The organism is Streptomyces sp. 4F14, from assembly GCF_048159485.1.
Classification (GTDB): Bacteria; Actinomycetota; Actinomycetes; order Streptomycetales; family Streptomycetaceae; genus Streptomyces.
On record NZ_JBLRVY010000001.1, the window covers coordinates 1 to 230,686 of the forward strand.

A 230,686-nucleotide genomic window follows, 5' to 3' on the forward strand; every position below is an offset into this window, starting at 1 on the left:
TCTCCGCGGCGTCGCGACGCCCGGCACGCACTCTCGCCGCACCGCGCGAAAGCCCCCGTAGCTCCGCTACGAGGACTTCCACGCGGCACACCGAGAGCACGCACCGAACGCCGCTCCTTCACCCACGGATATCCATCAGAAGCGCCCTAGACCCCTCCGTTCCCCAGACCCGGCCCCCTCCGTTCCCCAGCCCTGGACCCCCTCAGTTCCGAGCCCCCACCCCCCTCCGTTCCCTAGCCCTGGACCCCCTCCGTTCCGAGCCCCCGCCCCCCTCCGTGATCCCCTCCGCCGCCGCCCCGGGAATGGGGTTGGCATCACTCACGTTTTACGTATAACCTCATCCGCTAACCAGCCCCCGGACCTCCCCCGAAAGGCCCCGATGTCCCGCATCGCCCTGGTCACCCTCGTCGTCGACGACTACGACGAGGCGATCCGCTTCTACACCGAAGCCCTCGGCTTCCGTCTCGCCGAGGACGAGCCCCGCCCCGACGGCTCGCGGTGGGTCGTGGTGGAACCCGGCGACGGCGGCACCTCCCTCCTGCTGGCCCGCGCCAAGAACGACGCCCAGTCGCCCCGGGTGGGCGACCAGACCGGCGGCCGGGTCGCCTTCTTCCTGCACACGGACGACTTCGCCCGCGACCACGCCCGGATGACCGAGGCGGGCGTGACCTTCCTGGAGGAGCCCCGCCACGAGCCGTACGGCTCGGTGGCCGTCTTCCGGGACCTGTACGGAAACAAGTGGGACCTGCTGCAGCCGGCGGACTGACACCCCCACCCCACCGGACCATCGACCACCTCTGAAGCAAGGGAGCCCCCCATCGTGACCACTACGCGCGTAGACGCCGACCTCCTCCGCCGCCTCCCCAAGGCCGTCCTCCACGACCACCTCGACGGCGGCCTGCGCCCCGCGACCCTCGTCGAGCTGTCCGCCGAGGCCGGTCACACCCTCCCCACCACCGACCCCGACGCCCTCGCCGCCTGGTTCTTCGAGGCCGCGAACTCCGGCGACCTGGTCCGTTACATCGCCACCTTCGACCACACCCTCGCCGTCCTCCAGACCCGCGAGGGCCTGCTCAGGGTCGCCGAGGAGTACGTCCTCGACCTGGCCGCCGACGGTGTCGTGTACGCCGAGGTCCGCTACGCGCCGGAGCTGAACACGCGCGGCGGCCTCACGATGCGCGAGGTCGTCGAGACGGTCCAGGAGGGCCTGGCCGCCGGCATGGCGAAGGCGGCCGCCGCCGGGACCCCGGTCCGCGTCGGCACGCTCCTGTGCGGCATGCGGATGTTCGACCGCGTCCGCGAGGCCGCCGACCTGGCCGTCGCCTACCGCGACGCGGGTGTCGTCGGCTTCGACATCGCCGGCGCCGAGGCGGGCTTCCCGGCCGCCGACCACGCGGAGGCGTTCGCGCACCTGCGGAGCGAGAACGTGCCGTTCACGATCCACGCGGGCGAGGCGGACGGCCTGACCAGCATCCACCAGGCCCTCCAGCTCTGCGGAGCCCAGCGCATCGGCCACGGCGTCCGCATCACGGACGACATCGCCGACCTCGCCACCGGCAAGCTCGGCCGCCTCGCCGGCTGGGTCCGCGACCGCCGGATCGCCCTGGAGATGTGCCCCACCTCCAACCTCCAGACCGGCGCCGCGACCTCGATCGCCGAGCACCCGATCACCGCGCTGAAGGCGCTCGGCTTCCGCGTCACCCTCAACACCGACAACCGCCTGGTGTCGGGGACGACGATGACGCGCGAGATGTCCCTCCTGGTCGAGCAGGCCGGCTGGACCACCGCCGACCTGCGCGACGTGACCGTGAACGCCCTGAAGAGCGCGTTCATCCCGTTCGACGAGCGGAACAAGCTGATCGAGGACGTCGTCCTGCCGGGCTACTCCTCCGCGCTCTGAATCATCCCCCGCAGATAGGCCGCCTGGCCGGCGTGTTCGAGGTCGTCCGCGAGCACGCTCACCAGGCGCACCCCGAGGCTGACCGGCGGGTCCCAGCGGATGTCGACGATCCGCTCCAGGTCCTCCGCGCCGACCGTGGCCAACGCCTCCAGCGTCTGTTCGTGGACGGCGTCGTAGTACCCGGTCAGCAGGTTCGCCCCGGCGACCCGCACCGCAGCGACCTGCTCGGGCCCGTGCCCGTACCCGGTGTCGTGCGGCGGCAGGTCGAGGCCGAACAGCTTCTCCCAGCCCTGCGCGTGCCACACCTGCTCCAGGCCGAACGCGTCCGCGACATGGTCGTCCTGGACCCGGGTGAGGTGCCAGATCAGCCAGGCCACCGAGTTGGCCTGGGGCGTGGGCCGGTGGTTGAGCCCGTCCGCGTCGAGGCCCGCGACCGCCGCGTGGACCTCTTCCCGGATGCGGCCGTACCCGTCGATGAGAATGTCCTTCGCATGCATACGACCACCATGCCCCGCCCGGCGCTCAGGCGCCCCCGGTTTCGAGCAACCCCATGAGCGCCCGCGCCGCCGGACTGGCCGCCCCGTCGGGCGGCAGCAGCGCCACCGTCTCGTAGCCCTGCTCCCCGGCCCCCTTCAGCGGCAGCGCGGCGAGCGCGGGCCGCTTGTGCCGGAAGTGCCGGGGGACGACGGCGACCCCGAGGTTCTCGTCGATGAGGTCGAGCAGGCTGTGGACGTCGTTGACCTCCAGCGCGACCGTCCGCCGCACCCCCGCCTCGGCGAACGCGGCGTCGGTCGCCCGGCGCGGCCCCCAGTCGGGGTGGAAGTCGACGAACACCTCGTCGCCGACGTCCTCGCAGCTCAGCGCGGCCCCCGCGGCGGCGAGCCGGTGCTCGGGATGGCACAGCACGTACATCGGCTCCACGGCCAGCGACACCGACCTGAGCTGGTCCGTGTCGTCCTGCGTCCGGTACGCGAACGCCAGGTCCAGCCGCCCCGCCGCGACCTCCTCGGCGAGCGTCCCCGACCCGAACTGCCTCAGGCGCACCTCGACATCCGGATGCGTACGCCGGAACGCCGCGAGCAGCCCCGGCGGGTGCACCCCGGCGATGCACTGCTCGGCGCCGACCGCGAGCGTGCCGCGCAGGACGCCCTGGACGGCGGCGACCGCCTCGTGCGCCGACCTGACCTGCGCGAGGATCCGCTCGGCCTCGGTCAGCAGCGCGCGGCCCGCCTCGGTGAGGGTCACCCTGCGGGTCGTCCGCACGAAGAGCGGGGCCCGCAGTTCCCGTTCCAGTGCCCGGATCGACGCGGACAGGCCGGACTGGGACACCATGAGGCGTTCGGCGGCCCGGGTGAAGTGCTGGTCCTCGGCGACCGCGACGAAGTGCTGGAGGTGGCGCAGTTCCATGACCGGGAAGCTTAGCCACTGAGAAGCCCGGTCGCTGAATTCCATCGGATTCTTCTGTTGGACCTCTGCCCGCAGGTCGGGAAAGGTGGATATCGCTCGAAAGCTGTGCCACACCACCCCCTCTGATGGAGTCGCGTTGTCCTACACCGCACACCCCGACCGCTACGCGGACATGCCCTACCGCCGCTCCGGACGCAGCGGCCTGAAGCTCCCGGCGCTGTCGCTCGGCCTGTGGCACAACTTCGGCCCCGACCGCTCGGTCGACACCCAGCGCGCGATCCTGCGCCGCGCCTTCGACCTCGGCGTCACCCACTTCGACCTCGCCAACAACTACGGCCCGCCGCCCGGCGCCGCCGAGTCCGCGTTCGGCGAGTTCCTCAAGGCCGACTTCGCGCCCTACCGCGACGAGATGATCATCTCGACGAAGGCCGGCTACCTGATGTGGCCCGGGCCGTACGGCGAGTGGGGCTCCCGCAAGTACGTCCTGTCGTCGCTGGACCAGTCCCTCAAGCGGATGGGCCTCGACTACGTCGACATCTTCTACTCGCACCGCCCCGACCCCGAGACCCCGCTCGAAGAGACCATGGGCGCGCTGCACTCCGCCGTCCAGCAGGGCAAGGCGCTGTACGTCGGCATCTCCAACTACTCCGCCGAACAGACCCGCGAGGCCGCCCGCATCCTCGGTGAACTCGGCACCCCCCTGCTGATCCACCAGCCGCGCTACTCGATGCTCGACCGGCGCCCGGAGACCGGCGGCCTGCTCGACGCGCTGGACGAGCTGGAGGTCGGCTCGATCGTCTTCTCCCCACTGGAGCAGGGCGTCCTGTCCTCCCGCTACCTCAACGGCATCCCGGAGGGCTCCCGCGCGGCCAGCGAGAGTCCGTTCCTGAACTCCGACGCGCTCACCGAGGACCTCGTCGCCAAGCTGCGCGCGCTCAACGACATCGCCGCCGGACGCGGTCAGACCCTCGCCCAGCTCGCCCTGGCGTGGGTGCTGCGCGGCGGCCGGGTCACCTCCGCCCTCGTCGGCGCGAGCAGCGCGCAGCAGATCGAGGACAGCGTCGGCGCCCTCGCCAACCTGGACTTCGAGGACGCCGAGCTGGCCCAGATCGACAAGATCGTCAACGGTTGAAGGGCCCGGCGCCCTCGCTTTCTGCGGCGGTGGCGCCGTTGATGTGACACCCTCCGCCCGCCCGCAACGGCGGGCGGAGCCGCCGTTCGCGCCTCGACGTGACGAGCGACGGCGTTCTCGTGACGCTCGGTGTGCATGTACATGAGGAATCAGCCGTCCGGGAACGTGCTGTGCCCCGGCCCTCTTCACGCAGGTCGCCGGGGCCGGCCGCCTCCCAGGCGGGGTGCCCGCCCTCGGTTCCGGGTGCATTCCGGCCAAGCCCGGCGGCGAATATGCCAGGAGACTGGCCGGAAAGACATGGTGACAGTGTTTTAGAAGTGAACATACTCGTCGTCATGGGTAGCTCACTCTCAGGTACCGCTTAGGAAGCGAGGCGCCCGCTCGGCAGCCAGCGACGGGGAGAGGGACGTGTACGACGAATTCCTGTGCCATGTCACCGCGTACGGAGTCTGCGACGGTCGGCGTATCGGGGTACCGCTCGGCACCTACCGCGCACCCACCCTCGCGCTCGCCCTGTGGTGGTTACGCGACCGGGCCTCCTGGATCGCCGAGCGCCTCGACCCCCAGCCGGAGAGCGGCCTGTGCCCGCCGGGTGCGCTCGTCCCGGTCGCCCCCACCGTCCCCGACGTCCCCGGCGCGCTGCGCGCGTGGTGTGCGGACCTGGGTCAACAGGAGCTGGTCGCCGACGAGTTGGCGGTCGGACGGCTGGTGCGGATCGCGCTCAGCGACGAGACGACGGAGTACGAACTGCTCGCGGAGTCGGTGGACGCGCTGCGGATGCAGCGGACGATCCCGGCCCTGGTGATGCCGGTCGGCTGAACCCGGAGAGGTTCTGTCGGGCACACGGATGGGCTGATCGGTAGAATTCGGTCATGGCGGAGCCGTCGGTCCTCCCGACCGCACCCGACCTGGTCCTGGAGACCGAGACGGGCTCCACCGTGCTGACCCCGGCGCACGCGTACCGCGTCGGCCGCGACCCCCTCAGCGACATCGTCCTCGACGACTCCCGCGTCTCCTGGCACCACGCGGTCCTGCGCCCCGACGGCGACCACTGGCGCGTCGAGGACGAGCACAGCACCAACGGCACGTACACCGACGGCCACCGCGTCGACGCCGAGGACGTCGGCCCCGGCAGCGTCCTGTGCTTCGGCAGCCCCGACGACGGCCCCCACGCCCGCCTCACCGCCGTACACCGCACCACCGCCTTCCGCAGGCCCACCGCCGTGCACCGCCTCCCCACGACGGCCGTCCGGATCGGCCGTGCCGCCGACAACGACCTCGTCCTCGACGACCTCGTCGTCTCCCGGCACCACGCCGAACTGCGCGCCCTGCCCGACGGGACGCACGAGATCGTCGACCTGGGCAGCCACAACGGCACGTATCTGAACGGCGCTCCCGTCACCCGTGCCGCCGTGGGGCCGGACGACGTCGTCGGGATCGGGCACTCCGCGTTCCGGCTGGCGGACGGCAGGCTCCAGGAGTACGTCGACACCGGCGAGGTCTCCCTCGACGTCCAGGACCTCACCGTCACCCTCGACCACGGCCGCCGGGTCCTCCTCGACCACGTCTCCTTCCCCGTCGGCGAGAAGTGCCTCCTCGCGGTCGTCGGCCCCAGCGGCGCGGGCAAGTCGACGCTGCTGGGCGCGCTCACCGGCCAGCGCCCCGCCGACCACGGCACCGTCGGCTACGACGGACGCGACCTGTACCGCGACTACGCCGAACTGCGCCAGCGCATCGGCCTCGTCCCCCAGGACGACATCCTGCACGCCCAGCTGACCGTCCGCGCCGCCCTCACCTACGCCGCCGAACTCCGCTTCCCGCAGGACACGGCGAAGGCGGAACGCCGCGCCCGTGTCACCGAGGTCATCCACGAACTCGGCCTCGACCAGCGCGCCGAACAGCCCGTCCACAGCCTCTCCGGCGGCCAGCGCAAACGCGTCAGTGTCGCCCTGGAACTCCTCACGAAACCCTCGCTGCTCTTCCTCGACGAGCCGACCTCGGGCCTCGACCCCGGCATGGACCGCTCGGTGATGCACATGCTGCGCGGCCTCGCCGACGACGGCCGCACGGTCATCGTCGTCACCCACTCCGTGCTCAGCCTCGACGTCTGCGACCGCCTCCTCGTCCTCGCCCCCGGCGGCCGGACCGGCTACTACGGCCCGCCCGAGGACGCCCTCGCCTACTTCGGCGCCGAGCAGTGGCCGGAGGTCTTCGAAGCCCTCGAACAGGACCGGGACTGGGCGGGGGAGTACCAGCTCTCACCGCTGTACCGCCGGTACGTCCGGGACGCCACCGCCCAGCCCCGGCTGCCCAGCCGGGACCGCGTCGCCGTCCCGCCCCCGCCCCGGCCACGCGGACGCGGGGCCCAGCTCGGCACCCTGGTCCGGCGCTACACCGCCGCCCTCTCCTCCGACCGCACCTTCCTCGCCGTGATGATCGCCCTCCCGTTCGTCATGGGCGGCATGGCCCGAGCCCTCGCGGGCGGCCGGCTCACCGAGAAGACGGCGATGAACGCGCTGCTCATCCTGTGCGTCGGCGGCGTCCTGACCGGTGCCGCCAACGCCGTACGCGAACTCGTCAAGGAACGCGGCATCTACCGGCGGGAGCGTGCCGTCGGGCTGTCCCGGACCGCGTACCTGATGTCCAAGGTGGTCGTGCTGGGCGCGGTGACCGTGCTCCAGGCCGTCGTCCTGACGCTGGTCGGCCTCCTCGGCGTCGACCTCGGGGCGCCGGGCGGGACAGGGGTCCTCACGCATCCCCTCGTCGAGATCACCCTCGCCGTCGCCCTGCTCTCCTTCACCGCGATGACGCTGGGGCTGCTGGTCTCCGCGCTGGTCCGCAAGGAGGAGGTGACGATGCCGCTGCTGGTGCTCCTCGCGATCGTGCAGGTCGTGTTCTGCGGCGCCCTGCTGGAGCTGGACGGCGTACCCGCCCTCGAACAGCTCGCCTGGCTCGTCCCCTCCCGCTGGGCGCTCGCCGCGATGGCCTCGACCCTCGACCTCGGCCGCATCGTCCCCGCCGACCCCCTGTACGAACACACCACCGGCGTCTGGCTCCTGGACATCGCGATGCTGGCCGTCCTCGCCGTGGTGTTCCTGTACGGGGTCTCCCGCCTCCTGCGCCGGCACGAACCGGCGATCATGCGGAAGTAGGCGGTGACGGTGGACGTCCCCACGGTGAACGCCTCCGGCGCCTTCCGGCCCACCCACGTCGTCCCGCCCTACGGCATGCCCGCCTGGCAGACCCCCGACCCCGCGCGCCCCACGGTCCCCCTCGACCCCCTCCTCCCCGTCCAGCTTCTCGAACTGCGCGGCGACTGGGGCCACGTCCTGTGCGCGAACGGCTGGAGCGCCTGGGTGGACGGCCGCCACCTGGTCGCCGTCCCCCAGGACCCGCCCGTCCCCACCGGCACCCCGGCCCCCGCCGACGACCCCCGCCCCCTGCTGGCCCGCGCGGAGCGTGCCCTCGCCGAATACCGGGCGGTGATCGAGGAGTTGACGTCCGGTCTCGACGGGGAGGCGTTCCGGCGGCGGACGAAGGGGCTGCGGATCGGGGTGGTCGTGGACGGCGCGTCGGTGTGGTTGTACGACCAGGAGCGGGGGCGGTGGATGTACGCGGAGGGGACGCGGCTGAGCACGTACGCGGCTGACGGGCCGCCCGCGCACGCCCCCACCCGAGTGGTGACCCCCGATGACCGATGACACCGGACGCCTGGTCGGCGGGTTCCGGATCGAGCGGGAGGTCGGGCGCGGCGGCATGGCCGTCGTCTACCGGGCCCGTGACCTGGCCCTGGACCGGACGGTCGCCCTCAAGCTGCTCGCCCCCGAACTCGCCCGCAACGACACCTTCCGGCAGCGCTTCGCCCACGAGTCGAAGGTCGCCGCCGGACTCGACCACCCGCACATCGTCCCGGTGTTCGCGGCCGGCGAGGCGGACGGCGTCCTGTACATCGCGATGCGGTACGTCGAGGGCAGCGACCTGCGCCGGCTCCTCGACCGGGAAGGCCCGCTGCCGCTCACGACGACGGCCCGGATCGCCGTACAGATCGCCTCCGCGCTGGACACGGCCCACGCGCACGGGCTGGTGCACCGGGACGTGAAACCCGGCAACGTCCTGATCGCCCCGGGGCCCGACGGGGACCACCCCGAGCACGCCTACCTCACCGACTTCGGGCTGACGAAGAAGTCGCTGTCGCTGACGGGGTTCACGACGGTCGGCCAGTTCGTCGGGACCCTCGACTACGTGGCGCCCGAGCAGATCGCCGGGAAACCGGTCGACGGGCGGTGCGACGTGTACGGGCTCGCCTGCGTCGTCCACGAGTGCCTCACCGGCCGCCCGCCCTTCCGGCGCGACGACGACATGGCCCTGCTCTGGGCTCACCAGTACGACGAACCGCCCCCACCGACCTCACTGCGCCCCGACCTGCCCGCACGCCTCGACGCCGTGTTCGCGAAGGCGCTCGCCAAGGACCCCGGGGACCGGTACGCCACCTGTCTCGCCTTCGCGGGGGAGCTGAAGGGCGGCGAGGTCAGGGGCGTACGGCCGCCGCCGGACTGGGCCGCCGTGCTCTTCGCGGCAGACACCCCGCGATGAACCCGGCGGCGAACCCCCACAGCGCCGCGAGCGCCAGCCCCGGCCACCACCGGGGCCGCAGCACCAGCGAGCCGCCCAGACCGCCGCCGAGGTCCCCGATGCCGAGCACGGACAGGCCGTAGCGGGCCTCGGTGCGGCACAGCAGGAAGACGGCGAGGACGGCGAGCGTCAGCGCGACCGCCAGATGCAGCCCGTGCCGCCAGGCGGGCATCCCCGCCGGGGAGCGCCGGACCATCACCCGGGCCGCCGCCAGCAGCAGCACGGCCTCCACCGCGAGCAGCCACCACACCCGCCCGTCCTGCGCGGCGAGCGAGCTCAGGTCCACCGTGGAGATGTCCGGCGTGCGCATCACCCCGTCCAGCACCTCCGGCATCGGCAGCCCGAACGGCCCCTGCACCCGCCCCTCCCAGGACGCCCCGAGCCCCAGCGTCAGCGTCAGCCACATCAGGTTCGGCATCCCCAGCAGCACGACGGCGACCGTCTCCGCGCGATGCCCCCGCCCGACGACCACCCCGAGCGCGGCCAGCACGCCCAGGGCGACCCACACGAGCAGCAGCACGAGGACCGCGTACGACACCGGCCGCACCGTCTCCTGCACGCGCAGCAGCCGCCCCGGCAGCGGGGCGCCGCGCGAGACCAGCAGCGCCAGCAGGAGCACGCCCGCCAGCCAGACGAGGCCGACCAGCAGGGTGAGCGGCACGTCGGTGGTGAAACCGACCTTCGGGTCGGCGCCGAACAGGTCGGCGAGGTCGCCCAGCGTGCCCTGGCCCAGGGGGATCGTGAACGTGTGCCGGGCGGCGAGGGCGATCCCCAGCAGGGCCAGCAGCCAGAGGGCCGCGAGCCGCGCCGCCCAGCCCGCCAGCTCCGCCGCCCCGGCCACCGCGCGGTGACGCAGGGGGCGCAGGAACCCGGCGCCGAGCACCAGCGCCCCGGCCAGCGTCACCGACAGCGGGATCACGGTCATCCCGGCCCCGCCGTCCGCGAGCGCCCCGGCCGCGCCGGACAGCTTCACCGTGCCGCCGACCGCCGTCACCACGGACGCCGCGACGACACTCGGGAACGCGCCGTCGGGCAGGTCCGTCGCCCCGGCCGTCAGCAGCCCGAGCGCGGCCACCAGGCCCATCGCGCACACCCCGGCCAGCACGGCGCCCAGCGCCTGGACCCAGCCGTGCCGGGAAGGGACGGAATCGATCACGCTGCCACGCTAAGCAGGTCCGCCGAGGCCCGCCTGCCGGGTGCGCCGTCGGTGTCCGCTTGCGGGGGACACCCGTTCGGAGCACACAATGGGGACGTTCTCTGACAAAACGACCCCGACTTCGGGAGGGTGCGTGAGCGTCGAACCGCCGTCATCCGGCAACCCCACCGGACCGCCCTCGGGCCCCCTCTCCGGCCCTTCCCAGCCGTCCTCGGGGCCACCGGACGAACCGCACCGCCCCTGGTGGCGATCCGCACCCCGCATCGCCCTCGCGACCACCGCCGTCGTGGCCGTGACCGCCGTCGCCCTGCTGCTCACCCGCTCCGGCGGCGACTCCGGCAAGAGCGGCGGCGCGAGCGGCGGGGAGGTCTTCCTCCAGGCCGCCGCGCGCCCGGGCCCCGACCCGTTCACCGAGTCCACGGCCACCGACAGCTCCGCCCCGCCCGTGACCCCCGCCCCCTCGCAGGCCCCCTCGGGCACCCTGCGCAGCGTCGACGGCGGCTCCGCCGGGCTCTACGGCGGCAGCCGCGACGTCGCCGCCTGTGACGTGGAGAAGCAGATCCGCGCCCTGACCGCCGCGCCCGCGAAGAACCAGGCGTTCGCCACCGTCGCCGGCGTCCAGCCCACCCAGGTCCCCTCCTACCTCCGCTCCCTCACCCCCGTACAGCTCAGGGCCGACACCCGCGTCACCAACCACGGCTACCGCGACGGCGCCGCGACCAGCTACCAGTCCGTCCTGCAGACCGGCACGGCCGTCCTCGTCGACGGCTACGGCGTCCCGCGCGTGCGCTGCGCCTGTGGCAACCCCCTCACCCGGCCCCAGGCCCAGTCCGGCGCCCCGCGCGCCACCGGCGACTCCTGGTCCGGATACCGGCCCACGAACGTCGTCGTGGTGGCGCCCTCGGTGACGGTCGTCAACATCTTCGTCCTGTACGACCACGACGACCACGGCTGGATCGCCCGCCCCCGGGGCGACTCGGGCCACGGGGACCGGCCGACGACACCGCCGACGACCCCGCCGGTGACACCGACGCCTTCGCCTTCCACGACGCCCTCGGGAACACCGACGCCCAGCCCCAGCACCAGCCCGAGTCCCAGCCCGAGCACCCCGTCTCCCTCCCCTTCGCCCTCAGCGTCTCCCTCCGCGTCCCCCTCGGAATCCCCCTCGCCGTCCGCCTCCCCGTCCCCCTCGGCGGCGAGCCCCTCGGTCTCCCCGTCGCCCAGCCCGTCCCCGTCGTCCCCGAGCCCCGCCGCGCTCACCGCCACCCCCAGCCCCTCGGGCCTCCCGTCCGCCGTCCCGTCCCCCGCTGCCGAGGAGCCTCCGTCCGCCCCCGGCGTATGAGGGGACTGCCCGGCCCGACACGGGGTACGAGCACAGATGCAGCGGCGTCAGCCCGGTCGGGCCTTACGGGAGGCGCGCGAGAATGAGCACGATCGAGGATCTGGACGGGGCAGTGATACCGATTGGTTTCGATGTACCGGTGGAACCGCTTCGGCGGGCCGCGCACTACACGGGCGCCCCGGGCTGCATCGGCGAGGCCCGCGCGTTCGCGGCGCGCTTCGTCGACCAGCTGAGAACCGAGTGGTGCGCAGCCATCGACGACGGCGCCGTGAACGAGGTGATGCTCGTGGTCAGCGAGCTGGTCACCAACGCGGACCGGCACAGCAACGGCCCGTACATCCTGGAGCTGGAGGGCACCGAGGAGTCCGTCGCGGTCTGCGTGTACGACAGCAGCGACGCCCTCCCGCTGCGCTTCCCCCGTGACCCCGAACGCGTCGGCCGCCACGGCCTGGAGATCGTCCACGCCCTGGCGACCGAGGTCAGCGCCGAACGCGTCCCCGTGGGCAAACGCGTCCGGGCCGTCGTCCCGTTCGGCTAGCGGCCGTTCAGGCCAGCATCCCTTCCCGCAGCCGCGCGATGATCCGCTTGATGAGCCGGGAGACGTGCATCTGCGAGCACCCCAGCTCGGCGCCTATCTCCGCCTGCGTCGCCTCCTGCACGAACCGCAGATGCAGGATCCGCCGGTCGCGTGCGCTGAGTTCGGCCATCAGCGGGGCCAGCGTGTGGAAGTCCTCGACGAGCCGCAGTCCGTGCTCCTCGACGCCGATGAAGTCGGCGAGGACCGCTTCCCCGTGCTCGGAGCCGTCGCCGGTCAGGGCCGCGTCCAGCGAGGACGACGTGTAGCCGTTGGCGGCGATCTGCGCCTCGATCACCTCGTCCTCGGTGATGTTCATCAGCGTTGCCAGCTCCGCGACCGTCGGCTCCCGGTCGAGGCGCCCCGCGAGCTCGTCCCGCGCCTTCGCCAGCTCGACGCGCAACTCCTGGAGCCTGCGCGGCACATGGACCGCCCAGGTGGTGTCCCGGAAGAACCGCTTGATCTCGCCGACGATGTACGGCAGCGCGAACGAGGTGAACTCCACCTCGCGCTCCGGCTCGAACCGGTCGATGGCCTTGATCAGCCCGATCATCCCGGTCTGGACGATGTCCTCCATGTCGTCGCCCCGCCCGCGGAAGCGGCCGGCCGCGAACCGGACCAGCGACATGTTCATCTCGATCAGCGTGTTGCGGGCGTACTGGTAGTCGTGGGTGCCCTCCTCCAGCTCACCCAGCCGCCGCAGGAACTGCCGGGACAGTTCGCGCGCGTCACGCGGGGCCACGCTGCGGGGGTCCTCGACCCCCGGCAGCCCGGCGGTCGCGGTCGTGCCGGACGTCCTTTCGACGACCGGTTCTGCCTGCGAGCCGATCACGGCGGTACGCATGCCCTCTCCCTCGCACGTCACGGTTCCCGGTCCTCGGGCCGGCGATAGGCCACGAGGCACTCTCGGGGCGCCTACCCGCAGCCGCGCGGCGCATGCGCCCGGGTTCACCCCAACGTGCGCCGAGCGGTGACGAGTTCGTGGAGATACCGTTTGGTCACCGTGCCCCCGTACCGGGTGTCGATCAGCTCGCGCAGCGCGTCGAGCAGCCCGGTCCTGGACGGCTCGTCGAGCGCGAGGTGGTTGGAGTAGGTGAGCAGCACCTCCAGATAGCCGTCGGTGGTGTACGTGACGTCCTGGGTGAACCGGCGTACGGTCACCTCCTCGTAGCCGGGGTCGCGTTCGAACTCCCCGGTGTCCACGTGTACTTCGGCGGCGTCCTTGAGGAGGAGGCCCGGCGGGGTCGTGGGGTCCCAGTGCTCGTAGTGGGCCTGGGAGTCGTGGAAGAAGTCGGTGGTGCCGCCCGCGACATGGTCGGTCACCACCACCGCGAGCAGCCCGCCGGGCCGGAGCGCGGCGGCCGTGCGGGCGACCCGTGTCGCCGGGTCGAGCCAGTGGAACGCGGTCGCGCACGTCACCAGATCGAAGGACGCGGCGGGCGGCTCCCAGGTGTCGAAGTCGGCGACCACGACCTCGGCTTGAGGCCGGTCCGCGAGGTTGCGGCGGGCCACCGCGGCGAGCGAGGCGCCGAGTTCCACGGCGGTGAGACGGCAGCCGGTCGCGGCGAGCGGGACCGTCAACTGGCCCGTGCCCGGCCCGATTTCGAGCACCCGGCGATCCGGGCCGAGACCGGCCGCCGTGACGATCCCGGCGACCAGCGCCGAGGGGTAGCGGGGGCGCACCCGGTCGTAGCGCTCCGCCACGGTGTCGAAGGTCTCGCGCAGCATGGAAGGCCCGCCTTTCAGGACTTTCGGGAGTGGACCCCGCAGTGTGCCGCCGCTCCCGGCGCTCCCGCCTCCGGTTTTCCGCCGTCGGCGGAACGCCGGGCGGCACGGTCCCCGCGCTCCTAGGCTGGGAAGGTGAGCAACCACGACGAGGCCCGAGTCATCCCCCTGGCCCCGCCCCGCGAGCCCCTGTGGCGGGACCTGGTCGGAGACGTCCTGCGGCGCGAGCGCCAGACGCAGGAGCGCACCCTCAAGGACGTCGCCGACGCGGCCCGCATCTCCATGCCCTACCTCTCCGAGGTCGAGCGGGGCCGCAAGGAAGCCTCCTCGGAGGTCCTCGCCGCCGCCGCGCACGCCCTCGGCCTGACCCTCGGCGACCTGCTCTCCCGCACCCAGGACGAGCTGGTCAGGGTCACCGCGCGCCACACCCCCGTGCACCGTCGCGCGGCGACCTCGTCGTACTCCTACGACGGCCTCTGCCTCGCCGCGTGAGGGTCAGCGGCGGCTGAGCACGTCGTCCGCCAGCCCGTACGCCACCGCCTCCTGGGCCGTGAACACCTTGTCGCGGTCCATGTCGGCGCGCAGGGTCGCGGCGTCGTGGCCGGTGTGCCGGGCGAGGACGTCCTCGACCTGGGAGCGGATGCGGACCATTTCCTTCGCCTGGAGGGCGAGGTCAGACACCATCCCGCGCTGACCGCCGCTCGCCGGCTGGCCCAGCAGGACCCGCGCGTGCTCCAGCACGAACCGGCGGCCCGGGTCGCCGCCGGCCAGCAGCACGGCCGCCGTGGACGCCGCCTGCCCGACGCAGAACGTGGAGATGGGGGCGCGGACGTACGACATCGTGTCGTAGATCGCCATCAGTGAGGTGAACGAGCCTCCGGGGGAGTTGATGTACAGGGCGATCTCGTTCTCCGGGGACGCCGACTCCAGGTGCAGGAGCTGCGCGATCACCACGTTCGCGACGCCGTCGTCGATCTCGGTGCTGAGGAAGATGATCCGCTCCGACAGCAGCCGGCTGTAGATGTCGTAGGACCGCTCGCCCTGCGGGGTGCGCTCGACGACGTACGGAATCGTGTAGTTGCCCATGGTCACAGTCCCATCCGTCGTTCCCGGGCCGCCGGGCGCAGGTCCGCGAGCGAGCGGACGATCCGGTCGACCATGCCGTACTCCCTGGCCTCCTCGGCCGTGAACCAGCGGTCGCGGTCGCCGTCGCGGGAGACCGTCTCCGGGGACTGGCCGGTGCGTTCGGCGGTGAGGTGTTCGATGGTGCGCTTGGTGTGCTCCAGGTTCTGCGCCTGGATCTCGATGTCCGAGGTCGTGCCGCCGATCCCGGCGGACGGCTGGTGCATCATCACGCGGGCGTGCGGCAGCGCGTACCGCTTCCCGGGCGCCCCCACGGTCAGCAGGAACTGGCCCATGCTGGCCGCGAACCCCATGGCGAGCGTCGCCACGTCGTTCGGGACGAGCTGCATCGTGTCGTGGATCGCGAGGCCCGAGTGGACCTCGCCGCCGGGGCTGTTGATGCACAGCACGATGTCCGCGCGGGGGTCCTCGGCGGCGAGCACGAGGAGCTGCGTGCACACGCGCTGCGCCGACACCTCGTCGACCTGCGTCCCCAGGAACACCATGCGCTGTGCGAGGAGCTGACTGGCGAGGTGGTCGTCGAAGCGGGTGGGCTGGGTGTCGCCGTCGGCGAGCGTGATGGGTGGAGTCATGGCCTCTCCCTCGATGGGTTCCGGTGCCTCCACCCTTGCCCCGCGGCGCCGCCGGCCGGCGGTTTCTCTGCCCTGGGCAGAGCGGCTCTGCCGAGAGCAGAGGTTTTTCCCGTGAGGGCCGATGAGTTTGCGGCGGCGGGCCGGTCGATACCCATGACCGTGTCGTCCACGACCCCGGGGAGCCCCCATGACCACCGACGGATTCACCACCTGCCTCTGGTTCGACGACCAGGCGGAGGAAGCGGCGCACTACTACGTCTCGATCTTCAAGAACTCCAGCGTCGGCAAGGTGTCCCGCTACCCCGAGGGCGCCCCGCAGCCCGCCGGGACCGTCCTGACCGTGGAGTTCACCGCGAACGGCCAGAACTTCGTGGCCCTCAACGGCGGCCCCCAGTTCACGTTCAACGAGTCGATCTCCTTCCAGATCATGTGCACGGACCAGGACGAGGTCGACTACTACTGGAACAAGCTGACCGAGGGCGGCGGCGAAGGCGGCCCCTGCGGCTGGCTCAAGGACAGGTACGGCGTGTCCTGGCAGGTCGTCCCCACCCGGTTCATGGAGCTCTTCCAGGGCTCCGACGAGGGCCGCGCCGCCCGCGCCATGGCGGCCATGATGACGATGGGCAAGCTCGACATCGCCGCTCTGGAGAAGGCGGCCGACGGGGAGTGACCCGGGGCGCGGCACGGAAAGGCTCCGGCCGGGTCGAAGAACCCGGCCGGAGCCCACAGCCGCAGGTCAGACGCGGTCCGCGACGATCATCAGGTACTGGAAGCTGCCGTTGCGGTACGCCGTCAGGAACGTTTCCTCGATCCCGGTGACCAGGTGGTCCGCCTGCGCGCGCAGCTCCCAGTAGGGCAGCGCCGTCTGCGTCAGGTCCTCGACATGGACCGGCACCAGCCGGTTCTTCGCCATCGCCCGGAAGTACTCCGAACGCGGGTGGATGTCGCAGATGTAGTGCGCGTTGATCAGCGACACCTCACGCGACGCCTGCCCGTACGTGTCGTTGTAGCAGCCGGTGATCGTCACGTACCGCCCGCCCCGGCGCAGCAGCCGCGCGTGCTCGGCGAACAGCAGCTCCAGCTCGACGTACATCGTCGACTCGTTGTTCCAGGACGCGGCGTACGCGCCCGTCTCGAAGCCGGTGTCCAGCATGTTGCGGGTGTGGTAAGCGACCTTGTCGTCGATGCCCCGCTTGCGGGCCTGCGCGTTCGCGAACTCGGCCTGCTTCGTGGACAGGGTGACGCCGTCCGCGCCGCAGCCGTAGCGCAGGTGCGCGGTGACGCTGCCGCCGCCGCGCCCGCAGCCCGCGTCGAAGACCCGGTCCTCGGCCGTCAGCGGGCCCAGCTTGGAGGCCAGCAGCTCGGCCTGCGCGTGTTCGAGGCGGTGCAGCTCGGCGGTGAGGCGTTCACGGCGCTGGACGGGATCGGGTTCGTCCAGGACGCTCCAGTCGGCGTCGCCGATGCCGTAGTGGTGGTGGTACAGGTCGTCGATCCGGCCCAGGTCGAGGTTGACCGGGTTCTCCTCGGCGTTCCAGTAGTCCGCGATCCGGCTCTGGTAGACGGACTGGACGGACTGGCCGGGCACCGGGGCGAGACGGGGTCCGGCGTCGTGGGCAGTGGTCAACGGTCGCTCCTATGTCGTGCGATGAACGGGTCGTGCCGCGGCCGGCCCTGAGCCGGCCGGGTCTCACCAGTAGTCGGGCAGGTGGTAGCGGTGGGTGTTGGTGGCGTGCCACTCGTGGTTGCCCGCCACCCAGTCGTCCAGGCCCTGCGCGTAGCGCTCCGCGAGCGGGGACAGGGCCCCCAGCAGGGCCGCCTCCGCCTCGAAGTCGGCCATGATCTGGTTGTGGATCTCGACCGCCTTCAGATAGGCGGCCTTCAGGCCCCGCTTCTCGTTCGCGGCGATGACCTGGGGGAGGTTCAGGTGCTCGGGGTCGGTGGCCAGCTCCTTGGTGAAGGAGTACAGGTCGTTGACGAGGGTCGTGGCGTTCGAGGCGAGCGCGGTGATCCGCTGGATCTCGGGGCGGGCGTAGATCTGCTCCGGCAGCTCGTAGCCGTCGACCGCGTCGACGATCGACAGACAGGGCCGGAAGTTGTTGAACTGGCGCATCACCAGGTACTCCCAGACCTTCGGCATGTACCCGGTCTGCGCCCAGGCCGCCTCGCCGAGATAGCCGAGGTGCAGCCGCGCCATGTCGTGCACGAACCGGTCGGCCTGGCTCGGCGTGGACAGCGCCGCGTAGTCCTTCATGGCCCAGAAGTACGAGCGCAGCGGACTGTCGGCCCGCATCCCCGCCTGCCACTCGGCGGTGAGGTCTGCCGGCCCGTGGAAGGGGTCCAGGGCCGACTGCGCGACGACGAGCCGCCCCCCGAGCCCGGCCGCCGAGCCGCCCCGGCCCTCGGCCTCCTCGCAGTAGCAGTCGTCCACGATGTTCTCGGCGAGCAGCAGCTTCCCGGCCGCCACCAGCCGCTCCATGTCGAGGGCCCTGGGGTGCTGGAGGACGACGGCCCGTCCGAACTGGAAGCCCGAGAAGTCGCCGTGCCACTCCGGCGGGAACAGCTCCAGCTCGTTCGCCCACTCCTCCAGCCGGCGGTCGACCTCCGCCGCCTTCACCGGGTCGGCGGGCTCGACCTGCCGGTACGTGAGGCCCGGTACGACCCCGGTCCGTTTCGCGTTCAGCGGCCGGAAGGGAGCGGGGGGTCCTGGGATCGCGTAGGTCACTGCGGCGTCCGTCCGATCTGTACGTTCTCCAGGATCCCGACGGCGTCCGGCGTCAGCACCGCCATCGAGTAGTACGCGGTGACGAGGTAGCGGATGACCGCGTTCTGGTCGATGCCCATGAACCGCACGTTCAGGCCCGGCTGGTACTCCTCCGGGATGCCCGTCTGGTAGAGGCCGACGACGCCCTGGTCCTCCTCGCCGGTGCGCAGCGCGATGATGCTGGTCGTGAGGTCCTTGCCGACCGGGATCTTGCCGCAGGGGAAGATCGGCACCCCTCGCCACGCGGGCACGTGATGGCCGTTCACCTCGGCCGGGGCCGGCATCAGACCGCGCCGATTGCACTGCCGGAAGAACGCGGCGATCGCCTTGGGATGCGCCAGGAACAGCTTGGTCTTGCGCCGCATCGACAGCAGTTCGTCCATGTCGTCCGGCGTCGGCGCACCGCTGAAGGTGGGGATGCGCTGGTCGTAGTCCGTGTTGTGCAGGAGCCCGAACTCCCGGTTGTTGACGAGCTCCCACTCCTGGCGCTCACGGATCTCCTCCACCGTCAGCCGCAGCTGCTGGTGGGTCTGGTCCATGGGCTCGTTGTAGAGGTCGGCGACCCGGGTGTGGACCTTCAGGATCGTCTGGGTCAGCGACAACTCGTACTCGCGCGGCGAGAGTTCGTAGTCGACGAACCCGGCGCCGATGGTGGGCTCCCCGACATGGCCCGCCTGGAGGGGGATCTCCGCCTCGCCCCGGCGGTTCATCGGCAGCCGCTGCCGCGCCGCGTACGCCTCGAAGTGCGCCGCCAGCGACGGCACCCGCGCGGTCAGCTCCCGTACGGCGTCCCACGGCAGCGTCAGGACCACGCCCGCCGTGTCCGCGCGCACCGAGGCGCTCCACAGCGGGTCGGGCCGGCCCATCGCCTCGTCGCCCAGCTGGTCGCCCCCGGAGACGACGCCGAGGATCTCCTCCTCGCCGTACGCCCCCGCCGTGAACCGGGTGAACCGGCCGTGCGCCACCACGTACGCCTCGGTGACCGGCTGCCCGGCCTCGAAGAGGATCTCGCCCGCGCGTACCTCGCGCGCGGTGAACCGGCCCGCCAGCTCCCGCAGCACCTCGGTGTCGGCGTAGCCGCGCAGCGCGGGGAGTTCGGTGAGGGTCTCGGGGACGATCCGGACGTCGTCCGCGCCGTTCTGCTCGAACCGGACCCTGCCCCGGCCCACCGAAAGCTGGAGCCGCCGGTTGACGCGGTAGGTGCCGCCCCGCACGTCGATCCAGGGCAGCGAGCGGATCAGCCAGCGCGAGCTGATGCCCCGCATCTGCGGTTCGGACTTGGTGGTCGTGGCGAGCTGACGGGCGGCCCGGGTGCCGAGACTGGTGAGCGGGGCGGTGGTGACACCGTCCGGTGTGGACACATTCACTCCCGTGGAGCTGGACAGGGCGGGCCTGCGGCCGTCGCCGGCCGGAGGCGTACAAGCAGCCAACCCGGTCGTGCTACGAACGCGCACCGGCGTGCGGGGGGATCAGCGGAAGCAGAGACGGTGATCCACCGCGCACCCGCGTCACTCTCAAGGGGAATATGTGGAACCTCCGCTTCTGTGTTAGAGGTCTTGTCGACAGCGTTCGCCGCGCGGCCCGGCGCGTGCGTGACTAGCGTGGGAAGCAGACCTGTCGGCCGATCGGAAGGGGCGCGGTCATGGCCGTGCAGCCCGAGGGAACGCCCTGCTGGGCGGACGCGATGTTCACGGACGTCGAAGGCGCGAAGAGCTTCTACGGCGACGTCCTCGGCTGGACCTTCGGCGAGGCGGCGTCGGAGTTCGGCAGCTACACGCAGGCGTACGCCGGCGGGAAGGCGGTCGCCGCCGTCGTCCCGCCGATGCCCGGCCAGGAGGGCGCCTCGCAGTGGTGCCTGTACCTCGCCTCGGCCGACGTCGCCGCGACCGCCGCGAAGATCCGCGAGCACGGGGGAGAGGTGCTGATGGAGCCCATGCGGGTCGGCGACTTCGGCAGCATGTGCCTCGCGCGCGACCCGAGCGGCGCCGTCTTCGGCGTCTGGCAGGCCGGGACCCACGAGGGCTTCGAGGCGGTGGCCGTCCCCGGCGCCTACTGCTGGGCCGAGATCTTCACGCGCGAGCCCGGGAAGGCCGACGCGTTCTTCCCGGCCGTCTTCGGCTACCGGGTCAAGGAGATGGCCGACGACGCCATGGACTTCCGCATCTACCAGCTCGGCGAGGACATGGTGCTGGGCCGGATGAAGATGGGCGAGGAGTTCCCGCCGCAGGTCCCGTCGTACGTCAACGTCTACTTCGCCGTCGACGACTGCGACGCCGCCGTGAAACGGGCCGTCGACGGGGGCGGCATCCTCCGGTTCGGGCCGATGACCATGGCTTTCGGGCGGTTCGCGGCGCTCAGTGACCCGCAGGGCGCGAGCTTCTCGGTCATCGACGTGACGACCACGGAGGGGGACCGGCCCACGCTCACCGACGTGGCATGATCGAGTCCATGGGTGAACGACTGGTGGCCGCGTGCGACGGTGCTTCGAAGGGCAATCCCGGACCTGCCGGCTGGGCGTGGGTGGTCTCCGACGACGCCTCGACCCCGGCCCGCTGGGAGGCGGGACCGCTCGGGAAGGCCACCAACAACGTGGCCGAACTGACCGCGCTGGAGCGGCTGCTGACGGCCACCGACCCGGCCGTGCCGCTTGAGGTGCGGATGGACTCGCAGTACGCGATGAAGGCCGTCACCACCTGGCTGCCCGGCTGGAAGCGCAACGGCTGGAAGACGTCCGGCGGCAAGCCCGTCGCCAACCAGGACCTCGTCGTACGCATCGACGAACTCCTCGGCGGGCGCACCGTCGAGTTCCGCTACGTCGCCGCCCACCAGGTCGACGGCGACCCCCTGAACGACTTCGCGGACCGCGCCGCGAGCCAGGCGGCGGTCGTCCAGGAGGCGGCGGGCAGCGAACTCGGCTCGCCGGAGCCGCCGCCCTCGTCGATGACGCCGTCGTCCGGGGGGAGTAAGCGCACTGCCAGGCCGGCTCGCAAGTCGGCCTCCTCCTCCCGCACCATCAAGGCCAAGTTTCCCGGCCGCTGCCTGTGCGGACGCTCCTACGCGGCCGGCGAGGACATCGCGAAGAACGCCCAGGGCTGGGGCCACCCGGAGTGCCGCGCGGAGGCTACCGCCTGAGACCCCCTCGTGTCGCACGTGCGCTGAACGACGCCCACCGGCTGCTACCCTGCGTCGTCACTTGCCCACGTTCGGTCAATTTCAGAGGTGTGCGTGAAGGTCGCCTGCGTCGGTGGCGGGCCCGCCGGCCTGTATCTCTCGATCCTGCTCAAGCGACGGAACCCGTCGTACGACATCACCGTCCACGAACGAAACGCGGAGGGCTCGACCTACGGCTGGGGCGTCACGTACTGGCGTGAACTCCTGGAGAAACTCCACCGCTACGACCCCGAGTCCGCCCGCGAGATCGACGCCGCCTCCGTCCGCTGGACCGAGGGCGTCGCCCACATCCGCGGCACCGCCACCCGTCGGCCCGGCGACGAGGGCCACGGCATCGGCCGCCACCGCATGCTGGAGATCCTCGCCGCCCGCGCCCGCGGCCTCGGGGTGCGCCTGGAGTTCGAGTCCGAGGTGGACGGTCCTCCCGAGGCCGACCTCGTCGTCGCGGCCGACGGCGTCCACAGCGCGCTGCGCACCGGGCGGGCCGCCGACTTCGGCGCCGAACTCACCGACGGCCGCAACGCCTACGTCTGGCTCGGCACCACCAAGGTCTTCCCCACCTTCACCTTCGCGTTCGTCGAGACCGAGCACGGCTGGGTCTGGTGCTACGGCTATCCCTACGACGACGGCCACAGCACCTGCGTCATCGAGTGCGCCCCCGAGACGGTCGCCGGCCTCGGACTCGACGGCGAGGACAGCCTCCCGGTGCTGGAGAAACTGTTCGCGCACATCCTCGACGGACACGAACTGATCGGCCGCGAACCCGGACCCTGGCCCGTCTTCCGCACGCTCACCAACCGCACCTGGCACCACGGCAACCTCGTCCTGCTCGGCGACGCCGCCCACACCACCCACTACTCCATCGGCGCGGGGACGACCCTCGCCCTGGAGGACGCGATGGCCCTCGCCGACGCGCTCGACACCGGCGACCTGCCGTCGGCCCTCGCCGCGTACGAGGCGCAGCGCAAGGCCGCGCTGCTCTCGACGCAGAGCGCGGCGCGCTACAGCGCCCAGTGGTACGAGAACCTCTCGCGGTACATCGACCTGCCGCCGGAGCAGATGTTCGCGCTGCTGGGGCAGCGTCACTCGCCGCTGCTGCCGTACGTGCCGCCGCAGTTGTACTACCGGCTGGACCGTGCGGCGGGCTCTCTGGAACCGCTGCTCCGGTTCAAGCGCTGGCTCGGACCGAAGCTCGCCCGCAACGTCCACGCACGCGTGCTGACCTCCCGGAAGTAATCGCACGCCCTTTTGGTGAATGGCGATTCACTGCTACGGTGAATCGCCATTCACCATCTTTGTGCCGCCGCTGGAGCCCCCATGGCCTCGCCCGTCCCGATACCCGTCACCAGGCCGGACGGTCCGCGCAGCCGGTTCACGATCCCGGTCCTGGCCTTCGGCGGCATCCTCATGGCCGTCATGCAGACGGTCGTCATCCCCCTCCTGCCCGACCTGCCCCGCCTGACGCACTCCTCCCCGGCCGCCGTCTCCTGGATGGTCACCGCCTCCCTCCTCTCCGGCGCCGTCCTCACCCCCGTCCTCGGCCGCGCCGGCGACATGTACGGCAAGCGGCGCGTCCTGCTCCTGTCGTTCGCGCTCCTCGCGATCGGCTCGGCGATCTGCGCGCTCACCTCCGACATCGGCATCCTCATCGCCGCCCGCGCCCTCCAGGGCGCCGCCTCCTCGGTCGTCCCGCTCTCTATCAGCATCCTGCGCGACGAACTCCCCGCGCGGAAACGGGGATCCGCCGTCGCCCTGATGAGCTCCACCGTCGGCATCGGCGCCGCCCTCGGTCTGCCGGCCGCCGCCGTCGTCATCCAGTACGCCGACTGGCACGCCATGTTCTGGGTCACCGCGGCCCTCGGCGCGCTCGGCGTCGGCCTGATCCGGTGGGCGGTGCCCGAGTCGCCGGTGCGGGAGCCGGGGCGGTTCGACGTGACCGGGGCGCTCGGGCTCGCGGCCGGGCTGGTGTGCCTGCTGCTCGCGGTGTCGCAGGGCGGCCAGTGGGGGTGGGGGAGCGGACGCGTCATCGGCCTGTTCGCCGCCGCCGCGGTGATCCTCGCCCTGTGGTGGTGGCAGCAACTGCGCGGCGAACGGCCCCTGGTGGACCTGCGGCTCGTCACCCGGCCCAGCGTCGGCCTCTCCCACGTCGCCGCGCTGCTCACCGGGTTCGCGTTCTACGCCAACTCCCTGGTGACCGCCCAACTCGTCCAGGCGCCGAAGGACACCGGGTACGGGCTCGGGCTGACCATCGTCGAGACCGGCCTCGTCCTGTTCCCCGGCGGCATCATCATGCTGCTCATGTCGCCGCTCTCCGCCCGCTTCTCGGCGGCCCGCGGACCCCGGATCACCCTCGCGCTCGGCGCCGCGGTCATCGCCTGCGGATACGCCGTCCGCATCGCCGACAGCCACTCCCTGGCCATGATCATGATCGGTGCGGCGGTGGTGTCCGTCGGTACGACCCTCGCGTACTCGGCGCTGCCCTCGCTGATCCTGCGCGCGGTGCCCGCGAACCAGACGGCGTCCGCGAACGGGGTCAACGTCCTGATGCGGACCATCGGACAGGCGGTGTCCAGCGCGGCGGTCGCCGCTGTGCTGGTGCACCACACGGGGAGCGTCGGAGGGGTGCCGGTGCCGACGCTGCACGGGTACCTGCTCGCGTTCGGGGTCGCGGGGGTGGTGGCGCTGGGGGCGTGCGCGGTGGCGCTGACGATCCCGGGGGACGAGGCGGAGGCGGCTCCCGAGGGCGGGCCGGGGGAGGGGCGGCAGGTCCGGGGCGGGCCGGAGGAGGGCCGGCAGGCGCCGGACGGGGTCCGGGAGGGAGCATGAGGGGCGTGACGACCACACCCGCACCTGAGACGACGGACGGCCCCGGCAGCCATGCCGAACCGCCCGCCGCCCCCCGCCGCGACGCCGAAGCCACCAAAGCCGCCATCCTCCGCGCCGCCCGCTACCTCATGGCCCGCGGCTCGCACACCGACATCACCCTCAAAGCCGTCGCCGAACGCGCGGGCGTCAGCGCGCCCCTGGTCCTCAAGTACTTCGGCAACAAGGACGCCCTCTTCGCCCGCGTGATGTCCTTCGAGTCCGACGTGGAGGAGCTGCTCGACGCCCCTCTGGCCGACCTCGGCGCCCACATGGTCCGCCATGTCGTCGCAGGCCAGCGCGAGCGCGGCGCCGACCCCGTCCTGCGCATCGTCTTCGCCTCGCACCAGGGCGCGGACGGCGACGTCCTGCGCGCCAACTTCCGCGCCCAGGTCACCGACCGCCTCACCGCCCGCCTCCCCGGCCCGGACGCCGCCCTGCGCGCCGAACTCACCCTCGCGACACTGCTGGGCCTCGGCGTCATGAACGGCATCGCACGCGGCACGGCGGTACGCGCCACCCCGGTCGAGGACCTCGTCGCCCGCTACGGCCCGACGGTCCAGGCGCACCTCACGGGAACAGCCTCTGGTGCAGAGGCGCCCTGAACACCCCGTGCGGATCGAGCCGTTGGAGGATCCCGGCGGCCTCGCCCCACCCGGCCCCGTACGACGCGGGCACGGCCGTCCCCAGCACCTCGGGGTCGGCCCACGCCTCCTGGTCCGTGTACCCCCACCCCTTCGACCACTCCACCCGCGCCAGCGCGTCCGTCCCGTCGTACGAGGCCAGCAGGAACCGCTCCAGCTCCCGGTAGAACTCCTCGGCGTGCGGGGTCCCCGGCAGGGTCAGGATGTCCAGCCAGACCGCCGTGTCCCACTCGGGACGCCCGGGGACGGGACTCAGCGCGGAGATCGACGGGGCCCGCGCGCCCGCGTGTTCGGCGTCGGCGGGGTCGTCCAGTCCGGTCACCCGGATCTCGACGGCCCCGTTGACGGGGAACTTCCCCTGCGCGGCGTACGCGTCGAGCCGACCCCGGTAGAAGTCCGCGAACTCCCGCACCACGCGCTGCACTTGATCCCGTGAGGTGAGGATCGCGTACCCGTTCGCGTGCACCCGCAGGGTCGTCGGCCGGACGTACAGCAGCGTGTTCTTCGACGGCCCCCACAGGTCGGCGGAGAACGTCGCCGTGAGGCCCAGTACGGCCGCGTCGAGCTGCGCGTTGCCCAGGACCGGCGCCAGATACCAGGCCGCGTCCGCGACGAGCCGCCCGGCGAGGTCGGCGACGAGGGTCGGCAGGGTGTCGGAGAAGGGGTAGTTGTACGGGGAGTCCACGCGCCGCGACAGGAGCGGCTTGACCGGCTCCACGCTCCACGTCTTGAGCCACGGGAACTCGGTGAACGGGAACCAGATCGCCTCCACCCGCCCGGCGGAGTCCACGAAGCCCGCGAACGTCCGCCCGCCCTCCCCGAACAGCTCCTTCGCCGGGATGTCCGTCCGGCTCACACACCGCAGGTTGCTGTCCGCCCCGACCCTGAGCACGACCTCGACGACGAGCGCCCGCCCCAGATGCGTCAACAGCGCGGCGCAGTCCGCCTCGTCACGGCGGAAGGTGCGCAGCGCGTACGCCGCCCCGTCCCACACCACCGCAGTCAGCGACAGCACCCGGTTGCTGAGCGACCCGTACGTCTGCCCCGGCGGCCGGCTCTCCCCGCGCGCGGGTACGGCCGTTCCGTGCCCGTCGATCGCGAGGACCCCGCCGAGCGTCAGGTCGCCGGGTGCCGGAACCGCCGTCATCCCGAGGCCGTGGTCCTCCAGGAACCCGAGCAGCGTCTCCATGTGCACGCCCGTGCCGGCCCGGACGGAGGTGGGGGAGTCGAGGGCGAGGCCGGTGAAGCGGGAGGTGTCCAGGAGCAGGATCCGCGCGTCCGCCGGGGTGTCCTCGGCGAGCGTCAGCGGGGCCCAGCCGTGCGCGGCGCCCCGGGGGCGGACCGTCCAGCCCTGCGCGTGCGCCCAGTTGACGGCGGCGACCGCCTGCGCGGGCGTCTCGGGGACGCAGGCCCACAGGCCGACGGCGACGATCGTGCCGTCCCAGTTGCGGTAGGCGGTGCGGCGCAGCTCCACACCGGGCGGGAAACCGGGCAGCTCCGAGTCGGCGGCGGCCGGATCGGCGGCCAGGAGCACCAGGACGGCGGCGGCACCGCCGAGGAAGCCGCGGCGGCTGGGCGAGTTCACGGAACGATCAGTCACAAGATCACGGTAAGCGCATACGTCCGTATTTCGGCCGTCTGGCCGAACGGATCACCCGGACGAGTGACGTCGGCGTGCGTGTCGCTCCCATTTCCGCCCCGACCGGCCCTGATGACAGACTGCGCCCATGGAGCAGCGCGCATTCACCCGCACCGGCCGGTCCGCATCCGTCATCGGCCTCGGCACCTGGCAGCTCGGCGCCGACTGGGGCGACGTCGACGAGAAGGAGGCCCTCGCGGTCCTCGACGCGGCCGTCGAGTCCGGCGTCACCTTCTTCGACACCGCCGACGTCTACGGCGACGGCCTCAGCGAGCAGACGATCGCGGCGTACCTGCGCTCCCGCCCGGAGCCGGACATCTTCGTCGCCACCAAGATGGGCCGCCGCGTCGAGCAGCTCCCCGAGAACTACGTCCTCGACAACTTCCGCGCCTGGAACGACCGTTCACGGCGCAACTTGGGCGTCGAGCGCCTCGACCTGGTCCAGCTGCACTGCCCGCCCACCCCCGTCTACTCCAGCGACGAGGTCTTCGACGCCCTCGACACCCTGGTCGCGGAGGAGCGCATCGCGCACTACGGCGTCAGCGTCGAGACGTGCGCGGAGGCGCTCACCGCGATCGGCCGGCCCGGAGTCGCGAGCGTCCAGATCATCCTGAACCCGTTCCGCCTCAAGCCCCTCGCCGAGGTCCTCCCGGCCGCCGAGAAGGCGGGCGTCGCGATCATCGCGCGCGTGCCGCTCGCCTCCGGCCTGCTGTCCGGGAAGTACACCGAGGACACCGTCTTCCCGGCCAACGACCACCGCACCTACAACCGCCATGGCGAGGCGTTCGACCAGGGCGAGACCTTCTCCGGCGTCGACTACGCGACCGGCGTCGAGGCGGCCGTGGAGTTCGCGGGGCTCGCCCCCGAGGGCGTCACCCCCGCCCAGTTCGCCCTGCGCTGGATCCTCCAGCAGCCCGGCGTCACCACCGTCATCCCCGGCGCCCGCACCCCCGGACAGGCCCGCGCCAACGCGAGCGCCGCGGACCTGCCCGACCTGGACGCCGCCACCCTGGCCTCGGTCCGGGACCTGTACGACCGCCGGATCAAGGACCAGGTCGAGAACCGCTGGTAGCCGCTACTCGGCTGAGCGGGCGTTGCGCAGAGAGGCGATGCAGCTGCCGATCGCCTCCTGGAGATCCTCCAGCTGCTTGACCATGTCGTCCTCGTAGAAGTCCTGCGCGTCGTCGAAGGTCAGCTCCTCGAAGACCTTCGTGGCCCGCTGGAGGCTGCTGTAGAACTTCGTGCGCCGCTCCTGGACCCGTAGTTCGGGATCGGCCTCGACGGTCTCCACGACGAGGTTCTTCATCGTGTCGTACGCCTCGGTCGCCCACTCGCCGGCGTCCTCGTCGTCGTTCAGCTCCTCGATGAGGGACAGGTGCCGCTCGGCCTCCTCGCGCAGCGACCTCGGCGCGTCGATCGTCTGCCCGGCCGGGGTCTTCACCTGGCCGGACTCGGCGATCTGCCGGACGTACCCGATCCGGTCGGCGGAGCGGCTCTCGGTGGCGACGGCCTTCTTGAGGTCGTCGGTGCGCACGACGTCCCGGGCCAGCTCGGCCTGGAGCGTCGGGTCCTCCTTGATGCGGTCCAGGAGGGCGGCGCGGGCCGCGCGGGCGGTGGAGGGGTCGGCGAGGATCGCGGCGCGCAGGGCGGTCGGGTTCTCGGCGACCTCCAGGGCCTTCGTCGGCCGGATGCCCTCCGCCTCGGCGGCCTCCGAGATCGCGGTACCGCGCTCGGACGTCGCGCTGGAACGGGAGACGTAGTAGCTCAGCCAGACGTCCGCGTCCGGCAGTTCGACGTCCTGCCCGGGCTCCAGCGCCTCGAAGTGCGGGACGAGGCCGTCGTCGGCGGCCTTGTCCCACGCCTTGTAGTAGCGCATCACGCGCTCGGCGGAGCACTCGGCGAGTTCGGCGAACTCCTTCGCCGACACCTTGGCGCTCTCGCCCGCGGCCTGGCCGCCGGGCCGCACACTGCGCGCCACCTTCAGGCCGAAGGCCCACCCGCCGGTGCGCGCGTACGCGCCGAACTCCCGCGCGTCCCGCACCACGTCGTCCGCGAACGGAACGAACTCCACCTCGGCGGGCATCTCGGACGGGTCGATCGCCAGGGTCACGGAAGACTCCTCAAGAGAACGGAACGTGCAGACCGGCAGCCTATATCGACCCGTTGATACGGCTTTGGCAAGACCCGCTCCGGCTGAACCCGCCTGGCCGAAACGTCTCCTCAACTCGGCCGGAACGTCCGTTCAGCTCGGCCGGAACGTCCGGAAGAACGCCTTGAGCGCCTCCACGTTGGCCGGCTTCTCCCAGTCTCCCTCCGGTGTCGTCCAGCGCAGCGAGAACCCCGAGTGCTCCCCGGTGATGAACCCCCGCCCGAAGGTCCGCAGCGACACACCGTGCCCGTCCTTCACGACCCACTCCATGTCGGCCGCCTCGAACCCCTGGTACGTCGTCGCCCGGATCTCCCCGATCCGCCGGAACCCCTCCTCCTGCCGCAGCTCCGGCTCCACCGTGTCCCGCCACACCGCGACCGGGTCGGGCCCGAGCTGCGTGCTGTAGGTGACCGCGAGCGCGCGGCCGTCGCCCTTCGCGCCGAAGGTGATCCGGTAGGCCAGATCGCCCTGCTTCGAGGTCTCCAGCCGCTTCCATCCCTCCGGCAGGTCGATCGAGAAGCCCTCGGGGGCGCGGTACTTCTGGAACTCTGGCGCGGGGGAAGGCGGTGCGGAAGGGGACGGGGAGGCAGGCGCTGCGGGTGCCGTCGGGGTCGGGGAGGGCGCCGGAGGGGCGCTCTGGCCGACTTCGTTGTCAGCGGGGGCCGCCGCGGTCGCCGAGGGCCGGGGCTGCGCGTCCGTCCCCGCGTCCTGCGTGCCCGGCAGTTGGTGCGTCGCCGCCAGCGCCGCGACGGCCACCGTCACGACCGCCAGCGCCGTCCCCGCCGCCATCGCCCGGCCGCGCCACGCGGGCGTCGTGTGCAGCACCGCGTACGCGCGCCGCAGCCGGGGCGCCGGGGCGAGGTGCGGGTTCTCGTCCAGCGTCCGGGTCAGGGACTGCCGCAGCACCGCGCGCGTCAGCCGCTCCCGGGAGTCCTTGCGCAGCAGGCCCTGCACGGTCCCGGCGAGCGGACCGGCACGCACGGGCGTACGCAGCGGCAGCCGGTCCACGCCCCGCAGGGTCGCGTCGGCCCGGTCGCGGTCCCGGAACGGGGGCCGCCCCTCCAGCAGCGTGTACAGGATCGCGCCCAGCGCCCACAGGTCCGCCGCCGGACCGATCCGCTCGTCGCGGGCCTGCTCCGGCGAGGCGTACGACGGGGCCGCGACCCGGGGTGCGAGTGTCGCGCCGACCAGGCCGAAGCCGGTGAGGACGACGGGGCCCCGGTCCCGGACGAAGATCTGGCCCGGGCTCAGCTCGCCGTGCGTGATGCCCTCGCCGTGCGCCGCCTCCAGGACGTCCAGGACCTCCAGGACGATCGCCGCCGCCCGCGCCGGGTGGAACGAGCCCTGCTGGTCGATCAACTGCCCCAGCGGCAGCCCGTCGATCCACTCCGTGACCGTCCACAGCGAGCCGTCCTCCGCGACCGCGTCGAGCACCGCCGCGATCCGGCCCGGGCACAGCCGGGTCATCGTCGCCGCCATCCGCCGCACCCCTCGCGCGGCGCCACGCCCGTCCTCCTCGCCGGTGCCCTCCGGCAGCCCGATCCGCGTCACCAGACAGGGCCTGCCGTCCTGCGCGTCCTGGCCGTACCAGCTGACGCGGTTCGTCTCCCGGTGGACGACGTCGAGGAGGAGGTATCTGCCGGCGATCAACTCGTGCGTGGAGACGTGCGCCTTGACCATGGTCATCCCTCGCTGAACCCCCGGAGTTTCTCTCCCTTTCCCAGTGGTACGGCGCGCGGGGCGCGATGCGTTCAAAGGATCCGAGATTTCCGGAGGGAATCTGTCTTTCATTCAAAAGCGGCGGGCCGCACGGGGAAACGTATGTGCGAGGAAAGGGGATTCAGGCGCCGAATAGCTGCGTCCAGTACGTCCCCGAGGGGCCGCCGCCCGCGAAGCCGACACCGAGATGGGTGAAATCCGCCTTCAGGATGTTGGCCCGATGTCCCGGACTGTTCATCCAGCCCTCCACCACCTCGGCCGCCGAACGCTGGCCGCAGGCGATGTTCTCCCCGATCGACCGTTTCGCCGACCCCGCCGCCGCGGCCCGGTCCCAGGGCTGGGTGCCCTCCGGTGAGGTGTGCGAGTAGAACGCGCGGGCCGCCATGTCGACGCAGTACGCGCGTGCCGCCCGCGCGAGGGGACCGTCCGGGGCGAGCGGCCTGAGCCCGGCGCGTATCCGCTCACGGTTGGTCAGGTCCAGCACCTCGGCCTCCACCCGGTCGAGCCCGGCCGGGGTGAGGGGGCTCGCCCATACGGCGGTCCAGTACGCGCCGGCGTTCGCCACGCCCGCGTGCGTGAACGCCGGGTCCTGGAGTGTGCGGCGGGCCTGGTCGGTGCTGAGGCAGTACTCGACGAACTCGGCGTGCGTCCGGGGTCCGGACACCAGGTGCTCGCCGACGGCGAGGTACGCGAACCCGGTCGCGGTGACCCGCTGGAACACCGAGACCCCGTCCCGGCCCTCGACCCCGAGCTTCCCGGCGGCGGCCATGGCGGCGGCGTGCGCGCGGGCCGCGGAGGCGAGGCGGGGGTCCAGGGCCACGGGGGGTGAACCGGCTTGTGCGCGGGCGGGGTTGACGAGGGCGAGGAAGCCGTCGGGGTCGGGGGAGGGGGTGTGGGACGGGCGGGGTGGGGCTGCGGGGGCGGGTGCCGGGTGTGCTGGGTGTGCGCCGCCGGTCGGGGGTGCGGTGGGGCCGGGGCGTGCGCTGTCGGCCGCGGGCGCTGGGCGGATGCCGCCGTGCGAGGGTGCCGTGGTTGTGGGGCGGGCGCCACTGGTCCCCTGGCCGGTGCGGAACAGTCCGTTGCCCGGGAGGCGCAGACCGCCGCCGCGCCGCTGGGAACCGATCGCCTCCGAGGCGCGCGCCAGGAGGCCGCCGGGTCCGGTGAGCCCCTGCCTGGTGAGCCCCTGCCGTCCCGCGTGCCCGTCCGCTGTTCCGGCCCCGGCGGCCGCCTGCGCGTGGTCCGCCGCCCCGTCGTCCGAGACGTCCACCCCGAAGTCCCGTGCCAGCCCCGCCAGCCCGTCCGCGTACCCCTGCCCGAGCGCGCGGACCTTCCAGGCGCCCGCCCTGCGGTACACCTCCGCGAGGAGCAGGACCGTCTCCGTGCGCACGGGCGCCGGGGTGAAGCGGGCCAGGACGCGGCCCTGGGGATCGGTGACCTGGAGGGCCGGGGCGGGGAGGCGGGCCAGTGCCGTGCCCGGGTCCGCCGGGCTGACGACGAGCGTCACGCGCGAGGCCCCGGCCCGCAGCCGCGCCGGGTCCAGGGTCAGGGCGTCGCCCTGGAGGCGGGCTCCGGGGGCCGTCGGCTGGTTGAAGAAGACGAAGTCCGCGTCGCCGCCCACCTTGCCGCCGTCGTCGGTGATCAGGGCGCTGATGTCGAAGGGCCCCGGTACCCGGAAGGTCCACGCGCCGCTCGGGAGGGCCGTGTTGCCCCCGGGTACCAGTTCGCTCATCGTGCCGCCCCGCTGTCGTTCCGTATCGGTCCAACGGGCGGTGCGGCGCGACGGTTCCCGCCGCTCGGCCGGTCAGTCCAGGACGAGGTCGGGCGCCAGGTCGTCGTGACGCTCGGGGAGCGGCGCGGGGGAGACCCGGGACTGGGCGCGCTTGCCGCAGAACGCCGCCTCCAGGGTGCGCAGCATCGTGGTGTGGACACGGGAGCTGTTGGAGACGTTCGCGAGGGCGGCGAGGCTGCGGCGGCCGTCCTTCGTGGTGAACGCGTAGCTGTAGTAGCCCTGGACCGCGCCGGTGTGGCCGTACACCGACACCCCGCAGGACAGGGTGCGGCGGCGCAGGCCGAGGCCGTACGCCTGGCCGGTGCCCGCCGGGACCCACTTCTGCATCTGCGCGAGCTGCGCGCGGGACGTCAGCTTGCCGCGCATGAGGGCCGACAGGAACGTGTCGAGGTCCTTCGTGCTGGAGATCATCGCGCCGGCGCTCTGCGCCCAGGACACGGTCTGCTGGGTCGCGTCGACGAGGGCCGCGCCCGCCCTGTCGGGGGTGAGGTACCCGCGGGTGTGGCGGCCCGGGATCGTGGCACCGGGGTGGACGTACACGGTGTCGGTGAGCTTCAGCGGCTTGATGATGCGCTTGTGGTACTCCGCCGCGACGGAATGCCCGGTGAGCTTCTCGACGAGCATTCCGGCGACCACGAAGTTCGTGTTGGAGTACCGGTAGGGGCCGCCCGGTTTCGTGGTGCGCGGGTGGCGCAGGGAACGGGCGACGAGCTGACGGTAGGTGAAGACCTTCGTGCGGACCGCCTCGAATCCGGAGACGGACCGCGCGAACATGTCGTTGCTGTAGTCGTACAGGCCGCTGCGGTGGCTCAGGACGTGCCGGACGGTGATCCGGTTGTCCGGCAGCAGCTTCGGCAGGTACTGGTTGACCGGCGCGTCCAGGCGCAGCTTGCGTTCGTCGACGAGCTGGAGCAGGACCACCGCCGAGAACACCTTGGTGACGCTGCCGATCCGGAAGCGGTCGGCCGTACTGAGGGCCCGTTTCGTCTTGCGGTCGGCGACGCCGACCGTGGTCTGACGGACCGTCCCCCCGTCGTCGATGCGGGCCATCGCACCCGGTGCACCCTGGCTGCGGGCCGTGTTGAGGACATTGCGCAGACCCGTCATGTCGGGTCCCGGTGCCGCCGCCGCGTGCGCGGGGCCGTTCAGCAGGGACAGGAACACGGCTCCCGTGAGCGCTCCACCGGTCAGCCGTCTCCACTTCGAGCGCGTCAAGCTTCCTCCGCTTCCTCACCACTCCGAGGCCGACGCACAGGTGACGTCCTGTCACACAGCGTGCGTCGCTGACGCGCCTCAGTATTGCCCCGGAGGGCGAGGAAACCGATGACCCGCGCGCGGGTGAATCCGTCGGGTTATCTCACCGGTGCAGAGAGCGGGCCCAGTCCTCGGGCACCCGCCCCGCGGGACCCGGCACCGCCTGGTCCTCGGGACGGTTCACGGGCGGCGCCAGCTCCGGACCCGTCTCGTGCAGTTCGTCGCGCGCGTAGTCCCAGAACCAGCCCTCCCCGGGCTCGTAACTGCGCACCAAGGGATGCCCGGTCGCCTTGTAGTGACCCGTCGCGTGCTGCGCGGGCGAGGAGTCGCAGCAGCCGACGTGCCCGCACTGCGCGCAGCGCCGCAGATGGAACCACCACCCGCCCACCGCGTCGCAGTCCACGCACCCGGGCCCGCTGGGCGGCGCGCTGGGGTCGACACCGGCGAGTTCGGTCATGACGGGTCCTCCTCGGGGAGCGGTGCGGTCAGCGGCAGCAGCACCTGGAACCGGGTGTCCCCGGGGACGGACTCCACGTGCAGGCCGCCGTGGTGCTTGTTGACGACGATCCGCCACGAGATGTCGAGCCCGAGGCCGGTGCCCTCGCCGACCGGCTTGGTCGTGAAGAACGGGTCGAAGATCCGGTCGCGGATGTCGTCGGGCACCCCGCCGCCGGTGTCGCGGAACTCCACGAGCAACTGCTCGCCCTCGCGCGCCGTACGGATCGTCAGGGTGCCCTCGCCGGCCATCGCGTGGACGGCGTTGTCGATGAGGTTCGTCCACACCTGGTTGAGTTCCGCCGGATATGCGGGAACTTCCGGGAGTGTCCGGTCGTAGTCCTTCACAACGGCGATGTGCTTGCCGAGTTTGCCGGAGAGCATGAGGAGGGTGCTGTCGAGAAGCTCATGGACGTCGACGTCCCGGAAGGGCGCGCGGTCGAGCTGCGAGTACTGCTTCGCGGCGTCGACCAGATGCGAGATGCGGGTGGTGGAGTCCTCGATCTCGGACATCAGCAGCTCGGTCTCGACCGTGTAGTTGAGCCAGCCCACCGCCCCGGGGAGGATCTCCTCGCCGACCGCCGCCTCGACCTGCTCCAGCCAGTCCACATCGAGCCCGGCCTGCACGAAGGTCGGCGCGAGCCGCCACCCCTCGGCGAGACCCCGCTCGTCGAGCCAGTCGGCGATCACGTCCTCGCGGTCGGACGCCTCGATCGGGCTCAGCGCGGGCGCCTTCCCGACCCGCTCCGCCGTCCGCTCCTGGATCTCCATCAGCCGCGTCAGCGACTCGTGGTCGTAGGGCCCCGAGGCGATCACAGCGAGCTTGTGCCGCATCTTCGCCACCCGCTCCCGCAGCGACGCCGTCGCCCGTACGGCAGCCGCCGCCGGGTTGTTCAGCTCGTGCGTCAGCCCCGCCGACAGCGAGCCCAGCGCGAGCAGCCGCTCCCGCTGGGCCACCGTCCGCTGCGTGTTGCGGGAGCCGAAGAACATGCCCTCCAGCATGTGCACGGCCATCGGGAACCAGTCCCGCATCATCGCCGCGAACTCCTCGGACGGCAGCACGAAGAACCGCGACGGCTCCGTCACCCGCATCGACCCGGCGTACACCTGCGGCACCCGGTCCCCGAGAAACGCCTGCATCGACCCCGAGTACACGCCGCGCTGCGAGGTCCGGTTGACCTCCACGTCGTCCCCGCCGACCCGCCGCGACAGCACGACGGTGCCCTCGATCAACACGTAGAAGCAGGTCGCCGGCTCCCCCTCGGCGTACACCGGACCGGGCTCGAACCGCTCCACCCGGCCCACCGCGCACAGCCGCCCGAGCTGCTCCGGCGACAGGTCCTCGAACAGGAACAGCGACCCGATCTCGCCCGGGTCGCAGGGCAGCACGACCCCGCTCACGACTGCTCCAGATACCGGTGGACGAGCATCACGGCCATGGCTCCCTCTCCTACGGCGGACGCGACCCGCTTCGCGGACTCCGCGCGCGCGTCCCCGGCGACGAACACGCCGGGCACGCTGGTCTCCAGGTGGTACGGCGGCCGGTCCAGCTCCCAGCCCGCCGGGGGCCGCCCGTCCGGCGTCAGGTCGGGCCCGGCGAGGATGAAGCCGCGCTCGTCGCGCAGCACCGTCTCGTCGAGCCAGTCCGTCAGGGGCGCCGCCCCGATGAACACGAACAGCCACTGCGCGTCGACCAGTTCACTCGCCCCGCTCACCGTGTCCCGCAGAGTGAGCTGCTCCAGGTGGTCGCTGCCGTGAGCCGACTCGACGACCGTGTGCGGGCGCACCGAGATGTTCGGCGCCTGCTCGATCTGCTGGATCAGGTAGTGCGACATCGACGCCGACAGGTCAGGCCCGCGCACCAGCAGCGTCACCGACTTCGCGCCCCTGGCCAGGTACATCGCCGCCTGCCCGGCCGAGTTCGCGCCGCCCACGATGTACACGTCGTGCCCCTGGCAGGACGGCGCCTCGGTCAGCGCCGACCCGTAGAACACCCCGCGCCCGGTCAGCTCCTGCACGCCGGGGCACTCCAGCTGCCGGTACGACACGCCCGTCGCGAGGATCACGCTGTGCGCGGCGACCGACGAGCCGTCCGCGAACCGCACCACCCGCGCGGAGCCGCTCGCGTCCAGCCCCGTCACCTCGCGCGCGGTGAGGATCTCGGCGCCGAACTTCGCCGCCTGACGACGCGCCCGCTCGGTGAGCTGACCGCCGGACACCCCGTCGGGGAAACCGAGATAGTTCTCGATCCGCGAACTCTGCCCCGCCTGCCCACCGGTCGCCGACCGCTCCACGAGCACCGTACGCAGCCCCTCCGACGCCCCGTACACCGCCGACCCGAGCCCCGCCGGACCGCCGCCGATCACCACCAGGTCGTAGAAGTCGGCCGTCGGCGTCGTCGCCAGCCCCACGTGCGCGGCCAGCTCGGCGTCACCCGGCTCGACCAGCGGGGCGCCCTCCGCGGTGATCACCAGCGGGAGCCGCGCGTCGTCCGCGCCGGCCGCCGCGAGCAGCCTGCGCCCCTCCGGCTCGTCCGAGGAGTACCACCGGTAGGGCACCTGGTTGCGGGCCAGGAACTCGCGTACGTCCGAGGAGCGCGCCGACCAGCGGTGCCCCACCACCTTCGTCGTCGGCACCGGCCGGTGGTCGCTGCGCCGCCACGCCTCCAGGAGGTCGTCCAGGACCGGGTAGAGCTTCTCCTCGGGCGGGTCCCAGGGCTTCAGCAGGTAGTGGTCGAGGTCGACGACGTTGATCGCGTCGATCGCCGCGTTCGTGTCCGCGTACGCCGTCAGCAGCACGCGCCGGGCGCCCGGGTACACGTCCAGGGCCTGTTCCAGGAACTCGATGCCGTTCATCTGCGGCATCCGGTAGTCGGCCAGGATCACCGCCACCAGGTCACCGCGCAGCTTCAGCTCCCGCAGCGCCTCCAGCGCCGACTCACCGGACTCCGCGCGCACGATCCGGTGCCCGGCGCCGTAGCGGCGCCGCAGATCACGGGCGACGGCGCGGGAGACCCCCGGGTCGTCGTCCACGGTCAGGATGACGGTCCGCGCTGTTTCGGCGGCCTGTGTCATACGTTTTCCACCCCGAGTGCTCAGGTCCAGGGCGTGCGGCCCTGGGCGACACCGGCCATCGTAGGGTCGGAAGGGAACAAGCGCTCGGCCTCGCGGGCACCCCGCTGGGCCACGACGGGAAAGGCGGCACCATGACGGCCCTGATCACGGCAGGCTTCGACGGCACCGACGAGAGCCTCGCCGCCCTGTCCTGGGCGGCCCGCGAGGCCGTACGGCAGGACGCGGCGCTGCGGGTCGTGCACGCCTGGGAGGTCCACCCGGACGCCACCGTCGACCGCGCGACGCAGGAGGGGTGGGCGCGGGACGCCGTCACACGGGCCGTGGAGCGGATCGCCGCGCGCCACACCGGCCTCGACATCACCGCCGACACCGTGGAGGGCCCCGTCGTCGAGACGCTGGCCGGCGCCGGAGGGCTGCTGGTGCTCGGCTCGCGCGGGCACGGCGCGGTCGTCGGCTTCCTCCTCGGCTCGGTCGGCCAGCAGGTCATCGCCGACGCCGTCCACCCCGTCGTCCTGGTGCGCGCCGGGGACGACGCCGCGCACGAGGCCGCCGGCCGCGACATCGTCGTGGGGCAGGAGGGCGCCCCCGAGGACAGCGCCGACGCGCTGGGGTTCGCCTTCGCGACAGCCGCCGCGCGCGGAGCGCGGGTGCGTGCCGTACGCGCCTGGACGCTGCCCCCGCTGTTCGCCTACAGCCCCGGCTCCCTCATGCTCCTCGACGAGGTCGGCGGGCCCGAGCCGTTCGAGCGCAAGGCCCTCGCCGACGCCGTACGGCCCTGGCGGGAGCGGTATCCCAAGGTGTCCGTCGTCGAGCACATCGAGATGGGCAGCGCCGGACAGGTCCTCCTCGCGGCGGCCGGGGAGGCGCAGTTGGTGGTCGTCGGGCGGCGGGCGCGGCGGACGGCCGTGGGCGCGCGCATCGGGTCCGTCGCGCACGGCGTGCTGCACCACGCGCCCTGCCCGGTCGCGGTGGTGCCGCACGCCTGACGCTCACTCGGGGATCGTCGGCTCCAGGGTCGCGCGGGCCTTGGGGAGGATGTTCGTGATGTAGTCCTTGACGGCCTCTTCGATCCCGATGTCGTGCTGCGCGCGCTCGGACAGGTACCAGCGGTGCTCCAGCAGCTCGTGGTAGATCTCCGCCGGGTCCATCTGGCCGCGCACCTCCAACGGCACCTCGCGCACGGTCGGCCGGAACACGTCCCGCACCCACCGGTGCGCCAGCACCTCAGGACGGGCCGCCAGGGGGTCGCCGGGCGCGTAGTCGTCCTGGGTCGCCATCCACGACTCCAGGTCGCTCAGCAGCCGCCTGGCCTGGTTCTCCTCCGTGTCCAGCCCGGTCAGCCGCAGCAACTGCCGCTGGTGGTGGCCGGCGTCCACGACCTTCGGCACGAACGTGACGGTGTCGCCGTTGGAGGAGTGCTCGATCTGCATCTCGGCGACGTCGAAACCCAGCTCGTTCAGGCGCCGGATGCGGCGCTCGATGTAGTGGTACTTGCCCGCCGGGTACACCGAGGTGCGGGTCAGCTCCTCCCACAGCGCGCAGTAGCGCCGGTAGATCTCCTGCCCGAACTCGATCGCGTCGATCGACGGGTGCAGCGCGCCCGACGCCTCCAGGTCGAGCAGCTCCCCGCTGATGTTCACGCGCGCGAGGTCCACGTCGTACTCCCGCTGCCCCGGGGACAGCTGCGGGTGCAGGTCGCCGGTCTCCGCGTCCACCAGGTACGCCGCGTACGCGCCCGCGTCGCGCCGGAACAGGGTGTTGGACAGGGAGCAGTCGCCCCAGGCGAACCCGGCGAGGTGCAGGCGCACCAGGAGCACCGCGAGGGCGTCCATCAGCCGGTGCATCGTCGCGGGGCGCATCGTCGTCTCGAACATCGACCGGTACGGCTGTGAGCCGCCCAGGTGCCGGGTCACGAGCACCGACTCCAGGGGGTCGCCGGCCTCGGTGGTGCGGCCCGTCACGACGGCGAGGGGGTCGACGGCCGGGATGCCGAGGCGGTCCAGGTCGCGCAGCAGCTCGTACTCGCGCAGGGCGGGCCGCTCGGCCAGCTCCTTCACGGCGATCACCTCGTCGCCCGCGCGCGCGTAGCGCACGACGTGCCGCGAGATGCCGCGCGGCAGGGGGACGAGGACCTCCTCGGGCCACTCCTCCAGCGGGACGTCCCACGGCAGCTCCAGCAGGAGGGCCGGATGCTCCGGAGTAGTCGCACTTATCTGCAAAGCCATGGCCTGACCTTAAACGTCCACCCCGCGCGCGTGACGTGCGGCGTCGCCGATGTCACCTCGGTGCACGGGACCGTGTCCCGGGACGACGACGTCGCCGTCCAGGGTCTCGAACAGGGCCAGCGACTGGAGAGCGCGCTCCCGCTCGTGGTGGAACATGGCCGGCAGGAGCTGCGGGCCCTGCTTCCGGGACGTCGGATGGCCGCTGACCAGGGCGTCCCCGGAGATCACCACCCCGGCCGCGGGCAGGTGGTAGGCGCAGTGGCCGAGCGTGTGACCCGGCGTGTGCACGGGCACCGGACCGCCCGGCAGGTCCAGCGCGCCGGGCGCAGGGAACGCCTCCGGGGAGGTCACCCGCGTGTCGGTGGTCCCGCCGGAGCGGATCGCGTGCACCGCCCACGGCAGGACGCCCGGACGCCAGCCGTTCCTCAGCACCGTCCCCACGCCGACCTGGTGCAGGAACTCCCGGCGCGCGTGCGGCACTTCCGCCTCGTGCAGGTACACGGGCGTGCCGTACGTCGAGCGCAGGAACTCCGCGTTGCCCAGGTGGTCGGAGTGCGCGTGGGTGACGATCACCGCCGCGATGGCCTCGGGGGCGCCGCCGACCGCCGTGAGGGAGGCGAGGAGCGCCTCACGGTCGCCCGGGTAGCCGGTGTCGACGAGCGTGACCGCGTCGCCGTCCGTGAGGATCACCCAGTTGGTGTTCGAGCCGCGCACGAGATGGATCCCGTCGGCGACTTCCTGTACGTCTGCCTGCATCGCTGGTCCTGTGGGGGGAGAGGTCCGAGCCGGTCACGGCACAGCCAAGCAGATCAACAGGCGCACGCCGCCGGTGGGGTGGCCGGTTCCGGACGGCCAGGTCCCCTCCCAGCAGAATCGAAGACACGTTCGAGTGAAAAAGCCGCCCGGCCCTTTCGATGCATCGGTGTATCCGATACGTTTGCGTATCGAACGGAGGTACGGACATGGTCGACGGCACGAACACCCCGCGCGTCACCCGACGCCGCGTCCGCACCCGCGCCAACCTCCTGGCCGCCGCGTTCACCGTCTTCGCCGCCAAAGGGTTCGGGCGCGTCTCCATCGAGGAGATCTGCGAGGCCGCCGGCTACAGCCGGGGCGCGTTCTACTCCAACTTCGCCAGCCTCGACGAACTCTTCTTCGCCCTCTACCGCGAGCGCGCCGATCTCATCGCCGAGCAGGTCGCCGGGGCCCTCGCACAGGACGGCCCCGGACTCGACGTACCGGAGGCCGTCGACCGCGTCACCGACGTCCTGCTCCTCGACCACGACTGGCTGCTCGTCAAGACGGACTTCCTCGTGCACGCCGCCCGCGACCCCCGGGTCGCCGAGAGCCTCCTCGGGCACCGGGCGCGGCTGCGGGGCGCGATCACCGACCGGCTCGCCGAGGCCCCCGTACCGCCCGTCCTCGGCGACGCCCCCGCCGCCGCGCACGCGGTGATCGCCGCCTACGACGGGGTCACCACCCAGCTCCTGCTGGACAAGGACGTCGAGCGCGCCCGCGCCTGGCTGAAACAACTGCTCACCGCGCTGCTGACGGACGGCAGCGACATCAACGGATGAAGGGACGGGCGTCATGGACGCGGACGTCATCGTCGTCGGAGCCGGACTCGCCGGGCTGGTCGCCGCACACGAACTGACCAGCAGGGGCCGCCGGGTCGCCCTGGTCGACCAGGAGAACGCCGCCAACCTCGGCGGCCAGGCGTACTGGTCCTTCGGCGGGCTCTTCCTCGTCGACTCCCCGGAACAGCGCCGCCTCGGCATCAAGGACTCCCTCGACCTCGCCTGGAGCGACTGGCAGGGCAGCGCCGGCTTCGACCGCACCGAGGACGAGGACTCCTGGGCGGTGCGCTGGGCGCGCGCCTACGTCGAATGGGCGGCCGGCGAGAAGCGGACCTGGCTCGCCGGGCACGGCATCTCCTTCGTCCCCACCGTCGGCTGGGCCGAGCGCGGCGACCTGCGCGCCGACGGCCACGGCAACTCCGTCCCCCGCTTCCACGTCGCCTGGGGCACCGGCACCGGCGTCGTCGAACCCTTCGTCAAGTACGCCAGGCAGGCCGCCAAGGACGGGCTCCTCACCTTCCACCACCGCCACCGCGTCGACGAGCTGGTCATCGAGGACGGCACCGCCAAGGGCGTGCGCGGCACGGTCCTCGCCCCCGACGACTCCGCGCGCGGGGTCGCCTCCGGCCGGGACGCCGTCGGCGAGTTCGAACTGACCGCGCAGGCCGTCGTCGTCACCTCCGGCGGCATCGGCGGCAACCACGACATCGTGCGCCGGTACTGGCCCGAGCGGCTCGGCACCCCGCCCGCCGAGATGGTCACCGGCGTCCCCGCCTACGTCGACGGCCGGATGCTCGACATCAGCGCGCAGGCGGGCGTACGCCTCGTCAACCGCGACCGCATGTGGCACTACACCGAGGGCATCCAGAACTGGAACCCCGTCTGGCCCGGCCACGGCATCCGCATCCTGCCCGGACCGTCCTCGATGTGGTTCGACGCGCTCGGCCGCCGCCTGCCCGACCCCTGCCTGCCCGGCTACGACACCCTCGGCACCCTCAAGCACCTGCGCACCACCGAGGACATCGCCGGGTACGACCACTCCTGGTTCGTGCTCTCGCAGAAGATCGTCGAGAAGGAGTTCGCGCTCTCCGGGTCCGAGCAGAACCCCGACATCACCGCCAAGGACCGCAAGGCCGTCCTGCGTGACCGGCTCCTCGGCAAGGGTGCCCCCGCCCCCGTGCAGGCGTTCCTCGACCACGGCGCCGACTTCGTCATCGCCGACAACCTCGACCGCCTCGTCGAGAAGATGAACGGCCTCACCGGCAAGCCCCTCCTGGACGCCGACACCCTGCGCCGCCAGATCAAGGCCCGCGACCTCCAGATCGCCAACCCCTACAGCAAGGACGCCCAGGTCCAGGGCATCCGCAACGCCCGCCGCTACATCGGCGACCGCCTCGGCCGCGTCGCCACCCCGCACCAGATCCTCGACCCCGCCGCCGGCCCGCTCATCGGCATCAAGCTGCACATCCTGACCCGCAAGACCCTCGGCGGCATCCAGACCGACCTGGACTCCCGCGCGCTCGGTGCCGACGGCACACCGATCGCGGGCCTGTACGCGGCCGGCGAGGTCGCCGGCTTCGGTGGCGGCGGGGTGCACGGCTACAACGCGCTGGAGGGCACGTTCCTCGGCGGCTGCCTCTTCTCGGGCCGGGCGGCGGGCAGGGCGGCGGCCCAGCAGACGAAGTGAGTCCGGTCCCCCCAAGGGCGCTCGCCCCGGCAGGCGGGGTGAGTTCGGCTCCCCAAGGGCGCCCGGCCCGGCCCGGCGGGCGAGGTGAGGCGCGGTCAGCTCAACAGCCGCAGCAGGACAGCGGCGTGGCTCCCCTCGGGCTGCTTCACCGCCGTCAGCAGCGTCACCGGCCCCGCGGCGGCCGACTCCTGGACACGAGACAGGAGTTCGGCCGCCTCGGGAGCGGCGAGCTCCGCCTCGTACCGCCGCGCGAACTCCTCGTAGGACCCCTCGCCCGCGTGGTACCACCGGCGCAGCTCGTTCGACGGCGTGAGCCCCTTGGGCCACTCGTCGACCCGGGCCGCCTCCTTCGAGATGCCGCGCGGCCAGAGCCGGTCGACGAGGACACGGACGCCGTCGGCCGGCTCGGGGGGTTCGTACACGCGGCGGATGCGGACGCTCATACGGGCGAGCCTAGGTCCCGGCCACCAGGTGACGCTCCGTGGTTTGACCTGAATGGGGGACGAATCCCGGGTGCCGGTTCCCTAATCTGAAGGACGTTTGATCACGCATCAGATCATCCGCCCTCCAGCTAGGAGCGATCGTGCCCCCAAGACGTCCCGCCCTCGCCGTACCCGTCGCCCTCGCCGCCGTCCTGATCGCCGCGAGCCCCGCCTCGGCGGGACCCGTCGGCCAGGCGGGCGTCGGCGACCCGTATTTCCCCCTGGCGGGGAACGGCGGCTACCACGTCTCCCACTACGACCTGACGCTCGGCTACGACCCCGGCAGGAAGCACCTCGACGGGAAGGCCGTCCTCACCGCGCGCGCCACGCAGGACCTCACCCGCTTCGACCTCGACTTCACCGGCCCGAAGATCACCGGCCTGACCGTCGACCGCCGCCACGCCTCCTACCGCCGCTCCGGCCAGGAACTCGTCGTCACCCCCGACCGCCCCCTGCGCAAGGGCCAGACCTTCCGCGTCACCGTCACCTACCGGGGCACCCCGGCCCCGGTCACCGACCCCGACGGCTCGCTCGACGGCTGGATCCCCACCGACGACGGAGCGTTCGTCGCCGGGGAGCCGCAGGGCGCGATGACCTGGTTCCCGGCGAACAACCACCCCCTCGACAAGGCGTCGTACGACTTCACGATCACCGTCCCCAAGGGGCGTACCGCCGTCGCCAACGGCGTCCTGCTCGGCCAGTGGACGAAGAACGGCCGCACCACCTTCCGCTGGCGGCAGCGCGAACCCATGGCCGCCTACCTCGCCACCGCGACCGTCGGCACCTTCAAGATCCGCCAGTACACGACGAAGAGCGGCATCAAGGTGTACGACGCCGTCGACCCGCGCGAGGCGAACGCGGCCGAACCGGTCCTCAAGAAGCTGCCGTCCGTGCTGGAGTGGGAGAGCAGGCTCTTCGGGCCCTACCCCTTCCGCGCCGCCGGCTCCATCGTCGACCACGCCCCGCAGGCCGGCTACGCCCTGGAGACCCAGACCCGGCCCGTCTACGACCGCGCGCCCGACCTCTCCACCCTCGTCCACGAGAGCGCCCACCAGTGGTTCGGCGACTCCGTGTCCCTGACCTCCTGGAAGGAGATCTGGCTCAACGAGGGCTTCGCGACGTACGCGGAGTGGCTGTACGACGAGCAGCACGGCGGGGACAGCGCGCAGAAGGCGTTCGACGCGCTGTACGCGCGGCCCGCGGGCGACGGACTGTGGAAGTTCCCGCCCGGCAACCCCGGCAGCGGCGCGAACATCTTCGGCCAGCCCGTGTACGCGCGCGGCGCGATGACCTTGCACGTCCTGCGGGGGGCGGTCGGGGACCGCGCCTTCTTCCGGATCCTGCGCGCCTGGGCCACCGAGCACCGCGACGGGCACGGCACCACCCCCCAGTTCCAGAAGCTCGCCGAGCGGATCTCCGGCAAGAACCTCGCCCCGCTCTTCCACACCTGGCTGTACACGGCGGGAAAGCCCAAGCTCTCCTGAAGCCCGGGCTTTCCCAGCGGACCTCGCGGCCTGCTGCCGACCGCCTCGCACGTGCGGTTCACTGCTCCCGCAGCCCCCACGGCGAGCCGTACTCCGTCAGCAGGTCCAGGTACGGGCGTGCCGGGAACGCCTCCGGGCCCAGGACGCCCGTGCCCGACCAGACACCGGTCGCGAGGAGTTCGAGGGCGACGACCGGGTTCACGGCCGTCTGCCAGACGACGGCCTGGCTGCCGTACTCGGTCATCGACCACTCGTTGTCGACGACGTGGTAGAGGTACACCTCGCGCGCGGCGCCGTCCTTCGTGCCGCGCACCCACGTGCCCGCGCACGTCTTGCCCCGCATCCGCTCGCCGAGGGAGGCCGGGTCGGGGAGGCAGGCGGCGACGACGTCCCGGGGGGAGACGGCGACCGGGCCGCCGGCGGTCGGTACGGTCACCGGGGCCGTGCGGTCCAGCTCCAGGCGGTGCAGCGTCTTGAGGGTGTCGACGAACTCCTTGCCGAGCCCGTACTTGAAGGTCACCTTGCGCGCGTCCACCCAGCGCGGCACGAGGAGCACCTCCTCGTGCTCGACGTTCACGCACTCGACCTCCCCGATGCCCTCCGGGAAGTCGAACACCTCCGGCTCGCTGAACGGCGCGGTGGTGTACCAGCCCCGGTCGGCCTCGTAGACCACCGGCGGGTTGAGGCACTCCTCGATCGTCGTCCAGATGTTGAAGGACGGCGCGAAGTCCAGGCCGTCGACGGTGAGGTTCGCGCCGTCGCGGATGCCGATCTCCTCGATCTCGTCGAAGAGTTCGTCGGCCGCGTACCGGGCGAAGACGTCGGAGAGGCCGGGCTCCACGCCCATGCCGACCAGTGCGAGCGTCCCCGACTCGGCCCACTGCCCGGCCCGCGCGAACTGGGCGTCGCCGAGCTTGACGCCGCACTCCTCGTACGGGCGGTCGGGGTGCGGGCGCGACAGGGACATCGCCATGTCGACATAGGTGGCGCCCGCCGCGTGGGCCGCCTCGAACAGGGGCAGCACGAACCGAGGGTCGGTCGCGTTCAGCAGTACGTCGCAGCCGTGCCGGACCAGCAGGTCACGGACGGCCGCCTGGTCGGCGGCGTCGACGGACGCCGCCGTGAAACGGTCGTCGCCGTCGAGGGCCGCCACGGCCGCCGCCGCACGGGCGGGGTCGTAGTCGGCGACCACCATCGCGTCGAAGAACGGGCGCCGGGCCGCGATCCGGGTGATGGCGGTACCCACGCCACCGGCTCCCACGAGCAGTACACGCATGACAAGGCTCCTCTGTCGATATGACGTCATGTCGTCACAGGGGTGCGCACGCCTTGTAGAGGATGAAACGCGCCTTGGTGTCGTAAGGTCAATGGCGTTGGCATAAGGAGGCCCCATGGCCAAACAGGTCGTCCCCGAGGAGAAGCGCAGACGCCGCCGCCCCACCAAGAGCGGCACGCTCCTCTCCGAGGACCTCATCGTCGGTACGGCCCTGAGGCTGCTGCGCGAACACGGCAGCACCGGCCTCACCGCCCGCCGCCTCGGCCTCGCCCTCGACTGCGACCCCAGCGCCCTGTACCGCTACTTCCGGGGCATGGACGACCTGACCCTCGCGATCGGCGACGCCCTCATCGGCCAGGCCCTGCACGGCTGGCGCCCCACGGGCGACTGGCGCGCGGACCTGCACGCGGTGGGCCTGCGCATCTACGAGGCGTACGTCGCCCACCCCCAGGCCGCGCAGCTCACCGCGAGCCGCGTGACCGGCCGGGCCAACGAACTCGCCGCCGACGAGGCCGTCCTGGACGTGCTGCGGCGGGCCGGGTTCCCGCTGGCCGAGACCGTGCGGATCTACCACGCCTTCATCGACCAGACCCTCGCCTTCGCGGCGCTCGACGCGGCCTCCCTGGCCCTGCCGCGCGCCTCCCAGCGGGCCGACGACGCGAAATGGCGGTCCACGTACGCGCGCCTGCCGGCGAGCACGCACCCCCGGATCGCGGAGGCCGCCCCGCTGCTCACGACCCACATGGTGACCAGCGCCTATCCGACGGCGCTGGAGATGCTGCTCGACAGCGCGCAGGCGCGGCTCAGCGCAGGAACGCGCGCGCGGCGGCGGTGACGGCCTCGGCGACCGTCGCCAGGGCGGGGGAGTCGAGTCTCCACTGCTGCCAGAACAGCGGCAGATCCAGCGGCCGGTCCGGGGCCAGGGAGACCAGCCGGCCGCCTCGCACGAGCGGTTCGGCGTGCACCTCCGGGACCATGCCCCAGCCGAGCCCCGCGACCACCGCGTCCCGGAACCCCTCCGAGCTGGGAATGGCGTGCCTGACGGGGCTCGCGCCGTCGGCGCCCAGCATCCGGACGAACGTGTCCTGGAGGCCGTCACGCCGGTCGAAGACCACGACAGGCGCCTCGGACAGCGGGCCGGTCAGGTGGCGGGCCACGAAGTCGGGGTGGGCGCAGGCCAGGTAGCGCATCGTCCCCAAGGGCCGCACCGAGCAGCCCGTGACCGGTTCCGGCGAGGCCGTAACCGCCGCCATCACCAGGCCCTCGCGCAGGAGCTGCGCCGTACGCGTCTCGTCCTCGCGGTGGAGTTCGAAGCTGAGCGGCGGGTCCTGCGGGACCTGTTCGAGCGCGGCCAGGAACCAGGTCGCGAGGGAGTCGGAGTTCACCGCGACGGACACCCGCGTCGCCTCGCCCTCCCCGCTCATGCCCAGCTCGGACCGCGTGTCGCGTTCCAGCCGGGCGAGCTGGCGGGCGAACCGGACGACGATCTCGCCGGACTCCGTCGGCCGTACCGGCTTGGTGCGCAGCAGCAGGACCCGGCCCGTGCGCTGCTCCAGCGCCTTCACGCGCTGGCTCACCGCGGACGGCGTCAGGTGCAGGGCGGAGGCCGCCGCGTCGAACGTGCCCTCGTCGACGACCGCGAGGAGGGTGCGAACCTGGTCGAGGGGGAGGTCTGTCATCACGATCGCTGATGTTACGTAAGAATCTTTAGCTGTACGCGTGGTGATCCGCTTCGTAGCGTGGACCGCATGCCCCCAGCACTCACCGCCGCCGCGGCCGGTTTCGGGACCGGTCTGTCCCTGATCGTCGCCATCGGCGCCCAGAACGCGTTCGTCCTGCGCCAGGGCGTCCGTCGCGCCGCCGTCCTGCCCGTCGTCGCGATCTGCGCCCTGTCCGACGCCGTCCTCATCGCCCTCGGCGTCGGGGGAGTGGGCGTGCTCGTCGTGGCCTGGCCGGGGGTGCTGACGGCCGTCGGGTGGATTGGAGGCGCGTTCCTGCTCGGCTACGGCGCGCTCGCCGCCCGGCGCGTCGTCCGGCCGCAGGGGGCGCTCGTCGCCGACGGGGACACGACCGGGTCCGTGAGACGCGCGGTGCTCACCTGTCTCGCGCTGACCTGGCTCAATCCCCACGTCTACCTCGACACCGTGTTCCTGCTCGGGTCCATCGCCGCCGACCGGGGGTCCCTGCGCTGGACGTTCGGGCTCGGGGCCGTCCTCGCCAGCGTCTGCTGGTTCGCCGCGCTCGGCTTCGGGGCCCGGCTGCTCGGCCGCTTCCTGACCCGGCCGGCCGCCTGGCGGGTGCTGGACGGGTTCGTCGCCGTGACGATGATCGTGCTGGGGGTCACCCTGATCGTGGGGAGCTGATCGTCGTACCGTATGTGCGGCAGTGATCCGTGTAACCGGCAAGCAGGTGTGTGTGGAAACGAGCGACGACAGCGCGTCGGTCTCCGAACCGGTGCCGGTGCGCAAGGGGTGGCGGCGGTTCGCGATGGACACGCGGCCGCTCGGGCGGCCCGCGTACCGGCGGCTGTGGTCGTCGACGATCGTCACGGCCGTGGGCAGTCAGCTGACGGCTGTCGCCGTGCCCAAGCAGGTGTACGACATCACCGGGTCTTCGGCCTGGGTGGGGTACGCGAGCCTCGCCGGGCTCGTGCCGATGGTGGTGTTCGCGTTGTGGGGCGGGGCCGTCGCCGATGCCATGGACCGGCGCAGGCTGTTGCTGATCACCAACTCCGGGATCGCCGTCACCTCGCTGTTGTTCTGGGTGCAGGCGTTCGCCGGGATGGACTCCGTCGGCGTGCTGATGGTGCTGCTCGCCGTGCAGCAGGCGTTCTTCGGGCTCAATTCCCCCGCCCGTAACGCGTCCATCGCCCGGCTGGTGCCCCCGGAGGAACTGGCGGCGGCCAACGCGCTGGGGTCGACCGTCATGCAGACCGGGCTCGTCGCCGGGCCCTTGCTGGCGGGGGCGTTGATTCCCGTCGTCGGGTTGCCCGAGCTGTATCTGATCGACGCGGTCGCTCTGTGCGTGACCGTGTGGGCCGTCTACCGGCTGCCCGCGTTGCCGCCGCTCGGTGAGGGGCGCCGGCGGGCCGGCGTGCGGGAGATCGCCGAGGGGTTCCGGTACATCTCGCGGCACAAGGTGCTGCTGCTGTCGTTCCTCGCCGACGTCATCGCGATGGTGTTCGGGATGCCCCGGGCCCTGTTCCCGCAGCTCGCGGCCGAGACGTACGCGCCGTACGGGGAAGGGCTCGCGCTGGGGCTGCTCTTCGCGGCGATTCCCATCGGGGCCGTGCTGGGCGGGTTGTTCTCCGGTACGTTCTCCCGGATCCGGCGGCACGGTGTGATGGTGATCGGCGCGGTGGTCGCCTGGGGTGCCGCCATCGCCCTGGTGGGCGTCAGCCTCAACCTGTGGTTCTCGGTGGCGTTCTTGATCGTCGCAGGGGTCGCGGACATGGTGTCCATGGTGTTCCGGGGCGCGATCCTGCTGTCCGCCGCGACGGACGAGATGCGGGGGAGAATGCAGGGAGTGTTCACGGTGGTGGTCGCCGGAGGACCGCGGCTCGCGGACGTGCTGCACGGGACGGCCGGAGCCGCGTTCGGGCCAAGGGTGGCCGTCACCGGGGGTGGGGTGCTGGTCGTCGTGGTGATGCTGGGACTGGCCGCGGCGATGCCTGCGTTGCGGCGGTATCGCGTTTGATCGCGGGTGGGGCTGATTCGTTGGCGGGTGCGGCTTCGTTGTGGCTGGTCGCGCCCACGCGGCGGAGCCGCACATCGACACAGCCCCGCGCCCCCGGAGAGCACCCCTGCGGGGTGCATCACAGGGTGCCTCTCTTGTGTGCTTCCAACAACCTCCCCCGCGTCAGCTCCAGCCGGTGCGCCAGGATCTCCGCGACCAGTCTCACCAGCGGCAGCCCCAGCGCCGGGTCCTCCTCGCAGAGCCTCAGCACCGGCTCCGCCTGGAACTCGTAGGCCCGCACCGGGCTGAACGCCTCCGCGCCGAAGTCCCACTCGTACGGGGGGAACAGCCAGGACCAGCCGAGGAGGTCGCCGGAGCCGAGGCTCGCGACCGTGACGCGCTGCTGGGAGGTGACCTGCTGGTCGAGGCTCACCGCGCCGGAGCGGATGACCCAGAAGCGGTCGGCGGGGCCGCCGGCCTCGAAGATCCGGGCGTCCTCGGGGAAGGAGACCTCCTCGGCGAGGGCGAGCAGGTGGTCGCGCTGGGGCTGGGCGAGGGCGGTCAGGAGTTTGGTCGCTCTGGTCATGGCGCGGGGCTCCTCGGCGCAGGGCTTCTCAAGGGCTGTTCCCTGCGTCCATTGGAGCGTCTCCGCGCGGCCAGGGCACCTCGGAGGGTGTGAAGAAAGGGGAAAGCCCTGGCTGGACGGGGGAAGCCAGCCAGGGCTGTCACACGGTGATGTCCGGAGGAGCGGTGCTCGACTCCGTGCACCCCGTATGTATGAACCGTAAACCATCGAGGGAGATTTCGCGTAGCCCCAAGCGGGTTGAGTGACCCGTTTCACTTTCATCTTTCCCGAAAACCAGGTCAAGTTCCATGATCTCAAAGGAAGTTCACAGGTTCCGCGAGGCCACCACATCACCCGACTCGGCCTTCACCGTCGCCCCGAGCGGGCGCGCGAGCCCCACCACCGCCTCGTCGAGCCGCTGCAGATGCCGCAGCACGCGGTCCGTCACCCGGCCGTAGCGGGGTGTGCCGTACCGCCCCGGACGCAGCAGCGAGGCGATGCTCGCGCCCGTGCGGACGGCCGCGCTCTCGCCCCGGACGTGCGCGGCGACCGCCCCGATGTTGGCCACGATCCGCTCGCCCGCTCCGCGCAGCCGGGGATCCGCCGCGATGGACGGGTGCGTCGGCAGCAGCTCGGCCGTCGCCGCGAGCGAGCGCGCGTGGTACGCGCACGTCTCCAGCAGCGCCACCACGTACCGCGCCGTGTTCTTGCGGCTGCGCAGCGGCGACACCGGGTGCGTCAGCGGCTGCGTCGCCGCCAGCAGGTCGGCCAGCGCCTGGTCGAGGTCGCGGGCCCGCTCCAGCAGATCGTCCGCCTGCGCCCCGCTGAGCTGGTCCAGAGCGCCGGAGGTGACGTCCGCGAGGTGCTCCAGGACGGACCCGAGGAGGTCGTCGGTACGCCGGTCCGTGTGCACCGGCAGCACCAGCGCCGCCGCGATCACCCCGCAGGCCGCGCCGAGGGCCGTCTCCTCGATGCGCAGGACCAGCACCGAGAGGCTGTAGGTGTGCAGCAGCGTGTACAGGACGCCCAGCGCGGCCGTCACGAAGAACGACATCAGCGTGTACGACAGGGGCGCCGTGTAGAACATCGCGAACACGCAGAGCAGGACCAGCGCGAACGCCGTCCACGTGTGCCGGCCCACCAGCCCCGCCAGCACCAGCCCCGCGGCCACGCCGAGGACCGTACCGAGCAGCCGGCGGTAGCCCTTGACGAGGATCTCACCGGTCGACGCGGTGTTCAGGAAGACGATCCAGCACGTCAGGACCGCCCAGTACCAGCGCTGCGAGGACAGGAACTCGCCGCCCACGATCGCCAGCGACGACCCCACGGCGACCTGGATCGCCGCCCGGGTCGTCGGCCGTTCGAGGCCCGTCTTCTCCGGCTCCTCCTCGGCCTCCAGCGCCGCGTCCTCCGCGTCCAGCTCCTCCCGGGAGCGGGCCGCCTCCGCCGTGTCGTCGGTATCGTCCTGCGGACCGTCCAGCACGATCCTCAGGCCCAGGACCGCGCGGGCCGCCTCCCCGATGCCCCGGAAGACGTCCTGCACCGCCGGCGGCCCGTCCGGGAGGTTCTCCTCGTCGCGGTAGCCGAGCAGGCGGTTGCGCAGGTGCGACCGTGAGGTCCCGGCCGCCTCCGGCTCACGCACGAGCAGCCGCAGCGCCGACAGGTCCCGGCGCAGGGTGTCCCGTGCGGCATCCCGGACCAGGAGCTTCCCGCCCTCGGGGACGGGGGCGCCGGGCAGGTGCAGGGTGAGCGTGTCCGCGCGTTCGGCGCTGCGGGCCGTCAGCAGGAGCAGGCCGAGCCGCTCGGCGGTGATCTCCGCGTCCGCGATCCGGCGCTGGACCAGCCGGGCCGACGCCTCGTCCGGGGTCCCCTCCTCCAGCCGGCTCTGGATCATCAGCGCCGTCTCGTGCAGGCGCGCGGTGCGCTCCCGCAGCCGCTCCAACGCCTTCTCGGCGTTTTCGGGGTTCTCGGGACCGGCGTCCAGCAGCTCCAGCTGGGCGTCCAGGAGCTGCGCGAGGCGGGCGCGGAACGCCCGGCGCAGACGGTGGAAGATACCGGCCGAGGTCTGCGGGACCAGCACGAACCGGGCGACCGCGCTGCACGCGAAGGCCACGGCGACCGTGCCGAGGAACCCGGGCAGGTTCCCGGTCCGCACCCCCACGAACAGCGCCACGAAGTGCGTCTGGAACGCGATCATGCCGAGCGCGTGACCCCGGTCGCCGAACCGCCGCCCGTACACCGCGCCGAAGATCAGCACGACGAAGAACACGTCCCCGACGACCACCAGCGAGTGCAGCAGCGTCGCCAGCGCGACCGACGCGGCGGCCACCGGCAGACCCAGCGCCAGCGTCACCCCCTGCGGACCGCGCCGCTTCTCCTGGATCGCGAACGTCGCCACCATCGCGGTGATCGCCCCCGCGACCAGATGCGAGACGCCCACCCCGAACGGGGCCAGCACGGCGAGCGTCAACGCGATCGCCCCGGTCGTCCTGAGCCCCGCCGCGAGCCGCAACAGCCCCGGATCCGAGGCCGCGCCCCGGTCCCACACCCGCCTGACCACTGTGTTCACGCGGCGTACTTTATGCGGGGCGGGTGGGGAAAAGGGCGGGGGACCGGGGCGGATCTCGCAGGCTGGACGTCCCCCACCCGCTGCTCAGTCCCCCTTCACCTGCCGCGCCACCTGCTCCGGCGTCAGATACGTGTCCGTGTACTCGAAGTCCTTCATCCGCGCCGGCCTGCGGTACTGGAACCCGGTCCGCACGAAATCGTCGCCCGCGACGGCGTTGAGGGTCCAGTTCGTCAGGACCCGCACCTTCGCGACGTTCGTCCGCAGCGCCGACCAGTGGTAACCGCGCGCCACCGCCTGCGCGGGGATGCCCCGCAGCTCGATCCCGAGCGGCTTGGACACCGCGTCCGTCCCGCCGAGGTCGACGACCAGACCCATGTCCTTGTGCTTGTACGGCTTCGCCGGCAGCCCCCGCAGCGTCGCGATGACGTTGTCCGCGACGACCTTGCCCTGCCGCATCGCGTGCTGCGCGGTCGGCGGGCAGATCGCCCCGTCCTCGCCCTTGGCCAGGTCGGGCACGGCCGCCGCGTCCCCGAGGGCGAACACCCCGTCGTGCCCGGGCAGGGACATCTCCGGCGTCACCGCGAGCCGCCCGCGCACCGTCTCCGCGCCGAGCGTCCCGATGAGCGGGCTCGCGGCGACCCCGGCGGTCCAGATCAGCGTGCGCGTCGGGATCACCCGGCCGTCGGTGAAGGTGACCTCCTCGGGGCCCGCCTTCTCGATGGACACGCCGAGCGAGATCTCCACGCCCCGCTTGCGCAGCACCTCCTGCGCGCTCGCCCCGAGCTTGTCACCGAGTTCCGGCATCAACTTCGGCGCGATGTCGATGAGATGCCACTTGATGAGCTTCGGGTCCAGCCGCGGATAGCGCTTGACGGCGTTGCGGGTCAGCAGCTGGAGGCAGGCGGCCGTCTCCGTGCCCGCGTACCCGCCGCCCACGACCACGAACTGGAGCCGGGAGGCCCGCTCGGCGGGGTCGTCACTGGCGTCGGCCAGATCGAGCTGCGCGATGACGTGGTCGCGGACGTACGCGGCCTCGGAGAGCGTCTTCATGCCGATCGCGTGATCGGTGAGCCCCGGGATGTCGAACGTGCGGGTCACACTGCCGGGAGCGAGGACCAGGTAGTCGTACCGCTCGTTCACCAGCTCGCCGGTGATCGTGCGGACCACGCACACCTTCGCCTTGAGGTCCACGCCGATCGCGCCGCCCGGGATGATCCGGGTCCGGTACCTGCTGCTGCGGCGCAGCGACACGGCGATCGACTGCGGGGTGAGCACCCCCGACGCCACCTGCGGAAGCAGCGGCAGATAGAGCTGGTACGCGAACGGCGTCACCAGCGTGATGTCCGCCTCGCCGGGGGACAGCCCCCGTTCCAGCCGCCGGACGCAGCCCACGCCCGCGAAGCCCGCGCCCACCACCAGGATCCTGGGTCGATCCACGTCGACCTCCCTTTCTACGGCACCACACCGATCCCACCGTGCCGGGAGCGCTCGCGCCAGCCGGGAGCGGCAAGTTGACGACCCCGACCCGATAGTCACATTGCGATACCCGCGTCACACGGATCCATGCGTGCCGTACCGCACGCGGACTCACGGCGTCAGGGCGGCTTCGGGCGGGTATGGGGGAGCTGTACGGACGGCGACGGGCGGCCGTCCACGGGGTGAGAGGGAGGGAGCCGTGTTGACCAGCGAGAGAATCTGGGCGTACGCGCCGGAGACCGGCCACACCGAGGGCCGGGCACTGACCGGCTACACCGTGGTCGCGACCGACGGCACCGTCGGCCGTGTGGAACGCGAGGCGGCACCCCAAGGGCTGCGCCACCTCGTCGTCGAGACCGGCCTGTGGGTCTTCGGCCGCAGCGCCGTCGTCCCCGCCGGCACCGTCGCCGGGATCGACGACAGCGGCCGGCGCGTCCTGCTGACGTGCACCCGCGACGAGGTGAAGGCCGCGCCGCGCTTCCGCACCGACAGCGAGACCCGCGACCCGGGCTACCTGGCGACCGTGGGCGCCTACTACCTGCGTCTGACCCCGCGCGGCACCGCGCCCGCCTGAGGCCGTAGGCCCTACCGGAACACGTCGTCCGCGTCGTCCCAGCTCAGCGCCTCCGAGGGGCTGTAGCGGGGGATCGGCGCGCGGGCCTGGTACATCGCCTCGATCTCCGCCGACCAGTGCTCGACGATCGAGTCCCGGCGCAGCTTCATCGACGGCGTCAGCAGACCGCCCGCCTGGTCGAAGGCGCGCGGCAGGATCCGGAAGACGCGGATCGACTCGGAGCGGGAGACGGCGCTGTTGGCGGCGGCGACGGCCCGGCCGATCTCCTCGCGCAGCGCGTTCTCCTCCCGCGCCTCACGGCTCGGCACGTCCCCCTGGAGGGCGAGCCGGGCCCGCCAGTGCGCCAGGAACTGCGGGTCCAGGGTGATGAGCGCGCCGACACAGGGCCGGTTGTCGCCGACCACGACCGCCTGGTGGACCAACGGGTGCATCCGCAGCCGCTGTTCGAGCAGCGTCGGCGAGACGCTCTTGCCGCTGGTCGTGACGATGACGTCCTTCTTGCGGCCGGTGATCGTCAGATAGCCGTCCGAGTCGAGGTGCCCGAGGTCACCGGTGGCCAGCCAGCCGCCGCGCAGCACCGCGCGGGTCGCCGCCTCGTCCCCGACGTACCCCTGGAACACCGAGGGGCCGTTCACCAGGATCTCCCCGTCGTCCGCGACCCGGACGTCCGTACCGGGCAGCGCCCGGCCGACCGTGCCGGACTTCTCCCGGCCCAGCGGCTGCATGGTGATGCCGCCGCCGGTCTCGGTCAGGCCGTAGCCGTCGTGGACGTAGATCCCGATGCCCTCGTAGAACAGGGACAGGTCGCGGTGCAGGGTGGAGCCGCCCGAGGTGGCGCGCGCGACCCGGCCGCCGAGCGCGGCCCGCAGCCGGCGGTAGACGGTGCGGTCGAACACCGCGTGCTGCATCCGCAGGTCGAAGCCGGGACCCGAACCCCGGCCGAGGCGCTGGCGCTCCACCGCCGACGCGAACTCCCGCGCGGTCTGCGCCGCCTTCTCGAACAGGCCGCCCCTGCCGTTCTGCTGAGCCGTGAGCAGGAACCCCTTGTAGATCTTCTCGAACACCGACGGCACCGCGTACAGGTACGTCGGCCGGAAGGTGCGCAGCGCCGCCGAGATCGCCGCCTCGCCCATGTCCGGCTCGTGCCCCATGAGGATCCCGCCGCGGATGCACAGGCCCTGGATCATCAGCCCGTACACGTGCGAGAACGGCAGGAACGCCAGGACGGTGGGCCGCTCGCCCGGCGCCGCGACCGTGTGCCCCCACCCGGCGAGCAGCGTGTCGCAGGGGCTCGCCAGGCCCTGGTGGCTGAGCGCGCAGCCCAGCGGGCGGCCCGAGGTGCCGGACGTGTAGACGATCGCGGCCGTCGAGTCCGGGAACACGATCCGGCGCATCGACTCCACCGTCGTCACCGGCACCGACTCGCCCAGCGCCGCGAGCTGTTCGAGGGCGCCCGCGTCCAACTGCCAGACGTGCCGCAGCCAGTCGAGCCCCGCGCACACCGAACCCACCGTCATCACGGTCGCCTCGTCCTCGACGACCACCCCGACACAGCCCGAGTCCCGCAGGATCCACTCCACCTGGTCCCGCGACGACGTCGGGTACACCGGCACGATCTCCGCGCCCACCGCCCACAGCGCGTAGCTCAGCACCGTCCACTCGTAACGGGTGCGCGCCATCACCGCGACCCGGTGCCCCGGCGAGATCCCCGAGGCGACGAACCCCCGCGCCAGCGCCACCACCTCGTCGCGCAGCCGGGCGGCGCTCACCTCCTCCCACCGGTCCGGGTCGGCCGCCGAGCGCCGCGCGAGCACCGGGCGCCCGGGGGTGCGCAGCGCCGCGTCGAAGACACTGTCGGCGAGCCCTCCGGTCAGCGGTGAGACGGCTGGGGGAGCGACCGGGGCGTCGCGCATGCACTGGCTCCTGATCCGTACGGTCGGTGAAGTCCCAGGCCGGGGCGGTCACCGGGGGCTCGAATCTAGCCCAGCCGCAGGTGGTTGTGACCGCGAACGCACAACGAATCAGCACTGATTGATGACATCGGCACCACTTTTTCCACCTGGTCTTTTCCGCTGGCATAACCCCGGCGATCACGGGTAGCCGAGGTGCTCCTGTTGCACGGATGGAGCAACGCCCCCACCGTGGAAGTGACGCGGGAGCGAACGGCAGTCACGCTCCGTGGAGCACGCTCGGTGAGGAGCCAACGACGATGAAGACCGCCGCTCCCTGCACCTACCACCTCGATGTCGACGTCAGCCCCGAACGGGCCGGACAGGTCCGGCGCATCCTCGCCGCGCACCTGCGGCACTGGGGCCTGGAGACCCTGGTGGAACCCGTCGGGGAGGGCGCCGAGCTGCTGCTCAACGCCATCGACCGGCACGCCGTCGACAAACGCGCGGCGATCGAGATGTGGTGGAACGGCCACCACCTCATCACCGCCGTCGCCGAACACGACCCCCACCTCCGTCCCGACCAGGACCTGCGCGCCTGCCTCACCCGCCTCGCCGCCACCAGCGACGGCTGGGGCTGCTGCGCCACGGCGGGCGGCGCCAAGGTCATCTGGTTCAGCCGCCGCGCCCGCACGGGCAGACACGCCGCGCTGATCCCGGTGCATCCGGCCCCGAGCCTGCGCATGAGCCTGGACCTGCCGAGGGCGGCCCTGGTCTAGCCCTGCCGCTCCACCACGGTGAACTGGGCGCCGTCCGGATCCCGCAGGACCACCTGCTCCGCCGACTTCGTCAGGACGCTCCCGCCGTGCCGCTCGGCCGCTCGCGCGCACGCGGCGACGTCCGGGGCGCGGAAGTGGACCTGCCAGTGCGGCCGTACCGTCGGATCCGGGGCCGCCTCCAGGGCGCCGGACCCGATGCGGGCCACCACCGCGCCCCGGCTGCGGAGCACGACCTCGCCGTCCTCGTAGTGCACCTCGCAGGAGCCGGGCAGGTCCGACGCCCAGTCGAGGACCTCGCCGTAGAAGATCGCCGAGGCGAAGGCGTCCCGGGTGTGCAGGCGGACCAGGGCGGGGGCCGAGCGGCGCCACAGGTCCCAGTCGCCGAACAGCTCGCCCTCCCAGATGCCGAACGCCGCCCCGTCCCGGTCCGCCAGCAGTGCCGCCCGGCCCGGCGGCAGCGACACCGGCCCCACCGCGACCGTGCCGCCCCGCTCCCGGACCCGGCCCACCGCCTCGTCCGCGCCGATCACCGCGAAGTACGGCGTCCACGCCACCGCCATCTGCCACATCGCCGCGACCCCGGCGACCCCGGCCACCGGGACGCCGTCCGCCGAGGCCACCCGGAAGTGGTCGCCCAGGGAGCCCTGGCGCCACTCCCAGCCGAACACGGCACCGTAGAACTCCTGGGTGGCCGCCAGGTCGCGGGTGGTCAGGCTGACCCAGCAGGGCGCCCCGAACACGGAGCGGGTGGTGACGACCTCGGGACGTTGGTTCATGACGATCTCCGGTACGGCGGTCGGGGGAGCAGGTCCAGTGTCGTGCGCACGGAGCGCTGACCGCCTCTTGACTCACCCTTGAGGATGTTACCTCTGCTAAAGAGATAATCTGCTCGTATGGACGACGAGACGTTTCCCCAGGAACTCGCCGACGCGCTCACCGGAGTCCAGCGGCTCCTGCGCCGCAGGCTGCGCGCCGGGCTCACCGTCCCGAGGCTGCGCGGCGGCGAGGCCGAACTCCTGCGGCTCGTCGGCACCCGCCCCGGCATCGGCGTCACCGAGGCCGCCAGGGAGCTGCTCCTCGCCGGGAACTCCGTCTCCACCCTCGTCAACCGGCTCGTGCGGGAGGGCTACCTGATCCGCGAGACCGACCCCGCCGACCGGCGGGCCGCCCGCCTCAGGCTCACCGAGGCCGCCGAGACCCGGCTGCGGGACTGGCGGGCGCGGCGCGCGGAACTCGTCGAACGGGAGGTGGCGCGGCTCGACGCGGGCGACCGGGAGGCGCTGCGGGCCGCGCTGCCGGCGCTGCGGACCCTCGCCGTCCAGCTCCAGCAGGAACCCGGGAACGACAGCGCGTGAAAGGCGCCGGCCCGCCTCCGTACGACGCCCCCCACGACCGCCGACCTCAAGAGGAGGACCCCTCATGACCGACGCCGTCACCTGCACCGGCCTCGCCTACGCCTTCGGGGACACCCGGGCCGTCGACGGCCTCGACCTCACCGTCGGCGAGGGCGAGGTCTTCGGCCTCCTCGGTCCCAACGGCGCGGGCAAGACCACCGCCATCCGCTGCCTCACCACCCTGCTGCCGGTCCCCGCAGGCATGGTCCGCGTCTTCGGCCACGACGCCGCCGGCGACCGCATGGCCGTACGCCGCCTCCTCGGCTACGTCCCCCAGCAGCTGTCCGCCGACGCCGGGCTCACCGGACGCGAGAACGTGTCGCTGTTCGCCCGCGTCTTCGACGTACCCCGCCGCGAGCGGGCCGAGCGGGTCGGGCAGGCGCTGGCCGCCGTCGGGCTCACCGAGGCCGCCGGGCGGCTCGCCAAGACGTACTCCGGCGGCATGGTCCGCCGCCTCGAACTCGCCCAGGCCCTGGTCAGCGCGCCCCGGCTGCTGATCCTCGACGAACCCACCATCGGCCTCGACCCGATCGCCCGCACCGGCGTCTGGGAGCACATCGGCGCCGTCCGCGAGGCCACCGGGATGACGGTCCTCGTCACCACCCACTACATGGACGAGGCCGACCAGTACTGCGACCGCGTCGGCCTCATGGACCACGGCCGCGTCCGCGCGCTCGGCACGCCCCGGGAACTGCGCGAGGGCCTCGCCGCCCGCCGGGGCACCGACACCCTGCCCACCCTGGAGGACGTCTTCCGCGACGTCGCCGGCGGCTTCCTCGACGAGAACCCAGGAGACTTCCGAGATGTCCGCAGCACCCGCCGCACCGCTCAGCGCGTCGGCTGACATATCCCTCCTCGTCAAACCCCCCGCCCCGCGCGCCGGCTGGCGGCTCGTGCCCGCCCGGATCGGCGCGATGTGCGTCGTCGAACTCCAGAAGCTGCGCCACGACCGCACCGAGCTGTACACGCGCGCCGTCCAGCCCGCGCTGTGGCTGCTGATCTTCGGGCAGACCTTCACCCGCATCCGCGCGATCCCCACCGGCGGCATCCCCTACGTCGACTACCTCGCGCCCGGCATCATCGCCCAGTCCGCCATGTTCATCGCGATCTTCTACGGCATCCAGATCATCTGGGAGCGCGACGCGGGCGTCCTCAACAAGCTCCTCGTCACCCCCACCCCGCGCGCCGCCCTCATCACCGGCAAGGCGTTCGCGGCCGGCGTGAAGTCGATGATCCAGGCCGTCGTCGTCATCGTCATCGCCGCACTGCTCGGGGTCGCGCTCACCTGGAACCCGCTCAAGCTGCTCGGCGTCCTCGCGGTCGTCGTCCTCGGGTCCGCGTTCTTCTCCTGCCTGTCCATGACCATCGCCGGGATCGTCCTGAGCCGCGACCGGCTCATGGGCATCGGCCAGGCCATCACCATGCCGCTGTTCTTCGGCTCCAACGCCCTCTACCCGGTCTCCGTGATGCCCGGCTGGCTCCAGGCGGTGAGCGCCTTCAACCCCCTCAGCTACGAAGTGAACGCCCTGCGCGGTCTCCTCATCGGTACGCCGGCCCATCTCGCGGTCGATTTCGGGGTGCTCGCGCTGGCCGCCGCGCTCGGTGTCGCCGCCTCCTCCGCGCTGCTCGGCAGGCTCGCCCGGTGACGTGATGTGCGGCACGTTTGCACAAGGCGTCACCTCGGGCGTTCGCATATTTCTGCTGGGCACGGCTTGATCACCGATCAAAAGGGACGATGTCCCAGGCCACGGCGCATTCCGCTCATTTGACAGTGCACTCGGGCCACGGATAGGACTCAGCCGGTGGACGTCGGGAGGTGGGCCGTGTACGAGCCGAACGTGGTCGGAGACTGGCAGGAGTACGAGGCGTACTCCGGTCTGCGCCTGCGCGTGAACCGGCTGGAGCGCGCGGAACCCCCACGGGGCCGCGACGACGCCGCCGACGGCCTCACGTACTTCAGGCTCCGGGTCGTCGTCGAGAACCGCGGCGAGTCGAAGTACTGCGTCCACCTGGAGGACGGCCAGATCGACGTCCGCCTCGGCCCCGACGGCGAGAGCGCCTTCGTCGACTGGCGCAACTCCCAGTTCGTGGAGGGCTTCGACGTCTACCCCCTGCGCCGCGTCACCGCCGTCCTGCACGCCGCGGGACCCGAGTCCGCCCTTGACCGCATCGACATCCAGGTGCAGCTGCGTGTCGACGACGAGTGGACCGAACGCCGCCTGTGGACCGGCGGGTTGGACCTCTGCGAGGAGCGGGTGGGCGCGGCTCCCTGCGCGGGCCGTGAGGGCGAGCTGTCCCGCCAGGTGAGCAACTACCTGCGGGACCAGACGGAGGCGGGGGACGGGACGTCCTGAGGGCGCTCTCGACCCCGGGGCCCGACCGCCCCGCCCCCGGAGGGCTCAGTGCGGGATGCCGTCGATCAGGTCCCGCGCCCCCTGCCGCAGCAGGGCCACCGCCACGGACGTGCCCAGGGTCGCCGGGTCCAGCGGACCGGCCCACTCGTGGGCGTTCAGGCGGGTCTTGCCGTCGGGGGTGAACACGCAGGCGCGCAGGGAGAGTTCGCCGGTGCGGTCGACCTTGGCGTAACCGGCGATGGGGCTGTTGCAGTGGCCCTGGAGGACGTGCAGGAACATGCGCTCCGCCGTGGCCTCGCGGTGCGTCGCGGGGTCGCCCAGCGCGCTCACCGCGTCGATCAGGTCCGTGTCGCCCTCGCGGCACTGGAGGGCGAGGATGCCCGCGCCGATGGGCGGCATCATCGCCTCGGGCGAGAGGATCTCGCTGATGACGTCGCTGCGGCCGATGCGCTCCAGCCCCGACACCGCAAGCAGCAGCGCGTCGGCCTCGCCCGCCGCCAGCTTCTCCAGCCGCCGGTTCGCGTTGCCCCGGAACGGCACGCACTCCAAGTGCGGGTGGGTCGCGGCCAGTTGGGCGATCCGGCGGACCGAGGACGTCCCGATGCGGGTGCCGTCGGGCAGCTCGTCCAGGGTCAGACCACCGGGGTGGATCAGCGCGTCCCGGACGTCGTCGCGCTTGAGGAACGCCGCGAACACCGTCCCGGCGGGCAGCGGCCGGTCCGCGGGGACGTCCTTCACGCAGTGGACGGCGAGATCGGCCTCCCCGGCGAGCAGCGCGGCGTCGACCTCTTTGGTGAACGCGCCCTTGCCCTCGACCTGGGACAGGTCGCCCATCCACTTGTCACCGGTCGTCTTCACCGGCACGACCTCGGTGCGCGTCCCCGGATACAGGGCGCCCAACTCGGCGCGCACCCGCTCCACTTGGGCCAGCGCCATCGGTGAGTCACGGGAGACGATACGGATCAGTTCGGGTACCGACATGTGAGACACGATAAACCCTGCGGGGCGCCCCACGGACACCGCGGGCCCCTGCCGGGGCGTGCCTCGACCGTCCCCCGAACCCGGTTGGACCCGGATTCGAGGGACGCTCCCACGGCTTACGCGGCGGGGTCGAACGCGATGCCCGAGGGCTTCGCCTTCGTCAGGTGATCGGCGAAGTTCGCGTCCTTGAGGCCGAAGTTGGCGCTGCCGAAGTCGTACGCGCTCAGCTTGTCCCGCAGGCCCGCCGGGTACCCGTTCCAGCCGACCAGCGGCGGGTACTGCCAGGTGTGCTTGTCGTTCTCCGGCGGCTCGTCGTTGCTGTTGGCCAGCCGGAAGCAGTGCGTGCTGATGCCGTCCTTGTGGTAGACGACCTTCGCGTGGGTGCCGTCGAAGCGGACCGAGGACGCCGGACTGACCGTGAACGAGCCGTGGTTGGACGTCGACACGTACTGCACGGCGCCGTTCTGCACCCAGACCACGACGTGCTCCCAGTCGTTGCGGTGCCCGCCGATGCTGCTGTTCGCGAGGGCCTGGTCCTTCTCGAAGTACAGGCCGTACATGTACGCGCACCAGCCGTTGTTGCACTTGTAGCGCGAGTAGCTGTTCGTGTTGTCCAGGTCCGAGGCGTCGTGGCACTCGCCGCTGAGCGAACCCGTCGGGTTCAGACCGCCGTTGACCGTCCCGTCGGGGCCGATCGCCGGGGTCGAGTAGCAGCCGTCGGTGTCGTAGTCGAACGCCGGCAGGTACGTCAGCTCGGCGGCCTCCGCGTTCTGCGGCAGCGCCTTCGGCGGAGCGGCGTACGCGGCCGTGGGGACCGCCAGCACGAGCGCGCCGGCGATCGCCGGCACGGTGAGCCATCTGCGGCGGCGCGACGGGGACTTGGGTGACGACAAGGCGTCCTCCGGAGGGGGGAGAGGGGAGCGCGGGGGGCAGCTCAGCTTCCCCGGTTTTCCCGTCCGGGCCAAGGGGTCATGCACATATCAGAAGTGAAGTACCGGAGAAGTCTTGGCTGCTGGGAGGCGGTCAGAGCCGGTACGCCCGATATTCCGCTTCCGGGGGCGGCGCCGTCACCAGCCCCGACTGGTAGGCCATGACGACCAGCTGGGCCCGGTCACGGGCGCCGAGCTTCGTCATCGCCCGGTGGACGTGGGTGCGCACGGTCAGCGGACTCACGAACAGGCGCTCCGCTATCTCCTCGTTGGAATGCCCCTCCGCGACCCACGCCATCACCTCCCGCTCCCGCGCGGTCAGCCCGCTGAGCGTGTCCGGCGTCGCGAGCCGGGACGCCTCGGCCGGCGAGGACAGGAACCGGGTGATCAGCACCTGCGTGGCCAGCGGCGACAGCAGCCGCTCACCGGAGGCCACCGTACGGATGCCGTCGAGGAGGTCGTCCGCGGTGACGTCCTTGCCGAGGAACCCGCTCGCGCCGGCTCTCAGCGCCCGGGCGACGTACTCGTCGATCTCGAACGTCGTCAGGATCAGCACCCGCGTGTCCGCGAGCGCCGGGTCCGCGCAGATCGCCGTGGTCGCCGCGAGCCCGTCCGCGCCCGGCATCCGGATGTCCATCAGGACCACGTCGGGGCGCAGCTCCCGGGCGAGCTGCTCCGCCTGCGCCCCGTCGGCGGCCTCGCCGACCACCTCCATGTCGGGGCAGGAGGCGACGAGGATGCGGAAGGTGGCCCGCAGCAGGGCCTGGTCGTCGGCGAGGAGCACACGGATGGTCATGGGGGTCCTACCTTTCTCGATGTTCCTTACGGGGCGGGGTCGGGGTACAGCGGCAGCCTGGTCGTGACCTCGAAGCCGCCCTCGGGCCGGTGCCCGGCGTGCAGCGCCCCGCCCATCGACAGGGCGCGCTCCCGCATCCCGATCAGGCCGAAGCCCGGCCCGCCGGCGCCGGGCGGGCAGGCGTGTGCCGGGCCGTCGTCGGTGACCGTGAGGGTGACGTGGTCGCGGCCGTAGCGCAGCCGGACGCGCGCCGCCCGCGCCCCGGCGTGCTTGGTGACGTTCGTCAGCGCCTCCTGGACGATCCGGTACGCCGTCAGGTCCACGCCCGGCGACAGCGGCCGGGCCTCCCCCTCGGCGAGGACCTCGACCTCCAGGCCCGCCGACGCGCACGCCTCGGTGAGCTCCGGGAGCCGGCCGAGACCCGGCGCCGGGGCGAGCGGGGCGTCCGCGTCGCCGGCCTGCCGCAGCAGGCCCACCGTCGCCTTCAGCTCCCGCAGCGCCGACGACGTCGTACCGGCGAGGTCGGTGAGGATGCCCGCCACCTGCTGGGGATGGCTGCGGGCGAGGTGCGCGGCCGTGCCCGCCTGGGCGTTGGCCAGCGCCAGGTGGTGGGCGACGACGTCGTGCAGCTCGCGCGCGATCCGCACCCGCTCCTCCGTGACCCGGTGCAGGGCCTCCTCCTCCCGGCGGCGCTCGGCGAACTCGGCGCGCTGCTGCACGGCCGTCAGGTAGGCGCGGCTGAGCCGGACCGCGCTCCCGAGCGTGACCGGCAGCAGCAGCCAGGCCGCCGGGCTGACGATCTTCATCGCCCACGGGTGCGGCACCGGGTCGAGGAACAGCGCCGACAGCATGACCAGCGTCAGCGAGGCGGCGTACCAGCGGCGGACCGTGCGGCGCCGGGTGAGGCTGCCCAGCCGGTACAGGGCGAGCATCAGCGGGGCCAGCAGTAAAGGGGTGAGGAGATGGCCGAGCGCGCTGCCGCCCGCGACACAGACGGCGGTGAGCGCCGTCGCCGTCCGCGGGCGGGTGCGCTGCCACAGCAGGAGCGCGACGCAGGCCACCGTCCCGAAGGCGATGGTCGGCAGCGTCTCGTCGGGCTGCTCGGCGCTCGGCATGGTGATCTCGCTGCCGAAGAGGAACGCGGCGAACAGCAGCACGGCCGACATCGTGTCGATGGTGCGGGCGTGCTCGTCGGCGTAACGCTGCCACTGCGTGCTCATGCGCGGACCGGCTCCTTCGGTTGCGGTACGGCCCCAGCCTGGCCGGGAGGGGACCCTCGGGGCGTCGTCCCCGCGTCGGCGATCGGGCGTACGGAGAACGCAGTACGCGAGACCCCCGCGTACACCGGTCCGATCACCACACGCACGGCAGCTCCGCCGTCACCACCGTCGGACCGCCGACCGGACTGGCGACCGCGATCGTCCCGTCCAGCGCCGCGACCCTGCGGCGCATCCCGGTCAGCCCCGACCCCGCGTGATCGTCCGCGCCGCCCTTCCCCGCGTCGCGGACCTCCACCCGCAGCCCCCGCCGCGTGCGCGTCAGCGCCACCTCGGCCTGGTCGGCGCCGCTGTGCTTGGCGACGTTCGTCAGCGCCTCGGCGACCACGAAGTACGCCGCCGCCTCCACCGCCGCCGGCGGCCGCACCGCCTCGTCCAGACCGTCGGCCCGCACCTCGACCGTCAGCCCGCTGCTCCCCGCGAGCGCCCGCACGGCCCCCACCAGACCCCGGTCCGTGAGGATCGGCGGATGGATGCCCCGCACCACGTGCCGCAGCTCTGCAAGGGCCTCCTCCGCCTGCCCCAGCGCGTCGTCCAGCAGCTTGCGCGCCCGCTCCGGATCGGCCTCGTACGCCCGCTGCGCGAGCCCGATCCGCATCGACAGGGCCACCAGGCGGGCCTGCGCCCCGTCGTGCAGGTCCCGTTCGATACGGCGCAGCTCGGCGCCGTGCGCGGCGACCGCGTCGGCCCGTGTCGTCGTCAGCTCCTCGACCCGCGCCTGGAGGAGGGCTTCCGGCGAGGGCCGCAGCAGCGTCGCCGACCAGCCCGCCTCCAGGTCGGCCAGCTTCGTGATCAGCGGCAGCACCACGGCACGCTGCCGCAGCACCCCGCACCACACGCCGTCCACGACCAGCCCGACCGGCCACAGCGGGATCATCAGCAGCGTCATCCAGCCGTACGCGTACTGGGCGACCAGCCACAGCAGGTCCTTGCCGGTGCCCGGATCCCGTACGGCGATCTTGATCCGGTCCGGCAGCGGGCCCTTGACCGGGCGGTACGCCTCCGGGATCGGCCGCCCCGTCCACCTCGCCGTCAGCGTCCGCTTGGCGCCCGCGATCCGCCGGATGATCAGCACCGTCTCCGGCAGCATCCAGATGCCGATCACCGCCACGACGCACACGGCCGTGATCAGCAGGACGGTGATGAAGATGTACGACAGGAACGCCACGACCGCGGCGAGAGCGAGGTGGGCCGAGGCGCGGGCGGCCTGGCGGAGGGTCGCGAGCATGGGGGGTCCTGGGGGAGCGGGAGGGGGAGGGGTGCGCGCGGGGGCCGTACGGGCGGTCAGTCGTCCAGCGTGACGACGATCTTCTCGGCCGCGCCCGGCGACAGCGCCAGCTCGAAGGCGCGGCTCGCCTCCGAGAACGGGATCGTGTGGCTGATCAGCTTCGCGAACCGGTCCTGGTGCTCGACGAGTTCGGGCGTCACCTCGAAGATCTCGGTGGGGTAGCCCTGGGACGGGACGAGGATCATCTCGCTGCGGAGCATGCCGCCGAGGTCGATCTCGCCCTTCTTCTGTACGGCGACCATGACGAGCTTCGCGTGCCACTTGGCGTTGCCGACGACCGTGTTGAACACGGCGGGGGCGCCGGCCGCGTCCAGGTAGATGTCCGTGCCGGGGCGGGGCTGGCCCAGCGCGTTCGCGGCCTGGCCGTGCAGTTCCGTCAGGCGCGCGGTGACGTCCTCCTCCGCCGAGTTGATGACGGCGTCCGCGCCCACGGCCAGTGCCTTCTCCAGCCGGGAGGGGATGACGTCGGCGACGACGACGTGCTTGACGCCGCGCAGCTTGAACCAGATCGCCGCGCCCAGGCCGATGGGGCCCGCGCCGAAGACGACGACCTTGTCCTCGGGGCCCGCCTCGGAGCGGTTGACCGCGTGCCGGGCGACCGCCATCGGCTCGTTGAGGGAGGCGACGTGGAAGGGGACGGTGTCCGGGAAGACGGCGACGCTCCTGCCGACCTCGGCGTTCTCGACGAGCAGGTACTCGCTCATGCCGCCGAACCTCCCGCCGCAGCCGATGATGCCGGTCGGGGCGTCCTGCGGGTTCACCACGACGCGGTCGCCCGCCTTGAGGCCGGTGACCTCGGCGCCGACCTGGACCACCTCGCCGGCCGGTTCGTGGCCCAGCGCCACGGGGACCAGGTCGCCGCCCAGGTGGGCCCGCGCCGGCATGCCGCCCATGTGCAGGAACGTGACGTCGGTGCCGCAGATGCCGCAGGCGCGGATGCGTACGAGCGCGTCCTTCGGGCCGGGCTCGGGGAGGTCGACGTCCACCGTCTCGACCTGGTGCACTCCGGCGGTACGGACGGACTTCATGGTGCTCATCGCGGGGCCTTTCGTCGCTCGGTATTGCTTGAGTTAGGCAAGCATATGCGAGTTACTTGAGTCAAGCAAATGATTGCCGGGCCGGGCATGTCCTGCGTATGCAGTACGGGAACGGAAACGGTGGCCGTAAGTTACTTGAGTTAGGCAACAATCTGGTAAAGTGGTCCGCATGTCGACCGAACCGCTCCCCGCCTCCGCCTCCCCCGAGGTCATCGAGATCGAGCGGGCGCTCACCCGCATCACCTACCTGAGCACCCGTGCCCGCCAGCACGACCGGCTGATGGCCGTCGCGGGCGTCCCCCTCGACCGCGCGGCCGTCGCCCTGCTGCGTCAGGTCGCCGACTCCGACCCGCTGCGCCCCGGCGAACTGGCCCAGCGGCTCGGCGTCGAGGCGTCCCACGTCACGCGGACCGTCCAGCAGCTCCAGAAGTCCGGGTACGTCACCCGCGTCCCCGACCCGCAGGACGGCCGGGCGCAGCGCATCCAGCTCACCGAGGACGGGGAGCGCGCCGTCGGGCGGATCCGCGCGGCGAGCCAGCGCGGGATGCAGCTCGCGCTCCAGGAGTGGACGCCGCAGGAGCTGGAACAGCTCGCCGGACTCTTCCACCGGATGGTCGACGACTTCCTCAAGTACTCGGTGGAAGAGGACACCGAACCCGCGACGGCCTGACCGGAAGCGGTCAAGTAGCATCGCGCGCAACCCCACTTGAAGGAGTGACTGGCAATGAGCCGCGCCCCCGAGACCGGCGACGTCGTCGACGACTTCTCCCTGCCGGACGAGACCGGAACCGTCCGCAGCCTCACCGAGCTGCTCGCCGACGGCCCGGTCGTCCTCTTCTTCTACCCGGGCGCCCTGACCCCCGGCTGCACCGCCGAGGCATGCCACTTCCGCGACCTCGCCGCCGAGTTCAAGGAGGCCGGCGCCCGCCCGGTCGGGATCAGCGGCGACACCGTCGACAAGCAGAACGAGTTCGTCGGCAAGCACACGCTCGGCATGACCCTGCTGTCCGACGAGGACGGCACCGTACGGGAGAAGTTCGGCGTCAAGCGCGGGTTCGCGCTCATGGCGACCAAGCGCGTCACGTTCGTCATCGGCCAGGACCGGAAGATCCTGGAGGTCGTCCGCAGCGAGCTGCGGATGAACCAGCACGCGGACCGGGCGCTGGAGGTCCTGCGCGCCCGGGGTTGAGCCCCTGACGCATTGCCCCCATTCTGGGACGTATGGAGCATCTCGTCGCTGCGGCGGTCATCGATGCCCGGGGCGTCGTGACGGGCTGGAGCGAGGGTGCCCGCGAGCTGACCGGGCGTACGGCGGGCGAGGCGGTGGGCCGGTTCGCGGCCGAACTGCTCGGTGACGCCCTGCCGGGCGGCGGGCCCGTCGTCCTGCGGCACAAGGACGGCCACGCCGTCTCCGCCACCCTGACGGCCTGCCCGGTGCAGGGACCCGGCGGCGAACCCGCCGGGTACGTCGTCACCGTCGTACCCCCGCCGCCGCCCTCCCTCGGGGAGCTGGCCTTCCAGCAGGCGTCCATGTCGATGTCCGTGTTCGACACGCGGCAGCGGTACCTGCGGCTCAACTCGGTCGCCTGCCAGGTGATGGGCGTCGACGAGGACGTGCTGCTGGGGCGGCACTTCCCGGAGACCGTCGAGGACGCCGAACACAGCCAGGGCTTCAATTTCCACCTGCGGGAGGTCGCCGAGACCGGGCGGCCCGTGCACTACGAGAGCTACACCGGCGAGCCCTCAGGGAACCGCGAGCACGCCTGGAACATCGAGATGTGGCCGGTGCGCGACACCGGGGGCGAGCTGACCGCGGTCGCGCTCGCCGCGTTCGACAGCAGCGAGCAGTACTGGGCCCGCCGCCGCCTCGCCCTCCTCAACGAGGCCGCCGCCTCCATCGGCACCACCCTCGACGTCGTCCGCACCGCCGAGGAGGTCGTCGAACTCCTCGTCCCCCAGTACGCCGACTTCGCGAGCGTCGACCTCTTCGACTGGGTCCTCGGCTCCGACGAACCCCCGCGCATCCCCGAGGGCCAGGTCGTCCTGCGCCGCGTCGCCCACGGCTCCGGCACCGAGGGCACCCCCGAGGCCGCCGTCCACCTCGGCGAGACGGACGCCTACCCGTCGTACAGCCCGCCCGCGCGGGCGCTGCGCGAGGGGCGGGCCGTGCTCAGCCTGGCCGGGGAGCCCGACTTCGTCCGGTGGGTCGACGAGCGCAACACCCGCGCACCCGGGGGACGGCCGCACCGGCAGGGCGTGCACTCGATGATGGCCGTCCCGCTGAAGGCACGCGGCACGACCCTCGGGGTGGCCGTCGCGATCCGGATCGCGCACCCCGACGACTTCGGGGCCGACGACGCCGTGTTCGCCGAGGAACTCGCCAGCCGCGCCGCCGTCTGCGTCGACAACGCCCGCCGCTTCGCCCGCGAACGCACCACCGCGCTCACCCTCCAGCACAGCCTGCTGCCACGCGGCCTGCCCGGACAGGCCGCCGTCGAGGTCGCCCACCGCTACCTCCCGTCCGGGTCGACGGCCGGCATCGGCGGCGACTGGTTCGACGTCATCCCCCTGTCCGGCAGCCGTGTCGCCCTCGTCGTCGGTGACGTCGTCGGCCACGGCATCCCCTCCTCGGCGACCATGGGCCGCCTCTGCACGGCCGTGCGCACCCTCGCCGACGTCGACCTGCCGCCGGACGAACTCCTCACCCACCTCGACGACCTCGTCACCCACCTCGCCACCTACGACGACGGCTCCGCCGACGCCGCCGAACTCGGCGCGACCTGCCTGTACGCCGTGTACGACCCGGTCGCCCGGCGCCTCGCCCTCGCCGCCGCCGGACACCCGCCGCCCGCGCTCGTCCTGCCCGACGGGAGTGTCCGCTTCGTCGAGATGACCCCCGGACCACCCCTCGGCGTCGGCGGCCACCCCTTCGAGGCGACCGAGATCGAACTCCCCGAGGGCGCGATCGTCGCCCTCTACACCGACGGGCTCATCGAGGGCCGCGACCGGGACGTCGACCGGGCGAGCCTGGAACTGCGCAGGGCGCTCGCCGCACCCGCCCCGACGCTGGACGCCCTGTGCGACACCGTCCTCAAGGCCGTCCTCCCCGAGGAACCCGGCGACGACGTCGCCCTCCTCCTCGCCCGCACCCGCGCCCTCGGCGCCGACCGGGTCGCCACCTGGGACGTGATCCCCGACCCCGCGCACGTCGCCGAGACCCGGCAGGCGGCGATGGCGCAACTCGCTGCCTGGGGCCTCGACGAGGCGTCCTTCGTCACGGAACTCGTCGTCAGCGAACTCGTCACCAACGCCATCCGCTACGGCGAACCCCCCATCCGGCTCCGGCTGATCCGCGACCGCACCCTGATCTGCGAGGTGTCCGACGCGAGCTCCACCTCACCGCACCTGCGGCGCGCGCACGCCTACGACGAGGGCGGGCGGGGGCTGCTGCTGGTCGCTCAGCTCACCCAGCGGTGGGGGAGCCGGCAGACCGACCGGGGCAAGACGATCTGGGCCGAACAAGCGCTGTGACTCACTCGAAGTCGCAGCCCGGGTTGGGGGCGTCCTCCGAGAACGGGGCGCCGTGCGGGAGGACGTACAGCGCCTTCAGCACGAGCGGGGTGTCGCCCAGGTTGCGGCCGATGTGCACGTAGTTCGGGCCCTCCTGGATGACCTGGCCCTTCTGGTAGACGCCGTCGGACTCGCACGTCGCGTCGAAGTGGCTCAGCGTGCCCGCCTCGACGAAGCCGTAGACCATGCCGTCGTGGTAGTGCCAGCCGGTCGCCTGGCCCGGCGGGATCGTCAGCTCGCGCAGGACGTAGTCCTTGTCGCCCACGGTCCTCTGCGCGAGGAGCTTCGCCGTCACCCCCGGGCCCGGGGGTGTGGCGTGGGCCGCCGTGGTGCCGAGGAACAGGGCCGCGAACGTGGTGGCGAGGACGGTACGCGTACGCATGGGGGCCTCCTGAGACGTCGTCGGGCGGACCCTATCCAACGCCAGGGGCACGGGAAGGGGATTCCGGGTAGGGAGTCCGTAAACCGATCATGGAGGGTTCATGGACGTCGCACCGGTCGCCGGACACATCGGCGCGGAGATCCACGGGGTCGACCTCGCCGGGGAGCTGGACGCGGAGACCGTCCGGGGGATACGGGAGGCGCTCCTGCGCTGGAAGGTCGTCTTCTTCCGGGAGCAGAAGCTCGACCACGCCGGGCATGTCTCGTTCGCGCGCCGGTTCGGGAACCCGGTCGCGCTGCGCAAGCGGGGCAGCGCCTCCCCGGCAGGCTTCCCCGAGGTCGAGACCACCGCCGACCGGCTGGAACTCGGCGGCAGGTTCGGCATGGAGCACGACGAATGGCTCCAGCGACGCCGGCACACCCTGCTGCGCGGCTGGCACTGCGACCACGGCGCCCGCATCGACCCGCCCGCCGCGACGATCCTGCGCGCCGAGACGGTGCCGCCGTACGGGGGCGACACGACCTGGTCCAACCTCGCCGCCGCGTACGCCGGGCTGTCCGAGCCGGTACGCCGCCTCGTCGACGGGCTGCGGGCCGAGCACCGGCTCGGCGTCGGGTACCAGCCGCGTGCCGGGGACGACGCGTACCTCCGGCATCTGCTGGACCACCAGGTCGCCTCCGTGCACCCGCTGGTGCGGGTCCACCCCGAGAGCGGGGAACGCGTCCTGTACATCAACGGCTACTACGTCGAACAGATCCAGGACGTCTCCCGCGCGGAGAGCCGGGCCCTGCTTGACCTGCTCCTCGAACAGGCCGTACGCCCCGAATACACGGTCCGCTTCCGCTGGGAGCCGGGGAGCGTCGCCTTCTGGGACAACCGGGCGACGATCCATCTGGCGCCGGGCGACAACGCGCACCTCGGGTTTCCCCGGACCATGCACCGAGTGATGCTGGCCGGGGAAGTGCCGGTGGGGGTGGACGGGCGGAAGTCGGAGGGGGTGACGGGGACGGAGGCGGGGCGGTGGTGAGGGGGTCAATCGGAGCGCGTGATCCGGGTGGCCGGGTGATCCGCCGCGCTTCCCCCCTCTGTGCCTGTCGCCTGAGGCCCGCGCGCGCCGGCCCGCTCAGCCCTCCGACCCCGGCTTCCAGCCCAGCGCCGGGCCCAGGTGCGTCGCCATGTCCGTGAGGATCTGTACGTAGTCCTCGTGGTCGAACGTGAAGGGGAGCGCGAAGGCCACCTCGTCGATCTCGCGGTAGGCCGCGTGCGCGTGGAGGCGCTCGGCGATCTCCTCCGACGTGCCGACGTAGTCGGGGGCGAACATCATGCGCGCCGGACCCTGCGGGGACGCTGTGCGGGGGAGGCGCTTGGCCGCGTACTCCTCGTACTTGGCGCGCTGCGCCGGGGTCGCCGAGTCCGTGGGGACGACGACCAGGCCCTGGGAGACGCGGGCCGCGTCGCCGTCGGGATGCGCGGCGCGGAACGCGCGGACGTGGGAGAGCTGGATCTCGGCGAAGTCCTCGGACTCCTCGGCCTTGACGACGCTGCTGGTCAGGAAGTTCATGCCGTGCTCCCCGGCCCAGCGGGCGGAGCTGAGGCTGCCGCCGCCGTACCACATGCGCCGGCCCAGGCCGGGGGAGTGCGGCTGGACCCGGTCCGAGAAGACCTCAAAACCCTGGACGCCGCTGAAGTCGCTCGCGGACTTGCCGCGTACGAAGTCGAGGAGGCGCCGGACACGTTCGTAGGAGAAGTCCTCGGCGTCCGCCGTGTCCGGGTAGAGGGCGTCCTTGACGTGCTCGTACTGCATCGGCGGGCCCACGCTCACGCCGGGGTTCAGCCGCCCGCCCGAGAGGAGGTCGACGGTCGCCCAGTCCTCGGCCAGGCGCAGCGGGTTCTCCCAGCCGAGCGGTGTCACGGCCGTACCGAGGTGGATGCGGCTCGTGCGCTGGGTCGCGGCGGCCAGGACCGCGACCGGGGAGGAGATGCCGTACTGGAGGTGGCGGTGGCGCAGCCACGCGCTGTCGAAGCCGAGGCGCTCGCCGAGTTCGATGATCTCCAGCGTCGATTCGTGGCCCGCGCGGGGGTCGTCCCCGTCGAACAGGCCGATGGTGAGGAAACCGAGCTTGCGCAGCGGGCGCGGGGTGGACGGCATGAGGCTCTCCAACGGTCACGGGACGTACGACCGTGCCAACCCGCGCCACGCCTCACGCATTCCGGCGCAACGGGATGATCACCTCGTCCTCGACCGGCGGCTCGACCTCCTGCGCGAGGTTCCCGGTCGCCGCGAAACACCGGATCCGGACCGACTCCGGGGTGACGTCCAGGCGCAGGAAGCTCTTGAAGAACGGTGGGCTGTACGTCGCCGAGCTGGGCGAGAAGAGCTGGGTGTAGATCTTCCGTACGGGCAGCCTGATTCGCCTCGGCTTCCCCGCCACCCCGAGCAGCGCGGCGACCAGCCGGATCCGCCGGGTGATCCGCACCTCGGCGCCGGGCGCACGGGCCGGGGTGATGCCCAGCCGCTCGGCGATCACCGCCGTCGCCTCGTCCTCGGTCAGCCGGAAGAAGCGCCTCAGGCGCAGCCGCCGCCCGTACAGCCCCGCGTAGAACGCGAGCGAGTCTCCGCGCAGCGGATACGCCCGGAACTCGTCCTCGCCGACCCCCGCGACGTCGACGCGCGGGATGGTGTGGGTGGCGTGCGTGAAGGCGCCGCCGCCCCCGGAGACGACGTACTGAAGCGTGCGTCCATCTTCGCAACGCACCGGATAGCGCTGGTAGTTGTGGATGTCGCCGCCTATCGCCGCGACGTACCCGTGCTCCGGCGCCCGCACGATCTCGTCGACCGTCCCGCCGCCCTCGATCGCGCAGGGGTCGTGCCTGCCGTCGACGTACAGCGGCGACCCGGTGACGAGGATCTTCGGACGCGGCCCCCGGGACACCTCCCGCAGCCACGCGCCCTGTTCGGCGTCGAGGGTGCCGAGAAGTCCCGTGTCGATCCCGATGATCCGCACCGGCCCGGCGTCGATCGCCCAGTACGGGCCCGGCTGGACGGCCTGTTGACCCGGGGCCGCACGCAACGCGCGGGCCTCGTCGAGCCGTTGACCGTCCCCGGGGCGTGCCTCGTGCCACAGCAGCGACCGCAGCCACGCCTTCGACAGCGCGCGGGGTTTCGGTTCGGCGGGCAGCGGCGGCGCGTCCCCGCAGAACACCCGCATGAACGCGCCGAGGCCCTCGTACCAGTCGTGGTTGCCGGGCACCGCGTAGATCGGCGCCGGGTAACTCGCGTACGGGCGGAAGAACTTGGTGCCGTAGTCGTCGGCGCTGCCCACGGGGTAGATGACGTCGCTCGCGACGACCGCGAACCGTGTCCCCTCACTGATCTTCAGGAAGCCGGGTACGACGGCGTACTGGGGGTCGTCGCCCTCGCCCGTGTCGCCGATCACCATGAACGAGAAGCGGTCCGGGTCGTCCCGGCGGATCACCTTGTCCTCCGGTGCCTTCTGTTGTGCCACCCACCTGCTTCTCGTGTGCCCCGTGGGGTCCCCGAGCCAGGACGCCACCACCCCGTTGCGGGCCGCCCACAGGGTGCGCGGGTCCAGCCACGAGACCTTCCCGGTCCGCTCCGGCATGAGCTGGCGGTAGGCACCCGGGGCGGCTTCGCCCCAGCCGGCGCCGGCGGCGGTATCGCGTGAGGATTCGGACACGGAGGGAACCGTAGCAATGGCCAGAAGGTGACAGGGAGTTGGGGACCCTGCCGGAGACGGTTCAAGGGCGGCCCTGTCAACGCCTCGGAATCACCGATTCCCGCCATCCGAGACGGCATCCGGAATCTGTTGACCTCTCTCGACCGGTTTTGCTTGGGTCAACGCCATGACCAAGCGAGAAGGGTTCACGCGACGACGGCACGTCGACCTCGCGCGTGTGTGCAGCGCCTTCTGTCGCACCTGTCGGTAGTTCCCCCTTCGCGGTCGCATTCGGCTGACGCGTATTTCCCCGTGCCCATTTCCCTGACGGAATTCGGCGGGCTCCTTTTCTGATGACCCGTACCGAAGGGTTTCCCACGCCTGTCATCGCCGACGCGGAAGAAGCCGTCGCCGTCGCCACCGCGCTGGCCGCCCGCCTGCGCACCGACGCGGCCCGACGCGCCGCCGAACGACGCCTGCCGTACGAGGAGTTGGCCGAGCTGTCGGCCTCCGGGCTGCTCGCGGTGACCGTGCCGCGCGGCTACGGGGGAGCGGAGGTGGGGGCGCGGACCCTCGGTGAGGTGGTCCGGCTGCTGTCGGCGGCCGACGCCAGCATCGGGCAGATCCCGCAGAACCACTTCTTCTTCGTCGAGGTCCTCAAGGAGAACGGGACGGCCGAACAACAGGCCCATTTCGACGCCGAGTTGCTCGCCGGAGCCCGTTTCGGGAACGCCCTCGCGGAGAAAGGCACCCGGCACGCCCTGGAGTTCGCTACCCGGCTGGTGCCGCGCGCCGGGGGCGGCTATCTCCTCGACGGCGTCAAGAACTACGCCACGGGCGCCCTGTTCGCCGACTGGATACCGGTGTTCGCCCTCGGCCCCGACGACCGGCTCACCGCCGCGTTCGTACCGCGTGACGCGCCCGGCGTGACGGTCGGGGTGACCGTCCCCGAGGACCGGGTCGTGCCGCACCACTTGACCTTCGAGCGGCCCGAAGTGTTCGGCGCGTTCGGGCAGTTCATCCACGCCGCCGTCGACACCGGCATCGCGCGCGGGGCGTTGGAGGAGGGCGGGGAGCTGATCCGTACGCTCGCCCGGCCGTGGGGCGAGGCCGGGGTGGAGCGGGCCGCCGAAGAGCCGCTGGTGGTGCAGAAGTTCGGGGAACTCGCCCTCCAAGTCCGGGCCGCCGAGGCCCTGTTGGAGAAAGCCGGGGACGCGATCGACGCCGCCCGCGCGAAACCCGGCGACCCCGACACGGCGACCGAGGCGTCCCTCGCGGTGACCGCCGCCCGCGCCCAGGCCGACACCGCCGCCCTGACCGTCGCGAACGAAGTCCTCGCCCTCATCGGGACCCGGGGCGCGACAAGGGAGTTGGGCTTCGACCGGCGCTGGCGCAACGCCCGCACCCACACTCTGCACCAGAGCCGCTCGACTGTGCAGCCCGCCTCTGAAGGAAGACCCCTTGTGACGACCCGTCACGCCCACTGGACCACCACCGTCCGCCTCGCCGAAGACGCCGTCCGCGACAAGGCGAACCAACCTGCTGTCCCCGAAGTCCAGTTGCGCCGCGACGCCGGGCTCCGCGCATGATCTCTTCCACGCGCCTCAGGTGGGCATCGGTGAACACCCTGTGTCGGAACCTGGTCACGAAGACCATGTGGAGATGCGTCACGAAAGCACAGTGCCGACCGGTTCCGATCACCCGTATCCCCTCCATGCAGCTCCGGTACGCCTTCAGGCTGTACCCGGACGCCGGTCAGCAGAGGGCATGGGCAAAGGCGTTCGGGTGCGCCCGTGTCGTGTTCAACGACGCGGTGCGTGCCCGTGAGGAGGCTCGCGAGGCCGGGCGGCCGTTCCCGAAGATCGGCCCGCCCCGCTTCAAGTCCCGCAAGGACAGGCGGCAGTCGGTCCGGTTCACCGCCAACGCCCGCTGGAAGATCACCGGGGGCGGGCGGCTGGACCTGCCGAAGATCGGCGCGGTGAAGGTGAAATGGTCCCGTGCCCTGCCCGCCGTCCCCTCCTCGGTCACCGTCGTCAAAGACGCGGCCGGCCGGTACTTCGCCTCCTTCGTCATCGACACCGACCCCGCCGCCGACGCGGTCCGGATGCCCGAGACCGACCGGACCATCGGTATCGATCTTGGTCTGACCCACTTCGCGGTCCTGTCCGACGGTACGAAGATCGACTCCCCGCGCTTCCTGCGGCGCGTGGAGAAGAGGCTGAAGAAGGCCCAGCGGGAACTGTCCCGCAAACAGAAGGGATCCAGGAACCGGGAGAAGGCCCGCTGCAAGGTCGCCCGCACCCACGCCGAAGTCACCGACGCGCGCCACGAGTTCCACCACCAGCTCTCCACCCGGCTGATCTCCGAGAACCAAGGGATCGCCGTGGAGGACCTGTCGGTGACGGGACTGGCCCGCACCAGGCTGGCCAAGTCCGTGCACGACGCCGGATGGTCGTCGTTCATCGGCATGCTGGAGTACAAGGCGGAGCGGTACGGGCGCACCCTGGTGAAGATCGGCCGGTTCGAGCCGACCTCCCAGACCTGCTCGACCTGCGGCGCCGTGGACGGACCCAAACCCCTGGACGTCCGGGAATGGACCTGTACCGCCTGCGGAGCGCCGGTAGGACCAGAACTCGTTCTGGCACAGCGCGAAGAAGCAGGAAGCCACGGATTCCCGACCGAACCCCGTGCCGCGTAGCGGCACAGCAACGATCGAGAAGGCCGGAATCCCCGGGCGTCAGCCCGAGGTGCGAGTCAAAAGCTGTGGGAGTACTCCTGGGACGACGACGCCGTGGTCCGCGACATCGCCCACAAGGGCCGCCACTTCGACGTCCCCGGCGTCTTCCTCTCCGAACCGTCCCCGCAGCGCACCCCGGTCATCTTCCAGGCCGGTGCCTCTCCGCGCGGACGCGCCTTCGCCGCCCGGCACGGGGAAGGCGTCTTCATCAACGCGGTCAGCCCCGCCGCGCCGCGCAAGGTCGTCGACGACATCCGCGCGAAGGCCGCCGCCGAGGGACGCGACCCGTACGGCGTCAAGATCTTCATCCTGCTCACGGCGGTCACAGCGCCCACCGACGAGGAGGCGCGCGCCAAGTACGACGAGCTGATCGCGTACGCCTCCTACGAGGGGGCGCTCGCCCTGTACGGCGGCTGGAGCTGGCTCGACCTGTCCGAACTCGGCCCCGGCGAGCCGCTGGAGTACGTCGACACGGACGCGGTCCGCTCCGCGCTGGCGATCTTCTTCACGGCGGATCCCGGGCGGACCTGGACGCCGGACCAGGTCGCGCGCTACCTCGGGATCGGCGGCATCGGCCCCGTCGTCGTGGGGTCCCCGGCGACCGTCGCCGACGAGCTCGAACGGTGGGTGGAGGAGGCCGACATCGACGGCTTCAACCTCGCGTACGCCGTCACGCCCGGGACCTTCGAGGACTTCGTCTACCTGGTCGTACCGGAGCCGCGGGCCCGCGGGAGGGTCCCGGAGACACCGCCCGGCCGTACGCTGCGCGAGCATCTGTACGGGGAGGGGGTGCGCCGGGTGCGCGACGAGCACCCGGCGGCACGGCACCGGGAGAGGGCGGCGCGGGAACGGCGTGGCTAGGCGGGAACGGCCCGGGCCCACTCCCCGCCGGGTCAGGCCCTCTCGTACGGGAACTTCTCGCCCGCCTCCACCGCCACCGGCAGCCGGTTCTCCCTCGGCGGCAAGGGGCACGTCGCCAGGTCCGTGTACGCGCACGGCAGGTTCCCGGCCCGGTTGAAGTCGATCGTCACCGCGCCCTCGGCGTCCGGGGCGGGGAGCTGGAGGGAGCGGTTCGCCGCGTACGTCGTCACGCCGGACGTCTCGTCCGTGAACAGCACCATCAGGCTGCCCGGGGTCATGCCGTTGAAAGCGGTCAGGCGGTGGACCGTGCCGTTCACCTCGAACTCGACCTGGCCCGGGGAGTCGTACACGTGCTCCAGGCCCTCCACAGCCGCGCCCACCGTCACCGCGCGGGGCGCGTCGTACGGCACGAAGCGGGCCGGGAGCGCCCAGTTCGGGTCGGGGGCGTACGCCGGGGTCTCGCGGTGGTTCGTGCGCAGCGGGTTGTCCGGGTGGCGGGGGCGGAGGATGTCGCTGCCGCCCCGCTTGCCGATCTCCAGCACGGCGTCCCCGGCGCCGACGTACAGACTCGCCCGCTCGGCGATCACCCCGAAGCTGTGCCGCCCCGTGATGGTCTCGCCGTCGAGGGTCAGTTCCTCGCCCTCGCCCAGCTCCACGACGACACCCTCCTCGCCGCTGGCCCACGCACCCGGCGCGTCCTCGAACCGCTCCGGTTCCGGGGCGAGCCAGCGCAGGCTGGTGATCGCGAGGAAACCGTGCGGACTCGTCAGCACCTCCTCGCGCTTGCGGCGCCACTTCTCCCACTCGTCGGCGAAACCGGTGCTCATCTGCGCTCCCTGCTGAGGGGTCGTGCCGTCGTGGGTGGCAACCACACCGGCGTACGGCTCATTCCCGGGGCCCGTAGAGCGCGGCCCGCGCCCCGGTCGCCAACGCCCAGTACCGGTCCCCGTACGACCAGTGCCACCACTCGGTGGGGTAGTTCACGAGCCCACCCGCGCCGAGGGCTTCGCCCAGGACACGGCGGTTCTCGCGGGCGGCGGGGGTGATGTCCGGGGCATGCGTGTAACAGGCGCCGCCGCTGGCCTCGGGGCTCGCGTTCATGGGCGTGCCCATGTCGAGTTCCTCGCCGTCGGGGGTGACGAGCGTGAGGTCCACGGCGGCGCCCGCGCTGTGGGGCGCGATGTCGGGCGGGGAGACGTAGCGGCTCGCGGCAGTGCGGACGCGGGTAGGGGACCAGTCGGGGTTCGCGGTGCGGAGTTCGGCGGCGTACTCCTCGAAGTACTCGCGCTGGAGCGCGGGCGGGCGGTAGCCCTCGACGAACAGCAGGCGCAGGCCGTCCGGGAGGTGTTGTTGAGCGGTGAGAAGGCGGGCGAGGACGCTCTCCCGGAGGTGCGCCCAGGCGCCGGTGGCGTCGGCCTTGCGGGGGTCAGTGCGCAGGGCGGCGCGTACGTCCACCAGGGGTTCGGCGCAGTCCCGCACGGGGATCTCCGCGACCCTCGGGTCCGACATGAGGATGATCTCGGTCATGGGGGGGGCATGCCCAAGCGGTCTTGACAGGCCGCGGGAGGGGCGACGTAAGTTGAAGTGATCTGTCCAGGGTGGTGGAGGAAGCCATGCGCGTACCTAGTTCGGCACTTGGTGCCGGTGCGGGGGCGTGGCTTGTTGTTCGGCGGCATGTTGATTACTGCCTGACCGCTTCCGCTGTCTGTCCTTCCGTACGCGTCTGAGTCGTCGCCGGTCTTTCTGCGGGGCCGGTGTTTCTTGTCGTGTTCTCGGAAGGGTTTCGCATGTCTGCCTCCGCTTTGCGTCTTGCTGTCGAGATTGATGGATCACTTGATCCGCAGGACATCGCCCGCGCCGCCGTCTCGGCGGAGAACGCCGGGTTCACGCTGCTCACGCTCGATGACTCGACGCTCGTTCCGGGGCGGATCGGGGGTGTGGAGCGGGCCGCGTTCGTCGCCGCTTCGACCACGACGATCGGTGTCGCGCCGGTCGTCGCGGTCACGTACGCCGAACCCTTCCATGTCTCCAGCCAGTTGGCGTCCCTCGACCACGTCTCGCTGGGGCGTGCGGGGTGGGTCGTGGGGGAGGAGGACCGGCCCCAGGCGGCGCGCGTGTGGGGGCGGCCGGTTGTCGAGGGGGCCGTGGGACTTGCCCGTGAGTCCGCCGACGGCGTCGACGTGGCGCGGGCGTTGTGGGACTCCTGGGAGGACGACGCGGTCATCCGGTCCGTCGCGACGAGCCGTTACCTCGACCGGGACCGTCTCCACTACATCGACTTCACGGGTGACACGTACGCGGTGAAGGGTCCGGCGATCGTGCCTCGGCCGCCGCAGGGGCAGGTGGTGGTCCTCGGCGACCCCCGCCGGGTCCCCGCCGACCGGCTGGACGTGGCGCTGATCGACGGTCCCGATGTCGCGTCGGTCCGGGAGCGTGCCGCCGGCACCGGGACGCCTCTGGTCTTCGCGGAGCTCGAAGTCGCCCTGGACACGGGGGAGTCGACGGGAGCGGACCGCGCCGCGGACCGGCCGGACCGGGGCCGCCTGCGCCACACGGGCTCCGCGTCGGGCCTGGTCCGCCTCCTGGCGGACCTGCGGGGAGCGGTGGACGGCGTCCGCCTCCACCCCCTCTCCGCGGACGACGACCTCCTGGTCCTCTCCCGCCTGGTCCTCCCGGACCTCTTCACGACCCGCACCGCCACCCGCCCCCTCCCGGCGGCCACCCTCCGCACGAACCTGGGCCTGCCCAGGCCGACGAACCGCTACGCCACGTCCGGCACGTCGTGAGGCCGGCGCAGGCACCAGCTGCCCGCACGCGGGGGAGCCGGCGCCCGGCGCGAGGACGGGGACGGTGTTCGCCGCTGGACGGGCACCGCCCGGCACGGGTGCGGGGAACGCACTCACCGCCGGACAGGCACCGCCCGGCGCGGATGCCGGGAGAGGGCTCACCCCCGGACCGGCACCGCCCGGAAGCCGCCCGCCCGGAAGCCGCCTCAGCAGCCGCGGCCGCCCTGCTCCAGCCGCCCGGTACGGCAGCCCCACCCCACGCCCCCGGCACCCCCACCCCAGTCCGCACCGCCACCTCCACCCCCGCCCCCGGGAAGGACCCCCGATGACCCGCGCCGACTCCCCCTTCCCCCACGCCCGCCTGCACCTCGGTGTCTTCTTCCAGGGCGTCAACCACTGGACCATCTGGTCCGACCCGGCCAGCGGTTCGCAGATCGACCCGGCGAGTTTCCGGAAGGTCGCGCAGACGGCGGAACGCGGACTGTTCGACGCGTTCTTCCTCGGAGAGGGCCTGCGCCTGCGTGAAGTGGACGGTCTGATCCACGAGTTGGACATCGCGGGCAGGCCGGACGCGATCACGCAGCTCGCCGCGCTCGCGGCGGTCACCGAGCGGATCGGCCTCGTGTCGACGTCGAACACGACGTTCAACGAGCCCGCGGACCTGGCGAGGCGCCTGTCGGGCCTGGACCTGCTGTCGCGGGGCCGCGCGGGCTGGAACGTCGTCACCACGGACAACGCCTGGACGGGAGCCAACTTCCGGCGCGGCGGATACCTGGACCACGCGGACCGGTACCGCAGGGCGGAGGAGTTCCTGACGCTGGCCAGGGAGATCTGGGACGCCTGGGACGGGGCGGGTCCTCGTCAAGTCCGGCACAAGGGCCCGCAGTTCGACGTGGAGTTCACGCCCACCCTGCCGCGCAGCCCGCAGGAACACCCGGTGATCTTCCAGGCCGGCGATTCGAGCGACGGCCGGGACTTCGCGGCCCGAGGCGCCGACGTGATCTTCTCGGCGCACGGCAACGACTTCGACGACGCCCTGGCGTTCGCACAGGACGTACGGCGCCGGCTGAGGGCGTTCGGCCGCCCGGAGGACGACCTGCGGATCCTGCCGGGCACGGAGATCATCATCGGCGCGACGGAGGCGGAGGCGCAGGAGAAGAAGCGCTGGATCAGGCTCGAACAGGTCACCCCGGCAACGGCGTTGAACATCGCGGGCCAGATCTGGAACCGCGACCTGTCGGACCGGGACGCCGACGGCCCGCTGCCGAAGGAGGACCCGGTCGTCGCGGAGAACGACGGCTCCTTCGGCGCCCGCCGCGTCGCGGACCCGCGGACCGTCGTCGCCGAGTGGCGGCAGAAGGCGGAGGCGAACGGCTGGTCGCTGCGGGAGACGGTGATCGCGCTGGGCCCGCAGCGCGGCCACGTCGGCACGCCTTCCGGGCTCGCCGACAAGTTCGCGCACTGGGTCCGCCACGGCGCGGTGGACGGTTTCAACGTCACCCCGTACCTGATCCCGGACGGCCTCGACGACATCGTCGACCTGCTGATCCCGGAGCTCCAGGAACGCGGCGTCTACCGCACCGCGTACACGGGCACGACCCTGCGCGAGCACCTCGGTCTGCGCGAGCCCCTCACCCGCCGGTCCGCGACCGCTCCTTCTGCCACGCTTCGGGCCGGCTGAACGCCTCGGGGACGGCGGCGGACCTGCGCGCCTGCACGGGCCGGTTCCACTCGCCGTCCCCCAGCACCAGCAGCGGGTCGAACATGACCACGACCCCCGCGAGGAACAGGAAGATCACCGGCCCGATCAGCATCGGCAGCAGCAGGGAGGTCGGCGAGTCACCGGCCCACGACGCGGTCGTCCCGTGCACGTGGACGCTGACCGCCGCCATGCCCGTGTAGTGCATGCCGGAGACGGCGACGCCCATGACGAGGCTCGCCCCGAGGCTGGGCAGGAACCCCCGGATGGAGACGGCCGCCCACAGCGCGGCGGTCGCTGCGCCGATGGCGATGAGGACGGACAGGCCGACGATCAACGGGTCGTAGTTGATCTGGCCGTTGAGGTGCATGGCCGCCATGCCGAGGTAGTGCATCGCGGCCACCCCGAGCCCGGTCACCACGCCCGCGAACAGCAGCGTGCGCGCGCTCGCCCCCCGGTAGCCGACGATGAACACGCCGATGCCGACGACGGCGATGGCGACGAGGAGGCTCAGGACGGTGAGCCCGACGTTGTATCCGACGCGGGTCTCCACGACCCGGAACCCGATCATCGCGATGAAGTGCATCGTCCAGATCCCGCACCCGATGGACGTCGCCCCGAGCGCGAGCCATCCGGGTTTCCAGGACTGTGTGTTGAGCAGCGAGCGGACAATGCACCGCAGTCCCAGCGCACCCCCCAGGCACGCCATCACATAAGCCGCGATCGGTGTCACCGCTCCGTAGCGGAACCCGTCGACCGTGCCTTCCATAGGCCAACTCCCCCCAGAGCCAAGGCTGTGTGTGTTCGAAGGTTTACGTGTAGAGGGACCGTGAACGCAAGTTGAACCGATCGGTAGGTGGCCCTCTCTCGAATAGCGATACGCAACTCTGGGGGCAGATGCCTCAAATTCGGTCCGACGTATTCCTGTTGGCATATTCAGTCGGCAATCGGCGGTCGATTCTTGAAAGTTCAAAACAATTGCCCTGCCGAGGGAAAACCCTAGAGACGATCCGGGTGGGATGACATGACCGCGTCAACAGTGTCATCCTCCCTGCCACCCCCCACTCAGCTCATCCCGGACACACACCGTAGGAGTTCGAGTGAGACCCATCCCCCGCAAGCGGACCACAGCCTGTGCGGCCCTCCTCTCCACCGCCGCACTGCTGGCCCTCGGCGTCCAGACGGTCCCCGCCACGGCCCGGCCCGCCGCCCCCCACCCCGCGCCCCCGCGCACCGGCGCCCTCCCCGCCGACCTCACTCCCGCCCAGCGCACCACGCTCATCAAGGACGCCGAGGCCGAGGCCCCGGACACCGCCCAGGACCTCGGCCTCGGCGCTCAGGAGAAACTCCTGGTCAAGGACGTCGTCAAGGACAACGACGGGACCGTCCACACCCGTTACGAACGCACCTACGCCGGCCTGCCCGTCCTCGGCGGCGACCTCGTCGTCCACACACCCCCGGCCACGCTCGCCGCCGGCACCGTCTCCACCACGTTCAACAACAACCGCCGCACCATCGCGGTGAAGTCCACCACCCCCACCCTCGGCAAGTCCGCCGCCGAGACCAAGGCCCTCACCGCCGCGAAAGCCGGGAAGGCCGGCAGCGCCCGCAAGGTGATCTGGGCCGCCGAGGGCACCCCCAAGCTCGCCTGGGAGACCGTCGTCACCGGCGTCCAGAAGGACGGCACGCCCAGCAAGCTGCACATCGTCACCGACGCCACCACGGGCGCCGAACTCTCCCGCTGGGAAGGCGTCGAGACCGGCACCGGCAACAGCCAGTACAGCGGCACGGTCACCATCGGGACGACCCTGTCCGGCTCGACGTACCAGCTCTACGACACGACGCGCGGCGGCCACAAGACCTACGGCCTGAACGGCGGCACCTCCGGCACCGGCTCGCTGATGACGGACGCCGACGACGTGTGGGGGAACGGGTCCGGCTCCAACACGCAGACCGCCGGGGTCGACGCGCACTTCGGCGCGCAGGTCACCTGGGACTTCTACAAGAACACGTTCGGGCGCAGCGGCATCAAGAACGACGGCGTCGCCGCCTACTCCCGCGTCCACTACGGCTCGGCCTACGTCAACGCCTTCTGGGACGACGACTGCTTCTGCATGACCTACGGCGACGGCTCCGGCGGCACTCACGCCCTGACCTCGCTGGACGTCGCCGGGCACGAGATGACCCACGGCGTCACCTCCAACACGGCCGGCCTCAACTACACCGGCGAATCAGGCGGGTTGAACGAGGCGACCTCCGATATCTTCGGCACCGGCGTGGAGTTCTACGCGGGCAACTCCACCGACGTCGGCGACTACCTCATCGGCGAGAAGATCGACATCAACGGAGACGGCACCCCGCTGCGCTACATGGACCAGCCGAGCAAGGACGGCGCGTCCGCCAACTCCTGGTACTCCGGCGTCGGCAACCTCGACGTGCACTACTCCTCGGGCCCCGCGAACCACATGTTCTACCTGCTGTCCGAGGGCAGCGGCACCAAGACCATCAACGGCGTCACCTACAACAGCCCCACCTCCGACGGCGTCGCCGTCGCCGGCATCGGCCGGGCCGCCGCCCTCCAGATCTGGTACAAGGCGCTGACGACGTACATGACGTCGACCACCAACTACGCGGGCGCCCGCACCGCCGCCCTCAACGCGGCGGCTGCGCTGTACGGGTCGGGTTCCGCGCAGTACGCGGGAGTCGGCAACGCCTTCGCGGGCATCAACGTCGGCGGCCACATCACCGTCCCGTCGACCGGCGTCACCGTCACCAACCCCGGCAGCCAGTCGTCCACGGTCGGCACGGCCGTCAGTCTCCAGATCTCGGCCAGCTCCACGAACAGCGGCTCGCTGACCTACGCGGCCTCCGGGCTGCCGACCGGGCTGTCGATCAGCAGCTCGACCGGCCTGATCTCCGGGACCCCGACGACCGCCGGGACGTACAGCGCGACCGTCACGGTCACCGACTCCACCGGAGCCACCGGCACCGCCTCCTTCACCTGGACCGTCAGCTCCGGCGGAGGCGGCACCTGCACCGCGACGCAGCTCCTGAGCAACGCGGGCTTCGAGTCCGGCTCCACCGGCTGGAGCGCCACCAGCGGCGTCATCACCAACTCCAGCAGCCAGGCCGCCCGCACCGGCTCCTACAAGGCGTGGCTCGACGGCTACGGCTCCACCCACACCGACACGCTCTCCCAGTCGGTGACGATCCCGAGCGGGTGCACGAACACCACGTTCACCTTCTACCTGCACGTCGACACCGCCGAGACGACCACCAGCACGCAGTACGACAAGCTGACGGTCGCCGCCGGTTCGACCACCCTGGCCACGTACTCCAACCTCAACGCGGCCTCCGGGTACGTCCAGAAGTCCTTCAGTCTCGGCTCCTACGCGGGCTCGACCGTGACGCTCACCTTCACCGGCGTCGAGGACTCCTCGCTCCAGACCAGCTTCGTCGTCGACGACACCGCCGTCACGACCGGCTGACCTGACCCGGCCCGGACAGGGGCGCTCGCGGAGGACGGTGCCGCGAGCGCCCCGCAGGTGTCAGAGCGTGCGGCCCAGCAGGTCGAGCAGCGCCGCCCAGTGGCGCTCGGCGCCCTTCTCGTCGTACGCGGAGGTGTCGGCCTGCGTGTAGCCGTGCGCGGAGCCCTCGTAGATCTCGGTGCGGTGGCGGACGCCGGCCTCGGTGAACGCCTCCTCCAGGGCCCGCGCGTTCTCGGGGGTGAGGGAGTCGTCGTTGTCGGCGTGGCCGAAGTACACCTCGGCCGTGATGTTCCCGGCGAGGAGGTGCGGGCTCTCGGGACCGTCCGTGACGAGCCGGCCGCCGTGGAAACCGGCCGCCGCGGCGACCCGCTCCGGGTGCGTGCCGGCCGTCAGCAGCGACAGGCGCGCGCCCATGCAGTACCCGGTGAGGCCGACCGGGCCGTCGGTGACCGCCGGGTTCTCCGCCAGCCAGCGCAGGTAGGCGCCCGCGTCCTTCATCGCCAGCTCGTTGGTCAGGGACTGCATGACCGGCCAGATCGCGCCGAAGATCTCCGGGCGGGCCTGGAAGTCGATGAACTCCGGCAGTTCGAAGACCGGCGCACGCCCGGCCCGGTAGAACACGTTCGGGACCAGCACGGCGTACCCCTCGCCCGCGAGCCGGTCCGCCATCCCCTTCAGGTGCGGACGCAGCCCGAACGCGTCCTGGTAGAGCAGGACGGCCGGGTGCGGGCCGCCCTCGGCCGGGTGGACGAAGTAGGCGTCGGCGACGCCGTCCTCGGTGGTGATGTCGACTGACGTTCCTTGTACAGAGGTCATGGCAGGCATCGTTACATGTTTCAACCAACGCCTCGGCGGGCGCCCCTCACCTCATGAACCGCCCTTTACCCGGCTCACTCGAACCGCGACGCGTCCCCCGCCCCGTACCGCACGATCTGCGCCTCCCCGTCCGAGAAGTCCACCACCGTCGTCGGCTCGGTCCCGCACTCCCCGGAGTCCAGGACCCCGTCCAGGACGTGGTCCAGCTCGTCCTTGATCTGCCAGCCCTGCGTCATCGGCTCGTCCTCGCCCGGCAGCAGCAGCGTGCTCGACAGCAGTGGCTCGCCCAGCTCCGCGAGGAGCGCCTGGGTGACCGTGTGGTCGGGGATACGCACGCCCACCGTCTTCTTCTTGGGGTGCTGGAGCATCCGCGGCACCTCGCGGGTCGCCGGCAGGATGAAGGTGTAACTCCCGGGCGTGGACGCCTTGATGGCCCGGAACACGTTGTTGTCGATCTGCACGAACTGGCCGAGCTGCGCGAAGTCCTGGCACACCAGCGTGAAGTGGTGCCGGTCGTCCAGCTTGCGGATCGCCCGGATCCGGTCCGTGCCCTCCTTGCTGCCGAGCTTGCAGCCCAGCGCGTAGCAGGAGTCCGTGGGGTACGCGATCAGCGCGCCGCCCCGGACGGCGTCCGCGATCTGCGAGATGGTGCGCGGCTGGGGGTTGTCGGGGTGCACGTCGTAGTACTTCGCCATGGGGTGACCCTATGCCGCCCACCGCTCCGGCGCCGACGCGCGGACCCGTGTAACGTCCCAGGTCGGCGAGAAGGAGGGCATGCGCATGACGGCCGGGGACGACGACGGCATCCGGTGGGCCGAGGAACTCCTCGCACTGCTGAGGCCCACGTCGGGGCACGGCGCGCGGACCACCGTGAACTGGCTGGCCCGCACGCTCGACGCCGAGGTCTCCCTGCGCGACGACACCGACACCCCCGTCGCCGGAACCGAGCTGCCCCTGACCGGCACCCCCGCCGCCGACATCCTCGCCGGACGCGTCGCCGCCGCCTCCTGGGAGGGGGACGACCGGTACCTGCGGCTCGTACGCGTCGTACGGCCCGGACCCGCGCGGCCCTGGCTGCTCGCCGCCGCCCGCCGCACCCCCTTCGACGCGCGTGCCTCCGACGTCGTCGCGCACACCGCCGCCGTCCTCGAAGCCGTCCTGCGCACCCACGAGGCCGACGCCACCGAACGCCGCCTGCGCCGCGCGGCGGCCGACCTGCGGCTCGCGATCCTCCAGCTGCTGATGGTCGAGGACACCGTCGCCGCGCGCCGGGTCGCGGCGGGCCTGTGGCCGGGGATGCTGGACGTCGAGACCGCCCGCGTCTACATCGCCGAGTCCACCGTCGAGGACCGCGACCAGCTCGCCGAGGACATCCTCACCGCCACCCGCGACGCCGCCCTCGTCGTCCGCTGCCCGGCGATGGACCCGCAGGTCATCGTCGTCGTCCCCGACGAGACCGCCGACGCGAGACTGCGCGCCCTGCCCGCCCGCCGCCCCGGCACCTACCTCGGCGGCAGCGTCCCGCACGACCTCGCCCGCACCGCCACCGCGTACGGCCAGGCCGCCAGCGCCCTCGCGGTCGCCCGCTTCCGGCCCGACCGCACCGCCATCTACACCGAACGCACCCACCCGCGCCGCCTCATGGACCCCCACGACCTGGGCGCGTGGGCCCTGGACCTGCTCAGCCCCCTCGACCGCCTCCCGCACCACGTGCGCGCCGAACTCGTCGCCACCACCCGCCTCGGCCTGGAGTTCACCGCCGTCCGCGCCGCCCGCATCCTCGGCGTCAGCCGCAACACCGTCCGCGCCCGCATGGAACGCGTCGAGTCCCTCATCGGCACCGACCTCTCCGCGCTGCCCGCCCGCGCCGCCCTCCACCTCGCCCTCGCCCACCGCGACTCACCCGTCGAACCCGCGCCCCCGGCGACCCTCGACGACCTCCTCACCGCCCCCGCCCTGCGCACCTGGGCCCACACCCTGCTCGCCCGCCTCGACGCCGACCCCCGCGACCTGCGCGGCACCCTGCGCGCCTGGATCACCGCCCAGGGCAACGCGGAGCGCGCCGCCGACGCCCTCGGCATCCACCCGCAGACGGTCCGCGACCACGTCCGCAGCGCCGAACCCGTCCTGGAACGCCAGTTGCTCGCCCCCGGCGCCGACCTGTACGAGGTCGTCCTCGCCCATCTCGTCACGGGAGACGTCACCCACCCCGCCTCCGGCCCGGCGAACGGGGGCGAACCGGGCGGCCCTGTGCACAGGTGAGCCCCGGCCGGGCATCCGTGCGATTCACACCCGGGATGACCATGTGTACGTTCACAGGGCATCGGGGGTGCGACCAGGACGGGGGACCGGTCGCACCCCACGAGAACATCAGCCCCGCGGCCGCACCGGGATCTCCTGCCACCCGAACGCGATGAACGACGGCACCTGCTTCAAGTCGTCCGTCTCCAGGGCCAGTCCGGGGAACCGCTCGAACAGCGCGCTCAGCGCGTACGACGCCTCCATGCGGGCCAGCGGCGCCCCGATGCAGCGGTGCACACCCAGCCCGAACGCCAGGTGGTCGTCCGCGCCGCGCGCCGCGTCGAAGACGTCCGCGTCACCGCCGTAGTGCGCCGGATCGACACCCGCCGCCGCGTACGTCGTCAGGATCGCGTCCCCGGCCGGGACCGTCACCTCGCCGACCTTCAGGTCCTCGACCGCGAACCTGAGGGGCAGCGACGCGATCGACGGGTGCACCCGCAGCGTCTCGTCGATCACCCCGTCCCAGGACAGCTCTCCGGCCCGGACGGCCGCGAGCTGCTCGGGGCGGCGCAGCAGGGCGACGACCGCGTTGCCGATCAGGTTCACCGTCGTCTCGAACCCCGCGCCGATCACCAGGAGCAGCGTGTACAGCAGCTCCTCGTCGCTGAGCCGGTCGCCGTCCTCGTCGCGCATCCGGATCAGCTCGGTCGTCATGTCGTCGCCCGGCTCCGCCCGCTTGCGGACGATCAGCGTGCCCAGCACGGTGCCGATCTGCTCCTGCACGAACGCCGCGTGCTCCGGGGACGGGTCCGAGGTGTCCATGATGGCCGCGATGAGCCGCCCCGTCGCGTCCCGCAACTCCTCGGGCACACCGAACAGTTCACAGATGATCCGCATCGGCAGCGGATGCGCCAGCGCCGCCCGCAGATCGACCGAGTCCACGCCCTCCAGCGCGTCCAGCAACTCCGTCGTGACCGCCTCGACGCGGGGCCGCAGCGACTCCGTACGCCGCGCCGTGAAGCTCGGCGCGACCAGCCTGCGCAGCCGCGTGTGGTCCTCGCCGTACGTCGACAGCATGTTCACCACGCCGACCCAGCCGAGGACCCAGCCCCAGGAGGGGTGTTCGGGCACCTCGGGCCACAGCCGCCAGTGTCTGCGCGGGTCCTTGCTGACCCGCGGGTCGAGGAGCAGCTCCTTCAGCGTGTCGTACCCCGTCGGCGCCCACGCCGGGATCCCGCCGGGCAGCTCCACCGGCACGATCGGGCCCAGGGCGCGTAACCGGGCGGACTCGGCGGGGATGTCGGCGCCGAACGGGTCGATCGCGATGCGGTCGGTCACGGTCACGTGGGATCTCCAGGCTGGTCGGGACTGCGGGGGGTGAAACGGACGGGCAGGGCTTTGAGGGAGCGGTGGAACGGGCCCGGCCGCCAGGTGAGCCGCTCGCGCGGCAGCACCGGTTCGAGGTCCGGCAGCCACTGCGTGAGCCGCTCGATGGCCTCGGTGACGATGAGCAGCGTGTGCTGCTTGACCGGACAGGCGTGCGGGCCCGCGCCCCACGACAGGTGCGAGGCGTCCGACGGATGCCGCCCGCTGGTCACCTCGCGCTCCGCGAAGTGACCGAGCGCCCCGTACGACACCACCACCGGGACCGTCTCCGGCAGCCACACGCCGTGGAAGGCGACCGGCTCGCGCGCGTAGTAGATGCCGTAGTTCGCGAGCGGCGTCTCGTGGTGCAGGACCTCCACCACCGCGTCCATCACCGGACGGGCGCCGCTGGTCAGCGTCGAGTAGTACAGGTCGTTGCCCAGGACCCGCGACAGGGTGTTCGCGACCAGGTTCGACGTCGGCTCGAACCCCGCGCCCAGCGTCAGGAACACCTGCCAGGTGACCTCCTCCTCGGTCAGCCCGAGAGGATGGTCCAGGAGCCGGCTCGGCAGGTCCTCGCCGGGCCGCTCGGCCTTCGCGGCGACCAGGTCCAGGACGTACCCGGCGTACTCCGCCTCACCGGCCTGCGCGTCCGGGCCGCCCTCCATCATCCGCGCCAGGCCCCGGTGCAGCCGCTCGCCCTGGCTGTCGGGCAGCCCGAACAGGTCGTTGAAGACCAGCGCCATCAGCGGACGCGTGAACTCCTCGACGAGGTCGGCCTCCCCGCGCGGCCCGATCCTCCCCACCACCAGCCGCACCGCCCGGTGCACGCGGGCCCGCAGGTCGTGCGGCTCGACCAGGTCGAACACGTCGATGAGGGTACGGCGGTAGCGGACGTGCGCCGCGCCGTCCGAGAACAGGGCGTTCGGCCGCCAGCGCATCATCCCCAGCACCGGCGAGTCCACCGGCACGGTCGTCTCCCAGGCGCGCGGATCGTGCGAGAACCGGGCGTCGTCGTGCAGCACCTCCAGCGCCGCACGCCGGTCCGTCACCACGAACGCCGTGATCCCCGGCGCCAGTTCGGCCCAGCCCACCGGGCCCTGCGCGCGCAGCGCCGCGTAGTAGCGGTGCGGGTCCGCCGCGAAGGCGTCCTCCCACAGCCGCACGGGCGCGGAACGCGAGAAGTCCCGCTGGTCCGGGGGGTACGTGGTCACCTGGGCTCCCTGGAGATGAGATGGTCGACGAGCGCCAGCAGCGCGTCGATCGAGGAGTTCGCGTCCCGCGCGTCGCACGTCACCATCGGCGTCCCCGCCTCCAGGTCCAGCGCACGCCGCAGCTGCTCGTCCGCGTGGTGGCGGGGGGAGTCGGGGAACGCGTTGATCGCGACCGCGTACGGCAGCCCGCTGTCCTCCACCAGCCCCAGCACGTCGAACGACGCCCCGATCCGGCGGCTGTCCACCAGCACCAGCGCGCCCAGCGCGCCGTACGAGATGTCCTCCCACAGCTCCCGGAACCGCTCCTGGCCGGGCGTGCCGAACAGGTACAGCACCACCCCGCCGGGCAGGCTGATCCGGCCGAAGTCGATCGCGACCGTGGTCGTCGTCTTCTCCCGCACCCCCGCCAGGTCGTCGACGTGCGCGGACGCCTGCGTGAGGCGCTCCTCCGTGTGCAGCGGGGTGATCTCGGAGACGGAGTCGATGAGGGTGGTCTTGCCGACCCCGAACGGGCCCGCCACCAGGATCTTCACCAACTCCCGCGCGGTGTCCGGGAGATGCGGGGGGCTAACGCTTGAGGGCGCGGAGGCCATCGGCCACTCTCTTCAGCAGGTCGGGGTCGTAGTGCGCGGCGGACGCGACCGGGGCACGGGCGAGCAGCAGCTCCCGGTCCAGCAGACCGGCGATCAGCACCCGCACCGCCGACACGGGCAGCTTCAGGACCGCCGCCACCTCCACGAGCGCCAGCGCACCCCCCGACAGCGCGTCCAGCACGGCGAGTTCGGCCGCCGAGAGCCCCTCGGGGAGAGGCCTGGCGGGGTCGCGGGCCAGGACCGTGAGCCGCTCCAGGCGGGGACGGCTCGGGCGGGCGACCCCGCCCGTGGACAGGTACGCGGGCACCAGCGGCCGGCCGGGCGGACGCCCCGTCACGCGGGTCCGGCGTCGTCGGCTCCTCGGGGCACCGCCGCCATGGCCTTCTCGCCGAGCCGCGCGACCTGCGAGTGCACGCGGTGCGCCAGCAGATCCAGCCGGACGTCCGCGTTGCCGTACGCGGCGACGCAGGTGCCGTGGTCCGTCGGCACGATCAGGACGTAGCCGAGGTCCGACTCGATCACGACCTGCCGTACGACCGCGCGCTCCGCGTCCGCGAACGCCGCCGCGGCCGTGCGGCAGGCGCCCTGGACGGTGCTCGTGATCGCCGCGACGCGCTCCGCGGACGGCTGCGAGAGGGCGTCCGTGTAGCCGGTCACCAGGCCGTCGCGGGTCAGCATCACGGCCGCGATCACCTGCGGCACCTCAAGAATCGGCTCCAGCACCCAGGCCGTGTTGTCACCCGTCTCGGGAGTGGTCATCGCGTGGGGCCTCCTTGTCGTTCGGTCCGCTCGAAGTCTGGGTGGGGGTCTTGGTGGGGCTCGTGGGGGTGGGGATCGCGGTCGCGGTCGCGGGTCGGGGCGGGGTCGGACAGGGAGAAGGCCACGAACTCGAATTCGGGGTCGGGGTCGGCTCCGGGGTCGAGTTCCGGCTCCGGCTCCGCTTCCGCCTCGGCTTCCGCGAGGGGTGGGGTGACGCGGGACCAGTCGTACGACGTGCCGTCGGTGACGGGGCGGTCGTGGGTCTCGTCGTCGGGGGTGGGGTAGGGGGTGTCGTGGGGGAGGTCCAGCGGGAGGGGCGGGGGCCATGCGTGGAACGTGCCCTCGGACGCCGGGAGGTCCAGGCCCAGGTCCGGGTCGGGGGAGGGCACGGGGGCCTGCGGCCACTCGTGGGTCTCCTCCGGATCCTCCGGCTCCTCGGGCGCGTCGATGTCCGGGGAGGCCCACACGGGAGTCGGCGGGGGCGGCGGGAGCGGCGGGTCCTCGTTGGACCAGTCGTCCGCCGGGTCCGGGGTGACGGGCGGGCGGGAGAGCAGCGGGGCGGGCGTGTCGTGGTCCCAGTCGGGTGTGGGGGTGAGACGGAGGGTCTCGGTGCTGGAGCCGTCCCGGGGCGGGGTGGCGGGGTTGTCCGGTGCGGAAGGGGTCCAGGGGGTCTGGCCCGACGGCGTCGTCCCGTCCCGGCCCGAGCGGGCCGCCGCCGTGCCCGACTGGAGGGCGCCCAGCGCCGCCGCCGACTCCTCGGGGGTGCGCGCGGGGCGACGCGGCGAGGACCACTCCTGCCCGCCGACCGGGCCCTGCGGGGTGGTGCCGCTCGGCGCGGGGTGCGCGCTGCGGTTGCGGCGGCGGCGCTGCGGGAGCTCGCCGAAGTCGAAGTCGTCCGGGGCGTCGTGGCCGGCGGTGTCGGGGTCGGTGACGTACGTGTCGACGGGTGCCGGTGTCGCCGGGGGCGGCGGAGCCGGTACGGGCGCCGGCTGCGGGGGCGGCGGCGGTGCCGGAGGTGAGGGCGCGGGCGGGGGCGGCGGCGGGGCCGGGGGAGTGGGCGGTACCGGCGCCTGCGCCGGCGTGCCGGGTACGTCCCGTCCCTCGGGGTGTTTGCGGGTCGTCCGGGGCGCGCTCACCGACGGGGGCCGACGCGTCGGGTCGAGGCGGGTCAGCAGGTGCGTGCCGATCCGCAGGACCGCCCGGACCCCGCCGTACGGCGACGCGGACGTCAGGTCGACGGTCAGCTCGAACTGCCGGGTCAGGCGGCCGATCGCGGCGAGCCCCATGCGGGGCGGGTCGCCGAGTTCCGTGAGGTGGATCGGCGTGTCCCCGGCGACGAGGCGCTGGGCACGCTCGCGTTCGTCCTGGGTCATGCCGACGCCCGCGTCGTCGACGGTCACGCACACCCCGTGGTGGACGTGTTCGAGCCCGACGACGACGTCGGTGTCGGGCGCGGAGTGCCGCAGCGCGTTGTCGAGCAGCTCGGCGACGATGATCGCGACGGGCTCCACGGCGTGCGAGACGAGCGCGGTGCCGGGTTCGAGGTGGTTGTGGACGGTGACCCGGTGGTACCCGGCGAGCCGGGCCTGACCTCCGGTCACCGCGTCGACGAGGTGCGACTCCTCCCGGGCGAGCCCGACCCACGCCCCGCAGACCACGGCCGTCACCTGCGCCCGGCGCAGCGACTGTTCGTTCTCGTGGTCGAGCCGGAACAGGGTCTGCGCCAACTCCGGTTCGTCGTACTGCTGCTGGAGTCCGCGCAGGGCGTCCTGGAGCCGGTAGAGGGCCGCCTGGATCTCGCGGGTCGCGCCCCGCATCCCGGCCTGCGCCGCAGCGTCGACCCTGCCCCGCTGGGCGGTGACCTCGACGCGCAGCGCTTCGAGGACCTTCTCCAGCGCGACCCCGAGCGGTGTCCCGACGGTGAGCGGCTGGAGCGGGCCGGGTATCTCCAGGTGCGGATGGGCGAGCCGGCGGGCCGCCGCGGGCACCCGCAGCCCCGCGAGGTGCTCCACCTCGGCGGTGAACGCCCGCACGGAACCGTCGAGTTGAGTGCGCAGCGCGGCGATCTCGGCCCGCTGCCGGGCCTGTTGACGTCTGGCGCGCAGCAGGCCGCCGCCCAGAACGAGCGCGGACAGTGTGCCGGCGGCGAGACCACCGACGGCCAGGTCCGGTAGTTCGATCATCGAATCGGTATCCAGGAAGGGCCGGGCGCCCGACGAGAACACACGGGCAGGGGAAGAGGTCACGGGCACCCCGGTGGGGCACTCGCAGCACAGTACACACCGTCATCGACCGCTCTCGCACGGTCGAGGGTCACTTCCCTCCGAAACGCTCCGTCATCTGTGCGCTTCTGCCCCCGAGTGTCGGAAATTCCGGCCAGGAAACCGCAGTTGGCGTTGAACAGAGCGCCTTTCGGCGCCGTACTGATCGGTGCGGAGCCGCCGTTCGGCGACCCCGAAAAGAGCCCGGAGACCGGAAATCACCCATGCCTCCCTGACCCCGTTGACACCACCGACCCGGTGCCTACCGTGGACCCGCACAGCGGATCGCCCGACATTCGATATCTCGAACCGTACGGCGGAGGCACTGTTGACCCCCATAGGCAGACGCCCGTTCCTCGCGGCAGCGACCACCCTCGCGCTGACCGGCATCCCCACGGCGGCGGCCCACGCCGCTCCCGGCACCTCGGCAACTCCCTTTCCCCTCACGGATGTCCAGCTTCTCGACGGACCGTTCCGGGACAACCAGCGCCGTAACACGGCCTACTTGCGGTTCGTCGATCTCGACCGGCTGCTGCACACCTTCCGGTTGAACGTCGGACTGCCGTCCAACGCGCAGCCCTGCTCCGGCTGGGAGGGGCCGAACGTCGAACTGCGCGGTCACTCCACCGGACACCTTCTGTCGGGGCTCGCCCTCACGCACGCCAACACGGGTGACACCCAACTCCGCGACAAGGGGCGCCGGTTGGTCGCCGCGCTCGCCGAGTGCCAGGCCAGGTCGACGGCGGCCGGGTTCAACGCCGGGTATCTGTCGGCGTTCCCGGAGAGCTTCTTCGACCGGCTGGAGGCGGGGACCGGCGTCTGGGCGCCGTACTACACGCTGCACAAGATCATGGCCGGGCTCGTCGACCAGTACCGGCTGTCCGGGAACGACCAGGCCCTGGACGTCCTGCTGCGCAAGGCGGCCTGGGTGGACCGGCGGACGGCGAACCTGTCGTACGAGCGGATGCAGCGGGTGCTGGACACCGAGTTCGGCGGGATGAACGACGTCCTCGCCGACCTGCACACGGTCACCGGCGACGCCCGCTGGCTCACCGTCGCCGAACGCTTCGCCCACGCCCGGGTGTTCGACCCCCTCGCGCGCGGTGAGGACCGGCTCGCCGGGCTGCACGCCAACACGCAGATCCCGAAGATGGTGGGCGCGCTGCGGATGTGGGAGGAGGGACTCGACGCCCGCTACCGCACGATCGGCGAGAACTTCTGGCGGATCGTCACCGACCACCACACCTATGTCATCGGCGGCAACAGCAACGGCGAGGGCTTCCACGAACCCGACGTCATCGCGGGCCAGTTGTCGGACAGCACCTGCGAGAACTGCAACAGCTACAACATGCTGAAGCTGACCCGGCTGCTGCACTTCCACGCCCCCGACCGCACGGACCTCCTCGACTACTACGAGCGCGCCCTCTTCAACCAGATGCTCGGCGAGCAGGACCCCGACTCGGCGCACGGCTTCAACATCTACTACACCGGCCTCGCCCCCGGCTCCGTCAAACGCCAGCCGTCCTTCATGAGCCCCGAGGACGCCTACTCCACGGACTACACCAACTTCTCCTGCGACCACGGCACCGGCATGGAGACCCACGCCAAGTTCGCCGACACCGTCTACACGCACGACGAACAGCGGCTCCTGGTCAACCTGTTCATCCCCTCGGAGGTGAACTGGAAGGCGAAGGGGATCAGTTGGCGCCAGACCACGCGCCTGCCCGACCAGGACACGACCACCCTCACGGTCACCGCGGGACAGGCCCGCCACACCCTCGTCGTCCGTATCCCCGCCTGGGCCGAGGGCGCCCGCGTCCAGCTCAACGGCACGGCCCTGCCCGACCGCCCGGCGCCCGGCACCTGGTTCTCCCTCGACCGCGCCTGGGTCCAGGGCGACCGCGTCGAGGTCACCCTCCCGCTGCGCACGACCGTCGAGGCGACCCCCGACGACCCGGGCGTCCGCGCCGTCCTGCACGGCCCGGTCGTCCTCGCCGGGCTCTACGGCGACCGCGCCAACCCGTGGATGCCCCAGCTCGACCTGGCCAGCGTCCGCCGGGAGTCCGCCGATCCGCTGCGGTTCACAGCGACCGCCGACGGTGAACAGGTCACCCTCCTGCCGATCGCCCGCGTCCACCACGAGCACTACTCCGTGTACTGGCGCACCGGCGAACCCACGCCCCCGCCACCGCCGTTCGCCGCCTGGCACAAGTTCGACGAGACGTCCGGCACGAGCGCGGCCGACGCCACCGGCAACGGCAGGGCCGCGACCCTGGCGGGCGGGGCGAGCTGGACGCAGGGGCGCACCGGGGGAGCGGTCGCCCTCGACGGGACGAACGGCCATGTCGCCCTCGCCGAGGACCTGTTGGCGGGCGCGTCCGCCTACACCGTCGCGGCCTGGGTCCGCCTCTCCGGCCAACCGGCCGCCTGGACAAGGATCTTCGACCTCGGGACCGGCGTCACCGCGAACCTCTTCCTGACCCCGCGCAGCGACTCCGGCACCCTGCGGTTCGCGATCACCGCGGGCGGCGCCGGCGCCGAACAGCGCGTCGACGCACCCCCGTTGGCCACCGACCGCTGGACCCACGTCGCCGTGTCCTACGGCGCCGGGACCGCCGTCCTGTACGTCGACGGCACCGAGGCCGGCCGCAACACCGCCGTCACCGTCGAGCCCCGCCACTTCGGCGGCCACATCCGCGCGGCCTACCTCGGCCGCTCGCAGTACGCCGACCCGTACCTCAAGGGCGCCCTCGACGACGTCCGCGTGTACGGCAGGAGCCTGGACGCGGCCGAGATCGCGGCGCTGGCCCGCTGACCGGCACAGGGCCCAGGGGCGCGCGCACGCCGGTCGTGCCGACTTGCGGGCGCCCCTTCCGCGCGGGCACGGTACGGGCGTGCCCACCTTGCTGATCGTCCATCACACCCCCTCGCCCAACTGCCAGGCCCTCTTCGAGGCGGCCGTCTCCGGCGCGAGCGCACCGGAGATCGAGGGCGTGCGCGTCGTCCGCAGAGCGGCCCTCGCGGCCACCGCCTCCGACGTCCTGGCCGCCGACGCCTACCTCCTGGGCACCCCGGCGAACCTCGGATACCTCTCCGGCGCGCTCAAGCACTTCTTCGACCAGGTGTACTACCCGTGCCTCGACACCACCCGGGGCCGTCCCTACGGCGCGTACGTCCACGGCGGCAACGACGTCACGGGCGCGCTGCGGGCGCTGGACACGATCACGACGGGGCTGGGCTGGCGGCGTGCGGTGGAGCCGGTGACGGTGACCGGGGAGCCGTCGAAGGGGGACGTCGAGGCGTGCTGGGAGCTGGGGGCGGCGCTGGCGGCGGGGCTGATGGAATGAACGCGATCAGCCGCCGCGGCGTTCTCGCCCTCCCCTTCTTCGGCGTGTCGCCCTTCCGGGCCGCACCTTTGGCCCTCGACACCCCCGCCAAGAAGGAACTCGCGCTCCAACTGGTCTCCAGCGCAGAGAACTCCACCCTCGACTGGCGGTCCCAGTACCCCTATATCGAGGACATCCACGACGGCCGCGGCTACACCGCCGGCATCATCGGCTTCTGCTCCGGCACGGGCGACATGCTGAAGCTGGTCGAGCTGTACACCCGCCGCAGGCCGGGGAACGTCCTCGCGCGCCATCTCCCGACCCTGCGCGCCGTGTCGGGCGGCGCGTCGCACCGAGGGCTCGACCCGTTCTTCGTGCGTGACTGGCGTGTCGCGGCCCGGGACGCCGTGTTCCGCCGTGCCCAGGAGGACGAGCGGGACCGCGTCTGCTTCACCCCGGCGGTACGCCGGGGCAGGGCGGACGGGCTGCGGGCGCTCGGGCAGTTCGCCTACTTCGACGCGTACGTCATGCACGGCGAGTCGGGGTTCGACGCCGTCCGGGAACAGGCCCGGCGCCGGGCGCGCACCCCCGCGCGGGGCGGCACCGAGACGGCGTACCTGACGGCCTTCCTCGACGCCCGGGTGGCGGCGATGCGCCGGGAACCCGCGCACCGGGACACCAGCCGCGTCGACACCGCGCAACGCCTCTTCCTGCGCGCGGGAAACCTGGACCTGACCCCACCCCTGGAGTGGAAGGTGTACGGCGACCCCTACCGCATCGACCGGGGCTGACCCGCCGCACGCCCTCCACCGGACCCCCGGGTGTCTCAGTGGCGCGGACCGAAGAAGTCCACCGGGCTGGTCGCGCCGCTCATCGCGCCGTTGCCCATCTGCTCGAACCGCTGCTGCACGTTGGCCGCGAACGCGTGGGACTGCTTGACGGAGCTGTGCCCGCCCGCGTTCATGGCGACCGTGAGGATCCCGCTGACCGGCGCGCTGGGGGAGGTCCGCACCGGCGTGCACAGGAAGTCGAACTCCTGGGGGGACGGCGAGTCGTACGTCTTGATCCGGCCGCCGCCGAGGGTGGTGGTCTGGCCGCTGCGGAACGCGTCGTCCATGGCGTTGAACACGCCGATCGCCTCAAGGCCGGGCAGGACGTGCCGGCCGCGGCTGAACTGCGGGACCATGCCGAACGCCTGGCCCTGCTTGCCGTTGGCGTAGCGCAGCAGGTGCTCGGGGCCCTCGGTGAGCATGATCGGGAAGGGCGCCCCGTCGAACACCGCGAACAGCTCCTGCTGCTGGGCGAGGAGGCTGTCGCGCAGCCGGAACTCCGACAGCAGCGTGTCGGCCAGCTCCTTCATGCTCTGGCGGATCCCGGCGTCCCAGGTGCGCGGCTTGAAGTCGGCCACGCAGACGGTGCCGAGGATCATGCCGGTGTTGTCGCGCAGCGGGGTGCCGAGGTAGGACCGCACCCCGAGGTCGTTGACCAGCGCGTTGCCCTTGAAGCGCGGGTAGTCGAACACGTCGTCGAGGGCGAGCTGGGAGCCCATCGCGACGGCGTGCGGGCAGAAGCCGTAGTCCCCGGGGGCCTCACGGGTGAGGTTGCTGAGGTCGAAGGTGACCGCGTTGCCCGCCGCGTCGGTCCGCGCACCCGGGTCGCTGGGGGGCGTGTACATGCCGCGGAACATCTGCTGCTCGTCGCTGATGAAGTTGACCATGGCCAGTGGCGACTGGGTGAACCCTGCCGCGAGCCGCGCCACCCGGTCGAAGGTGGCCTCCGCGCCGACCGAATTGAGGCCGAGAATCTGCAGTCGCAGCCGGCGCTGCTCGCCCGCGAGACGGAGTTCTTCAGGTGAGAGGGAGTCCATGAGATCAGATCAAAGCAGAACTCCGGGTGCCGTGAGTCACCCCCCGGAGCGATCCCGGTCACTTCCGGAGCATCCGTAACCAGCTTGTCACCTGGGGTGGTTGGCGGAAGAAGACCTTGCCATGCGGGCCCGGGAGCCTGGTTGACGGGTGCTCAACTTTCGATTCTGTCCAAAAAGCACCGTGTTTCAACCAGCGCCGATCACTTCCCGTCATTCCTTGCGGCGGCCGTCGCGCGATGTGGTTGAGGCATACGACAATCGTGCGACGGGCGTGTTTTCGACGCTAGCGTGTTCGACTCGCCATGACATCGAGGAATCGAAAGTGTGTCTGAAAATGGGGTGTCGAGCCGGATGTGCGGCGTTCCTGTCCAGGGGGGACGCGCCCGGCGCAGGGGGGAGAGCCGTCCCGGTGGGGGACCGGTGCGCGGAGCGGGGGGTCCGCGCAGGCTGAACAGACCCTAGGCGCACGCCTGCCGGGCGTGGGTCTGTCCCTTCGACCTCGTCGGCCGTCGCGCGCGCCGTCGCGCCGCGGTGACGGCCGTCGTCCATGGCGTACGCCTTCGGCCTGAGGTGTTGCCGAGATCTCGTCGTCTTTTCGCCGCCCTGCGGGCAAGATCAACACTACTGCCGCGTAACGACGGTGGCCGAGTATGAAATGGAGTCAGCTCATGAACAGCTGCGAGGCGGATACCCGCTGCGTGGCGGTGATCGGCATGGCCTGCCGGCTGCCCGGCGCCGGCGGCGCCGACGAACTGTGGGAGCTGCTGCTCGACGAAGTGGACGCCACCGGGGACACCCCGGCCGAGCGCTACGACGCGGACGCCCTGCACTCCGTCAAGGGCGCCCCGGGCAAGATCACCGCCCGCCGCGCGGGCTACGTCGCGGGAGCGGGGGAGTTCGACGCCGCCTTCTTTGGCATGTCCGAGGCAGAAGCGGTCCAACTGGACCCCCAGCAGCGCCTGCTGCTCATGACCGCCTGGGAGGCACTGGAGGACGCTGGCCGCACCGCCGCCGAACTCGCCGGCAGCCGCACCGGCGTCTTCGTCGGCAACGCCCGCTCCGACTACCTGGAGATCGCCCTGCGCCAGGGCGCGGACGGCGCCGGAGCCGCCCAGCTGAACAACTTCCGCTCCCTGCTGCCCGCCCGCCTCTCGCACTTCCTCGACCTGCGCGGCCCCAGCGTCGTCGTCGACACCGCCTGCTCCTCCTCCCTCGTCGCCGTCCACCAGGCCGTGCAGTCCCTGCGCTCCGGCGAGATCCCGCTCGCCCTCGCGGCCGGCGTCAACCTGGTGCTGCGCCCCGACGAGGCCATCGTGATGAGCCAGGCCGGCGGCCACTCCCGCGACGGACGCAGCCGCTTCGGCGACGCGGCGGCCGACGGCCACGCGCCCGGCGACGCGGTCGGCGTCCTGGTCCTCAAGCGCCTCGACCGCGCGGAGGCCGACGGCGACCGCATCCGCGCCGTCATCCGCGGCAGCGCCGTCGGCAACGACGGCCGCACCAGCGACACCGTCCTCAACCCCTCGCTCCAGGGCCAGCTCGACGTCCTGCGCTGGGCCTACGAGGACGCCGGCGTGAACCCCGCCGACGTCGACTACGTCGAGGCCCACGGCTCCGGCTCCCCCTCCCTCGACCCCCTCGAACTCACCGCCCTCGGCGAGGTGCTGGGCGCCGGACGCCCCGCCGGCCGGCCGCTGCTCGTCGGCTCGGTGAAGACCAACGTGGGCCACGCCGAGGCCGCCGGCGGCATGGCCGGGATCATCAAGGCGGTGCTCTGCCTGGAGCACGGCCGGATACCCGCGAGCCTGCACCTGAGCACCCCCCGCCCCGACCTCGACTGGGACGCCCTCCCCGTCCGCGTCCCCGGCGAGGCCCTCGACCTGCCCGAGCACGACGGCCGCCCCGCCTACGCCGGCGTCTCCGGCCAGGGCTCCGCCGCCCTCAACGCCCACGTCGTCCTCAGCGAGGCCGCCCCGTCCGCCGCCGCCGAGGAGCCCGAGCCCGCCGACACCCCCTACCTGCTGGCGCTCTCCGCGCGTAGCGCCGAGGCGCTCACCGACCTCGTCGCCGCCTACGTCCGCCACCTCGCCCCCGACGGCGCGGGAGCCGCGTACAGCGTCCGGGACATCTGCCACACCGCCGCCCTGCGCCGCGACCACCACGAGGGCCACCGGCTGGCCGTCGTCGGCGCCACCCACAAGGACCTGCGCGACGCTCTCATCAGCGGTGCCGCCCACGCCGAGGGGCCCCTCGCCGACCTCGCCGCGCACTACACGGTCGGCGAGGACGTCGACTGGGAGGCCGCCGTCGGCAAGGGCGGCCGGTACGTCCCCGTCCCCGGCTACCCCTGGCAGACCAAGCGGTACTGGACCGGTGAGCGCGACGGGTCCGAGGGCGACGACCTCGCCTCCTGGGTGCTGAGCGAGCACGCCCGCACCGCCTTCGAGGAGGACTCCACCCTCACCGACATCGGCATCGACTCCCTCGCCAAACTGCGCATCGTCGTCGACCTCGCCAAACGCACCGGCCAGGACGTCGACCCCGAGGAACTGGGCCAGGTCCGCACCGTGGGCGAACTGCGCACGTGGACGCGGGCCCTCCAGGCGGCCACCCGATGAGCCGACCGCAGGATCTGTACGGCCGCTTCGCCCGCGCCGCCGAGCGGTACCCGGACGAAACGGCCCTCGAAGTCGCCGGAAGCAAGCTGACGTACCGTCAACTCCGTTCCGCGGCCGATGAGTTGGCCGAAAAAATCGGCCAGGTGAAACGGGTCGGCCTCCTCGTCTCGCGCACCCTGCCCACCTACGTCGGCTGGCTCGCCGTCCTGCGGGCGGGCGCGGCCGTCGTCCCCCTCAACCCCGAGCACCCCGACGTCCGGATCGCGGAGATCGGCCGCGCGGCCGGGCTCGACCTGATCCTCGCCGACGCCGCCGAGGAGGGCATCGGCTCCGTCGGCGTCCCCGTCGTCACCGTCGCCGCCGAAGAGGCCCTGGCCTGGTCCGAGCCGGACGCCCCCGCCGGCCCGTACGAGGCGCCCGCCCCCGACGACGCCGCCTACATCGTCTTCACCTCCGGCTCCACCGGCCGCCCCAAGGGCGTGCCCATCGCACACCGCAACATCTGCGCCTACCTCGACGACCTCGCCGGCCGCTACGGCATCGGACCCGGCAGCCGTCTCTCCCAGTGCTTCGAGCTGACCTTCGACGGCTCCGTGCACGACCTCTTCGTGACCTGGACCGCAGGCGGCACGCTCGTGGTGCCCCGCCGCGCCCAGCTCATGTCACCCGTCAGGACCGTCAACACCCTGCGCCTGACCCACTGGTTCTCCGTCCCTTCCCTCATCTCCTTCGCCTCCCGCCTCGGCACGCTCACCCCAGGAGCCATGCCCACGCTGGAGTGGAGCGTCTTCGGCGGCGAACCCCTCCACCTGGACGCCGCACGGGAATGGCGCGCGGCCGCCCCCGGCAGCCGGGTCGACGTCCTGTACGGCCCCACCGAGGCGACCATCTCCTGCACCGGCCACTTCCTGCCCGACGACCCCGCCGACTGGCCCGACACCCCCAACGGCACCGCCCCCATCGGGACTCCCCACCCGAGCGTGGAAGCGGTGCTGCTCGACGAGGACGGCACCCCCGGCGAGAGCGGCGAACTGTGCGTGCGCGGCGCCCTGCGCTTCGCCGGCTACCTCGACCCCGCCGAGAACGCCGGACGCTTCCTCACCGAGGACCTGCGCCCCGCCGACGGACCGCCCGCCGACGGCCACTGGTACCGCACCGGAGACCGGGTCGCCCGCAGGGACGGCGCCCTCGTCCACCTCGGACGCACCGACCACCAGGTCAAGATCCGCGGCCACCGCATCGAACTCGGCGAGATCGAGGCCGCCCTGCGCCGCCGGCCCGGCGTACGCGACGCCGCCGTGGTCGCCGCGACCGCGGCCGACGGCGAACCGGAGCTGCTGGCCGCCGTCACCGGGACCGACCGCACCCCGGACGCCCTGTACGAGGCACTCGGCGGCGAGTTGCCGCCGTACATGATGCCCCGGCGCATCACCGTCCTCGACGAACTGCCGCTCAACGCCAACGGGAAGATCGACCGGCGAGCCCTGCTCGCCTCGCTGGGGCACGGCCTGTGACAACCGGAGAAGCCCCCAGCTTCTCCCACCCCCCACACCTCATCCCCTAGTTGCCGACATGTAAGGCTCCGACATGTTCGACGCCATCGTGGTGGGGGCGCGCTGCGCCGGTGCTCCCACCGCCATGCTGCTCTCCCGAGCCGGGTTCCGAGTCCTGATGCTGGACAAGGCGGCCTACGGCACGGACACGCTCTCCACCCATCTGCTGCACCAGCCGGGCGTCGCCGCCCTGGCGCGCTGGGGCCTGCTCGACGCGCTGCGCGCGACCGGGTGCCCGCCCATCGAGCGGGTCCGCTACGAGGTCGACGACATCAGACTCGAAGGGTGCGCGCGGGGTGTGGAGGGCCAGCGGGCGGCGTACTCCCCGCGCCGCAACATCCTCGACCCGCTGCTGATCGACGCGGCTGTGGAGAGCGGCGCCGAATACCGCGAACGGTACGAAGTGAACGGGCTGCTGCACGACGACACGGGACGGGTCGTGGGGGTACGGGGAAGATCCGGGGGGAAGACCTTCACCGAAACCGCGCGCCTCGTCATCGGCGCGGACGGCATGCGCTCCACCGTCGGAGCCCTGGTCGGAGCGCCGTACACCGTGGAGCACCCCCGCCTGACCTGCGCGTACTACGCGTACTACCCGAAGGTGACGGACGCCCTCGAACTCTACGAGAAGCCCCGCAGCTGGGTCGCCGCCGTCCCCACCCACGGCGACGCCACCCTGGTCCTCGCCTACTTCCCGCAGGACCGCTACCAGGACGTCCGCGCCGACGCCCAGGCCGCCTACCTCCAACAGGTGGAGGAGACCGCGCCCGAGCTGTACGCGCGGATCGAGGGCACCGAGCCCCTGGAGAAACTGCGCGGCACCGGGCGCCAGCAGAACTTCTTCCGCAAGGCCAACGGGCCCGGCTGGGTCCTCGTCGGCGACGCCGGGCACCACAAGGACTCCATCACCGCGCGCGGCATCAGCGACGGCTACCGGCAGGTCGAACTCCTCACCGGGCGTCTCGTGGACGCCCTCGGCGACGACCCCGCCGTCCTCGACACGGCCCTCAAGGACTTCAGCGAGGACCGCGACCAGGCCCTCATGGGCGGCTACGAGGCGACCCTCGGCGCTGCCCGCCTCGACCCCCACGAGCAGAGGCTGTCACTGCTCAGAGCGGTCCAGCAGGACGAGGAGCTCACCTCGATCTATTTCGACTCGGTTGCCGGAATCGTCCCGGCGAGTGCGCTCTTCACACCGAAGCTCCTCGCCCTCCTGTGACCCCTTGCCCGGACCTGCCCGCCCTTCGGCGGGCTTGTGCCGGTGTCAACTGTGCCGTGACGTGCGGAAGTTGCCTCAGGCGTATGCTGACGCTGCGCCATGATCCTGATACGGTGCAGCTCATCGCCGACATTCGAACACGCCGAGTAAACCGGACGGACGGGAAAGCCCCGCACTAGGGTCCCACCGTCCGCCGGTCCAGGTGTGTCGCTGCTGTACGAGGAATCAGATGCCAGGCATCCGCGACCGGCGGAACCGCAACCGCTCCGCCACCCGCAGTCCGCGACTGCGCTCCTCGTTCGTCGTTCCCTTCGTGGTCCCCGCGGTCTGCCTCACCTGCCTGTGGGGCTCCACCGCGGCCCACGCGGCCGACGAGCAGAGCCACGCCGACGCCGACCGCGTGACCACCCACTCGCTCTCCCTCGCAGGGCTGGACGCACCCGCGGTCCTGCTCGGTTCCACGGCCGGCGAGCGCCTCGTCCTGCCCGAGCCCTCGGCATCTCGCATATCCGGTATATCCGACATGTCCCGGACGGGCACGCCCGAGGACCACGCGCTGACCGAGGAGTACCGGGCGCTGCGCGCGGACCTCGCGCAGGCGGCCGAGACACACACCGTCCCCGCGACGTTCCGGCAGGACACCGCCGACGTCACGGCCACTCCCGTCGACCTCGCCGCCGTCATCGGCGTCCGCGCCGACGCCCTCCTGATCGGCGCGCTCACCGGCGCCGTCGCCGCCCTCGCCCCGGTCCTCGCCGCCTGGCTCGTCGCCCGGCGCCGCAAGCGGGCCGCCGCGAACGAACTGCGCGACCTGCACGCCTACGCCGAGGAGATCGCCGGCCGCCGCCTCCCCGAGGTCCTCGCCCGCATCGAGAAGGGCGAGCGTGTCGACCCCGGCAGCGCACTCGGCCTCGGCACCCGCCGGCGCGGCTCCGAGGAGATCGCCCGCCTCGCCGCCGTCATCGACCGCGTCGCCCTCGTCTCCGCCGACACCGCGATCCGCCAGCACATGGGCCGCGAGGGCACCGAGAAGGTCGTCGCCCAGCTCATCCGGCGCACCCAGATCCTCCTGCACCGCCTCATCGCCCTCCTCGACGACCTGGAGCGCAAGCACGAGGACTCCGACCTCCTGCACGACATCTTCAAGGTCGACCACCTCGCCACCCGCGCCCGCCGGCACGCCGAGAACCTGATGATCCTCAGCGGCACGCCCACCGGCCGCCGCACCAACGCCGCAGTCCCCATCACGGACGTCATGCGCGCCTCCGTCGCCGAGACCGAGGCGTACACCCGGGTCAAGGTCAAGAACGCCCCCGCCGACCGCCGTACGGCCCTGGCCGCGCGCGCCGTCTCGGACGTCACGCACCTGCTCGCCGAGCTGATCGAGAACGGCACCAGCTTCTCCCCGCCGGAGACGCAGGTCGCCGTCAGCGCGGTCCGGGTCGCCAAGGGCCTCGCCATCCACGTCGAGGACCACGGCCTCGGCATCCCGCCCGCCCAGCGCCACCAGGCCAACCAGCTGCTGGCCAACCCGCCGCGCCTGGACCTCACCGCCCTCGGCGAGGACCCCCGCCTCGGCCACTTCGTCGTCGCCAAGCTCGCCGAGCGCCACGGCATCAAGGTCGAACTGCGCGAGTCCGTCTACGGCGGCACGCTCAGCATCGTCCTCGTCCCCGTCGACCTGCTCGAAGAGGTCGGCTCGCCGGTCCTCGACCAGCTCCAGGCCGCGGCCGCGGCCACGATGGACGCCGCCCTCCCCGGGGCCGAGCGCGCGGGCATCGCCGGCGCCGACCAGGCGCCCGCCGGGGTCGAACAGGTCCTGGTCGGCGCGGGCGCGCTCACCTCGACCGGCTTCGACCTGCCCACCCACAGCCGGCTGGCCGACTACGACGGCTTCCCCGAGTACGCGGGCGCGGGCCTCCTGCCCCCGGTCGCGGGCCACCCCGAGCCCCAGCAGCCGTACGGCTACCAGCAGCCGGCCTACGAGGCCCCGCCCGCCGAACCCGTCGCCTCCTACGACAGCGCGTCCTATGACAACGCCTCCTCCCAGACCTACGGCAGCGGCCTCGCCGCCCCCCAGGACCCGGCGGCGTACCAGGCGACCTACGAGCCGTACCCCCCGCAGGCACCCGGGCCCTACGGCCCGGGGGATACAGGGCTGTACGCGGAGCAAGCGGTTTCCCCCTCCTACCAGGAACCGCCGCAGGCTCCGTTCTCCCCGGAGTACGGCTACGACACCGCCGCGAACCCGGCAGCCGAGCAGTACCAGCAGCAGACCCGCCCCACGACCCCCCCGGCGGCGGCACCCATGACCGGCAACTCCCCCCTGACCACCCCCGACGTACTGCCACGGCGTACCCGTGGGGCCGCCCTCGCGCAGCAACTGCGCAAGGAGGCCGCCCAGTTCGGCGAGGGCGGGGAGCCCGACGAGAGCGTCATCTCCCCCGACGCGTCGGCCCGCGCGCTGAGCGCCATCCAACGGGGCCTGAAACGAGCGCAGTCGCCCGAGACGGAGCCTTTGCCTCCCGGGCCGTACGACGACGAAGGGCCCTGATGCATACCAATTGTGAAGGAACGTTACGGAATGAGTGAGCAGGTACACCCCGGTCCGCAGCTGGACTGGCTGCTGGACGACCTGGTGGACCGAATCCCCGAGATTCGTTGTGCTGTCGTGCTGTCGGGGGACGGCCTTCTCATCGGCAAGTCGAAGGACATCCGCCGCGACGACGCCGAGCACCTCTCGGCCGTCGGCTCCGGCGTGCACAGCCTCGCCCGGGGCGCCGCACGCCACTTCCACGGCGGGCCCGTCCAGCAGACCGTCATCCAGATGGAGAAGGCGTACCTCTTCATCACGGCGGCGGGACAGGGCGCGCGCCTCGCGGCGTTCGCCTCGGACACCGTGGACATCGGCATGATGGCGTACGAGATGGGCACCCTCGTCAAGCGCGTCGGAACCTATCTGAGCGCCCCGCCACGGGTGCAGGGCCCTCCCGGCGGCCTGGGCCAGGATGTCTGAGTCCCGATGGTCGGAAGCGTCCGGCGGGGGGCGTTACTTACGCCCCTACGCCATCACGGGCGGCCGGACCCGTCACTCCCAGCACGCCTTCACGCTGATCACCCAGATCGTCTCCCGGTCCGTGGCGGACACGGACCAGGAGGCGGTCGAGCCGGAGGCGGCGAAGATCCTGGAACTCTGCCGGGACCGCGCGGTGGCGATCGCCGAGATCGCCGCCCTCATGGACCTGCCCGTGAGCGTCGTGAAGATCCTGTGCGGAGATCTCCTCAATACCTCGCTGATCCTAGTCCAGTCGCCGCCCGGCAAGGAAAGCCAGCCGGACGTCGAACTCATCGAAAGGGTGATGGATGCCATCCGTCAACTCTGAACCCATCCTGCCTACGGCACTGAAGATCCTCGTCGCGGGCGGATTCGGCGTCGGCAAGACGACGATGGTGGGCTCGGTGAGCGAGGTGCCGCCGCTGGAGACCGAGGAACGGATGACCGAGGTCAGCCGGGGCGTCGACGACCTCTCCGGCGTGGAGAACAAGGTGGCCACCACGGTCGCCATGGACTTCGGCCGGATCACCGTCGCCTCCGACCTCGTCGTGTACCTCTTCGGGACGCCCGGCCAGGACCGCTTCTGGTTCATGTGGGACGACCTCGCCAACGGGGCGCTCGGCGCGATCGTCCTCGCCGACACCCGCCGCCTCGACGCGTCGTTCGCCTCGATCGACTTCTTCGAGTCCCGGGAGATCCCCTTCGCGGTCGGCGTCAACTGCTTCCACGGCCGCCGCGAGGCATCCGTGGAACAGGTCCGCGCCGCCCTCGACCTCGACCCCGGCATCCCGGTCGTCCTGTGCGACGTCCGCGACCGCAACTCCAGCCGCGAAGTACTCCTCTCGGTCCTCCAGGTGGCCCGAATGCGGGCCGCGGCACGGCTGAGCCGGCTGGGCCACGGTTAGGTCTGTCCGGCGGATCAGGCTGCACGAGAGCGACGGTTCCGTATCGGTGCCGGTGAGCGGGGTCATGGGGGCACCTCCCTGTTCGAGCGGAGCCGAGAACTTGGGGGAGCGTGCAGCTGCAAGGCGGAGGAAGGAGTCGACGCGGAGCGTCGGCGACCGACGACAACGCGGCTGGGGGTCCCCCTGCTCGCAGAGCTTGGGGGAGTGCGTGCCAGACCCCGCGACCGCGGACTGATCCGCCGGACAGACCTCAGCCGGGCAGCGGGTACGACACGGTACGGGGCGCCAGGTCCGGCCTGTCCGTGGTGAACGTCAGTGTCACCCGGGTGTAGTGCCGGACCTCCCCGCCGCTCGGGGCGTCCAGCCGGACCGTCACCGGGTAGCCGTGGAACGTGCCCGCCGCGCAGTACGGGACGCAGTCGTTGACCACGTTCACGCCACGCCCCTCGGCCTCGCCGGAGGTCCAGCGCGCCCAGCGCAGCGAGGTCAGCCGGCTGTTGCCGTCGCCGCAGGCCAGGACGTAGTCGGCGGGGCGGGTCTGTGACCGGCCCGCGCAGTCCAGGAGGACCGTGCGGGAGCCGTGGGCGGTGGAGGTGCCCGCCGCGGCCAGGGACGCCACAGCGCACAGCGCCAGAGCGGTCCTCTTCACGTACCTGGCCATGTCCGCTCCCTGCGCCGGTCGTCCTCTCCTGCCGACGCTACGACTCCTGGCCGGACGACACCACCTCGGTCCGGCGGGCGAAGAACACGAACTCCTTGCCGGGCCGGTCGGGAGCGCCCCTGACCTCCTCCACGGCGAAGCCGTGCGCCTCCAGAGCGGCGGCGACCTCGCCGCGCTCGCGGAAACGGAGCGTGGACAGCGAGAGCAGCCGCTCACCGGTCGCCCTCAGGACGATCACGGTCCGGAACTCCACGAGGGGCCAGGCGACGCCGGTGACCTCGTACCAGGTCTCCACCTCACCGGCACCGGGTACGTCCACGACGCGCCGCGAGTCCCGGGGGTTCCACTCCTCCCACGCCCGCCGCGCCGGATCCCGCGTCTCGAACACGAACCGGCCGCCGGGGCGCAGAGCCGCGCGCACCCCTCGCAGGGTCCCCTCCCAGACCTCCTCGTCCACGACGGCCTGCGCGGCGTTGCCGGTCATCACGACCAGGTCCACGCTCAGGCAGGGCAGGCCGGTCGCATCGCCGTGCAGCCAACGCACCGCGTGCGCACCGGGCTTGGCCCGTGCCAGGTCGAGGGAGGCGGCGGCCGGGTCGACTCCCGTGACGTCGAAGCCCTGCCCGGCCAGCAGCAGCGCCAGCGTGCCCGTGCCACAGCCGACGTCCAGGACCCGGTGCGCGCCCGACTCCCTCGCGATGTCCAGATATACGTCGAGGTCCCGCCGGCCGTTGTCGAGGGGGTCGTAGAAGGCGGCCAGCCTCGGGTTCGTGTACGCCTCGTCCGTCATGCGGCGAGGGTAGAACCGGCGGGAGAAGGGCGCGCGGGGATTTATACGCGGCCCCTACGATGCGCCGCCACCCGCTCCCTCGTCGCGCACCGCGCCGAGCAGTAGCGGCGGGTCGTGCCGCCCGTGCTCGTGACGAAGACGTTCTCGCAGGTCGACGAGGCGCAGATGCCGCCCGGCGGGAGCTGGCGGTCCCACAGGAGGACGGCCAGCGTCATACAGGAGGACGCCAGGAACCATTCCGCCCACGGCGCCTCGTCATGCCGGTCGAGGTGGAGGTGCCAGGGGGTCGCGCCGCCGTGGGAGGTGAGGCGTACGGGGCCGCAGTCCCCGGCGAGGAGGCGGTTCAGGGAGCCCGCCGCGTCGTCGACGGACTCGGCCGCGAACACCTCGCGCAGGCGCAGGGCCGCGTCCCGCATGCCGGTGATGTCCTCGGGGGACAGGCCCAGGGGTTCGGGCTCGCCGTACTCGCGCAGGACCTCGGCGACGGCGTCCGTACGGGGTTCGCCGGCCGTGAGGACGTTGACGAGGGCGACGGTGCGGTGGGCCGTGCGGGCGGGGGAGTGGCGGGTGAACCAGTCGTCGGGCTCCATGACCTGGAGTGTAACGGCCTTGGCCGGATATGGAGTTACTTTGTAACGTCACTTTGATGAAGAGACGTTACGGCCTCTCCGGCTATCTCCTCGGCGCGGGCGCCGCCCGTACCGGCGACGAGATGTCCGGCCCGGCCCTGCTCCTCGCGGGCACGGCGCTCACCGGTTCCGGCCCGGCCCTCCTGGCGGCGCTGACCGCGTCGGCGGCACTCGGCGGGCCTGTCCTCGGCGCCCTCCTCGACCGCACACCCCACCCCGGCCGCCTCCTCGCCGGGACCCTCGCGGCATACGCGGCGAGCCTCACCCTGGTCTGCTGGACCCTGGGCGACCTCCCCCTGCCCGCCGTCCTCTCCCTCGCCCTGCTGGGCGGCCTCTTCGCCCCGTCCCTCGCGGCAGGCTGGACCTCCCGACTCCCTTACGTCACCGACGCCGAACACCTCCCGCGCGCGGGCGCCCTGGACGCGGCGTCCTACGAGCTCGCCGCACTGGCGGGCCCCGCGCTGGCCGGAGGCGTGGCCCTGGCGGCGGGGGAGCACGCGGCCCTGCTGACGGCCGTGGCACTGATCGCGGGCGCGCTTCCGGCGGCGTGGAGCCTGCCGGGACGGGGGACGAGCGTGTCGGGCGAGAGGGTGCGCGGGTCCGCGGGTCCGGCGTGTGACGGGGCCCCGCTCCCCGAACCGGAGGAGGTGCCCGGGACCACGGTTCCGGTGCCCGCCCCGCACCCCGTACCGCGGCAAGCCCCGCCCCTGACCCCCGCCGGCCTGCTCCCCGACCTGCGCGCCGGGTTCCTCGCCCTCCTCCGCATCCGCCCCCTGGCCCGCGCCACCCTCACCTCCACCCTCTCCCACGCCGGCCTCGGCGCCTTCACCGCCGTCACCCCCGCCCTCGGCGCACAGGCGTTCGGCGTCGAGAGCGCGGGCGCGTTCCTGCCGGCCGCCCTCGCGTTCGCGTCCCTCATGGCGAGCCTCGTCCTGGCCCGCCGCCCCCGTGTGGCCGGCCCCGACGGCATCCTCCTCGTAAGCACCCTCCTCCTCGGTGCCGCCTTCCTCCTCGCCACGGCAAGCCCCCTCGCCGCCTCCCTCCTCGCCGGGCTCGGTGCCGGACCCCAGCTCGTCGCCCTCTTCGCGATCCGGCACCGGGAAGCGCCCGAGCGGCTGCGGGGACAGATCTTCAGCACCGGGGCGAGTCTGAAGATCAGCGGTTACGCGGCCGGCGCGGGCGCGGCGGCGGTCTGTACAGCGCACGGCGCCCTGCTGCTCGCGGCCGGCTGCCAAGCCCTCGCCGCGGCCGGTTTCCTCGCCCTCTCGCGCACGGCACAGCGGCCGAAACCCCCTACAGGGACGTGTGGTTGACTACGCGGATGCTCCACGAATCGGTGCTGAGAACGAAGGAACTGCCCGCCGCCGACCGGTTCGAGGCATGGACGGAACAACTCGGGCGCACCCACGCCCCCATGCGCCTGCTGAGCCACCGCGCGCACGACTACCACGGAGTCCAACGCCTCATCGGCCTGGGCGAGGTGACGATCTGGCCGGCCTCCTTCGACCACCTCGTCTTCCAGCGCACCCCGCGCCTGGTCCGCCAGTCGGACCCGGAGGTCTACCACCTGTCCCTGCTGCTGCGCGGCGAGGGCGCGGCGGACTGGGGCGAGCGGCAGGCCGCGTACCGGGTGCAGGATCTGCACGTCAGCCACTCGTCGAGGGCGTTCGAGGTGTCCACGGGCCCGGACCCGGTGTCGATCGTCGGCGTCGAGATACCGCGCAGCGCGGTCGTCCTCCCGGGCCGCCGCGCCGAGGACAAGGTGATCGGCCGGGTCGACGGCCGGGCCGGTCTGGGCGGGCTGCTCACCCAGTTCCTGATGCAGCTCGCGGACGACACCGCGCCGTACCGCCCGACGGACGCCACCCGTCTCGGCACGGTCGTCATCGACCTGGTGACCGCCATGTTCGCGCACCTCCTGGACGTGGAGCGGGCCGTTCCCCCGGAGACGCGGGCGCGGGCGCTGACGCTGCGGATCAAGGAGTTCGTGCGCCGCAACCTCGCCGACCCGGACCTCACCCCGGCGACGATCGCCGCCGCCCACCACGTCTCCCGCAGCTACCTGTACCGCCTCTTCCAGGAGGAGGGCCTGACGGTGGCCTCCTACCTGCGGGAGCAGCGTCTGAAGAACGCGCACCGCGACCTGACGGACCCGGCGCTGCGCGACCTCCCGGTCCATGTGGTGGCCGCCCGCTGGGGCTTCCCGCGCGCCGCCGAGTTCACCCGCGCGTTCCGCGCCGCGTACGGCGACACGCCGAGCGACGTGCGGACGAGGGCGGGCCGCCCGGGATTGTCGCCGACCGAAACGCCGTAGGCGGGGCGGTGGACGGATTGCGTCACGGCTGTGGACTGTGTGCCAACGACACGCGCCCGGCGGGTACCCCATGGTGGTGATCACCGCGCAGGGCACGCACGTCCCGGGGTCGGTCCAGGATCACTGGGGAGTCCTGGCACGCACCGGGACGCCCTGGAAAAGAGGCGGGTCCGTACCCAAGGGGTGGAGCCCCCCCGGGCACGGACCCGCCTCACGCGTGTGGGCTCAGCGGCCCACGGTGATCACTCCTCCCGCCTTGCCGCCGCCGTCGTACACGACCTTGCCCGTCGCCTTCTGCCAGACCTTGATCCGGAAGGTGTCGGGGTTGTCGGTGACGGTGATCCGGAAGGCGTACCCGGACGCCTTGTTGACGGTCGCGGTGCCCTGGTAGACGGCCTGCTTGCCGGTGACGACCAGCCAGTCCGAGCCGGTGGCGCGCAGCGACACGCCGGGTGCGGTGAACGTGGCACGCCCGGTCGGGACGGTGGCCTTCTTGCCGTAGGAGGCGGCGAAGGAGAACTTCGCCCAGCTCTTCGGGGAGACCACCAGGCCCGTGCCCGACGTCTTGCCCGCGCGGTCGTACACGACCAGTTCGGGCAGGGTCGTGGTGGCCGTGCCGCCGTCGTCGTCCTTCACCGTGACGACCGGCCGGCGGATACCGGCCGAGGTGTAGCGGTGCTCGGCCTTGCACACGGGACCGGTGTACGGCTTGCTGCCGTCGGCCCAGTCGATCGTACAGGTGTGCGTGTCCCGGGCGCCCGCGTCGGTGAACGAGGCCGTCACGGACGCCGGTTGACCGATGGACACCGGCGCCGGGCCGGACGCCTTCGTGATGACCGGCGCCGCGTTCGCGACCTTCACCGTCAGCGTGTCGCGGCTGCCGCCGCCCGCGATGGCGAGGGTGAACGTGCCGTTGTCCGCACAGGTGACGGTCGTGGCCGCCTTGGCCGGGTCGGCGACCTTGCAGGGTGCGCCGCCCTCGACCGACCACCTGGCGCCGGGAGCGCCGGAGGCCGTACCGCTCAGCGCGATCGGTGAGCCCTCGGTGCCGGAGACGTCCGGGCCGGCGTGCACGACGGTCACCGGGTCGATGCTGGAGAGCGTCGGCACGACCTTCTTGATGAAACCGTCGGCGTCGAACTCCAGCTTGTCGATGGTGGTTTCGCGGTGCGTGCCGTCACCGCCGGGGATCGCGAAGCGGTGGTAGGCGATGTACCAGTCGTCGGAGTTCGGGACCTGGACGACCGAGTGGTGGCCGGGGCCCTTGATGCCGAGGGAGAGGTCCTTCTCCAGGATCACGCCCCGCTTGGTCCACGGACCGGTCGGGGAGGGCCCGGTGGCGTACGCGACACGGTAGTTGACGTCCCGCGTGTCGTTCTCCGACCACATGAAGTAGTACGTGCCCTTGCGCTTCACGACGAACGTGCCTTCGTTGTAGCCGCTCGGCGTCATGTCCAGATACGTCGACATGTCCAGGGACGTCATGTCCGCGTTGAGCTTGGCGACGTACGCGTGGCCGTTGCCCCAGTAGAGGTAGTTCGTCCCGTCGTCGTCCGTGAACGTCGCCGGGTCGATCATCTGGCCCGGTGCCTGGCCCGCCTTGAGGAGCGGCTTGCCGAGGGCGTCCTTGAACGGGCCGGTCGGGGAGTCGGAGACGGCGACGCCGATGTTCGCGTCGGCGCAGAAGTAGAAGTAGTACTTGCCGTCCTTCTCGGCGATGGTCGGCGCCCACGCCCTGCTGTCGGCCCACGAGACGTCCGGACCGAGGTCCAGGATCACGCCGTGGTCGGTCCAGTGGACGAGGTCCTTCGACGAGTACGCCTTGAACTGCGTACCGCTCCAGCCCTCGAAGCCGTCCGTCGTCGGGTAGATGTAGAAGGTGTCGCCGAAGCGGACGATGTTCGGGTCGGCGTTGAGCCCCGGCAGCACCGGGCTCTTCATCACGACCGCCGACACGGTCCAGGTGCGCTTCTTGCCGTCACCGCCGGTCACTTGGTAGGTCACCGGCTTGGTGAAGTCCTGGACGCTGCCCGAGGCGGGGCTGATCGCGGCGCCGTGCGCGATGGTGAACTCCGGTGCCAGGCGCCGCAGATCGGTGCCGGGCTTCACCGGCAGGGTGATCTTGCCGTCGGAGACGATCGCGTCCGTCTTCAGCTGCGGCAGCGTGACCCGGGCGACGCCCGTCGTGTTGCCGCTGATCTCCATCACCTCGGCGGCCGTCAACGCCCGCCCGTAGATACGGAAGTCGTCGACCTCACCGGCGAACGCCGGGTCCGCCGCGTACAGCGACTTGCCGATGTAGCCCGAGTAGTCCTTGGCCGCGTCGTACAGCTCCGACGGCTTGATGCCGGTCGTCGTACGGGCCACCTCGACACCGTCGGCGTACAGGACCATCGTCCCGGTCGCCCCGTCCAGCGTGACCGTGACGTGCTGCCACTGGCCCGCGGTGAGCGCCGAGTTGCCCGTCAGCTTCGACTCCGCCCCCCAACTCGCCTTCGTGATGGCCGAGTAGAGGGTCGAGCCGCCGTTGGAGGGCGTGGCGAACAGGTACTTGTTGCTGTCCGGGCCGAGCCCGAAGAGCCACTGGAAGCCGGCGCCGCCCTGCCACTTCGCGTACGTCGAGACAGTGACCGAACCCGCGTCCTTGAGAACCCCGTTGGGGATCTTCACGTACGAGCCGCCGGACAGCTTCACCGAGCCGCCCTGCACGCCCGTGCCGAAGCCCGGGGAGCCCACGTACGTGCCGTGGTTGCCGTGGCCGCTGGAGTCGACGGCGATGTCGCCCTTCGTCTCGTCGAAGTTGTAGTGGACGAGGAGGTCTGCCGGGACGTCAGGGCCCTCGGCCGAGACGGTCACCGCCGCCTTGAGCGAAGTGCCGTCCGCCAGCTTGCCGTTGACCTCGAAGGTGCCGGGCTGCGCGTAGGCGTCCGCCGGGACCGCGTCCCAGGTGACCGCGGCCGGGCGGTCCACGCCGTCGGCGTACCGGGCGATGACGGTCGCCGGGAGCACGGGGGCCTGACCGGTCTTCGTCTTCACGGTGACGTCCTGGACGCTCTCCACCAACTGGTCCGGCTGGTAGGCGCGCAGGAGACGGTCGTACTCGGCCTTCGTGACCGGCAGGACCGTGCCGTGGCGGGGGCGGGCCGGGAGTTCGTAGTTCGTGGACGGGGTCCACACGCCCTTGTCGAGGTCGGTCGTCTCGAAGGGGATGTAGCCGCGGCCGCCGAACTCGTCGAGGAACGCGTACCACTTGTCCTCGGTGTTCGACTTGAACACCAGCGGTCCTTCGGCCGCGCTCATCGAGCCCTTGCCGATGCCTTCGGCGACCGGCGTCCACGAGGTGTTGAGCAGCGAGTCGCTCTTCTCCTCGAAGATGAACTTGCTGTTCGGGGTCGACGAGGAGTTGTTCCGCTCGTCCTTGGAGAGGCGGTAGTACGTGTCGTCGTGCTTGATGACCGTCGAGTCGATGACCGAGTAGCCCCGGTCCACCCACACCTTCGGCTCGCTGAACGTGTAGAAGTCACGCGTCGTCGCGTACATCATGCGGTTGTACGTGTCGCCGGAGTGCGCCTCGTTGTCGTACAGCTTCGACGCCCAGAAGACGACGTACTCGCCGAGCTTCGCGTCGTAGTACGCCTCCGGGGCCCAGGTGTTGCCCGCGCTGTCCGGGGAGACGCGGACCAGGCGCTGGTTCGTCCAGTGGGTCAGGTCGGTGGACTCCCAGACCATGATGGACTTGCTGCCGGTGCGCTGCGAGGCGTCCCAGTCGCCGTTGCCGTAGATCTTCAGGTCGGTGGCGATCTGGTAGAACTTGTCGCCCTCGGGGGAGCGGATGATGAACGGGTCGCGCAGGCCCTGCTCGCCGAGCGTCGAGGTCAGGACCGGGCGGCCGTTGTTCAACTCCCGCCAGTGCAGGGGGTCGTTGCCCTTGCTGAGGCCGAAGTAGAGCTGCTCGCCGTCCGAGGTGCCCTCGCCGGTGAAGTAGCTGAAGAGGTAGCCCTCCGGCTTCTGCGCGGCGGGCAGTTCGGGGACCTTCGCCGTGAGGACGCGGGTCGTGCTCTGCGAGCCCTTCGTGACCGTCGCCGTCAGGTCGGCCGTCGTCGCGCCCGCGCCGTGCGCCGGGCGGTGGACGATGCCGTCCGCCGAGACGACCGCCGGGTCCGCCGACGCCCAGGTGACCGTCGTGCCGTAGGTGCCGGTCGCCGGGAGCGACAGGTTGCCGCGTGCGTCGTCCAGGTTGTGGACGGTCAGGGACTCGGCGGCCTGCCGGACCGCCGTCGCGTCGTCGAACGTGGGCAGGACCGTCACCTCGAAGGACTTCGTGTCGCTCACCGCGCCCTTGCGCAGCGTCGCCGTCAGCGTGGCGCGGCCGTCGGGCGAGCCGGACGCCGGGCGCGTCACCTTGCCGGCCGCCGAGACGACGTCCGGGTTGTCGCTGGACCACGTGATGGCCGAGCCGCCCGCCGGGCCCGACTTCGGGAGGGTCAGGTCCGCCGTCACCGCGCTCGTGTCGCCGAGCGTCAGCGCCGCCTTGTCGGCGGCCACGCCCTCGGTCGCGACCGGCAGCGACAGGGTCTCCACCTCGGCGCCGGTCAGGGCCCGGTCGTACACGCGGAAGTCGCGGATCTTGCCCTGGAACAGCTTGTCGCCCGTGTACACGGACTTGCCGATGTAGTTCGCGGTCGTCGTGCCGCCGCCGATCGAGCCCGGGGTGAGGGTCACCGAGGTGTTGCGGCCGACCTCGGCGCCGTCCTCGTACAGGATGCCCGTCGTGCCCGACTGGGTGTACGTCAGGTGCTTCCAGACGCCGCGCGCGAGGTTGTGGCCGTCGTCGGCGCGGGTGTTCTGCTCGGTGGACCAGTTGCCCGACGCGATCGAGGTCCGCAGGGCGTTGCCGGTCGTGAAGAGGTAGCCGTTGCCCGCGGTGCCGCTCGTGTTGCCGAAGCCGTACAGGAAGTACGGGGCCTGCTGGGCGGTGTCCATCCGGACGTCGAAGGAGACGCTGACCGCGTCCATGCCCTTCAGGACGTCGTTCGGGACCTTCACGTACGTGTCCGAGCCGTTGAACGTCAGGCCGTCCGACCAGGCGCCCGTGCCGCTCAGGACACCGTCGCGGCCGTGGCCCGAGGCGTCCGGGACCGTCGTCGAGCCCGACGGGGCGTCGAGTTTGTACCAGAGGGCCAGGCCCTCGGTGAGGCTGTCCGCGTCCGCCGCCTGGGCGGAGACGGCCGGGGCGAGCCCGATGACCAGCGAGGCGGCGGTGAGACCGGCGAGCCGGGCCGCCAGGCGTCTCGCGCGGCTGCGGGGGCCCGGGGGTGCGATGTGCGGCATGTTCTTGATTCCCTGTCGGAGGACACGAAGGGACGGGGGAGGGCGTGACAGTGCCGCCCGGCCTTTCGTCTGGAAGACCGCGCGGTTACAGCTGTGTGACGTCGTGTTGCGAGAGTGTCGGCCGGGGTGAGGAGCGGCGTCAAGAGGTCTCGAACAATGTCCGACAGGTCGAACATGGTGAATTGGCGGGGCGCGGACCATCCGGGTGCGCCCGGTCTCTTCGTTCGTGAGAATTCGGGTGTGACGACCGACGACGGCGATGAGCTGCTGGCGCGGCTGCGGTCGCTGACCGCTCAGGCGCGGGAGCGGGCCGAGGTCCAGCGGTCCCAGGTGGAACTGGCGATCGCCCTCCAGCGCGAGATGCTGCCGAGCGACCTGCCCCACCCGCCCGGAGTGCGGCTCGCCGTGCGCTACGAGCCGGCCTGCTACGGCCTCAACGTCGGCGGCGACTGGTACGACGCCTTCCCGCTGCCCGGCGGACGGCTCGCCCTGTGCATCGGGGACGTCCAGGGGCACAACATCGAGGCCGCCGCGTTCATGGGCCAGGTCAGGGTGGGGCTGCGGGCCCTCGCCTCGGTCACCGGCGACCCCGGCGAACTCCTCGCCCGCACCAACGACCTGCTGATCTCCCTCGGCAGCGACCTCTTCGCGACCTGCACGTTCCTGCGCCTCGACCCCGCCACCGGGGTCCTGGAGAGCGCCCGCGCCGGCCACACCCCGTTCGTGTGGGCCGCCGCCGACGGCCGCTCCGGCATCGCCGAGGACGAACCCGGCCCCCCGCTCGGCATCCAGCCGGGCGCCGAGTACCCCGTCTCCCACCACCGCCTCACCAGCGGCGGCGTCTTCGTCCTGCTCACCGACGGCGTCGTCGAGGGCCCCGCGCTGCCCCTCGACGAGGGCCTCTCCCAGGTCGTCCGCCTCGCCGGCATCGCCGCCGTAGCCGGGCTCGGCACCGAGTCCCTGGCGGCGGCGGTCATCGAGGGCGCCACCCGGGTCGGGCACGAGGACGACGCCGCGGTACTGGTCGTGGGACACGACGAACCGGGGTGATCAGTAGGGTGGGGGCACAGCGCCACCAGCGGGGGAGGGACACCGTGCAGTTCGGAACGCGGACCGGCTTCGGCCTGGAGTTCCACCTCGGACGCGACCCGTACCTCCTGTGCGTCGACCTCTTCCTCGGCGGCCTCCACCTGAACGCCCGCGACAACGCCTTCTACCCGCCCCTGCTGGTCAAGAAGCTCAAGGACGAACTCCACCGCTTCCGTACGCCGGCCCCGCCGCCGACGGGGTTCGCCTCACCCGCCGAGGCGTTCCGCGTCGCCGAGGACTGGACGCTCGACGACCCCGCCACGGGACCGGCGCCCGAGGACGGCGAGGAGTTCGCGAGCCACCGGTTCCTGGAGTGGGGCGGGTGCACCGACGACGTCCTGGCCTTCGCCTTTCCCTATGGGGACGACCTCCACCTCGCCTGCCGGGTCCACGGCGACACGGGCCCCCGGCCCTCGGCGCTGGTCGCGGTGAGCCGGACGGCCCTCACCGGAACGCTGGAAGAGAGCCTCGCCGCCGCCGAGCACGCGTGGTCCCTGCGGCGCTAGCGGCCCGGCCTCCCACTGGCCGTAGGGGTGGGAGCGGTGTCTGATGGGCCTGTGGCGGACAAGTGGGATCTGCGCCGGGCGGCGCTGTACGTGGGACAGACGGTCGCGGTGGCCGTCTCCTACTACGCCGCCGGGCGCCTCGGGCTGATGCGGCGGCTCACGGTCGAGGAGACCGTGTTCACGCCCGTCTGGCCGCCCACCGGCGTCGCGCTGACCTGGCTGCTGGTCATCGGGGTACGGGCGTGGGCCGGGATCGCGCTGGGCTGCTTCTTCGTCATCCTGCACCTCACCTCCGGCGAGATACAGCTCTCGATGCTCGCCAACCTCGCCGGGAACGTCGCCGCCCCCGTCTGCGCCTGCCTCCTGCTGCGCCGCGTCGGCTTCCGCACCGACCTCACCCGCCTGCGCGACGGCGTCGCCCTCGTCTTCCTCGGCGCCCTCACCGCCATGCTGATCAGCTCCACGACCGGCGTCGGCATCGCCGTCCTCACCGGCGACCTCTCCGACAGCGGCTTCTGGCCGGTGTGGGTCGCCTGGTGGGTCGGCGACGCGATGGGCGTGCTGATCGTGACGCCGCTGCTGCTGACCCTGTACCGGGCGCGGGGCCTGCCGGGCACCGCCCGCTGGAAGGAGGCGACGGCGCTCACGGTGGCCGCCTGCTGCGTCGTCCCCCTCGCCACCAACAACCACGTCAACATGCTGTTCCTGACCTACCCGGTGCTGATCTGGGCGGCCCTGCGGTTCGAACTGCCCGGCAGCATGCTGTGCGTCCTGCTCGCGTCGGTCCTCGCGACCGACGCCGCCACCGACGGCGTCGGCCCCTTCGCCGGGCTCACCCACGTCGAGGTCATGCTGAAACTCCAGGCGTTCAACGGGGCCACCGCCCTCACCGCGCTCCTGCTGTCCGCCGTGATCACCGAACAGCGCAACACCCGCCGCTCCGTGGAACGCGCCTGCGAGGAACTCGCCGAGGTCCTCGAACACCTCACCGCGTCCGACCGCGCCTACCCGCCGGACCGCTCCAGCAAGTGAGCCACGGCCTCCACGACGTCCGCGACGCTGTGATGCGGCACGTCGAGACCCTCCGGCCAGGGCCGGGCCCGTACCCAGATCGGCCGCAGCCCCGCCGCCGACGCCCCCGCGATGTCCTTGACCGGATCGTCCCCCGTCATCCAGTCCCCGGCCGTCAACTGCGTCCCGCACCGCGCCGCCGCCAGCTCGAACAGGCGCGCGTCCGGTTTGCGTACGTCGATGTCGCCGGACGCGGCGATCCCGTCCACGAGATCCGCGAGGCCCGCGGAGCGGATCTTCGCGCGCTGGAGGTCCGACGAACCGTTCGTCACGACACCCACGCTCCAGCCCCGCTCCCGCAGCACGCCGAGGCTCTCCAGCACGTCCGGACGGCACTCCACCGACGCGGCCATCCGGTCCACGTACACCCGCCACAGGTGCTCCGGCGACTCCGTGATCCCGAACGCCGCCGGCAGCCGCCCCAGCACGTCCCGCCCGCCGTGCTCCTTCAGCTCGGCGAGCAGCCACTCCCCGACCTCCGGGGCGTACCCGTGGTCCCGGCAGAGCCCGGCGACGGTGGCGGAGAGAGCGGCCGTGCGGTTGACGAGGGTGCCGTCGAGGTCGAACAGGGCGAGACGCATGGAGTGACCCTAACCGCAGGTCACTTGGTCGCGGGATAGACCTTGGTGATCTTGCCCTGGGAGTCGGCGATCAGGTATCCGCCGCCGTACGCGTCGGTGAGGTAGACGTTCATCGTCGCGGGCGTGTCGAAGACCGTGTTCGGCGGCTGGACGAGCACATAGCGGCTCTCCGGGTCGGGGACGTTCAGCTTCTTGTCCGCTTCGGCCAGCAGCGCGGGCAGCTTGTCCCAGGCGAACCCGTCGACGCGGAACGGCCTGGCGATGGATATGATCGTGCTGCTGATGATGCCCTTCTCCGCGCCCTCGCCCGGACGGTACGTGTACGTGTCGTACTTGGTGTCGCTGCCGTCGACCATCATCTGGGCCGTCACGTAGTCCTCGTACACCGACAGGCTTCCGTACCGGCTGCGGCCGCTCTTCTTCTCGATCGCCGCGATCGCCGTCCGGACCCCGGAGGGGGTCAGCAGCCCCTTGCCGCTCTCGCCCTGCGTGCCGCCCGTGTCGGTGCCGGCGTCCGACGAGGCGGGTGCAGCGGGGGACGACGCCGTGATCGGCGAAGACACCGACGACACCGACGGTGACGACGACGGGCCCGCCGCCCCGCTCGTGCCCCCGGGCAGGTAGTTCCACGCCAGTGTTCCCGCCAGCGCCACCCCCACGCCCGGCAGCAGTACCGGGAGCCACCGGCGGCGCGGGCGTGTCGGCACGATGGGGGCCGTCGGCGCCGGGACCGGGACGACCGGCGTGGGGGCCTGGATCCGGTACGACGTCGTCATCTCCTGTGGCGCCGAGCCTCCCTCGGCGACCTCCGTGAGCAGCCGCTCCACCGTCTGCGCCGCCGGGCGGGCCGCCGGGTCGCGGTCGAGGAGACGGGTGAGGACGTCCGTGAGGGGGCCGGCGTGGAGCGGCGGCGGTATGTCCTCGCTGAGGACGGCCGCGAGCGTCGCCAGCGTCGTGTCCCGGCGCAGCGGGTGGTGGCCCTCGACGGCCGTGTACAGCATCATGCCGAGGGACCACAGGTCGGAGGAGGGGCCGCCGGAGCGTCCTGAGACCCGCTCGGGGGCCATGTAGTCCGGGGTGCCGATGATCGAGCCCGTCGCGGTGAGCGCCGTCGCCTCACGGATCGCGGCGATGCCGAAGTCGGTCAGGACGGGGCGTCCGTCGGGGCGCATCAGGACGTTCGCCGGTTTCACGTCCCGGTGCTGGATCCCCGCGTCGTGCGCGGCGCGCAGCGCGGACAGCACGCCGAGGCCGATCCGCGCGGCCTCCACCGGGCCCATCGGCCCCTGCGCGAGCCGGTCGGCGAACGAGCCGCCCGGCACCAGCTCCATGACGATCCACGGGTAGGTGCCGTCGCCCTCGTCGACGATGTGGTGGATCGTGACGACGCCGGGATGGTCCAGCCGGGCCAGCGCCCGAGCCTCGCGCAGCACCCGCTGCCGCAGCTGGTGCGCCGCCGCCGGGTCGTACTCGGCGAGGTCGGGGTCCGGCGGCCGGACCTCCTTCACCGCCACACTGCGCTGCAGCACCAGGTCCGTGGCCCGCCACACCATGCCCATACCGCCACCGCCGAGCCGCGCCTCCAACTGGAAGCGCCCGTCGACGATCCGTCTGCGGCCGTCCGCGTCGTTCATGCGCGGAGCATAGTTGCCGCCACGGACACCGCCGATCGTGTGCTCGTTCCCCGGACAGGCGTCAAGGTGGCCCGGGTCACATGGACCTGTGACCTCGGCGCCGACACCATGGTGCCGACAGCGGCGAAGGGATTCCGGATGTTCCGCAAGGTGCTGGTCGCCAACCGAGGCGAGATCGCGATCAGGGCGTTCCGCGCCGGGTACGAGCTGGGGGCCCGCACGGTCGCCGTGTTCCCGCACGAGGACCGCAACTCGCTGCACCGGCTCAAGGCCGACGAGGCGTACGAGATCGGTGAGCCCGGGCATCCGGTGCGCGCGTACCTCTCGGTCGAGGAGATCGTCGCCGCAGCTCAGCGTGCCGGAGCCGACGCGGTCTACCCGGGGTACGGCTTCCTCTCCGAGAACCCCGAACTGGCCCGCGCCTGCGAGGAGGCCGGGATCACGTTCGTCGGCCCCGACGCGCGCACGCTGGAGCTGACCGGCAACAAGGCGAGCGCGGTCGCCGCCGCCCGCGCGGCCGGGGTGCCGGTGCTCGGCTCGTCCGCGCCCTCCAACGACGTCGACGAACTCGTGGCCGCCGCCGAGGAGATCGGCTTCCCGGTGTTCGTGAAGGCCGTCGCGGGCGGCGGCGGCCGCGGCATGCGGCGCGTCGAGGACCGGGCCGTGCTGCGCGAGTCCATCGAGGCCGCGTCCCGGGAGGCGGCGTCCGCGTTCGGCGACCCGACGGTCTTCCTGGAGAAGGCGGTCGTCGACCCCCGCCACATCGAGGTGCAGATCCTCGCGGACGGCCACGGCAACGTCATCCACCTCTACGAACGCGACTGTTCGGTCCAGCGGCGCCACCAGAAGGTCATCGAGCTGGCCCCCGCGCCCAACCTGGACCCGGCGCTGCGGGACCGGATCTGCGCGGACGCCGTGCGGTTCGCCCGCGAGATCGGCTACCGCAACGCCGGCACCGTCGAGTTCCTCCTCGACCGGGACGGCAACCACGTCTTCATCGAGATGAACCCGCGCATCCAGGTCGAGCACACGGTCACCGAGGAGGTCACCGACGTCGACCTCGTACAGGCCCAACTCCGCATCGCCTCGGGGGAGTCGCTCGCCGACCTCGGGCTGTCCCAGGAGACGGTGAAGCTGCACGGCGCGGCCCTCCAGTGCCGGATCACCACCGAGGACCCCGCCAACGGCTTCCGCCCCGACACCGGCCGGATCAGCGCCTACCGTTCACCGGGTGGTTCAGGCATCCGGCTGGACGGCGGAACGACCCACGCCGGTACGGAGATCAGCGCGCACTTCGACTCGATGCTGGTCAAACTCACCTGCCGGGGGCGGGACTTCAAGTCGGCGATCGGCCGCGCCCGGCGTGCCGTCGCCGAGTTCCGGATCCGGGGTGTCGCCACCAACATCCCGTTCCTGCAAGCCGTGTTGGACGACGCCGACTTCCAGGGCGGCCGTGTCACCACGTCGTTCATCGAGCAGCGCCCGCACCTGCTGACCGCGCGCACCTCGGCCGACCGGGGCACGAAGCTCCTCACGTACCTCGCCGACGTCACGGTCAACAAGCCGCACGGTGAACGCCCCGACCTCCTCGACCCGTTGGCGAAGCTGCCGAGCACGCCCGCTACAGAACCCCCGGCGGGCTCCCGCCAGCGCCTGATCGAGCTGGGCCCCGAGGGCTTCGCCCGCTGGATGCGCGAGACCCCTCAACTCGGCGTCACCGACACGACGTTCAGGGACGCCCACCAGTCCCTCCTGGCGACGCGCGTGCGCACCAAGGACCTGCTCGCCTCCGCCCCGCTCGTCGCCCGCACCCTCCCCGACCTGCTCTCCCTGGAGTGCTGGGGCGGCGCCACCTACGACGTCGCCCTGCGCTTCCTCGCCGAGGACCCGTGGGAGCGGCTCGCCGCGCTGCGCGAGGCCGTACCGAACATCTGCCTCCAGATGCTGCTGCGCGGGCGCAACACCGTCGGCTACACGCCCTATCCGACGGAGGTGACCGACGCGTTCGTGCAGGAGGCGGCGGGCACCGGGATCGACATCTTCCGGATCTTCGACGCGCTCAACGACGTCGACCAGATGCGGCCCGCGATCGACGCCGTACGGCAGACCGGTACGGCGGTCGCGGAGGTCGCGCTCTGCTACACCGCCGACCTGTCCGACCCCGGGGAGCGGCTCTACACGCTCGACTACTACCTGCGGCTCGCGGAGAAGATCGTCCAGGCGGGGGCGCATGTCCTCGCCGTCAAGGACATGGCCGGGCTGCTGCGGGCGCCGGCCGCCGCGACCCTCGTGTCCGCGCTGCGGCGGGAGTTCGGGCTGCCGGTGCATCTGCACACGCACGACACGGCGGGCGGGCAGCTCGCGACGTACCTCGCGGCGATCGGGGCCGGGGTCGACGCGGTCGACGGGGCCGTGGCGTCCATGGCGGGCACGACCTCGCAGCCGTCGCTGTCCGCGATCGTCGCCGCGACCGACTACTCGGAGCGCACGACCGGGCTCGACCTCCAGGCCGTCGGGGACCTGGAGCCGTACTGGGAGAGCGTGCGGCGGGTGTACGCGCCGTTCGAGGCGGGGCTCGCGTCGCCCACCGGGCGCGTCTACCACCACGAGATCCCGGGCGGGCAGCTCTCCAACCTCCGTACGCAGGCGGTGGCGTTGGGGCTCGGCGACCGGTTCGAGGACATCGAGTCCATGTACGCCGCCGCCGACCGGATCCTCGGACGGCTCGTCAAGGTCACGCCGTCCTCGAAGGTCGTCGGGGATCTCGCCCTGCACCTCGTCGGGGCCGGGGTCGCGCCCGAGCAGTTCGAGGAGACGCCGGACCGGTTCGACATCCCCGACTCCGTGATCGGGTTCCTGCGCGGCGAGCTGGGTACGCCGCCCGGGGGCTGGCCGGAGCCGTTCCGCACCCGTGCCCTCCAGGGGCGGCCCGACGCCAAGCCCGTCCAGGAGCTGACGACCGAGGACCGCGAGGGCCTGGAGAAGCACCGCCGGACCACCCTCAACCGGCTCCTGTTCCCCGGCCCGACCCGCGACTTCGAGACCCACCGGCAGGCGTACGGCGACACCAGCGTCCTCGACAGCAAGGACTTCTTCTACGGGCTGCGCCCGGGCAAGGAGTACGCCGTCGACCTGGAGCCCGGCGTGCGGCTCCTGATCGAGCTCCAGGCCATCGGCGAGGCCGACGAACGCGGGATGCGCACAGTGATGGCCGGCCTCAACGGGCAGCTCAGGCCGATCCAGGTCCGCGACCGGGCCGCCGCGTCCGACATCCCGGCCACGGAGAAGGCGGACCGGACCAACCCCGGACACGTGCCGGCGCCGTTCGCGGGCGTGGTCACCCTCGCGGTGGCGGAGGGCGACACCGTCGAGGCCGGGGCGACCGTCGCGACCATCGAGGCGATGAAGATGGAGGCGACGATCACCGCCCCGAGGGCGGGGCGGGTGAACAGGCTCGCGATCAACCGGATCCAGCAGGTGGAGGGCGGGGATCTGTTGGTGGAGGTGGGCTGAGCCTCAGCCCTGGAAGAACGCCCCCGTGCGTCCCTCCGTGAAGTAGTGCCCCGCGTCGAGGTCCGCGATCAGACCGGGCCCCTCGGGCGTCCACCCCAGCAACTCCTGGGTGTGGGCGCTCGACGCGGGGGAGTCGAGCCCGAAGAACGAGGCGAGCCAGCCGAAGTGCGCCTCGGCCTCCTCCGCCGGGACCGCGACGGCGGGTACCCCGAGCCCGCGTCCGATCGCCTCGGCGACCTCGCGCAGTTCCACCCCGGTCTCGGCGTTGCCGTGCAGCACCGAACCCGCTGGAGCCTGCTCCAGCGCCAGCCGGAACAGCCGGGCCACGTCGGAGCGGTGGCCGGCGGGCCAGCGGACGACGCCGCCGTCGACGTACCCGGCCGCCCCGTGCGCACGGGCGATGTCGACCAGCGTCGCCATGAACCCCGCGTCCCCGTCCCCGTGCACGGTCGGCGGCAGCCGCAGCACCGAGGACCGCACCCCGCGCTCGGCGAGGGCGACCGTCGCCACCGCGTTGTGGTGCCGGACATGCGGACCCGTCGCCGGACCGTCGGCCGCGTTGTCGGACTCCGTCGCCACCCGGCCCGGCGCGACCAGCATCAGCCCCGACGCCAGCACGAACGGCCGGTCCGAGCCGGCCAGCGCGTCGCCGAACGCGTCGATGGTCCGCCGGTCCATTCCGGCCGCACGGTCGAAACCGCCGCTGAACGCGACATCGTGCGCGAACGCCAGATGCACCACCCCGTCGGTCTCCGCCGCCGCCTCCCGTAGCACCTCCAGATCCTCCAGGGACCCGCGCCGTACCTCGGCGCCGGCCGCCTTCAAGGCGTCCGCCGAGGCGTCGGACCGCGCGAGACCCACCACCTCGTGCCCCGCGTCCAGCAGTTCGGGCACGAGAGCCGAACCGATCCAGCCGGACGCACCTGTCACGAAAACACGCATGGGAGACCCCTCGGACGAGTAGATGTCAGTCACTGTCATCGACCGTACACCTGATGTCAGTCACTGTCATAGAGATACGATCCCGCCATGAGCCGATGGCAGCCCGACGCGCGAGGACGACTCGCGAAAGCGGCGCTCGACCTGTACGACGAGCGCGGCTTCGAGCGCACGACGGTCGCCGAGATCGCCCAGCGGGCCGGCCTCACCGAGCGCACCTTCTTCCGGCACTACGCCGACAAGCGCGAGGTCCTCTTCGGCGGCACCGGGGAACTCCTGGACCGGGTCACGGCCTCCGCCGCCCACGTCCCGCGGGACGCGCGGCCCCTCGATGTCGTCCTGGCCGTCCTGGACGGGACAGCGGAGGACTTCCCCGACACCCGCCGCTCCTACGCCCGGCGCCGGCAGGCCGTCATCGACGCCCACCCCGAACTCCGGGAACGCGAACTGATCAAGCTCGCGGACTTCTCCGCCGCCCTCTCCGGCGTCCTGCGTGAACGCGGCGTACCGGTCCGCGAGGCGGCCCTCGCGGCCGAGGCGGCCACCGCCGTCTTCAAGGTCGCCTTCGCCCGCTGGATCGAGGAGGACGGCGGCCCGGGGCTCGGCCCGCTGATGCGCGAGACGCTGGCCGCCCTCAGAGCGGTGACAGGATGCTGACAGTCCCGACCCTGGGTTCCCCGTTACCTTCCTGACGAGGGAAGATGACCTTCACCAGGGAACGAACCGATGCGGAGGAACCCACCCATGCGGCACGAGCGAGCGGGCAAGCCGGCCTCAGCCGAGGACCTTGTCGACGTGGCCCGGCTGGTCACCGCGTACTACGCGCTGCACCCCGACCCCGCCGACGTCGGCCAGCGTGTCGCCTTCGGTACCTCGGGTCACCGCGGCTCCGCGCTGAACACGGCGTTCAACGAGGACCACATCGCCGCCACCAGCCAGGCCATCTGCGAGTACCGCGCCGCGCAGGGCACCGACGGACCGCTGTTCCTCGGCGCCGACACCCACGCCCTCTCCGAACCCGCCAAGGTCACCGCCCTGGAGGTGTTCGCCGCGAACGGCGTCACCACCCTCATCGACAGCGCCGACGGCTACACCCCCACCCCGGCCGTCTCGCACGCGATCCTCGCCCACAACAAGGGCCGCGGCACCGGCCTCGCGGACGGCGTCGTCGTCACCCCCTCGCACAATCCGCCCGCCGACGGCGGCTTCAAGTACAACCCCCCGTCCGGCGGCCCGGCCGCCTCCGACGCCACCTCCTGGATCCAGGACCGCGCCAACCAGATCATCGCCGCGGGGATGAAGGACGTCCGCCGCCTCCCGTACACCCGGGCGCTGGCCGCCGGGACGACCGGGCGGTACGACTTCCTCGGCACGTACGTCGCCGACCTGCCGAACGTCCTCGACCTGGACGCGATCCGCGCGGCCGGCGTCCGTATCGGCGCCGACCCGCTCGGCGGCGCCTCCGTCGCCTACTGGGGCCGCATCGCCGAACAGCACCGCCTCGACCTGACCGTCGTCAACCCGCACACCGACCCCACGTGGCGGTTCATGACGCTGGACTGGGACGGCCAGATCCGCATGGACTGCTCCTCGCCGGACGCGATGGCCTCCCTCATCGCGCAGCGCGACCGCTTCGACATCGCCACCGGCAACGACGCGGACTCCGACCGGCACGGCATCGTCACGCCCGACGCCGGGCTGATGAACCCCAACCACTACCTCGCCGTCGCCATCGACTACCTCTACCGGCACCGCGCCGACTGGCCCGTCGGCGCCGGGATCGGCAAGACCCTCGTCTCCTCGTCGATGATCGACCGTGTCGCCGCCGACCTCGGCCGCACCCTCGTCGAAGTCCCCGTCGGCTTCAAGTGGTTCGTCGACGGTCTGGTCGGCTCCACGCTCGGCTTCGGCGGCGAGGAGTCGGCGGGCGCGTCCTTCCTGCGCCGCGACGGCTCCGTGTGGACCACCGACAAGGACGGCATCATCCTGGCGCTGCTCGCCTCCGAGATCACCGCCGTCACCGGCAAGACGCCCTCGCAGCTGTACGCCGGGCTCACCGAGCGGTTCGGTGCCCCCGCCTACGCCCGCATCGACGCGCCCGCCACCCGCGAGGAGAAGGCGCTCCTCGCGAAGCTGTCCCCGGCCCAGGTGACCGCGCGCACCCTCGCCGGGGAGGATGTCACCGGCGTCCTCACCGAGGCGCCCGGCAACGGGGCCGCGCTCGGCGGGATCAAGGTCATGACTGCGGGCTCCTGGTTCGCGGCCCGGCCTTCCGGCACGGAGGACGTGTACAAGATCTACGCCGAGTCCTTCAACGGCCCCGAACACCTCGCCCGGGTGCAGGAGGAGGCCCGGACGGTCGTCCTGGACGCGCTGGGCGGCTAGTCCGCGATATGGGTGTCGTCCCCGATACCGGGGGCTGCCTCCGGAATGACAGGGTGGACAAAGGCCCGGGAGACCGGACCCGGGTCGTCCACTTGTATGTTCCTGTCGTTCCAGGAGGACACCCCTATCCACTCCCCACGCGCAGTACGACCCCGACCCGACGCACGCGGGCGGGAGGTGACCCATGGGACACGCTGACTCGCTGCTGGCCCTCGGCGGAGCCTTCCTCGCCGCCGCCGTCCTCGCCCGGCTCGGCAACAGGTTCGGGCTTCCCACCATCCCCCTGTTCACCCTCGCCGGAATCCTGCTCGGCCCCCACACACCGGGGCTCGTGCTGGTGCGGGACGCGCACGACTTCGAGATGCTCTCCGCGCTCGGTCTCGTCCTGCTGCTCTTCTACCTCGGCCTCGAATTCCACGTCGACGACCTCAAGAACGGCGGCCGGCGCCTGCTCCTCGCGGGCGGCAGCTACCTCGTCCTGAACGTCGGCGCCGGACTCGCCTTCGGGTTCGGCCTCGGCTGGGGCGCGCGGGAGGCACTGGTCCTCGCGGGCGTCCTCGGCATCTCGTCCTCCGCGATCGTCACGAAGATCCTCATCGACCTCGGCCGCATCGGCCGCCCCGGCACGAAGATCGTCCTCGGGGTCATCGTCGTCGAGGACATCTTCCTCGCGCTCTACCTCGCCGTCCTCCAGCCCGTCATCAGCGGCGCCGAAGGCGGTCTGGAGATCGCCTGGCAGGTCGCCAAGGCGTTCGGGTTCCTGCTGGCGCTCGCCACCGCCGCCCGCTACGGCACCCGCCTGGTCGCCCGCCTCATCCACGTCCGCGACGACGAACTCCTCGTCATCAGCTTCCTCGGCGCCGCCGTCTTCGTCGCGGGCGTCTCCGAGTACCTCGGCGTCGCCGACGCGATCGGCGCGTTCATGGTCGGCCTCATCTTCGGCGGCACCCCCTCCGGGCCGCGCATCCGCAGGCTCGTGCACCCGCTGCGCGACGCGTTCGCCGCGATCTTCTTCTTCGCGTTCGGACTCGCCATCGACCCCGGCGACTTCGCGGCCGTCGCCGTCCCCGTCGTGATCGCCGTCCTGCTGACCCTCGCGATGAACATCGCCGCCGGGCTGGTCGTGGCACGGCTGTACGGCTACCGGGCGCGCGAGGCCATGCTCATCGCGACGACCCTGCTGGCCCGCGGCGAGTTCGCGCTGATCCTCGCCGCGATGGCCGCGAACGCCGGACTCGACAGCAGGCTCGCGCCGTTCATCGCCGGGTACGTCCTCGTGCTCGCCGTGCTCGGGCCGCTCGCGGCGGGGCGCGTGCACGCGGCGGACGACCGCCGGGCGAAAGCGACGACTGAAGGTGCCCTGGAAGCGGAAGAACTCAGACGAGAGGCGAGGGACCCCGTCACCACCCCCGACCGGTAACGGCCCCTCAGAAGAGGGCCCCCGCACGGGCCCGGACGGGAGGACCCGTGTCCGACGGCCACGACGACCGCCTGGAAGCCCTGGCGTCCGCCACCGAACGCGACGACGCCCGCTTCGCCCGAGCCCTCGCCGAGGGCCACCCGGAACGCCCCCGCGAATACCGCAGAGGCCGCGCCTGGTGGGCCCTCGGCGGCGCGGGCGCCCTCCTGTTCGTCGGCATCGCCCTGCCCCACGGGCTGCTGCTCGCGGCGGGGCTGGTGGTGGCGGGGATGGCGGCGACCCTGTTCGACCCGCACCGGCGGCATCCGGGGAGCGGGCGGCGCTGAACGGGCGTACCCGTCCGTCCGTACCAGGGGGCGTCCACACCTCGTCCGACGTTCACCCGGAGCCATCGCCGTGCCCCACACCGCCCGAGGCGTCGCCGCTGTCGCCCTGCTGTTCCTGCTGACCGCCTGCGGGGGAGGGGACGGGAAGCCGGCGGCGAAGGCGTCCGAGTCCACCGAACCGGCCGCCGCCGCGCAGGTCGTCGCGCCCGCGAAGGTCGAGATCATCGCGGGGATGACCGGGTGCACGGCCGTCATCCGCATCGAGGCGGCCGAGTTGCGCCAGGGGAGCTGCCGGACCGGGCAGGGCGACTACATCATCGCCACGTTCCCGAAGGACAGCCTCAAGGACACCTGGCTGGACGCGGCGGCCATCTACGGCGGGACCTACATCGTCGGCCCGCAGTGGGCCGTCGGCGGGAAGGTGGAGGTGCTGAAGAAGCTCCAGCCGGAGATCGGCGGGGAGATCGTGCAGCTCACCGGGAGCGGGCCCAGCCCGGTGCCCACCGCATGAGAAACGGGGCCCCTCTCGCGAGGAGCCCCGTACCGGGTCAGTTCACCCGGGCGATCCGCCAGCGCTGGTTGGAACCGGAGTTGCCGTACCAGGTGGTGACCGCGGCGCCCTCGTTGGTCGCCTGGCCGCCGACCTCCAGGAGGCGGCCCGTGGCGGCGTTCACCAGGGTCCAGGTGCCGTCACCCGTCGTGGACAGGATCCACTCGGTGGCCGCGTCCCGCGTGCCCGTGTTCGGCTCGGCGACCGGCACGTCGTTGCGCACCGCGAGCCGCTTGCCCTCCGCCGGGTTCGCGAAGACGTACCGCAGACGGTTGCCCGTCGTGCCGTACACCTGCTCCAGACGCCACTGCTGGGCGACCCCACCGTTCGCCGAGTTGATGGTCAGGCTGGTGCCGTTCGCGCCGAGGGTGGCGGTCTTGTTCGACTGCACACCGGTCAGCGTGTACGCCTTGCCCTTGCTGAACAGGCTCGCGTCCGCGGCGACCCCGGAGACACCCTTGACGGCGAACGAGGTCACCGACTGCGCGGGGACCGTGTACGACGCCTTGCCGTCGACGACCTTCACCGGGGCCTGCTTGACGAGCTTGCCGGCGGCGTCCGTGACGGTCGGCGTGACCGTCGCCTTGCGGTCGATCTTCCCGAACCGGGAGAGGTCGATGACGACCGTACGGGGAGCCGTCGTCGAGTTGACATGGACCAGGGACGCGCCCTTGCCGTCCTTCGTCACCGCGGCGGCGCTGGACGTGTCGTCCACCTTGACCAGGCTGTCGCCGGGCTTGATGAAGTGCGTGAAGTTACGCGCCGTGTCGAACTTGGTGTTCGTGTAGATCGGGCACGACTTCAGCGTGTCCTTCGAGGTGCAGCTGAACGGGAGCTGGATGGAACCCCAGTTGCCGCCCTTGGCGGACTCGCCGCCCGGCTTCATGTTGTCGTAGTCCTCGACCGGCTGCCAGAACACCCACGCCTTGGGCTCCAGTTCGCGCAGGTCGTTCACCATCTGCTGGGCGAGGCCGAGACCCGGACGCATGTCCGTGAAGCTCTGCCCGTCGCCCCAGTCGCCCTCGACCTCGCTCATCCACAGCGGCTTGTCGGCCGCCTTGGCGAGGTCGCGCACGGTGGTGCGCTGGCCGGTGCCGTAGGTGTGGACGTTCATCTGGCCGACGAGGTCCTTGGACGCCTGCGAGTAGGAGTTCCAGTTCGTCGCGAACAGACCGGGGTTGGTCTCGTCCATCGCCGAGATCTCGGCGCCGACCTTGGCCTTCTTCAGCGCGGGGGCGAGCGCCGCGAGGACCTTCTCCTGCATGGCCGGGCCGATGTGCGCGCCCTCCTGACGGCCGCCGACCGGCTGCCCGTCGGCATCCAGGCGGGTGCCCCAGTAGCCGGTGTTGGGCTCGTTGAACGGGTCGACCGTGTCGACCTTGATCCCGGAGGACTTCTCCAGCCGCTTCGTCGCCCCCGCGAGGTAGGCGGCGAAGTCGTTCACCGAACTCTCCTTCAGCTGCTCGTCGTTGGCGTTGAAGCCGCCCGAGACGTAGCCGCTGACGGTCATGAACCACGGCGGGGAGTTGGAGAACGTCTCCCAGTGCGTGATGTCCTTCTTGATGCGGTCGACCCACCAGCGCTGGGTGGCGTCCGCCTTGGGGTTCCAGTCGGCCGGGTCGTCCGCGCTCCACCAGTCGGTGTCGGTGCGGGTGGTGCCCGCCGGGGCCTTCCACCAGCCCTCGACGGCGCCGCCGGCCCTCAAGTAGTCCTTCACGTCGGGGGCGTTGCCGCCGCCGATGTTGTAACGCGCGATGTTCAGCGCGAGGCCGTCGTCCCCGAACAGGAGCTTCGCGAGCTTCTCGCGGACCTCCTTCGGGTAGTCGCCCGTCGCGTTGGCGAACCACACCAGGCTGGTGCCCCAGCCCTCGAACTTGTCCTGCTTGTACGACGGATCCGGCTGGACGGTCACCGTCGGAGTGGCGGTGTCGGCCTGCGCGAGCGGCGCGGGGACGGACAGAAGAGCCGCCCCGGTCGCGAGCGCGGTCATCGAAGCCGCTCCGAGGAACCGTCTGTTGCGGGTGAGTCGTGCCATCGTGTGCTCCCAGCTTCATAGGTGGAAACGCTGCGGTGGCCCCTCCCGCCGGACGGGCAGGAGGGGGTGACCCCGGGCGGACGGACACACGTCGCCCGGGGAGTCGGGAAAGTGGGGGGAGGTGGGGAGGATCAGACCGACGGGCGGCGTACGACGGTCACTTCACGCGGTCCGAGGACCAGCGACCCGTACAGCACGTCACCGGCGAAGCCGCTCAGGTCCACCTCGTCGTCCGTGCGGTTGACGAGGAACAGGAACCTTTCCGCGGCGCCCTTGCGCACGGTCAGCTCCACGCGCCCGCGTGCCTCGGCGGGCAGTTCGCTCTCCACGCCGGCAGGCGCCAGGAGCTTCGGCAGCAGCGCCGTGAGCCCCTCGGCACCGAGGCGCGTCGACACGTAGGCGGCCGAACCCCCGCCCGTCGTACGGCGCGTGACGGCCGGACGGCCGGACTGGTTGCCGGACTCGTAGCGGGCGAGGACCTCGGTGGCCTCGTCGGCGAGGGTGATGCGGTCGGTCCACAGGGTGCCCGTGGTGCCGTCGGACAGTGCGACCGACTCGTCCTGGAGGAGCGGGCCGAACTCCTCGACACGGATGCCGAGCAGGTCGCGCAGGGCGCCGGGGTAGCCGCCGAGCCAGATGTGGTCGTTCTCGTCGACGACCGCCGAGAAGTAGGTGGCGATCAGGTGGCCGCCCTGCTCGGCGTACCGGGTCAGCTCCTTGGCCAGCTCGGCCGGCATCACGTGCAGGACCGGGGTGATCAGCACGTCGTAGCGGGAGAAGTCGGTCCGCTTGGTGATCAGGTCGGCGCGTACGCCGAGTGCGAGGAGCGCGGAGTACCAGTCCAGGCCCTCCTGGCGGTACTTGAGGAGCGCGGTGGGGTGCGAGTCCTGCTCGCTCGCCCACCAGGAGTCCCAGTCGAAGACGATGCCGACGCGTGCGGACTCGCGGTCCGAACCGGCCACCGGGGCCAGGGTCTTGAGGGTCGCGCCGAGTTCGGCGACCGCGCGGAACACCTCGCTGTCGCGGCCGGCGTGCGGGACCATCGCCGAGTGGTACTTCTCGGCGCCCGCAGCCGACTGGCGCCACTGGAAGTAGCAGACGGCGTCCGCGCCGTGCGCCACGTGCAGCAGGGCGTCGCGGGCCATCTCGCCGGGGCGCTTGGCGACGTTCACCGGCTGCCAGTTCACGGCGCTGGTGGAGTGCTCCATCAGGAACCACGGCCTGCCGCCCGCGATGCCGCTCGTCAGGTTCGCGGAGAACGACAGCTCGTCGCGGGACTGCGGGCCGGGGTGGACGTAGTGGTCGTTGGAGACGAAGTCGACCTCCGCCGCCCAGTCCGCGTAGTCCATGCCCTTCGTCTCGCCCATCACCATGAAGTTCGTGGTGACGGGGACGTCCGGGGTGATCTCCTTGAGGATGTCGCGCTCGGCGCGCAGGTAGTCCTTGAGGACGTCGGAGGAGAACCGCTTGAAGTCGAGCTGCTGGGTCGGGTTCGGGTGCGAGGCCGCGAGCCGGGGCGGCAGGATCTGCTCCCAGTCGGTGTAGCGCTGCGACCAGAACGCCGTGCCCCAGGCGTGGTTGAGGGCCTCCAGCGTGCCGTAGCGGGCGCGCAGCCAGATCCGGAAGGCGCCCGCGGCGTCGTCCGAGAAGTCGTAGATGTTGTGGCAGCCCAGCTCGTTGGAGACGTGCCAGGCGACCAGCGCCGGGTGGTCCTTGTAGCGGTCCGCCATCACGCGCACCAGGCGCAGGGCGTGCTCGCGGAAGACGGGGGAGGTGGGCCGCCAGTGCTGGCGGGCGCCCGGCCACAGGGTCTCGCCGGTCTGCGTGACCGGGAGGATCTCCGGGTGGGCGGTCGTCAGCCACGGCGGCGGGGAGGCCGTCGCGGTGGCGAGGTCGACGCCTATGCCGCCCGCGTGCAGCAGGTCCATGACCTCGTCGAGCCAGCCGAAGTCCCACTGGTCGGGGCCGGGCTGGAGCCGAGCCCAGGAGAAGATCGCCACGGAGACGACGTTGACGCCCGCCTCCCGCATGAGGCGGATGTCCTCCTCCCACACCTCCCGGGGCCACTGCTCGGGGTTGTAGTCGGCGCCGTAGCCGAAGCGCGGGGTGGGGTCACCGTCCGTCCCGCGGGCGGCGCGGGCGTGGAGGGTGGAGATCATGGCGGTCCTTCCCAAGGGTGGTGCACGGGGGCGGCGCGGCACAGGGCCGCGCCGCCCGGTCGTTCTGAGACTGCTGGGCGAGAAGAACTACTTCTCCATCGTGAAGCCCTGCTCGGTGCCGTACTTGACGGAGGCGTCCTGCCACGCCTTCAGGCCCTGGGCGAGCGTGGTGGAGGAGACGTACGCCTTGCCGACGTTGTCGTTGAAGATCGAGTTCGCGTACGGCTGGAACGGGAGGTACTTCCAGTCGCTCGCGACGTTCGCCGCGGACTCGGCGAAGATCTTGTTGGCCTCCTGGCCGCCGAAGTAGTCGAACTTCTTGGCCTGGAACGCCGGGGACTCCAGCTCCGCCTTGGTGGCGGGGAAGGCGCCCTCGGAGACACGGGTGGCGACACCGTCACCGGAGTTCGCGTACTCGACGAACGCGTACGCCAGCTCCTTGTTCTTGGCCAGCGCCGGGACGGTCAGCGAGCTGCCGCCGTTCTCCGCGCTCGCCTTGTCGCCCTTGGTCCAGGCCGGCATGGCCGCCGCACGCCACTGGCCCTTCGCGCCGGGGACACCGGTGACGAAGTTCGCGGGCATCCAGGCGCCCGTCGCGAGCGTCGCGATGGAGCCGTCGCCGAGGCCCTTGTACCAGTCGTCGGTCCAGCCGGTGACCGGGGCGAGGAGCTTCTCGTTGATCAGCGTCTGCCAGACCGTCTCGAACTTCTTCGCGCCCGCGTCGTCGAAGTTGATGCCGACCTTGGTGCCGTCGACCTTGTAGGGGCGCGAGCCGGCCTGCCACAGCATGGAGGTCGTGAAGCCCGCGTCGCCGGTGTCGTTGGCGATGTACGCCTTCGGGTCGGCCTTGTGGAGCTTGCGGGCCGCGTCCAGGTACTCGTCCCACGTGGTCGGGACGGCGATCTTGTACTTGTCGAAGACCTGCTTGTTGTAGAACAGCGCCATCGGGCCGGAGTCCATCGGCAGACCCCAGACCTTGGAGCCGTCGCTGACGGCGTTCCACGGGCCCGGCGTGTACTTCGCGGAGAGCTTGTCCGCACCGAACTTCGACAGGTCGGTGAGGCCCTTGGTCAGCGAGTACTGGCCGACGGCGAAGTACTCCACCTGGGCGACGTCCGGGACGCCCTTGCCGGCCGAGATCGCGTTCGACAGCGCCGTGTAGTGCTTGTCGCCGGAGCGCTCGCCGACCAGGTTGACCTTGACCTTCGGGTACTTCTTCTGGAAGTCGGCGGCCACGGTCTTCAGCGTGGGCTCCCAGGCCCAGACCGTGATGTCGCCGCCCTTGTCCAGGGCCGCCTGGAGGTCCCCGGCGGACACGGCCTTCTGCGAGGAGTCGTCGTCGTCCGAGCTGCCGCAGGCGGCGCTGCCGAGGGCGAGGACGGAGACGAGGGCGACGCCGCGAAGGACACGGCTCGTTGTTCTGCGCATGGTGCTTCCACTTCTTCGTGGGTGGATCGGGTGAGGGTGGGGGTACTGCGTTTTGTGCGCAATTGTGGGGCTTGGGGGCGCCGGCGTCATTCCTTGACGCTGCCGGCCGACAGACCGGACTGCCAGTACTTCTGGAGCAGCAGGAACACGGCGATCAGCGGCAGGATCGTCAGCAGCGAGCCGGTGATCACCAGGTTGAAGATCACGTCACCGCCGATCGTCTGCGCCTGCGAGCTCCAGGAGCTGAGACCCAGGGTGAGCGGGTACCAGTCCGGGTCCTTCAGCATGATCAGGGGGAGGAAGTAGTTGTTCCAGGTGGCGACCGTCGTGAACAGCAGGACGGTCACGATCCCGGGCGCCAGCAGCGGCAGCGAGACCTGGAAGAAGGTCCGCACCTCGCCCGCGCCGTCCATCCGGGCCGCCTCCAGCAGCTCCGTCGGGATCGCCTCGGCCGCGAAGACCCACATCAGGTAGAGGCCGAACGGCGACACCAGCGACGGGATGATCACCGCCCAGGGCGTGTCGGTCAGGCCCATCTTGCTGAACATGAGGAACGTCGGGACCGCGAGCGCCGTACCGGGCACCGCGACCGCGCCGATCACGACGGCGAAGATGCCCTTCTTGCCGGGGAAGTCGAACTTCGCCAGCGCGTACCCGCCGAGCACCGCGAGCAGCGTCGCGCCGCCCGCGCCGAGGACGACGTACAGCAGGGTGTTCAGCAGCCAGCGGCCGAAGATGCCGTCGTGGTAGGTGAACGTGTCGTGGATGTTCGACCACAGGGCGAAGTTCTTCGCGAACCACAGGCCGTTCGAGTCGGCCAGGCCCTCCTGGGTCTTGGTGGCGCTGATCAGCAGCCACACCAGGGGGGCGATGGTGTAGATGGCCATGAGGGCCATCAGGCCGGTCAGCAGCTTGCTGCGGCGCGGCTTGTCGGCGCTGTACGCCTTGCGCGGGGTGCGCAGCTTCGGTGAGCTCTTCGCGGTCGCGGGGGTGGTGACAGAGGTGGTCATCGTGCGTCACGCTCCCTTGCGCATGCCGCGGAGCTGCACGACGTAGGCGACGATCATCGTGATCACACCCATGATGATCGCGACGGTCGCGGAGTAGTTGTGCTGCTGGCCGTTGAAGGACAGCGAGTACGTGTAGAAGTTCGGCGTGTAGTCGGTGGTGATCGCGTTCTTCGCGAGCGGCTGAAGGATGCTCGGCTCGTTGAAGAGCTGGAAGCTGCCGATGATCGAGAAGATCGTCGCGATGACCAGCGAACCCCGGATCGCCGGGATCTTGATCGAGCGGATGATCCGCCACTGCCCGGCGCCGTCGATCTCCGCCGCCTCGTACAGCGAGGTCGGGACGACCCGGAGCGCCGAGTAGAAGATCAGCATGTTGTAGCCGACGAACTCCCAGGTCACGATGTTGCCGATGGAGGCGAGCACCCAGCTGGGGTCGAGCAGGTTCGGCAGCGTGACCCCGAACGCGTCGTTGATGTCACGGACCAGGCCGTACTTCGTGCCGTACATGAAGCCCCACATCAGGGTGGCGACCACGGCGGGGACCGCGTACGGCAGGAAGATCGTGATCCGGAAGAAGCTCTTGCCGTACAGCCGGCCGCTGTCCAGCGCGAGGGCGACCAGCAGGGCGATGCCGAGCATGATCGGCACCTGGATCAGCAGGAAGAGCCCGACCCGGGCCAGGGAGTCCCAGAACTGGGAGTCCTGGAGGGCCTGGGTGTAGTTGTCGAGGCCGACGAAGTGGTTCCCGCCGATGAGCTGGTCGCGGAAGAGGCTCAGGTAGATCGAGTACGCGATCGGCGCCAGGAAGACGAGAGCGAACACGGCCACGAAGGGACCGATGAACCCCCAGCCGGTCCAGGAACGGCGGTCCTTCTTCGCCGGAGGCGGTGCCGGCCGCGGCTCGGCGGCGGCCGGCGGTTGCAGCGTCTTCATGATCGATCCTCGCTCGTCCACTCATGGAACCCGCGGCGCCTCGTGGTTCCCGGTGCGGCGCCGCCCCGATGTTTACGTAAACATCAGCCAGCAAAAAAAGAGACCTGAGCTGTTATGTTTACGTAAACATCTGATGGCGGCATGTCTACACTCCTCCGATGACGCAGGTCAAGGGTCTCCGGGGGAGAGTGTGGCCGAGGTGACGAGAGGAAGAGGCCGGGGGTTGAAAATGGACACGACACACAGCATCCCGGCACAGGGGTCCGGACCTGCCGAGACCAGGGGCAGGCGGACGAGCGTGTCGATGGCCGACGTCGCCAGGGTCGCCGGCGTGTCCTCCCAGACCGTCTCGCGCGTGTCGAATGGTTATGCGGGCGTGACCGAGGAGACACGTCGCCAAGTGCTCGACGCGATGCGTGAATTGGGCTACCGGCCCAACAGCGCCGCCCGTGCCCTCAAGCGCGGCGAGTTCCGCACGCTCGGCGTCATCACCTTCTCCCTCTCCTCCACCGGGAACGTCCGCACCCTGGAGGCGATCGCCAACTCGGCCGCCGCCGAGGGGTACGCGGTGACCCTGCTCCCGGTGGCCGTGCCGACCCAGGACGAGGTTCGCGGCGCCTTCACACGCCTGGAGGAACTCGCCGTCGATGCGGTGATCGTGATCATGGAGGTGCACCTCCTCGACGCGGCGACGATCAACCTCCCGCCGTACGTCCAAGTGGTGGTCGCCGACTCCGACGCGGGCGAGCGGTACACCGTCGTCGACACCGACCAGGCCGGGGGGACGCGGACCGCCGTCCAGCACCTCCTGGGGCTCGGGCACCGTACGGTCTGGCATCTGTCGGGGCCCGAGGACTCCTTCGCCGCGCAGCGCCGCACCGACGCCTGGCGGGACACGCTCGTGCAGGCGGGGCGGCCGGTGCCGCCGCTGGTCAGCGGGGACTGGTCGGCCGAGTCCGGGTACCGGGCGGGGCTCGACCTCGCCGCGCGGGAGGACTGCACGGCCGTCTTCGCGGCCAACGACCAGATGGCGCTGGGGCTGCTGCGGGCGCTGCACGAGAGCGGGCGGCGGGTGCCCGAGGACGTCAGCGTCATCGGGTTCGACGACATCCCGGAGGCGTCCTCGTTCCTGCCGCCGCTGACCACGCTGCACCAGGACTTCGCCGAGGTGGGGCGATTGTGCGTCCGGGCGGTGCTGCGGAAGATGCGGCACGACGGGCCCGCGCACGGGACGACGCTGGTGCCGACGCGGCTCGTGGTGCGGGAGAGCACGGCTCCGCCGCCGGAGCGGTGAGGGTTCGAAGGGTCTGATTCAGCCACCGCGTGATGTCGCGGGGGCTGTTTCGGTATGCCCGGACGCGGGCGGGGTGAGGCGTCGAGGTGGGGCATATGGGCGGGTAATGCGGCGATCATGCGGCGGAGTTGTGGTTGAATGGTGAAGGAATTGGTCAAGTGGCTTGTTTCGCCTGCCCTGTTCACCGTCCCCGCCCCTGTCTGAAAGAAGCCGATGGCCGCCACTCTCTCGGAGTTCCACTACGGTCTCGTCACCCCCGTCGCCGCCTACGTCATGGCCTGCGTCGGCTCCGTCCTCGCCCTGCGCTGCACCACCCGCTCCCTGCGGCGCACCGGCGGTGAACGCCGCTGGGGCTGGCTCGCGCTCGGTGCGACATCGCTCGGCTGCGGGATCTGGACCATGCACTTCATCGCGATGATCGGCTTCACCGTCAACGGCAGGCTCATGCGCTACGACGCCGGCCTCACGGTCCTGAGCCTCCTCGTCGCGATCGCCGTCGTCTCCGTCGGCGTCTTCCTCGTCGGCTACCGGGGTTCGGGCCCCGTCACCCTCGGCATCGCGGGCACCGTCACCGGGCTCGGCGTCGCCGCCATGCACTACCTGGGCATGGGCGCGCTCAAGCTCAACGGACAGGTCCGGTACGACACCGGGGTCGTCCTGCTCTCCGTGGTCATCGCCGTCGTCGCCGCGACCGCCGCGCTGTGGGCCGCCGTCTCCATCAGCGCCGTGTGGGCGACGATGGGGGCGAGCCTGGTCATGGGGGCCGCCGTGTCCGTCATGCACTACACGGGCATGTCGGCGGTCAGCGTCCACGCCGCGCACGGCGCCGTCGGCGGGCAGTCCTCCGCCGACCTGCTCTCCTTCATGCTGGCCATGCTCGCCGGGCCGCTGATCCTGCTGCTGATCGCCGGGGTCATCGTGATGTTCGACCCGGAGGTCGTGATGGGGCGTACGGAGTGGGACAAGCCGCAGGCGTCCGAGGCGCCGGAGCAGGCGCAGGGCGTGGGCGCGTTCGACTGGCGGTGAGCCGCGGCTCGCACGCCGGGGGCCGTAGCGGCAGGGCGCGAATCGGTCATCGTCGCGCCTGGGGCGTACGGGGTGGAAGTTCTCATAAGTGAACGGTGGGTCAGGCGGATCCCGGGGGGATTCGCCTTGGGGTGACTGGGGTCGGGCGGGGTTTCGGGGTGGGTGCGGGCGGGCGTCCGGAAATTGAGCTTGTTCCGCGTCCCGGGCGGAGTTGAGGATTTCTGTGTCAAAACTTGACGCGCTCATGACTGAACCAAGGTCCGGCGTGTGCATGTGCACCCCGCAGGTCCGCCACCCCAACGGGCCTGAACCCCCACTTCGGAGGTCACAGTGAGAGTTGCCCGCACCCTGTCCAGGAGAGCCCGCCTCGTCGCCGTCGCGTCGGCGTTCGTCGCCGCGTCCGCGCTGACCGTGCCCGCGGCGGTGGCCGACACGGCGCCGGCGAAACTGAGCGGCGCCCAGCTCGCGCAGGTCACCGACGCCGTCGAGGCCGCCGACGTCGTCGGCACCGCGTGGTACACCGACCCGGCCAGTGGCAAGGTCGTCGTCACCGCCGACGCGAGCGTCAGCGCCGCCGAGATCGCCGAGATCAAGGCCGCCGCCGGTGACCGGGCGGGCGGACTGGAGATCAACCGGACACCCGGCACGTTCAGCAAGCTCATCGCCGGCGGCGAGGCGATCTACTCCGGCGGGCGGTGCTCCCTCGGGTTCAACGTCCGCAGCGGCAACACCTACTACGCCCTCACCGCCGGGCACTGCACCGCCATCGGCTCCACCTGGTACACCAACTCCGGCCAGAGCACGACCCTCGGCACCCGGACCGGGTCCAGCTTCCCCGGCAACGACTACGGGATCATCCGGCACGCCAACGCCTCGGCCGCCGACGGGCGCGTCTACCTCTACAACGGCAGCTACCGCGACATCACCGCCGCCGGCAACGCGACCGTCGGGCAGTCCGTCCAGCGCAGCGGCTCCACGACCGGGCTGCGCAGCGGGTCCGTCACCGGTCTCAACGCCACGGTCAACTACGCCGAGGGCACGGTCAGCGGCCTCATCCAGACCAACGTCTGCGCCGAACGCGGCGACAGCGGCGGCTCCCTCTTCTCCGGCACCACCGCCCTCGGCCTCACCTCGGGCGGCAGCGGCAACTGCACGAGCGGCGGGGTGACCTTCTTCCAGCCGGTCACGGAGGCGCTCAACGCGTACGGAGTGAGCGTCTTCTGACACGCCGTCAGTACGGCGCCCCGGGCTCTCCGGGGCGCCGTTCGCGTGTCAGGGGAGGATGCCGAGGGCGGTGACCTGACGGTTGTGGAAGCGGTCGTCCTCGAACAGCGTCGTGACGCTCCCCACCGGCACCGGGAAACTGACGTGGCCCACGCTCTCGACGGGCATGCCGATCCAGGCCGCCACGACGAGCGTGAGCGTTCCTCCGTGGGTCACCACGATCTGATGCGCGCAGGGCCGTGCCAGAACGGAGTCCAGGGCGGCGTACACCCGCTGCGCCCAGGCCCCCTTCGTCTCCGCCCCCTCGATCCCTTCGTCGTGCCCCAGTCGGTCACCCCGGACGGGCGGCACGACGAACCTCTGCTCCAGCCACTCCTGGGGCCGGCCCTCCGCCTCCCCGTACGACTTCTCCCTGAGGTTTCTGTCCAACACGGGCTCCACGTCGAAGACTTCACCGATCGCGGTGGCCGTCTGGCGGGTGCGCAGGAGGTCCGAGGAGTACACCTCCGTTGCGGCGCCCTGGGGGACGCGCTCTCGCAGCCAGTGAGCGGCACGGCTCGCGGCCCGCAGGCCGTCAGGGGTGAGGGACGAGTCGTGCCAGCCGCCGACGACGTGATCGATGTGGTGGGTGGCTTCGGGGTGGGTGACGATGTGCAGGGTGCGCATGGGGATCTCTACCACAGGCCCAACTGGCGTAGGTCCGTCGCGTACTTGGTGATCAGGTCGCGGGTGAGGTGAGGGATGTCCTTGTCGGGGCCGACCCCCGCCTCGCGGACGGCTTCGCGGAAGTGGGTGGCGGGGACCGCCGAGGTGGGGGTGGGGGGCTGGGGGGTCGTGAAGGCGTGGAGGAGGGGGAGGAGGGTGTGGGGGCGGTGGTGTTCGGGGAGGGCGCGGAGGGCTGTTTCCAGGCGGGGGGACCAGGTTGTGTGGGGGAGGCGTTGGAGGGGGTGGCCCGCCTGCTCCAGCCAGGTGATGAAGGTGTCCAGGGAGACGCCGTCGGCGTGAGGGTTGACCGCGTTGTAGGTGCGGTGCGTCGTCGGACCCGGTTGTGCGCCCAGGGTGTTGACCGCCTCCGCCGTGAAGTCGACGGGGAGGCCGTCGAAGTGGGCGGGGCCCGGGCCGGAGTAGAAGGACGTCGGGGCCAGGCCGGTGCTGAGGACGCTGAAGACGAGGCGGGTGAGGACGTCCGCCGGGTTGAGTTGGCCGGTGTAACGGGGGTGGGCGAGGATCAGGTCCGAGCGGAAGACGGTCACGGGGAGGCCGAAACGGGCGTGCGCTTCCCGGAGCAGGACCTCGCCGGCCCACTTGCTCGTGCCGTATCCGGCGGCGTACGCCTCGTCCAGGGGGCGTTCGGGGATCAGCTCACGGATGTCCGTCGACTCGTCGAGGTCCGTCGAGATCGCCGTCGTCGAGACGTACACGAACCGTTTGACGCGGGCCGTGAGCGCGAGGCGGATCAGCTCGGCCGTGCCCACCACGTTCGGCCCGAAGAGCTGCTCGTACGGCAGGACATGGTTGACCAGCGCCGCCGGGTGCGCGATCAGGTCGACGTCCGTGGCGAGGCGCCGCCAGGTCTCCTCGGCGAGCCCGAGGCGCTCCGCCCCGATGTCCCCGGCGAGGACGTCGAGCCGCCCGGCGGCCAACTCGCGGTAGCGGCGCAGGAGTTCCGCGTCCCCGGAGTCGAACGCCGCGTCCAGCCGGGCCCGCGCGTCCACGTCGTCCTTGCCGCGTACGACACAGACGAGGCGTCCCCCGTCGGCCGCGAGCCGCTCCAGCCAGTCGAGGCACATGAACCGGCCGAGGTAGCCGCCCGCTCCGGTGAGCAGGACCGTCCGGGGGAACTGTCCGTCAGGCGCCGGGAGTTGGGCGGCGGCGGCCAGCGTGCCCGCGTCGAGGAACTTCTCCAGCGCGAGGTCGGCGGCCCGTACGACGCCGCTGTCCGCGCCGTGCACCGAGGCGGACGTCGGCCGGCTCGCCCCCGACGCGAGCCGCGCCTCGATATGGCCGGCGAGGGTGCGCAGGTCGGCCGCGGGACTGAGGACCGTGCCGACCGGCACGTCCACCCCGAAGATCTCCGTGAGCAGCGTCGAGAAGGACAGCGCGGACAGCGAGTCCCCGCCGAGGTCGGTGAAGCGCGCGTCGGCGGCCGAACTCCCCAGCAGGGCCTGGGCGGCACCCGACACCGTCTCGAACACCGGCCGCCCGGCGCCCTCGTCACGCAGGACGCGCACCGCGTCCTCCTGGGCCCGCGCCAACTCCTCGTACAGCGCCTCCAGCCGATCGCCGTACCGTGCCTTGAGGCGGGGCGGGAGGTTCTTGCGGGTGTCGCTCAGCAGCCCGTTCGCGAGCGAGAACGGCTCGGTCTCGACGAGGAACGCGCGCGGGATCTCGTACGAGTTCAACTCGGCGTCCCGGGCGGCCTGTTGGAGGGCCTCGGTGAGGGCGGTGTCGAGATCCGCGCGGCCGAGGGCTTCGTCCGTCGGGACGATCACCGCGAGGAGGTAGGGGCGTTCGCTGTTGCCGTACACGTAGATCTGCCGGATCAGCGGGTGGGTGACGTACACGCCTTCGAGGCGGGAGAGGGCGACGAACTCGCCCTGGGCGAGCTTGAGGACGTTGTTGCGGCGGTCGACGTACACGTACTGGTCGGGGCCGACCTCGGCCATGATGTCGCCGGTGCGGTAGAAGCCGTCCGCGTCGAAGGCGGCGGCCGTCTCCTCGGGGCGCAGGTAGTAACCCGGCGTCAGGGTCGCCGACTTGAGGACCAGCTCGCCGCGCGGGTGGGGTGAGTCGGTGGAGTGGTAGCCGAGTTCGGGGACGTCGACGAGTTTGATGTCGGTCACCGGGGGGCGCTGGACGCGGGTGTTGAGGAGGACGGAGCCGGTCTCGGTGGAGCCGTAGCCGTCGAGGACGGGCAGGTCGAGGCAGGTGCGCATGAACGTGCGCAGGTCGGCGGAGAGGGGGGCGCTGCCGTACAGCGCTTGGATGAGCCGGCCGCCGACGAACCGCTCCCGCAGATCCTCCAGGACGGCCGCTTCGAGCGCCGCGCCGTCCGCGAACTCGCCCGCGCGCCGGGCCACTTCGGCCTGGTACTCCTGGAACAGCAGGTCGCAGACCCGGGGCACGAACAGCAGGGCCGTCGGCCGGGCCAGCGCGATGTCCTCGAACAGGGTCGACAGGTCGCTGTGCGCGGTGAAGAAGGAGATGCCGCCCCGCCGCAGCGTCTCCACGAGCGAGGAGCGGCCCGCGACATGGCTCAGCGGAAGGTAGTTGACGACGAGGGACGCCACGTCGTCCGGGATCGGTACGGCGCCCGCCCACGCCCGGTGCAGCATGCGTTCCGTCTGGACGGCGCCCTTGGGGGTGCCGGTGGAGCCGGACGTGTAGATCAGCAGCCGGACGGGGTCCTCGCCGGGAGCGGGCGCGAACAGCGGGGCCGGGGGCAGGTGTCGGCCCCGCTCGACGACCTCGTCGAGGGTCAGCGGGGCCGCGTGCCCGGCGGCCGTCAGCCGTACGGACGCCGCCTCGAACGCCTCGCGCTCCGCGTCGGCCTCGGGGTGCAGGTCGAACACGACCAGCCGCGGGGCCACTTCGGCGGACAGTGCCAACTCCACGGCCCGGTCGAGGAGTTCGAGACTGGTCGCGAGCACCTTCGGCCGGGTCTCCGCGAGGATCGGGGCGAGTTGGCCGAGCGGTGCCCCGGTCTGGAGCGGCACGGACACCGCCCCGTGCCGCAGGCACGCCAGGTCGACGGTGACGTGGTCGCCGCTGGTGAAGCCGTAGACCGCCACGAAGTCCCCGGGCGCCAGCGGCAGTCCGGGGTGCGCCGCCCACTCGGCCGCGAGCGCCCCGGCCCGCGCCCACAGTTCGCCGTAGGTGACGGTCGTGAACTCCGGCAGCAGCCGCAGCGACGTCCGCCCGGTGACCCGGTCCGTGACGGGCGTCGTCGCGCGCCGCGCGAGGGCCGGGCGGTCGGCGTACCCCTCCATGACCGTCGCCACCGTCCGCGACAGCACCTGGTCGCGCGCGGCCTCGCGGACCGCCTCGCGCACCGAGGGGAGCGGCATCGCGGCCCGGTACTGCGGGTCGCGCGCGGACAGTTCCGCGACGAGACGGGCCGCCCGGCTCAGAGGGGGGACGTCGGCGGGGGGCTTCGCGGGCATGACCGTCACCTGTTTCCGTGCGGGGAGGGGTGTACTGCGGGGAGGGACGTACTACGCGGGCCGGGCGCTGTGGCGCAGCGCCAGTTCGGGGCGGCCGCCCCGGGGCAGCGCCGTGGCCGAGGCGCCCGCCTGGTAGCAACGCGCCAGCTCCACCCGGGACTTGATGCCGAACTTCCGGAAGATGTTCCGCAGGTGGTAGTTGACCGTGTACGAGGACAGGTGCAGCTTCCCGGCGACCTGCCGGTTGGTCATGCCCAGCACGACCAGTTCGGCGACCGCCCGCTCGGAGTGGGTCAGCCCCTGTTCCGGACCGACCGGTCGGTTTTCCGCGGGCCGCGCTGAGGACGCCGTGGCCGACCCGAGACGCGCCGCCATCCGGGCCGCGTCCCGCAGCGCCCCGGCCTCCTCGTACAGCTCCCGCGCCGCGACGAACTGCCGCAGCGCGGCGCTGTCGCCGGTGCCCCGGCCCAGCAGCAGGATGCCCAGATCCTCCGCGGCCCCCGCGGCGGCCCAGGAACAGCGGTGCTCCCGGCGGGCGCGCGCGAGAGCGCCCTCGTCGTGATGGAGCAGACCGGCGGCGTGCAGCGCCGACACGTTCAGCGGGGCGTAGTCCGCGTTGTCGTGCGCGAGCGTACGGACCGTACGGACCACCTGCTCGGCCAGGTGCGGGGCGTGCCCGGCGAGCGCGGTGCGCACCAGCCAGGCGGCGGCCCCCGGCTCCTCCGTGAACAGCAGCGGCCCGGTGACCAGACCGGCGTACTGATGGCCCAGCAGCTCCACGGCGCGCGCGGCGCCGTGCCGCTCCGCCGCGATCTGGAGGGCGACCCACTCCGGCTGGGCGCAGAACACGCGATGCGCGGCCAGCGGCTCCTGGTGCCGGCGGGCCATCAGCTTCTCCGCTTCGCGCAGCTCGCCCTCCCGCAGGGCGGCGAGCGCCTGGACCGTCGTCGCCAGCGGCAGCAGTGTGCCGTCCGGCTTGCGGACCTCGCCCATCGAGGACTCGATCCACCGGGCGGCCCGCTGGTGATCGCCCTTCAGGCTCAGCAGCCGGGCGGCGACCGCCGTGAGCGCGAGTCCCGAGGGCGGCGGACCGGACGGCTCCGCCCAGCACTCCGCCTTGCGCAGCAGCCGCTCGGCCTCGGCGGGCTCGCCCAGCAGGGAGAGTTCCAGCGCGACCGAGTTGGTGACCAGCTCGTCCATGAAATCGGCCTTGCCGGGCGGGACGACCGAGGCGGCCTCCCGGCTCAGCCGCAGCGCCTGAGCCGGGAGGCCGTCGAGACGGGCGCAGGCGGACCGGATCGTCAGCGCGAACGCCTGCCCCGAGGAGTCCTCGACCGCCGCACGGTTGTGGAACAGGGCGATCGCCACCTCCCGCGCCTGTTCGGTGCGGCCCTCGTCGAGGAACGAGACGGCGCGCGCGTAAAGGATCGCCGCGCTCTCCTCGCGGGGCGGGTCCGGCGCGGTGGCGGTGTCGGTCGCGGACACGGCGTCGATGAGGATCTGGCGGACACCGGGCGCGGTGCCGTCCACGACGGTCCTGCGCAGGAGTTCGTTGCGGAAGGCGAGCCGGCCGTCGTCGTGGCAGTCGAGCAACCCGGCGTCCACGGCCCGCTGGACGAGGGCGGCCAGGTTCACGGCGGGGACGTCGGCGAGGACCGCGGAGAGTTCGCCGAGGCTGAACTCCGGGCCCAGGACGGCCGCCGTCCTGAGCATCTCCCGCACCTGTTCGCCCTGCTCCCTGAGCAGGCAGGTGACGGTGGAGCGCAGGCGCCTGGGCACGGCTGTGCAGGTCAGGGCGGCCTGCCGGCCCACGACACGGACCTGGCCGTCCTCGCGCAGCCCGGTCGCCAGCGCCGTCGTCAGCAGCGGGTGGCCCGCCGCCTCCGCGGCCAGCGCCGTCACGGAGGCGTCGGGGACGGCGCCCAGGATGTCGGTGAGGAGTTCCTGCACCGCGTCGGGGGAGAGCCGGCCCAGGGTCAGGCGCGTGCACCCCCAGTCGTCGAGGGCCCGGACGAAACGGTGCACGTCGAGGCTGCACGCCTGGTCGCGCAGGGTCAGGAGCCACAGATGCGGGCGGTGGCGCAGCGAGGCCAGGTCGGCGGTGAGGCGGCGCAGCAGGGTCTGGTCGGTCTGGGTGTGCAGGTCGTCGAGGACGGTCAGGGTGGGGCGGTCGTCGGTGCGCGGCGGGAAGGTCCCGTCGCCGGCGTGGACGAGGTGGAACGCACGCTCCTCGGCGATGCGGCCGACCTCGTGGACGAGGCGCGATTTCCCGAAACCTTCGTCTCCTGAGACGAGTATCACGCCGCCGCGGCTGGACTCCGCTTCGGCGATTGTCTGGAGTATGAGGCTCATTTCCGGTGATCGGCCGCGCAAGGGGCTGTGTGACACGTGACCTCACGTAGTTCATGTCCGGGAGGGGAGGATATCGAACGAAGGTGGGTCCCGTACCTGAGGAATTGACGGATCGTGCGGCGGGTGTGCGGAGTACCGTGGAAGTTGACGATCCTTCAAAAGGGTGCGGGGGGAGTTCTTGAAGGTTAACGCGATCCGTTGAACATTAACACGCTTTCTTGGTGCATCCGTTACACGTCGGAAGCGAAAACTCCGTGAATGGATGGAAACGGCGGTCGAGGCGGCATGGGGTGACACGGGTCACCGGTTGACGCCGCCCCGGCCGCCAACTCCCGTGCGCCCCTACCCGGTTGAGTAGCTGTCGAACCACCCCGTGAGCCAAACCTACCTGCTCAGGTGGTGACACCGGCTGGATCCGGCGGTGATGGTGGACGCCGGGGCGCAGGGGCCCGGGGTAGCTCATGGGGAGTATTCGATCTTCGAGGGGGAGTGGTTTGCGCGAAGCGGCACCCCGCTCGCCATTCGTGAATGGTGTTGCGACTCACAGTCCGAAAATCCTGAACAGTGCCGGACCCGGGGACGGCATATTTATCGATCATGACCTGGGTCACAGGGAGGGCGTGTCAAGAGTCCGTCCTGTGCCCTGGACTACGGAAATCCCCAGTTTTGCGGCGCGGGACTACGGAAATCCCTAGTCGACTCTTTCACTCCCGAGCCACGGCTAATTCGCAATCCGGTCGATTCATCGAAGTTCTGGACTCTCCGGGGTTCTCCTGACACCCCGGAGAGCCGCCGTGTGCACACGGCACCCACCAGAGAGGCACGCAGGAGAGGTCCGATGTCCAGGTCCGAGGTGACGGAATGACGACGACAGAAGGCGCGGCCGGCGGACGGCCCGGGACGGCAGGCAGGGGCACGGACATGGACGACAAGCGCGCGGCACTGCTGCGGCTCCTGCGGGAGACGCGGACGAAGGACACCACACGAACGGACGAAGGGCCCCGGACGACCGAAGCCCTCACCGGCATCGCCGTGATCGGGCTCGCCGGCCGCTACCCCCGCGCCGAGAACCCCGGCGAACTGTGGGCCCGCACACGCGACGGCGAGCACTGCGTCGGCGAATTCCCGGCCGACCGCAGCGACGGCGGCCGGCCGGAGACCCGCCGCTGGGCCGGACTCATCGACGACGCCGACGCCTTCGACCCCCTCTTCTTCGGCATCGCCCCCGTCGACGCCGACAGCATCGACCCCCAGGAACGCGTCTTCCTGGAGACCGTCTGGGCCGCCCTGGAGGACGCCGGACTCCCGCCCCGCCGCCTCGCGCGCGAGACCAACCCCGTCGGCGTCTTCGCCGGGGTCATGAACAGCGACTACGAGTGGATGGGCGGCGAGGCCACCGCCCTCGGCGCCCCCAACGCGGCCCGCTCCAGCCACTGGTCGATCGCCAACCGCGTCTCCTACGTCCTCGACTTCCGCGGCCCCAGCCTCACCGTCAACACCGCCTGCTCCGCCTCCCTCACCGCGATCCACCTCGCCTGCGAGAGCCTGCGCTCCGGCGAGTGCCGGGTCGCCGTCGCGGGCGGCGTCAACCTGATCCTCCACGAGTCGCACCTGCGCACCCTCGCCGACAACGGCATGACCTCACCCGGCGACCAGGTCCGCGCCTTCGGCAAGGGCGCCGACGGGTTCGTCGACGGGGAAGGCGTCGGCGCCGTCATCCTCAAACCCCTCGCACAGGCCGTCGCCGACGGCGACCGCATCCACGGCGTCATCCGCTCCTCCGCCGTCAACTCCGGCGGCAAGACCGGGGGTTACACCGTCCCCAGCCCCCATGCCCAGGCCGAGGTGATCCGCGCGAGCCTGCGCAGGGCCGCGATCGACCCGCGCACCATCGGCTGCGTCGAGGCCCACGGCACCGGCACACCCCTCGGCGATCCCATCGAGATCGCCGGGCTGCGGGAGGCGTTCGCGGAACACCTCGACGACAGCCTGGTGCGGGGCGTCGAGCGCTGCGCCGTCGGCTCGGTCAAGTCCAACATCGGGCATCTGGAGTCCGCCGCGGGGGTCGCGGGGCTCACGAAGATGCTGATGCAGCTTCGGCACGGGACCATCGCGCCGTCCCTGCACTCCGGTGAGTTGAATCCGGACATCGACCTCGCGGGTACGCCGTTCTTTGTTCCGCAGGAAGTTGTGCGGTGGGAGCGGGCAGTTGCCGTTCACACGGACGGGCGGCGGGTGGAGCTGCCTCGGCGGGGGGCGGTGAGTTCCTTCGGCGGGGGTGGGGCCAACGCGCATCTCGTCGTCGAGGAGTACGTCGAGGAGAGCGACGGGGCCGCTCGGACTCAGGCCGCTGCTGGCCCGCACCTCGTCGTGCTGTCCGCCCGGGACGAGGAACGCCTCCGCGTGTATGCCGGACGTCTGGCGGGCTTCCTTGAGGGGAGTGCTGGGGGCGCCGATGACGGGAGTGCCGAGTGCGGCGCTGGGGTCGTCGAAGCGACCTGCCTCCGGCTCGCCGCCGAGGTCCTGGGCGTGGAGGCCGCCGACCTCGACCCCCTCGTCCCGCTCCACGAATACGGGTGCGGTGCGGCCGAGTTGACCCGGCTGGCCGAGAAGCTCGACGCGGAGTTCGGGCGGGGCGGGCTGCATCTGACAGGCGCGACGACCCTGCGCGACCTCGCCCCGGCACCGGCCGCCGACCTCGCGCCGGCCCTCAGCCTCGCCGACCTCGCGCACACCCTTCAGGCCGGCCGCGAGGAACTGCCCGCCCGACTCGCCTTCCCTGCCCGGGACTTGACCGAGGCACGTGCACTGCTCCACGCGTACGCCGCCGGCGAACCGACCGCCGGGGTACTGACCGGCATCGCCCCGGCGCAACGCCTCGCGGCGGACGCCGGTCTGCGACGCGCCCTGGACGACGGCGACTTGCGTACGGTCGCCGAACACTGGGTGCGAGGCGTCGGAGTCGACTGGGCCGAGACCGGTGGCCGTCGGGTGGAGCTGCCGACCTACCCCTTCGCCCGCAAGCGGTACTGGCTGCCGCGCCCCGCCGCGACGGCGCTGATTCAGGGGGGCACAGGGTCCGCGACGGCGTTGATGCAGGGAGGCGTCGGCTCCGCAACGGCGTTGGTGCAGAGCGGTGTTGGGCCTGTGGCGTCCGTGACTGCCGTGGCGCGGACAGGCGTCACCCCCGCCTCGCCCATGTCCTGCTACCGCCCCACCTGGCTCCCCGAACCCCGCCCCACGGCCACCCCCGACCCCGCCACCCCGCAGAGAGTCCTCATCCTCACCACCCCCGACGCCGCCCCCCTCGCCACCGGCATAGCCCACCACCACCGCGCCGACGACACCCGCCTCGTCGACCTCGACCGCGACGACCTCGACCGCGCCCTCACCGAGGCCGGCCGCGTCGACCGCGTCTACCACCTCGGCGGCATCAACCCGGGCGACCTGACGGCCAGTCACCGGCGAGGTGTACTCGCCCTGTTCAAGGCGGTCCGCCACCTCGCCCCCCAGGGAACCCGCCTCCACCTCAAGGTCGTCACCAACGACGCCTCCGCCGCCTTCGGCGACCCCGTCACCAACCCCTTCGCCGCCGGACTCCACGGCCTCACCCGGGTGTTGGTCAAGGAGCGCCCCGAAATCCGGGCCGTCTGCCTGGACTTCGCGCACGGCGAGTCCCCCCAGGAACACGTACTGGCCGGCGTACTGGACGAACCCTGCGACTCCACCGGCCGGACGGTGCTGCTGCGGCACGGCGCGCGGTACGTCCCCGCGTTGCAGCCCGTCGAGCTGCCGGAGCCGCAGGAGACGCCGTACCGCGAGCGCGGTGTGTACGTCATCGTCGGCGGAACCGGCGGCATCGGGCAGGAGTTGACCCTGCACCTCGCCGAGCGGCACCGCGCGAAGGTCGTCTGGATCAGCCGCAGCGCGCTCGGCCCGGAGCAGCAAGCCTGTGCGGACCGGGCAAGGGAACTCGGCGGCGAGGTGCTGCACCTGCGCGCCGACTGCCGGGACACCGAGGCGCTGACCAGGGCCGCGCGGGAGGTGAAGACGAGGTTCGGGGCGATCCACGGCGTCGTGCACGCGGCGATGACCTTCGACCCCGGCCCGCTGGCCGCGCTCGACGAGGACACGTTCACGGCGGCACTCGCGGTGAAGACCGAGGGAAGCGTGGCCACGGACCGGGCGTTCGGCGCCGAACCCCTCGACTTCATGGTGTTCTTCTCGTCCGTCGGCGCCCTCGTCGGCACCGCAGGGAACGGCACCTACAGTTGCGCCGGAGCCGTCCAGGACGCCTACGCGCTCCACCTCGACCACCGGCGCCCCTACCCCGTCCGCGTCATCGACTGGGGCTACTGGGGCCCGGTCGGCTCCGGCGCCCGCCCCGGACTGCGCGAGATGTTCCACGGGCTCGGCATCGGTGAACTCACCGTCGCCGACGGCCTGTCCGCCATCGCCCGCACCCTCGGCGGCCGGCTCCCGCAGGTGCTGCCGATCAACGCGGACACCACCGCGCTCACCGCGCTGGGCGCCGCCACGGTCCCGCCCGCCCGGCAGTCCCGGACCGACGCCCCGCCCACCCTGCGCACGGCCGCCGCCCGCCTGCTGAGCCCGCGCACCGACGACACACCCGGCGTCCTCAGCGTCATCTCCGGGTACGAACGCCTCACCGAGGTCTGCCGCCCCGCCGTCCTCGGCGTTCTCCAGGGCATGGGCGTGCTCACCACGCCGGGCGAGAGCCACGACCGCGGCCAACTCGCCGACCGCCTCGGTGTGTTGCCCAAGTTCCGGCGGCTGTACGAGGCACTCCTCAACATCCTGGAGAGCAACGGGTACGTCGAGTTCGACGCCGGACGCGTACGGCTCCCGGACACCGCGAGGCCGGCCGGGGCCCACTCCTCCGACGCGCTGGAACCGGAGTTCGACCGGATCGCCGCCGACCACCCCGACCTCGCGCCCACGGTCACCCTCACGCGGCTTTTCCTGCGCCGGTACGCCGAGATCCTGCGCGGCGAGATCCGCGCCACCGAGATCATGTTCCCGGGCTCCTCGATGGCGCTCGTCGCCGACTTCTACAAGGCCAACCCGCTGACCGACTCCTTCAACGAGCTGGTCCGCGACGCCGTCGGCGTCCACCTGGAACACCGGATCGCCCGCCTCGCCCCCGGAGAGCGGCTGCGGATCGTCGAGTTCGGCGCCGGCACCGGGGCGACGACGGACTCCGTACTGCCGGTCCTCGCGCCGTACGCCGACCGGGTGTCGTACTGGTTCACCGACATCTCCCAGCACTTCCTGGACCACGCCGAAGCGCGGCTGCGCCCTGAGTACGACGCCCCCGGCTTCCTCAACTTCCGGGTCCTCGACCTCGAACGGGGGCACACGGAGCAGGGGTTCGAGCCCGGTACCTACGACCTGGTCCTCGCCACCAACGTCGTGCACGCGACGGCCGACCTGCGGTCGACGCTGGGCAAGGCCAAGGACCTGCTGCGAGCCGGGGGGTGGCTCGTCCTCAACGAGCTGACCGAGGTGCGCGACTCCACCACCGTCGTGGGCGGGGTGCTGGACGGGTGGTGGCTCTTCGACGACGGTGAACTCCGGCTGCCGGACTCGCCGTTGGTGCACCCCGACACGTGGCGCAGGCTGCTGCGGGAGCAGGGGTTCGGGGATGTGACCGTCACCGGGGGGACCGGCGCGGACGGGCGGGCGCGGGGGCAGCACGTCGTCATCGGGGAGAGCGACGGGCTGCGGCCGATCGCCGTTCAGGACGGGGGAGTTGCCGAGACCGTCGCCGAGGCGCCGGTAAGTGCGGCGCCGTCCGGGCGACTCCAGAACCGGCTCGCCGCCATCGTCGCGCGATGCCTGAAGCTCGACGAGGACGTGGACCCCGAACGGCCCCTCGCGTCCTACGGGTTCGACTCGCTCACCGGGATGAAGATCGTCGCCGGGATCGCGGACGAGTTCGGCGTGACCGTGTCGCTGGGGGACTTCTACGACCATCCGACGTTGCGGGAACTGGCGGAGTATTACGCGGAGTCGGGGACGCTGGGTTCAGAGGGCTCCGGGGTTTCGGGAGCGCCGGAGGGAGGGGGAGGGGACTCAACAGGGCCCGTCGAAGGCGTTCTTGGGAAAGCTCCCCAAGCTGCCGGCCCCGCCAGGACGCTCCCCCCGATCCTCGTCACCGACGGACCCTCCACCGACCACCCCCTCTCCGAAGGCCAGCGCGCCCTGTGGGTCATCGAGCAGATGAACCCCGGCACCTACGCCTACAACCTCCCCCTCGCCTTCCGTCTCGACCCCGGCACCGACGTCGGCGCCCTCCGCCTCGCCCTCCAGAGCATCCTGGACCGGCACGACAGCCTCCGCTCCACGATCCGCACCACCGACGACGGCCCCGTCCGCACGGTCGCGGCGTGGCAGGAACTCCACTTCCAGCACCGCTACTTGGCCGTCACCGACGAGCAGGCCGTCCGCGCCCGTGTCCGCGAGGAGGCCCGCCGCCCCTTCGACCTGGCCCACGGCCCCCTCCTGCGCGTCACCCTCTTCACCCAGGGCGACGGCGGTCAGGTGCTGCTCCTGGCCTTCCACCACATCGTGTTCGACGGCGTCTCCATCGCCGCGTTCCTGCGCGAACTCACCACCGGCTACCGGGAATCCGTCGCCGGACGCAGGCCCAGCACCGCCCCCGTCGAGGCGACCTTCGCGGACTTCACCGCCTGGCAGCGCGACCTCCTCGCGAGCCCCGAGGGCGACCGCCTCCGCGCCTACTGGCTGCGCCGCCTCGACGCCGGCACACAGCCCCTCGCCCTGCCCTACGACCGGCCCCGACCGCAGGTCCCCGGCTACCGGGGCGCCGCCGTCGAGGGCCGGATGGACGCCGAACTGGTCGCCCTGGCCCGGCGGTTCGCCGCCGAGCAGCGGACCTCCCTGTTCGCGGTCCTGCTCTCCGGCTACGCCACCCTGCTCCAGCGCTACACCCAGCAGCGCGGCATCCGCGTCGGCACCCCGGCCGCCGGACGCCCGTCCGCACGGTTCGAGGACACCCTCGGCTACTTCATGAACATGGTGGTCCTCCAGGCCGACGTGGACCCGGACAAGGACTTCGGTGCGCTCGCCGGGCAGCTGCACCGGACGGTCCTGGAGGCCCTGGAACACGCCCACCTGCCGCTGATCTCCCTCACCGAGGCGCTGCGGCAGGCGGGCCGCACCGACACCGCCGACCTGTTCCGGACCGCGTTCTACTTCCAGAACTGGGTGGAGCCCGGCGAGAGCGGCCCCGTGCGCGAGGTGTTCCACGGGGTGCACCAGGAAGGCGAGTTCGACGTCACCCTGGAGATCGTCGAGGGCGCCGCCGACTGCGCCTACACCCTCAAGTACGACCCCGACCTCTTCGACGAGGACACCGTGCGCCGCCTCGGCGAGCACTTCCTCGCCCTGCTGAGGTCCGCGCTCACCGAACCCGCCCGCCCCGTCGGCCGGTTGCCCCTGCTGACCGGCGACGAACGGCGGCAGGTCGAGCGGCAGTGGGAGCAGGCCCGACGCGCCTACCCCCGCGAGCGGACCCTCCCCGACCTCGTCGACGAGCAGGCCGCCCGCCGCCCCGACGCCCTTGCCGTCACGAGTGGCGGCGAGACACTGACGTACCGTCAACTCACCGAGAAGATCGACTGGTTGGCCGGGCACCTGAGGGCCGAGGGGGTACGGCCCGGCCGTGCCGTCGGAGTCCTCGTCGAGCGCGGACACCTGCCCGTCGCGCTGCTCGCCGTCCTCAAGGCGGGCGGGAGCTACGTCCCCCTCGACCCCACCTTCCCCGTGGACCGGCTGAGTTACATGGCCGAGGACGCCGGACTCCACCTCGTCCTCACCACCGGCACAGCGGAGGACGCGCTCGGCGGGATCGCCGTACCGAGGCTGCGGCTCGACCGGCTCACCGGGCAGACCAGCTTCTCGGGGCCGGCCGCCGGGCCCGACGACACGGCGTACGTCATCTACACGTCCGGATCCACCGGGCGCCCCAAGGGAGTCGCCGTCCCGCACCGGGCGCTCGTCAACTTCCTCGTCTCGATGCGGGACGAGCCCGGGTTCGGGCAGGACGACACGCTGCTCGCGCTGACGACCGTGTGCTTCGACATCGCGGCGCTGGAGCTGTACCTGCCGCTGATCACGGGCGGGCGGGTCGAGATCGCGCCCGCCGACGTCGCCAAGGACGGCGTCAGACTCCGGCGCCACCTGGAGAGTTGCGGCGCGACCGTCATGCAGGCGACGCCCAGCACATGGAAGATGCTCCTCGCCACGGGGTGGGCCGGCGACCGGTCGCTCACCGCGCTGTGCGGGGGAGAGGCGCTCGACCAGGACACCGCCGACGCCCTGGTCGAGCGCACCCGCGCCGCCTGGAACCTCTACGGGCCCACGGAGACCACCATCTGGTCCGCCGTCGCCCGCCTCACCCCCGGCAGCCGCGTCACCCTCGGCCGTGCCGTCGCCAACACCCAGCTCCTCGTCCTCGACGCACACGGCCAGCAGGTCCCGCCCGGCGTCCCCGGCGAACTCCACATCGGCGGCGACGGGTTGGCGACGGGGTACGTCAACCGGCCCGACCTCACCGCCGAACGCTTCGTCCCCAACCCCGTCGCCCCCGAACTCTCCCCGCGCCTGTACCGCACCGGCGACCTCGTCCGCGCCCTGCCCGACGGCACCCTCGCATACCTGGGCCGCGCGGACACGCAGGTCAAGGTGCGCGGGTACCGCGTCGAGACCGGCGAGGTCGAGGCCGCGATGCGCAGGCTCGCCGGGGTCACCGAGGCCGTCGTCGTACCGGCCACCGCTGCCGGGGGCAACGGGGTGATGCTGCGCGGCTTCTACACCGGGACCGGGGAGCCGGTCGATCCCGCGCCGCTGGGCGCCTGGCTGCCCGAGTACATGGTCCCCGATGTGCTGGTCCCGCTGCGGGAGTTCCCGCAGACCCTCAACGCCAAGACCGACCGGGTACGGCTCGGGACGGCACCCCTCGACGAACTACGGTCCACGTACGGCGAGTTGAGCACTGCGCGAGCCGTCGTCGTACCGCAAAGCCCCCTCGTCGACGAACTGACCCGCCTTGTCGCCGAGGTCGCCGAGGTCGCCGAGGACCGGGTCCCCAAGGACCGCCCGCTCGGTGAACTCGGGCTGAACTCCGTCGGGTTCACGACGCTCAGCACCCGGATCGGCAAGGTGCTCGGCGTGGAGGTCTTCCCGACCGCCTTCTACCAGTACCCGACCGTGACCGGCATGGCGGGCCATCTCCTGCACGCGCACCCGGAGTTGCGAGCGCGCTTCGGCGCTGGGACCTCGGCCGCTCAGGCTGTCCCCGTCGAGGCCGTCGGGTCCGGGAGCGGCACCGGTATCGCCGTCGTCGGCATGGCCGGGCGGCTCCCGCAATCCTCTGACCTGGACGCCTTCTGGCAACACCTCGCCGACGGCGACGACTTGATCCAGGAGATCCCCGCCGACCGGTGGGACTGGCGTGCGGCCGAGGGCTCCCGCTCCCGGTGGGGCGGGTTCGTGCCGGACGTCGACCGCTTCGACGCCAAGTTCTTCGGGATCTCGCCGCGCGAGGCCAGGCTCATGGACCCCCAGCAGCGGCTGGTCCTCGAAACGGTGTGGACGGCGCTGGAGGACGCCGCGATCCGGCCCTCCGAACTCGCCGGGCGCCGCGTCGGCGTCTTCCTCGGCGTCACCAACTCCGACTACCTGGAGGTCCAGCGCACCGCGGGACAGGAGACCGACGGCCACACCATCACCGGCGCCGCCCTGTCCATCATCCCCAACCGGGTCTCCTACCTCCTCGACCTGCGCGGCCCCAGCGTCGCCGTCGACACCGCCTGCTCCAGCTCCCTCACCGCGATCCACCAGGCGGTCTCCGCACTGCGCGACGGCTCCTGCGACCTCGCCATCGCGGGCGGCGTCAGCCTCATCCTCGACCCCTCCCTGTACGTCGCCCTCAGCAAGAACGAGATGCTCAGCGAGGACGGCCGCTGCAAGGCGTTCGACAGCCGCGCCAACGGATACGTACGCGGCGAAGGCGTAGGAGCCGTCGTCCTCAAGGGACTTGACGCCGCCGAGCGCGACGGCGACCCCGTGCACGCGGTGATCCGGGGCTCCGCCGTCAACCACGGCGGCCGCACCAACTCCCTCACCGCGCCCAGCCCCGACGCCCAGGCCGAGGTCATCGCCCGCGCCCACCGCATCGCCGGCACCGACCCGGCCGCCGTCGGCTACATCGAGGCGCACGGCACCGGGACCGCGCTCGGCGATCCGATCGAGGTGACCGGACTGCGTACCGCCTTCCGGCAGTTGTACGAGGACGCCGGGCAGGCCCTGCCGTCCGCGCCGACGGTCGGGCTCGGGTCGGTCAAGAGCAACGTGGGGCATCTGGAGGGCGCCGCCGGGATGGCGGGGCTGTTCAAGGTGGTCCTCGCGATGCGGCACGCGGTGATTCCGGCGAGCCTGCACGTCGTCGAGGAGAACCGCTACCTCGAACTCGACGGGGGGCCGTTCCGGATCGTCACGGAGCCTTCGCCGTGGGAGCGGACGGGGGCGCTGCCCCGGCGGGCGGGGCTCAGTTCGTTCGGGTTCGGTGGGGCGGGGGCGCATCTGGTGCTGGAGGAGCCGCCGTTCGCTGCCGCCACGGCCGTGCCGGCCGACGATCACGGGCCCGTGCTGTTCGCGCTCTCCGCGCGCAGTGAGACCGCCCTGACCGCGTACGCCGTGCGGCTTGCCGCGCACCTCCGTGAAGGGCGGACCGCGCTGGCCGACGTCGCCCACACGCTTCGGGTCGGCCGTGAACCCATGCCCCAGCGGCTCGCGTTCGTCGCCGATGACCGGGCGGGGGCGCTCGGGGTGCTCGATGCCTTCGTGGCCGGGGAGCGGGTGGCCCGCAGGGGGCGGGCCGGGAAGGGGCGTGCGCAGACCGCGTCCTGGCGGCGTTACCTGGACTCCCTCGTCGCCGACCGTGACCTCGCAGCGCTGGCCGAACTCTGGGTGGAGGGCGAGGAGTTCGACTGGCGGGGGCTCGGTGGGCAGGCGCGTCGGGTGCGCATTCCCACGTACGTGTTCGACCGCGCTCGGCACTGGGTGGACAGCGCGGTGGCCGCTCATCCGCTGCTGGACACCATCGCACCCGGCGAGTGCGCCAAGCGGCTCACCGGCGGCGAGTTCTACCTCCGGGACCACCTTGCCGACGGGACGCCGATCCTGCCCGGTGTCGTACTGCTGGAGATGGCCCGCGCCGCCGATGAACTGACCCGGGGTGACGGGGAGTCGGTCCATCGGGTCGAGGACGTGACCTGGGCCGCGCCCGTCCGTACCGGGGCGGGTGACGTCACCGTACGGATCAAGCTCGATCGGCAGGTGGGGCGTACCGGCTTCGAGATCCACACCGGGAGCGGGCGGGCGCACGCCACCGGCACGGTCGTGTCCGGTGCGCGGGGTGAGCGGCCGAAGGTGGATCTCGGTGCTGTCGAGGGGCGTTGTCCTGTGCGGTCCACCGGGGCCGAGTACTACGCGCGGGTTGACGCGACCGGTTTCCACTACGGGCCCTCGTTCCAGGCCGTCGAGTGGCTCGCCAGCGGTGACCGTGAGGCCCTGGCGCGGCTTGTCACGCCAACTCACCTGCGGGGAGGCGGATATCGGTTCCATCCCGCATTGATGGATGCCGCCCTTCAGACGGCCGGCAGCATCGCCACGGGTGACGACGGCCCGGCGGCGCCCGCTCATCTGCCGTACTCCGTCGGGGTAGTTGAGGTGCTGGTCGAGCGGCTGCCGGACACCTGCCTCGCGCATGCCCGGCGTACCGACGACGGCTCGACTCCCGGCGTGAAGGTCTTCGACATTCTGCTGGCGGACGACGAGGGAGCGGTCGTCGCCCGTATCGAGCGGTTCACGCTGCGTGTGCTGCCCACCGCGAAGGGCGGTGACGAGCCGCTGGTCGCCTTCGAGCCGTACTGGCGGGAGAGTGCTCCCGCGGCTGTGCCGCTGCCGAAGACGCTGGTGCTGCTCGATGGGGCGCGGCGTGGGCTGGGGGCGCGGCTCGCGGAGCGGACCGGGGCTCGGGTCGTCACCGTGGATCCCGAAGGTGCCTTCGAACCAGGGGAGTTGGCCGGGCCCGTCGCGATCGTCCAGCTGGCCGGGGACGGGTTTCATGGGGCGCTCGCGGTCTGCCGGGCGTGGATCGCTCGGGGTGGCGGGGAGGCGCGGTATCTGTACGTCCATCCCGAGGGCGAGGCCGAGCAGGCCGCGATCAGTGGGCTGGCGCGGGCCGTTCGGGGGGAGTATCCGGGGCTGCGGATGAGTGCGGTGGCCCATCCCCCGCATGCCGATCCGGTCGAGGTCGTCGTCGCTGAACTTGGCTGTGCCGAGAGTCCGGCCGAGGTCCGGGCGGACGGTGTGCGGCGGTCGGTCGGGGCCTGGCGGCCGGCGAGCCTTCCGGCTGCGGGGGCCGGGGCGTTCGCGGCGAGGGGTGCGCACATCATCACCGGGGGGACCGGGGGGATCGGGCTGCATCTCACCGAGCGGCTCGCCTCGTACGGGGCGGACATCGTGCTTGCCTCCCGTCACCAGCCTTCGGCCGAGGTCGTGGAGCGTGTTGCGCGGCTCGGTGATACGGGGGCTCGGATCCTGCATGTCGCCGCCGATGTCACTCGGCGCGAGGATGTCGCCGCGCTGGTGCGGGCCGCTCGTGAGCACTCCGGGAGCGTCGCGGGTGTGCTGCACGCGGCAGGGGTGCTGCGGGACGGGTTCGTGCTGCGCAAGAACAGGGAAGAGGCTGATGCCGTTCTCGCGCCCAAGATGTTGGGGGCGCGGTGGCTGGATGAGGAGACCTGGGACGAGCAGCTCGCGTATTTCGCCGTGTTCTCCTCTACTGCCGCTGCTCTGAGCAGCGTTGGGCAGTCCGATTATGCGTACGCCAATGCCTATCTTGACCACTTTGTGCTGCGGCGTGAGGAACTTCGGGCTCAGGGGGCGCGGGTTGGGTTGAGTCTTTCCGTCAACTGGCCGTTGTGGCGGGACGGCGGGATGACGATGGATACGGCCGCTCAGCAGGCTATGCGGCGGGAGTTGGGGTTCGGGCCGCTGGCCACCGGGGCTGCGCTGGATGGGCTTGAGCGGGCTTTGGGGGGTTCCGCACCTCGGTTGCTGTTGGCCTCTGGGGATGCGGCGGCTATTCAGCGGGCGTTGGAGAGTGAGCATTCGGCGCCTCGGCGGGGGGTGGCTGAGATGGTGGGCGGCGGCGGGCTGCCGGACGGGGCTGGGCTGCGGGAGGCTGCCGAAGGGTTCTTGCGGGAATTGCTGGGCCGTGAGTTGAAGATGCCGGTCGAGGAGATCGATCCGGAGGAGCAGTTCGATCGGTATGGGATCGATTCGCTGTTGGTGTTGAGTCTTACTCGGGAACTGGAGGCTGTATTCGGGGAGTTGTCCAAGACCTTGTTCTTCGAGTACTTCACCGTGGCTGAGTTGGCTGAGTATTTCGTCGAGGAACATGGGGGGAAGGTCGCGGAGTTGGTGGGGGGTTCGGTGGAGGAGGCTGGTGAGGAGCGTGAGGTGGACTCGGGGGCGGAAGCGGTCCGGAGTGGTGGAGGTGTGGCAGGCTCCGACGGTGACATTGCCGTCATTGGTGTGAGCGGGCGGTACCCCGGGGCCGATGATCTGCGGGAGTTCTGGCGGAACCTTCGCGAAGGGGTCGACTCCGTCGAGGAGATTCCTGCCGAGCGCTGGGATCACTCCCGGTGGTTCGATGCCGACCGTGACGCTTCTGGTAAGTCCTATTCCAAGTGGGGTGGATTCCTGCGCGATGTCGACCGGTTCGACCCCCTGTTCTTCCGTATGTCCCAGGTCGAGGCCGAGCACATCGACCCCCAGGAGCGGATTTTCCTGGAGACGGTCTGGCATCTCCTGGAGGACGCCGGCATCACTCGCTCCGCGCTGGCCGGTAGCCGGACCGGTGTGTTCGTCGGCATGATGTACGGGCACTATCAGCTCTACGGCGTCGAAGAGGCGCTGCGCGGTGAGGGTGCCGCCACCTCGTCCTCTTACGCTTCCGTCGCGAACCGTGTCTCCTACTTCTTCGATCTCGACGGGCCCAGCGTCGGGCTCGACACCATGTGTTCGTCCTCGCTCACTGCCATTCATCTGGCCTCGCAGGCCATTCGGGCCGGGGACTGTGACACCGCTGTCGCTGGGGGTGTCAATATCTCCAGCCATCCGTTGAAATACCTTCAGCTCAGCCGGGGCGGGTTCCTTTCCTCGGACGGTCGTTGCCGGAGTTTCGGCGCGGACGGTGACGGTTATGTGCCGGCCGAAGGGGCCGGTGCCGTGCTGTTGAAACGGCTGTCGGACGCCGAGCGGGACGGGGACCGGATCCTCGCCGTCATCAAGGCTTCCGCCGTCAACCACGGGGGTGCGGGTAAGGGGTTCAGCGTTCCCAACGCCCGGGCTCAGGGCGATCTCATCGGCACTGCGCTTGAGCGTGCCGGGTGGAGCGCCGCCGATCTCGACTACATCGAGGCCCACGGCACCGGTACCTCGCTCGGTGACCCCATCGAAGTCAGCGGGCTGCTGAGGGCGTTCGGCGGGCAGGACCTCGGTGGGCGGAAGATTCCGATCGGGTCCGTCAAGTCCAACATCGGGCATGCGGAGTCGGCCGCCGGGATGGCCGCCGTCGCGAAGGTGCTGCTCCAGTTCCGGCACGGGCAGCTCGCGCCCTCCCTGCACGCCGACCCCCTCAACCCCAACATCGACTTCGCGTCGGCTCCCCTGCGTGTCCAACGCGCCCTCACCGATTGGGCGCCCCGCACTGACACCTCCGGTCGTCCCCTGCCGCGTACGGCTGCGGTGAGCGCGTTCGGTGCGGGCGGCTCCAACGCTCATGTTCTGCTGGAGGAGTACGTGCCGGCTCACCCCCCAGCGGTCGCCAAGGGCAGTACTCCGTACGTGTGCACTCTGTCCGCCCGCGACGCCGACCAACTCTCCACTTACGCCCGCGAGGTGGCCGACTTCCTGCGCACCGAGGGCAAGGACACCGACCCGGCGTCCCTCGCGTACACCCTCCAGGTGGGGCGCGAGGCGATGGCCCATCGGGTTGCCGTGGCGTACGAGGACCGTGCGGAACTCCTTGGACGGCTCGACGCGTTCGTCACAGGCGGCGCCGCCGAGATCTCCGGTGTATGGACCGGAGTTGTGCGGCGCAACGCGCGGAGTGCTTCGGCGGTCGCCTCGGACCCGCGTGCCCTGGCCGCTGCTTGGGTTGCCGGTGAGGTTGTGGATTGGGGGGTGCTGTACGAAGTGGTCCCGGCGCGGGTCGAGTTGCCGGGGTATCCGTTTGCCGGGGTGCGGTGTTGGTACGGGGATGCCGAGGCGCCGGTCGTGGAGCCGGGGCCTGCCGTGGGCGCGCGGGGGCACGAAGTGCTGTCCGTCCACGAGGAGTTCACCCTCACCTCAGCTACCCCCGTCATCGCCGGGCATCGCGTGGCGGGACAGCTCCTCCTCCCCGCCCTCGCCTACATCGACCTCGTCCACCAGGCGTTCCGCAAGCACGGGCTGTCGTACGACGCCCTGGAACTACGGGACTTGACGGCGGTCCGCCCGCTGGCGGTCACCCCCGACGCCCCCGTCCGGATCGCCCTGGACGGCGAACAGGTCACCCCGGACCGCTGGGCCATCCGTATCACCGGCCAGGACGGGCAGCCCTACGCCACCGCCGAGTTGGTCGCGACGGAGCCTGTCCGGTTCCCCGCGCTCCAGCGGCCCGCCGTTCCCTCGCCGTCGGCCACGGTCGAGGACCTTGGCGCGGTGTACGACCGTGACGCCGGGCTCGGGCAGGTCTACAGCGGGGCCGTTCGTGCCGGGGGGCAAGTCTGGTGGGACGGTGAGCAGTTGATCGCCGAACTCACTCCGCCGGCCGGTGCCGCGAGCAGCGGGCATCTCTTTCATCCCGGGCTGATGCTCGGCGGCGCGGTGGCTGCGGGGGCGCTGTTGGCGGACGTGGCCGGGGAGGCTTTCTTCCTGCCGATGTACGTGGAGTCGTTCCGGGCGGTGGCGCCGCTCAACGGTGCCTGCACGGCCCGGGTGTCGAGGTCGTCCGTCAGCCGGCGGGACGAGATCGCTCGGTTGACCGTGGAGTATCTGAGCGGTGATGGGCGTGTGCTCGCCGAACTGCGGGGCATGGCCAGTAAGTTGATCCGCTCCGGGACTCCGCGTGCCGCGAGCGCTCCGACGGGCGGGACCGCACTGACGGCCACCGAGGAACGCGTACGCCACCTCATCGCGGACGCGTTGAACCGTGACCCCGGTGAGCTGGAACCTACTGTCGGCTACTACGAGTTGGGCATCGACTCGGTCAGCGTGCTTGAGCTGGTCGGCACGTTGGAGCGGGAACTCGGCAAGAGTCTGCCGCCGACGCTGCTGTTCGAGTACACGACCATCCGTGACCTGGCGGCCTACCTGGACGAACACCATCCCGTCGCCGCGCACACGCCGCCGCTCGGCACACGGCTGCTCACCAAGGCGTGGGAGCCGGTCGTCGGCCTTCCGAGTGGTCAACTCCCCGGTCCGGTCGCCCTCTTGGCCACCGCCGACACCCTCGCCCTCGCCGACCGCCTGGCCCGTGAGCTGCCCGACGCCGAGGTCGTCACCGACCTCTCAGCCCGCCCCGACCGCTTCCGCGCCTGCGTCGACCTGACCGGCTGCGCGTATACGCGACCAGCCGCTCAGGGTTCGTACGACTGGCTGCCCTGGATCCAGCGCCTCGTGTCCCGCGCCTCCGCCGCCGAGCCCGTCGTCCTGCTCGGTGTCACCCGGGGATTGGAAGGCGGTGACCAGGTCAACCTGGCCGGCGCCGACCGGGCCGGGCTGTATCGCATGCTCCAGAGCGAGTACGCCAACATCCGTTCCCGGCACGTCGATCTGGACCCGCTGGACGATGACGTGATCGCCGTCCGGCAGCTCGTCGCCGAAATCGGTGACAGCGGTGAGGAGCCGGAGGTTCGCTTCCGTGCCGGGCAGCGGCAGCGGGGCGTGCTGCGCGAGAGTGCCTCTGCCGGTGGACTGCCTCCCTTCGTCGGGAAGTTCGGGCCCGACGAGGCGCTCTTCATCACCGGTGGCACCGGTGGGCTGGGGCTCGCCTTCGCCCGGTATGCCGTGCGGCACTGGGGAGTTCGGCGGCTCGTGCTCGTGGGGCGGAGTCAGTTTCCCGACCGGGCGGAGTGGGAGGCCCGGCGCGGTGACGACCCCAGGCTCGATGCGCTGCTCGGGCTGGAGCGGGCCGGCGCGGAGGTGCGGGTGCTGTCGTTGCCGCTGGACGGGCCTGCGCCCGGGCAACTGGCCCGTACCGTGCGGGAGTCGGGGGTCATCGGCGGTGTCATCCACTGTGCCGGGGTCGCCGACCGGGACAACCTCGCCTTCGTCGGCAAGCCGGGCGACGCCGTGCGGTCCGTGGTGAAGCCGAAGACCGCCGGGCTCGACGCCCTGGTGGACGTCTTCGCCGGGCACGCGTTGAGGTTCTTCGCGGTCTGCTCGTCCGTCGCCGCCGCCGTACCCAGCGCCGCCGTCGGGCAGAGCGACTACGCGATGGCCAACGCCTACCAGGACTATCTGGCCACCGCCCGGCCGCACGGGCTGCCGCTGTTGAGCGTGCAGTGGCCGTCGTGGAGCGGCGTCGGGATGGGGGACGAGAGTCCCGGGCCCGGTTATCTCCGTACCGGCCTCGGGAGCGTGACCGAGGACGAGGGGACGGCCCTGCTGGACCATCTGCTGCGGAGTGGCGCCGGACCTGTCGTGCTGCCCGCCGTCATCCAGGACGCGGAGTGGAGCCCTGAGTTGTTGACCCGGCGCCGGATCGACGCGGGGGCGGGTGAGGGGGGCGCTGGGAAGAAGGGGGCGAGGGCGGCCGTCGGCGTGAGGAAGGCGGGCGTGGGAGAGGGGTTCGATGTCGCCGTCGATGCCGCTGCCTCCTGGCTTCTCGGGCTGATCGCCGAGCAGTTGCACTTCGACGCGGGTCAACTCGGCGTGGACGTACCGATCGAGGACTTCGGGACCGACTCGATCGTGATGGTGCAGTTGCTGCGGAAGGTCGGGAGCCGGCTCGGGGTCGAGGTCGATCCGACGGCGTTCATCGAGCATCCGTCGGTCGAGGCGTTCGTGGGGTGGCTGGCCGAGGAGCATCCCGGGGAGTTCGCGGAGGCGTTCGGGGTGGCGCTGGGTGAGGCGGTCCCTTTTGACGCCGGGGCTGGCGGGGCCGAGGCGGAGGCTGCGGCTTCGGAAGGGGGTCCTGCCGAGGCTGAGGTCGCGGAGGCCCGGCCTGTCGAGGCTGGATTGGCGGGGGCCCGGCCTGTCGAGGAGGTTTCTTCCGAAGGCTGGCCCGCCGCTGAACCGGCCTCCCCGGCACGGGAATTCACCCGCCCGCACGACATCGCCGTCATCGGCATGTCCGGCCGTTTCCCCGGCGCCCCCGACCTCGACGCCTACTGGAAGCTGCTGAGCGAAGGGCGTTCGGCCATCTCCCCTGTCCCGCCCGAGCGTTGGGGCGGTGACGGGAGTCTCGTCGCCGGGCTCGTCGCGCGGGACGGGTTCGATCCCGGGTACTTCCTGCTGTCCGACGAGGACGCCGAGGCGATGGACCCGCAGGCCCTGGTCCTCCTGGAGGAGACGCTGTTCGCGTTCGCGGACGCCGGGTACGCGCCCGGCGACGTCAAGGGCCAGGAGATCGGCGTGTACGTCGGCGCCCGCAGCCGGCACCTCCCCGACGACGAGACGCTCAGCCGCACCAGGAACCCGATCGTCGCCGTCGGCCAGAACTACCTCGCCGCCAACGTCTCCCGCTTCTTCGACCTGCGCGGCCCCAGCGTCGTCGTCGACACCGCGTGTTCCTCCGCGCTGGTCGCCCTGCACTCCGCCGCGCAGGCGCTGCGGGACGGCGACGCGGACGCGGCGGTCGTCGGCGGGGTGACCCTCCTCGCGGACGACGCGGGACACCGACTCTTCGACCAGCGCGGGGTGTTGAGCCCCGAACCCGCCTTCCACGCCTTCGACCGGCGCGCGCGGGGCACCGTCCTCGCCGAGGGCGCCGGGGTCGTCGTACTGAAGCCGCTGGAGCGGGCACTCGCCGACGGGGACCGGGTGCAGGCGGTGCTGAAGGGGATCGCCGTCAACAACGACGGGCGTACGGCGGGGCCCGCGTCCCCGAATCCCGTCGCGCAGCGGGCCGTGATGGCCAAGGCGCTGGCGCGCAGCGGGCGTCGGGCCGAGGACGTCACGCACATCGAGACCAACGCGGCCGGGTCCGCCGTCCACGACCTCGTCGAACTCAAGGCGATCCAGGCCGTGTACCGGGACGGCTCGCGGGCCGCGTGCAGCCTCGGGTCCGTGAAGCCGAACATCGGGCATCCGCAGTGCGCGGAGGGTGTCGCCGGGCTCATCAAGGTCGTCCTGATGCTGCGGGAACGGCAGTTGGTGCCGTTCCTGTCCGGGCAGGAGCCGCCGGAGCACTTCGACATGGCGGCCACGCCGTTCGTGTTCGCCCGGGAGACGCGGAGTTGGCCCGATGCGCCGCTCGTCGCCGCCGTGAGCTGTTTCGCGGACGGGGGGACCAACGCGCATGCGGTGCTGGAGGGTTGGAGCGGTACGCCGGGTGGGCGGGCGGCGTTGGCCCGGCCCGCGCTGGCACAGCGCACGCTGACGGGTGTGAGTGACCCCGTACGACCGAGGCAGGCCGCCGCTGACCGCCGGGACGCCGCTCCTGTCCCCGTCCCCGTCGCCGTGATCGGCCTCGCCGGGCGCTACCCGGGCGCCGACGACGTGACCGCCTTCTGGCGCAACCTCGTTGAGGGCCACGACGCCGTCACCGAGATCCCGGCGGACCGTTGGGAGTGGCGTGCGCAGGAGACCCCGTCCCGGTGGGGAGGGTTCGTCTCCGATGCCGACCGGTTCGACGCGGAGTTCTTCAGGATCCCCCGCGCCGAGGCCGAGATCACCGACCCGCAGGAGCGGCTGTTCCTCCAGACCTGCTGGGAGGCGATCGAGGACGCGGGCTACACCCCGGCCACCCTGGTCGAACCCCGAGGGCCCGAACGGCGGCGTGCGGTGGGCGTGTTCGTGGGGGCCATGCACAAGGACTACGCCCTGATCGGCGCCCAGGCGGCACCGGTCGACGGCAAGCGGCTCCCCGTCAGCCTCAACCAGGGCATGATCGCCAACCGCGTCTCGTACTTCTGCGACTTCCACGGCCCGAGCATGGCCGTCGACTCCCTCTGCTCAGCCTCCCTCACGACCGTGCACCTCGCCGTCGAGAGCCTCGCCCGGGGCGAGAGCGAGGTGGCCATCGCGGGCGGCGTCAACCTGTCCCTGCACCCGGCGAAGTTCCACACGTACGGCGCGGTCGACATGCACTCCACCACCGGCCGCTCCCGCTCCTTCGGCGCCGACGCCGACGGCTGGGTCTCCTCCGAGGGCGTCGGCGCCGTCGTCCTGAAGCCCCTGGACGCGGCCGAGCGGGACGGCGACCACGTGTACGCCGTGATCCGCTCGACCGCCGTCAGCCACGTCGGCGCGGGCAGCGGCGTCACCGTACCCAGCCCGGTCGCCCAGGCAGCCGTGGTCTCCGACGCCCTGGACAAGGCGGGCGTCGACGCCCGCACGATCGGCTGCGTCGAGGCGCACGGCACCGGCACGAAACTCGGCGACCCGATCGAACTCCAGGGCCTGGTACGGGCGTTCCGCAGGCACACCGACGACACCGGGTTCTGCGCGCTGGGCTCGGTCAAGTCCAACATCGGACACGCCGAGTCGGCGGGCGGCGTCGCCGGCCTCACCAAGGCGGTCCTCCAGCTCCACCACCGCACCCTCGTGCCGTCCCTGCACTCCGAGACCGCGAACCCGCTCCTCGACCTGGACAGCACCCCGTTCCGGCTCCAGCACGCCGTACGCCCCTGGCCCGAACCGGAGCCGGGGGCCCCGCGCCGCGCGGGCATCAGCTCCTACGGCGCCACCGGGTCGCACGCCCACATCGTGCTGGAGGAGTACACGCCGGACGCCCAACCGCCATTGCCGGGGCCGCAGATCGTGCCGTTGTCGGCACGGGACGGCGACCGGCTGAAGGAGTCCGCCGAGCGGCTGCTCGCCTTCCTGGACGGCGAACAGGACCCGTCCCTCGCCGAGTTGGCCCACACCCTCCAGACCGGGCGCGTCCCGATGGCGAGCCGGGTCGCCATCGTCGTCGAGGACCTGGAGGAGCTGCGGCGAGGGCTGGAGAAGCACCTCGTCGCGAATCCCTGGGCCGCTCCCGGGACGCCGGAGAACGTCGAACTCTGGCTCAAGGAAAGGCGGTTGACCGACCTCGCCGACCACTGGACGGCGGGCGGCGACCTCGACTGGCGGCGCCTGTGGCCCGGCGTGCGCCCCCGCCGGGTGCCGCTCCCGACGTACCCGTTCGCCCGCGAGCGGCACTGGCACCCCGGCGTGGACGGGGGACGATGACCGTGCGGACCGTCTTCATGTTCTCCGGGCAGGGCTCGCAGACCTACCAGATGGGCCGCGAACTCTACGACCACGAACCGGTGTTCAGGAGCACCCTGCACCGCCTCGACGCCGAACTCGACACGTCCGTCCTCACCCGCCTCTACGATCCCGCCCGCCGCGTCTCCGACCCCTTCACCGACACGACGGTCACCCACCCGGCGATCGTCATGGTCGAACTCGCCCTCGCCGAGACCCTGATGGCGTACGGCGTCACCCCCGACCTCCTCCTGGGCGCCAGCCTCGGCGAGTTCACGGCCGCCGTCCTCGCCGGAGTCCTCGAACCCGGCGACTGCCTGCGCCGACTCGTCGGCATGGCCGCCACGGCGGCCGGATCCGACCCCGGCGGCATGCTCGCCGTCCTCACGGACCCGGCACTGTTCCGCCAAGAACCCGGCCTGCACCGGGAACTGGAGCTGGCCGCCCACAACTACGACGCCCACTACGTCGTCTCCGGCCCCCTCCACGCCCTGGACCGCACCGAAGCCCTGCTCACCGCACGCGAGATCGCCCACCAGCGCATCCCGGTGGCCCACGCCTTCCACTCCCGGCTGATGGACCCCTCCCGGCACGCCTTCGACGCGGTGTGGGCGGACGCCGAGTTCAAGGCGCCCCGGATCCCGCTGGTCTCCAGCGCCACCGCCGGTCCGCTCACCGAGGTCAGCGCCACGCACCTGTGGCGGGTAGCCCGCGATCCCATCGAATTCGCCGCGACAGTAGAGGAGCTGGAGGCATCGGGGCCCTACCTCTACCTCGACGCCGGGCCCTCCGGCACCCTCCACAACTTCGTCCGCGCCAACCTCGCCGCCCGCCCCGGCACGGGCTCCGAGTCGATGGCGCTGCTCACCCCGTTCACCCGTGACACCCGGCAGTTGGCCCTCGTGAGGGACCGCGCCCCAGCGAAAGGCGGTAGCAAAGTGAAAGTGTTCGGCTTCCCGGGGCAGGGCTCCCAGGTCAAGGGCATGGGTGCCGACCTCTTCGACGACTACCCCGACCTCGTCGCCCAGGCCGACGACATCCTCGGCTACTCCCTGCGCGACCTGTGCCTCACCAACCCCGAAGGACGCCTGAAACACACCGAGTTCACCCAGCCCGCGCTGTACGCCGTCGAAGCGCTCACCTACCTCCGGCGCGCGAAAGAGGACCCCGTCCCGCCGGACTTCCTCGTCGGGCACAGCCTCGGCGAGTACGCCGCCCTGTTCGCCGCCGGCGTCTTCGACTTCGCCACCGGGCTACGGCTCGTCGCCCGGCGCGGCGAACTCATGGGCCGCGCGTCGGGCGGAGGCATGGCCGCCGTCCTCGGGCTCGACCTCGACGCCGTCCAACTCGGCCTGGTGGAAGCCGGGTTGGCCGGCATCGACATCGCCAACCACAACGGCCCCGAACAGATCGTCCTCGCCGGGCCCGAGGCCGACCTCGTCCGCGCACGCGCCCTCTTCGAGGACCGGGGCGCGCAGGTCGTCGTCCTCAACGTGAGCGCGCCCTTCCACTCCCGGTACATGCGCGACGCCGCCGACGAGTTCCGCCGGCTCCTCGACGCGACCGAGTTCCGGGCGCCCCGGATCCCCGTCATCGCCAACGTCGACGCCCGTCCCTACGACGCCCACCGCATCCGGGAGACCCTCGCCGGGCAGATCGTCGGGCAGGTGAGGTGGGTCGACACCGTACGGCGGCTGATGGCCGAAGGGGACTTCGACTTCGCGGAGTTGGGGCCGGGGCGGACGCTCCAGAAGATGGTGGCGAAGATCCGGGCGGCGGTCACGCCGATGACGGCGGAGGAACTCGGGGCGCACATGGCCCAGGAGCAGACCGGCGCTGCCGAGGGTACGGCTGCCACCGGGGAGACGACGGCTTTCGTCGAGGAGGGCGCGGTCGCGGGCGAGGAGGCCACGGCTTCGGTGAGGGAGTCCACGGCTTCCGTCCGTCAGGTCACGACCACGGCACTGACCGGAACCGCCCCGAGCGTGCCGCCGAGCCCCAGCCCCGTCCGACCCCAGCCGTCCGCAGCCCGCCCCGACGGTGGCCCGGACCTGGACGGCCCGAACCCCGACGGCCCGGCCCTCGACCTCCCGGCCCCCGTCCCGGTCCCCCGCCGCCCCCTCACCCCCGAAGACCTCGGCGCCGAGACCTTCCGCACCCGCTACGGCCTCCGTCTCGCCTACCTGGCCGGCGGCATGTGCGGCGGCATATCCTCCGAAGCCCTCGTCGTCCGCCTCGCGAAGGCCGGTGCGATGGGCTTCCTCGGCACCGGCGGCCTCCCCCTGGCCGAGGTCGAGTCCCAAGTGCGCGGCATTCAGGGGGCGTTGGGTCCCGACGGCCCCTTCGGCGCGAGCCTTCTGCACCGCCACGCCGACCCCGACGCGGAACGCGCCCTCGTCGACCTGCTGTTGAGGCTCGGCGTCGGTACGGTCGAGGCGTCCGGGTTCCTGCGGTTCACCCCGGCGCTGGTCAAGTACCGCCTCAAGGGCGGCCGGATCATCGCCAAGGTCTCCCGGCCCGACGTCGCGGAGGCGTTCCTGCGCCCCGCGCCCGGTGACGTCGTACGCAGTCTCGTCGAGCAGGGCGAGGTCACCGGCGAGGAGGCGGCGAAGGGAGCCGGCCTTCCTATGGCCGACGACCTCTGCGTCGAGGCCGGTGGCGGCTGGGTGAGCGAGTCGACGGACCTGGCGACGCTCCTGCCGACCGTCGTCCGCCTGCGCGACGCCCTCGCCACCGGCCCGGCCCGCGTGCACGTCGGTGCGGCGGGCGGGATCGGCACCCCGGAGGCGGCGACGGCGGCGCTCGTCCTGGGCGCCGAGTTCCTGGTCACCGGGTCCGTCAACCAGTGCACGGTGGAGGCGGCGACCAGCCCCGAAGTCAAGGACATGCTCCAGGCGTTGGACGTCCAGGACACCGAACCCGCGCCCTGGGCCGAGATGTTCGAACTCGGCGTGCGTGCCAGGGCCGTCAAGCGGGGCGTCTTTCTCCCGGCCCGCGCCGACCGCCTCTACCAACTCTGGCGCACGCACGCCTCGTTCGAGGACATCGACGCCGACACGCGCCGCCAGATCGAGGACACGTACCTGCGCCGCCCCTTCGAGGAGGCATGGCGTGCGGCCCACACCGCCGGCCAGGAACCCGACGGGAAGCGGAAGTTGGCGCTGGCCTTCCGCTCGTACCTGGACGAGGGCTTCGAACTGGCACGAACAGGCGCCCCCGGACGCCGGGTCGACTACCTCGTCCACTCCGGACCCGCCCTCGGCGCCTTCAACCACTGGGTCAGGGGCACCAGCCTCGAACCCTGGCAGGCCCGCAACGTCGACACCGTCGCGGACCGCCTGATGGCGGCGACGGCCCAGCTGATCGAGGAGCGCTGCGGGGCCTTCAAGAACTAGGGCAGGAGGGCTGCCGTGAACGTCCCGCGGTGGTCCACCAGCCAGGTCTGCATACGGTCCCAGCGCTCCCATCCACCACGCTCGGCCAGCGCCTGGAGGTAGACCGGGTCTCCGTCGGCCACGCGGCGGGCGACGAAGGCCCGGCAGACCTCCGTGGCCTCCTCGACGACGGCGGGCAACTCGGTGCGGCCCTCCGCCGAAAGGCCGTATCCGTCGGCGAGAGTTCGGAGCCGTGCGGCCGTGTCCAGGCCAGGGGGATGAAGGGCGGACGCGGACTCGGGGTCCAGCATGGGCACCCAGTAGCGGGCGGTCATGGCGAGGTCCCAGAGGGCGCGGCCCGGGGCCGCCAGGTCGAAGTCGATCAGGGCGGCGGCCCGGCCGTCGCGGAAGACGACGTTCTCCGGGCACACGTCGTTGTGGCACACCATCGTCCCGCCCTGCGGATCGGCCAGGTCCGAGGGCCACTCGGTGCCGGGGGCGACCGGGACGGCCGAGCTGCTCTCATGCAGACGCCTCAGCAAGCTCCCCACGGACGAGAGGGCGGAGGCCGTCATCGCCCAGTCCGGGAACGGCGGCAGAGGTACGTCACCGGGGACGAACGTGAGTCGCTCGCGGCCGTCTGCGGTGAGGGCGACGGGAGTTGGCGCCGCGTCGAAGCCGTGCGTCTTGAGCGCGCGGAGGTAGGCGTGCAGGGCGGGCGCGTTGCGCGGGGCCGGGCGCTCCACCCACTCGCCCCGGCGGAAGACCGCTCCCGCGTTCGCCATTCCGCCGGCCAGCGCTTCGTCCTCAACCGTCATGAGGATCACGCTATCGGGGAGGTCGGGGGGCAGGGGGGTCGGGGAGGTCGGAGAGGTCGGGGAGATTGGAGAGGTCGGGGAGATTGGAGAGGTCGGGGAGATTGGAGAGGTCGGGGAGATCGGAGAGATCGGAGAGATCGGGGAGATCGGGGAGATCGGGGAAAGGGCGGGAGTCCCGGGCTGGGATTCCCGCCCCTCAGGCGTTCGCCGGGCCCGTCAGCCCTGGCCGGCCCGCCGCGCCTCCGCCCGCTGGGCCCGGCGCGAGGTCCGTCCTGCGGCGGCCGGTGCCGTGCCGGCGCTCTGCGTCAGGCCCATCAGTTCCGCCAGGTTGTCGACGAAGGACCGGATCGTCGGGAACTCGACGAACGCGGTCGCCGGGACCTCGAAGTCGAGTTCCTCGCCGAGTTTCGCGACGACCTCGATCAGTACGAGGGAGTCCAGGCCCAGGTCGAACAGGTTGGTGTCGAGGGCGGCCAAGTGGCGTCCGCCCAGCACCTTCCCGACCTCGTCCGTGACGAAGTCCGTGACGAGGCCGACGTTGTGGTCGGGGTCGTCCGCGTCGAAGCGGGTCAGGAGGCGGTCCCGCTCCGGGGCCGAGGGCCGGCTCGTGTGGGCGCCGGGCTCCACCCAGTGGCGTCGGCGCTCGAACCGGTGCGTGGGCAACGGGACTCGGCGGATCTCGCGGGCGGAGTGGAGGGCGGTGAAGTCGAGTTCGGCGCCTCGTACCCACAACTCACCGGCGAGGGTGAGGAGGTCGGTGAGACCGTCGGGTGCGACGCGGATCCAGCCCGCCCCGTCCGCGACCGGCCCACCACCCGTCCAGTCGTCCGGATCCTGCGTCAACCGCGCCCCCGTCGTCGCCGACAGCACTGGCAGACTCGGTGCCGAGACCCGCAGCGGCGCACTCCCGACGGCCAGCGCCATCGCGTCCGGCAGCGCCAGCGCGTCGCTCACGGCCGCAGCCACGGCGAGCCCGGTGCCGGTACCGGCGAGGCCCCCCGGAGCGACCCCCCAGGACACCAACGCCCGCACGACCCCGTACGCATGGGCGAACCCGGCGTACTCCCCGCTCAGCAGCGCCTCACCCCCACCGACCTGCCCCACGGTCTCGGCACACGCGTCGACGGCGTCCCGGTAGGCGGGCACGGCCGCGTACAGCTCACGCGGTCCCGAGGCCGAGGCTGGCCCGGAGCCGGAGCCGGAGCCGGAGCCGGAGCCGGAGGCAATGCCCGCCCCCGAGCCCGCCGCCGAGCCCGAGCCGGAACCCGAGTCGGGACCCGAGGCGGCGCCCATGCCCCACCCCGCCCCCGAGCCCCCGGACGCCTCACCCGTCAGCACCAGGACCGGCGCCACCTCCCCGGCAACCCCCCGCCGTATCCCCTCACCGTCCCCCAGCGCGAGCGCCATCGCGGCCCCCCGCGTCCCGTCCGCCACCAGCGCCAGCCGGTGCCCGTGCGCCCGCCGCCCGAGGCCCAGCGTCTGTGCCACGGCACTCAGGTCGAGATCGCGCCGCGTCCGCAGGTGCCGCGCCAGCGCCGCCTGCGCCTGCTTCAACGCCTCCTCGGAGCGGGCCGAGAGAACCAGCAGTTCAGGGCGGTCGTCGGACGAGGAATCGGGACGGGAGGGGCCCTCCTGGAGGATGACGTGCGCGTTCGTCCCGCCGATGCCGAAGGAGCTGACACCGGCCCGGCGCGGCCCTTCGCCGGACTCCCACTCCGTCTTCGCCGTGTTGACGAAGAACGGGCTCGACGCGAAGTCGATGTCCGGGTTCGGCGCGGTGAAGTGCAGGCTCGGGACCAGCGTCCGGTGCTCCAGCATCAGCGCCGTCTTGATCAGCCCCGCCATCCCGGCCGCCGTGTCGAGGTGGCCCACGTTCGTCTTCACCGACCCCAGCGCGCAGTACCCGGACCGCTCGGTGCCGTGCCGGAACGCCTCGGTCAGCGCCGCGACCTCGATCGGATCGCCCAGCGGGGTCCCCGTACCGTGCGCCTCGACGTACCCGATCGTGTCCGGCTCCACGTCCGCGACCTCGTGCGCGTCCGCGATGACCGCCGCCTGACCCGAGACACTCGGCGCGGTGTAACCGGTCTTCGCGGAACCGTCGTTGTTGACCGCCGACCCCTTGATCACCGCGTGGATCCAGTCCCCGTCGGCCAGCGCCTCCTTGAGCCGCTTCAGTACGACGGCCCCGGCGCCGCTCCCGATGACGGTGCCCCGCGCCTGGGCGTCGAAGGCCCGGCAGTGCCCGTCGGGCGAGAAGATCATGCCCTCCTGGTACTGGTAGCCCTCACCCGGCGGATTGAGGTGCACCGCGCCGACGAGCGCCATGTCGCACTCCCCGCCGAGCAGCGCCAGGCACGCCGTGTGCACGGACACCAGGGACGTCGAGCAGGCGGTCGAGATGTTGACGCTGGGGCCGGTCAGGTCGAGCTTGTACGACACCCGCGTCGACAGGAAGTCCTTGTCGTTGGCGAGCATCAGCCGGTACCGGTCCACCGAGGACGCGCCCCGGTAGCGCTCGCCCAGGTTGTGCAGCAGGTAGGTGTTCATGCCGGCGCCCGCGTACACGCCGATCTGCGCGTCGGTGCGCGCCGGGTCGTACCCGGACCGCTCCAGCGCCTCCAGCGCGCACTCCAGGAACACGCGGTGCTGCGGGTCGAGGATCTCGGCCTCGTCGTGCGTGAACCGGAACAGCTCCGAGTCGAAGAGGTCCGTACCCGGAACGGTCTGCGCGGCCTTGACGTACCGGGGGTCCGCGAGGCGGTCGGCCGGGACCCCGGCGGCGGTCAACTCCTCGTCCGTGTACCGGGTCAGGGTCTCGCGGCCCTCGCTGAGGACCTCCCAGAACCGGTCGACGGAGTCGGCACCCGGAAAGCGGCACGCCATCCCGATGATGGCGATGTCGGAATCGGAAACGGTCATGGTGATGGCTCTCCTGCGGGTCTCAGCTGAGGCGGATGCCGAGGTCGGCGGCGACGGAACGCATGTCGAGGAAGGAGCGCGCGACGAACCGGGCGGCGTCCTCGCCCGCGTCCATCCGCTGGAACAGGTCGATCAGGGTCCGCTCGTGCTCGGCGGAGTCCCCCTCGCCCGCCGCGATCTCCTTCACGACCCCGCCGAGCCGCGCCTCCACGTCGGCGAGGTCCAGCGAGCGCGGGAACTTGATGCTGAACGTGTTGCGGTCGTAGGAGGCGTTGCGCTTCACCGACCGGACATGGCTCGCCGCGTTCAGCTTGTAGAACATGCAGTCGAAATTGCTGAACGAGTAGTAGTTGAGCAGCGGGAACAGCGTGCAGTGCGTCTCCATCGGCGACGACGCGTACAGCCCCTTCGCCCGCAGCTCGTCCACGATCCGGTCCGGGTCGTAGTCGTGGCGCATCGCGATGAACGGGAACACGATCTTCGGCAGGTTCTCGTCGTCGTCGAACAGCAACTCCTCAAGCCGGCCCGCGAACAGTGTGTCCGTCAGCCGCTCCCCGAACGTCTTGTAGAACCCGCGCACCACCTCCCGGACGTTCGACTCCATCGTGAGAATCTGCTGCGGGTCCGCGCACAGCGCGATGTACGGGATCTTCCGCTCGTACGCCATCAGGATCGCCCGCAGCACGAAGAACGTCCGGCACGAGACGCACGGCAGCTTCTCGTCGAGATACTTGCCGGGCCCCTTCGGCACGGGCCGGTTGAAGACCTCGCGCATCATCAGCTTGATGTTGTCGTCGTCCGCGTCCAGCACGAACGTGGCCGGGATCTTCTCCCGCGCCAGCGCGATGTTCTGCGCCGCGTGCACACTCTCGAACGGCACGTCGAACGTGAACGCCAGCACCCGCTTGCCGTAGTCGTTGACGAACTTGTCCAGCATGTACGTGCTGTCCTTGCCGCCGCTGTACATGAACAGGCAGTCGAACTCCCCGCCCGCCGCCGGTGCTTGCTGGAACTCGGCGAACACCTCACTGGTGTACCGGTAGTTGACGAGCAGGTCCTCGGCGAAGTCCAGGTTGCACAGATTGCACACCCCCTGGCCGTCGAGCGTGATTCCCGGGTGGTCGGCCTTCAGCGAGCAGACCTGGCAACTGGACACGGAACTCCCTGTGGAACCGAGTGGATTGGTGTTCATGAGCGCCGCCGCGTACGGTCCCGGCGCCCGGCCAGCGCCGACACGTCCCGGGTACGCCGGGGCCGCGCCGGACCCGCCGCCGCACCGTCGGAGACGTGGGCCGCCATCGCCCGCACTGTCGGATGCGCGAACATGTCGAGCCGGGTCACCCCGAGCCCGAGCCGCTCCCGCAGCGCCGCCACCACGGACGTCAGCCGCAGCGAATCCCCGCCCGCGTCGAAGAAGTTGTCCTCGGCGCCGACGCGTTCGAGCCCCAGCACCTCGCACCAGATCTCGGCGACACGCCGCTCAAGGTCGGTGCGGGCGGGGGCAGTTCGCGTTCCTTGGAGGGCGGAGGGCTGTGGCAGCGCCTTGCGGTCGACCTTGCCGTTCGGCGTGAGCGGCAGCCCCGGCAGCGCGACGACGGCCGACGGCACCATGTACGCGGGCAGCCGCTCGGCGAGCGCGGCACGCAGCACGGCCCCGTCCGGTACGCCGGTCACATACCCGGTGAGCCTGCGCTCGCCCGGCCGGTCCTCGCGCACGACCGCCACCGCCGCCTGAACGCCCGGGAGTTGACGCAGCGCCGACTCCACCTCGCCGAGTTCTATGCGGTAGCCGTTCAGCTTGACCAGGCCGTCGATGCGCTCCAGGTACTCCAGGCGCCCGTCCGGCAGATGGCGCACCAGGTCGCCGGTGCGGTAGGCGCGGCCGGTGCCGCCCTCGGGGGCCGGGACGAAACGGTCGGCGGTCAGCTCCGGGCGGTGCAGGTAGCCGTCGGCCACCCCGTCGCCGGACAGCAGGAGTTCACCGGGGACACCGGGAGGCACGGGGGCGCCGCGCTCGTCCAGGACGTGGGCGCGGGTGTTGCCGATGGGGCGGCCGATGGTGACCTCGGCGCCGGGTTCGACGCGGTCGGCGGTCGACCAGATGGTGGTCTCCGTGGGGCCGTACATGTTGTAGAGGGCGGCGACCAACGGGGCGAGTTTCTCAGCGAGTTCTGCGGGAAGAGGCTCGCCACCGCACAGGGCCTTGAGCGCAGGGTTACCCTGCCAGCCCGCCGCCAGCAGCATCTGCCAGGTGGTGGGGGTGGCCTGGAGGACGGTGGGGGCCGCACGCTCGACGCGTTCGCGCAGGGCGACCCCGTCGGCGGTGACCGGGGCGGGCAGGATCTCCACCGTGCCGCCCCGCACCAGCGGGAGGTACAGCTCAAGGCCGGCGATGTCGAAGCAGACGGTGGTGACCGCGAGCAGCGAGTCACCGGCACCGAAACCGGGCCTGCGGGCCATCGTCCAGAGGAAGTTGACCAGCGCGCGGTGGCCCACCTGGACGCCCTTGGGGAGACCGGTCGAACCCGAGGTGTAGATGACGTAGGCGGGGGAGTCCGGCGCGGAGCGGTCGACGTGGACCGCCGGTGCCTGGGCCAAGGCTTCCGTCACCAGGACCGGGGTGACCGGGAAGTCCGTGAGCGCCCCGCCCAACGCGGCGTCCGTCAGGACCAGTTGAGCGTCGGAGTCCTTCAGCATGTGGCCGATACGGGCGGGCGGATAGATCGGGTCGATGGGGACGTACGCGGCCCCCGAACGCAGGACCGCCAGCAGGCTGATCAACAGCTCCGGAGAACGCTCCAGGAAGACACCCACCAAACGGCCCGGTCCGGCGCCGAGTTCGGTGAGGTGGTGGGCCAGCCTGCCGGTCGCCTCGTCGAGTTCGCCGTACGTCAGCTCGCGGCCCTCGAAGCGGACGGCCACGGCGTCCGGGGAGGCGTCCGCGAGGTTGCCGATGAGGGAGGTGACCGTGGCGCGGCGGGGGTACTCCTCGTCGGTGTCGTTCCACTTGCCGTGGACCAGCTGGTGTTCCTCGTGGGTCAGCAACGGGACGCAGGCCAGGGGACGTTGGGGGTCGGCCGCTATGCCGTCGAGGAACAGGGCGTAGCGGTCGGTGAGCCAGGCGGCCTCGGCATGTGCCTCGAAGCGGACGGTTCCGGTGGGGGTGATGCGGACGGTCAGGGAGCGGCCGTCCGCAGGCGTGTGCTCATCGAGGAGGACGGCGACGGGGAGAGCCGTGTGGGCGAGGCCCGGGTGGCGGAGGGGGAGGTCGCGGCGGTACGGGGATTCCGTGCGGAGGCGGTCGAGTTCGGCGCCGACCAGGGTGGCGAGGTCCGCGAGGGTGTGGGTGAGGGCGTCCTCCGGTACGGACAAGGGGAGTTCGCAGGCCAGGACGCGGGCCGCCGCAGCGGGCTGGGGCACGGTGATCGCCACGGCGCGCTCGTCTCCGCGCGCGAGGCGGGACAGGAACGCCAACACGGCGGCCAGCGCGGTCTGTTCGGGAGGCGTGCGGAACTGCGCGGGCAGGGGGACCGGGGCTTGTGGGCCGGCTGTTGGGGCCAACTGGCCCAGTCTGGGCGGGAGTACGGGCTCCAGCGAGTTGAGTGTGCGCAGCCAGCGGGCCTCGCGTCGGTGTCCTGCCCTGGACGCCGTCTCCAGTGCGGCGACCTCCTCCTCCGGGAGGCGCGGGAAACGGCCGTCCAACTGCCGGGCCAGTGCCGGGGGTTCGAGCTGCTCGCCGGTGAGGGAGGCCAGGTCCGTGAGGCGGACGTCCTTGTCGCCGGTCGCGACCGTGAGGGCGTCCGGGGCGACGGTGACGATCGTGCCGGGGGCGGCTGTCGACGGCACGTCGGTGACCTCGACCGCCCGGACGGCCACCAGGCTGTCGCCGGTCGCCAGGAGAGCTGTGCCGAAGTCGTTGCGGCGCCTGCCGAACGCCGTCGAGCGGACCAGGGCGTCGAGTTCGGCCGCGTCCGCGTGCCAGTCGAAGACGCCGCCGCGCGGCGGACCGTCGTACCGGCCGTGGTACGTGCGCCGGGTCATGTCCTGCGGGGTGCGGACGGCCGTGTCCGACGCCAGCTCGTCGATCAGGTCGGCGAAGGACTCGACGCCGGCGTCGAAGCAGGCGACGTCCAGGTCGTGCACGGTGGCCGTCGGGGGGACCGGGACCGCGCGCTGTTTGAGCAGGTCGCCCGTGTCGGCCTCGCGGTTCATCACGTGCCAGGCGACGCCGTGTTCGCGCTCGCCGTCCAGGATCGCCCAGCTGGTCGCGTAGAGGCCGGCGTGCTTCGGGAGAGGGCCGTCGTGGAAGTTGACCGGGAGCTTCGCGGGGAGGCTCAGCACCTCGTCCGGGAGCATGCGGAGGTTCGCGATGCTGAACAGGTAGTCGAAGGTGAGGAGTTGGAGGCGGTCGGCCAGATCCTTGCCGAAGGGGACGGCGGGGAGGTTCTCGCTCTTTGCCCACGCCAGCAGGTCGGGGGTGGGGGAGACCACGGCGGCGACCGTGTGGCCCCGGGACAGCAGGAGGCGGGTGCACTCGACCAGGAGGGCTTCCTCGCCGATGACGACACAGGTGAACGGTTCGGCGGTCAACGGTCGCCCCCTTCGGGGTTCGCCTGCTGGGAGAGGAGTTCCGCCAGCAGTTCTTCGACGGCTTCGTCGGACATGCCGGCGACGAGACGCTCGGCTTCGTCTTCGTCGGGGAGCGGCTCCGGCACGGTGTGGGGCGCTGAGGCTTGAACGGGGGCTGCTGGCGCGGGGGTTGTGCTCGCCCGGAAGTGGTCGGCCAGTTGACGGATCGTGATGCGTTCGAACAGGAGAGTCGCCGACTGGGGGCCGTACACCGCCTCCAGCGCCCGCGTGAGTTCGAGGACGACCAGGGAGTCCACGCCGTAGTTCTCGAAGGTGAGGTCGGGGTCGAGTTGCTCGGGGGCCATCTCCAGGACCCTCGCGAACACGTCGGTGACCTGCTGGAGGGAGTCGGTCGAGGCCGGGAGCGGGGCAGTTGCCTGGGCGGGGGTGCTGACGATCGGCGCAGGGCCGGTGGCTGCGGGCGTACGGGTCGTACGGGCGATGACCCCGTCGCTCACCGCCGCGATCACGCTCTGGAACGCCGGACCCGCCTCACTCCCCGGCGCCCCCACGCTGATCCCCGTGAACCCGCAGGCCGCGAGCGCGTCCCGCCACTGCCGCTCGCTCGCCAACGGCGAACCCGGCATGCGCTGTTCGGGATCGTCGAAGAGCCACCACCCCGTGGTCAGCCCGAAGATCAGCGCGAGCTGGCTCCTGGGCCGCGTCCCCTCGACCGCCAGCAGCACCCCGCCCCGCCGCAGCAACTCCTTCGCCCGCGCGAGAGTCCGGGACAACCGCCGCGTCGCGTGCAGCACGTTCGTCCCGAACACGACGTCGTACTCCCCGGACGCCGCCCCGGCCTCGATGTCGAGCACCTCGAACCGCACGAACGGATACCGCTCCCCGAACCGGTTCCCGGCCTTGCGGACGAACGCCGGGGACACGTCGGTGAACACGTACTCGACCGCGTCCCCGTACGGCGCCAGCGCGGCGAGTACGGCGGCCGTCGTGCCGCCCGTCCCCGCGCCGACCTCCAGGATCCGCACGGGACCCCGGCCCGGATCGGCCGCCCGTACCTGCTCGACGACGATCCGCGCGACCTCGGCGTTGCAGCGGTCGGTTACCGGGTCACCCCGGTAGACGGCGGCCACGCGCTCGGTGGAACCGTCGGGGAAGAGGACCTCCATCGCCGGACGCCGGCCCGTGAGGATGTCGGGGAGGGCGGTGAGACAGTCGGTGAGGAGGGAGACGACCGGGGCGAGGGAAGGGTGGCTGGTCGACAACGTGGCGAGGTCGGCGATGAGTTCGGCCTCGTCAGCGTCTCCGGCCGTCTTGACGATGCCGAGCTGCACCTCGAACAACTCTCGGTGCTCAGGCACCACTTGACTCACGTCCGTCAGCCCCGCCCGGCGCAGGACCGCCGCCAGCAGCCGTTCCGCGAGCACCTCCACCTCGGCCACCGCCCGTTGGTGCGCGGCGAGTTCGGGGTCCGGTCCGGCCGGGAGACGCACCTCGGGCAGCGTGCCCGGCATGGCGCCCGCGACGACCTTCAGGGTGCGGTCGGCGTCGATCCCGAGGTTGTCGAGGATCGGCCGGTCGGCGTCCAGCGCGAACACCTGCGGCAGCCCGGCCCCGAGCGTCCGCTCGACGACCGTCATACCCCGCTCGGCGCTCAGCGGCCGGATGCCGGCGGCCTCGAAACGGCCCAGGATCCGCGCCCGTTCCGCGTCCCCGCCGGCGTGCCAGTAGCCGAGGTTGAGCACCCGCACCGGGAACGGCAGGGTGCGGGCGGCATGGGCCGCGTACGCGTCGGCGAAGGCGCAGCCCGCCGCGTACCCGGCCTGGCCGTGGTTGCCCTCGAAGGTCACGCCCGAGGAGTAGAACAGGGCGAAGTCCAGAGGCAGTTCACGCACCGCGTGCAGCAACGCCCAGGCCGTACCGGTCTTCACCTCCAGCGCGGCCCGCACCTCGTCCTCGGTGAGGTCCCGCAGGACCCGGTTGACGAGGACCATCGCCGCGTTGAACACCCCGTGCAGGGCGCCGAATTCACGGACGGCGAGATCGACGGCGTCGGCGAGCGCTGCTGGATCGGTGGCGTCCAGCGCGAGGTACCGCACCTCGGCGCCCGCCTTCTCCAGCTCGGCCACCGTCCGGCGCCGGTCCTCGTCGAGGGGCGAGCGCCCGACGACGACCAGCTTCGCGCCGTACGTCCGGGCGAGGTGCCGGCAGGTGTCCCGGCCGACCGCACCGAAGCCGCCGACGACCAGGTAGACGCCGCCGTGGCGCAACCGGGTTGAACTGGAGGGCAGTTCGACCCTCTCCAGGGATCGCACCCGGCGTACGCCACCCCTGATCGACACCGGCACGGGCTTCGCAGGGAAGGGCTCGGCGACGATCGCCTCGGCGAGCTGCCCGGCCTCGTCGGCGCGGACGTCGATCAGCGAGACGTGCAGCGCCGGGAACTCCTTCGCCGCGACGGCCGCGATCCCGAACAGCCCGGCCGCCCACGGGGACGACGCGTCGCCGTCCTCCAGCGGATGGACATCGCTGGTGACGACCTTCAGCCGCACCCCGCGCTCCAGCGCCCCGGACCGGTCGAGGGCCCGCACCAGCCGGTACAGGGCGACCGGGCCGCCGTCGGCCAACTCCCTTGCGTCTGCCCGGTTCACGGGGTCCTGAGCCGGTGCTGTGCCGAAGAAGTAGACGAGGTCGGGGGTGCCGATCTCGGCGTCCGCGAAGTCGGCCGAGACGCGGCGGACGTCCGCACCCGGGTGCAACTCGGCGACGGGCTCGCCCACATAGAGCACGCTGCGCCCGAACTCCGCACGTCCCTGGGCAGGTTGCGGCGTCCACACCGGACGGTGCACGACCACGGCGGACGGCTTCGACTCCCGGTACGTCAGCCCCTGGAACCGTACCCGCACCTCTCCCGAGTCGTCGCAGAGCAGCACCTCGCAGCGGTCGGGGCCGGTCTCCCGGACGTACGACCAGCCGCTGTCCGGCACCGGCCCGAACACGTCGACGCGGTCCGCCGCGAACGGCAGCATCGGGCGGGAACGCCGGACCAGGAGTGCGGCGTACGTGTGCAGGGCCGCGTCCAGGACACCGGGGTGCAGGGCGTGCGCCGGGCCGCCGGGGACGGCGCTGATCCGGCCGAGGGCCTCGTCGGTGCCGGTCCACACCTGCTGGACGCGGCGGAAGAACGGGCCGTAGGGGAGGCCCTGTTGGGCGAGGGTTTCGTAGAAGGCGCCGGGGGTGTCTGTGAGGTGGGCGCGGAGGGCGTCGAGGTCGAGGGGGGCGGGTTGTGGGGCGGCCTCGGTGAGGCGGCCGGTGGAGCGGACGGTGGCGTCGGCGCCGAGGACGTCGTAGCGGTCGGCGTCGAAGGTGATCGTCACGTCCTCGGCGGTGAGCGGGACGGCCCAGCGGACGTCGGCGAAGGCACGTCCGGTGAGGCCGCCGCCGGCCTCGGCGACGAGGTCCAGGTGGCCGACGCCGGGGAGGATGGGGCGGCCGTCGACCAGGTGGTCGCGCAGGGCGGGGGTGTCGGGGGTGAGGCGGTGGTGCCAGGTGCGGGGCAGGGGGGTGACTGGCGCGGGCGTGCTTGCAGGCTTGCTCTCGGCCGTCGGTGTGATCGCGACCGCGCCCGTGTCCAGCCAGTGCCGCACCCGCTCGAACGGATACGTCGGCAGCGGCACCCGGCGCCGTCCGGCAGGCCGCAGCCGCTCCAGCAGATCCCAGTCCACGGTGACCCCGGACACCCACATCCGGCCCAGGAGGTCGTCGGCCCCGGCCCGGATCTGCGCGGACAGGAACTCCTCCGCGCCCACGCCCGCCGTCAACAGGTCGGCCAGCGGCGGGTGTTGCTCGACGCGCCCCCGGTGCAGCCACTGCCCGCCCTCGCCGCGTCCGACGGCTGCCAGCTTCTCGGCCGCGTCCGCGAGACCGGTCGCGACGAACGCCAGCCGCTCGACGAGGGGTTCACGGCCCACCCGCAAGGTGTGGGCGACATCCGCGAGCCGGGACGCGTCGGCGACGGCCCGGCCCAACTCGGCCGCGTACAGGCGCAGTCGCTCCTCGTCGCGGGCCGAGAGCACGATCAACTCGCGCGCGGAGTCGGCCTCGACGCCGACGGGCTGTACGTACTCCTCCAGCACCACATGCGCGTTGGTCCCACCCGCCCCGAAGGAACTCACGGCCGCCCGACGCGGCACGGCCCGCCCCTCGGCGTCGGACTCCCGCGTCCACTCGGCCAGTTCACGCTGCACGGTGAACGGCGAACGCGTGAAGTCGATGACCGGGTTCGCCTCCTCGGCGTGCAGCGACGGCAGCAGCGCACCGCGCCGCAACTGGAGAACGGCCTTGGTGAGTCCGGCGATGCCCGCCGCGCCCTCCAGGTGACCGATGTTGGACTTCACCGAACCGATCGCGCAGAACCCGGTGTCGGCGGTGTGCTTCCCGAACGCCTGGGCCAGCGCGGTGTGTTCGATCGGGTCGCCCAGCGCGGTCCCGGTGCCGTGCGCCTCGATACAGCCGACCGTGCGGGCGTCGACGCCGGCCGCGTCCAGCACCTGCTCCACCAGCGCCTGTTGGGCCTGCGGGTTGGGCACGGTGTAACCACTGGTCCGGCCACCGTGGTTGACGCCGGTCGCGCGGATCACCGCGTGCACGGTGTCCCCGTCGCGCACCGCCTCCGACAGCCGCTTCAGCAGCACCGCGCCGACCCCCTCGCCGGGCACGTACCCGGTGCCGCCCGCTCCGAAGGCCCGGCAGCGGCCGTCGTCAGACAGCATCGACCTGGCGCTCAGATGCACGTACTTGTCCGGGTGCACGGCCACGTTCACGCCGCCCGCGACGGCGTACGAGCACTCGCCCCGCCGGATGCTCTCGCACGCCTGGTGCACGGCCACGAGCGACGCGGAGCACGCCGTGTCGACGACCAGGCTCGGGCCTCTGAAGTCACCGAAGTACGACACCTGGTTGGCTATCGACGAGCGGTTCGCCAGCACCACCTGGGGGTTGCCGCGCGCCGACTCCGTCGCCCCGAGGATCGCGTAGTCGTCCCACATCACGCCGACGAAGACGCCGACGTCGTGCCCCTGCCCGCCGAAGCGCGGCGCCGGGATCCGGGACGGCGGATAGCCCGCGTCCTCCAGTGCCGACCAGGCCGTCTGGAGGAACAGCCGCTCCTGTGGGTCCATCGTGCGGGCCTGCTTGGGGGAGATCTGGAAGAACAGGGAGTCGAAGGAGTCGACGTCGGAGAGGAAACCGCCCCAACGGCTGCTGCTCCGACCGGAGTTCATCAACGCGGCGGCGTCCCAGCGGTCGGCGGGGACCTCGGTGACGCAGTCGCGGCCCTCGGAGAGGTTGCGCCAGAAGTCGTCGAGGGTGTCGGCGCCGGGGTAGCGGCCGCTGATGCCGATGACGGCGATCGGGTCGTTGTCGTTCTTGTCGGCGCAGGGGCGAACAGGCGCAGGTGCGGGGGCGATCGAGGGTCGCTGGTGCTCGACCAGGGCCCGGGGCTCCTCGGGGAAGAGCCGGTTCACCGCGTCCGCGTGCTCCGCGAGGATGTGATCCGCCAGGTCGTCGACCGTCCGGCACTCGAAGAACACCGTCCCGCGCAGGCCCGGGAAGTCCTTGCCCAGAAGGGAGTTGGACTCCATGACCAGGACCGAGTCGAGGCCGTAGTCGTCCAGGGGTACGCGGCTGTCGAGCCGCCCGGCGGACAGCTTGAGGACGCCCGCGAGGACTCCGCGCAGGTGCTCGATGAGACGGTCACGGTGAGCGGTGCGGGTGACAGGGACCGACAGGTCGGCCTCAAGTGCCGGTGCGGGAACAGGAGTTGACGAGGCGGCCGCCAGCACCGAAGCCGCTGAGACCGTCCTCCCGGTCAACGCCCCGTCCAGAACCCCCGGTTCCCCCCAGGCCGGCACCACCCAGGGCACTCCCGCCGCGAGCGAACGCTCGAACAACTCGACCCCCTGCGCCGCGTCCAGCGCCCGCATCCCGCTGCGCCGCGTGTACGCCGCCAACTCCTCCTCCCCGACCATCCCGTCCACCCCGCCGACCGCCCACAACGGCCAGGCCAGCGAAACCCCGCCCCGCCGCGCGGTGTACACGTCCGCGAACCGGTTGGCGGTCGCGTAGCTCACCGCCCCGAAGTCCCCCACGAGCGAGGACACGGACGAGAACACGACGAACAGGTCGAGGTCGTCCCCGCGCGTCAGCCGGTCCAGATGCACCACCCCGTGCGTCTTCGCGGCCAGCACCCGGGCGAACCGCTCCCGGTCCCCGTCGGCCCGCCCCCCATCGGCGATCCCGGCCAGATGGAACACCCCGTGCACCGCCCCGAACCGCTCCCGCGCGACCCCCAACGCGGCCTCCAGCTCGGCCGCGTCGGCGACATCGGCCCGCAGCGCGAGCACCTCGGTACCGAGGGACGCATGCCAGGCCCGCGCCCGCGCGTCCGGCTCGGACCGGCTGATCAGCACCAGCCTCGCCGCGTAGGCGGACGCCAGATGCTCGACCAGCACCCGCCCGATGGCCCCGCCGCCACCCGTGACGACGTACACCCCGCCGTCCCGCACGGAAAACCCGGCGCCACCCGCTGCGGAGTCCCGCACGGAAGCCTCGGTGCCACCCGCTCCGGCCGCCACCCGAAGAGCCCGAACTTCCCGTTCCCCGGCGGCAGTACGCCGCACCTCAAGGCCGGCGACCCGAGGCACCGCCCGCAGCTCGACCGCCACGGCCCGCGCGACCTCGCCCGCCGGAGCACCGGCCGCCAGCTCCAGCGTCAGCAGCTCCAGCCGAGGCGCGACCGGTGCCGTGGACAGCGCGAACCCGGCGAACGCCGCCCCCTCCGGCCGCCCCTCCCGATGCACGACCACACACCGAACCCGCCCCGGCAGCACGCCCGTTCGCACACCGTCCAGCACGTCCAGCACGGGAGCACAGAGCCGGTCGAGGAGTTCGGCGGGGGAGAGGGAGTCGTCCGGCTCGCTCACGACGACGACATCAAGTCCGCTGCCGGAGGCCAGCGAAGACAACTCGCCCCCGGAGACGACCCGCTCCCACACCCCGGTGGCGGCCAACTCCACCACCAGCGCGGGGTGGTTGCCGAGCACCATCAGAGCCGGAGCGGCGTCGCCGAGCACGGGTTCGCGCGTGGGGCGCCAGTACGGCTCGTAGAGACGGGGCTCACCGGAGGTCCCCGGCGCCGTCGTCCGTCCGGCGAAGTCCCGTACGGCCGTGACGACTTGGCCCTGCGCGTCGTACACCGTCACATCGAAGCGCCGCACGCCCGCCGACTCGCCCACGAGCCGGGCGTGAGCCGACGAACCGGCGGGCAGTTCGGCGAAGGCGTCCAGAGAACTCAGGCTGAAGGGCACCGCCGGCTCGCCCGACCACGGCGCGGCCCAGTGGCAGGCGCGGAGCGCCCCGTCCAGCAGCGCCCACGGCCGCCCGTCCCCCAGCCGCACCAGCGCCTCCCCGGCACCGGCACGGATCTCGTCGACGACCTGGAAGGAGGGCCCGTAGGCGAACCCGGCGTCGGCGTAGTCGCGGTAGGCACCGGACCGGTCCCGTACGACGGGCAGGCGGCCCCGCAGCGCGGTGAGATCCTCGGCGGAGGCGGGCGTCGGGGCGGAGGGCGTCGGCACGGCGATGCCGCGCGCGTGCGTGCCCTCCTCGCTGTGCACCTCGAACGCGAGCTGCTCACCCTCCGGCCGGAAGGAGACGGACAACTCCAGTTCACCCTGGCCGAGTTCGACGGCACGCCCCCACACCACGTCCCGCAGCCCGTGCCGGACGCCGGGCTCGGCCAGCCCGGCGGCGGCGCGTACGAACTCCAGGGTCGCGGCGCCCGCGAGCAGCGGACGCCCCTCGATGACGTGGTCCCGCAGCAGCGCGTCGGAGGCCCGCAGCGTCTTGCGGAACCGGAGCCCGGTGACGGTCGACTCGTTGGCGTCGACCAGCGCGTGCGGCGCGGCCGACCCGAACTCGGCGTCCAGCGGGATCCAGTACGGCTCGTCGGCGAACGGGTACAGCGGCGCACGCACCCGGCGCGGTACGGGGCCGGGCCGGTCGGCGTGCAGAGCCGCCCAGTCGACGTCCTCGCCCCGCAGCCACCTGCGCGCGTCCTCATCCGCAACCGGCGGAACCGGCCCGCCGGACGCGAACTCCCGGAGCGAGGCGACGAGTTCGGCACCCTCGGTGACCGCCACGGCGAACCGCACGTCGAGCGCCTCACGCCCCACCTGACTCGTGAAGCACAGGTCGGCCAGCGGTACCCGCTCCGTCGCGACGAAGTCGGCGGCCCGGTCGGCGTAGACCCGCAACCGCTCCTCGTCACGGGCGGACAGGAGGAACAACACCGGTTCCCCGACGCGCTGTTCACCCGCCGGAGCCTCGGTCACCGCGTCGGGACGCGACGACTCCTCCAGCACCAGGTGCGCGTTCGCCCCGCCCGCGCCGAAGGAGCTGAGCCCCGCCCGGCGCGGCCCGTTCCCCTCGGTCCAGGGGGCCAGTTCGCGCTGGACGTGGAACGGGGAGCGCTCGAAGTCGATGTTGGGGTTCAACTCCTCGGCGTGCAGGGACGGGACGAGCGTGCGGTGCCGGAACTGGAGCAGCACCTTCGTCAGCCCGGCGACCCCGGCCGCCGACTCCAGGTGCCCGATGTTCGACTTGGCCGAGCCGATCGGCCAACTCCCCTCGGTGCCATAGGCGTTGGTCAGGCCCGTCAGCTCGATCGGGTCGCCCAGGCTGGTGCCGGTGCCGTGTGCCTCGACGTAACCGATGTCGGCCGGGGTGACACCGGCCTCGTGCAGGGCCGCCGTGATCACCCGCTGCTGGGCGCGAGGGTTCGGGACGCTGTAACCGTTCGTCCGGGCACCGTGGTTGATCGCGCTGCCCAGGATGACGCCCTGGATGCGGTCACCGTCGGCCAGCGCCTGGCGGTACGGCTTCAGCAGGACCGCGCCGACGCCCTCGCCGGGGACATAGCCGGTGCCGCCCGCGCCGAAGGCCCGGCAGCGGCCGTCGTCCGAGAGGAAACGGCCCTGGCTGAGGAAGCCGAACTTGTACGGGTGCACGGAGACGTTGACGCCCCCGGCGATGGCGAGTTCGCTCTCGCCCCTGCGCAGGCTCTCGCACGCCAGGTGGATCGCGGTGAGGGAGGAGGAGCACATCGTGTCCAGTGCCATGCTCGGGCCGGACAGGTTCAGGGCGTGGCTCACCCGGTTGGCGATCGTCGCGAACGACGAACCCGTCAACGGGCGCCCGCCGCGCAGGGCGTCCAGCGCGCCGTGGAACTGGTACTCGCCGTACATCACGCCGACGTACACACCCACCGGGCGCCCGGCCAGGTCCGCGCGCCGGTAGCCCGCGTCCTCCAGGAGGTGCCAGGAGTTGAGCAGGAACAGCCGCTCCTGGGGGTCCATCAACTCCGCCTGGCGGGGGGAGATGCCGAAGAAGAGCGGGTCGAACCGGTCGACGTCGCGCAGGAATCCGCCCCAGCGGGTGTGCGCCAGGCCGGGTGCTGCCGGGTCGGGGTCGTACCAACGGGTGCTGTCCCAGCGGTCGTTCGGGATCTCCGTGATGCTGTCGCGGCCCTGGGAGAGGTTCTCCCAGAACTCGTCGAGGTCGTCGGCGGAGGGGTAGCGGCCCGCGAGGCCGACGATGGCTATGGCGTCGTGGAGAGGGGAGGACTCGGCGGGTTTGGAGGCAGGGTTCGTACGGCGAACTGTCCGTGCCACAGCGGAGGTTGCTGTTCGTGAGGTGTCCCGACCGTCGGCGTCGGCCTCTCCCGTCCCGCTCTCTGCCAACTCCCCCGCATGCCGCTCCGCGAAGTAATCCGCCAGCTCCCCGAGATTCGTGTACTCGAAGAACAACGTCTTCGACAGATGCGCGAAATGCCGCTCCAACTCCCGGTTCAGCTTCGCGATCATCAGCGAGTCGATGCCGTACCGCTCGAACGGCGCCTCCTCGACCAGTTCCGCCGCGTCCAACCCGGTCTCGGCAGCGATGAGTTCACGCAACAGGGCCACAGCCCGAGCCCGGGGAGCGTCACCCGGCACAGCGGCCGGCCGGGACGTCTCCGGCGCGAGCGCGGTGAGCGCGGCCGTGATCCGCCGGACGTCACCGTGCGCGGCGACCACCGCACCCCGCACACCGAGCGCCCGCTCGAACAGCGCGAGCCCGTCGGCCGTGGAGAGGACTCCGAACCCCGTCCGCGCGGCCACGTCCGACGCGTCCTCGGCGCTCTGCCGCATCCCGCCCTCGGCCCACAACGGCCAGGCGACGGCGGTGACATGAGGATGCCGTTCGGCGTACCACTCCAACCTGGCGTTGGCGTACGCGTAGTCGCTCTGCCCCGGGTTGCCGATGTGCGCGGCGATCGAGGAGAACGCGACGAAGAAGTCCAGCGCGTCATCGGCGGTCACCGCGTCCAGCGCCTCGATGCCGGCCGCCTTGGGTGCCAGGACGGCGGCGAGGTCCTCGTCCGACTTGGTGAGCGCGAAGCCGTCCCGCAGGACGCCGGCGGCGTGGACGACACCGTTGAACGGCCCGAACTCGGTGTGCACGGCGGCGAGTTGAGCCCGGTCGGTGACATCGGCCCGGCGGTACACCACCCTGCCGTCCAGCCCGGCGTCCCGCTCACCCCGCCCCACCGCCACCACCCGGACATCCGCCCGTGCGAGCAGCCACTCGGCGACGATCCGACCCAGCCCGCCCGCGCCCCCGGTGACCAGATACGTGCCGCCGTCGCGCACGACGACCGGCCGGCCCTCGGCGGGCGCCACCTCGAAGACCGCCCGCACCCGGCGTCCCCGCGCGGTGTACGAGACCTCCAAGTCCCTCCCGTGCCCGGCGAGTTCGACAGCCAGCGCCTCGGCCTCGGCCACCCCTTCCCCGAGCCCGACGGCCTGGACCGCGAGCAGCGGATTCTCCGCGCGGACCGTCCGGGCGAACGCGCCGAGCGCGGGGTCGTCCCGGTGCACCAGCAGCACCCGGACAGGGCTGGAGGGCCGGGCGGCGAGCAGCTCCCGGACGACCCGCAACGCCTCCTCGGGCGTGGGCTCATGAACCACGACGACGTCCGGAACCCCCTCGGTGACGATGTCGAACCCGAGCCCCGCCACCACCGAGGCCCACTCCGGAGAGGCGATCACACGCGCGGTGCCGCCCAGCTCAACTCCCGTACCGGACAAGGGCGCTTCGACCCACCGCCGGACCAGCAGCGCCGACTCCCGCGCCTCGCCCAGCACCCGCACGGCGAGATCGTTCAACCGCGCCAGCACCCGACCGTGCCCGTCCACCAGCGTCAGCTGCGCCCGCGCGGTCCGCTCGCCCACCTCCCCGACCGTCACATGGACCCGGCACCCCTCGGTGACCGGCGCGTGCACCACGAGTTCGCCCAACGCCAGCGGCAGGAACCCCCCGGCGGCCTCGCCGTACGTCCGCGCCAGCAGCACGACCAGCGCGTGCAACGCCCCGTCGATCAGCGCCGGGTTGAGCGTCACCCCGTCGAGCGCGGCCCCCTCGGGCAGGTCCAGAACGCCGAGCGCCTCCCCGTCCCCGAGCCGCACCTCGCCGAGCGCCCGCATCCGCGCGCCGTAGTCGAGACCGAGGCCGCGCAGCACGTCGTACGCATCGGAGTGCCCGACCACCTCGGTGCAGCGGTCCGCGACCGGGGTCAGGTCCACCGGGGCGGGCGGGTCGAGCGGTGCCGTGTCGAGTGAGCCGGACGCCACCACCTCGTCGCCGTCGGCGAGTTCGAAGCCGACGGTGTCGTTTTCGTGCCACAGTCGCACCAGGGCCGTACGCGGGCCGTCGGCGTACGTCAGGAGCCGTTCGAAGGAGATGCCGCGCAGCAAGACGGGTCCGTCCAGGGCGAGTTCGCCTGCCGCGCGGATCAACTCGGCCTGGGCGGCGGCCGGCATGACCGGGGTGCCGTTCACCCGGTGGTCGGCGAGGTAGAACTCGGTGCCCGTGCGGGAGCTGCGGTAGGCGAGGGTGTCGAGGGTGGAGACGTTCTCGTCCAGCATCGGGTGCGGGCCGGTCGCGGACGGCTCCGGGGTGGGCGCGGGGGGCGTGTCGAGCCAGCAGCGGCGGCCCTCGAAGGGGTAGGTCGGCAGCGGGACCCGGCCCCGCTCCTCGTCGGCGAACCAGGCCGTCCAGTCGACGGCGGCACCGGCCTGCCAGGCGCGGGCTACGCCGTCCCAGGGGCCGTCGCTCACGCCGAGGGCGATCCCGCGGACCTCGTCGAGCGCGCCCCGGACGGGAATGCGGGTCCGACGCGCCGTTTCACGGCCTGAGTGACCCGCCCCCTCACCGAGTGTCAACTCCCCGGCGACACAAGCCGCGACGCGCCCGGCCGCCCCGTCCCCGTGCACCGCGACCGGCGTGATCCCCCACCCCCGCCACACCATCCCCAACGCGTACTGCAGGGCGAACGCCTCCGACGCCCCCGCCTCCCGCGCCGCGTCATAGTGCCCGGCGAACGCGGGCTCCAACGCCCGCCACTCCTGCGCCAGTTCGCCCGCGCCCGGAACCTCCTCCGCGAACACGAACGACACCTCGCCGGCCCCGGCCCGCTCCGGCATGGCCGCCTCACGCAGCGCCCGCGCCGAGGACGCCCGGTCGCCCCCGGTTACCGCGAGCCGGTACTCGTGCGCGCGACGGCCCACGGCCAGCGTGTACGCCACATCGGCCAGCGGCGCCGAGTCGTCACCGTCCAGATGGTCCGCGAGGTTCCCCGCCGCCGTCGCCAGCGCGCTCGGCGTCCGCGCCGACACCACCAGCACCTGCGAAGACCGGGATTCCCCCGTCACCGGGAGCCCCGGAGCCTCCTCCAGGACCGCGTGCGCGTTCGTCCCGCCGATGCCGAAGGAGCTGATCCCCGCCCGCAGCGGGCCGTCCCCCGTCCACGGCACCGTGTCCGTGGACACCTTGAACGGTCCCGCCGCGAAGTCGATCGCCGGGTTCGGGGTCGTGTAGTTGACGGTCGGGACGAGCGTGCGGTGCTTCAGCATCAGCGCCGTCTTGATGAGCCCCGCGACCCCGGCCGCCGCGTCCAGGTGCCCGAGGTTCGACTTCACCGAACCGATCGCGCAGAACCCCGTGTCGGCGGTCGTGTCCCTGAACGCCCTGGTCAGCGCGGAGACTTCGACCGGGTCACCGAGCCTTGTCGCGGTCCCGTGCGCCTCGACGTACCCGATCGAGCGGGGGTCCACGCCGGACACGGAGTGCGCCTCGCGGATCACCGCGGCCTGGCCGGCCGCGCCCGGCGCCGCGAAACTCACCTTGCCCGAACCGTCGTTGTTCGTCGCCGTGCCCTTGATGACCGCGTACACGGTGTCCCGGTCGGCGAGCGCGTCCCGCAGCGGCTTCAGGACGACGACCCCGACGCCGTTGCCGAGGACGGTGCCGCTCGCGTCCGCGTCGAACGTCCGCACGTGCCCGTCCTCGGAGAGGATCGCCCCCTCCTCGTACAAGTACCCCTTCTCCTGGGGGACTTTGACGGTCACCCCGCCCGCCAGCGCGATGTCGCACTCGCCGTTCACCAGGCCCTGGCAGGCGAGGTGGACGGCGACCAGCGAGGTCGAACAGGCCGTCTGGACGGCGTAGCTGGGGCCCTTGAGGTCGAGCTTGTACGACAGGCGGGTGGCCAGGTAGTCCTTGTCGTTGCCGACCATCACCGCGAAGTGGTTCGAGGTCGTGGTCTGGTCGACGTTGGGCAGCACCTGCTGTTGCAGGTAGGTGTTGACGGCGGCGCCGACGTACACGCTGATCAGGCCGTCGTAGCGGGCCGGGTCGTAGCCGGCGTGCTCCAGCGCGGCGTGGCCCGCCGTCAGCAGGACGCGGTGCTGGGGGTCGGTGATCGCGGCCTCGGCCGGGGTGAACTCGAAGTAGCCCGTGTCGAAGAGGTCGACGTCCGGGATGACGCCGTGCGCCGGGACATAGGTGGGGTCGTCCAGCAGCCGCGCCGGAACCCCGGCCGCCGCCAGCTCCTCGCGGCCGAAGCGGGTGATCCCCTCGCGGCCCTCTCTCAGCAGGCGCCAGAAGGAGTCCAGGTCGTCGGCGCCGGGGAACCGCCCGGCCATCCCGATGATCGCGACATCCGTCTCGGCCGCCTGGATCTCGTGGCTGCTCACTGGCGCGATCTCCCCTTGTCGTGTGCGGGCGTCACTGCTGCGGCCGCGGGCGGGAACCGGCCCTCGCGCGCGTCGGGCGGGCGGCGCCGTCGCACCCGGCGCCGCCCACGCCCGATCGCCCGCGGACCCGACGGCGGCCGATGCGCGCAGCGCGTCCCCCATCCGTCAGCCGTGGGTCCCAGGGTCGTCGCGGCCGGTGCGCGCCGTCACCACCCAACCGAGTAGAGACGCCGACGGTTCGCGCGCGCGGAAGCTACTCGATCAGGTGGTTTGAAGGACGTCCGCGCAGGACACGGTCAGGTCCGGCGACGCCGTGCGGGATCGCGCACCGCAGGCGTGGCGGGGGTGAAGCGGACGCCGTACTCGCGGCTGAAGCGGTTCGCCTCCGCGCACGAGAACACCGTCGTGCGCAGCGACATCGCGTACGCCGCGGACTCCATCTGGTCCGGGGTGAGGTACAGGTACCAGCGCTTGTCGGTGGGGCTGAACTGCGCCGACGCGACCCGCTCCGCGAGCCCCGCGACCGGCGGCCGGGTCAGTTCGTGGCCGACGCCGACGAAGATCCGCAGCGTCTCCATCTGAGCGGGCAGCAGCTTGACCTGCTGCTCCCCGGGCGCGGGCGCACGCGGGGGCGGCTTCGGGACCGTACGGCTGTGCGCGTACACCAGGACGTCCCGGCCGAAGTCGGTGATGCGCAGGGCGCGGGGGACCGGGTGCCCGACCAGGGCGGCGAGGTCGATGCGCGCCTGCCGGTCGGCCTGCTCGACGATGCCCTCCTGGAGTGCGGCCTTCACCGCGTTCCACACCGCGTCCGACAGCTCGCCGTCCAGCACCCAGCCCTGGCGGGCCGCCCGCCAGCCCGCGCGCAGCTCCTCCAGGAGCGCGATCCGCTTCTCCGAGTGCCTCATGCACCACCTCGCCCACCGAGCGTAGTGCGCTGGGCAGCGGAACGTGAGCGGTTGGGGAAAACGGGCCGGGAGTCTAGGAGTTGGCGCGGTCCCGCATGCCCGCCATGAGCGCCTGGTGGCTGCGGCGTACGTGCTCGCGCATCAGCCGTTCCGCGCCGTCCCCGTCCTTCGCGGCGATCAGTTCGAGGACGCGGTGGTGCTCGGTGTCCGAGTCGTGGAGCCGGCCCGGCTGCGCGAGGGACGTCCGGACCAGGCGCGCGTACGCGAGCTGGTTCATCAGCGTGCGGTAGTGGGCCTCCAGCTTGGTGTTGTCGGCCCCGGTGACGATGAGGCCGTGGAACTCGTGCACCAGCTCGGCGTACCGCTCCAGGTCGCCCGCGCGCACCGCCTCGTCCGCCTTGGCCATCGTGTCCCGGAGCTGCTGAAGCTCCGGCACGTTCCCGCGCAGGGCCAGCAGCCGGGCGGCGGCCCCTTCGAGCAGCTCCTTCATCTGGAACAGCTCGGTGATCTCCCGCCAGGACGGCACCGCGACGAACGTACCGACCCTCGGGCGCACCTCCACGAGCCCCTCGATCTGCAGCTGCTTGAGGGCCTCGCGGATCGGCGTACGGCTCACCCCGAACGTCTCGGACAGCGCCATCTCGGAGAGGCTGGAACCGGGCGGGAGCTCACCGCTGATGATCATCCGGCGCAGCTCTTCGGCGACCCTGGCCTGCATGCTGGTCTGCTGCAGGGGCTTCCTCGGGCGCCTCGTGGGTTCTTGCATGGTACAAGAACGTAAGGGGGCGGCCGATCCGCGTCAACCTCTCGATCACGCCGACTCCTGCCATGCAAGGAGTGCCGGAAACGCAAGGTGAACGGCTCGCGTGCCACATCCCTTGACGCCTCACCCCACGCGCACCACCATCGAGGACGACCGAACGCATGGTCGGAACCGGCAGAAGGAGACGACCAGTCCCATGCGAACGAGACGACTCATCGCAAGCGCCTTAGCGGCGGGCGCGGCACTGGGCGCGGTCCTGGTACCCACGGCCGCCTCGGCCGCCCCCTCCGTACAGGTGATCTGCATCCCGGAGGCCCGGGTGTGCGCGGGCGTCGACGGCAACGCGACCCAGGGCTACGTCTACAACTTCACGATCAGGCAGGCGCCCACATTCGTGTCGCTGTTCTTCACCGTCAACGGCCTCCAGGCGCATGGCCTCATCTCGACCACCTCCCAACCGGGCCTCATCCAGGGGTCCTTCAGGCCGACCCCCGCCCTCGTCCAGGGCGACCAGGTCTGCATGACGATCTCCGGCATCCCCGGCACCTACTGCGGCACAGCGCGCTGACCACCCGCCAGGGGCGGCCCCGTCACCGGGAACACCGGGGGGCCGCCCCTGACGCACGCCCTCACGCCTCCGCGAGCAGCGGGTCGAAGGGTGTCGTACGCCGCCGTCCCGCCATGAACGACAGGAAGTCCCGTACGAAGTCGCCCCGCGCGTACGCCCCACCGCTCACCGGCAGTTCGCGGTGGAACGCCCTGCGGAACAGCCGCCGGTACTCCTCCGCGTCGATGCGCTGATCGCCGTTCGTGTCGGTGGCGTCGAAGAGGACCCCGGCGAGCCGGATCAGCGCGGGCCCGGCGAGGGACGGCACCCCGGCGGCGTACTCGGCGCGGCTTATCCGGCCGTCGCCGTCTGTGTCCAGGGCCGACTGGAGTTCGCGCCACCAGTCGGCGTACGCGGTGTACAGGCGGGTCTCCAGCGGCTCGTCCAGGTCGAGGCGGGTCGACAGCTCGCGGGCCATCGCGGCGAGGTCCGGCCACATGACGAAGCCGTCGCCGGTCTGGTCGAGGACCGCGTCGAAGAAGTCCTCGGCGTCACGCGACGGCGCGAAATCCGGCTCCGGTTCGCGGGGGAGCGGTACGACCAGCCGCACGAACGCACCGGCCTTGCGCGCCGTGTCCCGCACCGCCCGGAGCCGGGGATCGTCGCTGTCCGGCGACTTCGACAGCAGGTCGACGACCTTGTCCGCCTCGATCCACCCCTCCGGCAGGAACCGCGCGAGGCCGGCCGTGAAGTAGGCGCTGCGCAGCAGGGTCCGCGCCCCCGGGACCTCGGCCAGCCCCGCCCGCTGCCGGAACGCCTCCGGCAGCGACGCCACCGTCACCGCCCCGATCACCGGCCCCGCGACCGCCCGCCCCGCCGCCCACAGCGTGGGTACGCCGTGCAGCAGCGGCGGCGCCGGGACGTGCTCGAAGAGCCGGTACAGGATGATCCGCACCGCCTCCGTGTTCTCCAGCTCCTGCGCCACGACCCGGTCGTAGTACGGCCAGAACTCCCGCACCGTCCCCGGCAGCGCGGACTCCTCGCCGTCCAGCGCGCCCAGGAACGCCCGGTACTCCGCGTACACCCGCTCCATCTCCGCCGGGTCCAGCGGCTGGCCGCTCAGCCGGCACATCGTGACCGTGCTCTCGAACAGCGTCGCCACGACCCACGCCCGGACCGCCGGGTCCGTCGCGTCGTACGCGCCCGCGCTCCTCAGGCGCGCGTGCAGCCGGTTCAGGCGGTCCGCCTCCCGCGCGCGTACGCCGTCGTCCTCGCCGAACATGCGGCGCAGGCTGCGGTACGTGTTCCACAGGCGGCGCCACGGGTGCGTCACGAACGTCGAGTTGTCCAGCAGGGCCGCGCCGACCTGCGGGTGCGCGGCCTCCAGGACCAGTGCCCGGACCAGGGCCAGCGCCCAGCGGGGGTCGTTCACGAACGTGTCGAACTTCGACCCCGGGCCGAACAGGGGCGTCTCGGCGGTGCTGGTGTCGGTCACGGGCGGGGCTCTCCGATCTGCCGGGGGGCGACGCCGCCGTACCGGCGGTCGCGCTGCTGATAGGCGTGCAGGCACTCCAGGAAGTGCGGGGCCCGGAAGTCGGGCCACAGGACCGGCGGGAACGTCCACTCCGCGTAGGCGACCTGCCAGAGCATGAAATTGGAGATCCGCTGCTCGCCGGACGTACGGATGACGAGGTCCACGTCCGGAGTGTCCGGGAACGGCAGGTGCGCGGCGAAGCTCTCCTCGTCCACCGCGTCGGCCGGGACGCCCGCGCGGATCAGCGCCCGCGCCGCCTCCACGATGTCCCGCCGGCCCCCGTGGTCGAACGCCACGGTCAGCGTCATGCCCCGGTTCGCCTCCGTCAGCGTCATCAGGTCAGCGAAGTCCCGCGCCAGGCCCGCCGGGATGCGCGGATCGCTCACCCCGAGGAACCGGCACCGGATGCCCCGCGCGTGCAGCAGCGGCGCGTGTTTGCGCACCACCCGGCGCACCAGCCGCATCAGGAAGTCGACCTCGCTGCCGGGGCGTCGCCAGTTCTCCGTGGAGAACGCGTACAGGCTCAGCCACCGGACGCCCGCCCCGCGCGCGGCCTCGATGACATCGATCACCGTCGCCTCCGCGGCGCGGTGCCCCGACGTCCGGGGCAGCTCCCTGCGCGCCGCCCACCTGCCGTTGCCGTCCATCACACAGGCCACATGCCGCGGAACGGCCCCACGCGCGGGCGCCCGCTCCGACGCCGCCTGCATCCCCGCCGCGCCTGCTGTCCCCGTTGTCCCCACCGGCCCCTCCCGCCTCGACACCTCCAGCGTGCCTGTCCCATCGGCCGAACGGACTAATCCCGCTCCCGATTCACTCGAAAGAGATCACCGGATGTTCGAGTCGGACTTCTTCGCGACCGTTTCCGGCGAGTGGAGAGGCAGCCTGGGTCGACGGGGCCCGCGGACTCCGGGACCAGCGCGGCGATCCGCTCCGGCGCATGCGCGGTGGTGCGCCAACGGGACTCGGTGGACCCGGCCGCCGGGCCCGACCGGGTTCGACGATGACTACAGTCCGGACTCATGACGAAGACTGAGACGTGTACGGTCGAGTACCCGGCCGACGGTCTGACGATGATCGGGCACCTCGCGCTTCCGGCAGGTGCCGACCGTCGGCCCGCGGTACTGGTCGGACCGGAGGGCATGGGGCTCAGCGACGTGGAGCGCCGCCGCGCCGACGCGCTCGCCGAGCTGGGATATGTCGCGCTGGCCTTCGATCTTCATGGCGGGCGCTATCTGGGTGACCCCGCAGAGATGCTGGCCCGTTGCCTGCCGCTGCTCGCCGATCCCGACCGGATGCGGGGGATCGGCCATGCGGCGCTCGACGTGTTGCGCACCGAGCCTCGGGCCGACCTCGACCGGACCGCCGCCGTCGGCTACGGCACGGGGGGCGCGGTCGCACTGGAACTCGGTCGCGATGGAGTCGGTCTGCGCGCGATCGGGACAGTCAACGCACTGACCACGGGCCGACCGGGCGAGGCGGCGCGCATCCGCTGCCCGGTGTGGGCCGGAGTCGGGTCGGAAGACCCGATCATGCCGCCCGCGCAACGCGACGCGTTCACCGCCGAGATGCAGGCCGCGGGCGTCGACTGGCGCCTCACGGTCTACGGCGGAGCCCTGCACGCCTTCCACCACCCGCCGGTCGACCACCCCACGGTCCCCGGCGTCGGCTACCACCCACAGCACGCGCAACGAGCCTGGCGCGACGTCGTCGACCTGCTCGCCGAGTGCCTGCCCGTGACGGAGGACCCGGGGGCGTGACCCAGGCAGACATGCTGGCGCCGGACGTCAGTACGTCGCTCTCACGCCACCCCGAGAAACCGCAGCACCGCCAGCACCCGCCGATGGTCCGCGTCCGCCCTCGGCAGGTCCAGCTTCGCGAAGATGCTGTTGATGTGCTTGGCCACCGCGCTCTCGCTGATCACCAACTGCCCCGCGATCCCCGCGTTGGAGCGCCCGCCCGCCATCAGCTCCAGCACCTCGCGCTCACGCGGGGTGAGCCGGTCGAGGGGGTCGCTGTGGCGGCGTACGAGGAGCTGGGACACGACCTGGGGGTCCAACGCGGTTCCCCCGGCGGCGACTCGGCGTACCGTCGCGGCGAACTCCTCGACGTCCGCGACGCGTTGCTTGAGGAGGTAGCCGATCCCGGTCGTGTGCGCGGCGAGCAGCTCCGCCGCGTACCGCTCCTCCACGTACTGCGACAGCAGCAGGACGGCGGTCCCCGGCCACCGGCGTCTGACGGTCAGCGCGGCCCGTACGCCCTCGTCGGTGAAGCCGGGCGGCATCCGGACGTCCACCACGGCGACGTCGGGCCGGTGTTCTTCGACCGCGCCCAACAGGCCCTCGGCGTCACCGACTTCGGCCACCACCTCGAACCCCGCCAGCTCCAGGACCTTGACGACCCCGATCCGCAGCAGCACCGAGTCCTCGGCGATCACGGCACGCACGGCAGCTCCACGGTCAGGACGGTCGGCCCTCCGACAGGGCTGTCGAGGGACAGCTTCCCATCCACCGCCGCGACCCGCTTGACCAGCCCCGCCAGCCCGCTCCCCGCCCCGATCCGCGCCCCGCCGACCCCGTCGTCGCTGACGACGACCAGCAGCGTCGGCCCGAACCGCTCCACCGACACCTCGGCCCGCGCCGCCTCCGCGTGCTTCACCACGTTCGTCAGCGCCTCGGACACCACGAAGTAGGCGACGGACTCGGCCGCCGCCGACGGCCGCGACACCAGCTCCACCCGCACCCGCACCGGAATCGGCGCCCGCCCGGCGAGCCCCGACAGCGCCGCGTCGAGCCCCCGGTCCTCAAGGACGGCCGGATGCAACCCCCGTACCAGCGCGCCGAGTTCCTCGATCGCCTCCTTCGCCTCCCGGTGCGCCTCGTCCAGCACCCGCCGTACCTCGGGCGGCAGTTCGGTGAGCGTCGCCTTCGCGATCCCGAGGTTGACGGCGAGCGACACCAGCCGCTGCTGCGCCCCGTCGTGCAAGTCCCGTTCGATACGCCGCCGTTCGGCGTCCACGGCGTCCACCAGACCCGCCCGGCTCTCGGCCAGCGCGCTCACCCGGTGCGCGAGCCGCTCCTCGGGGCTCGGCCCGAGCCGCGCCGACGCGATCCGCCCGTCCAGCCGGGCCAGCGCGCCCGACGCCCGGGCCGCGCCGTACAGCAGGGCGAGCCCGGCGGCCGTGATGTACGCGCCCTGCACGGTGTAACCGGCGTCCACGAGGCGCCAGTCGGGCGGAGCGGCCCAGATCCACCCGTAGAACGTGCCGGCGCAGACCGCCACGGCCCAGGCCAGCAGCACGGACACCGCCGCGAGCGCCAGCAGTGGGCCGGCCAGCAGGTGGTACCCCAACTGCCGCCGCCCGGTGCGCGCCACGGGAACCTCCACGCCGAGCCGCGTCCGCAGCCGCGCGCGCTGAGCCCGCGTCAGCAGTGGCCCGGCGGACACCACCGCCGCGACGGGCACGAACACCGCGAGGAGCACCGCCCACAGCGCCGAGGGTCTGAAGAAGATCCACGGCAGGGCCAGGACCAGCAGGACGCCGAGCTGGATCAGCAGACCCGTGGCATGGAAGGCGGCCGAGGCCGGGACGAACCGGCGCAGCCGAGCGGAGAGGTGCATGGCGCAACGGTAGAACCCGAGGTCAGGGCCGGTCCATGAAGGCAGCGACCGCTTCGGGGGTGGTACTGGTGCCACCCCGCTCCCGCAGAGCGCGCTAACGGGGAGCTTCCCGCGCCGAAATCCCCCGGACATGTTCACCGGGTCTACTGATGTGCAACATTGATTCCTGTCAGTGGACATCTTCCGGGAGGCCCCATGACGACCGACCTCGCCGATCTCGCCGACCTGGTCCGTGCGGACGGCGTCGAGTTCGTCCTCGCCGTCTTCGTCGACCTGACCGGCAAGCCGTGCGCGAAGCTCGTACCGGCCGAGTCGGTGGAGGAACTCCGCGACGAGGGAGTGGGGTTCGCCGGGTACGCCGCCGGCGCCCTCGGCCAGCTCCCCAGCGACCCGGACGTCGTGGCCCGCCCCGACGTCACCTCGTACACACCCCTGCCGTTCGTCGAACCCGGCCTCGCCCTCGTGCACTGCGACCCGTACGTCGAGGGCGAACCCTGGCCGTACGCGCCGCGCGTCATCCTGCGCCGCCAGCTCCAACGGGCGGCGGAACAGGGCCTGTCGATGTCCGTCGGCGCCGAGGTCGAGTACTTCCTCGTCCACCGCGACGAACACGGCACGCTCACCGTCGCCGACCCCCGCGACACCGCGAGCCGCCCCTGCTACGACGCACGCGGACTGACCCGCATGTACGACCACCTCACCGCCGTCTCCCGCGCGATGAACACCCTCGGCTGGGGCAACTACGCCAACGACCACGAGGACGGCAACGGCCAGTTCGAGCAGAACTTCCGGCACGCCGACGCCCTCACCACCGCGGACCGCGTCATCACCCTGCGGTACCTGGTGTCGGTGCTCGCCGAACGCCGGGACATGACCGCGACGTTCATGCCGAAGCCGTTCACCGACCGCACCGGCACCGGCATGCACCTGCACCTGTCCCTGTGGCGCGGCGACCGACCGGCCTTCCCCGCCCCGGACGACGCACGCGGCCTCGGACTCTCCCCGCTCGCCTACTCGTTCCTCGCCGGAATCGTCGAACACGCCCCCGCGCTCCAGGCCGTCCTGGCGCCAACGGTCAACTCCTACAAGCGAACCGGCGCCGTAGCCACCCGCTCGGGCGCCACCTGGTCACCCCGCGTCGCCGGGTACGGCGGCAACGACCGCACCCACTTCGTCCGGGTCCCCGACGGCAACCGCGTCGAACTGCGCGGCGGCGACGGCGCCGCCAACCCCTACCTCGCCGCAGCCGCCGCCCTCGCCGCCGGACTCGACGGCATCGAACGCGGCCTCGACCCCGGCGAACCCGGCGCGGCGGGCAAGGGACCGCACCTCCCGCCCACCCTCCTGCACGCCGTCGAGGCCCTCCGGGCCGACGACATCGTCAGCGGCGCCCTCGACGCGGCCGGACCCGGCGTGAGCCGCTACTTCGCCGACCTCAAACGCGAGGAGTTCTTCGACTGGCACTCCACGGTCGGCTCCTGGGAGCTGGACCGCTATCTGACCGCCTTCTGAAGGGACTTGAGATGTGCGGAATCGTCGGGCTGCACCTGCGCGAGCCCTCCCTCGAACCACGCCTCGGCGAACTCCTCGCGGCGATGCTGGGCCAAGTCGCCGAACGCGGCCCGGACTCGGCGGGCGTCGCCCTCTACGGCGACCCTCGTCTGTCGCCGCCCGGTGTCGTCACGACCAGTCTGCTCGGCGCACCCCCGGACACCCCGGGGACCGTTCTCGGTGACACCACCCTGGTCCACGCGGACCCCCCGGACGCCACCGTGATCGGCTCGGGCGAGGGCTTCGCCGTCCTCAAGGGCGTAGGAAACCCCGTCGAGTTGGCGGAGACCTTCGGCCTCGCCCACGTCACCGGGCACCAGGCCCTCGGGCACACCCGCATGGCCACCGAGTCCGCCGTCACCCCCGAAGGCGCCCACCCCTTCTCCGTCGGACCCGGCCAATGCCTCGTCCACAACGGGTCGTTCGCCAACCACGCCACGATCCGCCGCGAACTGCGCGCCCAGGGCGTCGAGTTCGACAGCGAGAACGACTCCGAGGTCGGCGCCCGCTTCATCGCCCACCACCTCGCCCAGGGCGCCGACCTGGAGAAGGCGCTGAAGCTGCTGTGCGAGCGGTTCGACGGCTTCTACACGCTGCTCGTCACCACGTACGACTCCTTCGCCGTCGTCCGCGACGCCATCGCCTGCAAGCCGGCGCTGATCGCCGAGACCGACGACTGGGTCGCCATGGCCTCCGAGTACCGCGCCCTCGACGTCCTGCCCGGCGTCGAACACGCCCGCATCTTCGAACCCGAGCCGGAAGAGGTGTACGTATGGCGACGCTGATCGACCTCGCGACGACGCCGGTACGCGAACTGAACGCCGCGCTGCACGGCGCTGACGCTGAGTCTTGGCGGGTGGCCAATCCGCGCGGCGCACATGCCGTGGCCTGCGGGATCCGGGCCGGCCACACCGTGGACGTCGAGGGCCACGTCGGCTACTACTGCGCCGGGATGAACCAGCGCGCTTCCGTGACCGTCCACGGCAACGCGGGTACCGGCGTCGCCGAGAACATGATGTCCGGGACCGTACGGGTGCACGGCAACGCCTCGCAGTCTGCGGGGGCTACCGGGCATGGGGGGTTGCTGGTGATCGACGGGGACGCCGCCGCGCGGTGCGGGATCTCCATGAAGGGGGTGGACATCGTCGTCGGCGGGAACGTGGGGCACATGAGCGCGTTCATGGGGCAGGCGGGGAGGCTGGTGGTGTGCGGGGATGCCGGGGACGGGCTCGGGGACTCGCTGTACGAGGCGCGAATCTATGTCCGGGGGACGGTGAAGTCACTGGGTGCCGACTGTGTGGAGAAGGAGATGCGGGGCGAACACCTCGCGGAACTCGCCGAGTTGCTGAAGGCCGCCGAACGGGACGAGGACCCGGGGGAGTTCAGGCGGTACGGATCGGCGCGGGAGCTGTACCACTTCAAGACCGGCAACACGGCGTCGTACTGAGGGAGTCGATCGACCATGGAACCCGCATCCCACGGCCTGCGCGAGTCCGCCACCTTCGACCGCGCCACCATCCACGCCATCCAGCGCGCCGCGGAGACCGGCGTCTACGACATCCGGGGCTGGGGCGCCAAGCGCAGACTGCCCCACTTCGACGACCTGTTGCTCCTCGGCGCCTCCATGTCCCGCTATCCGCTGGAGGGTTACCGCGAACGCTGCGGCACGGACGTCGTCCTCGGCACCCGGCACGCCAAGCACCCCCTCCACCTCGCGACCCCGGTCACCATCGCCGGCATGAGCTTCGGCGCGCTCTCCGCGCAGGCGAAGGAGGCGCTCGGCCGGGGTGCCAGCGAGGCCGGGACCTCGACGACCACCGGCGACGGCGGGATGACGCCCGAGGAGCGCGGCCACTCCAAGCACCTCGTGTACCAGTACCTCCCGTCCCGCTACGGCATGAACCCCGACGACCTGCGCGCCGCCGACGCCATCGAGGTGGTCCTCGGACAGGGCGCCAAGCCGGGCGGCGGCGGCATGCTGCTGGGCCAGAAGATCACCGAACGCGTCGCCGGCATGCGGACGTTGCCGGTCGGCGTCGACCAGCGCAGCGCCTGCCGCCACCCCGACTGGACCGGGCCCGACGACCTCGCCATCAAGATCCTCGAACTGCGCGAGATCACCGACTGGGAGAAGCCCGTCTACGTCAAGGTCGGCGCCACGCGCACCTATTACGACGTGAAGCTCGCCGTGCACGCGGGTGCCGACGTCGTCGTGGTCGACGGCATGCAGGGCGGAACCGCCGCCACGCAGGACGTGTTCATCGAGCACGTCGGCATCCCCACCCTCGCCGCCCTGCCCCAAGCCGTGCGCGCGCTACGGGAGTTGGGCGTCCACCGCGAGGTCCAGCTGATCGTCTCCGGCGGCATCCGAGGCGGCGCCGACCTCGCCAAGGCCCTCGCCCTCGGCGCGGACGCGGTCGCCATCGGCACGGCCGCGCTCATCGCCCTCGGCGACAACCACCCCAAGTACGACGCCGAGTACCGCCAACTCGGCTCCGCAGCGGGCTACTTCGACGACTACCAGGACGGCCGCGACCCCGCCGGCATCTCCACCCAGGACGAGACCCTCGCCGCCCGCCTCGACCCCGTCGCCGCCGGACGGCGCCTCGCCAACTTCCTGCGCGTGATGACCCTGGAGGCCCAGACCCTCGCCCGCGCCTGCGGCAAGAGCCACCTCCTGCACCTCGAACCCGAGGACCTCGTCGCCCTCACCATCGAGTCGGCGGCCATGGCCCGCGTCCCCCTCGCCGGCACCGACTGGATCCCCGGAGCCGGACTGTGATCGCCGTCGTCGGCGCCGGACTCATGGGCGCGGCCACCGCCTGGCAGCTCGCCCGCCGGGGCCACGAGGTCACCCTCGTCGAGGCCCACACCATCGGTCACCGGCACGGCAGTTCACACGGCAGCTCCCGCATCTTCCGCCGTGCCTACGCCGATCCGCTGTACGTCGGCCTCGCCGGGCGGGCGTACGAGGAGTGGCGCGAGCTGGAGCGGGACAGCGCAACTCCCTTGCTGCGGACGACCGGTGGCCTGGACCTGGGGGAGGGGCGCGACCCGGAGGCGCTCGCCGGGATCCTGGGGGCGGCCGGGGTGCCGTACGAACTCCTCGGCGCTCAGGCCGCGTCGGAGCGGTGGCCGTTCGTCCGGTTCGACGGGCCCGTGCTGTACCACCCCGGCGCCGGGGTGGTCGACGCGGACGCGACGGTGGCCGCGTGTGTGCGCAGGGCGCGGGAGCTGGGGGCGCAAGTCCTCGCCGGGGTGCGGGTGGTGGGCGTCGAGGGCGGGCGGGTGCGGCTGGCGGACGGGCGGGAGGTCGTCGCCGAGACGGTCGTGGTGGCCGCCGGTGCCTGGCTTCCCGACCTCGGACTGTCCGTCGTACTCCCGGAGTTGAGGGTGACGCAGCAGCAGGTCTTCCACTTCCGGCAGCGTCGACCGGACGACGAATGGCCCGTGTTGGTGGCCAAGGACGCGAACACGCAGGTGTACGGGCTGCCTTCGGGGAGCGACGGGGGAGCGGCGCCCGCGATGAAGGTCGCCGAGCACGACCGGGGGACCCCCACCTCGGCCGACACCCGCAGCGGCATCCCCGACCCGGGCTCCCGTACCCGCGTCACGGCCCTGGTCGAGGAGCGCCTTCCCGGCCTGGAGCCCGCCCCGGTGGCCGAGGCGACCTGTCTCTACACCACCACCCCCGACGAGGACTTCGTCCTCGACCGCCACGGCTTCCTGGTCATCGTCTCCCCGTGCTCAGGACACGGCGCCAAGTTCACCCCGCTCATCGGGGCGATGGCGGCGGACCTGGCCACGGGCGAGGCCGAACCCCACCCGAGGTTCAGGCTCCGCCGCTGAACCCCCGGGGCAGAATGACCCGCATGACGATCGACCCCGGCCCCACCGACCCGCAGGAAGCGGGCCCGTACGAAGCCGACCTGCGCGAACACGCCGCCGCGCTCCCCGACCGCGAGGTCGACCCCGGTGCGGCGGCGCAGGCGCTCGGCCTTGAGGCCGTCATCGGCCGCCAGGTCAGGGAGTACCGCACCGCCGCCGGGCTGTCGATCGCCGAGATGGCGGCCCGCGTCGGCCTCTCCAAGGCGATGCTCTCGAAGATCGAGAACGCGCAGACCTCGTGCAGCCTCACGACCCTCGGCCGCCTCGCCAACGGCCTCGGCATCCCCGTCACCGCCCTGTTCCGCGGCCTCGACGCCGACCGCGAGGCGGTGTACGTCCCGGCGGGCCACGGCGCGCGCATCGTCCGCCGGGGCAGCCGCGTCGGCCACCTCTACGAACTCCTCGGCGCCCTGCGCGGCCCCCACAAACGCATGGAAGCCGTCCTCGTCACCCTCACCGAACAGAGCGAGGTCTTCCCCCTCTTCCAGCACCCCGGCACCGAACTCCTCTACATGCTGGACGGCGAAATGGTGTACGGCCACGGCGAATCCGCCTACACCCTGCGCCCCGGCGACGCCCTCCAACTCGACGGCGAGGGCCCCCACGGCCCGCAGGAACTCGTGACGCTCCCCATCCGTTTCCTGTCCGTCACGGCGTTCGGGGACCACGCCCCGCAATAGCACCTTCCCGGCCGGCGCGACTAGGACTCCAGGAACCGCGCCAGCACCGCGGCCTCGGCGCGCAACCGCTCCGCATGCGCGCTCCCCTCCACCAGCCCCGCCGCCCCGAGCCGCTCCTCGACCTCACCGCGCACGATCCGTACGACCTCCCCCTCACCCAGCACCCGCCGCTCGGCCTCCGTCGCCCCGGCCCCCACCGGCACCGCCTCGATCGCCTGCCCCCGCAGCGCCGCCGCGTCCACCGGCACGGCCTCCGCGTTGTCGAGCGCGGCCAGCGTCGCGCGCAGCGCGCTCACGGCGACCTTGTCGCGGGCACGCATGGCCTCGGGAAGAGCCTGCCGGAGATGATCACGAAGAGACATGCCCGGACCCTACGAGCCCGCCCGCGGCCTCACAACCCGATTGTCAGTGCCGGTCACTACGCTCGACGGCAGCTGATCTGACGAGGAGCACGGCCCATGAGACCACCGGCGGACCTGGACGACGTCCAGTGGCACACCCTGACCCACGCGTACGGCACCGCCGAGGACGTCCCGGACCTGATCCGGGCGCTGTACGAGGGCGGCGAGGCGGCCGAGGAGGCGCTCGACGAGCTGTACGGCACGGTCTACCACCAGGGCTCCGTGTACGAGGCTTCCGCCCCGGCCGTCCCCTTCCTCGCCCACGCCGCCCGCCACGCCCCCGGCCAGCGGGCGAGCCTCCTCATGCTGCTCGCCGCCCTCGCCGACCACACCCCCGAGGACACCGAGTCCCGCCGCTGGTCCGGCAGTTGTGTCGCCGCGATCTGCGCCGAGCTGTGCGCGGTGCTCCCGGACCTGCTGCCGTGCCTCGCCGACGAGGACGCGACCGTACGGCGTGCCGCGCTCCGCGTGATCGCGGTGACCGCGGGACTCCTCCCGGCCGACCTGAAGGCACAGGCCGAGACACGGCTCGCCGCCCTGTACGCCGCCGACCCGCAGCCGGCGGTGCGCGCCGACGCGTTGACCGCGCTGGCCCGCTTCGGCCGCGAACCGGAAGGGCTCGACAGCCCGCTGGACGAGGTGCGGCTCGCGGCGGCCGTCCTGCTCGCCGAGCGGTCCGGGGCGCCGTACGCGGACGCGGTGGTGGAGACGTTCGCCCAGGTCCCGCCCGGCGCGGGGGACGGCATGCCCTGGTCGGACACCCTCTCGCAGGACCAGCGCGTCACCGGCCTGCTCACCGAGGACCCGGACGCAGCCCTCACCGTCGCCGCGCGCTGGATCGCCGCCGGGGACGAGGGGACGTACGGCTCCTGGCTGGCCGAGGAGATCGCCGAGACCTGGCGCGACCGGGAACCCGAGGTCGTGACGCTGCTGCTGGCCGCGCTGCCGCACCACGCGGACGACCCCGTGCCGAGGCTGCGGTCCCTGGGCCGCCTCGCCGGAGGGCTCCGGCCGGGCCCGGTGCTCGACGACCTCCGCGACACGCTGCTCCGCCACGCGACGGCCGCCCCGGAAGCCGAACCCGCTCTCCTTGCCCTCACCCGCACCGCGGACTCCCGCGCCCTGGACCTGATGGCGGCGCACCCCACGCCCACCCTGCTCAAGGCCGCCGCCCACCACTTCCCCGACGCCGCCGACCGTCTGCTCCCCCTGATCCGGCGCCAACTCGCCGCAGGCGCCACCGGAAACGACGCCATCGCCCTCGTCACGGCCCTCACCCCCTTCGGCGCCGCCGCCCGCGAGGCCCACCCCGAGCTGATCGGATGCCTCGCCACCGACCGCGCGGCCATCGTCGCCGCCCGCGCCCTCGGCGACCTCGGCATCCGCACCCCGGAGACGGTCGCCCTGCTCCGCAAGGCGATGGACAGCCCCGACTCCTCACTGAGCGTCTCGGCGGCGGTCGCCCACTACCGACTGACCGACGACGCGGCGCCGACACTCGACACGGTCAAGTCACGCCTCCTCGCCGACGGCCGCATCCACTGGTACCTCCGGTCCCTGCGCCCCCTCGGCGCCGCCGCCGCCCCGCTCCTCCCGGTGATCGAGCCCCTCCTGGACTCCCGCGACGACTGGACCCGTCTCGCGGCGGCGGAGGTCCACCACTGGGCCACCGGCTCCCCCGACCGCGCGGTCCCGGTCCTCGCGGCCCTCACCGGCCCCACCCCGGTCGGCCTCGACGCGCTGAGAGCTCTCAGGGAGACCGGCCGCTGCCCGGAGCACCTCCGCCCCGCACTTCGCGAACTCCTCTCCTCCCCACGCCGCCTCCTCAACGACCTCCCGCTCTCGGGCGAGGGCCACTCGGACGACGAACTCCGCGCCGTCGCGCGCACTTTGCTCGCCCACGGCCCGATGACGCCTTGACGGTACGAGGCCGCGCGCCGCAATTGCCGCGGCGGAAGAGCGGGCCGTGGGAGACGAAGGTCGCGGATTCGCGGAGGGGCGGCGGCGGGCGTGAGCGCCCCCGTACACACACTCACCTTGCGACGACGCTGCGACGGTCGAGCGGTCGGCGTATCCGAACATGGGACGTATACGAGCAACGGCGAAGCCCTGCGCGCCCGCCTCACGGGCTGCGGGCAGGGGGAGGGGCCGGGGCGTCGACTGCTCGGGCCCTCCCTGCGACGGGCCTTGCTCATGACGGGTGCTGCGCATGACGAGCCCGGCTGATGACGGGTCTCACTCAGGGCAGGCTCTGCCGGCAACAGGTCTGTGCACGGGAGGGCTTGCTCGACCTTGCACCCGAGCCCGCGCGTGCACGGGAGGGCTTGCGCGGACGTGTACCCGAGCCCGCGCGCCTTCGCCCTCCGTACCCCTACGCCCCGAAGAAGTCCGTCAGCCCCCGCGCCGAATCCGCCGCCACGGTCACGTTCGCCGCGCCCACCACCAGCACCATCACCGCGAGCACCGCACCGAGCCCGCCGAACGCCCCCAGCACGCGTCGCGTCCGCCGGTCCGCCGTGCCCGCGAACCGCCTCCACAGCACCACGCTCGCGACCACGAGCCCCGCCGCGACCACCCCGGCGATCACCGCCATCGTCACGTGGTAGCGGGCGTTGTCGCTGATCATCGCCGCGAGCGCGGGCGGAGCGCTGTCGGGGTGCGCGGCCAACTCCCCCCGGACCTGGTCCAGCGTCCCCGCCAACTCCCCGCCGCGCGCCCCCGTGGGCAGCATCGTCAGAACGGAGGTGAACGGCGCGACAGCACCCTGCACATTGGCCGCCGCGACGACGAGCGAGAGCAGCCCGAGCCCCGTGACACCGGCCCCCGCCACCGCGAGCCCGCCCCTGCGCACCCCCTCGCTCCTGAGGAACGCCCGCCACACCACCACCCCGAGCGCGACCAGCACCACCAGCAGCACCGAGGCGAGCACGGCCTTGGCGACATGGAACCGGAACCAGTAGTCGACGACACCCCCCATCTCCGCCGAGTAGTCCCCGCTCCCGGCCGCCCAGTACCGGACGAACCCCTCCTTCACCGCCCCCACGAGCGTCCCCTGATCGGCGAACCCGCCCTGCGAACCGTCCGCGGCGAGCAGATGCGGCCCGAACCAGACGGCGGGCACGAGGAACGCGGCGAGCGGTACGAGGACCCGAGCGCGCGGCGGAGGGACAACGGCGTTACTGGACAAGGCACTTCCCAGGGTTCCGGAGGACGACCCCCTCACCCTGCCGCAGCGGCGTCCCCGGATCACTGCGGACGGCCACCCACTCGACCCGGGGGTTTCCCCCACCCCCGGTCACCACCCCGGCCGGGCGCTCACACCCCCGTCCACCGGAAGGTCCACGCCCGTGATCCAGGACGCCGCGTCGGAGGCGAGGAACACGCACGCGGCGCCGATGTCGTCGGGGGTTCCGAGACGCCGCAGGGGAGCAGAGGCGTGCCAGCGGCCGACGCCCTCGGGCCAGGCTTCGGTGAGGCCAGGTCGGTCGACGAGACCGGGGGAGACCGTGTTGACGCGGATGCCCAGCGGCCCGTACTCCAGGGCGGCCGCGCGGGCGTGCATGATCAGGGCGGCCTTGGAGACGCCGTAGTGCGCGTGGCCGGGGGAGGGACGGGTGCCCTCGACGGACGCGATGTGGACGACGCTGCCCCCGCCCCGGGCCGCCATCGCCTTCGCCGCCTCCTGCGTACAGAGGAACGCGCTGGTGACGTTGGCCTGCTGGAGTTCCTGCCAGTCGGCGGCGGTCAGCTCCGCCAGGCCCTTCACCGGCTGGATGCCCGCGTTGTTGACGAGCACGTCCAGCCGCCCCCGCCACGCCACGGCGTGCTCGACGACCCGCCGGCAGTCCTCCTCGCGCGTCAGATCCCCGCTCACCACGATCGCGTCGCCGATCTCCCCGGCCAACTCCTCGGCCCGCCCCACGGCTTGACGGCAGTGCAGCACCACCGAGGCGCCCGCGGCGGCGAGTTGACGGGCGATGCCGTGCCCGAGGCCACCGCTCGCGCCGGTGACGAGAGCGATACGGCCGGACAGCGGCCCCGAACGGTCGGTCACGCAGTTGCCTTTCTCTCGACGACGGGCGTCAACCCGTCGAGCAGTGCGGTGAGCCCCGACTCGAAGACCGCGTCGAGCCGCAGGTCGTACCCGTCCTTGAAGGACCTGAGCACCCTGGTGAACGTGGGGAAACGCCCGGACTCCGTCAACTCCCGCAGGACCGGCGTCCGTTGGTCCATCCACTCGTCGTCCGACTGCCCCGTGTCCGCCTCGTCGTGGGCCTCCCACTCCAGGTTCACGGCGAGCCCCTGGACATGGCTGTAGATCAGCACCTGGAGGTCGAACATCGTCACCGGATCGAGCCCGTGCCCGTCGAGGGCGCTGAGCAGCCACTCGCCGTGCGCGATCACCCCGGGCGTCAGCAACGGCCGGTTGAGAGAGGTGAGGTGGGCGAGCCACGGGTGTCTGCGGTAGAGCGCCCACAGCGTCCGCGCCCCCAACTCGACCCGCGCCCGCCACCCTTCGGGCCCGGCCTCGGGATACCCCGCCTCGGCGAACGCCGCATCCGCCATGAGCAGGACGAGGTCCTCCTTGCTCTCGACATAGCGGTACGTCGACATCGCGCCGACGCCCAGCCGGGCCGCCACCCCGCGCATCGACAACCCGGCGAGCCCCTCGGAGTCCGCGATCTCGATGCCGGCCCGGACGATCAGCTCACGGCTCAACTCCCGTGCGGACGAAGGGGCCGGGGTCCGCGCCGCCGTACCCGCGACGACCGTACCGACCCGGGGCCGCGTCTCCACGACCCCCTCCAGCCTCAGCAACGTCACCGCCTTCGTCGCCGTCGCGAGCGCCACGCCCCACTCCCGCGCGAGCTGCCGCGTCGAGGGCACCGGGTCCCCGGGCCGCAACTCCCCGTCCGCGACGCGCTGCCGGATCCCGGCGACGATCCGCAGATAGGGCGGCGCGTCTATGGGCTTCGTCACAACCGCTCCCCTCCCCGGCCTGTACTAGCGCAGAGGCTAGCAGCGAAAGCGCCGAAAGAGCCGCTGACTGCCCTAGTACAGGGCCATTTGAAGGACTTGAACAGCCGCCGTACGGTCCTGCGTACATCGTACGAAGGAGACCGCCCATGCGTACCGTCCTCATCTCCGGCGCCGGAATCGCCGGTCCCGCCCTCGCCCACTTCCTCCAGCGCCGTGGTTTCGCCCCGACCGTCGTGGAGCGTGCCGACACCCTTCGCACAGGCGGCCAGGCCATCGACATCCGCGGCGTCGCCCTCGACGTCACCGCCCGCCTGGGCCTGCTCGACCAGGCCCGCGCCGCCCGCACCCGCATGCGTGGCATGTCGGTCCTCGACCCCGAGGGCAACGAGATCCACCGCACCGAGGAATCGACGTACAGCAGCGGCCGGCTCGACAGCGCCGACCTGGAACTCCTGCGCGAGGACCTGGTCCGGATGGTGTACGACCTGACGCGCGCCCACGTCGAGTACGTCTTCGGCGACACCGTCACCGCCCTCACCGAACACGACGACGCCGTCCACGTCGACTTCGCCCGCGCCCCGGCCCGCCGCTTCGACCTCGTCATCGGCGCCGACGGCCTGCACTCCACCGTCCGCCGCCTCGCCTTCGGCCCCGAGGCGCGGTTCGCCCACCCCCTCGGCACCCATCTCGCCGTGTTCGGCGCGGACAACTTCCTCGGCCTCGACAACTGGCAGCTGTGGCTGCGCGCCGGCGACACCGGGTTCGGGCTCATGCCCGTACGCGACAACACGGAACTCCGCGTCGCCTTCGGCTTCCCGACCCCGGGTCACCCGGCGCCTGGCTCCCCGGCCCCCGGCTCGCCGACCCCCGGTGAGGACCTGCGTCGGCTCGTCGTGGCGGGACTCGACGCCCTGCCCTGGGAGGGCGGCCCCCGCCTCGCGAAGGCCGCCGCGACCGCCCCCGACTTCTACTGCGACGCCATGGCCCAGATCCGTATGCCCTCCTGGTCCCACGGCCGGATCGGCCTCCTCGGAGACGCCGCCCACTGCCCGTCGCCCCTGTCCGGCCAGGGGACGAGCCTCTCCCTCACCGGCGCGTACGTCCTGGCCGAAGCCCTCGCCGAAACCCCGGACCACCGGGCCGCCTTCACCCACTACGAGTCCCGGATGCGCCCCTTCGTCACCCTCAACCAGTCCCTGGCCACCGAGAACGAGAACGGCCCCGCTTCCGAGGAGTCGATCGACCGAGCGAAGAACGCGCTGACCCTCTGAGCTCGCAGGCTCGGCCGGTTTCTCCCCGGGGAGTGTCAGACGGTCCCGCAGTTCAGCCGAACAGAGCCGGACTGAGACGATGCGGGGCTGAACATCGCCTGGGAGGACTTGCGTGTCGGTGGCCGACTGGTTCGAGGAGGCGTCGGAGGTCCAGCGGGCTGATGAGCGGCTCGGGTTCGATGAGGAGGACTCGGAGTTCGTCGACCAGTGCCTTGTGGTTGTTCGGGAGCCTGGGACTCAGGCTGAGACGCTGAGCGGCCGTACTCGCGAACGTGCCGGAGACCGGACTCACGCCAAGAAGTCCTCGATCAGTGCGGCCGGATTGGCGGCCCTCGTGGCCTCTTCCTCCCAGCCCGGGCAGTCCATGTCGAACACGACCACGGGCAGGGGGCGGCCGAAGACCCTCTCGATGGTGCCGCTCGCGTGGAGGTGACGGGCGAGATCGAACTCGCCGTCGTACCAGATGCCCAGGTTCCTGGCCTCCTCCTCGTGGAGCGGGGCACCGACCGGGTCCTCAGGGACGTTGCCGAGCTTGTCGAAGCCCTCAAGGATCCAGAAGGCATGGTTCCAGCGCACCTCCCAGTGATCGGAATCCCCGCGCGACTGCTCCTCGTACCGGCTCTCCGTGTTGTAGCCGATGTCCACGTACGGGCGGCGGTTGTCGGCATCTGCACGCCAGATGTTGAAAGCCAGGACGTATATCTCACGCTTCAACTGATCGGGGACGCGCTCCAGGATGCCGGTGGCGGCCTGTCGTAGATGCGTCCGAAAAGTCTTCCGTTCCGTCACGGCGACAGCGTCTCACCTGCCCGTTCCGTCCGGACCGCGTGGGTCAGGTCCCATACCCGTACGGTTCTGTCGTTGCCGCCGGTGACCGCGACGGGCCGGCCGTCCACCACGGTGGTCGCCGCTCCCCGGACCATGCCGTTGTGACCCTTCAGGGATTCACCGATGGGCCGGCCGGTGACCGGGTCCCAGATCCGCACCGTCCCGTCTCCACTGCCGATCAGGGCGACGAGACGGCCTCCCACCACCGCCGTCGTCACCGAGCCCACCTCGGAGCGCACGTCCAGCGGTTCGGCCGCGGGCCGGCCGGTGGCCAGGTCCCATACCCGTACCGCTCCGTCGAGGTCACCGGTGACGGCGATGGCACGACCGTCGATCACGGCTGCCGCCGCGGCGCGTACCTCGTCGGTGTGGCCCTCCAAAGGCTCACCGACCGGCGTCCGGTCGGTCAGGTCCCACACGCGTACGGTTCTGTCGTTGCCGCCGGTGACTGCGACGGGCCGGCCGCCCACCACAGCTGTCGCCACCGCCTCCACCCAGCCGGTGTGGCCCGGCAGACGCTCACCGATCTGCTCCCGGCCGGCCAGGTCCCATACCCGTACGCCACCGTCGGCATGACCGGTGACAGCAACGGGGCGCCCGTCCACCACAGTTGTGGCCACCGCGCACATCCGGCCGACGGTGTCGTCCAGCGGTTCGCCGAGGTGCAGGCCCGTCGCCAGGTCCCACATCTGTATGAGGTCGCTCCCGCCACCGGACAGGGCGACGGGGCGGCCGTCGACCACGGCTGTCGCGACTGCCCATACTTCGCCGTTGCGCGACAAGCCGTTGTGGCCGACCAGGGGTCCGCCCACGGGCCGGCCATCGCCGAGGTCCCAGATCCGGACCGTCTCGTCGTGACTGCCGGTGACGGCGACGGGTCGGCCGTCGACCACGGCGGCCGCCAGCGACCAGACGCCGTGTTCGTGGCCGGTCAGGGTGGAGCGGAGGCGGGATGCCAGGTCAGTGCGGGGGGCATCGGACATGAACGAGATGGTAGAGCTGCCGGAGACCCGTTCCGTGAAACCACGTAACCGCATACGTAACGGACGAGCCGGGAACCCTTGCCCGACCGGCCTCACACTGGTGCGAAGTGGGCTGTCCGGCAAGTGGCCGAGAAGTGCCAGGTGGCCTCTGACCAGCGAGGACGAGGATGCTTGAGGTCCTTGGATCGTGTTGGAGACCTCGTCGGCGTCGGCATCCCCACTGTCCGAAGCACCGACTAGGTTTCCTCCATGAGCGTTCCCGACGTCATCCCGATCAGCCACGAGCCCGACTACCGCACGAGCACCATCGGGCGCTGGCAGGGCGGTCAGTTCTTCGCCTCGGTCACCGCGGCCTTTCCCGAGGGCTGGAGTGACTGGGACGGCGACGACTGGCAGGCCCAGAAGCGCTGGTGTGCCGTACTCCATCGGTTCGACGAGGCCGGCCGGCACCTGGACTCACGTATCCAGTTCACCGGCACCACGGCGGAGGGGGAGCAGAAGGCGACCGCCGCTGCCGAGCAGCTGCTCGGTGAGTGGCTGGACGCGCTGCCCGAACGGCAGTACCGGGACATCGTGATCGCGCCCTTCGAGGTTCGGTTCGAGGGTGCCCTGTTCGGCCTGGTCGTGGAGGAGCAGGACGAAGACGACGGCGGCGTGGGCGCGGAGCTCCACCCGGACGGTCTGGGCTTCTACCCTCCCTGGGACGGCTGTTACGACACATGAGCGAAGAGACGGCGAGACGGCAGAGCGGCACCTGTCCGCGTACGCGATCGACAAGGACACCTTCCTCGGGATCGTCGGCTCCCACGACGACACGCTCGTCCGGACCGCCCTCGACAGCATCGGGGAACTCACGAAAGCCCGCGCGCTCCTACGGGCCACGGACGCGTCCGAGGTGGAACCCGCACTCCGGGAGATCATCACCGGCCGGCTCGACCCGTCCCGCCCCGGCGGATACACCTGGCTCCTGGAACTCCTCGGCCCCGTTCTCGGTACCCCGCTCGGCGCGCTGACCCTGCCGGGACGCGGCCGGCACCGACTCGACGAGGCGTTCCACGCCTGGCAGTTGACGACACTCGGCGACCTGTGGGGACGCCGCTGGGCCTTCCCCTGTCCCGACACAGACCCCTGGCCCATCCCCCTGCTCGCCTCGAAACCCGACCTCAACCGCATCCACGCCGAACTCACCGGATTCGACCCTGCCCGAATCCACGACAACCACGCACTCCTCCCGAGCGGTGACGACGATGACGCCGAAGAGGCAGAGTGGCTCCTCGGTAACGAGCTACCGACCTTCGTCGAGGGCGCCCTGAACTCGGGCGGCGAGCTGCTGTTCCTGCTCGACGGGGCGAAGTGATCGCCGCGGCGAAGCGATCGCGCTCGACGGCCGGCTGTACCGCAACGACTCCTGCTGGGTGCTCACCTTCCACCGGGGCCTCGTGGCGCGGGCGCACGCTTACCTGGACACAGTGGCGATCCGTGATGTGACGGACCGCGTGAACCCCGCGTTCTGACGACCACCACGGGTCAAACGACGCACCAAGGCATGGAGATGGCGATTTCGCCCAACTATGCAGCCCTGCCGGTGGGGTGAGACGCGCCCAAGGTCACCACCACCCCTCTCCGCTACTGCGCTGGAGCACCTCTTCCCCAAGGCTGCCCTGTAGATCTCCGTCTCAGGGTCGCCGCGGGTAGTCAGGGTGATCGGCGTATACCGAGGCAAGGTCGAGCAGGTCGTCGCATGGCCAGCTCTCGCCGTCGTATTGGCAGTCATCGCGGTTGTCCCACGGTAGTTCGGGGTCGCCCGTAGCGGGACTGAGCAGATGGCGGGCGAGCACGCGTTGCTTGGCTTCGACCTCCCGTAGAACGCGAGCCGGGTCGTGCAGCGCCACGTGCAGGGCGATCGCAGGGTGGAAGCCCGGGAGTTCTCTTCGGCGGAAGTCGACGGTGTGCCCGTGAGCGGTCCACTCCCCGTCGCCGCCGCTGTTGCAGCGTCGGGCCAGTTCGGCCTCTTCATCCAGCCGCGCGTGGAGGAACGTCACCAGGTCTTGGCTCATGGGGTCATCCTGGGCGATGAGCCGAGCCCGGTCGCCTGATGTGCATGGCGCGGGCGATCATCGGTCTACTGGCTGATCGGAAACACTGCTCACGGCATCCCACAGTCCCTGGGCGTGCTGATCGGTCAGGACTTCGTCCGCGTCGTCAACTTGTGCCGTCGCAGGAACGCGTCGACGAGCCCGTCGGTGAATTCGGGGCTGATCGGTTCGTCGGTCACCAGCACGCGGTAGTAGAGAGGGCCTACGAGCTGGTCCGTCTCGGCCGCCATGTCGAGGTCCGCAGGCAGCTGGCCCCTGTCCACGGCCCGCTCCAACGGCAGCCGGTCGCGGCGGCGTTGCCCGTCGAGGTATCGGGACCGGAAGTCCTGGGCGAACACCGGATCGTGCTGTGCCTGGGCGATCAGCGCCTTGAAGACGGCGCCGGAGTCGGACTCACTGAGGAACCACGCCAGTCGGCGCAGATAGTCGCGGAGGTCGAGGGCGATGTCGCCGGAGTCGGGAGCCGTGAGGTCCTCGGTCGCGTCCTGGAGGAAGGCGTCCATCAGGACGTCGGTCTTGCTCTTCCACCAGCGGTAGATGGTCTGCTTGGCCACACCGGCCCGTGCGGCGATGCCCTCCATCGTGACGCCCGCGAAACCCTTCTCGACGAGCAGGCCGTCGGCCACGTGCAGTACTGCCAGCCGGGCCTGTTCGCTGCGTCCGTGCCGGTTGCCGTGGTGACGCCGCCCCGATCCGCCGGTGCTGCTCGCCTCGGCGGCGTTTGTCGCAGATGCCATTTCGCCTCCCGTCGGTCAGAGTATCGCCTCTAGGCAGGACGCAACGTTGCGTCTACTCTAGCTCTCATGACACACACGCACACACTCGCCGACCCCCGCATCGAGGCGGCCCTCGGCCGGATGTTCGAGCAGGCCGAGCAGGACGAAGTCACTGCCGCACGCGTCAGCGCCCAACTGCCCGGGGGGTTCGCGCCGCTGACACCCCAGGAGCGGGCCGACGCCGTGGCGGAGGTCTACATGCCGGTCTCCGCCAGAGGCGGGGAACTGCTGTACAACCTGGTCCGGGCCGTCCGCCCGGCCACGGTCGTCGAGTTCGGCATGTCCTTCGGGATCTCCACGCTGTACCTGGCCGCGGCCGTACGGGACAACGGCACCGGACGCGTCATCACCACGGAACTCAGCAAGGACAAGATCGCCGCGACCCGCCGGACCTTCACCGAGACCGGCCTGGACGACCTGATCACCGTCCTGGAGGGAGACGCCCGCGACACCCTCCGCAGCCTCGACGACCCCGCTGACTTCGTCCTGCTGGACGGCTGGAAAGAGCTGTGCCTGCCCGTCCTGCGGCTTCTCGAACCGCGCCTGCGGCCCGGCACGCTCGTCGTGGCCGACGACGTCGACCTGAGCGGTCTGCGACCGTACCTCGACTACGTACGCGACCCGGCGAACGGATACCAGAGCGTGACGTTCCCCGTCGAGGACGGCATGGAGATCAGCTGCCGCCTCTGAGCGGCGCGGCGAAGCACGCCCGGCCGGATCGAGACGAACTGCCGCGCCCGCGCATCTCCACTGCCCTCGCCGCTCGAAGCGATCTCACAGGTAGTCGAAGAAGCGGTCCCACCAGGTCCGACGGGCGGAGGAGCCGAGTCCGCTCACGCCGTCGTATCGAGCCCGGAGCAGGTGCTCGGAGACGTTCGTGTAACCGAGAGCCTTGAGTTCGTCGTCGATGCGCCGACGGTCGGCGTTCTCGAAGAGGACGTTCTCCTCGTCCTCGCCGTAGCTGCCGGGATTGCCCAGGGTCACGGCTGCCGAGTTCCCGAAGTTGCTTACGATCACGGTGATGCGTTCCCCGCTGGCCGCGGCGGTGTCGGGGATGACGATCGTCCCGTGGTGGCTGGCGTCCTGGACGCCTCGGTCGACGCTGCACGTGCACCGGAAGCGCCGGTCGAGGCGGCCCGCGAGCCGGTCGAACCTTGCTCGCGCGGCGGCGTGATCGTACCCGCGTGGAAACTCCAGGTGGTTCGGATCGTCGAGGCGCCGGAGCAGATCCCAGACGTCCTGGTCGTCAAGGGGCACGTACCGCTTCTCCTGCCGAATCGGCCATTTCCGCAGGCTACAGGCGCAGGACCGAGGGCTGCGAGCTCACCGAAACGACCAGCGGTGACCGGCCGGTAGTACGTACCGCGACTACGTGGTTCCCCGGATGCGTCGCCCCAGCCCACAGAGCTTGACTCGGCGTAGGCCGGAGAGGTGAGCCCGGACGATCGCCGGTGGCTGCTCCTACACGTTCCGCTCGTCGTCACACCGAGCGCCGGACCCTGGCGCACGGCATGAGGTCGATACGGAAGGCGGGGGCCGGTGGGCGACGCGTACGAAGTCGCGCTGGTGGAAGGCCGGGTGGCGGCCAGGGCCAGGTCGGGCCGGCGGTCGCCGCCGCGGGACCTGATGGTGGTCGGCGACGACCCGGACGAGGGGGACGTCACGGAGGCGGGCGGGCCGCGCGTGGTCGACCTCGACGGCGAGCCCGTACGGCTGTCCCCGCGGACCGTGACCTTCCCGCACCCGGCGCTGCTGCCGGACCGCGACGACCTGCGGGAGTTCGCGGCCGAGCTGGGGATCGCGCAGGGCGTCGAGCAGCTCCACCGGGCGGTCTGGCGCAAGCCGGCGGATCTGGACGCCAGGGCGACGCAGGTCCCGGAGTTCGCCGGGGGACGGTTCCCGACCCGCGCGGTGCTGGCCGCGCGTGCCACCTTCCTCGGCCACCGGGTGCCGGGTGCCCGGGCAGTCCGCCGGGTGCGCGACGGGGCGTACACCGTCGAGGCCGCGGTGCGGATCGGGGAGGTGTCGACCGGCCCGCTGACCTGGCACGAGCCGGACGGCGGGACGCTGCGGCCGGCCGAGGTCGGCTCGGTGGCCTGGTCGGAGGGGGTGCGGATGGCGGCGGCGCTGTATGCCGGACGTGTGATCGACGAGGGGACGGGCGCGTGAGCGGGGCGTACGAGGAACTGCTGGCGGCCGGGGCCGTGCTGCCGCTCGGTACGGAGGGCGCCGGCGAGCGGGCGGTGCCGTGGACGGCACGGTCGTACACGCACCCGGCACTGGACGACCGAGTGGTCGTGCGTCTGGTCCCGGGGGAGTTGGGCGCGGCGGAGGACGAGGCCGTCGGTCACCTCGGCCTCGCACCGGACGGGGAGCCGGTCGAGGTCGGGCTGGGGGCGCGGCAGGCGCTCGGCTTCCCGGCGTGGGTGCTGGTGCACCACCCCGAGGACGGACGGCAAGCCCTGGACGTCGTCCCCGAGTTGGAGCGGATCGCGCGCCGGGCGAGGACCAGGCCGAAGGCCGCCCTGAACGCCTACCGGGAGACGGCCCGGCAACTGGCCGCCGCCGTACCGCACTTCCTGCCCACCTTCTACGAACAGGCGGGCCGCGTCTTCCTGTCGGCGGGCAACCCCACGTACGCCGGGCAGATGTTCGGCCGGGCCCGCGACGCCGAGGCCGAGCACGGGCTCACCGTCGACGAGGAGCGCTGGGACGCCGTCTTCCTGGAGTTCGCCCTCGCCGGCGCACTCACGGCGAACGCGCTGTCGGGGTACGCCAGGGAGCTGGCCGCCCGGGTCCCGGCGGCCGAGGCCCTGGAACGCTTCACCCGCCTGTGCGTACGGCGCACCGCGGGCGGACTCGTACCGTCCGCCCGGCTCGCGGCCGACGTCCGCAGGCTGGTCCGCGCGGCCGGTGCGGACGGGGACGCGGCCGAACAGGCGTACGTGGCCGACCTGTTGGCGCTGCCCGTCACGGCGAAGGCGGCGCCGGGCTGGTGGAAGAGCCACCGCACGGCCGTCGTCGCCGTCGCCCGGCGTGAACCCGAGGTGCGGGGCAGGCTGCTGGACGTCATGCCCGACTCCGGCGACCGCGCCGTACTGCTGCTGTGGCTGGACCTCCTGGAGGAGTCCGGGGCTCTCGCGGGGCTCTGGGACGACACGCTGCCCGACGCGGAGCGCCCGCGGGACGGCACCGCCGGCTGGTTCGTCCGCTTCCTGAAGTTCCAGGCGCAGGCGCAGAGTTACCACGAGCCCACCCAACTCCCCACTCTGTACCGGATCACGGAACTGTCCGCCGACCGACTGCGCGCCGAACTCGCCGATACGGGAGGGGAGTTGCGGGCGGGGCACGATCTGGACCTCCTGGACCTGCTGCTCACCCTCGACGTGCCCGCCGGCATCCACCACCAGGTCGAACCACGCCGCTGGGCGAAGGGCGACGACCGGCGCGACCTCCTCGCCCTCGCCGCCGACGAACGGTTCCGGCACGCCTTCCACGAGGCCGCCGACACCTTCGGCGACACCGAGGACGACCTCGACACGATCCGCGTCCTCGCCCAGTCGCCCGGCGGACGGCCGATGCTGGCCGACTGGGTGCGCGAGGTGGCGCGGCGCGCGACCACCACCGGACTGCCCGGCCTCCCCGACGAGACGAGTCGGCTGGCCTGGCTCCCCGGCGAGGCCCTCAGACTCGCCCCGGACGCGATGCGGGAGGTCGCCGCCACCGACCTCGCCCCGCTCCTCGCCCGCACGCTCAGGGCCGGGCTCATCGACGAACTCGGCTGGCCCGCCTGGGAGGAGGCGGCCCGCGACCTCGTCCGCGGCCGGAACGTCGAGGACCTGTACGTCGCCGACGCCTGGCCGCACCTCATCACCGCCGGTCCCGCACAGGTCCGGGTCATCGGCACCGAGGGCACCGTGCTCACCCACGACCTGCGGCTGCCGTCCCGGGGAACCTACGGCCACCCCGGGATCCACTTCGTGGACGGTGAACTGCTCGTCCACTGGGGCACCTACGACCAGCAGCTGTACGGGTACTGGCACCACGACCCCGACCGGATCCTGACCCTGGAGGGCACCCGCGCCATCCGGGGCATCCAGATGAACTGGTACCTGGAGGGCGCCGGCGTCCCGACCCTGCCCCTGCCCGGCGGTGGCCGGACCACCGGCGCCGGCGTCCTGCGCCGAGGCGACACCACCGTGCCCGCCGAGGCCGGCCTCCTCGGGGACGGCACGTCCTACTGGGTCTGGGGAGGGGAGTGGCTGGAGTACGACCCGGCGACCGGGCGACTCGGCCGCCCGAGCGCGCCCGCCTTCCTCACGGGGGCCGACGGCTCCTGGTCGCCGGGCTCACTGGCCCCCTACCCCTACGACGAGCCCACCCCCGCCGGTGTCCCGGTGGACGGCCTGCTCGGCTGGCGTGCGGGACGCCGGCCCGACCACTCCTGGTACGGCGAGGACCTGGCCGGACGCCGGGTCACCGTGCCCGAGGAGCGGGGGATGCCGTACGCCGCGATCCGGTTCCCCGGCGCCGAGCGGCTCACGGCCGTCGTCCGGGACGGCTGGCGTATCGAACTCGTCGACCCGGACGGAACCGTGAACGCCTCCGCGAGCGTGGACGGACCCCCCGGCGTCTTCGCGGCGGGCACCCCCATCCTGCCGCCGCTGCGGTACTGGCACTGCCTGCGCCCCCGGGACCCGCGCGGCTCCGATGCCCTGCGCCGGATAACCGAGGACACGGCGCGGGCACTGCTCGAAGCGGCCGAACCAGAGGCCGCCGTAAGGGAGTTGCTGCCGGAGGTCACCGACAGCGCACTGCGCGCGGGCATCACCGGTGTGCTGCGGTACGCCGCCGAGCAGCAGAAGGTCTTCCACACGGCGGCGACCCGGCTGACCGGGGAACTCTCCGGCGCCGGCGAGAAGGAGGGCCCCGCCGGCCCGTCCGACCGGCTGCTGCGCGAGGCGCTCAACGGCCTCGACGGCTCCCGTGGGCACGGGTGGTACCAGTACACGGCCGACCGGGACAACGTCTTCCGGCGGCTGCGGGCGCTGGGGCGGGCGTTGCGCGGGGCTGACGCGTCCGTACGGCCCGCTGGCGATCTCGTACCGGCGGCGTCTGCGGCCGACGCGCCCGTATGCCTTGCCACCGACCCAGCACCGGCTGTGTCCGGGGCCGACATACCCGTATGCCTTGCCGGTGATCTCGCACCGGCCGTGTCTGCGGCCGACGCGCCCGTACGCCCCGCCGACGGCCCCGTACTTGCCTCGTCCGCGGCCGATGCCCTCGCCGCGCAGCCCGCGAGCGTGTCCCACGAGCCCACCCCCGCCGTACGCCTGCACCTCGACGGCCGTGAACTCCCCGGCGGTTACCTGGACGAGGAGCCCACGGCAGGCTTCCTCGCGGCGACGGCGTTGCGGGCCGTGTCGCCCACCACCGCGCCGGAGCACCGGGAGGCCCTGGTGACGCTGCTGCGGGAGTTCGACGCGCTCGGGCTGGCCTCGGGGGAATCGTGGCGCCGGGTCTCCCTCCACCTCGACGCGCACCGACTGCGCACCGCGGACGGCGAGCGGCGCGACGGAAGCCGGACGGGCGTCCTGCCGCTGGACGGCGGCGCCTTCCTCGCGGTCACCCGGTGCGCGTCGAGCCACGAGAGGCACGGCTGCGACCTCACGGCGCTCTTCCACGACCCGTCCGGCCGTTTCGAGGCCCCCGCCCCCTACACGCTCACCGCCACCTCCCCGGTCGGCGAGGACCGTGAGGCCGGCTGGCTCACGGCGTTCCTCACCGAGGTGGACCGGCGCGGACCGGCCCCGTGGATCCCGGCTGCGGCCGAGGAGTTCGCCCGGCTCACCGGCGTCACCCCGACCATGGCCCGGCTGATCGTGGCCGGACTGCCGCAGATGGACAGCGACGACCGGTCGTTCCTCACCCCCGAGGCACGGGCCGTACTCCGCGTGAAGGTGACGGACGCGACCCTGGCCAAGGACGAACTGCGCGCCATCGACGCCCCGGTCCTCAGGGCCGTCGCAGCCGCACTGCTGCCCCGCGACCCGGCCCGGCTGTGGACGGACGGCCCCGACACGGCGGCCGCCGCGGAGGTCTGGAACAGCGAGGTCGGCAAGCGCGCCGTCCTGCCCGAGGCGCTGCTCGGCGAGGCGCGGCGCGTCCTGAACGCCGAGCACTGGATGCTCGCTGCGCTCCTCGACCCCGCCTCCGAACCCCGCCTGAGCCGGGACCTGGAGTGGACGGTCACCGGGGACCGGGCCCGGCCGGTCGACGAGGACGCCGTCGGTTTCACCGCGGCCACCCTCATCGACACGGTCGTCGTGGCCGCCTGGCTCGCACACCGCCTGCCCGCCGGCGACCCGATCCGCGCCGCGCTGCCCGCCGCCCTCACCGCGCTACGGGACCGGCTGGCCCACCCCGGCCTGCTCCTCGACCTCGTCGAGTACGTCCGTCTGTCCGACTTCCGCAAGGCGGCCGGCCGGCCCACCGAGGTCACGACGGGCTACGAACGGTACGGCGCGGTCGTCATGGCCACGCTCGACGACCAGCCCGCCCCCGCCCTGCACGTCGCCCTCCTCGACGAGGCCGGCCAGGACCCGTACCTGCCCGCGCTGCGCTTCGCCCGGGAGGGGGCCCCGTTCCCGGCGGAGGTGGCCCTGCGTCTCGCCCGCGCCCCGCACTTCGCGGCCCAG

General features: G+C 72.1%; 167 protein-coding genes (1 of these 167 cut by a window edge). 83 read left to right on the forward strand and 84 right to left on the reverse strand.

Annotated features, from left to right (window positions below):
- Window positions 1-379: 379 nt before the first annotated feature.
- Together ACLZOT_RS00005 and ACLZOT_RS00010 are read left to right on the forward strand one after the other, a co-directional pair.
- A complete protein-coding gene (locus ACLZOT_RS00005) occupies window positions 380-766 on the forward strand; it encodes a VOC family protein (RefSeq protein WP_416966526.1) in 387 nt (128 codons plus the stop codon).
- Between the two features lie 54 nt (window positions 767-820).
- Window positions 821-1,900: an adenosine deaminase gene (locus ACLZOT_RS00010; protein ID WP_416966527.1), complete on the forward strand. Its 1,080-nt coding sequence runs from the start codon at window positions 821-823 to the stop codon at window positions 1,898-1,900.
- On the opposite strand, the gene ACLZOT_RS00015 is transcribed toward ACLZOT_RS00010, so the two are convergent.
- Entirely contained in the window at window positions 1,882-2,397 is a 516-nt protein-coding gene (locus ACLZOT_RS00015) for a mycothiol transferase (protein ID WP_416966528.1), read from the reverse strand. The two genes, ACLZOT_RS00010 and ACLZOT_RS00015, sit on opposite strands and share 19 nt — an antisense overlap.
- 25 nt (window positions 2,398-2,422) lie before the next feature.
- Window positions 2,423-3,307, reverse strand: a complete 885-nt coding sequence (locus tag ACLZOT_RS00020) for a LysR family transcriptional regulator (protein WP_416966529.1) — start codon at window positions 3,305-3,307, stop codon at window positions 2,423-2,425.
- Window positions 3,308-3,443: 136 nt separating this feature from the next.
- Here ACLZOT_RS00020 and mgrA point away from each other — a divergent pair, with 136 nt between their 5' ends.
- The 5 genes from mgrA to ACLZOT_RS00045 all read left to right on the forward strand — a co-directional run bounded on the left by mgrA (window position 3,444) and on the right by ACLZOT_RS00045 (window position 9,032).
- Complete coding sequence (mgrA, locus tag ACLZOT_RS00025) at window positions 3,444-4,439, forward strand: L-glyceraldehyde 3-phosphate reductase (RefSeq protein WP_416966530.1); 996 nt, start codon at window positions 3,444-3,446, stop codon at window positions 4,437-4,439.
- Window positions 4,440-4,847: 408 nt separating this feature from the next.
- Window positions 4,848-5,258 (forward strand): hypothetical protein, encoded by a 411-nt coding sequence (locus ACLZOT_RS00030; protein ID WP_416966531.1) that lies wholly within the window; start codon window positions 4,848-4,850, stop codon window positions 5,256-5,258.
- Between the two features lie 53 nt (window positions 5,259-5,311).
- Window positions 5,312-7,591: an FHA domain-containing protein gene (locus ACLZOT_RS00035; RefSeq protein ID WP_416966532.1), complete on the forward strand. Its 2,280-nt coding sequence runs from the start codon at window positions 5,312-5,314 to the stop codon at window positions 7,589-7,591.
- Between the two features lie 75 nt (window positions 7,592-7,666).
- Window positions 7,667-8,140 (forward strand): hypothetical protein, encoded by a 474-nt coding sequence (locus tag ACLZOT_RS00040; RefSeq protein ID WP_416966938.1) that lies wholly within the window; start codon window positions 7,667-7,669, stop codon window positions 8,138-8,140.
- Window positions 8,130-9,032, forward strand: a complete 903-nt coding sequence (locus ACLZOT_RS00045; protein WP_416966533.1) for a serine/threonine-protein kinase — start codon at window positions 8,130-8,132, stop codon at window positions 9,030-9,032. The genes ACLZOT_RS00040 and ACLZOT_RS00045 overlap by 11 nt, the downstream gene beginning before the upstream one ends.
- Here the strand turns inward: ACLZOT_RS00045 and ACLZOT_RS00050 are convergent.
- Window positions 8,968-10,227, reverse strand: a complete 1,260-nt coding sequence (locus tag ACLZOT_RS00050; RefSeq protein ID WP_416966534.1) for a streptophobe family protein — start codon at window positions 10,225-10,227, stop codon at window positions 8,968-8,970. The two genes, ACLZOT_RS00045 and ACLZOT_RS00050, sit on opposite strands and share 65 nt — an antisense overlap.
- Window positions 10,228-10,360: 133 nt before the next feature.
- Here ACLZOT_RS00050 and ACLZOT_RS00055 point away from each other — a divergent pair, with 133 nt between their 5' ends.
- Window positions 10,361-11,569, forward strand: a complete 1,209-nt coding sequence (locus ACLZOT_RS00055; RefSeq protein WP_416966535.1) for a DUF6777 domain-containing protein — start codon at window positions 10,361-10,363, stop codon at window positions 11,567-11,569.
- A gap of 82 nt (window positions 11,570-11,651) precedes the next feature.
- A complete protein-coding gene (locus ACLZOT_RS00060; RefSeq protein ID WP_416966536.1) occupies window positions 11,652-12,107 on the forward strand; it encodes an ATP-binding protein in 456 nt (151 codons plus the stop codon).
- A 7-nt stretch (window positions 12,108-12,114) separates the two neighbouring features.
- Here the strand turns inward: ACLZOT_RS00060 and ACLZOT_RS00065 are convergent, their stop codons facing one another.
- The gene (locus tag ACLZOT_RS00065; RefSeq protein ID WP_416966537.1) at window positions 12,115-12,987 is read right to left on the reverse strand and encodes an RNA polymerase sigma factor SigF; all 873 of its coding nucleotides are present in this window, start codon (window positions 12,985-12,987) and stop codon (window positions 12,115-12,117) included.
- Window positions 12,988-13,091: 104 nt separating this feature from the next.
- On the reverse strand, window positions 13,092-13,871 hold the full coding sequence (locus tag ACLZOT_RS00070; RefSeq protein WP_416966538.1) for a class I SAM-dependent methyltransferase: 780 nt from the start codon (window positions 13,869-13,871) through the stop codon (window positions 13,092-13,094).
- 132 nt (window positions 13,872-14,003) lie between these two features.
- On the opposite strand from ACLZOT_RS00070, the gene ACLZOT_RS00075 reads away from it, so the two are divergent.
- Window positions 14,004-14,360 carry a helix-turn-helix domain-containing protein gene (locus ACLZOT_RS00075; protein ID WP_416966539.1) on the forward strand — a complete coding sequence of 119 codons (357 nt, stop codon included), beginning with the start codon at window positions 14,004-14,006 and terminating at the stop codon, window positions 14,358-14,360.
- Between the two features lie 3 nt (window positions 14,361-14,363).
- Here the strand turns inward: ACLZOT_RS00075 and ACLZOT_RS00080 are convergent, their stop codons facing one another.
- Window positions 14,364-14,954 carry a ClpP family protease gene (locus ACLZOT_RS00080; RefSeq protein WP_416966540.1) on the reverse strand — a complete coding sequence of 197 codons (591 nt, stop codon included), beginning with the start codon at window positions 14,952-14,954 and terminating at the stop codon, window positions 14,364-14,366.
- 2 nt (window positions 14,955-14,956) lie between these two features.
- Window positions 14,957-15,583: an ATP-dependent Clp protease proteolytic subunit gene (locus tag ACLZOT_RS00085; RefSeq protein ID WP_416966541.1), complete on the reverse strand. Its 627-nt coding sequence runs from the start codon at window positions 15,581-15,583 to the stop codon at window positions 14,957-14,959.
- Window positions 15,584-15,770: 187 nt separating this feature from the next.
- Here ACLZOT_RS00085 and ACLZOT_RS00090 point away from each other — a divergent pair, with 187 nt between their 5' ends.
- Window positions 15,771-16,253 (forward strand): VOC family protein, encoded by a 483-nt coding sequence (locus ACLZOT_RS00090; RefSeq protein WP_416966542.1) that lies wholly within the window; start codon window positions 15,771-15,773, stop codon window positions 16,251-16,253.
- Window positions 16,254-16,319: 66 nt separating this feature from the next.
- On the opposite strand, the gene ACLZOT_RS00095 is transcribed toward ACLZOT_RS00090, so the two are convergent.
- From ACLZOT_RS00095 to ACLZOT_RS00105, 3 genes are all read right to left on the reverse strand, one after another.
- Entirely contained in the window at window positions 16,320-17,207 is an 888-nt protein-coding gene (locus ACLZOT_RS00095) for a geranyl diphosphate 2-C-methyltransferase (RefSeq protein WP_416966543.1), read from the reverse strand.
- 63 nt (window positions 17,208-17,270) lie between these two features.
- Complete coding sequence (locus tag ACLZOT_RS00100; protein WP_416966544.1) at window positions 17,271-18,305, reverse strand: family 2 encapsulin nanocompartment cargo protein terpene cyclase; 1,035 nt, start codon at window positions 18,303-18,305, stop codon at window positions 17,271-17,273.
- Window positions 18,302-19,705 (reverse strand): family 2B encapsulin nanocompartment shell protein, encoded by a 1,404-nt coding sequence (locus tag ACLZOT_RS00105; protein ID WP_416966545.1) that lies wholly within the window; start codon window positions 19,703-19,705, stop codon window positions 18,302-18,304. The genes ACLZOT_RS00100 and ACLZOT_RS00105 overlap by 4 nt, the downstream gene beginning before the upstream one ends.
- A gap of 281 nt (window positions 19,706-19,986) precedes the next feature.
- On the opposite strand from ACLZOT_RS00105, the gene ACLZOT_RS00110 reads away from it, so the two are divergent.
- The 5 genes from ACLZOT_RS00110 (at window position 19,987) to ACLZOT_RS00130 (ending at window position 24,982) form a co-directional block, all read left to right on the forward strand.
- Window positions 19,987-20,784, forward strand: coding sequence for a VOC family protein (locus ACLZOT_RS00110; protein ID WP_416966546.1), 798 nt, complete (start codon window positions 19,987-19,989; stop codon window positions 20,782-20,784).
- Complete coding sequence (locus ACLZOT_RS00115; protein WP_416966547.1) at window positions 20,781-21,476, forward strand: ribonuclease H family protein; 696 nt, start codon at window positions 20,781-20,783, stop codon at window positions 21,474-21,476. The genes ACLZOT_RS00110 and ACLZOT_RS00115 overlap by 4 nt, the downstream gene beginning before the upstream one ends.
- 87 nt (window positions 21,477-21,563) lie before the next feature.
- Complete coding sequence (locus ACLZOT_RS00120; RefSeq protein WP_416966548.1) at window positions 21,564-22,751, forward strand: FAD-dependent monooxygenase; 1,188 nt, start codon at window positions 21,564-21,566, stop codon at window positions 22,749-22,751.
- An 81-nt stretch (window positions 22,752-22,832) separates the two neighbouring features.
- Window positions 22,833-24,341, forward strand: a complete 1,509-nt coding sequence (locus ACLZOT_RS00125; protein WP_416966549.1) for an MFS transporter — start codon at window positions 22,833-22,835, stop codon at window positions 24,339-24,341.
- Window positions 24,338-24,982 (forward strand): TetR family transcriptional regulator, encoded by a 645-nt coding sequence (locus ACLZOT_RS00130; RefSeq protein WP_416966550.1) that lies wholly within the window; start codon window positions 24,338-24,340, stop codon window positions 24,980-24,982. The genes ACLZOT_RS00125 and ACLZOT_RS00130 overlap by 4 nt, the downstream gene beginning before the upstream one ends.
- Here the strand turns inward: ACLZOT_RS00130 and ACLZOT_RS00135 are convergent.
- Window positions 24,948-26,621: a cholesterol oxidase substrate-binding domain-containing protein gene (locus ACLZOT_RS00135; RefSeq protein ID WP_416966551.1), complete on the reverse strand. Its 1,674-nt coding sequence runs from the start codon at window positions 26,619-26,621 to the stop codon at window positions 24,948-24,950. The two genes, ACLZOT_RS00130 and ACLZOT_RS00135, sit on opposite strands and share 35 nt — an antisense overlap.
- 127 nt (window positions 26,622-26,748) lie before the next feature.
- On the opposite strand from ACLZOT_RS00135, the gene ACLZOT_RS00140 reads away from it, so the two are divergent.
- Complete coding sequence (locus ACLZOT_RS00140) at window positions 26,749-27,732, forward strand: aldo/keto reductase (RefSeq protein ID WP_416966552.1); 984 nt, start codon at window positions 26,749-26,751, stop codon at window positions 27,730-27,732.
- 3 nt (window positions 27,733-27,735) lie between these two features.
- Here the strand turns inward: ACLZOT_RS00140 and ACLZOT_RS00145 are convergent, their stop codons facing one another.
- From ACLZOT_RS00145 to ACLZOT_RS00175, 7 genes are all read right to left on the reverse strand, one after another.
- Window positions 27,736-28,770 (reverse strand): hypothetical protein, encoded by a 1,035-nt coding sequence (locus ACLZOT_RS00145; protein ID WP_416966553.1) that lies wholly within the window; start codon window positions 28,768-28,770, stop codon window positions 27,736-27,738.
- A 132-nt stretch (window positions 28,771-28,902) separates the two neighbouring features.
- Complete coding sequence (locus ACLZOT_RS00150) at window positions 28,903-30,495, reverse strand: serine/threonine protein kinase (RefSeq protein WP_416966554.1); 1,593 nt, start codon at window positions 30,493-30,495, stop codon at window positions 28,903-28,905.
- A 154-nt stretch (window positions 30,496-30,649) separates the two neighbouring features.
- Window positions 30,650-32,257: a CAP domain-containing protein gene (locus ACLZOT_RS00155; RefSeq protein WP_416966555.1), complete on the reverse strand. Its 1,608-nt coding sequence runs from the start codon at window positions 32,255-32,257 to the stop codon at window positions 30,650-30,652.
- Window positions 32,258-32,329: 72 nt separating this feature from the next.
- Window positions 32,330-33,508 carry a serine hydrolase domain-containing protein gene (locus tag ACLZOT_RS00160; RefSeq protein WP_416966939.1) on the reverse strand — a complete coding sequence of 393 codons (1,179 nt, stop codon included), beginning with the start codon at window positions 33,506-33,508 and terminating at the stop codon, window positions 32,330-32,332.
- A 166-nt stretch (window positions 33,509-33,674) separates the two neighbouring features.
- On the reverse strand, window positions 33,675-34,028 hold the full coding sequence (locus ACLZOT_RS00165; RefSeq protein WP_416966556.1) for a UBP-type zinc finger domain-containing protein: 354 nt from the start codon (window positions 34,026-34,028) through the stop codon (window positions 33,675-33,677).
- Window positions 34,025-35,467, reverse strand: a complete 1,443-nt coding sequence (locus ACLZOT_RS00170) for an ATP-binding protein (protein ID WP_416966557.1) — start codon at window positions 35,465-35,467, stop codon at window positions 34,025-34,027. Before ACLZOT_RS00170 ends, ACLZOT_RS00165 begins: the two co-directional genes overlap by 4 nt.
- Window positions 35,464-37,140: an FAD-dependent oxidoreductase gene (locus tag ACLZOT_RS00175; RefSeq protein ID WP_416966558.1), complete on the reverse strand. Its 1,677-nt coding sequence runs from the start codon at window positions 37,138-37,140 to the stop codon at window positions 35,464-35,466. The genes ACLZOT_RS00170 and ACLZOT_RS00175 overlap by 4 nt, the downstream gene beginning before the upstream one ends.
- Window positions 37,141-37,271: 131 nt before the next feature.
- On the opposite strand from ACLZOT_RS00175, the gene ACLZOT_RS00180 reads away from it, so the two are divergent.
- Window positions 37,272-38,126: a universal stress protein gene (locus ACLZOT_RS00180; RefSeq protein WP_416966559.1), complete on the forward strand. Its 855-nt coding sequence runs from the start codon at window positions 37,272-37,274 to the stop codon at window positions 38,124-38,126.
- A gap of 3 nt (window positions 38,127-38,129) precedes the next feature.
- On the opposite strand, the gene ACLZOT_RS00185 is transcribed toward ACLZOT_RS00180, so the two are convergent.
- Both ACLZOT_RS00185 and ACLZOT_RS00190 read right to left on the reverse strand, forming a co-directional pair.
- On the reverse strand, window positions 38,130-39,365 hold the full coding sequence (locus ACLZOT_RS00185) for a DUF4032 domain-containing protein (RefSeq protein WP_416966560.1): 1,236 nt from the start codon (window positions 39,363-39,365) through the stop codon (window positions 38,130-38,132).
- A 9-nt stretch (window positions 39,366-39,374) separates the two neighbouring features.
- Complete coding sequence (locus tag ACLZOT_RS00190) at window positions 39,375-40,121, reverse strand: MBL fold metallo-hydrolase (RefSeq protein WP_416966561.1); 747 nt, start codon at window positions 40,119-40,121, stop codon at window positions 39,375-39,377.
- A 206-nt stretch (window positions 40,122-40,327) separates the two neighbouring features.
- Here ACLZOT_RS00190 and ACLZOT_RS00195 point away from each other — a divergent pair, with 206 nt between their 5' ends.
- Complete coding sequence (locus ACLZOT_RS00195) at window positions 40,328-40,942, forward strand: TetR/AcrR family transcriptional regulator (RefSeq protein WP_416966562.1); 615 nt, start codon at window positions 40,328-40,330, stop codon at window positions 40,940-40,942.
- A 13-nt stretch (window positions 40,943-40,955) separates the two neighbouring features.
- A complete protein-coding gene (locus ACLZOT_RS00200) occupies window positions 40,956-42,629 on the forward strand; it encodes an FAD-binding dehydrogenase (RefSeq protein WP_416966563.1) in 1,674 nt (557 codons plus the stop codon).
- Window positions 42,630-42,724: 95 nt separating this feature from the next.
- On the opposite strand, the gene ACLZOT_RS00205 is transcribed toward ACLZOT_RS00200, so the two are convergent.
- On the reverse strand, window positions 42,725-43,072 hold the full coding sequence (locus ACLZOT_RS00205) for a DUF488 domain-containing protein (RefSeq protein ID WP_416966564.1): 348 nt from the start codon (window positions 43,070-43,072) through the stop codon (window positions 42,725-42,727).
- 140 nt (window positions 43,073-43,212) lie between these two features.
- Between ACLZOT_RS00205 and ACLZOT_RS00210 the strand changes: the two genes are divergently transcribed.
- Window positions 43,213-44,595: a M1 family metallopeptidase gene (locus ACLZOT_RS00210; protein WP_416966565.1), complete on the forward strand. Its 1,383-nt coding sequence runs from the start codon at window positions 43,213-43,215 to the stop codon at window positions 44,593-44,595.
- Window positions 44,596-44,653: 58 nt separating this feature from the next.
- Here the strand turns inward: ACLZOT_RS00210 and ACLZOT_RS00215 are convergent, their stop codons facing one another.
- Window positions 44,654-45,871 (reverse strand): saccharopine dehydrogenase family protein, encoded by a 1,218-nt coding sequence (locus tag ACLZOT_RS00215; RefSeq protein WP_416966566.1) that lies wholly within the window; start codon window positions 45,869-45,871, stop codon window positions 44,654-44,656.
- 115 nt (window positions 45,872-45,986) lie between these two features.
- Here ACLZOT_RS00215 and ACLZOT_RS00220 point away from each other — a divergent pair, with 115 nt between their 5' ends.
- A complete protein-coding gene (locus ACLZOT_RS00220) occupies window positions 45,987-46,706 on the forward strand; it encodes a TetR/AcrR family transcriptional regulator C-terminal domain-containing protein (RefSeq protein WP_416966567.1) in 720 nt (239 codons plus the stop codon).
- Here ACLZOT_RS00220 and ACLZOT_RS00225 read toward each other — a convergent pair.
- Window positions 46,675-47,550, reverse strand: a complete 876-nt coding sequence (locus ACLZOT_RS00225; protein WP_416966940.1) for a LysR family transcriptional regulator ArgP — start codon at window positions 47,548-47,550, stop codon at window positions 46,675-46,677. The two genes, ACLZOT_RS00220 and ACLZOT_RS00225, sit on opposite strands and share 32 nt — an antisense overlap.
- Before the next feature lie 69 nt (window positions 47,551-47,619).
- Here ACLZOT_RS00225 and ACLZOT_RS00230 point away from each other — a divergent pair, with 69 nt between their 5' ends.
- Both ACLZOT_RS00230 and ACLZOT_RS00235 read left to right on the forward strand, forming a co-directional pair.
- Window positions 47,620-48,234, forward strand: a complete 615-nt coding sequence (locus tag ACLZOT_RS00230) for a LysE/ArgO family amino acid transporter (RefSeq protein ID WP_416966568.1) — start codon at window positions 47,620-47,622, stop codon at window positions 48,232-48,234.
- A 52-nt stretch (window positions 48,235-48,286) separates the two neighbouring features.
- Window positions 48,287-49,567 carry an MFS transporter gene (locus tag ACLZOT_RS00235; protein WP_416966941.1) on the forward strand — a complete coding sequence of 427 codons (1,281 nt, stop codon included), beginning with the start codon at window positions 48,287-48,289 and terminating at the stop codon, window positions 49,565-49,567.
- 118 nt (window positions 49,568-49,685) lie between these two features.
- On the opposite strand, the gene ACLZOT_RS00240 is transcribed toward ACLZOT_RS00235, so the two are convergent.
- From ACLZOT_RS00240 to ACLZOT_RS00250, 3 genes are all read right to left on the reverse strand, one after another.
- Window positions 49,686-50,132 (reverse strand): cyclic nucleotide-binding domain-containing protein, encoded by a 447-nt coding sequence (locus ACLZOT_RS00240; RefSeq protein ID WP_416966569.1) that lies wholly within the window; start codon window positions 50,130-50,132, stop codon window positions 49,686-49,688.
- Between the two features lie 304 nt (window positions 50,133-50,436).
- The gene (locus ACLZOT_RS00245) at window positions 50,437-52,671 is read right to left on the reverse strand and encodes an FUSC family protein (RefSeq protein ID WP_416966942.1); all 2,235 of its coding nucleotides are present in this window, start codon (window positions 52,669-52,671) and stop codon (window positions 50,437-50,439) included.
- 93 nt (window positions 52,672-52,764) lie between these two features.
- Window positions 52,765-54,117, reverse strand: coding sequence for an NAD(P)/FAD-dependent oxidoreductase (locus ACLZOT_RS00250; RefSeq protein WP_416966570.1), 1,353 nt, complete (start codon window positions 54,115-54,117; stop codon window positions 52,765-52,767).
- Window positions 54,118-54,358: 241 nt separating this feature from the next.
- On the opposite strand from ACLZOT_RS00250, the gene ACLZOT_RS00255 reads away from it, so the two are divergent.
- The gene (locus ACLZOT_RS00255) at window positions 54,359-54,730 is read left to right on the forward strand and encodes a PRC-barrel domain containing protein (protein ID WP_416966571.1); all 372 of its coding nucleotides are present in this window, start codon (window positions 54,359-54,361) and stop codon (window positions 54,728-54,730) included.
- A gap of 11 nt (window positions 54,731-54,741) precedes the next feature.
- On the opposite strand, the gene ACLZOT_RS00260 is transcribed toward ACLZOT_RS00255, so the two are convergent.
- Entirely contained in the window at window positions 54,742-56,643 is a 1,902-nt protein-coding gene (locus ACLZOT_RS00260; RefSeq protein WP_416966572.1) for an AMP-dependent synthetase/ligase, read from the reverse strand.
- 296 nt (window positions 56,644-56,939) lie between these two features.
- On the opposite strand from ACLZOT_RS00260, the gene ACLZOT_RS00265 reads away from it, so the two are divergent.
- On the forward strand, window positions 56,940-57,398 hold the full coding sequence (locus ACLZOT_RS00265; RefSeq protein WP_416966573.1) for a pep a2: 459 nt from the start codon (window positions 56,940-56,942) through the stop codon (window positions 57,396-57,398).
- Here ACLZOT_RS00265 and ACLZOT_RS00270 read toward each other — a convergent pair.
- Window positions 57,395-58,174, reverse strand: a complete 780-nt coding sequence (locus ACLZOT_RS00270) for a VOC family protein (RefSeq protein WP_416966574.1) — start codon at window positions 58,172-58,174, stop codon at window positions 57,395-57,397. The two genes, ACLZOT_RS00265 and ACLZOT_RS00270, sit on opposite strands and share 4 nt — an antisense overlap.
- A 117-nt stretch (window positions 58,175-58,291) precedes the next feature.
- On the opposite strand from ACLZOT_RS00270, the gene ACLZOT_RS00275 reads away from it, so the two are divergent.
- The 4 genes from ACLZOT_RS00275 (at window position 58,292) to ACLZOT_RS00290 (ending at window position 61,146) form a co-directional block, all read left to right on the forward strand.
- Window positions 58,292-58,753, forward strand: coding sequence for a MarR family winged helix-turn-helix transcriptional regulator (locus ACLZOT_RS00275; RefSeq protein ID WP_416966575.1), 462 nt, complete (start codon window positions 58,292-58,294; stop codon window positions 58,751-58,753).
- A 64-nt stretch (window positions 58,754-58,817) separates the two neighbouring features.
- The gene (locus tag ACLZOT_RS00280; RefSeq protein ID WP_416966576.1) at window positions 58,818-59,636 is read left to right on the forward strand and encodes an ABC transporter ATP-binding protein; all 819 of its coding nucleotides are present in this window, start codon (window positions 58,818-58,820) and stop codon (window positions 59,634-59,636) included.
- Window positions 59,596-60,438 (forward strand): ABC transporter permease, encoded by an 843-nt coding sequence (locus ACLZOT_RS00285; RefSeq protein ID WP_416966577.1) that lies wholly within the window; start codon window positions 59,596-59,598, stop codon window positions 60,436-60,438. Before ACLZOT_RS00280 ends, ACLZOT_RS00285 begins: the two co-directional genes overlap by 41 nt.
- A gap of 177 nt (window positions 60,439-60,615) precedes the next feature.
- Window positions 60,616-61,146, forward strand: a complete 531-nt coding sequence (locus ACLZOT_RS00290; protein WP_416966578.1) for a hypothetical protein — start codon at window positions 60,616-60,618, stop codon at window positions 61,144-61,146.
- Window positions 61,147-61,191: 45 nt separating this feature from the next.
- Here ACLZOT_RS00290 and hemC read toward each other — a convergent pair whose 3' ends face one another.
- From hemC to ACLZOT_RS00320, 6 genes are all read right to left on the reverse strand, one after another.
- The gene (gene hemC, locus ACLZOT_RS00295; RefSeq protein WP_416966579.1) at window positions 61,192-62,127 is read right to left on the reverse strand and encodes a hydroxymethylbilane synthase; all 936 of its coding nucleotides are present in this window, start codon (window positions 62,125-62,127) and stop codon (window positions 61,192-61,194) included.
- Between the two features lie 116 nt (window positions 62,128-62,243).
- Complete coding sequence (locus tag ACLZOT_RS00300) at window positions 62,244-63,020, reverse strand: NPP1 family protein (RefSeq protein WP_416966580.1); 777 nt, start codon at window positions 63,018-63,020, stop codon at window positions 62,244-62,246.
- 130 nt (window positions 63,021-63,150) lie between these two features.
- A complete protein-coding gene (locus tag ACLZOT_RS00305) occupies window positions 63,151-63,852 on the reverse strand; it encodes a response regulator (protein ID WP_416966581.1) in 702 nt (233 codons plus the stop codon).
- Window positions 63,853-63,878: 26 nt separating this feature from the next.
- Window positions 63,879-65,072 carry a sensor histidine kinase gene (locus tag ACLZOT_RS00310; protein WP_416966582.1) on the reverse strand — a complete coding sequence of 398 codons (1,194 nt, stop codon included), beginning with the start codon at window positions 65,070-65,072 and terminating at the stop codon, window positions 63,879-63,881.
- A 133-nt stretch (window positions 65,073-65,205) separates the two neighbouring features.
- Window positions 65,206-66,357, reverse strand: a complete 1,152-nt coding sequence (locus ACLZOT_RS00315; protein WP_416966583.1) for a histidine kinase — start codon at window positions 66,355-66,357, stop codon at window positions 65,206-65,208.
- Between the two features lie 56 nt (window positions 66,358-66,413).
- Window positions 66,414-67,454, reverse strand: coding sequence for a zinc-dependent alcohol dehydrogenase (locus ACLZOT_RS00320; RefSeq protein ID WP_416966584.1), 1,041 nt, complete (start codon window positions 67,452-67,454; stop codon window positions 66,414-66,416).
- A 169-nt stretch (window positions 67,455-67,623) separates the two neighbouring features.
- Between ACLZOT_RS00320 and ACLZOT_RS00325 the strand changes: the two genes are divergently transcribed.
- Genes ACLZOT_RS00325 through ACLZOT_RS00335 form a run of 3 tightly spaced genes read left to right on the forward strand, consistent with a single transcriptional unit; the run spans window position 67,624 to window position 70,985 of the window.
- Window positions 67,624-68,124, forward strand: coding sequence for a MarR family winged helix-turn-helix transcriptional regulator (locus ACLZOT_RS00325; RefSeq protein WP_416966585.1), 501 nt, complete (start codon window positions 67,624-67,626; stop codon window positions 68,122-68,124).
- A 54-nt stretch (window positions 68,125-68,178) separates the two neighbouring features.
- Window positions 68,179-68,643: a peroxiredoxin gene (locus tag ACLZOT_RS00330; protein ID WP_416966586.1), complete on the forward strand. Its 465-nt coding sequence runs from the start codon at window positions 68,179-68,181 to the stop codon at window positions 68,641-68,643.
- A gap of 32 nt (window positions 68,644-68,675) precedes the next feature.
- Window positions 68,676-70,985: a SpoIIE family protein phosphatase gene (locus tag ACLZOT_RS00335; RefSeq protein ID WP_416966587.1), complete on the forward strand. Its 2,310-nt coding sequence runs from the start codon at window positions 68,676-68,678 to the stop codon at window positions 70,983-70,985.
- A 1-nt stretch (window position 70,986) separates the two neighbouring features.
- On the opposite strand, the gene ACLZOT_RS00340 is transcribed toward ACLZOT_RS00335, so the two are convergent.
- A complete protein-coding gene (locus ACLZOT_RS00340; RefSeq protein ID WP_416966588.1) occupies window positions 70,987-71,406 on the reverse strand; it encodes a cupin domain-containing protein in 420 nt (139 codons plus the stop codon).
- A gap of 100 nt (window positions 71,407-71,506) precedes the next feature.
- Between ACLZOT_RS00340 and ACLZOT_RS00345 the strand changes: the two genes are divergently transcribed.
- Window positions 71,507-72,433 (forward strand): TauD/TfdA dioxygenase family protein, encoded by a 927-nt coding sequence (locus ACLZOT_RS00345; protein WP_416966589.1) that lies wholly within the window; start codon window positions 71,507-71,509, stop codon window positions 72,431-72,433.
- A gap of 96 nt (window positions 72,434-72,529) precedes the next feature.
- Here the strand turns inward: ACLZOT_RS00345 and ACLZOT_RS00350 are convergent, their stop codons facing one another.
- On the reverse strand, window positions 72,530-73,555 hold the full coding sequence (locus tag ACLZOT_RS00350; protein ID WP_416966590.1) for an LLM class flavin-dependent oxidoreductase: 1,026 nt from the start codon (window positions 73,553-73,555) through the stop codon (window positions 72,530-72,532).
- 52 nt (window positions 73,556-73,607) lie between these two features.
- Window positions 73,608-75,104 (reverse strand): metallophosphoesterase family protein, encoded by a 1,497-nt coding sequence (locus ACLZOT_RS00355; protein WP_416966591.1) that lies wholly within the window; start codon window positions 75,102-75,104, stop codon window positions 73,608-73,610.
- Between the two features lie 166 nt (window positions 75,105-75,270).
- Between ACLZOT_RS00355 and ACLZOT_RS00360 the strand changes: the two genes are divergently transcribed.
- The 4 genes from ACLZOT_RS00360 (at window position 75,271) to ACLZOT_RS00375 (ending at window position 78,681) form a co-directional block, all read left to right on the forward strand.
- Entirely contained in the window at window positions 75,271-75,354 is an 84-nt protein-coding gene (locus tag ACLZOT_RS00360; RefSeq protein WP_416966943.1) for a putative leader peptide, read from the forward strand.
- Between the two features lie 82 nt (window positions 75,355-75,436).
- Complete coding sequence (locus tag ACLZOT_RS00365) at window positions 75,437-76,672, forward strand: acyl-CoA dehydrogenase family protein (protein ID WP_416966592.1); 1,236 nt, start codon at window positions 75,437-75,439, stop codon at window positions 76,670-76,672.
- Window positions 76,673-76,797: 125 nt separating this feature from the next.
- Window positions 76,798-77,781, forward strand: coding sequence for an RNA-guided endonuclease InsQ/TnpB family protein (locus ACLZOT_RS00370; RefSeq protein WP_416966593.1), 984 nt, complete (start codon window positions 76,798-76,800; stop codon window positions 77,779-77,781).
- Window positions 77,782-77,844: 63 nt separating this feature from the next.
- Window positions 77,845-78,681 (forward strand): LLM class flavin-dependent oxidoreductase, encoded by an 837-nt coding sequence (locus ACLZOT_RS00375; protein ID WP_416966944.1) that lies wholly within the window; start codon window positions 77,845-77,847, stop codon window positions 78,679-78,681.
- Between the two features lie 32 nt (window positions 78,682-78,713).
- Here ACLZOT_RS00375 and ACLZOT_RS00380 read toward each other — a convergent pair whose 3' ends face one another.
- Window positions 78,714-79,508 (reverse strand): DUF1684 domain-containing protein, encoded by a 795-nt coding sequence (locus ACLZOT_RS00380; RefSeq protein WP_416966594.1) that lies wholly within the window; start codon window positions 79,506-79,508, stop codon window positions 78,714-78,716.
- A 58-nt stretch (window positions 79,509-79,566) separates the two neighbouring features.
- Window positions 79,567-80,208: a M15 family metallopeptidase gene (locus ACLZOT_RS00385; RefSeq protein ID WP_416966595.1), complete on the reverse strand. Its 642-nt coding sequence runs from the start codon at window positions 80,206-80,208 to the stop codon at window positions 79,567-79,569.
- Window positions 80,209-80,468: 260 nt separating this feature from the next.
- Here ACLZOT_RS00385 and ACLZOT_RS00390 point away from each other — a divergent pair, with 260 nt between their 5' ends.
- Window positions 80,469-81,467 carry an LLM class flavin-dependent oxidoreductase gene (locus ACLZOT_RS00390; RefSeq protein WP_416966596.1) on the forward strand — a complete coding sequence of 333 codons (999 nt, stop codon included), beginning with the start codon at window positions 80,469-80,471 and terminating at the stop codon, window positions 81,465-81,467.
- Between the two features lie 325 nt (window positions 81,468-81,792).
- The gene (locus tag ACLZOT_RS00395; protein WP_416966597.1) at window positions 81,793-83,148 is read left to right on the forward strand and encodes an NtaA/DmoA family FMN-dependent monooxygenase; all 1,356 of its coding nucleotides are present in this window, start codon (window positions 81,793-81,795) and stop codon (window positions 83,146-83,148) included.
- Here ACLZOT_RS00395 and ACLZOT_RS00400 read toward each other — a convergent pair.
- On the reverse strand, window positions 83,099-83,935 hold the full coding sequence (locus tag ACLZOT_RS00400; protein ID WP_416966598.1) for an MHYT domain-containing protein: 837 nt from the start codon (window positions 83,933-83,935) through the stop codon (window positions 83,099-83,101). The genes ACLZOT_RS00395 and ACLZOT_RS00400 overlap by 50 nt on opposite strands.
- 331 nt (window positions 83,936-84,266) lie before the next feature.
- Between ACLZOT_RS00400 and ACLZOT_RS00405 the strand changes: the two genes are divergently transcribed.
- The gene (locus ACLZOT_RS00405; protein WP_416966599.1) at window positions 84,267-86,654 is read left to right on the forward strand and encodes a M4 family metallopeptidase; all 2,388 of its coding nucleotides are present in this window, start codon (window positions 84,267-84,269) and stop codon (window positions 86,652-86,654) included.
- A 60-nt stretch (window positions 86,655-86,714) separates the two neighbouring features.
- On the opposite strand, the gene ACLZOT_RS00410 is transcribed toward ACLZOT_RS00405, so the two are convergent.
- Both ACLZOT_RS00410 and ACLZOT_RS00415 read right to left on the reverse strand, forming a co-directional pair.
- Window positions 86,715-87,470, reverse strand: a complete 756-nt coding sequence (locus tag ACLZOT_RS00410; protein ID WP_416966600.1) for a dienelactone hydrolase family protein — start codon at window positions 87,468-87,470, stop codon at window positions 86,715-86,717.
- Window positions 87,471-87,544: 74 nt separating this feature from the next.
- Window positions 87,545-88,165: an L-threonylcarbamoyladenylate synthase gene (locus ACLZOT_RS00415; RefSeq protein WP_416966601.1), complete on the reverse strand. Its 621-nt coding sequence runs from the start codon at window positions 88,163-88,165 to the stop codon at window positions 87,545-87,547.
- A 79-nt stretch (window positions 88,166-88,244) separates the two neighbouring features.
- Here ACLZOT_RS00415 and ACLZOT_RS00420 point away from each other — a divergent pair, with 79 nt between their 5' ends.
- Window positions 88,245-89,732 (forward strand): helix-turn-helix domain-containing protein, encoded by a 1,488-nt coding sequence (locus tag ACLZOT_RS00420; RefSeq protein WP_416966602.1) that lies wholly within the window; start codon window positions 88,245-88,247, stop codon window positions 89,730-89,732.
- Window positions 89,733-89,840: 108 nt separating this feature from the next.
- Here ACLZOT_RS00420 and ACLZOT_RS00425 read toward each other — a convergent pair whose 3' ends face one another.
- The 6 genes from ACLZOT_RS00425 to ACLZOT_RS00450 are packed head-to-tail and all read right to left on the reverse strand — an operon-like array spanning window position 89,841 to window position 95,825.
- Complete coding sequence (locus tag ACLZOT_RS00425) at window positions 89,841-91,055, reverse strand: cytochrome P450 family protein (protein WP_416966603.1); 1,215 nt, start codon at window positions 91,053-91,055, stop codon at window positions 89,841-89,843.
- Window positions 91,052-92,290, reverse strand: a complete 1,239-nt coding sequence (locus ACLZOT_RS00430) for a cytochrome P450 (RefSeq protein ID WP_416966604.1) — start codon at window positions 92,288-92,290, stop codon at window positions 91,052-91,054. Before ACLZOT_RS00430 ends, ACLZOT_RS00425 begins: the two co-directional genes overlap by 4 nt.
- Entirely contained in the window at window positions 92,287-92,883 is a 597-nt protein-coding gene (locus ACLZOT_RS00435) for a GTP-binding protein (protein ID WP_416966605.1), read from the reverse strand. The genes ACLZOT_RS00430 and ACLZOT_RS00435 overlap by 4 nt, the downstream gene beginning before the upstream one ends.
- On the reverse strand, window positions 92,858-93,220 hold the full coding sequence (locus ACLZOT_RS00440; protein ID WP_416966606.1) for a DUF742 domain-containing protein: 363 nt from the start codon (window positions 93,218-93,220) through the stop codon (window positions 92,858-92,860). The genes ACLZOT_RS00435 and ACLZOT_RS00440 overlap by 26 nt, the downstream gene beginning before the upstream one ends.
- Window positions 93,217-93,642, reverse strand: coding sequence for a roadblock/LC7 domain-containing protein (locus tag ACLZOT_RS00445; RefSeq protein WP_416966607.1), 426 nt, complete (start codon window positions 93,640-93,642; stop codon window positions 93,217-93,219). The genes ACLZOT_RS00440 and ACLZOT_RS00445 overlap by 4 nt, the downstream gene beginning before the upstream one ends.
- Entirely contained in the window at window positions 93,639-95,825 is a 2,187-nt protein-coding gene (locus ACLZOT_RS00450) for an ATP-binding protein (RefSeq protein WP_416966608.1), read from the reverse strand. The genes ACLZOT_RS00445 and ACLZOT_RS00450 overlap by 4 nt, the downstream gene beginning before the upstream one ends.
- 403 nt (window positions 95,826-96,228) lie before the next feature.
- On the opposite strand from ACLZOT_RS00450, the gene ACLZOT_RS00455 reads away from it, so the two are divergent.
- The 3 genes from ACLZOT_RS00455 (at window position 96,229) to ACLZOT_RS00465 (ending at window position 100,020) form a co-directional block, all read left to right on the forward strand.
- On the forward strand, window positions 96,229-98,718 hold the full coding sequence (locus ACLZOT_RS00455; protein WP_416966945.1) for a beta-L-arabinofuranosidase domain-containing protein: 2,490 nt from the start codon (window positions 96,229-96,231) through the stop codon (window positions 98,716-98,718).
- Window positions 98,719-98,797: 79 nt separating this feature from the next.
- Window positions 98,798-99,250 carry a flavodoxin family protein gene (locus tag ACLZOT_RS00460; protein ID WP_416966609.1) on the forward strand — a complete coding sequence of 151 codons (453 nt, stop codon included), beginning with the start codon at window positions 98,798-98,800 and terminating at the stop codon, window positions 99,248-99,250.
- Window positions 99,247-100,020 (forward strand): chitosanase, encoded by a 774-nt coding sequence (locus tag ACLZOT_RS00465; RefSeq protein WP_416966610.1) that lies wholly within the window; start codon window positions 99,247-99,249, stop codon window positions 100,018-100,020. Before ACLZOT_RS00460 ends, ACLZOT_RS00465 begins: the two co-directional genes overlap by 4 nt.
- Window positions 100,021-100,055: 35 nt before the next feature.
- On the opposite strand, the gene ACLZOT_RS00470 is transcribed toward ACLZOT_RS00465, so the two are convergent.
- A complete protein-coding gene (locus ACLZOT_RS00470; RefSeq protein ID WP_416966611.1) occupies window positions 100,056-101,096 on the reverse strand; it encodes a GAF domain-containing protein in 1,041 nt (346 codons plus the stop codon).
- A 668-nt stretch (window positions 101,097-101,764) separates the two neighbouring features.
- On the opposite strand from ACLZOT_RS00470, the gene ACLZOT_RS00475 reads away from it, so the two are divergent.
- The 7 genes from ACLZOT_RS00475 to ACLZOT_RS00505 all read left to right on the forward strand — a co-directional run bounded on the left by ACLZOT_RS00475 (window position 101,765) and on the right by ACLZOT_RS00505 (window position 110,446).
- On the forward strand, window positions 101,765-103,714 hold the full coding sequence (locus ACLZOT_RS00475) for a beta-ketoacyl synthase N-terminal-like domain-containing protein (protein ID WP_416966612.1): 1,950 nt from the start codon (window positions 101,765-101,767) through the stop codon (window positions 103,712-103,714).
- Window positions 103,711-105,228, forward strand: a complete 1,518-nt coding sequence (locus ACLZOT_RS00480) for an amino acid adenylation domain-containing protein (RefSeq protein WP_416966613.1) — start codon at window positions 103,711-103,713, stop codon at window positions 105,226-105,228. Before ACLZOT_RS00475 ends, ACLZOT_RS00480 begins: the two co-directional genes overlap by 4 nt.
- Before the next feature lie 73 nt (window positions 105,229-105,301).
- The gene (locus ACLZOT_RS00485) at window positions 105,302-106,486 is read left to right on the forward strand and encodes an FAD-dependent oxidoreductase (RefSeq protein WP_416966614.1); all 1,185 of its coding nucleotides are present in this window, start codon (window positions 105,302-105,304) and stop codon (window positions 106,484-106,486) included.
- A gap of 229 nt (window positions 106,487-106,715) precedes the next feature.
- Window positions 106,716-109,040, forward strand: coding sequence for an ATP-binding protein (locus ACLZOT_RS00490; protein WP_416966615.1), 2,325 nt, complete (start codon window positions 106,716-106,718; stop codon window positions 109,038-109,040).
- A 30-nt stretch (window positions 109,041-109,070) separates the two neighbouring features.
- Window positions 109,071-109,502, forward strand: a complete 432-nt coding sequence (locus ACLZOT_RS00495) for a roadblock/LC7 domain-containing protein (RefSeq protein ID WP_109363925.1) — start codon at window positions 109,071-109,073, stop codon at window positions 109,500-109,502.
- Window positions 109,495-109,869: a DUF742 domain-containing protein gene (locus tag ACLZOT_RS00500; protein WP_055723520.1), complete on the forward strand. Its 375-nt coding sequence runs from the start codon at window positions 109,495-109,497 to the stop codon at window positions 109,867-109,869. Before ACLZOT_RS00495 ends, ACLZOT_RS00500 begins: the two co-directional genes overlap by 8 nt.
- Window positions 109,850-110,446 carry a GTP-binding protein gene (locus ACLZOT_RS00505; RefSeq protein ID WP_416966616.1) on the forward strand — a complete coding sequence of 199 codons (597 nt, stop codon included), beginning with the start codon at window positions 109,850-109,852 and terminating at the stop codon, window positions 110,444-110,446. Before ACLZOT_RS00500 ends, ACLZOT_RS00505 begins: the two co-directional genes overlap by 20 nt.
- 250 nt (window positions 110,447-110,696) lie before the next feature.
- Here ACLZOT_RS00505 and ACLZOT_RS00510 read toward each other — a convergent pair whose 3' ends face one another.
- From ACLZOT_RS00510 to ACLZOT_RS00520, 3 genes are read right to left on the reverse strand one after another with little or no spacing between them, the layout of a single operon-like run.
- Entirely contained in the window at window positions 110,697-111,107 is a 411-nt protein-coding gene (locus ACLZOT_RS00510; RefSeq protein WP_416966617.1) for a hypothetical protein, read from the reverse strand.
- 37 nt (window positions 111,108-111,144) lie between these two features.
- Window positions 111,145-111,897: a class I SAM-dependent methyltransferase gene (locus tag ACLZOT_RS00515; protein WP_416966618.1), complete on the reverse strand. Its 753-nt coding sequence runs from the start codon at window positions 111,895-111,897 to the stop codon at window positions 111,145-111,147.
- A 41-nt stretch (window positions 111,898-111,938) separates the two neighbouring features.
- Complete coding sequence (locus ACLZOT_RS00520; RefSeq protein ID WP_416966619.1) at window positions 111,939-112,487, reverse strand: CGNR zinc finger domain-containing protein; 549 nt, start codon at window positions 112,485-112,487, stop codon at window positions 111,939-111,941.
- A 56-nt stretch (window positions 112,488-112,543) separates the two neighbouring features.
- Here ACLZOT_RS00520 and ACLZOT_RS00525 point away from each other — a divergent pair, with 56 nt between their 5' ends.
- The gene (locus tag ACLZOT_RS00525) at window positions 112,544-113,839 is read left to right on the forward strand and encodes an MFS transporter (RefSeq protein WP_416966620.1); all 1,296 of its coding nucleotides are present in this window, start codon (window positions 112,544-112,546) and stop codon (window positions 113,837-113,839) included.
- Window positions 113,840-113,847: 8 nt separating this feature from the next.
- The gene (locus tag ACLZOT_RS00530; RefSeq protein ID WP_416966621.1) at window positions 113,848-114,840 is read left to right on the forward strand and encodes a helix-turn-helix domain-containing protein; all 993 of its coding nucleotides are present in this window, start codon (window positions 113,848-113,850) and stop codon (window positions 114,838-114,840) included.
- A gap of 225 nt (window positions 114,841-115,065) precedes the next feature.
- On the opposite strand, the gene ACLZOT_RS00535 is transcribed toward ACLZOT_RS00530, so the two are convergent.
- Window positions 115,066-120,171, reverse strand: coding sequence for a family 43 glycosylhydrolase (locus ACLZOT_RS00535; RefSeq protein WP_416966622.1), 5,106 nt, complete (start codon window positions 120,169-120,171; stop codon window positions 115,066-115,068).
- A gap of 240 nt (window positions 120,172-120,411) precedes the next feature.
- Between ACLZOT_RS00535 and ACLZOT_RS00540 the strand changes: the two genes are divergently transcribed.
- The 3 genes from ACLZOT_RS00540 to ACLZOT_RS00550 are packed head-to-tail and all read left to right on the forward strand — an operon-like array spanning window position 120,412 to window position 122,798.
- Complete coding sequence (locus ACLZOT_RS00540) at window positions 120,412-121,221, forward strand: PP2C family protein-serine/threonine phosphatase (protein ID WP_416966623.1); 810 nt, start codon at window positions 120,412-120,414, stop codon at window positions 121,219-121,221.
- Window positions 121,222-121,265: 44 nt separating this feature from the next.
- Window positions 121,266-121,766, forward strand: a complete 501-nt coding sequence (locus tag ACLZOT_RS00545; RefSeq protein ID WP_416966624.1) for a hypothetical protein — start codon at window positions 121,266-121,268, stop codon at window positions 121,764-121,766.
- A gap of 36 nt (window positions 121,767-121,802) precedes the next feature.
- Window positions 121,803-122,798: an MASE1 domain-containing protein gene (locus ACLZOT_RS00550; RefSeq protein WP_416966625.1), complete on the forward strand. Its 996-nt coding sequence runs from the start codon at window positions 121,803-121,805 to the stop codon at window positions 122,796-122,798.
- Here ACLZOT_RS00550 and ACLZOT_RS00555 read toward each other — a convergent pair.
- Together ACLZOT_RS00555 and ACLZOT_RS00560 are read right to left on the reverse strand one after the other, a co-directional pair.
- Window positions 122,771-123,418 (reverse strand): HAD family hydrolase, encoded by a 648-nt coding sequence (locus tag ACLZOT_RS00555; RefSeq protein WP_416966626.1) that lies wholly within the window; start codon window positions 123,416-123,418, stop codon window positions 122,771-122,773. The genes ACLZOT_RS00550 and ACLZOT_RS00555 overlap by 28 nt on opposite strands.
- Before the next feature lie 20 nt (window positions 123,419-123,438).
- On the reverse strand, window positions 123,439-125,052 hold the full coding sequence (locus ACLZOT_RS00560; protein WP_416966627.1) for a serine/threonine-protein kinase: 1,614 nt from the start codon (window positions 125,050-125,052) through the stop codon (window positions 123,439-123,441).
- 138 nt (window positions 125,053-125,190) lie between these two features.
- Here ACLZOT_RS00560 and ACLZOT_RS00565 point away from each other — a divergent pair, with 138 nt between their 5' ends.
- On the forward strand, window positions 125,191-128,565 hold the full coding sequence (locus tag ACLZOT_RS00565; RefSeq protein WP_416966946.1) for a pyruvate carboxylase: 3,375 nt from the start codon (window positions 125,191-125,193) through the stop codon (window positions 128,563-128,565).
- A 3-nt stretch (window positions 128,566-128,568) separates the two neighbouring features.
- Here the strand turns inward: ACLZOT_RS00565 and ACLZOT_RS00570 are convergent, their stop codons facing one another.
- The gene (locus ACLZOT_RS00570) at window positions 128,569-129,507 is read right to left on the reverse strand and encodes an SDR family oxidoreductase (protein WP_416966628.1); all 939 of its coding nucleotides are present in this window, start codon (window positions 129,505-129,507) and stop codon (window positions 128,569-128,571) included.
- An 87-nt stretch (window positions 129,508-129,594) separates the two neighbouring features.
- Here ACLZOT_RS00570 and ACLZOT_RS00575 point away from each other — a divergent pair, with 87 nt between their 5' ends.
- The 5 genes from ACLZOT_RS00575 to ACLZOT_RS00595 all read left to right on the forward strand — a co-directional run bounded on the left by ACLZOT_RS00575 (window position 129,595) and on the right by ACLZOT_RS00595 (window position 134,146).
- Complete coding sequence (locus tag ACLZOT_RS00575; protein ID WP_416966629.1) at window positions 129,595-130,161, forward strand: TetR family transcriptional regulator; 567 nt, start codon at window positions 129,595-129,597, stop codon at window positions 130,159-130,161.
- An 87-nt stretch (window positions 130,162-130,248) separates the two neighbouring features.
- Window positions 130,249-131,889: a phosphoglucomutase (alpha-D-glucose-1,6-bisphosphate-dependent) gene (gene pgm, locus ACLZOT_RS00580; protein ID WP_416966630.1), complete on the forward strand. Its 1,641-nt coding sequence runs from the start codon at window positions 130,249-130,251 to the stop codon at window positions 131,887-131,889.
- A gap of 184 nt (window positions 131,890-132,073) precedes the next feature.
- Window positions 132,074-133,309, forward strand: coding sequence for a cation:proton antiporter (locus ACLZOT_RS00585; protein ID WP_416966631.1), 1,236 nt, complete (start codon window positions 132,074-132,076; stop codon window positions 133,307-133,309).
- Window positions 133,310-133,356: 47 nt separating this feature from the next.
- Window positions 133,357-133,635, forward strand: coding sequence for a DUF3040 domain-containing protein (locus ACLZOT_RS00590; protein WP_416966632.1), 279 nt, complete (start codon window positions 133,357-133,359; stop codon window positions 133,633-133,635).
- A gap of 70 nt (window positions 133,636-133,705) precedes the next feature.
- Window positions 133,706-134,146, forward strand: coding sequence for a hypothetical protein (locus ACLZOT_RS00595; RefSeq protein ID WP_416966633.1), 441 nt, complete (start codon window positions 133,706-133,708; stop codon window positions 134,144-134,146).
- Between the two features lie 37 nt (window positions 134,147-134,183).
- Here the strand turns inward: ACLZOT_RS00595 and ACLZOT_RS00600 are convergent, their stop codons facing one another.
- The 5 genes from ACLZOT_RS00600 to ACLZOT_RS00620 form a co-directional block, all read right to left on the reverse strand.
- Window positions 134,184-136,220 (reverse strand): glycoside hydrolase, encoded by a 2,037-nt coding sequence (locus ACLZOT_RS00600; protein WP_416966634.1) that lies wholly within the window; start codon window positions 136,218-136,220, stop codon window positions 134,184-134,186.
- Between the two features lie 131 nt (window positions 136,221-136,351).
- Window positions 136,352-138,379 (reverse strand): beta-galactosidase, encoded by a 2,028-nt coding sequence (locus ACLZOT_RS00605; RefSeq protein WP_416966635.1) that lies wholly within the window; start codon window positions 138,377-138,379, stop codon window positions 136,352-136,354.
- A gap of 87 nt (window positions 138,380-138,466) precedes the next feature.
- Window positions 138,467-139,807 carry an ABC transporter substrate-binding protein gene (locus tag ACLZOT_RS00610; protein WP_416966636.1) on the reverse strand — a complete coding sequence of 447 codons (1,341 nt, stop codon included), beginning with the start codon at window positions 139,805-139,807 and terminating at the stop codon, window positions 138,467-138,469.
- Between the two features lie 86 nt (window positions 139,808-139,893).
- On the reverse strand, window positions 139,894-140,817 hold the full coding sequence (locus ACLZOT_RS00615) for a carbohydrate ABC transporter permease (RefSeq protein ID WP_416966637.1): 924 nt from the start codon (window positions 140,815-140,817) through the stop codon (window positions 139,894-139,896).
- 6 nt (window positions 140,818-140,823) lie between these two features.
- Window positions 140,824-141,750, reverse strand: a complete 927-nt coding sequence (locus ACLZOT_RS00620) for a carbohydrate ABC transporter permease (RefSeq protein WP_416966638.1) — start codon at window positions 141,748-141,750, stop codon at window positions 140,824-140,826.
- Between the two features lie 229 nt (window positions 141,751-141,979).
- Here ACLZOT_RS00620 and ACLZOT_RS00625 point away from each other — a divergent pair, with 229 nt between their 5' ends.
- The 3 genes from ACLZOT_RS00625 (at window position 141,980) to ACLZOT_RS00635 (ending at window position 145,294) form a co-directional block, all read left to right on the forward strand.
- Complete coding sequence (locus tag ACLZOT_RS00625; protein WP_416966639.1) at window positions 141,980-143,044, forward strand: LacI family DNA-binding transcriptional regulator; 1,065 nt, start codon at window positions 141,980-141,982, stop codon at window positions 143,042-143,044.
- Between the two features lie 213 nt (window positions 143,045-143,257).
- Complete coding sequence (locus ACLZOT_RS00630; protein ID WP_416966640.1) at window positions 143,258-144,070, forward strand: MHYT domain-containing protein; 813 nt, start codon at window positions 143,258-143,260, stop codon at window positions 144,068-144,070.
- 330 nt (window positions 144,071-144,400) lie between these two features.
- On the forward strand, window positions 144,401-145,294 hold the full coding sequence (locus ACLZOT_RS00635) for a S1 family peptidase (RefSeq protein ID WP_416966641.1): 894 nt from the start codon (window positions 144,401-144,403) through the stop codon (window positions 145,292-145,294).
- Window positions 145,295-145,342: 48 nt separating this feature from the next.
- Here the strand turns inward: ACLZOT_RS00635 and ACLZOT_RS00640 are convergent, their stop codons facing one another.
- Genes ACLZOT_RS00640 through ACLZOT_RS00650 form a run of 3 tightly spaced genes read right to left on the reverse strand, consistent with a single transcriptional unit; the run spans window position 145,343 to window position 151,809 of the window.
- Window positions 145,343-145,960, reverse strand: coding sequence for a histidine phosphatase family protein (locus tag ACLZOT_RS00640; protein ID WP_416966642.1), 618 nt, complete (start codon window positions 145,958-145,960; stop codon window positions 145,343-145,345).
- An 8-nt stretch (window positions 145,961-145,968) separates the two neighbouring features.
- Window positions 145,969-149,457, reverse strand: coding sequence for a carboxylic acid reductase (car, locus tag ACLZOT_RS00645; RefSeq protein ID WP_416966643.1), 3,489 nt, complete (start codon window positions 149,455-149,457; stop codon window positions 145,969-145,971).
- 51 nt (window positions 149,458-149,508) lie between these two features.
- Window positions 149,509-151,809, reverse strand: a complete 2,301-nt coding sequence (locus tag ACLZOT_RS00650; RefSeq protein ID WP_416966644.1) for a LuxR C-terminal-related transcriptional regulator — start codon at window positions 151,807-151,809, stop codon at window positions 149,509-149,511.
- Window positions 151,810-152,670: 861 nt separating this feature from the next.
- Here ACLZOT_RS00650 and ACLZOT_RS00655 point away from each other — a divergent pair.
- Both ACLZOT_RS00655 and fabD read left to right on the forward strand, forming a co-directional pair.
- The gene (locus tag ACLZOT_RS00655; protein WP_416966645.1) at window positions 152,671-173,310 is read left to right on the forward strand and encodes an amino acid adenylation domain-containing protein; all 20,640 of its coding nucleotides are present in this window, start codon (window positions 152,671-152,673) and stop codon (window positions 173,308-173,310) included.
- Window positions 173,307-176,723: an ACP S-malonyltransferase gene (gene fabD / locus ACLZOT_RS00660; protein ID WP_416966646.1), complete on the forward strand. Its 3,417-nt coding sequence runs from the start codon at window positions 173,307-173,309 to the stop codon at window positions 176,721-176,723. Before ACLZOT_RS00655 ends, fabD begins: the two co-directional genes overlap by 4 nt.
- On the opposite strand, the gene ACLZOT_RS00665 is transcribed toward fabD, so the two are convergent.
- The 7 genes from ACLZOT_RS00665 to ACLZOT_RS00695 all read right to left on the reverse strand — a co-directional run bounded on the left by ACLZOT_RS00665 (window position 176,720) and on the right by ACLZOT_RS00695 (window position 200,835).
- The gene (locus tag ACLZOT_RS00665) at window positions 176,720-177,520 is read right to left on the reverse strand and encodes a phosphotransferase (protein ID WP_416966647.1); all 801 of its coding nucleotides are present in this window, start codon (window positions 177,518-177,520) and stop codon (window positions 176,720-176,722) included. The two genes, fabD and ACLZOT_RS00665, sit on opposite strands and share 4 nt — an antisense overlap.
- Window positions 177,521-177,736: 216 nt before the next feature.
- Window positions 177,737-180,442 (reverse strand): type I polyketide synthase, encoded by a 2,706-nt coding sequence (locus tag ACLZOT_RS00670; RefSeq protein ID WP_416966648.1) that lies wholly within the window; start codon window positions 180,440-180,442, stop codon window positions 177,737-177,739.
- A gap of 22 nt (window positions 180,443-180,464) precedes the next feature.
- Window positions 180,465-181,598 (reverse strand): OzmP, encoded by a 1,134-nt coding sequence (locus ACLZOT_RS00675; protein ID WP_416966649.1) that lies wholly within the window; start codon window positions 181,596-181,598, stop codon window positions 180,465-180,467.
- Between the two features lie 32 nt (window positions 181,599-181,630).
- Window positions 181,631-185,032: an amino acid adenylation domain-containing protein gene (locus ACLZOT_RS00680; protein WP_416966650.1), complete on the reverse strand. Its 3,402-nt coding sequence runs from the start codon at window positions 185,030-185,032 to the stop codon at window positions 181,631-181,633.
- Complete coding sequence (locus tag ACLZOT_RS00685; protein ID WP_416966651.1) at window positions 185,029-199,161, reverse strand: SDR family NAD(P)-dependent oxidoreductase; 14,133 nt, start codon at window positions 199,159-199,161, stop codon at window positions 185,029-185,031. The genes ACLZOT_RS00680 and ACLZOT_RS00685 overlap by 4 nt, the downstream gene beginning before the upstream one ends.
- 296 nt (window positions 199,162-199,457) lie before the next feature.
- A complete protein-coding gene (locus ACLZOT_RS00690) occupies window positions 199,458-200,069 on the reverse strand; it encodes a DUF6417 family protein (RefSeq protein WP_416966652.1) in 612 nt (203 codons plus the stop codon).
- Window positions 200,070-200,142: 73 nt separating this feature from the next.
- The gene (locus ACLZOT_RS00695; protein ID WP_416966653.1) at window positions 200,143-200,835 is read right to left on the reverse strand and encodes a GntR family transcriptional regulator; all 693 of its coding nucleotides are present in this window, start codon (window positions 200,833-200,835) and stop codon (window positions 200,143-200,145) included.
- Window positions 200,836-201,028: 193 nt separating this feature from the next.
- Here ACLZOT_RS00695 and ACLZOT_RS00700 point away from each other — a divergent pair, with 193 nt between their 5' ends.
- On the forward strand, window positions 201,029-201,400 hold the full coding sequence (locus ACLZOT_RS00700; protein WP_416966654.1) for a hypothetical protein: 372 nt from the start codon (window positions 201,029-201,031) through the stop codon (window positions 201,398-201,400).
- 61 nt (window positions 201,401-201,461) lie between these two features.
- Here the strand turns inward: ACLZOT_RS00700 and ACLZOT_RS00705 are convergent, their stop codons facing one another.
- Together ACLZOT_RS00705 and uppS are read right to left on the reverse strand one after the other, a co-directional pair.
- The gene (locus tag ACLZOT_RS00705; protein WP_416966655.1) at window positions 201,462-202,874 is read right to left on the reverse strand and encodes an oxygenase MpaB family protein; all 1,413 of its coding nucleotides are present in this window, start codon (window positions 202,872-202,874) and stop codon (window positions 201,462-201,464) included.
- Window positions 202,871-203,623 carry a polyprenyl diphosphate synthase gene (gene uppS, locus ACLZOT_RS00710; protein ID WP_416966947.1) on the reverse strand — a complete coding sequence of 251 codons (753 nt, stop codon included), beginning with the start codon at window positions 203,621-203,623 and terminating at the stop codon, window positions 202,871-202,873. Before uppS ends, ACLZOT_RS00705 begins: the two co-directional genes overlap by 4 nt.
- Before the next feature lie 312 nt (window positions 203,624-203,935).
- Between uppS and ACLZOT_RS00715 the strand changes: the two genes are divergently transcribed.
- Entirely contained in the window at window positions 203,936-204,673 is a 738-nt protein-coding gene (locus ACLZOT_RS00715; RefSeq protein ID WP_416966656.1) for a dienelactone hydrolase family protein, read from the forward strand.
- A 41-nt stretch (window positions 204,674-204,714) separates the two neighbouring features.
- On the opposite strand, the gene ACLZOT_RS00720 is transcribed toward ACLZOT_RS00715, so the two are convergent.
- Both ACLZOT_RS00720 and ACLZOT_RS00725 read right to left on the reverse strand, forming a co-directional pair.
- Entirely contained in the window at window positions 204,715-205,359 is a 645-nt protein-coding gene (locus ACLZOT_RS00720) for a response regulator (RefSeq protein ID WP_416966657.1), read from the reverse strand.
- On the reverse strand, window positions 205,347-206,534 hold the full coding sequence (locus tag ACLZOT_RS00725; protein ID WP_416966658.1) for a sensor histidine kinase: 1,188 nt from the start codon (window positions 206,532-206,534) through the stop codon (window positions 205,347-205,349). The genes ACLZOT_RS00720 and ACLZOT_RS00725 overlap by 13 nt, the downstream gene beginning before the upstream one ends.
- Window positions 206,535-206,729: 195 nt before the next feature.
- Here ACLZOT_RS00725 and glnT point away from each other — a divergent pair, with 195 nt between their 5' ends.
- Genes glnT through ACLZOT_RS00755 form a run of 6 tightly spaced genes read left to right on the forward strand, consistent with a single transcriptional unit; the run spans window position 206,730 to window position 212,653 of the window.
- A complete protein-coding gene (gene glnT, locus ACLZOT_RS00730; RefSeq protein WP_416966659.1) occupies window positions 206,730-208,046 on the forward strand; it encodes a type III glutamate--ammonia ligase in 1,317 nt (438 codons plus the stop codon).
- Window positions 208,047-208,057: 11 nt separating this feature from the next.
- Window positions 208,058-208,870 carry a class II glutamine amidotransferase gene (locus ACLZOT_RS00735; protein WP_416966660.1) on the forward strand — a complete coding sequence of 271 codons (813 nt, stop codon included), beginning with the start codon at window positions 208,058-208,060 and terminating at the stop codon, window positions 208,868-208,870.
- Window positions 208,858-209,532, forward strand: a complete 675-nt coding sequence (locus tag ACLZOT_RS00740) for a glutamate synthase (RefSeq protein ID WP_416966661.1) — start codon at window positions 208,858-208,860, stop codon at window positions 209,530-209,532. The genes ACLZOT_RS00735 and ACLZOT_RS00740 overlap by 13 nt, the downstream gene beginning before the upstream one ends.
- Window positions 209,533-209,547: 15 nt before the next feature.
- Window positions 209,548-210,867 carry an FMN-binding glutamate synthase family protein gene (locus ACLZOT_RS00745; RefSeq protein ID WP_416966662.1) on the forward strand — a complete coding sequence of 440 codons (1,320 nt, stop codon included), beginning with the start codon at window positions 209,548-209,550 and terminating at the stop codon, window positions 210,865-210,867.
- On the forward strand, window positions 210,864-211,934 hold the full coding sequence (locus ACLZOT_RS00750) for an FAD-dependent oxidoreductase (protein ID WP_416966663.1): 1,071 nt from the start codon (window positions 210,864-210,866) through the stop codon (window positions 211,932-211,934). Before ACLZOT_RS00745 ends, ACLZOT_RS00750 begins: the two co-directional genes overlap by 4 nt.
- 23 nt (window positions 211,935-211,957) lie before the next feature.
- A complete protein-coding gene (locus ACLZOT_RS00755; protein WP_416966664.1) occupies window positions 211,958-212,653 on the forward strand; it encodes a helix-turn-helix domain-containing protein in 696 nt (231 codons plus the stop codon).
- Between the two features lie 20 nt (window positions 212,654-212,673).
- Here ACLZOT_RS00755 and ACLZOT_RS00760 read toward each other — a convergent pair whose 3' ends face one another.
- A complete protein-coding gene (locus ACLZOT_RS00760; RefSeq protein WP_416966665.1) occupies window positions 212,674-213,015 on the reverse strand; it encodes a hypothetical protein in 342 nt (113 codons plus the stop codon).
- 96 nt (window positions 213,016-213,111) lie between these two features.
- Here ACLZOT_RS00760 and ACLZOT_RS00765 point away from each other — a divergent pair, with 96 nt between their 5' ends.
- Window positions 213,112-214,974, forward strand: a complete 1,863-nt coding sequence (locus ACLZOT_RS00765) for a hypothetical protein (protein ID WP_416966666.1) — start codon at window positions 213,112-213,114, stop codon at window positions 214,972-214,974.
- 451 nt (window positions 214,975-215,425) lie between these two features.
- Here the strand turns inward: ACLZOT_RS00765 and ACLZOT_RS00770 are convergent, their stop codons facing one another.
- From ACLZOT_RS00770 to ACLZOT_RS00780, 3 genes are all read right to left on the reverse strand, one after another.
- Window positions 215,426-216,241 (reverse strand): hypothetical protein, encoded by an 816-nt coding sequence (locus ACLZOT_RS00770; RefSeq protein ID WP_416966667.1) that lies wholly within the window; start codon window positions 216,239-216,241, stop codon window positions 215,426-215,428.
- A 108-nt stretch (window positions 216,242-216,349) separates the two neighbouring features.
- Entirely contained in the window at window positions 216,350-217,108 is a 759-nt protein-coding gene (locus tag ACLZOT_RS00775) for an SDR family NAD(P)-dependent oxidoreductase (RefSeq protein ID WP_416966668.1), read from the reverse strand.
- A complete protein-coding gene (locus ACLZOT_RS00780; RefSeq protein WP_416966669.1) occupies window positions 217,105-218,034 on the reverse strand; it encodes a TetR/AcrR family transcriptional regulator C-terminal domain-containing protein in 930 nt (309 codons plus the stop codon). Before ACLZOT_RS00780 ends, ACLZOT_RS00775 begins: the two co-directional genes overlap by 4 nt.
- 146 nt (window positions 218,035-218,180) lie before the next feature.
- Here ACLZOT_RS00780 and ACLZOT_RS00785 point away from each other — a divergent pair, with 146 nt between their 5' ends.
- Window positions 218,181-219,305, forward strand: coding sequence for an FAD-dependent monooxygenase (locus ACLZOT_RS00785; RefSeq protein ID WP_416966670.1), 1,125 nt, complete (start codon window positions 218,181-218,183; stop codon window positions 219,303-219,305).
- Window positions 219,306-219,593: 288 nt separating this feature from the next.
- Here ACLZOT_RS00785 and ACLZOT_RS00790 read toward each other — a convergent pair whose 3' ends face one another.
- Both ACLZOT_RS00790 and ACLZOT_RS00795 read right to left on the reverse strand, forming a co-directional pair.
- On the reverse strand, window positions 219,594-220,094 hold the full coding sequence (locus tag ACLZOT_RS00790) for a hypothetical protein (protein WP_416966671.1): 501 nt from the start codon (window positions 220,092-220,094) through the stop codon (window positions 219,594-219,596).
- Complete coding sequence (locus ACLZOT_RS00795; protein ID WP_416966672.1) at window positions 220,091-221,116, reverse strand: WD40 repeat domain-containing protein; 1,026 nt, start codon at window positions 221,114-221,116, stop codon at window positions 220,091-220,093. Before ACLZOT_RS00795 ends, ACLZOT_RS00790 begins: the two co-directional genes overlap by 4 nt.
- 249 nt (window positions 221,117-221,365) lie before the next feature.
- Between ACLZOT_RS00795 and ACLZOT_RS00800 the strand changes: the two genes are divergently transcribed.
- Complete coding sequence (locus tag ACLZOT_RS00800; protein ID WP_416966673.1) at window positions 221,366-221,839, forward strand: hypothetical protein; 474 nt, start codon at window positions 221,366-221,368, stop codon at window positions 221,837-221,839.
- Between the two features lie 172 nt (window positions 221,840-222,011).
- A complete protein-coding gene (locus ACLZOT_RS00805; protein ID WP_416966674.1) occupies window positions 222,012-222,473 on the forward strand; it encodes a hypothetical protein in 462 nt (153 codons plus the stop codon).
- A gap of 319 nt (window positions 222,474-222,792) precedes the next feature.
- On the opposite strand, the gene ACLZOT_RS00810 is transcribed toward ACLZOT_RS00805, so the two are convergent.
- A complete protein-coding gene (locus tag ACLZOT_RS00810; RefSeq protein ID WP_416966675.1) occupies window positions 222,793-223,173 on the reverse strand; it encodes a DUF6221 family protein in 381 nt (126 codons plus the stop codon).
- Window positions 223,174-223,298: 125 nt separating this feature from the next.
- Window positions 223,299-223,949: a TetR/AcrR family transcriptional regulator gene (locus ACLZOT_RS00815; RefSeq protein WP_416966676.1), complete on the reverse strand. Its 651-nt coding sequence runs from the start codon at window positions 223,947-223,949 to the stop codon at window positions 223,299-223,301.
- Window positions 223,950-224,015: 66 nt separating this feature from the next.
- Here ACLZOT_RS00815 and ACLZOT_RS00820 point away from each other — a divergent pair, with 66 nt between their 5' ends.
- The gene (locus ACLZOT_RS00820; RefSeq protein WP_416966677.1) at window positions 224,016-224,678 is read left to right on the forward strand and encodes an O-methyltransferase; all 663 of its coding nucleotides are present in this window, start codon (window positions 224,016-224,018) and stop codon (window positions 224,676-224,678) included.
- A gap of 84 nt (window positions 224,679-224,762) precedes the next feature.
- Here the strand turns inward: ACLZOT_RS00820 and ACLZOT_RS00825 are convergent, their stop codons facing one another.
- Window positions 224,763-225,245, reverse strand: a complete 483-nt coding sequence (locus ACLZOT_RS00825; RefSeq protein ID WP_416966678.1) for a hypothetical protein — start codon at window positions 225,243-225,245, stop codon at window positions 224,763-224,765.
- 306 nt (window positions 225,246-225,551) lie between these two features.
- On the opposite strand from ACLZOT_RS00825, the gene ACLZOT_RS00830 reads away from it, so the two are divergent.
- A complete protein-coding gene (locus ACLZOT_RS00830; protein ID WP_416966948.1) occupies window positions 225,552-226,157 on the forward strand; it encodes a DUF4132 domain-containing protein in 606 nt (201 codons plus the stop codon).
- Window positions 226,154-230,686: the 5' portion of a DNA-binding protein gene (locus tag ACLZOT_RS00835; RefSeq protein WP_416966679.1), read on the forward strand. 510 nt of this gene lie beyond the right edge of the window; only the first 4,533 of its 5,043 coding nucleotides appear in the window; it begins with the start codon at window positions 226,154-226,156; its stop codon lies off the right edge, out of view. The genes ACLZOT_RS00830 and ACLZOT_RS00835 overlap by 4 nt, the downstream gene beginning before the upstream one ends.

Excerpts from the sequence above, each read along its gene's own strand:
- ACLZOT_RS00510 (WP_416966617.1), bottom strand. The coding sequence starts at position 111,107 with ATGGCCAGGTACGTGAAGAGGACCGCTCTGGCGCTGTGCGCTGTGGCG.
- ACLZOT_RS00630 (WP_416966640.1), top strand. The coding sequence starts at position 143,258 with ATGGCCGCCACTCTCTCGGAGTTCCACTACGGTCTCGTCACCCCCGTC.
- ACLZOT_RS00005 (WP_416966526.1), top strand. The coding sequence starts at position 380 with ATGTCCCGCATCGCCCTGGTCACCCTCGTCGTCGACGACTACGACGAG.
- ACLZOT_RS00325 (WP_416966585.1), top strand. The coding sequence starts at position 67,624 with ATGTCGACCGAACCGCTCCCCGCCTCCGCCTCCCCCGAGGTCATCGAG.
- ACLZOT_RS00520 (WP_416966619.1), bottom strand. The coding sequence starts at position 112,487 with ATGGAGCCCGACGACTGGTTCACCCGCCACTCCCCCGCCCGCACGGCC.
- ACLZOT_RS00585 (WP_416966631.1), top strand. The coding sequence starts at position 132,074 with ATGGGACACGCTGACTCGCTGCTGGCCCTCGGCGGAGCCTTCCTCGCC.
- ACLZOT_RS00315 (WP_416966583.1), bottom strand. The coding sequence starts at position 66,357 with ATGCTCGCGACCCTCCGCCAGGCCGCCCGCGCCTCGGCCCACCTCGCT.
- ACLZOT_RS00410 (WP_416966600.1), bottom strand. The coding sequence starts at position 87,470 with ATGACCTCTGTACAAGGAACGTCAGTCGACATCACCACCGAGGACGGC.
- ACLZOT_RS00740 (WP_416966661.1), top strand. The coding sequence starts at position 208,858 with ATGGCGACGCTGATCGACCTCGCGACGACGCCGGTACGCGAACTGAAC.
- ACLZOT_RS00205 (WP_416966564.1), bottom strand. The coding sequence starts at position 43,072 with ATGAGCGTCCGCATCCGCCGCGTGTACGAACCCCCCGAGCCGGCCGAC.
- ACLZOT_RS00560 (WP_416966627.1), bottom strand. The coding sequence starts at position 125,052 with ATGAACGACGCGGACGGCCGCAGACGGATCGTCGACGGGCGCTTCCAG.
- ACLZOT_RS00020 (WP_416966529.1), bottom strand. The coding sequence starts at position 3,307 with ATGGAACTGCGCCACCTCCAGCACTTCGTCGCGGTCGCCGAGGACCAG.
- ACLZOT_RS00755 (WP_416966664.1), top strand. The coding sequence starts at position 211,958 with ATGACGATCGACCCCGGCCCCACCGACCCGCAGGAAGCGGGCCCGTAC.
- car (WP_416966643.1), bottom strand. The coding sequence starts at position 149,457 with ATGCCCGCGAAGCCCCCCGCCGACGTCCCCCCTCTGAGCCGGGCGGCC.
- ACLZOT_RS00285 (WP_416966577.1), top strand. The coding sequence starts at position 59,596 with ATGTCCGCAGCACCCGCCGCACCGCTCAGCGCGTCGGCTGACATATCC.
- ACLZOT_RS00270 (WP_416966574.1), bottom strand. The coding sequence starts at position 58,174 with ATGAACCAACGTCCCGAGGTCGTCACCACCCGCTCCGTGTTCGGGGCG.
- ACLZOT_RS00195 (WP_416966562.1), top strand. The coding sequence starts at position 40,328 with ATGGTCGACGGCACGAACACCCCGCGCGTCACCCGACGCCGCGTCCGC.
- ACLZOT_RS00215 (WP_416966566.1), bottom strand. The coding sequence starts at position 45,871 with ATGCGTGTACTGCTCGTGGGAGCCGGTGGCGTGGGTACCGCCATCACC.
- ACLZOT_RS00365 (WP_416966592.1), top strand. The coding sequence starts at position 75,437 with ATGACCCGTACCGAAGGGTTTCCCACGCCTGTCATCGCCGACGCGGAA.
- ACLZOT_RS00275 (WP_416966575.1), top strand. The coding sequence starts at position 58,292 with ATGGACGACGAGACGTTTCCCCAGGAACTCGCCGACGCGCTCACCGGA.
- ACLZOT_RS00505 (WP_416966616.1), top strand. The coding sequence starts at position 109,850 with ATGCCATCCGTCAACTCTGAACCCATCCTGCCTACGGCACTGAAGATC.
- ACLZOT_RS00700 (WP_416966654.1), top strand. The coding sequence starts at position 201,029 with ATGCGAACGAGACGACTCATCGCAAGCGCCTTAGCGGCGGGCGCGGCA.
- fabD (WP_416966646.1), top strand. The coding sequence starts at position 173,307 with ATGACCGTGCGGACCGTCTTCATGTTCTCCGGGCAGGGCTCGCAGACC.
- ACLZOT_RS00480 (WP_416966613.1), top strand. The coding sequence starts at position 103,711 with ATGAGCCGACCGCAGGATCTGTACGGCCGCTTCGCCCGCGCCGCCGAG.
- ACLZOT_RS00610 (WP_416966636.1), bottom strand. The coding sequence starts at position 139,807 with ATGCGCAGAACAACGAGCCGTGTCCTTCGCGGCGTCGCCCTCGTCTCC.
- ACLZOT_RS00530 (WP_416966621.1), top strand. The coding sequence starts at position 113,848 with ATGCTCCACGAATCGGTGCTGAGAACGAAGGAACTGCCCGCCGCCGAC.
- ACLZOT_RS00390 (WP_416966596.1), top strand. The coding sequence starts at position 80,469 with ATGTCTGCCTCCGCTTTGCGTCTTGCTGTCGAGATTGATGGATCACTT.
- ACLZOT_RS00395 (WP_416966597.1), top strand. The coding sequence starts at position 81,793 with ATGACCCGCGCCGACTCCCCCTTCCCCCACGCCCGCCTGCACCTCGGT.
- ACLZOT_RS00815 (WP_416966676.1), bottom strand. The coding sequence starts at position 223,949 with ATGGCATCTGCGACAAACGCCGCCGAGGCGAGCAGCACCGGCGGATCG.
- ACLZOT_RS00330 (WP_416966586.1), top strand. The coding sequence starts at position 68,179 with ATGAGCCGCGCCCCCGAGACCGGCGACGTCGTCGACGACTTCTCCCTG.
- ACLZOT_RS00060 (WP_416966536.1), top strand. The coding sequence starts at position 11,652 with ATGAGCACGATCGAGGATCTGGACGGGGCAGTGATACCGATTGGTTTC.
- ACLZOT_RS00175 (WP_416966558.1), bottom strand. The coding sequence starts at position 37,140 with ATGACACAGGCCGCCGAAACAGCGCGGACCGTCATCCTGACCGTGGAC.
- ACLZOT_RS00220 (WP_416966567.1), top strand. The coding sequence starts at position 45,987 with ATGGCCAAACAGGTCGTCCCCGAGGAGAAGCGCAGACGCCGCCGCCCC.
- ACLZOT_RS00495 (WP_109363925.1), top strand. The coding sequence starts at position 109,071 with ATGAGTGAGCAGGTACACCCCGGTCCGCAGCTGGACTGGCTGCTGGAC.
- ACLZOT_RS00415 (WP_416966601.1), bottom strand. The coding sequence starts at position 88,165 with ATGGCGAAGTACTACGACGTGCACCCCGACAACCCCCAGCCGCGCACC.
- glnT (WP_416966659.1), top strand. The coding sequence starts at position 206,730 with ATGACGACCGACCTCGCCGATCTCGCCGACCTGGTCCGTGCGGACGGC.
- ACLZOT_RS00620 (WP_416966638.1), bottom strand. The coding sequence starts at position 141,750 with ATGAAGACGCTGCAACCGCCGGCCGCCGCCGAGCCGCGGCCGGCACCG.
- ACLZOT_RS00260 (WP_416966572.1), bottom strand. The coding sequence starts at position 56,643 with ATGCGCGACGCCCCGGTCGCTCCCCCAGCCGTCTCACCGCTGACCGGA.
- ACLZOT_RS00400 (WP_416966598.1), bottom strand. The coding sequence starts at position 83,935 with ATGGAAGGCACGGTCGACGGGTTCCGCTACGGAGCGGTGACACCGATC.
- ACLZOT_RS00385 (WP_416966595.1), bottom strand. The coding sequence starts at position 80,208 with ATGACCGAGATCATCCTCATGTCGGACCCGAGGGTCGCGGAGATCCCC.
- ACLZOT_RS00090 (WP_416966542.1), top strand. The coding sequence starts at position 15,771 with ATGACCACCGACGGATTCACCACCTGCCTCTGGTTCGACGACCAGGCG.
- ACLZOT_RS00185 (WP_416966560.1), bottom strand. The coding sequence starts at position 39,365 with ATGGCTTTGCAGATAAGTGCGACTACTCCGGAGCATCCGGCCCTCCTG.
- ACLZOT_RS00280 (WP_416966576.1), top strand. The coding sequence starts at position 58,818 with ATGACCGACGCCGTCACCTGCACCGGCCTCGCCTACGCCTTCGGGGAC.
- ACLZOT_RS00450 (WP_416966608.1), bottom strand. The coding sequence starts at position 95,825 with ATGATCGAACTACCGGACCTGGCCGTCGGTGGTCTCGCCGCCGGCACA.
- ACLZOT_RS00605 (WP_416966635.1), bottom strand. The coding sequence starts at position 138,379 with ATGATCTCCACCCTCCACGCCCGCGCCGCCCGCGGGACGGACGGTGAC.
- ACLZOT_RS00565 (WP_416966946.1), top strand. The coding sequence starts at position 125,191 with ATGTTCCGCAAGGTGCTGGTCGCCAACCGAGGCGAGATCGCGATCAGG.
- ACLZOT_RS00615 (WP_416966637.1), bottom strand. The coding sequence starts at position 140,817 with ATGACCACCTCTGTCACCACCCCCGCGACCGCGAAGAGCTCACCGAAG.
- ACLZOT_RS00180 (WP_416966559.1), top strand. The coding sequence starts at position 37,272 with ATGACGGCCCTGATCACGGCAGGCTTCGACGGCACCGACGAGAGCCTC.
- ACLZOT_RS00230 (WP_416966568.1), top strand. The coding sequence starts at position 47,620 with ATGCCCCCAGCACTCACCGCCGCCGCGGCCGGTTTCGGGACCGGTCTG.
- ACLZOT_RS00115 (WP_416966547.1), top strand. The coding sequence starts at position 20,781 with ATGATCGAGTCCATGGGTGAACGACTGGTGGCCGCGTGCGACGGTGCT.
- ACLZOT_RS00165 (WP_416966556.1), bottom strand. The coding sequence starts at position 34,028 with ATGACCGAACTCGCCGGTGTCGACCCCAGCGCGCCGCCCAGCGGGCCC.
- ACLZOT_RS00130 (WP_416966550.1), top strand. The coding sequence starts at position 24,338 with ATGAGGGGCGTGACGACCACACCCGCACCTGAGACGACGGACGGCCCC.
- ACLZOT_RS00525 (WP_416966620.1), top strand. The coding sequence starts at position 112,544 with ATGAAGAGACGTTACGGCCTCTCCGGCTATCTCCTCGGCGCGGGCGCC.
- ACLZOT_RS00380 (WP_416966594.1), bottom strand. The coding sequence starts at position 79,508 with ATGAGCACCGGTTTCGCCGACGAGTGGGAGAAGTGGCGCCGCAAGCGC.
- ACLZOT_RS00065 (WP_416966537.1), bottom strand. The coding sequence starts at position 12,987 with ATGCGTACCGCCGTGATCGGCTCGCAGGCAGAACCGGTCGTCGAAAGG.
- ACLZOT_RS00760 (WP_416966665.1), bottom strand. The coding sequence starts at position 213,015 with ATGTCTCTTCGTGATCATCTCCGGCAGGCTCTTCCCGAGGCCATGCGT.
- ACLZOT_RS00035 (WP_416966532.1), top strand. The coding sequence starts at position 5,312 with ATGGCGGAGCCGTCGGTCCTCCCGACCGCACCCGACCTGGTCCTGGAG.
- ACLZOT_RS00795 (WP_416966672.1), bottom strand. The coding sequence starts at position 221,116 with ATGTCCGATGCCCCCCGCACTGACCTGGCATCCCGCCTCCGCTCCACC.
- ACLZOT_RS00465 (WP_416966610.1), top strand. The coding sequence starts at position 99,247 with ATGAACGCGATCAGCCGCCGCGGCGTTCTCGCCCTCCCCTTCTTCGGC.
- ACLZOT_RS00360 (WP_416966943.1), top strand. The coding sequence starts at position 75,271 with ATGACCAAGCGAGAAGGGTTCACGCGACGACGGCACGTCGACCTCGCG.
- ACLZOT_RS00085 (WP_416966541.1), bottom strand. The coding sequence starts at position 15,583 with ATGACTCCACCCATCACGCTCGCCGACGGCGACACCCAGCCCACCCGC.
- ACLZOT_RS00765 (WP_416966666.1), top strand. The coding sequence starts at position 213,112 with ATGAGACCACCGGCGGACCTGGACGACGTCCAGTGGCACACCCTGACC.
- ACLZOT_RS00045 (WP_416966533.1), top strand. The coding sequence starts at position 8,130 with ATGACCGATGACACCGGACGCCTGGTCGGCGGGTTCCGGATCGAGCGG.
- ACLZOT_RS00200 (WP_416966563.1), top strand. The coding sequence starts at position 40,956 with ATGGACGCGGACGTCATCGTCGTCGGAGCCGGACTCGCCGGGCTGGTC.
- ACLZOT_RS00080 (WP_416966540.1), bottom strand. The coding sequence starts at position 14,954 with ATGGGCAACTACACGATTCCGTACGTCGTCGAGCGCACCCCGCAGGGC.
- ACLZOT_RS00735 (WP_416966660.1), top strand. The coding sequence starts at position 208,058 with ATGTGCGGAATCGTCGGGCTGCACCTGCGCGAGCCCTCCCTCGAACCA.
- ACLZOT_RS00625 (WP_416966639.1), top strand. The coding sequence starts at position 141,980 with ATGGACACGACACACAGCATCCCGGCACAGGGGTCCGGACCTGCCGAG.
- ACLZOT_RS00125 (WP_416966549.1), top strand. The coding sequence starts at position 22,833 with ATGGCCTCGCCCGTCCCGATACCCGTCACCAGGCCGGACGGTCCGCGC.
- ACLZOT_RS00340 (WP_416966588.1), bottom strand. The coding sequence starts at position 71,406 with ATGCGTACGCGTACCGTCCTCGCCACCACGTTCGCGGCCCTGTTCCTC.
- ACLZOT_RS00575 (WP_416966629.1), top strand. The coding sequence starts at position 129,595 with ATGAGCCGATGGCAGCCCGACGCGCGAGGACGACTCGCGAAAGCGGCG.
- ACLZOT_RS00320 (WP_416966584.1), bottom strand. The coding sequence starts at position 67,454 with ATGAGCACCATGAAGTCCGTCCGTACCGCCGGAGTGCACCAGGTCGAG.
- ACLZOT_RS00350 (WP_416966590.1), bottom strand. The coding sequence starts at position 73,555 with ATGCCGTCCACCCCGCGCCCGCTGCGCAAGCTCGGTTTCCTCACCATC.
- ACLZOT_RS00690 (WP_416966652.1), bottom strand. The coding sequence starts at position 200,069 with ATGAGGCACTCGGAGAAGCGGATCGCGCTCCTGGAGGAGCTGCGCGCG.
- ACLZOT_RS00820 (WP_416966677.1), top strand. The coding sequence starts at position 224,016 with ATGACACACACGCACACACTCGCCGACCCCCGCATCGAGGCGGCCCTC.
- ACLZOT_RS00785 (WP_416966670.1), top strand. The coding sequence starts at position 218,181 with ATGCGTACCGTCCTCATCTCCGGCGCCGGAATCGCCGGTCCCGCCCTC.
- ACLZOT_RS00435 (WP_416966605.1), bottom strand. The coding sequence starts at position 92,883 with ATGGCCTCCGCGCCCTCAAGCGTTAGCCCCCCGCATCTCCCGGACACC.
- ACLZOT_RS00155 (WP_416966555.1), bottom strand. The coding sequence starts at position 32,257 with ATGAGCGAACTGGTACCCGGGGGCAACACGGCCCTCCCGAGCGGCGCG.
- ACLZOT_RS00040 (WP_416966938.1), top strand. The coding sequence starts at position 7,667 with ATGCCCGCCTGGCAGACCCCCGACCCCGCGCGCCCCACGGTCCCCCTC.
- ACLZOT_RS00665 (WP_416966647.1), bottom strand. The coding sequence starts at position 177,520 with ATGACGGTTGAGGACGAAGCGCTGGCCGGCGGAATGGCGAACGCGGGA.
- uppS (WP_416966947.1), bottom strand. The coding sequence starts at position 203,623 with ATGCAGGCGGCGTCGGAGCGGGCGCCCGCGCGTGGGGCCGTTCCGCGG.
- ACLZOT_RS00370 (WP_416966593.1), top strand. The coding sequence starts at position 76,798 with ATGCAGCTCCGGTACGCCTTCAGGCTGTACCCGGACGCCGGTCAGCAG.
- ACLZOT_RS00535 (WP_416966622.1), bottom strand. The coding sequence starts at position 120,171 with ATGCCGCACATCGCACCCCCGGGCCCCCGCAGCCGCGCGAGACGCCTG.
- ACLZOT_RS00110 (WP_416966546.1), top strand. The coding sequence starts at position 19,987 with ATGGCCGTGCAGCCCGAGGGAACGCCCTGCTGGGCGGACGCGATGTTC.
- ACLZOT_RS00490 (WP_416966615.1), top strand. The coding sequence starts at position 106,716 with ATGCCAGGCATCCGCGACCGGCGGAACCGCAACCGCTCCGCCACCCGC.
- ACLZOT_RS00335 (WP_416966587.1), top strand. The coding sequence starts at position 68,676 with ATGGAGCATCTCGTCGCTGCGGCGGTCATCGATGCCCGGGGCGTCGTG.
- pgm (WP_416966630.1), top strand. The coding sequence starts at position 130,249 with ATGCGGCACGAGCGAGCGGGCAAGCCGGCCTCAGCCGAGGACCTTGTC.
- ACLZOT_RS00190 (WP_416966561.1), bottom strand. The coding sequence starts at position 40,121 with ATGCAGGCAGACGTACAGGAAGTCGCCGACGGGATCCATCTCGTGCGC.
- ACLZOT_RS00695 (WP_416966653.1), bottom strand. The coding sequence starts at position 200,835 with ATGCAAGAACCCACGAGGCGCCCGAGGAAGCCCCTGCAGCAGACCAGC.
- ACLZOT_RS00650 (WP_416966644.1), bottom strand. The coding sequence starts at position 151,809 with ATGAGCCTCATACTCCAGACAATCGCCGAAGCGGAGTCCAGCCGCGGC.
- ACLZOT_RS00745 (WP_416966662.1), top strand. The coding sequence starts at position 209,548 with ATGGAACCCGCATCCCACGGCCTGCGCGAGTCCGCCACCTTCGACCGC.
- ACLZOT_RS00640 (WP_416966642.1), bottom strand. The coding sequence starts at position 145,960 with ATGCGCACCCTGCACATCGTCACCCACCCCGAAGCCACCCACCACATC.
- ACLZOT_RS00570 (WP_416966628.1), bottom strand. The coding sequence starts at position 129,507 with ATGCGTGTTTTCGTGACAGGTGCGTCCGGCTGGATCGGTTCGGCTCTC.
- ACLZOT_RS00265 (WP_416966573.1), top strand. The coding sequence starts at position 56,940 with ATGAAGACCGCCGCTCCCTGCACCTACCACCTCGATGTCGACGTCAGC.
- ACLZOT_RS00345 (WP_416966589.1), top strand. The coding sequence starts at position 71,507 with ATGGACGTCGCACCGGTCGCCGGACACATCGGCGCGGAGATCCACGGG.
- ACLZOT_RS00420 (WP_416966602.1), top strand. The coding sequence starts at position 88,245 with ATGCGCATGACGGCCGGGGACGACGACGGCATCCGGTGGGCCGAGGAA.
- ACLZOT_RS00715 (WP_416966656.1), top strand. The coding sequence starts at position 203,936 with ATGACGAAGACTGAGACGTGTACGGTCGAGTACCCGGCCGACGGTCTG.
- ACLZOT_RS00240 (WP_416966569.1), bottom strand. The coding sequence starts at position 50,132 with ATGACCAGAGCGACCAAACTCCTGACCGCCCTCGCCCAGCCCCAGCGC.
- ACLZOT_RS00305 (WP_416966581.1), bottom strand. The coding sequence starts at position 63,852 with ATGACCATCCGTGTGCTCCTCGCCGACGACCAGGCCCTGCTGCGGGCC.
- ACLZOT_RS00810 (WP_416966675.1), bottom strand. The coding sequence starts at position 223,173 with ATGAGCCAAGACCTGGTGACGTTCCTCCACGCGCGGCTGGATGAAGAG.
- ACLZOT_RS00600 (WP_416966634.1), bottom strand. The coding sequence starts at position 136,220 with ATGGCACGACTCACCCGCAACAGACGGTTCCTCGGAGCGGCTTCGATG.
- ACLZOT_RS00515 (WP_416966618.1), bottom strand. The coding sequence starts at position 111,897 with ATGACGGACGAGGCGTACACGAACCCGAGGCTGGCCGCCTTCTACGAC.
- ACLZOT_RS00225 (WP_416966940.1), bottom strand. The coding sequence starts at position 47,550 with ATGACAGACCTCCCCCTCGACCAGGTTCGCACCCTCCTCGCGGTCGTC.
- ACLZOT_RS00445 (WP_416966607.1), bottom strand. The coding sequence starts at position 93,642 with ATGACCACTCCCGAGACGGGTGACAACACGGCCTGGGTGCTGGAGCCG.
- hemC (WP_416966579.1), bottom strand. The coding sequence starts at position 62,127 with ATGTCGGTACCCGAACTGATCCGTATCGTCTCCCGTGACTCACCGATG.
- ACLZOT_RS00800 (WP_416966673.1), top strand. The coding sequence starts at position 221,366 with ATGAGCGTTCCCGACGTCATCCCGATCAGCCACGAGCCCGACTACCGC.
- ACLZOT_RS00150 (WP_416966554.1), bottom strand. The coding sequence starts at position 30,495 with ATGACCATGGTCAAGGCGCACGTCTCCACGCACGAGTTGATCGCCGGC.
- ACLZOT_RS00555 (WP_416966626.1), bottom strand. The coding sequence starts at position 123,418 with ATGCGTCTCGCCCTGTTCGACCTCGACGGCACCCTCGTCAACCGCACG.
- ACLZOT_RS00070 (WP_416966538.1), bottom strand. The coding sequence starts at position 13,871 with ATGCTGCGCGAGACCTTCGACACCGTGGCGGAGCGCTACGACCGGGTG.
- ACLZOT_RS00670 (WP_416966648.1), bottom strand. The coding sequence starts at position 180,442 with ATGACCGTTTCCGATTCCGACATCGCCATCATCGGGATGGCGTGCCGC.
- ACLZOT_RS00500 (WP_055723520.1), top strand. The coding sequence starts at position 109,495 with ATGTCTGAGTCCCGATGGTCGGAAGCGTCCGGCGGGGGGCGTTACTTA.
- ACLZOT_RS00310 (WP_416966582.1), bottom strand. The coding sequence starts at position 65,072 with ATGAGCACGCAGTGGCAGCGTTACGCCGACGAGCACGCCCGCACCATC.
- ACLZOT_RS00140 (WP_416966552.1), top strand. The coding sequence starts at position 26,749 with ATGGAGCAGCGCGCATTCACCCGCACCGGCCGGTCCGCATCCGTCATC.
- ACLZOT_RS00470 (WP_416966611.1), bottom strand. The coding sequence starts at position 101,096 with ATGGACTCCCTCTCACCTGAAGAACTCCGTCTCGCGGGCGAGCAGCGC.
- ACLZOT_RS00725 (WP_416966658.1), bottom strand. The coding sequence starts at position 206,534 with ATGCACCTCTCCGCTCGGCTGCGCCGGTTCGTCCCGGCCTCGGCCGCC.
- ACLZOT_RS00015 (WP_416966528.1), bottom strand. The coding sequence starts at position 2,397 with ATGCATGCGAAGGACATTCTCATCGACGGGTACGGCCGCATCCGGGAA.
- ACLZOT_RS00475 (WP_416966612.1), top strand. The coding sequence starts at position 101,765 with ATGAACAGCTGCGAGGCGGATACCCGCTGCGTGGCGGTGATCGGCATG.
- ACLZOT_RS00485 (WP_416966614.1), top strand. The coding sequence starts at position 105,302 with ATGTTCGACGCCATCGTGGTGGGGGCGCGCTGCGCCGGTGCTCCCACC.
- ACLZOT_RS00655 (WP_416966645.1), top strand. The coding sequence starts at position 152,671 with ATGACGACGACAGAAGGCGCGGCCGGCGGACGGCCCGGGACGGCAGGC.